The organism is Paenibacillus sp. FSL R5-0490 (genome assembly GCF_001956215.1).
In the GTDB taxonomy this organism is placed as follows: Bacteria; Bacillota; Bacilli; order Bacillales; family Cytobacillaceae; genus Cytobacillus.
On the sequence record NZ_MRTQ01000008.1, the window covers coordinates 1 to 195,358 of the forward strand.

The window sequence follows — 195,358 nt, forward strand, 5'->3', positions numbered from 1 at the left end:
AATCGACACTACGAACCCGATTGGTTCAACTAAGCCTCTGCCTGCGCGTCGGCAAGTTTCACTGTATCTCACCAATCGGGCCTTACGGGCAGTTGACCCCCACTTATCCTTCTTTGATTCAACTAAGTCTTGAAGTGGGGGTCTTATTGCCCGTTAGACTGCGATAAAATAACTCTCTTTGTCCATAATAAGCATGATTAAATAACTTGAAGGAAGATGAGAAGGATATGCGCAAGCTGCTTTTGCTGCTTACTGCTTATTATCCCGTCAGATGCATGGGGAGATACGGCAGAAGATCATTTGCAGGCAGCTTTTATACGAAATGGCTATTTGTGGATCAAGATAGGAGCGGCTGAGGAACAGATTACTGCTGAACCTGGAAATTTCACAAATACGCCTAAGTGGTCCTATGATGGCCAATGGCTCCTATATGAAAAGAAATCGCAGGAACCCCATTCGCCTGATATGGGAAACAGCACAGAGATATGGGTATTCAATGTAAAGTCAAAGAAGCATAAAAGGATTTTTCAAGGCGGCGGGAATGCCAAATGGGCACCTTCCGATTATAGGATTGCTTTCACCAGCAACGGAGTCTTAAACATATCGGATATGAATCAATTCTATAATATCGCTTTAGGAGTAGATGATTATAATTGGTATCCTGACGGAAAAGGATTTATTTTATCTTCAAGCGCCGTCTTAAAGCCGGACGGCTGGACCAGTCCCATTTTATATAAGGTTCAGCTGCCGGAACAGCTTGAGGATATGAATTTGACTCAGCATGTGAAACCGATCTTTACTATACCTAAGAAAATAGGCAACGGCAAGGCATCCATTATGTCTATAAACGCTACCACATTGGAATTCTCACCAGACGGGAAATGGATTTCTTTCATAGTGAGTCCAACTGCATCCCTGGCCATGGACAGTGATATGGTTTGTGTTATTTCTCCTGATGGGAAGAATTTTGAAGTTATTGATGAGATGATCCTTCATCTGGACGTTCCTAAGTGGGCGCCGGGCAGGAATTTATTGGGCTACATTGCTGGCGGGGGCAGAATTGTCATGGGCTTCAAAAACAAAAAATTGAAGGTGGCTGAATTGCCAGCTTTTAAAACCTTGAACCTTACCCCTGCTAAATTTGCGGAAATGGGCTTTACGTGGGTGGATAATGAAAGGCTCGTAGCTTCACGCGTGGATGAAAGTGAATGGTCAAACGATCCGCAAAGGCGGCCCGAACCAACACTATGTCTGATTCAGCTCAACATGACCCAGCAGACGAGAATCACCTATCCCAAAAATTCAATTGGAGATTATAACCCTCTTTATTTAAAGACGGCCGGCAAATTAACTTGGGTCAGAAAAAAGCTTGCCGGGCAAAAAGGAGACATATGGGCTGCTGAGCTTAGTGGGAAAAATGCGAAGGTATGGGCAAAGGATGTTGAACAATATTCATTTTATGAAAACAGATGTCAAAAAAGCGGTTCCTAAATGGAATCGCTCTTTGTTTTAGTCCGATTGGTGTTCCTTTTTGTGTATAGAAAGGAATACCTCCTCTAATGAGGAACATTTGTATTCTTTGTAAGCTTGATCAAGTGTTCCGTGAAATTTTATTTTCCCGTTAAATAAGATAATCAGTTTGTCGGCGATTTCTATGGCGTCCCTCATAATGTGGCTGCTGATAATGATCGTTTTATTCTTCTCTTTCAACTCCTTTATTATCTTTTTCAGCTGAATAACCCAATAGGGATCTAATCCGTCTGTCGGTTCATCAAGGATATAGATGTCCGTATCGGCGAGCAGACACTGAGCCAGATTAAGCCGCTGACTCATCCCTTTTGAAAATCCTCCAGCTTTCTGGTTCCGTTCCCTCCATAAGCCTGTTTTTTCTAAAACTAATTTGATCGTTTCCTTGTCTTTGTTTAAAAATCGAGCATAATAATCAAGGATTTCATAGGGTGTAAGCTCTGCTGGGAACATCATTTGGTCAGGCATGTAAGCAAATGGCTTCCGCTGTTTCGAATGGAACATAACACTTCCAGTAGTGGGACTTTCAACACCTGTAAGCATTTTAATCATCGTACTTTTTCCCGCTCCATTCCCCCCGCACAATACGATACATTCCCCCTGATCAAGGTGGAGATTCAGCGGTGCTAATGCTGTCTTGTTTTTATATGCTTTGGATAACTCCTTCAATTCCATTATCATCTTATACACCTCTTTTCGTTAAAAGCCGGGCTGAAGATAGAATGGTAATTAGAATTATGAGGGTAATGGATATTGTAAGGGCAAGAGTTAAAGAGCCATTTGCGCCCCACTTTTCAATTATTAAATATTCAGGACCGAATACATATTCAGAATTCAGTTTAGAGATCGACCATACGCGGACGGATTCAACCGGGTTCAGAAGGATAAACAAGAACAGGCTGTTTTGCTTGAATGCATATGGAACCCACCCGATGACAGAAAAGATGATAAATTCGTATACAAACACCATTAGAATCCATAATATAATGGCTGCGGACAATCCCTGCATCCTTGTTTTGGAAAGGGCTCCAATCAGTAAGGATGCCGCTGAGAATACAAGGATTAAAAACATGTTCACCAGCAGAAAAACCTGATAGATATGGGCTGCAAAAGAGCTTCCAGCCAAAGAGAAAATTAAGCCGAATAACCCATACGAAATACCTGCTGCAAAGAATAACGAGAGAACTAAAGCCAGGAATTTACTGATCAGATAATATCCTGAAGATGCCCGATAAGTTCTGTATAAGGATAATCTCCCATTTTCTTTATCGGCAATAATGGAACTCCCTCCAAGAATCATGCAGATCACCGGAATCATCCAAAGAGATAGATTGATCAGCATGGCAATCGAACGGTTGTAGGCAGACTGGCTGAATCCCGCTGCATTGCCCTCTTCCGCCTTTATTTCTTTAAGGCCGTAATATTCCGGGTTCACACCCATTGTCTCAATATTGTCATTAACACCCTCCAGCCCATACGTTACTTCAGCGGGATCGGATTTTACAGACTGAAGGCCATACAAATAAAGGAGAACTGCCAGAAAGAAAAATAGAATCATAAAATTAAAAAGCCATCTGCTTCTTAACAGCAGCCGAAGTTCATGTTTTGTCATAGAATACAAAAGTCCGGGATTCATATTGATTCCTCCTCGTGCTGAGGGTATTTATCTCGTTAATGGCTGTGATTCTTTCCGTCTCCTTTAAAGCTCTTCATATCAGCTTCCAGAAGCTCATCTATAGAGTACACAGTTCCACCGTGCTTTTTCCGGTATTCCTCGGCTTTTTTCAATGATTCAAAAGCTGCTATTCCATAGCTCATGGGGCTATCAATATCGCTGTGCTGTATAAATGCAGCAGCATCAAACAATATCCATTCCCTGCTGAGATAATCATGAACAAAGGCTGCCTCATATTCAGGCTTCTCTGTCTGTAAATAGTGTGTCATACACCCAATATCATCGAACAATACAGGCTCACCGCTTTTTAAAATAAGCTGTGCTGATGATTCCAAATCAGCAATTCCCATGTTACAGTTAGCACAGTTATCCTGATTCAGTTTAATTTCAGCCGGTTCGGATGCTGCTGAAGAACAGGCACTCAGCAATATTGCGAGAACAGCCATTAGGAGTACAGGTCTAAATTTCATGGTGCTTCCTCCCATAATTCAAGATAAGCAAACTTGTTAAAGCGATAAGGAAAAAGAACAGGATTAAAGAAGAATCACGGCTTGGAGAGGCATTCCTTTTTTCTGATTTGAGTTCTTTCTGTTTTACAGGCGCAGCTTCAGCAAGCGGTGACTCATCTATGATAAAAGCATCAGATGGAATCGGAGTGTATTGTTCAATCATATTCCACAATTCTACGGCCGGACTTTGATAAAAGATCTGCAGTAAAGGTTCTTTATCTGCCATTTGATAAAAAACATCACCGCTTTTGTAGGCAAAGTCCACTTTATGGTCATGATCCAAATTCAATAAAGGATGATCATCAAAATAGTTGCCATAAGTATCCTTACTGAATAGATTCCTGTTATCTTTTTCGGAAATGATTTGCCTTGTATTCCCCGAGAAGTTATTTAAATAAATGGTGTTATTATTTGAGTTCTTCCCCATTTCCAGCCCGGTATCATTCTCCTGAACCTGATTAAATTCAAGTCGGTTCCGCTGTGCGTTTTCAAGAATCATACCCCTGTAATTGCCCCTCACAATATTGGAAGCAATTTTGGAATCAAATGTGTCATACATAAAAATCCCGGCACCCTCATTTTCAGTATTCTTATAAAAATAGTTCTCAAGAATAAATACTTCATTGCTTTGCATGATCATGAGCCCATTAACGCTTTCGGTCACCCTATTATCTGCAATTAATACATTTCGGGAATCCATTGTGTGCACGCCATAGCGTGCTTTGGACATGCTGTTTCCCATAACTTCGCAAAAATCAGAATAGGACACATAAACACCGTCCTGCGTGTGGTAGAAGTAATTATTTCTAACCGCAGTATTTGGAGATTCAACCAAATAGATGCCAAAGCCCTTGTGACGGTCCTTACTCTGGAAGCTTGTAATGATATTATTTTCAAACCGGTGTCCATATGAATTCCTTGCATATATGCCGTGAAAAACATTCCTCAGCGCTATATGGTGAAGATAGGCACGGTCTCCTGTCACATAGATTCCGGCATTCTGTGATCCGCTGCCTTCCACTTCCAAGTTTTCCACTATGACATCATCAGCTGAGATTGTCAGCACATGGCCATTTTCAGATCCTATAATTCTTGTTCCTTTATCCCCGATAATATGAACTTTTCTCTCTATTGAAAAATTGCCTTCATATTTTTCAGAATGTAATTTAATGACTGATACACTCGGATCCGACAAGGCTTCTCTCAGCTCTTTTGATGAGGCTGCAGAGAATTCCTGAGCGGAAGCTTTTCCGGCCAGGATCATACTGAAAAATAATACAAACCATCCGATTTTTTTATACATTCAGCGATCACCTGCCCGATACTTCACTATCCGGCTATCTTTAGCAGACAGCCGGAAAAAGTGATTTCATTTTTTATTTTTTTCTTGTATAATTTAGTTTAAGTTGAGTTTTTATTTATATTTAATGGCTCATTGTAGCCTTGCCGTCGTCTTCACCGGTCTCTGTTACCTTTAGAATGGCGACGGCTCCTTTTTGTGCGTGGTTAAATTGATGCGTCACGATTGGGTAGCTGCCTTCCTTCGTAACGGTAAATTCCACAACAGCTCCGCCGCTCGCCGGGAGCATGACCGTCTGGAGACCTTTGTAATGGTTAAAAGGGTTGCCGTCAATGTATACATCATCAAACACCGTACCAACCACATGGAAAGAGCTTACTTCATTTGGCCCCACATTGTTTACATAGATCCTCACTTTATCCCCTACTTTAGCGAGAAGCGGATTGTCCTTAAGTGTGAACGTATCGCCATTTGTATTAGGGTCTCCCTCTTTTAGCGCTTTTGTTGAGAAAACCACATGACTCGGAACACCATTTGTAAAATCATCAAGGTCGTTGTATTTATACCATTCGTTTTGAATAATTGTGTATTCTCTATCAATCTCTTTATCAGTCGGATAGCCGGCTTTTGGCTTTACAATGATCGTTCCGTGCATTCCGTTTGCGATATGTGATAATACCGGTGAAGTTCCGCAGTGATACATAAACACCCCCGGTTTATTGGCAGGGTAACTGAATGTTCCCGTTTCATCAGGCTTGACGTTCGAGAAGTCTTTTGACGGAGCTGCGTGTACAGCGTGGAAGTCCATGCTGTGCGGTATAGCCGGATCCATGTTTTTTAAAGTGAAATTAATTGTGTCCCCTTCATTGACAACTACTACCGGTCCCGGAGCTTCCCCGTTAAATGTCCACGCTTTATAGAATTTACCTTTGTCGATTTCAATATCTGTAATTTGGGAAGTCATTTCGACATTCACTTCATTCGCCCCGACTCTTTCAATCTTCAATGGTATAGGCTCCTGATTTAAATCTTTGTGCGGAGCGATTGCTTCAGGCTGGGTTTCTGCTGCAAGGACTTTTTCCTCAGGCTGAAGGGAATTTTCCGGTGCTGCCCCCTGACTGCATCCCGTTAGCAAGCCTATGCCAATTGCGGAAGTAAGCAGATATTTTACTCCTTTTTTCATTTTGATTTCCTCCTTATAATCGATTGGTTTATCTGCTTTTATCATATGGGAAATCAGCTCTGAAATTGGTGATTTTTCTCACAAGACTATGTAATTCTGTGAAGAGTTTGTGAATTAGTGATCGAACTATTTTTTACTGAGATCCTATTAGATTTCTAAGACTTTGAACGGAGATTTCTGCCTGGTATTGACCAGTGCTACAAATCACTTTTAGTACATTTTCCGCTGAATTAATAGACAGTTTACAACTATATTACTTTGTAAAATAGTGTTCCTATCTATCTCAAATGGTTTATAATCATTAAATGGAGTTGTTTGCATCAGATTAAAAGGAGAATGTAACAGTTATGGATTTTATTATGATTTTGAAAGCAATTATATTGGGGTTTGTTGAAGGAATGACAGAGTTTGCCCCAGTGTCATCGACAGGACATATGATTATTGTGGATGATATGTGGCTAAATACAAAAGAGTTTTTGTCTAAATATGAAGCCAATACCTTTAAAGTCGTTATTCAGCTCGGTTCCATTTTAGCGGTTGTGATCATTTTTAGAGACCGATTCATTGAAATGCTTGGTCTAGGTGGGCGGGGTAAAAGCTCTGAAGAAAAACAAAGCCGCCTGAAATTATCTCAAGTCATTGTCGGGTTAATTCCAGCAGGGATTCTTGGCGTTTTATTTGAGGATTATATTGATGAACACCTGTTTTCAACTGAGACGGTACTGATTGGTTTAGTTATTGGTGCTTTTCTAATGATTTTTGCTGATATTTTTGGAGGCAAAAACCCGAAGACAGTTTCTGTTGATCAAATCACCTATAAACAGGCTTTATCTATTGGATTGATACAGTGTTTCTCCCTATGGCCTGGATTCTCGCGTTCAGGTTCCACCATTTCCGGCGGCGTGCTGCTTGGCCTGTCACACCGCGCTGCAGCTGATTTTACTTTTATCATGGCAGTGCCGATCATGGCGGGTGCAAGTTTTCTTTCATTAATAAAGAATCTTGAATACTTTTCAGTCGAGGCGCTTCCGTTCTTTATTGCAGGATTCATCAGTGCATTTATTTTTGCATTAGTTTCGATCCGCTTCTTCTTGAAGATTATCGGCAAGATTAAACTGATACCTTTTGCCATTTACAGGATTGTTCTGGCGGGGGTTATCTATTTCGTATTTCTATAAAAATGAACCCGGGCTGTGGCAGCCCGGGTTTTTGTATGTTTGGAGCCTGCTGATTTCCGATGCGGGGATTTGTTTATGGTGAGGATTTGTATTATGGGAAGGTGGTTCGGACTCAGATTTCGGGATTGTGGCTGTTTGTGTCTGAAGTTGTTTCATGTTCTGACTCAGACTCCATGATTATTGCTTTTTGTGTCCGAAGTTACCTCAGGTTCGGACTAAGACACCTGGATTTTCCCTTTTTGTGTCCGAAGTTGCCTCAGGTTCGGACTCAGACACTTGGATTTTCCCTTTTTGAGTCTGAAGTTGTTTCATGTTTTGACTCAGACTCCCTGATTTACTCTTTTTGTGTCCGAAGCTGCTCCAGGTTCAAACACATCGGGCTGGATGTCCCCTATCAACGCCCATTCCAACAATCCCATTATCAAAACACATTTTTAAGAAAGCTGATAATTAACCGCGGTATCCACAGTATGATCCGAATAAAGAATTCTACAGCAATTGAATCGAGGATCTCGTCCGAGATTTCGCGCAGCCATCCTGGTTTTCGTTTTTCTTTTTTTCTAAGGAAGGTACCCGCTTTTCTATTTCTCATCGCCTGTCTCCTTTACTTCATCCACAATGCGCTCAGCTGCTTTGCGGTACAAATTGCTCATGTGAACCAGTGAAGCTGCGAGCAGGACTTTTTCGAGCTGTGCCGGCTGCCCTTCGTTTAGTTCTGCCGCCCTGCCCGCCTGACTTTCCAGATCGTTCATAAATGCATCGGCATTCAGTTTCGCCAAATCAAGGTAAAGCTGATAAAAATGGTCCAAATCCAACTTTCCTTCAGCCGTCCCCGAGTTGACGTCATTTAGCAGGCTCTTAATGTCGTTTATGGATAGAGCCCCTTTTAGCTGATAGATAAAAGCAATTAATATAAGGTGCTCCTTTGAATATTTTTTATTTTTAATCGGAAAAAACAACTTCCCTTTTGCATAGTTATTTATCATTGTCTTAGTCAGCACTTTTTCTTCTTCATTTCTCGTCGTGCTGCCAAAAGTATTTTCAAAAAGCTGGATTACCTGATCCATATATAAATCTATTTGCGGTATATCTTCCAATTGAATTTGGTTATCCGCTATGAGTTTCTCCAGTTCCATAACAATCCCTCAAACCTCTCATTTGTCGTTATGTAAATTCTACTTAAAAATACGCAGATTGTAAATATTGACTAGATGCTGTTTTGTATATATTATAATAAGTAGTTATAGAAACTACATATAAGAACATTAGGAGGAGATAGTATGAATTCGTACATCCGGGAGCCCATCAACGGACTAACCCATTTAGCAGGAGCCATTTTATCCTTTGCCGGATTGCTTGCTATGGTGATCAAAGCCTCGCTGACAACCTCTTCACCAATTGCCATTACGGCTGTTGCTATTTTTGGAATCAGTTTGATGCTTCTGTATTCAGCATCAGCTACCTACCATATGGTCATCGCCAAGGATAAAGTCATTGCCTTTTTAAGAAAGCTTGATCATTCTATGATTTATGTATTGATTGCAGGTTCGTATACACCTTTTTGCCTCATTACTTTAAATGGTGTGACCGGCTGGGTTCTATTTGGAATTGTTACAGCTGTTGCTTTGTCAGGCATTCTGTTTAAAATGATTTGGTTTAACTGTCCTCGCTGGCTTTCAACAGCGTTATACATTGCCATGGGATGGATTATCGTTTTCGCTTTCTCACCTCTTTCTGAATCATTAAGCTCAGCAGGGGTTCTGCTTCTTTTACTTGGAGGCATCCTTTACACGATCGGCGGAGTGATTTATGCTGTTAAACCAAAATTCCTTGAGTTCGATCATATGGGTTTTCATGAGATTTTTCATATTTTCATTATGATGGGAAGCATGGCTCATTTTCTTTGTGTGTTTATGTATGTGATTTAATAGATAGTAAAAAAGCGGACACTGTTCAGTCCGCTTTTTTTGATTAGCTGCCTTCTATATCCTTCAAAACAGCTTCCAGTTTTTCATTGGAAAATGTGACCATATTTTTGTAGATGTTCATGATGGATTCAGCATAATTAGTACCGGGTACTGCCCATTTTCCGTTCAATTCCTTCCATAGCTTTGCAGAGCCTCTTTTCACCAGACTGAAACGCGGATCCACCATCGTGTATTTGGTAGGCAGGGGCTGTGTCGAAGCGTAGGCATATAAATGCTGTAAATGTGCCAAAACGCCTTCCTCTTGTGTGGAAAAGCTTGCTCCTTTCGCTCCATTCCCTGTTGCGCCAATGCCTGCAAAGTTATTTTGGCCAGCTTTAACATCACCGGTAAATCGCAGAAAGTTGGTTTCATGCATGGCCTGTGCAAAAGCTGCATCCCCTCTGATTCCGTAATATTCTCCAAAAGCTGAATAGAATGAACCTAAATTGGGGGCATTCGGGTTTATCTGTTTTGCATATTGATTCATATGCTCAGCGGACAAATGAGTTGCGCCAAGAATGGAATACCCTCTGGGTTCAGAAGGAACTGCCGATGGAGCGTCTGATTGTATATAGGCATCCGTTATGCCTGCTTTTTTTACTGTTTCCAGCTGCTTTTCTGCATTTTCCTTTGTACTGAAAGCCCCGGCCTGTACACGGTACCAGACTGTGCCTGATATTTTAGCAATGGCTATAACCGATTCAATGCCCTTGTTTTTTAGAAGAGAGCCCCTGTCCTCAGCATTTTTTCTATTTGTAAATGACCCGGCAATCACTCTGTACAGGTTACTGGGATCGACTGGCTTTGGAGGCTTTGGCGGAACAGCTGTTTTTGCTTTAAGATTAAAGGCCCTTACAATCCCATTAACATGTCCCTGTGCCACTCTTTGTCTCCACAGCGGATCTTTCATTAAAGCGGCATCAGCTGAATTATCTATAAACCCATTTTCTGTTAACATGGCAGGCATGGCAGATTCACGCAGCACATGAAAGTCTGCCTTCTTCTTCCCTCTATCAATAAGATTATTCAGCTTAATGACTTCAGCATGAATACTATTCTGAATAAGGCCGGTCTGCGAAGAGTTTCTTAAGCTGTTATGAATGAAATCTTCATATCCCCTCGCTGCACCATTTGCTGCATTGCAGTGAATGGACAGGTAAAAGTCAGCGCCCCAGCTATTGGCTTCAGAGGTTCTTTGGTTCAGACTTTTAGTCGCATCATTTTCACGGCTCATTTTTACTTCTGCATTCTGATAACCTGCAACTAAGATGTTTTTTATATTTTTTGCGATATCAAGCGCAATGTCCTTTTCTCTTATACCGTTTCCCTGAGCGCCCGGGTCCGTCCCTCCATGTCCAGGGTCTAAATAAAGCTTCATTGTATTCACTCCTTAATATGGTATTTCAAAGGCCTGAAGCTTTTCTGTCATTATAAGTCAATTTAACACAGCAAGTACTTGCCAGTAATATTTTATGTTTACATGCAGAGATGGCTTGTACACATGACCATGCGTTTCTGCTGCCCATAATAGGAATCACAAAAAATTATCTTTTTATAGGCGGCATTCTCATTCAAAATCTTTCGTGCAGCCGTATGCTAATGGTGGAACTAATTTTTCGGGGAGTGAAAAATCATGGGTTTGTGCGGGAAAAAAAATAAAGACTTTGAAAGGCATGATTTTTGCCATGAGCATGATTATGACTGTGATTGTCATATAAAACCGGAATGGGACGAGGGGAAACACCGAAGAAATTTTTATGAACATTGTGTTGAAGAGGTTTTGGAAGCCATTTTCAGAGCGCAGAAAAAAGCGGGTATGGATGATGACTGCAGGAGTTCCTGCCGGGAATCCATTGATGACCTTATGGGGGGACATAAAAAGCCAAAAAAGAATACAATTCCTTTCCTTTTATACTGCGGGAATTGTGAACCATTCAAAGCCACAGGCGTTACCACGTTCACTAATCATTCTAAGGAAAAGAAATTTGCTTGTATCACATCATTCATTTTTAGAATAAAAGAATTTGATGGCAAATGCGCTGTATTGGAACTGTTGACGTTCAAGCAATGTAAATCCTCTAAAGATCCATTTAAATCGCATACAAAAGATTTCTGTTCCCCTTGCAGCCAAATCGACTGTGAAAACGTAGAAGATCTCATTCCTACAGGCATTTGCATAAATGTGGATCTTTCCTGTTTTTGTGCTGTAACCTGTCTTCCTGCCGTCCGCTTATAAAAGTTTCATTCCTCATCCTAATTTAAGCAGCCAACCAAAAAAGGTACACCCTTGTGGCATGGTGCACCTTTTTTGGTTTCTTAGAGTATTATCCTCCAAATGCTTCAAGTACATCCTCTACATCTTTTAAATCGACCTCATCCTGTTTCGAGCCTTGAAATGTCATTTCTTTATATGCTGGCGTCTGGACTGGAGCATAGCCTGATTGCATCATTTTCTTAATTTCATTAATTTCTGCAAGGATGATGTCGCTGTTCATATTTTTAGGATGGAGATAGCTGTTTAAAGCGGATAAAACTAAATGGACCAGCGTATTGTTATTGGAATGATAGTCGACTTGTTCCTGAATCTTCTGTGAGACTCTTATTGAATTGCCGGTTTTAACATCAATAAAATGATCGGGGAGTGTTAAGGCAGTTTTATTTGCATAGTCGGTATATGTTCTCAACTTTTCCATCATCCTTAACCTCTGTTTGAAATGGAATGATTACTTTCTTTTTCCCTTTTAAGCTGATTCATTTTTGCCAGAATCATAAGACCAAAAACATTTAATTTTTCCATGTTTTCAGGAAAAGTTAATTCGATTGGCCTTCCTCTATCCGACCATTTTGCGGCAGCTTCCTGTATTTGCTTTTGGGCGAGTTTGGCTGCTCCTCCTACAGCGATATATCGGACAGCCCCTTTAATCTCTGAAGAACTGCTCCTTACCCGATCAAAATGCTCCAGGTATTTGATTGCCATCGACTTTAACTGCGGCAAAATGTATTTGCTTATATCCTTCCTGACCCCGGCAAAAGGCTCGACATACCATCCTGAAGGTCCTTCTGCCAATTTCTCCTCCAGTTCGGCACGGGAATCAAACCGGTACATTTCCTTTTTACTCACCCTTTGAATGATGTGATCCAGAAACTGGTTGATCCCGAAAGGCTCCCCCTCTACAGATGCGACAGGCTTATTATTTTTTATTCCCACAAAGTCGACTGAGTCTCCTCCAAGGTCGCCAATAATGATTCCTTTTTGTGATTCTTTAACAAGCTCTTCATCCTTGATGCCCAAGGTTTCCTGATCTCTGGTTAATCCCAAATAGGCACACGCACCTTCAGCACCGACAATTACATCATGGATGCTGACTTTAACAGTTAACTCCTTTGGCTCAGATATTCCGGGAACTTTATGAAAAATGATCGTGTGTGTTCCAGCCAATTTGTCTTTAAGGCGGGTTTTTCTCTCTTTATACTGTGTTGTTGGAAGAGATACAGCTAATTGATCAATAGAATAGGTGATTTCTGTTTCTTCGGGATGCTGAAGAGCAGCATGATAGCCTGCAAGGCCAAATAGCAGTAAATAGGTTCTGTCTTCATCAACTTTCTGGTTATTGAATGCAGTCAGGCTTACGTCCCGCTGTTTAGCCGCTCCCTTGCCGATATAGAATATTTCTCTTCGATCAACTACGGCCTGACTCTTTACCTCCACTATTAAATTCTCTTCAAACACTATATCATCGTCATCATATGGCTTTTCGTAAAATTCCGCATCAAATAAAGCAATAGCATTTGGAATCTGATATTCTGATAAAATTCCATTTTCAGAAGCTAACGCCTTATACCAGCTGTTTCCGATATCAACAGCAAGAAAATTGTGTCTTTCCATATTCTCCTCACTCCTCCTTTTGAATCTTATGCGTGATAGAAGTCCAATTGTGCCCGTACCCTTTCACATTTTATCCGCCATTGCATCAACCCTTTAAATTTCCATGTTTGTCCAATGCATTCAAATAAGGATTTGCATAGTATATCTTGAAGTAAATTTATTAAGGAGGAACAACATTGAAAAAAGATAACAAATGCGTAGATATTAATGTGTCTGCTAATGTGGGAGAGTGTGCTTATTCCCGTGGATCCACTCCTATTGCAGACGAAGGTGATGCGGTCATTAGAGTACCTGTTGAACTTGCTGTTTTGAATATTAGGACAAACCTTGCAGCAAAAATCAAGTTTCCGGAGCCAGTCCTGGAAATAAAAGATATTAAAAAGAGAGTTCAAATTGTCCAGTGCAAGCTTCTTCTTCCAGGTGTTGCAGCAGGAACGGATCCTTTTGTGGAAGGTTCCTATCATTTATTCATCAAAGGATATGTACGAAAAAATATTCAATATGCTTCACCTTGCTACAATTCAGGGGTTTGTGTGAACTCAGAGATGCGGTCACTGACAACTGATGTGCCTTTTGAATGTGTCGTCGAAATTGCAGAAGATGATTTTGATAGAACTCCTCAGCTTCCTTTCCAGAATGCACGTGCAGAATTTGATTTCTTCAGACAGCAGGACCTTGGACATGGCTATCCTGAAAAAGATCACTTCCTTTCCAGCGATCTTTCCCAGTTCCATCAGGACAGCAGCCAGTTTTACAATCAAATGCCATATTGCGAGCTGATCTCAAGCAGGATTACAGAATGGGATGAAGCTCTTGACCGCAAGCCATTCCACAACAGTGCCAACTGGCAGGAAGGAACATTCGAAACGATCTCTGAAAAAATGTTCCTGCAGTTTACTGTGAAAGTTCTTCAAAACCAGCAAGTCAGAGTAACAGCACTTTAATACAACGACTGGCAATACCTGTTCCTTTTCGGGGACAGGTATTGCTTTTTTATGTTTGTTTACTAGCATCATATTCAAAAGCCCTTAAAATGACATTCACCCACAAAATTTTCCAAACCCATTTTTCGTTTTTGCAGTTATCTGGTTCTACATAGGTAATCGCCCAAACATAGACGATTATCATGCATAGGATGTGATTATCATGATTTCAGGAGGAGCCCAAATGTCTGAAGAACATAAAGATCGAGATAAAGCGGAATGCCAGATTTCTGCTCAGAACTGTGATTGTGAAAGCACCACTCATCATCCTCATGTGAATATTGGAAAAGTTACGGCAAAGGTCCCTGTCGTTCTGGCTGAGCTATGTCTAAAAGTGAATGTTAATGCCCTAATTACTTTTCCGGAACCTGTACTGGAAATTAAGGATATCAAGAAAACAGTAAAGTTAACACAATGCCGCCTTTTATTGCCTGCTGATCAGCTATTTATTAAAGGCTTTGTCCGCAAAAATATTCAGTATGCCAGCCCCTGTCCTGACATCGAAATGCATACAGACAAAACCGTAGCATCTGATATTCATTCCTATACAGTTGATGTTCCGTTCCAATGTGTGACCGAAATTAATAAATTTCTTACCTGTCCGGTAATGCCCGAAATGAATCACCGCCAGGAATTTGATTTCCTCGTATCAAAGCCTGTACCGAGGGGATACCCCGAGAAGGATGAGTTACAATCGAGTGATCTTTCTCAATTTCATCAGAAAAGTGTGCAGCATTATAATGAATTGCCATTCTGTGAACTGGTTTCAAGCAGAATAATTGAATGGGATGAAGCGATTGACCGCCGTCCTCTGCCAAACCGCTCGCCGATCGGAGAAGGAGTATTTACCAAGGTAGAGGAAAAAATGGTTGTAGATTTGGTCATTAAAGTACTGCAAAAACAGCAAATCCGTGTTTCTTCAACCACCAATGATCACGATGACTGCTTCGATTGTGAATAGATCTCAGCATTCTCTTTTCCATTGATTGATGAGCTTTTACTATTTGACGTAAGGAGGGGACCGGTGGGGATGCTCTGCAATTGCAGCACCTTCCTATGTATATGAGTGATATGAGAAGTGCCTATAACCGGATTTATCGGATCGATGCAGATACTGGAAATCCAATGGAACAGCAGCAGTTTTTCTTTTATACAGGAAACGATTCAAAAAGCCAAAAACCAGCTGAAGCTGTAAATGAAGAGGAATCTAAAAAAGATCAAAAGGCAGCTGGGAACTCTTTTACCCGCGGGAAAACAAAGTCGTTTCCGCTTATTTTACCGCCTCCGTCTGTAGAATCGAACCAAATTATCAAAACCAGTGCACTGTCTGAAAAAGCAGCTGAAAAGGATATTACGGAGAAGGAAAGTGTACCTCTTAAAGGTAAAACTGAAATGACAAAGCCTAAAAAATTTAGACTTCCAAAGCAGCTGAATGACATGCTGACGCCCTTTACTCCAATGCTGAGCTGGTCCCCTTCTTTACCCAGTAAATACTCAAACCAGCCTGCATTCATGAAGAGCCATTTACCTGGCGGGTCTGATGAAAAAGATTCATCCCGGGCGGATGCAGAAGCAAACCAGAACGAATTTATGCCAGACGAAAAATTTCCCGGCCCAGCAGGCAATCATGAAACCAGAGTATTTGAGGAAAAAGCGGAAATGCAAGAATACAATGCTTCTGTTAAGGATCCGGAAGAAACTGATTTGACAAAGGAATTTCTTAGCATGCTGGATGGAGGCGTGATGAACGAAACAAATGAAGAAACAGAATTGAATAACAGCATACCTAAAGCAGCTAATAAGCAACCTGAGTCTGCCATGTCATTGGAAGATGAGTTTGCCGATATGCTTGACGAGTCTTCTTCAAGCGAGATTGAATCTGATTATATACAGCCCAGACAGGATGAAGCATTTGCACTGATTTTAGAATCAGGCTATGACAAGAGAGAATCTTCTGACCATGACGCTGGTAGTCATTTGGAGTGCGAAGAATCTTCATCTGAAAGAGAGCATCCTATTTTGAAGGAACAGAATGAATGTGACTTTGAAGAGAATTGGCAAGCTAATCAAGACGAAGAGTCATCCAGCTATGAAGGCGAATTCTCACTACTGCTGAAAAAAGCCTGCAGCATTCTGGATAAGGAGTGTGAAGACACTCCCCCGCTTCAGGAAAAATTCCTGGCACTGCTGGATGAATCTTCTGATCAAAGTAATAGCTGTGCTGATTTTTTGAAGGAAGAATTATTTATGGAAAGTGATTGTAAAGAATCTGAATCGGCAGCCCAGTCTGAAGAAGCCACATATAAGGAAGTTTCTTCATTGCTTGAATACTTCTCAGCTATGCTGCAGGGTGTTATTTTAAGCGAAGCATCGGAACACGAGGAAGAAGAGTCCATCAGCGAAACTGAAGAGAGAGTGAATCCTGTCTCTGACGAAAGTGAAGCTTCAGCGGAGTTAAGTGATGACCTTTTTGATATGCTGGAGGAATCCTCCTCAAGCAGCAGTCTACTGAATGAAGAAGAGCCTTCACCATGCTGCTGCGATTGTTTCCGGAATGAGCTTCAAGTCAAGCTTCCTGTCTTAATAGGAAAAGCGGACCTGGACTTTACACTATTCGATTTCTTGCCGTTGCCTATTAGGAATGGTCACATTTCAAAAATGGAATGGTCAGTGGACTCCTTGCAATGCTCTGCCATTTTGCCTTCAAAAACAATTTTCATTAAAGGAACCCTTATGGCAGACATCCTTTTTGTAACTCATAAAAAGCTGCAAAATATAAGGATGCCCGTTTCTATAGATAAAACCATAGAGCTGGAGTGGATTTCCCCTCCCCAGATGCCAGCTTCATCTAATAATAAGGAGTTTATGTTTATTCACGAAAACAGACTGGATCATCATTACGAATATTTCCAGGAATTCACAGAGGAAATCACCTGTAAATTGAAGAGTATTCGTGTTCTCTGGCATGGGGATGCAGAAGATCATCCCGGGCTGGAAATCATGGGGAAAGCCTTGCTGTCTCTGGATTTCTTTCAGGAGCAAATCATACAAATATAAAGAGGGTATCACATGAAGATACCCTCTTAATCCTTATTAGTCGTCTAATCCGTTTGCCAATTGACGCTGAGTTAATCTTACAAGCAAATTAACTTCTGCTTTTTCAGTAATCTTGTCAAATCTGCCCCATTTATCAAAATCGCTCAGAATATCCATTTGAGTAACGGAAGCATTTAGAAGTTTACACTTGATTGGCTCATTCAAGAACTCAAATGTGAAGGAGCCAAAGCTGCATCTGTCTGCACCCATGCCATTTTTTGCAAGCTCTCTGATTTCGTTGGAATTGCTGTTCTTATTGCTGAATTCCCAATCAATTTCAGGAAGGGTGTTCACCAGGGAGTAGCACTTAAATGGAACGTTGACACTATAATCTTTTACATAGCCTTCACAATCATCAACATATTGAATGTTTTTGTGAATATATCCTTCTACATAAAGCTTTACAGATGTTGGAGGTGTTTCAGGGAAACCTTCTGGAATAACTGGCACAGCTTTACATTGTGTCAGGTATACATTCTTTCGGATTTGTTTAATTTCTGTTGCATAGGATGGAAGATAGATATCTGCTTCAGTTAATGTCTGAATTGGAACATCTCCAAGGATTATTGTCTGTTCTACTCCGCCTGTATTTTCCGGAGTCCCAACATCACAAAAATGCGTATGGGATTTAGCCGTGTCACACTTCGGTAATGGAGGACATTTGTCGCTGCTTCCACAGCCATACGAATGGTTTTTCTTCATATTCTACACTCCTACTTGTTGTTTTTAGCCAAAGAAATCAGATGCTTTCCAACATAAAAAAGCTTGTTTTCTATGGCTTACTATTTTATATGCAGCTAGTCACAACAAGGAGTGGACAAGTTGAGGATGGCATTTATATCATTTTTTATGAAAATTACAAAACTGTATTAATGCCTACCTATTTACAGCTTACACTCCAATTAACGGCAAATAGATCTCTGTCTGCATGTGCATGCTTATTTGATTCTTCACACAATTCAATCACCTGCTTTAAATTGTAGTGATTGATGATTGTCAGAACTACAAGAACTGCTGCCGTTATGGTTAGGTATTTCTTCATATTTTTACTTCCTCCGCAATTATTTTCAAATTTATGGCATAATTTCTGGTATAATGGAATTAAAATTATGCAAATATTCTAACAGAAATTCATTTTATGGCAGACGAGGCGATTTTTTGTGCTGATATTCTTTAAGATTGCTGTGTGGATCATAGTCGCTTGTCTTGGGTTTTATGTTATTTCTGTCTGGCTTTGGGAAAAGAAAGTGAAAGAAAAAATGTCCGTCATTCGTAAAACCTGGTATATCCTTTATGTGCTTGGTGCGGTAATCTATTGGACAAATGAGCCTGAATCCATTTTTGACCACTGGCAGAATTACCTGATTGTCGCGATTATATTTGCCCTTGTTGATGCTTTTGTTTTTCTTGGATCATATTTGAAAAGAGTCGGAAATAATGAACTGGCAACTGACACAAGAGATTTACTAGAAGAAAACAGCGACCTGTTAAATTCACATATGAATAAGCTGAAATCGTTTCAATATTTATTGAAAAATGAACCGATTGACATTTATTATGGAAATGAAGAAGCATATCTTGCCGGAATTGAAAAGCTTTTGGCTGACTTTGCGGAAAAAATTGATATGAAGGCATCATTATGCAAATATACAACTCAGGAAGAGAAAGACCACCTGCTTGAGCACTACACCGATAAAGCCTTGATTTATAGCCGGCTCGACCGCAGGGAAGTTTATTATGATGCGGAAGAAAAACTGGCGCTAATTCCTTTTTCCATTTTCGAAGAAGATTATGTCATTAAAGTGACCTCCGGCCAATTTGTAACCGAATTCGACTATTTGCTATTCACTTCACTTATATCAATATACGATCTAATGCTCCCTGCCGAACAGGAGGACGAAGACCATGAAGGAACCAGCGGATAAGAAAAAGAATTTACCGCAGATAAATTCCAGCAGCACCATGAAAACCCTGAAGAAAAAATCCCGGATCAGCCTGCCGGGCTTTGAAGTCAGCCCTCACACCGAAAGAATATTAAAAGAGAATAAAAGATTAATAAGCGTTTATACCAAAACGAAGACTTGAGCATACTATATGGCGTGGAAGGAAATTTCTTCCGCGCCATATTCATGTTCGTGGAGCGGGGACATATACTATATTTAAAAAGGGCTGATTTCATTGAAAAAACTGACCAAGAAAGTCAAAAATGTAAACTTCCCCACCTTCTCGGTTTCCCCATACACCAAAAATCTTTCAAAAAAAACCGAAGCCGCCATACAGAATTTAAATAAGGATCTCAAGCCTCCGAAAAACAATGCTTAGAACCCCTTTGCAAATATGACGGTTATTTTATAAAAAATTTCACCTTTTTTAAAGCATCCTTTGTCGTCGGATACCGGAATGGCAGATCAAATCTGGTGGTTTGCTTCAGTATGCTTTTTTCATGTGAAAAGACATCAAAGCTGCCCTTTCCGTGATAAGCGCCAATCCCGCTCTCCCCTACCCCTCCGAAAGGAAGATATGGTGAGCTCAAATGATAAACAGTATCATTAATGCATCCCCCTCCAAAGGAAATGCTGCTTAGAATCTGGCTTTGGACACGTTCACTTTCTGTAAAGATATATAGGGCCAAAGGTTTCGGTCGTGCTGTAACTTCTCCAATCATTTTGGACAAGTCGTCATATTCAAGCACGGGGAGAATCGGTCCGAATATTTCATCCTGCATAACCTCATCATTCCAGGAAATATTGCCGAGAACAGTCGGTTCGATGCTTAGAGCGCTTAAGTCATGCCTGCCTCCGTGAATAGGAGTTCCATTGGATAAAAATTTAGCGAGTCGGCTGAAGTGTTTTTCACTGACGATTCGCGTAAATTGGCCGGATGCAATCGGATTTTCTCCATAAAGCTCCTGTATGGCCTGCTTTAGTTCTTTAAGAAATTCTTCTTTTACTCTGCTGTGAACATAAAGATAATCAGGAGCTACACATGTCTGGCCGGCATTAATATACTTTCCCCAGGCAATTCTCTTCGCGGCAAGCTTCAGGTTGGCATCTTCATGTACGATGCAAGGACTCTTACCGCCAAGTTCCAGCGTAACCGGTGTAAGATTTTTCGAAGCGGCTTCCATAATGATTTTTCCAACAGGGACACTGCCTGTGAAGAAAATATAGTCAAGCTTTTCATTTAAAAGAGCTGTGCTTGTTTCTGCATCACCTTCAACAACTGATATATACTCTTCAGGAAAATGGCTGCAGATCAGCTTTGACAGCAATGCTGAAGTTTGCGGTGTTAATTCTGATGGTTTCAGGATTGCGCAGTTTCCTGCAGCGATCGCGCCAATCAGCGGTGCTATCGCGAGCTGGAAAGGGTAATTCCATGGCGCTATGATAAGCGCAACTCCGTATGCCTCCGGATAGATATAGCTTTTTGAACCGATCTGTGCAAGCGACGACTTCACCTTTCTTGGCTTCGCCCATTTTTTCAGGTGCTTCATCGTAAAGCGGATCTCTTCAAGCAGAATTCCGATTTCGGTTAAATAGGCATCGAATTCACTTTTATTGAGATCAGCCTTTAACGCATCCATTAATTCCTGCTCATGCTGTTTTATGACTGTACGCAGCTTGCTGAGGGCTTCCAGTCTGAATGAGATATCCTTTGTTTTACCTGTGGTGAAGAAGCTTCTTTGTTTTTGGATGAGATCGCCGTAATTTTCCATGAATACCTCCAAATGGGGTTTTGTTTATGGATATAGTATCATTTTGGCGGGTGTAAATACACTATTAGGTATGTTATTCAATATAAAAACACCCGGGTTTCCGCGGGTGGCAGCCTTACAAATGAATTGGTCCCTCTGGTCCCACTGGTATACCCAGCAGATACCAGACGATAATCAGCAGGATCCAGAAAATCCCGAAGAATATGGTGTAAGGGAAAAGGGCTGAAATCAACGTCCCCAATCCCATGTTTTTGTCATACTTTTTCGCAAAAGATAGCAACAAAACAAGATACGGCAACATTGGGGTAATCGGGTTCGTAATGGAATCTCCTACCCGGTACAATGCCTGTGTGAAAGCCGGATGGTAATCAAGGAACATGAACATCGGAACGAAAATAGGTGCAAGGATGGCCCATTTTGCTGAGGCACTTCCGATTAAAATGTTTATTAAGCTGACAAACAAAATAAACACGATGAACAGTGGAATTCCTGTGAAACCAATGGATTCAAGGAAATCTGCCCCTTTAATTGCGATAATCGGACCAAGATTGGAATCTCCGAAATAAGCAAGGAATTGAGCGGACGCAAAAACAAGAACAATGTAAGGCCCCATTGTGCTCATTGCTTTTCCGGTCATTTCTCCAAAGTCTTTCGAAGTTTTGATTGTTCCTGCTCCCATTCCATAGAATAATCCAGGCAGCAGGAAAAAGATTGTCAATAAAGGGACGATCCCATCCATTAAAGGCGAAGCTTCAATGATGGAGCCTGTTTCCGGATTTCTCAGAATTCCGTTTTCAGGAATGATCATGGCTAATACAGCAACAAGGAAAACAACTGCAGAAATCCCGGCCCATTTAAGACCGCGGCTTTCTTCTTTTGTGACAGTTGTCATCATGGTTTCCATTTCACCCGTATACTTGCCAAAACGCGGAATAGTAAATTTATACGTTACCCAGGTGGAAACAGCCAGTAAGAAAAATGTAGAAACGGCTATAAAGTAATAATTCATTGCCGGATTGGCTTTGTAATCAGGATTTACGGTTTGTGCCCCTGATTCTGTAAAGCCGGCCGCCAGTGTATCAGTCATCCCAATCATTAAGTTGGCAGAGAATGCGCCGGTCGTAGAGGCATAAGCAACGATCAGCCCCACCATCGGATGGAAACCAAAGGCCATCAGAACCGCTGCTGCGATTGGCGGCAATACTACCTGTGTCGCATCTGCAGCAACATTACCGACAATGGCGATTAAAATGATGCTTGGGATAATGATTTTTTTCGGTGTGGCAACCACCGAGCGCTTCATTAGCGCATCAAAAAATCCGCTCTGTTCAGCCAGTCCTACTCCAATCATCATCACTAATACCATTCCAAGCGGAGGAAACTCGCTGAAGTTTTTTACCATGCCGGTTATAATATCGACAAGGCCTGCACCATCCAGGAGGTTATTCGCAACTACAGTCTCACCTGTTACCGGATGGGTTGCGGATAGCTTGAACAGCCCGGCAATGAAGGATGCGCCAAGGATAATTCCGCATAGGATAAAAAACAGGACAATAGGATCAGGAAGCTTATTTCCTGCGTATTCAATCGAATCGAGCATCCGGTCAAAAAATGTCTTTTTATCTTTCCTGCTAGTCTGTGCCATCAAACCCCTCCTTTTCTGGTTTCAGATAAAGTAAGAGCAGATAGCACATGAAACTTTAAACCATCCTTCATTGCCTCTTCATCAAGATCAAACTTAGGATGGTGATGCGGGAAGGTAATTCCTTTTTGATCATTCCCTGCCCCAATCATGATATAGCACCCGGGCCTAACCTCGCTGAAAGCGGAAAAATCCTCTCCGCCAAGCATGGGGTCAATCCATTCAATGTTTCGGTCCGTAAACTGAGTTTCTAGTAAATTTGTAATCTCTTTCGTTAATTCTGCGTTATTTACAACAGGGTTGTAGCCATATGTATATTCAACCTTTACTTCTGCACCATGTGCGCGGGCAATTCCTTCAGCTGTTTCGCTGATTCGTTTTTTAACCAGCTCACGAGTTGTGTTGTCAAGCACTCTGACTGATCCGCCGATTTCCACAGTATCAGGGATGACGTTAAATGCTTCTCCTCCATGGAATCTGGTAACAGAAACAACTGCTGAATCAAGAGGACCTACGGAACGGGCAACTATGTGATTTAAGCCCGACACAATTTGGGCTCCTGCTGCTACCGGGTCAACCGTCAGTTCCGGTGTTGATGCATGTCCTCCCTTTCCCTGAACAGTAATTTCGAAAATATCACTGGCAGAGGTAATGGCGCCATCTCTTATGCCGATTGTACCGAATGGAATCGTGGCCATTAGATGCAGGCCGACTACTTGATCGATGCCTTCCATAACACCCGCAGCAACCAACTCCCTTGCTCCTCCGGGAGGAAGTTCCTCAGCATGCTGAAAAATGAATACGATTTCCCCACTGAGATTCTCTTTATCTTCTGTTAGCAATTTAGCTGCTCCAAGAAGCATGCTGGTGTGAGCATCATGGCCGCAAGCATGCATGACACCGGCATTTTTAGAGGCAAATGGCAAGCCGGTTTTTTCCCCAATTGGCAGTGCATCCATATCCGCACGAAGTGCAATTACTCTGCCAGGCTTAGATCCTTTTAATCTCGCAAGCACACTTGTTTCAGTCGGCCTCGATAAATCAAGACCTCCAAAGCTCTCAAGTTTTTTATAAACATAGTTTGCCGTATGTACTTCCTGAAAGGATAATTCCGGATTTTCATGAAGATAGCGCCGCCACTCGATGACTTCGCTGTATACTTCATCAACTTTTGTTAGTATCTTGCTGACATCCATCTTTTCCACTCCTATATAACGTCTAATTAACGCAAATACGTTAAATCTAATAATATAGAATTTATAGAAATTTTTCAATAAATATTCATTCATATTTTTTTCAAATAAAAAAACAGCACATTATTTATGGCTGTTTTCCTGTTTAAAACAATATAATTTCATCGGTCTGCCTTTATCATGGCTTTTGGTCTCACCTATTTCTACAATGAGGCCAGCTTTGCGCAGTCCCTGAAGGATCCGCTGTGAGTTGCGGTTACTCATGCCCAGCTCGAGCGCGATGTCCCTGGAGGTAAAAGTATTCCAGTTTTTACGTTCAATATAGCTTTTAATTTTGTTAAAGAGCTGAACACTAATGTGATATTCACCCAGTTTTTTTACAAGCTCCGGCTCTGTGCTTTCACTGATATAGGAAACATTGAGCTGTTCGTGACGGTACTCCTCCACTACTCCATGTTCATCAATTAAGATTATTTTTTCATGCTTGGAGGACTTTGAGCGCTGAACGGCTTTTCTCGCATTAAACTCCGCTTTCAGGACCGAATCCCCAAAGCCAATCCCTGCTGCAATCGGACGGTTTAAATCGGATTGAATCTTTTCTATGGCTATATGAAGATTATTTAAGTGTTCATATACTTCACCGCGCGAACTGAAAATCATATAATCGCCGCTGCCGGTTTTATGAAAAGAACCATTCATACTCCTGCTTGCCCGAAGCAGGATTTCGTCCATTTTCAGCTCAGTCCATTGCATATTATACAGTAGTTCTTCTTTTTCCAATTCCGGATGTTCCGTTTCGATGAAGCAAACAGCCACTTGTGTGTTCTGATAATAATGCGCTTTTGCTTTTTCAGAAAGAGAAAGCAATGTCTGTTTCGTTTCAAGGCGGGTTGTCGTAATCCAGGAAACAGGAATTCCATGTTCAGCTAACCGGTCCTGTACAGAAGGATAGCAAGTCAGGACGCCATCTGTTTTGCCATTCTTCCAAAGTTTATAGTGATACTGGTATATATCATCCTCATCAATATCTGGCTGAAAGGTTTTTATTTCAAGGTTACTTTCCTGTACCTCAAGCTGTGATAAGGCCTCATCACTAATGTTCGCACCTTCCGGAAGGTCGACAGACAGCTTTGTTAAATTTCTGTTTTGCAATAGCAAGTTAAGGAACGATTTATATAGCCCCGTTTCTAAAAATAAAACACCGTGCAGGCTCTGATCATCGCCCAAAACCCCTTTGGCAATTGAGTAGGGAATCGGTCCGGAAAAAAGCCAGGCATCCACCTGATTTTTATGTTCCATCACAATTTTTTTTGTTTCCACTGCTTTTTGATAAGTAAAAGGATGAAACCTTAATTCCTTTTCAAACTCTTGGGCCACATCCAGGATTCTTTCCACAGACTGCTCCGGGCCAACTACGCCGATGTGATACATCTGTTCACCTCTTAATGCTTTCTATGATGATAGAATAGCATAAAAATGGAGCGTGTAAATAAAAAAGAGTCTAGGTTCCTAGACCTAAACTCTATAACTTAAACCTGCTGATCAACCCTTTCAAATCTTCCGCCATGCCCGTCAGGTGGTCTGCGGATAGGGATATTTCCTCCATGGATGCAGCTTGTTCTTCGGTTGATGCCAGTACACTTTGCGTCGCCATGGCGGATTCATTTGCCACATGGGTGATCTCATCCATGGACTGGACCATTAGCCGGGAACCGGCAGACATTTGCTGAATGGCTGAAGCGACTTCCTGCATTTGATTGGTCACCATGCTGACAGACTGACGGATTTGTTTGAAGGAATCCCCTGCACCCTTCATGACTTCCATGCCTTCTGTTACTTCATGATTGACCGTATCCATGGTTTGCACAACCTGGTGGGTTTCTTCCTGGATTTTAGAGATCAGCTGGCTGATTTGCAGGGTGGATTCTGCCGATTTTTCAGCGAGATTTCGGACCTCGTTCGCTACAACCGCAAAGCCCTTGCCCTGTTCTCCAGCCCGGGCCGCTTCGATGGCAGCATTCAATGCCAGAAGATTCGTTTGAGCAGCAATGCCGGTAATCACTTCGATAATCTTTCCGATCTCCTGTGAACGCTGGCCAAGACCTTTTACCACCTTGGATAAGTCCTGTACATTCACATGAATGGAATTCATCTGGCAGCCTGCTGTTGAAATGGATGCATCACCATGATTAGCTTTTTCCAGGGAATCATTGATTTGCTGTGTAACCTGTTCTGAATTTGCCGCCACCTGTGTCAGTGTTTCAGACATCTGCATAATCACATTTGAGGCCGTTCCTACACCGTTGACCTGATTGTCTGCCCCTGCAGCAATCTCTTCTATCACCTCAGCAATGTGACTTGTGGCCATATTTGTCTGCTGGGCGCCTGATGATAGCTGCTGGGCATATTGTTTGACTTCGTCCGAAGCGAGAACCACTTTATTGAGCACCTCCTGCCAGGCGGAGGCGGTATGATTCAATGCTGCAGCAATGGAACCAAGCTGGCCAACTGATTTCTCGTCCAGTCTTGTGGACATGTTTCCTTCTGCAAGTTCTTCAATATACGCATTGATTTTACTGATAGGTGCTATAAACTTGCGGTAATTAATAAATGCGGATAATATTCCCGCGAGTGTTCCAAGGATGACAATAAACCCGATGGTCGTCCAAAAAGCACTGCCTTTAAGCCCATTACCAACACATACTGCAATGCTGATGATCAATACAGTAGGAATAATGACGATTAAAGTACGGAGAATATAGCTAAGCTGGCTCATAAAACAGACCCCTTTATTATTATTATTTCAATAAAATAAATTCCAAATTCCTCCTATATTATCATGTTCTGCCAATAGACAATTTGATTATAGTTGATAAAAGGAAGATATATCAATATATTTTGTAGAATTATTTTTAAATAATTGAAATAGTTTGTCATTTTTCGCTATAAAAAATGCCAGCCTCCAAAGAAGCCGGCATTTCAACCAGATTATTCTGCGGCAGCAGTCCTTGTCTTTTTTTTCGCCATGGAAAGAGCTGCTGTGCCAAGAGCAATAATGATAAAAATACTTCCTGCAGCTGCGTTGTATTCAACGGAGGTTGTCTCAATCATGATGCCGCCGATCATGCTGCCGAATGCCATTCCCATGTGAACTGCTGAATTGTTCAATGTCTGCTGAATATCCGAAGTTTCCGGTGTTACTTCAATTAAGTAGCTGTGTATGGCAGGTGTTATCGCCCAGCTGAGCATACTCCAAATGACTACTGTGAAAAGGAATACCGTCAGGGAAAAAGCTGCAAAAGGCAATGCAAAAAGTGTAATTCCGAACATGGCCACAAGCGTTAAAATAACCGATTTTGCACCAAAACGGTCTGCCAGATGGCCGCCAAGGCCGCCACCGATTACCGCCGCAATCCCGAAAATCAGGTAGACCATACTGACCCAGTTTCCATCAAGACCCATATTCATCTTCAGGAAAGGTGTCAGGTATCCGTAAAAAGCTAAGTGGCCTGTCATTAGTAAAAAGGATGTTATCTGTATGAGCGCTATTTTCCTGCTTTTCAGCGTTTTAAGCTGTACGCCAATCGGTACAGCCGGCTTTGGAGCAACCTTTCCAAGAAAGAAGTAAACCCCTGCCATTGATAAGAGTGTAAGTACTGAAATCAGTACAAAGGGAGCCCGCCAGCCAAAAGCATTTCCAAGCATTAATCCAATGGGAACACCAAGTACAAGGGATGCACTGATTCCCATAAAGACGATGCCAATCGCACGTGCACGATATTCTTCTGAAACGATGTATGATGCCATTGTCATGCACAAGGCAATGAGCAGTGAGCCGCTTGCTGCCGAAAGAATTCGGCCGACTAATAAAACACCGTAAAATGGGCTGAATACAGCCACAATGTTCCCAGCCAAAAATACAGCCAATGATATCATCATTAAACGGCTGCGTTCCATTTTAACTGTCATCGTGAGCAGGACAGGCGCTGAGATGGCAAAGGCAAGAGAAAATACTGTAATCAACAGACCTGCCTGCCCCAGGCTGACACCCAGATCTGAAGCGACAAGATCCAGCAGTCCGCCTATAATTAATTCCACCATTCCAACGACAAATGATATGATTGCCAATAAATAGATGCGTTTATCCAAGCTGAACTTCCTCTCTATTATCCTAGCGATTATCTTCATTTCAATAAAATAACATCTTAACACATCTGATCGTGCAAGCTCAAAGGATAGAATAATCTAAAAATAAAAAGTGCCTTTATTTTAATAAAAATCATTTATTGGGAAAAAATAAAAATACCTCCCTAGGACAACTTCCATAATTTACATGTTTGAATATAACAGTAAATTAGGAATGTACTAACAAATACTGTAAAGGAGTTGATTCATTTGTTGGACAATCAAGCAAAGAAAGGTCATACTTTATCCCCTCTGACCCCACCTGAGATAGAAGAAATACAGCTGGCCGGTACAACTCCTATTGACACAAATGCCATCAAAAGCATGGAACCTGAATTCGATCTGACTGGAACCGTTTTAAACGACTATAATTAAGCGACAATCCCTGCGGGTCTCCAGCAGGGATTTTTTTATCGCAGTCTAACGGGGGATCCAACTGCCCGTAAAGGCCCGATTGGTTCAACTAACAATCAGCGGGGAGAAAAGCACTCCCCGCTGATTGAAGTTTCACTTTATGGCAAGTTTGTCCGGGAGTATGCATATGCATGTAATATTCCTTGTGATTTTAGCTGGGAAAATAACCAAATGGAGCAGGATTATGATTTATTTATTAGTGGTTATTTTCATCATTGTTCTTGTCATGCCTTTTCTATCTGAGTTTGTGGAAAAAAATCTGGAGATGTTTTTATTTGTAATGGGGCTTTCAGCAGCGCTCGCAAGCGGAGTTCTAAACAGCGCTCTTTTTGTACAAGCCGCACAGGAACCTGTAAAAATTACGCTCGCTGTCTTTATTGCGGGCCTCTTGTTTAAATGGTTTCAGGCAAATCTGGAAAAAAGCATCCTTTCAGTAAGCCGGCGTATGCCGTTTCGGTTATTTGCAGCATTGATTGTCATTTTCCTGGGATTAATTTCAAGTGTTATTACCGCTATTATCGCTGCACTGGTTCTTGTGTTAATTATTAGTGCCTTAAGGCTTGATAGAACCTCAGAAGTCAGGCTGACAGTGCTCGCCTGCTTCTCGATTGGCCTTGGCGCTGCATTGACACCAATCGGTGAACCGCTTTCCACTATTGCAATCAGTAAAATGAAAGAAGACTTTTTCTTTTTGATGGAATTGGTTGGACCGCAAATTATCATTGCCCTCGTGTTTTTCGGCATCATGGCAGCGATAGCTGTTAAACCGCCTAGTTCCGGCAAAGCTTCCTTTACCAAGAAGCCTGCCAGTGAAAACTATGAAGAAATCTTTGTCAGGGCATTGAAGATTTATTTTTTTGTCATGGGTCTTACAATGCTTGGGGCCGGTTTTGAACCGCTGATCAATCATTTTTTAATCGGTTTAAATCCGCTATTGTTATATTGGATCAATATGATTTCTGCTGTCCTGGACAATGCCACCCTTGCCGCGGCTGAAATCAGCCCATCCATGGATCATTTTACTGTTCAATCTATTCTTCTTGGACTCCTGATCAGCGGCGGAATGCTGATCCCCGGGAATATTCCCAATATCATTGCTGCCGGTAAACTGCAGATTACGAGTAAAGAGTGGGCCGTATTCGGAGTGCCTTTTGGATTGGTCACGATGATTGGATATTTTATGCTTATTTTATTCAGCGGGAATTGAAAGGGCTGCGTGCAGTCCTTTTTTATTTATCTTTTTGTTTACATAACATTATTATTCTCTACTTAAAAGAAGCTGTATCTCACAGCTTCCAGTTTTCATATTCTATTGATTTTCATAATGGCCGCTATGTTTCTCGCTGTTCTTTCCATATAAAGTGCTGCTTTCTCAAAGGCATCCGGAAGGGTTATCACGCCAGGAACTATGCTGAAAAGCGCATCAATACCATGTTCATGGATGATATGGCTGTCGTCTGATAAGGAGCCTGCAAGACCGATTACTGGTATTCCGTGCTTTTTTGACGCTTTTGCCACCCCAATTGGCGTTTTTCCATAAATCGTCTGGCTGTCAATCCTGCCTTCGCCAGTAATGACAAGGTCAGCCCCTTTTACTTCTTCCTCAAATTTCACCGCGTCAAGGACAATATCAATTCCTCTTTTTAAGTCAGCATTTAAGAAAGCGAGGAGACTTCCGCCTAGTCCTCCTGCCGCTCCAGCCCCCTCTGTATCGCGGAACGATTTGCCGAGTTCATGTTCAACAATATCTGCAAAATGGCCCAGATTCCGGTCCAGCAGCTGTACCATCTCAGGTGTCGCCCCTTTTTGCGGGCCAAAGACAGCAGATGCGCCTCTTGGACCAGTTAATGGGTTATCAACGTCACAGGCTGCTTCGATATGGACATTCCGCAGCCTGGAATCAAGCTCTGAAATGTCAATGGCTGCAAGCTGTGCAAGCGCCCCTCCGCCCGGGCCGATTTCGCTGCCGGTTTTATCAAGAAGTTTTCCGCCCAATGCTTGTATCATTCCGGCTCCGGCATCATTTGTCGCACTTCCGCCGATACCAATTATGATATGCTGAACTCCTGTGTCCATTGCGGCAGCGATTAATTCCCCTGTTCCCCGCGTTGACGTCAGCAAGGGATTTCGTTTTTCTGGAGGAACCAGATGCAAGCCGGATGCAGCGGCCATCTCAATGACAGCTGTCTTACCATCCCCCATTAAGCCAAAGAATGCCTGTACCGGTTCTCCCATCGGACCCGTGACAGTACGCTCAATCATTCTTCCGTATGTTGCATCTACAAGCGATTGGACCGTTCCCTCTCCTCCGTCAGCCATCGGCATTTTTTTGTATTGGGCATCGGGAAAAATCGATTTAAACCCTCGCTCAATGGCATTCGCTGCCTCAAGTGCCGATAAACTCTCTTTAAATGAATCGGGCGCAATAACTATTTTCATAACTGATCTCCCCCTTCTTTAGCCAAAAAGCTGAAAGACTCCAAATATCAGAGTTGAAATAACGGCAAGAGTTAAACCGATAAGCGATTCATATGGCATAAGCTTCAAACGTTCCTTCATATCCATATTAACGCTTCCTGCGGTTGCATGGAAAAAGCTTCCGTGCGGCAAATGGTCCAATACTGTAGCCCCAGCATGAATCATGGCTGCTCCTGCTAAAGCTGAGATTCCCAATCCTAAAATCGTGCTGCCAAAGACTCCGCTTGCCACCGCAGTGCCGGCTGTAGTGGATGCTGTTGCAGCTGACATGAAAATACCTGAAACAGGCGCCAGCAGATACGCTGGAAGACCTGATGAAGTTAACACATTGATGATCACATCTTTTAAGCTTGAGTTTGCGATGATTCCAGCCAGGGTCCCTGTTCCAAGAAGCATGATGGCGACGCCTGACATCTTGTTTAAACCAGATATTGCGTACTCATTGATTTTTCTTGTCTTTTTCATGGCTATGGCCCCAATGATTCCTCCAGCGGGAAGTGCCACCATTGGATCAATATTGATGTCAAATATCGGGCGAAGCGCTAAAAGAATAATAGTAACGAGCGGCGCAATCATCGCCGTAAAAAATAATGGCAGCTTTGTATGACTGTTTGCTTCAACTTCGCTTTCTGAGATCAAAGAACCTTTATTTACTAGTTTTTTAGCAATAAAATACGTGACAGCAAGTCCAAATATGGCCGGGATGATCCCTGCCGCCATAACCGATGTAAGGGGTACACCAAATGCATCTGAGGCAGCAATGGCATTCGGATTAGGGGACATGATGTTTCCTGCTTTCCCTCCGCCAATCATTGCCAGCAATATGGCTGTTTTGGACAGTTTCGCTCTTTTCGCGATTGCCAGGGCGATTGGTGATACGGTTATGACTGCCACATCAACAAATACACCGACCGTTGTCAGGATCATCGTTGCCACCGCTAAGGCAAGGAGCGCTCTGGTTTCTCCGAACTTTTTGACTATTGTTTCGGCAATGGATGAAGCGGCGCCAGATTCTATCAGGACACCGGCCAGTATGCCGGCTGCCAGAATTCTGAGCACCGCCGGTATGATGTCCTTAGCCCCTTCCATCATTAAATTCACTGTGTTCGTGATATCCGCCCGCCGACTAAGCCGCCAATTAAAGCACCTGCGACCATTCCATAAGCAGGCGGAACTTTTTTCAAGATTAATAGTATGGCAATGACTAAAGCTGTGATCGCACCTAAAGCGCTTACAGTTGCATCCATTATGAGCCCTCCCGTGATGATTTGCTTATGTATCCATTGTAAGCGTTTGCGAGAAATGTTTCATTGTGTATGCTGATGAAAAGAAGCGGTCAGAATATTACTATGATTGTGCACATGCACAATCATTCATGCGTTTTGATTAATTTCGCTACGTATAGTTCAAGCATCATCTTCACATTCCGCGGGTCTCTTCCAGTTATTTCTGTTATCTTATCCAGGCGGTATCTCAGAGTATTTCGGTGGATAAATAAGTGGTCTGCTATTTTGCCAAGATCCCCTCCTTCTTTCATAAAAACATCAAGAGTATGTGCCAGCTCCCCTTTTTTATCCTGCTCCACAAGCCGGTCATAGAAAGAGAGTGTGTCTGCATCCTTCAGGTCAAGCATGGATAACTCCACCTCGAGCCAATAGTTTTCATAGCTGTAATAGTCATCATCAGGCTGAAGCCTTGGACCAAGAACAGCAAGCTGCTGTGCCTGCCGAAAGGAGGACTTCAAACCGCTTATGTGCACCGATGTCTTTCCCATTCCAACTGTCGCTTTCTTTCTTGAAAGATCGGCAATCCTCTTTAAAACAGCATTTTTTTCTGAATGCTGTCCTGCTTTTAAAATGACAATTTCATTATTGAAGGTAATCCCGGTAAGATCCTGCTTCCCCAATTCAAACTGGATGTTATTGATCAGCTTTTGATTCATGGTTCCAAGTTCTTCGTACAGCTTGAGAACAATCACGGTTCTCGGGATATTCAGGTCATATCCCTGAAATCCTGCCCGCTCTTCTAACCACGTTTCATTGAATGGTTCTTCAGAAATGAGGATGTTCACAATTTCACTTTGAAGCCTCTGCTTCCACTGAACTCTTTCCAGCAAAAAAGACTGTTCTAGCACGAGTTCCGCTGCCATTTTAACAAGCTCGGCATAATTTCTAATTTGTGGGGGCTCACCTGTAATGCCGACTACACCAATAATTTCATTATGAAAACGGATGGGCAGATTGATTCCAGGCTTAGCCCCTTTAAGCCCGGAGGCACTTCTTTCATCAATTTCCACACTTTCGCCTTTTTCCAGGACCAGCAGGGCGCCATCATGAACCTGATTGATCCTTTCCTTTTCACCTGATCCGATAATAATGCCTTCTTCATTCATAACATTTATGTTTTTGTTAAGAATTTTCATCGTGCGCTCTACTATTTCCTGAGCGAGTTCATAGGTTAAAAAATGCACCTTACACGCCGCCTTCCTGATTCATTACTAACAATGTATCATAGTGAATATGCACATTAAACAAAATAAAAAACCGTGTGCCAGGACACGGTTAAGAAGTTGATTATGCTAATGACTGCAGGTAAGTCCATTTGCGTTCTCTCTCATCCTCTGAAAGGCGATAACGGTCATCCAGGAGTTCGGCAAGCAGCTCATTTTTTTCCGATGGAGGGATAGAAATCTGTTTAATATAATCACGGCATTTTCCCAGAAATTCTGAATATCCTGTCCAGCTTTCATCATATTGTTCTTCCAGCTGTTTTTTGAGCATCCGGGTCAGCTTCGGGCTTGCACCATTTGAGGTGACAGCGATTTGAAGAGGACCGCGCCTTACAGCTGCCGGGAAGATTACATTTCCTTCTCCTGCTTCATCGACCACGCAAACCAGCTGACCTGAATTCAGCGATTTAGCAAGTGCATGGTTAGCTTCACGTTCATTTGTGGCTAAAATAGATAAAAAAGCATTTTTAAAGTCATCGGGGGAAGCTTCCCGCTGTATGAGTTTATAGCCTCTTTGATGAGCTAAATGAAGAAGCTCATCTGAAAAATCAGGAGCAACAAAAGTGATATGGGCATTTTCTCCATCTAGTGTTTTAGCCTTTCGAAAAGCAATTCTGCCTCCGCCAGCAATCACGATTCTCTTGTTGGTTAGATCAATGAATAACGGCTGCATTCTCATTCACCTCTCCATTCGCTTTTTTAGCGACCAGGTTTTGAATTGCCGCATGTTTCCCCAGCGTATCAGTAAGATTCACAGAGTATCCTGCCTTTACTTTCTTATTTACCTCTCTTACTACCTCACTTAGCAGAAGCCCGGAGAATAATAGATAAGGGATGACAATCACATTGCCTCTTGCCTTTTGGCATATGGAGTTAAGGCCATCCTGAAAGGACGGAGCAGCTGCAGCCAAATAGCAGACCTGCACATCTGTCACACGGAGGCGTTCGCTGATTCCGTTTTTGATAGAGTCAAAAGCTCTAAGAATGGAAGGATCACTGCTGCCTCTCCCCACAATTAAAACAGAATCTAAAGGAGATATTGGCTGGGCATCTGCTGTAACAAGCTCTGCAATGGCGTCTAGAATAGTGTCCTGGACTCCAAATGGGTCCGCCATTTTTACGATGATGCCATGATATTTTTCTATTAAAGGAGCAAGTTCTTCAGGAATATCCTGCTTGATATGTCCGGCTGCAAGTAAAAATAGAGGCACAATGACAATTTCTGTGGCTCCTTCCATGACACAGTGTTCAAAGCCTTCCTTAATATAAGGCTCAGTTAATTCCAGAAAACAAAGCTTTTGAATGGGAGCATCGACTTTTTTCATAACACTTTCGATAAAAAGGTTAGCTTCGGCAGCTCCTTTTTTGGAACGTGTGCCATGGCCGATGTATAGGATCGCTTTCATTCGTTAGGCTCCCTCCTTTTTTAAAACCGCCGTTTATCCTTGCACAGCAGGCAGATGTGGTGCAATTTCCTCTTCAAACCAATTAATTTTATGGTGCATGGCGACAACATTCCCAATGACGATCATGCTTGGATTCGTGATGTTTGATTCTTTCACTTTGTTCTCAATAGTAGCAAGCGTGCCCGTAACGGTCCGCTGCTCTGAAAGGGTTCCCCAGTGAACGAGGGCAATCGGTGTTTGAGGTGATTTCCCGTTTTGAATAAGGTTTTTCACAATATTAGGCAAATGGGACACACCCATATAAACACAAATCGTGTCGACTGCATGTGCCAGGTGGGCCCACTGGTGCTCAGCTTCTTCGTTTCCTGCCTGGTGTCCTGTGACAAATGCGAAACTTTTGCTTAAGGTCCGGTGTGTGACCGGAATCCCCGCATAAGCAGATGCCGCGATCCCTGCAGTGACTCCGGGCACAATTTCAAATGGCACATCCTGATTGGCACACTCTTCTGCCTCTTCCCCGCCTCTGCCGAATACAAATGGATCTCCGCCTTTCAGCCGGCAGACCTGAAGACCTTTTTTCGCATATTTGACGAGCAGATGATTAATGGTTTCCTGTTTCATCACATGATGATTGGGGAGCTTGCCGCAATACACCAGCTGGGCTTCTTTTTTCGCATAATTTAATAGTTCACGGTTAACGAGACGATCATAAAGAACGACATCTGCCTCCTGCAGGCAGCGCATTCCCTTAACAGTCATCAGGTCCGGGTCACCCGGTCCGGCACCTACTAAAAAAACTATTCCCGTCATACTCATGCCCGCCCTTTCTGTAATGTCTTATAATATATGCACTTTAACGCTTTTCCTAGGCTGATAATCTAATTGTTTTCTATAATACCATTTTTCGGGGTGAAATAGTAGGAATTATTTTTCAGAAAAGGAGTCTCCTATTAAAAGAGACTCCCGGTTCTTATAAAATATTCTTTTCCCGCAGATGGGCTACTATCTGACCGACTGCTTCTTCTACGGTGTAGTGGTCAGATCTGACCGTAATTTCAGGGCTTTCAGGTGCCTCGTACGGGGAATCGATTCCTGTAAAGTCCTTAATTTCCCCGCGTCTGGCTTTTGCGTATAATTGCTTTGGATCCCGCCGTTCGCATTCTTCGAGCGGACAGTCAATGAAGACTTCAATAAATTCCCCTTCTTCAAACAGCGCCCTGACAGTTTCTCTATCCGACCGGAAAGGAGAAATGAACGCTGTTGTAACGATCTTTCCGCTGTCCACAAACAGCTTCGCGACTTCCCCAATGCGCCTGATGTTTTCATTTCTGTCTGCCTCTGAAAAGCCAAGGTCTTTATTCAAGCCGTGTCTCACATTGTCGCCGTCGAGGACATATTCATTGATGCCCTGGCGGAACAGCTCGTGGGATACTGCATTTGCAATCGTTGATTTGCCTGAGCCTGATAGGCCGGTAAACCAGAGGACCACACTTCCATGGCCGTTCTGTGCCCGTCTGTCTTCCTTCGTAATCGCCGAATCATGCCAGGTGATGTTTGTTGCCTTTGTCATTTTAACCGCCCCTTATACCGTTTCTTTTTCTCTCATGCCTTCTATTAACACCTCGACAACCTCTTTGCGGCTGAAAGTGGATGGCGGCAGCTCCCCATTCCGGAGCATTTCCCTTACCTTGGTGCCGGACAGAATGACGCGGTCTTCTTTGCTGTGCGGGCAGGTTTTATCAGATGCCATGCCTTCGCACTTATTGCAGTAGAAGCTGTGTTCAAAGAACAGCGGTTTGATGCCAAGCTCTTCTTCTGTAAAATGGCTGAAAATATGCTGGGCATCATATGTGCCATAATAATTGCCTACACCGGCATGGTCTCTTCCAACGATGAAGTGTGTGCAGCCGAAGTTTTTCCTTGCAATCGCATGGAAGATCGCTTCTCGTGGCCCCGCATATCTCATGGCTGCTGGATAGACAGCCAGCTGTGTGCGCTCTTTTGGATAGTAATTTTCCAAAAGGACCCGGTAGCTCCTAAGACGGACATCTGCAGGAATATCATCTGATTTTGTTTCGCCGACAAGCGGATTCAAAAACAGTCCATCCACCGTTTCCAGCGCAGCTTTTTGAATATATTCGTGTGCTCTGTGCACCGGGTTTCTTGTCTGGAAGCCAACCACTGTTTTCCAGCCTTTTTCTTCAAACAGCGCCCTTGTTTCTTTAGGCTCGAACCATACATCCTCTGCTACACCTTTGCCAGGTTTTTTAATCAGCGTAACCTCTCCGGCAGCATAAACCGGACCGCGTTCAAAAAGCCTTTTCACACCGGGATGTGCCTGCTCCTCCGTTTTGTAGACTTCACGCGCCTCTTTGCTCAGGTCCGGCTCATACCATTCTGATACCGTGATGACTCCGTATACTTCACCTTCGTGAACCAGCTTAAACTTTTCACCGGCTGCAAGCTCTTTGGCTTTTTCCGCTTGAACAGGGAGTGTAACAGGTATGGACCAAATCGTTCCGTCTGCCAGTCTCATTTTTTCAACAACAGATTCATAGTCTGCTTTAGCTAGGAAACCTGTCAGAGGACTGAATAAGCCAACACCTATAAGTTCCAGATCACTCAGTGCGATGGCATCAATTAAGATTTCTTTTTCAATTCCTGTCAGGTCATAATTGGGATTGTAGCTTTGAATTAATTTTCCTCCATGAGGTTTCGGCAGAGCCATTTTTCATCAACCTTTCTTTTTAAAATTTACTTTTTTTCAGTTATCGGCCTTACACTGGCTGGTGCCTGATTCATTAAGAATTTCACTCCGAAGACGGAGATAAGGACACCGGCCATTGCAATCACCGGATATACATTTTGTTCAATGAGCAGCTGGATGAGTGTATAAGATAGGACCATCGATAAAACCGGTGACACGACCCATACGACTAATAGCTGCACGACAATGTCCTTCTTGAAGACTGACCGTCCCTGCTTCACAAATCCGATTCCAATAATGGAGGAAGTGGTAATTTGCGTTAAAGGAACAGGAATTCCAAAAACGGAAGCAATCGTAACAATTCCGGCTCCTGTTCCTGAGATGACACAGCCTTCTTCAAGACGGATTTTGGTAATCTTTTTGCCATTTGTCTCAAGGACTTTTTTTCCCAGCAGAACGGCTCCTAAAGCGACAAACAGGCCTCCCCAGAAAATTCCGCTGCCTGTGCTCATAATCCCGGCACCAACAAGCGGCCCGACTGCATTGGCAACATTATTCATGCCTGCGGAGAATGCTTCAAACACGCCCATGAAAATGACGAGCAGTGCTAAAACCGGAGTTGCCTTAGGCTTTTTAATCAGGTTCTGTATAAAGTTTCTCTTTAAAAAAGCAGCTGCCCCTATGGCTATTAAAAAAGCGGCAAATGGAGTAAGGAGCCAGAATGTGACGATCCAGGCAAGCTTTCCGGCAAATACGGATTGGTAGACGATTCCGGCGCCAACAACAGAACCGACCGTCACCTCACTGGTAGACAGCGGGATGCCGAATACATTCGCCAGAAACAGCGATAATGCTGCAGATGCAATCACAATCAGCGCAATGGCAACCGTGAAGGTCTCTTTAGGAACAATACCGCTCCCCATCGTCTTTACCACTTCTCCTCCCCCAAGCCATGCTCCAAAGAAAACGGCCAAGCCGCAAAGAATAAGTGCTAACATGCGGTTTTTCAGGACACCTGAACCATACGCGATCCCCATGGATGCTGCTGCTCCGCTTGCCCCTATATTCATGGCGAAAAATAAACCGACTGTGACCGCTATGATCGTAAGCATGGTATCATCCTCCTTCTAGCTCGTATGAAGGCCGCATTCAGTTTTGCCTGTGCCAGACCACCGGCCCGCACGGGAATCGCCATTTTCATCGACTGCCTGTGTACAGGGAAAGCAGCCAATGCTTGGGTAACCATGGTCATGCAAAGTGTTGTAAGGCAGGTCTTTTTCCCTGATGTAGGCCCAGACCTCATCCCATGTCCAGTGAATCAGCGGGCAAATTTTAATATTCCGGAATTTTTCATCCCTGTTTAGGAACTGAGTATTCGCTCTTGTCGGGGACTGCTCCCGGCGAAGACCGGAGATCCAGGCCTGCTTTGGTGTTAACGCTTCTCTTAATGGAATCACTTTACGGATCTGGCAGCATGAATTAGGCTCCCTTTTCCAAAGTGCCGAACCGTATTCTGCAGCCTGCTGGTCGAGTGTCAGCCTGGGCTCTTTCCGCTCAATCCTGAGGCTTGGGAAACGGGCTTCTATTTTATCAATCACTTCATAGGTTTCCGGGAAATGGAGACCGGTGTCTAAAAAGACAATATGTGCATCTGGCTTGATTTCCTGAATGAGGTCAATCAGCACGATTGCTTCCGCCCCGAAGCTCGATGCATAGACAATTTTATCTTCAGGATAATTCTCATAAGCCCATTTCAATACAGTGGCTGCGCCTTTTAATTTGTCATCAATTAGGAATGAATCTGAGATTTGGTTCCAATTTTCATATGTTACTGCAGTGCTCATCTTGCAGTACTCCTTTCATATTCTAGAAATCTTTTAAAATCAAAAAAGGCAGTCTTCCCGACTGAAGAAATCCTTCAGTTGGAAAAACCGCCTCTAGTTTGTCTAGTCAGCGCGCTTATTTGGTTGAAGACGAACCTTTTCGTTCTTCTCGAGTTGTATGACCTTGCCATCCTGGACGACCAGCGTGATCGATCCGAATTTAATGCTCTGAAGCATCTGCTTCAAATGAGCAGATAACTCTTCCCAGTCTGCCTGTTTCAGTGAGGCTCGCCTCCTTTTTTTTGTTGAGGAAAGGATACGTTTTTTAGTTTGTTTTTTGTGATGTTGAGATTAATCCTACCATACCCATAGGAATTGTCAACAACTTATTTAAAGAAAATTATAAAAATCTGAAAAATGGGCTTTTCTTCACTGAAAACCGTGAATTGTGGCCAGCTTGTTTTACCACTTACTGAATAAGTGGTGTCTTTCAAATACCTATTTTTTAAGTGCAAAAAGAACTAAAAAGGACCGAACAGCAATTGTTCGATCCCTTCCTTTTATTTTTGGTCAGCCGGATAAATTACACCCATTTGCCTGCGTGCTTCATCCAGAATTTCCATTGTAGTCATAGAGTTTGCAAACGAGTTCACTTCAGATTCGGTTTTGCCCGCCTGAATCAGTTTTATGAATTCTACCGCTTCGTAATACATCGAATCGCTTAATTGATCCTGTGTGAGATCTTCACTTTCTCCGTTGCGGTAATGCAGTGTAACTTTTTCAGGAGCACTTATTTTATCTATCACAATATTGCCTTCTTCTCCCTGGATTTCTGCAGGAAGGGTTGAATTAGTGATTTTGCTGAACATAATCACCGCATCCATGCCGGGATATTTAAGGACCATGCTTCCTTCCCCATCGACCCCTGAATCCAGTTTATAGCCTGCAGCTTTAATTGCCTCCGGTTTGCCGAATAAAGCCACAAGCGGATAAATGCAGTATATTCCAATGTCCATTAATGAACCATTCGAAAGTTCGGGATTGAATGCATTCAGCACCGTTCCCTGCCTGTAAGCATCATAGCGGGAAGAATACTGGCAAAAGCTTGCAAAATACCTGCGAGCTTGTCCGATTTTATGAAGGTTTTCTTTTACGGCCAAAAAATTAGGCATTAATGCAGACTTTAAGGCTTCCATAAGCAGAACGTTGTTTTCCCTTGCTGCAGCGATCATCGTCTGCAATTCCTTCGTATTCGAGGCAATCGGCTTTTCGCATAAAACATGAACCTTGTGTTTCATAAAAAGAATAGCCTGCTCTGAATGCAGGGAATTCGGGCTTGCAATATAAACGGCATCGATTTCGCCGCTTGCGGCCATCGTCTGTAAATCAGTAAAAGTCCTCTTCACACCATATTTGCCTGCAAATTCTTTTGCTTTTTCCTCAGTGCGGGAATAAACAGCTGTCAGCTGAAAATCTTCAGCCTGCAGTGCCGCTTTTAAAAATCTTTCTGTAATCCAGTTAGTGCCTACTATACCGAAACGAACCAATTTCATTCCTCCATTTTGTATGTATAAGATATCTTAATATAATGAAGGACAATTGCCCAAAAATCAATCATTTGCCATTATGATTGGCTATGCGCCAGCCTGGACGAAGATTTTACACGTACCCAGGGACGGCCGTTTTCCCATTCTACCGAGATTGGTACACGAAATGTTTCCTCAAGCAGCAGATCGGTCAGTGTATGACACTTACTCCCCTGTGCGATGACCTTCCCATCCTTCAGCAGCATGGTGTGGGTGATGGAGGGAACAATTTCTTCAATATGATGGGTCACATATAGAATCGTGGGGCCGCCAGGCTGTGCAGCCATTTTTTCAATAGAGCCCAGTAATTCTTCCTTCGAATAGATATCCAGCCCATTGCATGGTTCATCGAGAATCAGCAGCCGAGGTGAAGCCATTAGCGCTCTTGCAATCATCGCCTTTCGTTTCTCTCCCTGTGAAAGGGATGTGAGAGTCTGATTCTGAACATGGCTAATATTGAACTGATTCATTAAGTCCTTTGCCTGATCCAGGTCCTGCTGTGTTATTTCCTGATAGAGACCGATTGACGCAAACTTTCCGCTGAGAACAATTTCAAGGGCGGATTCGGACGGCCGAAATTGAAACTTATCGTCAAGCGAGGTACTTACCCAGCCGATGGATTTTCGAAGCTCCGGAATATTGGTCTTCCCATAAAGATTTCCTAAAACGGACACCTGGCCGCCATTAGGCCACAGGTAGCCGGTAATCATCTGCAGGATCGTGGTTTTTCCGGATCCATTCAAGCCTAAAAGGGCCAATGCTCTCCTTCACTTACCTTCCATGAAACACTGTCCAATATCTGCTTCCCGTTTCTTTTCCAGCTGACCTTATCCAGTGATATGATATTTCCTGATTCCCCATGACTCATTTTTGTACCCTCCTTCTCTCTTTGAATATAAATAGAGCTAGAGACAATATAGACTTCCCCGGAAGCTGCCGGAAATCCTTTGTCTTTAGCTCATTCTTTTTCTAATAATCCAGTTTTTGCTGATCTGAGAGAATTCCGGCACGGCGGAATTTCACAGCATTCTTACGATAAAATTCAGCTCCTGCAAGGATACGGTCCTGAAGTTCCTCCTTTACCGGCTTTAACGTTCTTGCTGGAACGCCTGCTGCAAGCATGTGATTTTCAATCACTTTATTTTCCCCGACGACTGCTCCAGCCGCTATCACCGCCCCTGCCTTTATATGAGCACCATTCAGGATGATAGCCCCCATGCCGATCAGGGCACCGTCTTCAATGGTGCAGCCGTGGATCACACAATTATGGCCAATTGTGACATTCTGTCCAATGGTAACCGGATAGCCTTCATCCACGTGAATCATCGTTCCTTCCTGTACATTGGTGCCTTTTCCGATTTTAATCGAATCATTGTCACCTCGCAGCACAGTATTGAACCAGATGGATACATCAGCCTCCAGTTTCACATTACCGATGATATAGGTGTTAGGTGCCAAATAGACAGATTCATGCACGTCCGGATTCTGTCCTTCAAAATTAAATATCATCTCCACATCACCTCCGCCTTTTAGGAAGCCACGGTCTGATCCGTGCCGCCACCCTGGTTTCTGCGCTTTTTAATCCATTTATTAATGAAAGGGTACAAAATACTGATGATCGACAGAATGATGAAGGCTAAAGCAATCGGCCTTGTGAAGAAAATAGAAATATCATTGTTTGACATTTGCATGGCCCGTCTGAACTGATCTTCCGCAATGGGACCGAGCACAACGCCAAGAACAATGGGTGCCAGCGGGAATTTGGCATTCTCCAGATAATAGCCGATGATTCCGAATACCAGCATCATAGCCACATCAAATATGGAGTTGCGGACAGCGAATGTACCCACTATACAAAAGAGAATTATGAGTGGTCCAATAACCGTATATGGTACCAGCAAAATCTTTGAGAAGATCGAAATAAACGGTTTGGCAATAAGTAATATCATCAAATTGGCAACCAGAAGTCCCATCAGGATGGTATAAATTAAAGAACCCTGTGTGGTAAACATTAAAGGCCCCGGCTGAATCCCATGCAGGATAAAGGCACCGAGCAAAATGGCAGTTGTAGCACTGCCCGGGATTCCCAGGGATAGGAGTGGAACCATGGCACCCATCGCCGCTGCGTTATTGGCGGATTCCGGTGCAGCAACTCCTTCAGGAATACCTGTTCCGAATTCTTTTGATTTTTTTGACCAGCGGGCGGCTTCACTGTAGCTGAGCATGGCAGCAGTCGTTGCCCCAATACCGGGAAGGATTCCTATAAATACTCCTAACAGCGATGAACGGCCAATGACACCCGAAATACGCTTCATCACATTCCAGTCAGGCAGTTCAGATCTCACCTTTTGCTTCGTATTTACCTTATGGACCTGCTGGACACGGCGCAGCACCTCTGAAATGGCGAATAATCCAATCAGAACAGGAATGAAGTCAATACCCGACATTAACTGGCCTGATCCGAATGTAAATCTTGGCACACCCGTCATTGTATCGATGCCTATCGTGGCGATAAACAAACCGAAGGAAACACCAATAAATCCTTTGACCAAATTGCCTGCGCTCAAGGAAGCTACTACCGTCAGACCCATTAGAGCCAGCGCAAAATACTCCGGGGACGAAAAACTCAGAGCAAAAGAGGCGAGCAGAGGTGTCAGAAAGATTAAAACCAGAGTTCCAAAAACACCCCCTGTTGCGGAACTGAAGATGGAAATGCCGAGGGCTTTTCCCCCTTCCCCCTTCTTTGCCATGGGATACCCGTCGAAAACGGTTGCCACCGCTTCCGGAGTGCCTGGGGTTCTAAACAGAATAGCGCTTATGGACCCTGAAAAAACAGACGTGGCATAAATGGAAGTCAGCAGCAGGAATGCCGCAGCCGGATCCATTGCATAACTGACAGGAAGAAGAATAATGACCAGCATGGTTCCGCTTATACCCGGGATCCCTCCTCCAATGAAACCAAGCAGGACGCCGACCATAAGAATGAAAAAATTAAAAGGCTCAAAAAGATTGCCAAAACCGCCTAAAAGTCCTTCTATCATTCCGTTCACCTCTTTTATTAAAGTTGGCTATTAATAAAACAGCAAGCTAAGTGAATAAAAAATCCCGGTTCCCCGCGGGAATGGCAAATTTAATAAAATGGGAAACAGCACAATAGACCCTGCAGTTGCCAGAATACCTGTCAGCAATGCCCGAATATAGCTTTTCATTCCAAACAGAAGCGCCATAACAAAAATCCCCAGAATCGTCGCAATAATAAAACCAACATAACCAAGAATAAAGGTATAGATTGCAAGAACCGCGAACAAGTGGAAGAACTTTTTCGGATGAACCAGCTGGTCTTCGCTATCTGTATCTGCTGAGTCACCGGCATCCCCCTTGATATTCTGAACATTCTTCGCCTTCAAAGCCCTCAACAGCAGGATAACCGATAGAATTAGCATCAGGATCATTAAAGCTGCCGGCCATGTTCCTGCTGAAATGAAATTTCCTGTCCTATTTTCTATCTGGAGTGACATGACCAGAAAAAAAGACGAAAAGACGATCATGATTATGGAAAGATTTCGTTCCAGCTGCATCTCTCATTCCCCCTGAAATTTTTATAGAGGAGCCTATGAGCCTCCTGGAGATTTTCTTTAAGAGTACTTAAAAATAGGCTTGCGCTTCTCCAAAAATGAGTGAACTCCTTCTCTATAATCCTCTGAAATAAATGAGTCAATCACCATCTGGGCCGTCTCAGGGGAATCTTCCACTGCCCCGGCAAGCACTTCGTGAATGATTTTTTTGGAACCGCGGACCGACAGCTGGGCATTTCGGCAAATTAATTCTGCATATTTGAGAGTTTCCTCATTTATGGACTCTGTTGGATAGATCCGGTCAATGAGACCGATTCTGTATGCCTCGTCTGCATCCATCAGCCTTCCGGTATACAGAATATCCTTGGCCTTTGCCGGTCCGACCAGATCTGCCAGATTTTTGGTCCCTGGTGTATTGTATACTAATCCAAGCTTAGCTGGAGTTATGCCAAACCTCCCTTTGTCATCAGAGAACCTGAAGTCACAGGCAACGGCAATCTCACAACCGCCTCCAACACAAAAACCCTTTATCATAGCAATCGTTGGCTTTGATGCATCCATAATTGCTTTTTCCGCTATCATGGTGGCTTTGTTATATTTTTCAGCACCTTCTGCTGTATACCTAAGGGATTTGAATTCGCTGATATCTGCTCCTGCCGAGAAGGCAGCTGTACCAGTGCCTTTAAAAATAATCACTTTTACATTAGGGTTTTGTTCGCATTCATCCACAAGCTGTGGAATCCTTAACCAAATGTCATAACTTAGTGCGTTCCTTTTTTCCGGCCGGTTGAAGCAGATAAAGGCAATATCCCCTTCAACCTTCAGATAAACCGGCTCACTGCACGTTTTTTCCCCGCTATATGCTTCGAGATTTTTAGACATATCACGCCGACCTTTCTGCTATTTTTTATTCAGGATTGGATCATTTTCCAAAGTTCTGACAGCTCCGGCTTTTGTTAAATTCCGGATGGACTTTTCGTCATACCCGAGGCCCGTTAATACCTCAATCGTGTCCTGTCCGAACAGTGGTGAAGGGGTTCTCACCTCACCAGGAGTTTCAGAAAATTTTGTGGGAATGCCAATCATTTTCATTTTTCCGATGACAGGATGTTCAACTTCCTGAATCATGCCTCTCGCTTCATAGTGCGGATCCTGAACAGCCTCTGCAAAGTTATTGATGGGTCCCGCAGGCACTCCCGCTTTTTCGCAGCGGTCTATCCAATAATTCGTATCCTGCTGCATAAGTACTTCTTCAATATCTTCTTCCAGGTCAATCACATGCTGGTTTCTCAATAAATTCGTTTTATAACGGGGATCGTTTATCCAATCAGGCCTTTCGGCAACATCTGTGCAAAACCTTTCCCAAGTTCTCTGATTGGCACATCCGAGCATCATATAACCTGATTTGGTTTTTACAGCCTGATAAGGAGCAGACACCCGGTGCCGCCAGCCGGTTGCCTCCGGTATCGTTCCTTCTGCAAAATAGGCTCCTGCCTCCCACGTAAACCATGGAAGACCGATTTCTGCGAGGGCAATATCCACATGCTGGCCTTCCCCCGTCTTCATTTTATGGATATAAGCTGCCAGAATCGAATAGGCTGCCGTTATGCCTGCACCAATGTCATAAACGGCAATGCCGGATTTCATCGGACGCATTCCTTTTTCCCCGGTCATGCTCATAAGGCCTGTCATCCCTTGGGCTACCAGGTCGAACCCGCCTTTATGGGAATAAGGACCGGTCTGCCCATAGCCTGATATCGAACAATAAACCAAGCCGGGATTAATCTCTTTCAGGCTTTCATAATCAATGCCAAGTGATTTGGTCACACCCGGACGATAATTCTCCACCACCACATCTGCTTCCTTAGCCAGCTTGTAAAAGACTTCTTTTCCTTCTTGAGTTTTAAGATTTAAAGCAATGCTTTTTTTATTTCGGTTAATTTGGAAAAAGCAAGTGGATTCCCCATTCACATAAGGCCCCATTTGGCGGGAATCGTCTCCGCCGTTCACTTTCTCCACTTTCATGACTTCCGCACCGAGATCAGCAAGGACCATGGTACAGTACGGGCCCGCCATGATTTGCGATGCATCAAGGACTTTCATTCCTTGTAATGGTCCCATCCAGAACACCCCATTTGAATATTTGTGTCGGAAGTGAGCCCGAAGTGACCGGCAGCTGTTCATTTCTATACATTTCTAAATTGTGCATGTTATAATAAAATCGATTTTTTATGACGAGAGAGCATTTCTATTTTGGCGAGTGGAGATGCTCCCTTTTTTATTCACGGATCATATTTGTCCCTCGCTCCAGATCATTGCGCAGATGGTTTTCTGCAGATTGATAGACAGCTATGTCGTCCCGGGCTTTAAGAGCATGAAGGATTTGGCGATGTTCCTTTAGAATTTCTCTATTATGCTCGTTGTTTTTTAATATATTGGCCCGGTAAAGCAATAGAAATGAACGTACCTGCTGCAGCAAGTGTACTGCCCGCTTGTTTGGGCTTGCTTCCAAGAGCCGATCATGAAATTTTGCATTCAATTCCAGTAAATGAAGATGGTTTCCTGCCGTAAAGGCATCTTCTGCTCTTTCAAGGATTTTTTCTATGACATCAAGCTTCTCATCTGTAATCGTTTTTAAAATAAGTCCCATTATTTGAGGCTCAAGCATGATGCGGGTTTCGTATAGATCCTTAAAATCGGCTTCATCCAGTCTTACAATAGTCAGCCCCAGCTGATCCTGAACCAGCAATCCTTCTATTTGCAGCTGGCGGAGAGCCTCCCGCAGCGGGGTCCGGCTGATATTGTATTTTTTCGCCAGGTGAGAAACATTGATTTTCTCACCCGGCATCAATTCACCAGACAAAATGGAACTTTTTATAATGTCATAGATTTGCTGATAAAGCGGCTGCGTAAATTTCAGGGCTTGCACCATTTTTGCCTATCCTCCTTCTTTGTTTATCAAAAGAAATGAATTCCTGCTGTTGTATACTGTGTGCTGTATACTGGATACAGCACACAGTGCGATCATATCTGCCATTTGGAATGGCAGTCAATAACCTGAACAAAAGTTCTCGTGTTTAGACAAAACCAGTTTTCCTTCGACAAAATCTACAGCAGCCTATCGAGCAAATCTATTAAAATCCATCAATTAACCGGCAGAGAGGCAAAAGGCAGATATCCTGCCTTTTGCCTTATGTTATTTCATATCGTTTAATAGAGAACCGTAGGTGTCGATAAGCTTCTCAAATTCTGCATTATACTCTTCTGAGTTCAGCCACCCATCCCTAAGGTGCAGGTAATTGGCTTTTTCATACTCTTTATAGTCCGGACGATCCTTCGCTTCTTCAAGGGCTTTTTCAAGTGCTGAAATGATTTCCGGCGGTGTATCTGCGTGGACCATAAAGCCTCTGCCCTGGCCGTCTGTTACATCTATCCCCATTTCAGCTGAAATTGGCACGTCCTCGAAGCCTTCCATTTTCTCTTCAGTAAAAGCAATCAGCATTTTAATATCTCCGCTTTCCAGCTGGGCAATCGATGGGCCAGGCTCCTCTGCAATGACATCAATATGTCCCCCGAGCAGTGCTGCTGTCATCTCTCCGGAACCTTCAAATGAGATATAATTAAACTTTGTTCCTGTGGCTTTTTCAAACTGTTTGACTACCAGTTCATCAAACCCCGCTGAACCTGTACCGCCAATGGTAATCTCGCCGGGTTTTTCCTTAGCCTGTGCGATAAGATCATCAATATCTTTGAACTTGCCATCGCTTTTTACTTGAAGGGTCATGGTATCATTTTGGACTCTTCCGACAGATGTTAATTTGCTCAAATCATTCTTTTCCACACCTGCTGCAATATTTACAGGATGATTGGACGTTGCAGACCAGATGGTATAGCCGTCAGCTGGCTGCCTGGCCACATGGTCAGCGGAATTGATTCCCGCGGCACCAGGCATATTCACAACATTTATGTTTACCCCTAGAATGTCTTTCAGTTCTTTTGCAATGGCCCTTGCAAAATTGTCACTTCCCCCGCCCGCACCAAAGCCAACAATAATTTCAATCTGCCGCTCGGGATAATTGCCGCTGCTTTTCTTTTCCTCTGAGCTGGCACCCTGAGGTGAAGAACTGCATGCCTGCAAAAGGAATACCAATGCAATGGCAAGAGATAGAAACGAAATCCTCTTTAATTTCATATTCATTTTCCCCCATATAAAGAAAATTTTTAAATTTCTGTAAATTAGATGCGTAATTATTCCCTTGAAAACAAATTAAATTACTTTCTCTGGTAAGAACTTATTCCTCGGTCAGTTTATTCACCTCCATGTTTATGTATTGCTTCATTAAACTTCAGTGCAATTTTTGTGCCAAAAGCAAAAATTTTGATTCATTTTTTTTGCAGTGAACCAAAATAGTAAGCGGTTTCAAATCGAATGGGACATTCGGACTTTTTCTGTATTTCATTTCTGAGTTCCTTCCAATACGATTTATTCGTCATGCTTGTTCTCTTTTGAAACGAATTGCCCTCTATTCCGTTTCGATTTGAAACCTTTATTGTTTTCCGGCAGATTCTGCCCTTTCTATTGACTCCAGCAGATAGTCGGCAACATGCTTTGTTTCTATCTGATCTTCCATCCCTTCACGATAAACCCCCAGTTTCATTTGGAGGAAGCATCCCGGATTGGCTGTAATCAGAACAGCAGATTCCGTTTCTTTTACCCTGGACATTTTCTTATCCAATATTTCATTCGCAAGCTTCGGCTGCAGCAGATTATAAATTCCGGCTGACCCGCAGCAATATTTCTTCTCAGGAAGATCCACATACTCTGAATTTGGAATTTCCTTCACCAATTTAGCTGGAGCATCCTTCACTTTCATTACATATTGCAGGTGGCATGAAGGCTGATAGGTAACCCGTTCACCCCTGCCGGCAGCTGCAGGCATTTCGCCTTTTTCATAAATGATTTCACTGATATCCCTGATTTTAGCAGAGAATGCTTTTGCCCGTTCGAGCCAAAGGGAATCATCCCGGAACAAGTCCGCATACTCCGCGAGTGCCGCACCGCACCCTCCTGCATTGGTAATGATATAATCCACATTTGCTTCTTCAAAAGCCTGTATATTCGCTTTGGCCAATTCAATGGCCTTGTCTTTTTTCCCGCTGTGGTGGTGCAGTGCTCCGCAGCATACCTGTGCTTTAGGTGTGACGACATCAAAGCCGGTTTTAGAGAGAAGTTTAATAGAATTATCATTTGTTTCTCTGAACATGACATCCATAATACACCCATGGAAAAAGGCTGCCCTGCCCCTTGGTTCCTTTTCTTCATAAGCACTCGGTGTATACACAGGATGTTGTTTCCGCCTTGAAGGCGGCAATATGGAAGGCGTAATTCTTTCCATCTGCCTCATCTGCTCCGGAAAGAATTTCAGGATGCCCAGTACTCTTGTTACAGACTGAAGGCCGCTTTTTTGATAAAACCATAGAAGATTGCCAACAGTATTAAGTCTTTTTTGATTGGCAAGAACATGATCAAAAAAGTAGTCTTTAAAAGTACGTGCCGGATAGGCAGGTTTTTTTATATCCGTTTGAACCGGAGCTTCAGCCGCTGCTGCAATTCTCTCCTTGGCGAGCATAACGATATCAGGAACCTGCACATCGATTGGGCAAGCATCCACACAGGCTGAGCACAGAAGGCACCGGTCGAGCTGATCTTTGATTTCCTGATTTACAGGAATATTGCCCTCAATCAGACTTCTGGCCATCAATACTCTGCCTCTTGGGCCATCAGCTTCCCTGCCTGTTATGTTCAGAGTTGGGCATACATTGCGGCATGCACCGCAGCGTACACAGGTTTTCATGGATTCTTCCGCCGTCAGCAATTTCAATCCTCATTCACCTCCATCCTAATTAGGCAGTGCCATTTTGCCCGGATTTAAAATGTTATTCGGATCAAGAGTCTTCTTAATAGCCCGCATGACTTCCATGGCTGCTCCATGCTCAACATCCATATATTTGGCACGGACAATTCCCACTCCATGTTCAGCTGTAGTGGTTCCTTCCATCCTGATTGCGAGCTCATGAATATCATCGATCATTTTCTGCACATTTTCCATTTCAAGCTGATTGTTCATATTCACCACTGGACCTGTGTGCATATTCCCATCGCCAACATGGCCGTATATCCCGCAGATGATGCCATATCGGTCTGCGATATTATGAATCTCCCGCAGTGTTTCAGGAAGTTTTGAAATTGGCACGCAGATGTCTTCTCCGCCATACACCCGGAAACCGCCCGGCTTCAATAGTCCAACAGCTGCACCAACAAGCTTCCTGGCCTGCCAGAGCTTTTCACACTCTTCCGGCTCATCGCTGAATTTTATATAATTCGTAAATTTTTCAACCACAGCTTTGAGCCGATTCACTTGCGAAGTAACTTCCTCCCTGGCTCCATCCACTTCAAAAACCAATATTGCTTCATTGTTCAGCGGAAGACTCAGCTCAGGCTTCATCATATTTACAGCCTTTGTACAATTGAGATCCATGATTTCTATAGCCGATGGCTGCAGGCCTGAAGAAAATACAGCGTTAACAGCCTCGCCTGCTTCTTCCAATCTCTCAAAAGAGCATAGGACGATTCCTCTTGTGACGGGGAGCGGCAATAGTTTGAGGCGCAGACGCGTCACAATTCCAAGCGTACCTTCCGAACCGATCATTAAGTGGGCAAGATCATAGCCGGAGACTGATTTAAGCGCCTTCGATTTAGCGCCGCCTGTCACGATAATGTCACCAGTGGGCAGCACGACTTCCATTCCCAGCACATAATGGCGGGTGACACCATATTTAACTGCCCTCAGTCCGCTTGAATTGTTGGAAACCATGCCCCCCACTGTGCACATATTGGCGCTTCCCGGGTCTGGAGGAAACCTTAGTCCATAAGGCTTTAATGCCTCATTTAAATCGTTTTGGATGACTCCCGGCTCAATTACTGCCTGCATATTCCGGTGATCGATTTCCAGTATCCTGTTCATTTTCGATAAGTCCAGCATAATGCCGCCTTTAACCGGCACGGCTCCGCCTGTTTGCCCTGTGGCTGCGCCCCTCGGGTATACAGGAATGTTATATTCGTTGGCCAGTTTAACACATTCACTGACTTCTTCAGTTGAAAGCGCAATAACGGCCGCCTGGGGATTTTTTGGACGGAGCTGTGTTTCAAAGGATGCATCATACGAGTAAGTCATCATGTCAGTGATATTGGTTAAAAGCCGGTCTTCGCCGAAAATATTTCTTAATCTGGATATGACATTTTCATTCAGCGGAGGCGGTGCCATGGTTTCATTCATTTTTTCTCCTCCTCACAAACTATTTATTTTTCGCCAGAGGGTCGTCCTGCCGATTCCCAGGATCTTTGCTGCTTCTGTTTTATTCCCGTTTACCTGCTTCAGCACGTTCAGAATATACTCTTTCTCAAAGCTTTGAAGCTTCGTCTCTGAATCAAATTCTTCACTATCGCTATGTTGGTTCAGCTCATGCAATTTGGTAAAGTCTTTCCCGCCTGCTGCTAAAACTGTTTCTGCATCTATCATACTTTCAGGGGAAAGAATCATCGCCCGTTCAACAATGTTCCTTAGCTGGCGTATATTTCCAGGCCAATCATAGCTTTGCAGAATTCTCATAGCCTCAGCAGTGAAACCCTTACTATTTCTCCGGATTCCCGGTTCCAATTCTTTTAAGAAGAAATCGCATAATAAAGGAATATCAGGAATGCGCTCACGCAATGAAGGAATCGGGATATCAAGGATATTAAGGCGATAATACAAATCAGCTCTAAAGCTTCCTTCTTCTACCATTTTTTCAAAGTTCCGGTTCGAAGCAGCGACCACCCGAATATTAATGGGGATGACCCTTTCATCTCCCAGCCGCATCACTTCTCCTTCCTGCAGAACCCTGAGCAGCTGGGCCTGAAGGGATTCAGCAAGTTCGCCGATTTCATCGAGGAAAATGGTTCCCTGATGAGCCAATTCAAATAATCCAGTTTTTCCGCCCTTTTTCGCTCCAGTAAAGGCTCCTTCGACATAGCCGAATAACTCGCTTTCGAGAAGATTCTCTGGAATAGCCGCACAGTTCACTGCTACAAATGGCCCTTCCGACCGCTTGCTGAAGCTATGGATCAGATGAGCGAACACTTCTTTTCCCACGCCTGTTTCACCCGTCAGGAGAATAGTAGAATCCACCTGTGAATATTTCTTCACCTTTTGAATCGCTTTTTGATACATCTCACTTTCCCCGACAATATTATGAAGACTGTATTTCGTTACATGGCCGCGGTGAAGGAGCTTTTTGCGGATTTCCTGCTCCTGCTGCTGAAGCTTGTGGACCGCCTGAAACGTACAAACTGCCCCAAACACCTTTTGCTCGTGCTTAATGGGTATTCGATTGGCAACCACTTTCACACCATTGGAATCCTGGATGCGGTTCAGCTCTTCCTTCCCGGTCGAAAGAACCTTTTTCATTTGTGAATTTACGAGAATATCATCAATCTGCTTACCGATAACCGAATCATAAGGAAGGTTCAAGATGCTGTAGACAGAAGGATTGCATACAGTAATAATCCCTTGTTCATCCACAGCAATTACACCATCCGCAATAAAATCAAGAATTGCCTGGAGTTCTTTGGTTCGTTTCAGTTCAGTGCGCCTCACATCAATCAGGCTTCTAGCTTCATGAATCGCCTGGATGACCGATTCAACTCCAGACGTTAATATCACCGTTTTAATCGAATCTGTTTTGACTTTGTTTGTAAAAATACTTTTGCCGATCAGTACATCTATTTCTTTTTTGCCGAGAGCCTCCACCGCTTCCTCGGCTTCTTCAGGTGCAGCAACGCTATGCTTTTCAATCGAAATGCCCAGCACAGATTCGATTGTTTCAATGCCCTGCAGAACATCCCGGGTGTCAGCTATTCCAATCCTCTGTCCCAATTTTTGTGCATCTTTGATCGTACGGAGCAGATCGTATCCGGTTATGGGGATCTGCACCACAGGTATGCTAAGGTCGGACTCAATGAGCTTTAATCCCATTGTTCCTCTGCTGATAATCACTTCTGTGCCGGATTTTTCAAATTCTTTGGCAGCTGCAATAGCATTTCGGAAGCTCACTTTTCTTACAGCGACATCTTCTCCTGTCTTTTTCGCAGCTTCCATTGAGACTTGTATCAGTGCATCAAGGGGGGTCAGAATGGCTATTTCGGACATCACTTCACCTCATTCTCCTTTTCTCTTGGACAAGTTTTATAATTATATTAAATTAATCTTACCAGATGCCAAGGAAAATTTCGGTAAGTTTTCTTAATAGTCAGTCTATTTTTTAGGCAGCTTACATCTTAATAGCGTCTGACTTTATTTTTATCACGCTTTCAACCTGGCCAAAGGGGCCCCCTGGTGAACAAATCCCTATTGCCGTGCCGGAGAGCTGAAAAAAATAGGACAGCTCCTTAAGATCGCCTGCTTTCAGCTGTTCCAGAACCTTTCCACCCAAAATCACTGCACTTCCTATTAAACTGTCATCAAAAATATTCACCAGATATTTGCAAAGCTTTTTACCGTTTACTTTTCCGCTTAATGCTCCGCTTATCTCAATATAAACTGATTCAGGTATGAACATAGTTAATGACCCGGTTGCCAGGCAAGCCGCCATTGAATCCGGAGAGATGACGACGGGAATGGCCCCTCTTACACCCAAACATTTCATGTCCTCTTCTATCCCTGCAAAGACCATTCCATTCAGCGGCTTATTTTCTGCCCGAAAATGCTGGGGCAAATCACAATCTATTACTCTTATTCCTTTTTCTTTACAGAATTGACGGATTTCCTCATCTTCTGCCTTCCCATGAGAAAAGAGAATTCTGGCTGCATTTTTTACATTTTTGAAGCCCAGCCTGTTAAATGCTTTTATGACATTACGTGAACTTTGACCGCTGACGAATACACAATCTGGTGTCAAATGGATCTGATCCCCAGGAGTAACTGAAGGCAGGTTTGCCAGGTCGGCGAGTCGTTTTTCAAGGATGTTCACCGGGATCACATCTCCTTAGGATCAGGAATTTAACAATATGGATTTTCAAGCCAATGCCGCTGAGCTGCGGAAACTCCTGCACCCAACTCCACTTCGTGTCCGCTTTTCTTTAAAGCAAGCTCCATCGCAGCAAACATTTTCAGCATATCAGCAGCATCTGTATAACCCATATGGCCCAGGCGCAGAATCTGATTCTTCACCTTACCAAGACCGCCTCCCAATGCGATATGAAATTCTTCCCGCATCATCCTTCTGAATTCATCGGCATTTTTTAATTTTACAGCTGTCAGGGTTGGGCTTGCTGCCGAATCATCCACCAGCAATTCAAGACCTAATGCCCGGACACCCGCTCTGGTCATATCCCGAAGTGCAGCATGCCTTTTGTATTCAGCTTCTATTCCTCCGCTTTTTTCTATCATATTGCAGGCTTCAAGAAGCCCGCATACAAGTGATATATTCGGTGTATATGGTGTGCCGGCCCCTGATTCCAATCCTTTTTTATAGAGCTTGAGGTCAAAGTAAAAGGATGGGCACTGGTGCTTATTCACAGTGTTCCAGGCTTTTTCACTCAACGTGATTAATGCAAGGCCAGGCGGCAGCATTAACGCTTTCTGTCCTCCAGTTGCCACCATATCAATGCCCCACTCGTCCATATATAGAGGTGTGCCGACGATCGAACTGACTGCATCCACGAGGAAAATGGCATCCGTTTCTTTTACAACGGCCGCTATCTCTTTAATATTGTTTATGGCAGAAGTGGATGTTTCACAGTGTGTTGCAAAAACCGCCTTCGCTTCAGGGTTTTGCTTTAATGCTTTTCTCACATCATCCGGATCGACAATATTCCCCCATTCCGCATCAACACGGACGGTTTTGCAGCCAATATGGTCGGTAATCCCCTGAAGATATTCGCCAAAATAGCCCACTACGCAAAGGATGATCGTATCATTAGGGCCAACCGTGTTAATAATTGCTGTTTCAAGAGCAGAAGCTCCGCTCGAGGTAAGCGGGATCACCAGGTTTTCAGTCTGGAATATCATTTTGGACTTTTCAGTGGTTTCAAGGAGCACATCCTGGAAGGCCGGATTCCGGTAATCCATCATGGGATGATCGAAACTTCTCAGCATGGCACGCTGTATTTCTTTCGGAACCTGTACGGGCCCAGGCAATCTTAAATCTAATTTCTCTTCAAACATAGCTTCCTCCCCTTTGTGCTTCTTCTTTCATTTTTGCTTAGTGATTTATGGTGCAATTATTGTGCCAATGTGGAATGCCCTTTGTACCAGGGCTTGATGTGTTTGAGGATTGTTTCAGTGTTTCGTTTTGGAACGATATGGAACAGTTTGGTGAAACAGGAGGGGTTTGAAAACAGCGGTAGGATGGTTTTGTTTGTATAAAAGTGAGAATAGTGCGGGTATATCGACCTTTTTCCTCGGTTGCTCCGGTTTTAAGATTCATATTATTAGGCTTTAAAACAACAAAAGACAGCCCCGTTCTTTCGAACAGGCTGCCTTTTTAACATTAGTATTATTTGCTTTGCTTAAGAGATTTTCTTTAATTCATCCGTAAGGCGCATAAATTCTTTTTGGTTTCGGCTAGTGAGAGCTTCATCAATTTTTTCGCGAAGCTTTTCTATTCGGTATTCCTTAAGAGCTTGATTTAGGACTTGTTCTGCTAACAATGACACGTTTTCCTCAGACTGTTGCGGCGAGTTAAGTAGACGTTTTTCCATTTGCAATCAACCCCTTGACCTTTTTTCTATTGTAACAGAAGTTTTCAGATTATTCAAATCATTATTTGCTGGAAATTTTGTTAGCAGCTGCTAAGCTTGTTAAATACAATGTACCCGATTAAGCGATAATTTAAACAACTAATAGGAAAACATCCCCTCCACCACTCTTCCGTTCCGCCCTTTTGTGGTCTTTGCCTGTGACAGCGAATTAAGAATCGCTTCCTCCGCAGCCTCGGCCGCACCTTGAAAAAGCTGATTCATGATGGGGTGATCATCTTTGATAAAATGGGCAGTTTCGATCATATTGCTGCTTCCATGAAGGGTTTTGTTAGCGGTGGAAAAAGCGATAACGATGTCGCCGCTGCCGTTGCTGAAATGGCTTCCTGCCCGTCCGAGGCCTATGCCGCATCTCTTCGCGAGCCTTTTTAGCTGTCTGTCACTGACAGGTGCGTCTGTAGCCAGGATAATCATAATTGAACCATCAGGCGTGTCCTTTGTTTTCTGCGGAATTTCTGACAGTCCGTATTTAATGAACGGAAATTCGTCTTTATTGCCGAAGTTCGTGACTACCAGACATCCGATTTTGTATTCATTTGTGCTTTGTTCCACGGTGATTACCCGTGAAGAAGCACCCACGCCCCCTTTATACCCAAAACACACCATGCCTGTACCAGCTCCGACCGCACCTTCTTCCACTTTTACCGGCTTGGCATTTTGAATGGCTGCTATTGCATGTTCCGGTTTTACAGAGAGTGTTCGGATGGAATTCAAATATCCGTCATTGCATTCTCCTGTGATGATATTAACGGTTCCGGTTGTGTCTCCAATTTCCGGTGTGGTTTTTAGCAGGTATTCCAGCGTTCCCTGTGTGACTGACGGCACTCCGAATGTATTGGTCAGCATAATCGGAGATTCAATCACACCCAGTTCTTCCACCTGCACCAGACCCGTCGTTTTACCAAAGCCATTGATGACATAGGAGGCTGCCGGGACTTTTTCACGAAAAAGATTTCCTCCATGCGGCAAAACGGCAGTTACGCCCGTACAGACATATTGGTCATCATCCAGAGGATAGTCCAGAGTGATGTGGCCTGCCATGACTCCATCTATATCTGTAATGCAATTCTTTTTTCCAGGTCTCAGTGTTCCAATTGTTACTCCTCTTTCTCTAATCTTCATCTGGCCGCTCCTTAAAATAGAATTTCCATTTGTTTTCCTTTATAATAGAAAAATATTTAGATTACCTAATCATTTTACAGCATTGTGGGAGGAATTATATGGCTGATACTTTATCAGGAGAAGCAAAAAAACAGACTGCCGGTTCCGAAAAGATATGGTCAAGGGATTTTGTTCTGATCTTGATGTCCAACTTTTTTATTTTTCTCGGATTTCAAATGACATTGCCCACTATCCCTCTTTTTGTGGAAAAATTGGGCGGGAATGACCAGCTGATCGGGATAGTGGTCGGGATCTTTACATTTTCGGCTCTGCTATTGCGTCCTTATGCAGGGCATACGCTGGAGACCAAAGGCAGGCGCTTTGTCTATTTAACAGGCCTGGCAATTTTCGTGCTCTCGGTTGGGTCATTTGGTTTTATTAATAGTTTAATCTTCTTATTTGTTTTAAGGATTATCCAGGGATTTGGCTGGGGTTTCTCAACTACAGCCTCGGGAACCATTGCCACTGATTTAATTCCTGCAAAGCGGCGGGGAGAAGGTATGGGATACTTCGGGCTTTCCGGGAACATTGCCCTGGCATTCGGCCCCACCCTCGGACTGGCGCTCGCCGGAGTCATCTCTTTCAAACTCTTATTCTTAATTTGTGCCCTGCTGGGTTTAGCCGCACTGGTGTTGTCATCGAGGATCAACTACAAGCAGGCTGAAAAACAAAGTGTGCCCCAGAAGCGCTGGGACATCTATGAAAAGAGTGCTTTAAGGCCTTCGTTTCTTTTATTTTTCATCACCGTCACCTTCGGGGGCATCGCATCATTTCTTCCTATATATTCAGCCCAAAAAGGAATCGGCGGCATCCACTGGTACTTCCTGCTGTTTGCCATAGCCTTGATGCTTTCCCGGACTTTTGCCGGCAGATTATATGACCAAAGGGGGCACCAGGCTATATTTTTACCAGGAGCGGTGCTGATTTTGGCAGCCATGTTCCTGCTGGCGTGGCTTCCGAGCAGCATGATTATGTATATAGCTGCGATTCTTTATGGTCTCGGATTCGGATCAGTCCAGCCCGCCCTTCAGGCCTGGTCTGTAAAAGAAGCGCCCGCCAATCGGCGTGGGATGGCCAATGCTACGTTCTTTTCCTTCTTTGACCTTGGAGTAGGGATTGGCGCCATCGTGTTTGGGCAAATCGCTTATTTGTTTGGGTACAGCACGATTTATTTGACAGCAGCCGGCTCGGTTGTGATTTCAATTCTTTTGTATATCTGGATTCTGCTTACAAAACGCGGTTAATGAGAAAGACGATTTTCCCAGGGCGATGGGGAAAATCGTCTTTTTATTTTTGGTGAGTTTTCAGGTGGTGCGGTGTGTTCGGACTTTGAGCTTGTGATTTTCACACTCTGTGCCTGAAGTTGGCCTGGGTTCAGACTCTGGCGCACTTTTTCTGCTTTCTGTGTCTGAAGTCGGCCTTGGTTCTGACTCTGGCGCCCCTTTTTCTGCTTTTTGTGTCCGAAGTTGAACCGGGTTCTGACGCTGGCACGCTTCTTTCTGCTTGCAGTGTCCGAAGTTGGCCCAGGGTTCAGACTCTGACTTTCCCCCTTCTATAAAGCTTTCACCATCCCGCCATCGACTAAAATGGAGCTTCCGGTCACGTAGCTGCTGGCATCAGATGCAAGGAAGGTGACCATGTTCGCAAATTCTTCCGGGGTTCCGTATCTGCCCAGCGGAATTTTGCTTTTGGCTCTTTCTGCGACTTCTTCTTTGGTGATATTTTGCCGGTCCGCGTTATGCTGATCCAGATAATCAACCCGGTCAGTCGCAATTCTTCCCGGAGCTACTGTATTGATTAAGATATTATAATCTGCCAATTCCTCTGAGAGTGTTTTGGTCAGTCCGACAATTCCAAGGCGGAATGTATTGGATAAGAGCAGGCCCGGTATCGGCTGCTTAATGCTTGATGATGCTATATTAATGATCCTGCCGCCATTTTTCTTTAATTCAGGGAGTGCCTCGCGTATCAGTCTGACATGGCTTAATAGATTTAGCTGAAACGCTTTTTCCCAGTCTTCATCTGTCAGGTTTTCGAACGTTCCCCCGGGAGGACCTCCGGCATTATTGATTAAAATATCAATTCCCCCAAGTGTTTCAGCTGTATGCTGAATCAAGTTTTTAATATCCTCAGGGTTTGTGACATCTGCACGGTAATACTCAACATCGGCATTAAATTGTTGACGGAATTCATCTTGAACGCTCTTTAGTTTTGCTTCGTCCCTGCTTGTTATCATGACCTTGGTGCCTTCTTTTGCAAGCTGTGCTGCAATGGCTTTTCCGAGGCCCTGGCTTGAAGCCACGACAAGCGCTTTTTTATTTTTCAGGTTTAAATCCATGATCGTTTCCTCCTATTGTTTTAAGCAAAGTGCCATCCATTCATCCACTTTAAAGGATTGAACCTTGCCTTCTTGAAGTTCAATTTGAAAATAATCCGCAGCAGCCTGATCAGCCTGCAGAATATACTCTTCGACTGCCTTAATCTGTTCTTCACTTTCAGCTGTCCGCCTTACCCAGTACGGGAATTCGAAGGTTTTCTTCCTGCTTTTCGTGTTCGTTTCATTTAGTCCCGAAGCAGCAAACAGCTTTCTCCATTCTGCCGTTGACAAACACCGGTAATGGCTGTCATCCCGCAATTTCTCAACAGTGTTCATATAATCAGCCAGCTCTTTTTCATCCGGTGAAACATTATCAACTAACAGAAAGCTGCCGCCTGGCTTTAAAACTCGGGCACCTTCGGCAACGAACTTTTCCGGATGAGGAAAATGGTGGGGCGCAATCCGGCACGTGACAGCATCAAAGGTCTCATCCAAAAAGGGCAGAGCTTCCGCATCTGCAACGATATACCAGATATTTTTATAGCTTTCCAGATGGCGTGCGGTATTCGCCAGCATCGCTTTTGTCAAATCAGCTGCGAAGACCTGGGAAACATAGGATGCCAGACTTTTGGCCACATGCCCGCCGCCTGTAGCAATATCCAGCACCACCCAATCCTTCTGCGGATTCAGCGTTTGAACGAGCTGATTTAATTCAGCCGCATCTCCATGAATTTTGCTTGTCACATATTTTTCTGCGTTTTTACCGAATGTATTTTGTACCTTTTTCTTTATCTCTTCCTTTTCCATATGTAATCACCACCATTAAAAATTCACCTATACTATTTAGTTTCTATACAAATCCCTATAATCCTGTCAGATTAATAGAAAAAGAGCCTGCCACTTGGTGAAATGGCAGGCTGCTGTTTATCTTGCAGGCACTAGAATTAGCTTCCCTTTTGTTTGCCTAGACTGCATCCGCTCATGTACTTTGGCAGCGTCCTCAAGAGGATGGACTTCTCCAATAGTCAGCTTCAGCTTCCCTTGGGCTGTATAAGATAATAATTCCTTCATGCTCGGCTGCAGCAATTCCGGTTTCCTCATAATCTGCGGCAGGAAAAATCCGATGACCGATTGATTCCGCCCCATTAAGGAAGAAGGAAAAAACCGGCTCTGCTCTCCGCTTGCCACACCATAAATAACAAGGCGGCCAAATGTGGCAAGGCATTTCAAGGTTTTATTAAAAATTTCCCCGCCTGCCATTTCGAGTGCCAAATTCACACCTTTTCCGCCTGTTGCTTCGAGTACTTCATTTTCCCAGCCGTCATTTGTATAGTTGACTAGGACATCGGCCCCCATTTCTTTTGCAAGCTGCAGTTTTTCGTCTGTGCTGGCGGTAGCAATGACAGTCCCGGCCCCGAATAATTTTGCAAGCTGAACGGCAAGTGTTCCCACTCCTCCCGCGGCTGCATGGACAAGGACGCTTTCACCCGCTTCAAGCCGGCCCATCGTTTTTAAAATATGATAGGCACTCAGTCCTTGCAGGGGCAGTGCCGCAGCAAGATTGAAATCCAGTCCTTCCGGCAGCGGAATCAGACCCCTTTCATCGGCTGTAACATATTCCGAGTAGCCGCCTGATTCAATTAGCGTCACGACTCTAGTGCCAACCGGAATACTCGCCTCTTCACCTGCTGCTGCGACAACACCTGCCACCTCTGCACCCGGAATGAACGGCAGAGGAGTCGGCACCACATACTGCCCTTCTCTTCTTGCGGTATCGGCATAGTTCACTCCGATGGCATGCACTTCGATTAAAACATCCCGTCCGGTCGGCTGCGGCCGGTCCATTTCGATTACGTTAAGAACTTCAGGTCCCCCATATTCTTTGAATTGAATGGCTTTCATTTTCAAACACTCCTTCTCTATATTTCTAGCAGCAATATTCGCCTTTTTCATAAACAAGCTCAGCTATTCTCCGGTTCCTTGCACTTTCTTTCCCAAAGGAGCTGAACCTGCTGCATTCCCGGATGACTAATCCGATCAGCGCATCCTTTTTCTCATCTGAAGCAAATTCGGACACTAATTGGCGGGATAGCCTTTCAGATTCCCATATTTCACCTTCCAGAAAAGTCCTGGTCAGCTGAATCTTCAATTCTTCTTTTTCTTCACCATTTTTCTGAATGGCTTTATATGTCCGATAAACTGCTGATTCTGCTGCATACAGGGCAATGGCGAGATCCGCAAGCTTCATTAGGGCTTCCTGTTCATGAACAAGGGTATCGCCAAATGCTCCATAAGCGAGTCCTGCATTCAGCAGGAACAGGTTTCTTATTGTATCAACTGCTGCTCTTTCTTTCTCAAAAATCGCCTGCCCGATTGGTGCCGGTTTGCTCAAGCGAACAATCGCTTCCTCCACTCTTGCTGTTAAATCGATTTCACCCTTCAGCGCTTTTCGGAAAAGATGAGTAGGAATCAGCAATCTATTAATCTCATTTGTACCTTCAAAAATACGGTTTATACGGGAATCCCGATACATTTGTTCCACACCGTATTCCTTGATGAATCCCGCTCCTCCATGAAGCTGAAGTGCTTCATCTGCCGTAAAATCCAGTGTTTCCGAGCCAAACACCTTGCAGATCGCACATTCCGTGGCATATTCGCTCATTCTTTTTCCAATAAGTTTTAAATCAGTTGATTCATATATGTCTCCCAATGCTTCCTCCAGCAGGCTTGCGGTGCGGTATTGCAGTGATTCAGCGGCGTAAATTCTGGCTGCCATCTTCGCCGTTTTTTCCTTGGTAGCCGGAAAATCAGCGATCGATTTCCCAAACTGCTTTCTTTCCCCTGTAAATTGGAGTGTTTTCTTCAAGCCGGTTTTTGCTGCCCCCATGCAGGCTGAACCTAAGTTGAAACGGCCCAAATTCAAAACGTTCAAAGCAATGATATGTCCCTTACCCACTTCCCCAAGCAAATTTTCTGCTGGCACAGGACAATCCTCAAAAATGACCGATCTCGTTGAGGATCCTTTGATGCCCATTTTATTTTCTTCCGGGCCAAGGGATAGCCCCGGTGTGTTCCGTTCGACGATAAATGCGGTAAAATGCCGGCCGTCCACTTTGGCATAAACAATGAATGTATCGGAAAAGACAGCGTTCGTAATATAAATTTTGGTTCCATTTAAAATGTAATGGGTCCCACCCTCATTCAAAACGGCTGTAGTCTGAGAGGAAAGCGCATCAGATCCTGCGTTCGGCTCTGTCAGGCAGTAAGCGCCTATGTACTCCCCTGATGCGAGTTTCGGCAAATACTTTTCTTTTTGCTCATGAGTTCCGAAGTAGGTAATCGGCAGGGTTGCAATGCAGGTATGGTTCGAGTGGGCTACCCCGTAACCGCCTGATGAGGCAATGTTTTCTCCGACGATCCCCTTGCTGATTTTATCCAGGCCCAGACCGCCGTATCTTTCGGGAATGCTATGGCCAAGCAGACCAAGTCCGCCCGCCTTCCTCAGTAAATCCGTAACCAGCTCAAAATTCTGGTTTTCGATCCGTTCCTTTTCAGGGTGAACCACTTTTTCAGTAAATTGTTTAGCCGTTTTTCCGATTAAGATATGCTCATCTGTAAAATCTTCGGGTGTGAAAAGTGTTTCAGGATTAAGCTTTGCGAACAAAAAACTCGCACCGCGATTGGCTGTGTTTACTTTTTCCATATACGGATTCACTCTCCTCAGCATCTCTTCATCTTAAATTTTTTCATCTGCCGCCTGTACAGCATGTTTCAGGAGTACTTTAACGAATCTATTGAATTGTGAAAAACGCGGATCTGCTGTTTGGCCTTTTTTGTAGCGGTAATAGATTTGCTGGCAAATGACGGCCAGTTTGAAGTAAGCAAATGTTAAATAAAAATTCATGCTGCCGAGATCACGTCCGGTCTTTTTGGCATAGGCCTCCATAAATTCTCTGCGGGAGTAAAAACCGCTAAGAACGGTTACCGAGGGTTTTCCTATTCCAAACTTGAGCAGATCGGGATCGTCTCCCTGAATCCAATAGCTCATCGCGGCCCCAAGATCTGCCAGCGGATCGCCTGCCGTTGCCATCTCCCAGTCGAAAAGGCCAGTCATTTCTGTTAAACCCTCATTGAACATTGCATTGTTCAGCTTGTAATCATAATGGATGATGGAGGGCTCAGGACTTACGGGGATATGATGGGTCAGCCATTTTTTCAGCATATCCGCCTCAGAAACTTCATCTGTCTTCGCCCGATCATACCGGCCAATCCAGCCATGCACCTGTCTTTCCATAAATCCATCTGGTTTGCTGATTTCCGCTAGACCTGTCATTTTATAGTCAATGGAATGAAGTTCTGCCAGCTTATCAACCATAATTTGAGACAGTCTTCTGCAAATTTCCTCGTCCGGTTCCATTCCTTCAGGGAAGGAAGTATCTAAAACAATTCCATGCCGCCGTTCCATAATGAAAAATGGTGCACCCGTGATTTCACTATTATTGGTAAACAGAAGCGGCTTCGGGGCTTCTTTGAAAAAGGGATGTATCTCAGAAATCACCCTGAATTCCCTCGCCATGTCATGAGCTTTCGTTGCGACAGGTCCAAGCGGAGGCCGGCGCAGCACGGCTTCCCACTCTCCCATTTTCAGCTGATAGGTAAGATTGGAGTGCCCAGCATGGAACTGAAGAATTTCAAGCGGTTGATTTGGAAGATTAGCAATCTCGCTCCGCAGGAATTTTTCCAATGGAGCGGTGTTCAATTGCTCTCCTTTTCTAACGGGAATGGTATCCTGGCTCATTTGCTTCGGCATGTGATCCTCCTTTTTATAGGAAAATTAATTTATGCTTCTCTTACATTTTGATTTAGACCTTCCCGAAGAAGATCAGGTATAACAGCACTTTCCTGTTTGGCGAAATTAAAATAGACGATTACGGCGTTCCCTCTGGCAATATGAGTGCCTGTCTGGCTGCAGACAATTTCATGATCGAGCTGAAAGCTTTTGCTGCCAATCCTGGATACCCAGGTCTTTACGGTAAGGATTTGGTTAAAATATCCCTGGCTTAGAAAGTCGCATTTAGTGGAGGCAAGGATAAAACTCCATTTTTTCACATCCATGCTGTAGCCAAGTGTCTCGAAATATTTTACCCGTGCTTCTTCAAGGTAAATAAAATAACTTGTATTGTTGATATGGCCAAGAGCATCAGTTTCGCAAAACCTTACTGTTACCTGCATTTCATGCATGATGGCACCCCTTAACTCTTCACCTTATTGGAAGAATACTCATACCAGCCCTTACCTGTCTTTCTCCCCAATTCTCCCTTTGCTACTTTTTCGGCAACACAGTCAAATGGCTTATCTGCAGGATCTCCTGTCTCCCGATAGCGCTGATCCATTACATAATAGGCCACATCCAGTCCGGATAAATCCATAAGTTCAAACGGGCCGATTGGGTGGTTCAAGGCTTTCCGGCAAATGATATCGATATCTTTATAGTCGGCTATCCCCTGTTCATACAGAGCCACTGCCTCTTTTTGGAGCGCACCGAGAATCCGGTTTGCGACGAAGCCGGAAATTTCTTTTTTCAAAAGGACGGCTGTTCTATTAATCTTTTCACAGACTTCCATCGCTATTTGTGCGGTTTCTTCAGACGTCTGTTCACTCATGACTACTTCCACACAGTCCATCACAAGAGGCGGAAAGAAAAAATGCATATTTACGACTTTTTCAGGCCGCTCAGTTTCACCGGCTATTAAACTATTAACGATTGTAGAGCTATTGGTTGCAAAAATGGCATGAGGAGGGGCGTACTCTTCCAGTTTTCTGAATACCTCTTTTTTCACATCAAGCTTTTCCGTTACGGCTTCAATGATTAAGTCGGAGCTTCGGACACTTTCCTGAACGCTGCTGGAGAAACGAAGCCTCCCGAAAGCAGCGGCTTTCGCAACTTCAGCAAGCTTTCCCTTGGCAACCCATTTAGACATAATCATCTGAAGCTTAGCCTCGGCATCCTGCAATGCGGCTTCACTCAGATCCTGAATAATCGTCTCATAGCCTCCCAGTGCACAGAGCATCCCAATCTGGTGGCCCATTTGTCCGGCACCGATAACAGTAATTTGCTTAACATCATTTGCATTCATCGTTTATCCTCCTTATACTGACTGGTTGGTATGTTACTGATTCGAGAGGCTGTGGGGCTTCCTCTCTTATTTTACATCTCTATCCCCTTTAATATCATTTCCGTAAAGATCTCTGCCACTTCCCGGTCGGATACGCTTCCCTCCGGATTGAACCACTGGTAGCTCCAGTTGGTGACGCCTAAGATGCCAAAGGCGATAATCGGAGAGTTGAGGTTTGCACGGAACTCTCCGTTCTGCTTGCCTTCTTCTATTAATTTTTCGATATTCAGCCTGAACTGATCCCTTTTTGGAATGATTTCCGATAAGCTTTCTTCACTAAGGTTGCGCATTTCCCTGAAAAAGACTTTTGCGCTGGCTCCCTGGGTTTTGATATTGCCCAGCAGCATTTGGACAATCGAAAGGAGTTTGTCTTTGCAGGATTTTGACTCTTCCCCGAGGATTTCCTGCTGATTGGCCAGCATTTCATCTATGTAGCGAAGATGGATGTCCATCAGCAGTTGTTCTTTGCTCGAGAAATAGTAATAAAAGGTGCCTTTCGTGACACCGAGGCTGTCGACGATATCCTGAATCGATGTCTCGCTGAAACCTTTCTGATCAAATAGCCGGATGCTCTTTTCAGTAATTTTTTCTTTCAATGTCAGTCCCCGCTTCTGTTAGAAAATATCGACAGCATTATATCACAAAAAGATTAACTCCGGACTTCATCCCTCAGAGCTCTTCGAAGGATTTTTCCGACATTGGTTTTTGGAAGCTCCTCTCTGAATTCTACGCTCGATGGAATTTTATAGGCAGCCAGGTTCTGCCTGCAGTATGAAATGATTTCTTCTTCGGTCGCCGTTTTACCGGCTTTCAGCACGACGAAAGCTTTAACTGTTTCACCCCGGTAAGGATCCGGGACGCCAATGACGACAGCCTCCTGAATTGCAGGATGCTCATAGAGCACTTCCTCAATATCGCGCGGATAAATATTATAGCCGCTGGCAATGATCAGATCTTTTTTGCGGTCGACAATGTATAGAAAGCCATCTTCGTCCATTCTCGCAATATCACCGGTGTAGAGCCACCCATCCCGTAATGTAACGGCCGTCTCCTCAGGCATATTCCAATAGCCTTTCATAATCTGGGGACCCTTGATAATGACCTCACCCAGTTCTCCATTCGGGACCTCTTCAGTACCTGCGGCCAAATCGACTACTTTATAATCAGTTGAAGGAAAGCCGATCCCAACGCTTCCAGGCTTTCTTTCTGAAAAAGGCGGATTGCAGTGTGTTACCGGGGAAGCTTCTGATAAGCCATAGCCTTCGAGAATATGTGCCCCCGTCTTTTTTTCAAAATCGCGCAGAAGTTCAACAGGCATTGGCGCGCTGCCGCTATTGCAGGTTTCAATGCTGTCAATGCCATATTCCTCTGCATGCGGATGATTGGTGATGGCCACATACATGGTTGGAACACCGGGAAATACAGATGGCTGTTCATTTTTAATTGTATTTAACACTTCCTCCACATCAAAGCGCGGCAATAAAATCGATTCATTGGCCGTATAAATGGCAAAGTTCATGCAGGCAGTCATGCCAAAAACATGGAACAGCGGAATGACGGTTAGGAATTTTTCCCCGCCTATTTCCGTTCTATCTTTAAAAAATTCATAGGACTGCACCACATTTGCGAGAACGTTGTAATGTGTCAGCATGGCTCCTTTTGACCGTCCGGTTGTACCTCCCGTATATTGGAGGACGGCAATATCCTGCTGGGGCTCAATGTTGACCGGGGTGTATTGTCCACTGCCTTCCTGTATAAATCCTTCGAATGTTTTGTCAGGTGAAAAATCTGCTTCTGTTGGCTGCAGACTGACAATGACTATATGTCTAACCTTCGTTCTGTCTTGAACACCCTTAACCCGGGGATACAGGGCATCAAACACGACAAGAGTTTCAGAACCAGAGTCATTCATGATATGCTCGATCTCGCGCTCAACCAGCATCGGGTTTACTTGAGTCACAATCGCGCCTGCTGCAAGTATTCCATAATAAGCAATCACATATTGCGGGCAATTTGGAAGCATGATGGCAACACGGTCGCCTTTTTGAACCCCATTTTTCTGCAGGGATGCGGCAAATCCAAAGACTGCTTTTTGAAGTTCTGCGTAATTCATCTTTTGTCCATAAAAAGATAGTGCCATATTCTGCGGATACATCGCTGTCACTTCCTGAAGCATCTCAGGCATCGACTTACTTGGAATGGTTACTTCAGCTGCAATGGATTCTGGATAGTGTGCATGCCAGGTTTTTTTATCGCTCATTTGAAATCCCTCCAACATAATTTGCCGTTTTACATTGCATGAGTGCCGCCATCGACGATTAAGACGCCTCCGGTCACATAATTTGAAGCATTGGAAGCCAGGAACAATGCGGCGCCTTTCAAATCATCATCAGAGCCGAAGCGCCTGAGCGGTGTTGCATCCAGAATGGGGTTACGTCCCTGCTCCATAATCGCCGATGACATTTTTGTAGGGAAAAAACCTGGTGCAATGGCATTCACATTGATGCCATACCTGCCCCATTTTACAGCCAGGTCCTTTGTCATCGTAATGACTGCCCCTTTGCTGGTGTTATAGCCGATCGTATCCATCACTCGGGGATCCGTGCCGCCAAGTCCGGCAACAGAGGCAATATTAATGATTTTTCCTGATCCCTGTTCGATCATGACCTTGCCTGCAGCCTGACTCATTAAAAACGTCCCAGTCACATTTACATTGATGACTTTTTGCCATGCTTCAAGCGGCATCTCCTCGGCGGGAGCTCCCCAGGTAGCCCCGCTGTTATTGACAAGAATATCAATAGCTCCAAATTCCTGAACCGTCTTTTCGACCACTTTACGGACATCCTCCTGCTTGCTGATGTCACAGGAAAGCGCTAATGTTTTCACACCCAGTGCTGCAAGGCGGTCAGCGGTTTCCTGACATGCCTCCACCTTTCTTGAACAAAGCACAACATTTGCACCTGCCTCGGCTAATCCTTCGGCAATCTGGGCACCCAGCCCTCGCCCTCCGCCGGTTATGAGTGCAGTCTTTCCGGTTAGGTCAAATAGCTCCATTACCTTCATGATTTTTCAGCTCCTATTGGTATTTTTTCAATTCAAGCTTAGCAATCTGTGCCCGGTGGACTTCATCAGGACCGTCTGCCAATCTCAGCGTTCTGGCATTTGCCCACAATGCAGCAAGCGGAACATCCTCACTCACTCCTGCTGCTCCAAACGCCTGGATTGCCCGATCAATCACCTTAAGGGCCATAGATGGCGCCACAACCTTGATCATAGCAATCTCGGTTTTTGCCACTTTGTTGCCGGCTGTATCCATCATATGTGCCGCTTTAAGCGTTAATAGTCTTGCCTGCTCAATTTCAATCCGGGAATCGGCTATCCATTCACGGATGACACCCTGGCTTGCGAGCGTTTGGCCAAAAGCAGTTCGGTTTTGTACACGCTTACATAATTCCTCAAGAGCGCGCTCTGCTGCCCCGATCAGCCTCATGCAATGATGGATGCGCCCCGGACCAAGCCTGCCCTGTGCAATGGCGAACCCTTTCCCTTCACCCCAAATGATATTTTCAGCAGGAACTCTGACATTGTCGTATGTAATTTCAGCATGGCCATGGGGAGCGTGATCATAGCCAAACACCGGAAGCATCCTCTCTATTTTTACTCCGGGGGTATCCATCGGCACGAGAATCATCGATTGCTGTTCATGACGGCTTGCGTCCGGATCGCTTTTTCCCATAACAATCGCTATCCGGCACCTCGGATCTCCTGCACCTGAGGACCACCACTTCCGTCCATTGATGACATACTCCGTACCTTGTTTTTCAATCCGCGCTTCAATATTTGTGGCATCAGAGGAGGCCACATCCGGCTCTGTCATCGAAAAGCAGGATCGGATGTCCCCTTCTAAAAGCGGCTTTAACCAATCATTCTTCTGCCGATCAGTGCCATATCTTGCAAGCACCTCCATGTTGCCGGTATCAGGTGCATTACAGTTGAAGATTTCCGGTGCAATCATGGAGCGACCCATAATTTCGCAAAGCGGCGCATATTCTACATTCGTGAGACCTGCGCTATAGTCGCTATCCGGCAAAAATAGATTCCATAACCCCGCTTCTCTCGCCTTGAGTTTCAGCTCCTCCATAATCGGCGGTATAGCACTCCATCGATTTTCCTGTTCATTCAATTGCTGTTCATATAAAGCTTCGTTCGGATAAACGTTTTCTTCCATAAACACATTTAACTTCCTTATGAGATGCTGCACTTTTGGTGAGTATGAGAAATCCAAAGTCCTGTCCCTCCTCCACTAACTGACCGGTCGGTATGTTACAAATTTAGTATAAACAATATCGAAAAATAATCAACTTGTTTTCAGAAAATTTATTTTTTTGCTATTCCATTGCCACATCCTAAGCACTGTTTTTATAGAGAAAGAAAATAGGGAATTTTTGCTAGTTACCTATTATTCTATTTCGCTCCCCGAATCATCTTAGAACTATGCACCTATAATTAATTCTTTTTAAAGAAATTCAACTTTAAACTCCTCAATTTTTACTATTCTAAATTTTTTGACACCTAAAACACTCTTACTCTATTATTGATTTGAAATTAGAAGAGGAGGAACTTAGCCTATGAAAAAATCAATAAAGAAACGAACCATTCCGGTGATTCTGTCTGTAGCCATGCTGGCTGCACCCGCCGTACAGGCTGAAACCCCCTACTACGGGAAATCATACAGCCAGCCTGAACAAATCAGACACCTTTTTCCAGCCATTGAGGTAAAGGACAATACTCCTGCCTTTTCAAGGGAAGGTGAAGCAGCATTTACTTCTCAAGAAGAAATGATGTCTTACATAAAACAGCTCGAAGCCAAAAGTCCTTACCTCACTGTGAAAACAATCGGAACTTCTCAGGAAGGCCGTGACATACCAGCCCTTTATTTCACAAAGGACAAGCAGATCAGATCAGGCTATTTATCAAAAAAGCCGATTGTATGGGTTCAGAGCCAGATCCATGGAAACGAACCTGCCAGCGGTGAATCCATCCTGGCCCTGGCTAATAGGCTTACAGGTGATTTAGGCAAAGAGCTGCTGGATGATATCAATATTATCGTGATTCCAAGGGTAAATCCTGATGGCTCCTTTGATTTTAAGCGACAGCTTGCCAACGGCCTTGACGGTAACCGCGATCACATCAAACTTGAATCACCTGAGGTCCAGGCCATTCATAAGGAATTCAATAAGTATTCACCTGAAGTTGTGATTGATGCTCATGAATATTCCGTTTACAGCAGCGCATTTAATCAAGTTGGAGAACAGGGTGCTTTGAAGTACCACGATATTCTGATCCAGTCAGGCCGAAACCTCAATATCCCGGAAAAAATCCGTCAGGCATCTGACAGTTTATTTGTCGGACCAACCATGGAAGAGCTTGAGAATAATGGCATATCCGCGGAAATTTACTATACTGCCGGCCTGGATGACCAGGGTGAAATTGAAATTATCGAGGGCTCCACTGAACCAAGAATTGGCCGGAATGCATTTGGACTTCAGCCTGCATTCTCCTTCCTTGTAGAAAGCAGAGGAATTGGCATTGGACGTGAGGATTTTAAGCGCAGAGTGAATGCCCAAATTGCCACACATGAGAGCATTCTTAAGCAAACAGCCAGTCATGCAAGACAAATTAAAAATCTGGTCGCATTTGAAAGACTAAACCTGATCAAAAAAGGCTTACTGCCAAATGACAACGACCCAATCATCATTGACAGCGAAAACAAAGAACTGGAGAATGAAACTCTTGAAATGGTAGACATCGCAACGGGCACTGTTCAGGATATTCCTGTTAAATACTTAAGTGCTACAGATGCTGAACCAACATTGGTAAGAGACAGACCAACTGCCTATTTGATTAAACCTGGTCATGAGGATGTTGCGGAAAAATTAAAAACTCAAGGTTTAAAAGGCTTTAAGCTTCCGAGAAATGTAAGCCTTCCAGCTGAAGCCTTTACAGTTACCTCTAAGGAAAATTCAGGTAGTTATGAAGGCAGGGACCTTGCAGAAGTTGAAACAGAGCTGACTAAGAAGGACATTACCTTCCCGAAAGGAACTTATGTATTTCTGACCGCTCAGCCTCAATCCAATCTGCTTTCCCTGTCGCTTGAGCCTGAATCTGTAGACAGTTATACCACCTTTGGCTATGTTCCTTCGGAAGTTGGGCAGGAATTGCCGATTTACCGTTTCACCATTGATCCTAAGAAATCAAATATGAAACCGTTTATGAAATAAAGAATAAGGAGGCTGACTCAAGGTGTCAGCCTCCTTATTAATTTGCAGCCCGTGCGCGTACTTTTTCCTTTATTAACCCTGCGCCCATCAATCCCATCAGTGAGAAGATGACCGGTATAATAAATCCGTACTGGTAGCCTGCTTCAAATGTATCCAAAACTTTTCCGAAGATAAATGGCAGAAGAACTGCGCTAAGGAAACCGCCGGTGTTGGCAAATCCTGAAACGACACCCACGTCCCGAATGTCAAATGATTTTCTGACAAGCGCGAACGTCAGCGTACTTGCTCCATTTCCATAGCCCATGATCAGGAAAAGGACAATCAGGAGCGGATATGGAGGCTTACCCTGAAATAACAGAAAAGTTGCCCATCCAAGGACGGCGACGGAGTGGGCAAAAAGATAAGGACGTTTGATGCTGCCCATCCGGCCTGATATAAAGCTCATTAACGGAGCACCAATGATGGCACCAAACAATCCGATCATGACAAGCTGGCTGGAATCGGAACGGCTCAGATCATACATATCCATGCCATACGGAACAGCCCACGAGCCGATGAAGCCTACATAAGTGCCGACCAGGCCAAAATGACAGAAGAACGTGGCCCATGCCTGGCGGTCAGAAAAAATTCTTTTTAATATGCTTGCTGTTTTTTCTTTTGGCTCTTTTTTACCTTTCGTTTTTTTAGGCTCTATGCCCATTCGTGAAGGCTGCCAGATTAAAATGATATACAGCAATACGGCAAGAATGGTCAAAATAATCCCTACGGCCAGAAACGGGATGCGCCAGCCCAATATGGAAATCCAAATGGAAAATGGCACAGTCGCGAGCAAAAAGCCAAAGCTTCCGGACATGCCCGCAAAGCCAAGCAGCTTCACGAATTCATTAACCTTAAACCATCTGCCTAAAATGATGACAACATTTATCCAAATCGTTGCATCACCTATACCAACCAGCATCCTTGCTGCGAAAAGAACGTATTCATTCGCGGCAAAGCTGAATAATAACGTCCCTATCCCATTCAGAAGGGTCCCGGTGATTAAAAATACATTAGGGCCGAAACGGTCGGATAATATTCCAATCGGAACCTGCAGACTGGCATAGGCGAAAAATTGGATGCTTGTCAGAAGCCCAATGGCCGCAGCAGTCACGCCGAATTCCTTCATTAATTGATCTGTAATTAAACCAGGGGCAGTTCTTTGGCTCACGATCAAAAAGTATGCAAATAAAACCGCGCCAAAGACGAGCCACCTGTATTTGCTGTTATGTTTCTCCACTGCTCTCTGCTCCTACATTTTTAATGAATACCCTCCATTATACCCTAAAAAAAGGCATCTGTCCTCCACAGCGTTAAAGCAATGGACTGACAGATGCCTTTGGCCTGGTTATTCTTTCACAAGATCCTTCGTGCTTCTTACTGTATCGATCGGACGGACATAGCTTTCGATCTGGGCCCTTTTCGGCTCGAGGAATGGCGGCAGTGACAGCTTTTCCCCAAGTGTTTCATAAGGCTCGTCACCCATGAAACCAGGTCCATCCGTTGCGAATTCAAATAAAATCTGCGGAGCAACCCGGGAATATAAAGAACCGAAGAAGAAACGGTCGACAAAACCTGAAGTCTGGAAACCAAAGCCTCTCAAATGCTGATCCCATTCCTCTAAAACCGATTTATCTTCGACACGGAATGCAGCATGATGAACGGTTCCGTAGCCCTGGCGAGCCTGCGGAAGAGATGGATTATATTCCACAACAACCTGTGCACCATTCCCTCCTTCACCTACTTCGAATAAGTGGAAATCTCCTTCTTGAGCGATTTCCTTAAAGTGAAGCACTTTTTCCATCATTTCTTTGAAGTAATCAAATTGAGCCACCCTTACAAAAAGCGGCCCCAGACCGGTGATCGCGTACTCCAGCGGGATTGGCCCTTTTTGCCATGGTGTTCCTGAAGGTACTCCTTTATTGGCTTCATCAGAGATCAATTGGTATTTTTGATCATCAAAATCTGTGAATGACAGAGTCTTCTTGCCGAACTGCTCCTGAATGCCGGAATGGGGAACCTTTAAGCGGTCAAATCGCTTTACCCAATAATCGAGCGCTTCATCTGCCGGAACCCGGAAGGACGTTTTTGATATTTCATCTGTTCCGTGAGAGCCCTTCGGAATACCGGGAAAATCAAAAAACGTCATATCCGTTCCAGGACTTCCTGTATCATCTGCAAAAAATAAGTGATAGGTTTGAATGTCATCCTGATTGACGGTCTTCTTTACTAAACGCATTCCTAATGTATATGTGAAAAACTCATAATTTTTTTCCGCACTGCTGGTGATGGCTGTAACATGGTGAATACCTTTTAATTGATTCAAGTGTACTTCCTCCCCTTTGTTATCTTAAAATAAAATATCTTTAATTCGAGATAATTTTACTTTATCACGGCATATTGCTGGTGTCAACATTACCCGGGGTACTAGAAAAAGGATTTAATAATGTCTTCTTCATGATTACATTCCTTGCAGATGTACTCAATTTCAAGTGCATCTTCCCTGGCGATATGGACTGTTTCTTTTCCGCAGACTTCACAATATCTTTTTTCCGTAACTTCCTTCATTTATTCCATCTCCTGTTCTTGTGTCGTTTATCTTGGTTTAACCAGAATTTCAGTTTCTAAACGCAAAAAAACCAGCTCCCATTGGGAACTGGTTTGATTACAGTATGTACAGCCGCCATTGCCGTAAATAATGATAAGAAAGTTTTAAACCACCACTCCTCAAAGTGGGTGTTCGCAGAAACATTCCTGCCTGTCCTCCTTGTCATATAGACGGAGGCTTGTCATTCCCGTTTCAATGTAAAACTCCCTATTACAGCTTAAAGGTTAAAACTTTATTATGATTACGAACAATGCAGCTTGTATTACTATATTAACGGATGCCGGCGGATTTTTCAATGGGCATGCTCAGGCTTTTTTAAAGTACGAAAAATGGTTTACCAAGAAAATAAGCGCTCTTCATTAGCATCCATTTCTCTCCTCAGTTTTCCCCCCTGCCAATTCAGCCCATTTTGTAATACATTTCCCTCTTTTAACAAATACTTTTTAAATAGAACGAATGAATAGGCGGTGGTGTAGTATGGACGGTGGAAAATTCACTTTTTACCTGGATGAAAAAGAAATTCAAGCAAAGCCGGGACAGTCGATTTTTGAGGCGGCGCGGGATCATAACCACTTTCTCCCGGGGATTTGTTCTTCCCAGCCGGATTTAGGGGTTGGCGTCATTCAGACGTGCGATACCTGTTACGTGGAGATTGATGGCGAACTGAAAAGGTCCTGTTCGACTAAAGCCGAGCCGAATCTAAAAGTAAGTTCGGTGTCCGAGCTGGCAAAGGAAGCACAGCTTGAAGGAATGTCCCGCATATTAAAAAATCATGAGCTATACTGCACGGTTTGCGATAACAATAATGGAAACTGTGTGGTGCATAATACAGCGGAGCATTTTAAGATTGAGCATCAGAAGTATGATTTTAAGCCAAAGCCCTACCCTCAGGATAATTCAAACCCCTTTTACCGGTATGAACCGGATCAGTGTATCCTTTGCGGTCTTTGTGTGGAGGCGTGCCAGGATCTGCAGGTGAGCGAAGTGCTGAGTATCGCCTGGGACCGGGAGCAGCCGCGCGTGATTTGGGATAATGATGTGCCTATTAATGAATCTTCCTGCGTATCCTGCGGACATTGTGTGACGGTGTGCCCATGCAATGCATTAATGGAGAAATCGATGCTCGGCAAAGCCGGCTACCTTACGAATATTCCAAAGCCGCTTCTTGAGCCGATGATTGATTTAACAAAAGAAGTTGAGCCAGGCTATAAAGAGATTTTTGCGATATCCAATGTAGAGGCGGCGATGCGGGAAGCGCGTATTAAGCGCACTAAAACGGTCTGTACGTATTGCGGAGTCGGCTGCAGCTTCGAGGTTTGGACGAAAGACCGGGAAATTCTCAAAATCCAGCCGTCACCTGAAGCCCCTGTTAATGGGATTTCAACTTGTGTAAAAGGAAAATTCGGCTGGAGCTTTGTAAACAGCAAACAGCGCCTCACCAAGCCCCTAATCAGAAAGGGCGAAAAATTTTATGAAGCGACATGGGATGAGGCCCTCTCTTTGATTGCCGAGAAATTCACTGGCATAAAAGAAGAAAATGGGCCGGATGCCCTCGGCTTTATTGCATCTTCCAAGTGTTCCAACGAAGAAAACTATCTGTTCCAGAAGCTGGCCAGGGCTATTTTTAAAACGAATAATATTGATAATTGTTCCAGATACTGTCAGACACCTGCCTCCATGGGTCTTATCCGCACAGTCGGCATTGGCGGGGACTCCGGTACGATGAAGGATATTGCAAGCTCTGAATTAATCATTGTTGTCGGTGCGAACCCGGCAGAATCACATCCTGTTCTCGCAACCCGAATTAAACGGGCACATAAATTGGCTGACCAGAAGCTGATTGTTGCCGACCTTCGGAAAAATGATCTGGCGGACCGGGCTGATTTGCATATCCATCCGAAACCGGGCACGGATCTTGTATGGCTTTCAGCTGTAACGAAATACTTTTTTGACCAGGGCTGGGAAGACCGTGAATTTCTTAACACGCGTGTGAATCAAGTGGATGAATACAAAAAGTCCCTTGAAAAATTCACGATGGATTATGCGGAAGAAACAACCGGGATCGCAAAAGAAACACTGATCAAAATGGCTGAAATGATTCATGATGCTAAAGGCACATGCATTTTATGGGCCATGGGTGTTACCCAGCACTTAGGCGGCACGGATACAAGCACCGCGATTTGCAACCTGCTTTTAGTTACAGGCAATTTTGGCAAGCCGGGTGCGGGCGCCTATCCTCTGCGCGGCCACAATAACGTGCAGGGTGCGAGTGATTTCGGGACAATGCCTACCTGGCTTCCGGGATATCAGCCAATAGAAAATGACCAAATACGCACCCGCTTTGAACAAGCCTGGGGCACAGAACTCCCTAAAAATCCTGGTCTAAACAATCATCAGATTGTAGAAGCCATCCAGGCTGGCAAAGTAAAGGCAATGTATCTTTTTGGCGAAGAAATGGGCCTTGTGGATTCGAATATCAATTATGTTCACGAAGCCTTTGAAAAACTGGATTTCTTTGTCGTGCAGGATATTTTCTTTTCCAAGACGGCCCAATTTGCGGATGTGATTCTGCCTGCAGCGCCAAGCCTTGAAAAAGACGGCACCTTCACGAATACTGAGCGGCGGATCCAGCGATTTAATAAAGTTTTCGAGCCGCTCGGGGACAGTAAACCGGATTGGCTCATCTTTCAGGAGCTTGCCAACAAGCTTGGGGCAAACTGGCATTATAACGATCCAGGTGAAATTATGGATGAAGCCGCTGAGCTTTCGCCTGTTTTTGCCGGTGTCAGCTACAAGCGGCTTGAAAACTGGGAAAGCCTTGTTTGGCCTGTTGCTCCGGATGGAACGGATACACCTTTACTCTACAAGGATCAATTTCATTTTCCGGATGGTAAAGCCCGCTTAATTACTGTGGATTGGACTCCTCCTTATGAAGCCGGAGAGGAATATGACCTTCATTTGAACAATGGAAGAATCCTGGAGCATTTCCATGAAGGCAATATGACCTATCAATCCGAAGGAATTTCCTATAAGGTGCCGGAGCTTTGGCTGGAGGTTTCTCCTGAACTGGCGGACGAGCGGAACATCAAAACCGGCAGTCTTGTGCGACTCACCTCCCCTTACGGCCATGTCAAAGTAAAAGTCTGGGTGACAGATCAGGTGAAGGGAAAAGAACTGTATTTGCCGATGCATACAACTGAAGGAATGGGAGCAGTCAACAAGCTGACCAGCAGCTATCATGACAAAATTACGCATACACCTAACTACAAGGAAATGCAGGTGAAAATGGAAGTGCTGGAACGGGACGGCGAATCACCGCTTCCTCATCATAACTTCCGGTTTGGCAGCCCGCAGCCGCATATTGGCGTCGAAACAGAGAAAAAGTGGAGCCGGGACGACTTCATCTCCATTCCGGAAATGCTGAAAAAGGAGGGTATCTACGATGGCGAAAGCGATCAAGCAAATTGAACTGGTTCAGCCTTCTGCCGAGGAAGAGCAGGCACAGGATATAGCAGGTCTTTTAACGCAGCTCAGCCAGAATCGTGAGGCCATCGCAAGTGCCATCGATATCATCGGTCAGCTGCAAAAATCTGGGATACTTGATATTATCCAGGGATTTCTGCATTCAAAAGAAAAAGTGGCTGCCATTGCGATTGACCAGGTTAACCAGCCGAACATGCACAATATCATCCGCAACGGTTTTAATACCGTCGATTTTCTGGGCTCCCTCGATCCCCAGCAGATGAATATCATGATGAGTGCTGTCACGAAAGGCCTTGATGAATCAGCAGAAGTGATGAAAAGAAATGAAAAGACCGGTGTGCTCGGGCTTATGAAAGCCCTGCGTGATCCTGACATTAATCTGGCCATGAATTCTATGCTTGGTTTTCTCAAAGGAATGGGCAGGGAAATGGGCAAAGAGCACAGTCATTATAAAACAGGAGAGTGATTTTTCATGATTACTCGAACAGTATCTATTGAAAACATGGATCAGACGGATGAAGAAAAACTAAGCAAAGCTCTGTATGATGTCTGGGGTGTACGGAAGATTAAGCTGAATTCCATGAGTGGTGAAGCAGTTATTTCATTTGATGAAGATGCTGCTTCCTTCATGGATTTTGAACAGGCTATTAAAGACTGCGGATATAGCATCCTGTCAAGTGATGAATAAGGGGGTTTTACTTTGGCAAAGGTCTGTGAAATCTGCGGGCACATAGAGGAAACGGAAGAAGAGGAATACAGTCTTGATATGCTGGTTATCTGCCCGGATTGCTCCAATGACCGCGTTCATCCATTTTCATTTGAAAAATAATAAAGAACTCCTGCCAGCTGACCCGGCAGGAGTTTTTCTCTTTATTCAGTCACAAGCTGACCGCTTGTTCTTTTTTGCTTCTTCTCCGTTCTGATTTTCTTAATGTCGCGCTTCATCAGCAAGGAGACGATGAAACCGATGGCAAGCATGGTGCCAAATACATAGAAGGTAATCGTATAGCTTTGCGTATTTTCATATATGTTGGATACAAGCATAGGTCCGACCACACCGGCGATCGACCACGATGTTAGCAGATAGCCATGAATCGCGCCAAGCTGCTTGGTTCCAAACAGGTCTCCGATAAAGGCCGGAAGCGATGCAAATCCGCCCCCATAGCATGAAACAATGATATAAAGGAAAACAGAAAAGATAAACGAGTTTGTGATGAATGGAAGAATGAAGAATGCTGCCACCTGGATCAGGAAGAAGGTCATATATGTATTTCCTCTTCCAAGATAATCGGATGCAGATGCCCAGCCAATTCTTCCGCCTCCATTAAAGAGACCCATTATGCCAACGATGCTTGCTGCTGTGATGGCGCTGGCTCCAGTGATTTCCTGTGCCATTGGTGCGGCAACGGAGAGAATCATGATACCTGCAGAAATATTGATGAACATCATAATCCAAAGCAGCCAGAAACGCTTCGTCTTAATCGCTTCATTGGCAGTCATCTGTGCCAGGTCCGCTTTTACCGGCCGCTCTTCCCTGTTCTCTTCCATTCCTTCAGGTGCCCATCCTTCTGGCGGCTTAGCGATGTAAAGTGCTCCCAAAATCATCAGTACAAAATAACTGATTCCAAGGATGTAGAAGGTTGTCGGAATCGATGTGGCAATCATTAATCTGCTGGCAATCGGGCTTGTAATGAGAGCCCCTGCACCGAAGCCCATAACTGCCATCCCGGTGGCAAGTCCCCTTCTGTCAGGAAACCATTTTACCAGTGTGGAGACAGGTGCAATATAGCCAAAGCCAAGACCCAGCCCCCCAATGACACCGAAGAAAATCAGGAATAGGATATAGTTCTCCATTTGAATGGCAAACCCGGATCCAATAATCCCAATTCCAAAGAAGACAGCAGCTATCATGGCTGACACTCTAGGCCCCCGTTTTTCTACAAACCGGCCAAAAAAGGCTGCCGCAATTCCAAGAATAAAAATGGCAATGGTAAATGCCAGTGAGACGTCGGTTTTTTCCCAGCCCAGCGTTTCTTTCAATGGATTTTGATAAACGCTGTATGCATAGACCGAACCAATTGATAAATGAATGGCGACGGCTGAAAGGGCAATCAGCCATCTGTTCTTGTTCGCCATAAATAACCCCTTTCCTGAATATTGTTTTATTTATTCCCCTTATAAGGAATAAGCTCCATGCTATTTTTTACCTTCCCAAAAAAGCCTGTCTCTAATCCTTTTAGAGACAGGCTTTCTGAAAATCATTCCGATACGAACCCTTTTTTCAGTAAATAGATTTCTTTTTTGTAATTTTGGACAGCTTCGTCGAATGGCAGCTCCCCTGCAAATTTTTTAACGATATTATGAAACGTGACAGAAGAAATAATCTGCATCATATGGAAAAGCTCCTGCTCGTCCTGAATATTCAGCCGATCCTTATTAATCAGATTGCTGATTTTCTTAAAATTTTCATTCAGGTCATTTTCCCCGAAGCTTCTTGCCATAACATTTTCGATCCGGTGCGTCATATTAAGAAACAAATTCCTCAAAAACTGCAGATTTTCTTTTTCTTCTGTAATGATGGCTGTATAAAAATCGATCATCGCATCAAAAATATCACCATTATTTTTTTGGAGCGTTTCAAGAAAGTACATCTTATAAGCAGACACATGGCTATTTAATAAGTAGAAAAAAGCATCTTCTTTGTCATCAAAATACTGATAAAAGCTGCCGCGCGGGATTTTGGCATATTTTATGATATTGGATATGGATGCCTGGTAAAGCGGCACGCGGGCAAATTCCTTTTTGGCCGCATGGACTAAATTTTCACGTTTGTCTTCAGGCAAATTGAAAAAAGTAATTTTCGGCAAATTTTGTTCCTCCTTATTGCCAGCCTCTTTTTTCCTCCTTTAAGAATTGGATAAAATAAGGGACAGCCTTTCTGGGGTTCTCATTGATCAATGCTTGATATCTCGTTTTAATAGGATCAGAAGCAAATCGGCTTTTAGAAATCCGTTCTTTCATGTACTGTAAGCTCATTTTTTGAATTTCCAGCTGCTGATGCTTCCCTTCTTTAGAAAGTGCGAAACCGAGCGCACCAATAATCGCGTAAATCAGAATGGCTGCCGGCGATGTTTTCTCATCCTGAACGGTGAAAAACAAGGTCATGAGATTGATTAGTGACAGAATAATCAAGGGTGTAGACCAAAAAATATATCTGGAAGCTTTTTTCATGATGGGAGATACTATTTCTTCAAGCTGTTCAAGCTCTCTTTTTACGAAATTCGGCATATCTGTCCACACTTGCATTTATTTCGTCTCCTTTAAGTTTTAATCCCTTTATGGCCCAGCAGAAATTGCAGGCTTTCGGGCGAAAAAGTCATGGCTACTTCATCATCCAGCTGTTTTAAAGCAATCATTTCATCATGTAGATTCTCCATTTTCCGATCAAGGCGTGAAGCTGTGTCAGCTGCCTCTTTCAGTTCATTCACTATTCTTTGCGGAATTTCTTTATTGTACTTGTAGTAAATCTTGTGCTCGAGGCTCGCCCAGAAGTCCATCGCTATCGTCCGTATTTGAATCTCTACAGGAACCAGCTCTTCCCTGTCAGACATAAAAATGGGGATCTGAACAATCAGATGAAGGCTTTGGTAGCCATTTGGCTTTGGATGCTGAATATAATCTCTGCATTCGAGCACGGTTATATCTTTCTGGCTTTCAAGCATGTCTTTGATCTTGTAGATATCGGAAACAAAGGAACATGTAATGCGGACGCCCGCAATATCCCTGATATTTTGCTTAATGGATTCTAAGGAAATATCCAATTTTTTTCTTTGCAGCTTTTTAAATATACTTTCTGGAGATTTAATTCGTGATTTTATATGCTCAATCGGATTATAGTCATGCACATACTGAAATTCTTCTTTAAGTATATTTAATTTCGTGTTTATTTCTTCCAATGCGAACTTGTAGGACATCATAAAACGCACTAAATCTGTCCTTAATTCCTTCAGTGTAACTTGCTCAGGCGTATTTGTGGCCATATGGACTCCTTTGAATTTCAGCCTTATTTTTGGGTGGCTTAAAACTGGATGGCTTTTTGCAGACTTCTGCATTTACCCCCTGTTTTTGCAATTTAGAAATAAGCAATTGAATTTTGGACAATGCTTTCACCTCGATATGACACAGTGTCATCCTTACAATTGAATTGTATATGACAACGTGTCATACGTCAACTGAATATGACACAATGTCACAAATTTGACTTCTTTTGATTCAATGGATAGCTGTTTTAGAAACACAGCTCTAGCCTATTTACATGTCATCATTTTAAACTGTATAATTATTAAATAATTAGTTACTCTTGATAACTATTACTCAAGGTAACCAAATGGGAGGTTATTAAGATCGAAACATTCCATCGTTTTTTTCATCACCTTGTGCTATTGTATCGCCCATTTGAAAATAGGCTGAATACTGAGTTAAGCAAGCATCAATTATACCGGGCTCAATGGTCCATCATGTATTACATGTTTAACGATGGTTCCGTTACATTGGTGGAGCTTTCCCATTACCTTGGCGTTGAAAAACCAACGGTGACACGGACGATTGCAAAATTGGAGGAAATGGGCTATTTAGAACCGGTGCCGACTAAAGACAAACGGGAAAAAAGAATGCAGCTGACTGCTGCCGGCAGGAAGGTTTATCAGGAAGTCCGCGCCACAATCGATGAATTCGAACAGGATATTTTAAAAGGAATTTCAGAGGAAGAACAGCTGGAAGGAATTCGCCTGATGAGTGAGATCCGCAAAAATTTACTGCAGGGAGAGTTATAAATTGAATTCGAAGCTTTGGACAAAGGATTTTATGATTGTTTCATCGGTTAATTTTTTCTTAACATTGATTTTCTATCTGCTGATGGTGACTATCGCTGTTTTTGCAGTGGATTACTATAGTGCCACAACCAGCCAGGCCGGGCTTGTGACAGGCATTTTTATCATTGGGACGCTCATTGGTAGACTTTATATCGGGCGGGCTATTGATAAGATTGGACGCAAAAAAACCCTTTTTATCGGCTTGATCTTTTTTACGCTGACGACTCTTTTGTATTTCGAAAGCGTTGGAATTGCTTTCCTGCTGATGACAAGGTTTATACATGGCATTGCTTTAGGGGTGGCAAGCACGGCGACTGGAACCATCGCGGCACAAATTATTCCGGCAGCACGCAAGGGGGAAGGAATTGGCTACTTCAGTATGAGCACAACACTGGCGACAGCTGTTGGGCCATTCATAGGCCTATTAATGATGCAAAAAGTTTCTTTCCAAGTGATTTTTGTCTTCTGTCTGGCCATCGGTATTATTGCCCTTATGACAACCTTCTTTTTATATGTTCCGGCCGTTGAAACCTCAGATGTGAAAAAGCCAGGCTTTCAGCTTTCCAGCTTTATCGAGCCAAAAGCGGTTAAGATCGCATTTATTACCCTGGCGATTGCATTTGCTTATTCCGGTGTCCTCTCTTTTATCAACTTTTACGCAATGGAAGTCGATTTAGTAAAGGCTGCGAGCTTTTTCTTTCTCATCTACTCAGCTGCTGTCCTGGTTTCACGTCCATTTACCGGCCGGCTGATGGATTCTAAAGGAGCAAATTATGTGATGTACCCCGCTTTTATCCTATTTGCGGCAGGCATGTTTGTGCTCAGCACAGCAAACAGCAGTTTTACCCTTCTTTTGGCTGGAGCACTGATTGGTCTTGGCTTTGGAAACATGCAGTCCTGCACCCAGGCCGTGGCCGTCAAGCTGACACCTGCACATCGGATGGGATTGGCGACGTCAACGTTTTTCATTTTTCTTGATGCAGGCCTGGGATTTGGGCCCTATTTGCTTGGGTTCATTATTCCGGTTACAGGGTATGGCAAACTCTATGGCATGATGGCCGTGTTTGTATTATTGTCAGCGATTTTATATTATTTCCTGCATGGGAAGAAAGAAACTATGCAGAATCGTATCCTGAAAGAATCAGCTTAATATAAAAATCCCGCCACATTCCCTGCGGCGGGATTTTATTTATAGCTATATTTTCCTCAAAGCTGAAATGGTGCCTGATATCACGATTAATAAATGGGATAAGATAAAGGTATACACATTAAAATACAAACTATTTGTATATTGATTGAACCAGCCAAAACGGTAAATTCTCGATTCCGGATTACCCGGCGTCCCTCCAAGAGCCATAATCAGCTCACTTTTGTAATCATTGATGCCAATCACCAGCAAAACACATACGGCAATTGCAAAAAGTAAGATTCCTATTGTGGTTTTACGATTTTTCACCATTTTTCCTTTTACCAGTTTAAAAGTATAAACCCAACTGCAAATAAAGACAGGTGTAAATAGAAAGATGACTAGGATGCCTAAATTCCCATTGCCGGAAACCACATGCGGATTGACCGTAAAAACATGTTCTATAAGGTAAAATCCAAAGAATGAAAACAGGAAGCACAGGATCCAAAAAATCGTTTTTTTACTCAAGAGCAGACACCCTTTTCGTGATTTGCAGCTTTTTACCCTATTTTACCACAGCGCGGAAACAATCTGGCATACCTTTATTTTTTCCTATACAATAAATAATGGAAGGAAAATGCAAAAGTGTGGTGAGTTGATTTGTTTAAAGTGCTTTTAATTGAGGATGATGCCTCCCTTTTTACTGAAATTAAAGACCGACTCTCCCAGTGGTCTTATGAAGTCTATGGAATTCAGGACTTCAGTGGGGTCATGAAGGAGTTTGCCGGCATTCAGCCGGATCTGGTCATTATCGATATCCAGCTTCCGAAGTTCGACGGGTTTCATTGGTGCCGGATGATCCGTTCACATTCGAATGTGCCAATTATTTTTCTGTCATCCCGGGATCACCCCACAGACCAGGTCATGTCCATGCAGCTTGGCGCTGACGATTTCGTCCAAAAGCCCTTCCACTTCGATGTGCTAATTGCAAAAATCCAGGCAATTCTAAGACGTGTCTATAACTATAGTGCCGTTCAGAATAACCTTAAAACCTGGTGCGGTGCGGCGGTTGATTTTGAAAAAAATACGGTTTCAAATGAGAGTGGTTCTATAGAATTAACGAAAAATGAAATCTACATATTAAAGCTTCTCATCGAAAGAAAAAATCAAATTGTCAGCAGGGATGAGATAATAAATAGCCTATGGGATGACAAGCGATTCATTAGTGACAATACTCTGACGGTTAATGTTAACAGACTAAGGAAAAAGCTTGATGAACTTGGGCTTGGCGCCAGGGTCGAAACAAAGGTCGGCCAGGGTTATATGGCAATTGAAGAGGAAGCCCCGCATGTTTAGGAAATATATCAGGGAACGGTTAAGCTGGATCCTGCTGTTCGGTTTCCTTCAGGTGCTTGCGGCCTTTGTAGTATATATCGACTCAGCCATATCTCTTAGGCCCTTCCTTTATTACGCCTTTTTGTCTTCGATCATTTTTACTGGATTCTTTTTAATCCGTTATCAAAAAGAAACACGATTTTACAGAGAAGTAGCAGAGAGTGAAGTAAATCTGGATCTGACGAGCATACCGGAGTGTGAAAGTCCTTTTGAAAAAATAATAGAATCGAGCCTGGTTAACCAAACCGAGCGGTTTAAACAGGAGCACACCCGGAATTGGACACTGCTCGAGCAGGAAAAAGATGAACTGCTTTCCTGGATTCATGAAGTCAAAACCCCCTTGACTGCCATGCATCTCATGATTGACCGGATCGAGGATCAGAACCTTAAATCCGCCCTTACATACGAATGGCTGCGCATCAACCTTCTTCTGGATCAGCAGCTGCATCAAAAGCGGATTCCTTCTATGGAAAATGACCTGTATATTGAAATAGTTAATCTTGAAGATATCCTATTCAGTGAGATTAAATCTCTTCAGTCCTGGTGCATGCAAAAAGGCATTGGCTTTGAAATGGAAATGGAAGAAACAGGTGCCCTGAGCGACGCCAAATGGCTCAGCTTTATCATTCGCCAGCTACTAACCAATGCTGTGAAGTATAGTGAGGAATCAGATATTTTCATTTCGAGCTCGCAGTATGACGGAAAAATCTCCTTAAGGATTCAGGATTTTGGCAGAGGCATTGATCAAAGGGATTTGCCGCGAATCTTTGAGAAGGGATTCACATCTACTGCAAAACACCATGAAAATGCAGCAACAGGCATGGGGTTATATTTAGCCAAAAAAGCCGCAGACCAGCTCAAAATTAACATCCATGCAGAGTCTGTTTTAGGCAAAGGCACCACCATGACACTTGTCTTCCCTACCCGCAATGATTTCGTCAGCATAACAGGCATGTGACAAAATTGTCACATGCTTTTGCTATTTGTTCGTCCAATCGAAGGATTTACATAGTTTTACCCTTCTATAATTAAGCTATAAAAGAAAGGATGATTACACGTGACTGTACTTGAAGCCAAAAAAATTCATAAAAGCTACGGCAATAAATTTAATAGGCAGGAAGTATTAAAAGGAATTGATATGAAGATTGAAACGGGTGAATTTGTAAGCATTATGGGCGCTTCCGGTTCAGGGAAGACCACACTTCTCAATGTGCTCTCTTCTATTGACAGTGCAAGCGGCGGAGAAATCAACATTGAAGGAAAAGAAATGACAAGACTGAAGGAAAAACAGCTCGCTGAGTTCCGCAAGAGGCATCTCGGATTTATTTTTCAGGAATATAATCTGCTGGATACATTGACAGTGAAGGAAAATATCCTTCTTCCCCTTTCCATCAGCAAAACACCAAAAAAAGAGGCAGATGAAAAGTTTGCAGCGGTGGCGGCAGAGCTTGGCATTTTAGAGTTAAAGGATAAATATCCAAACGAAATTTCCGGCGGGCAAAAGCAGCGGACTTCTGCAGCTCGTGCGTTTATCCATGAGCCAAGCATTATTTTCGCTGATGAGCCGACAGGCGCGCTCGATTCGAAATCAGCATCAGACTTATTAAATAAGTTAAGTGATTTAAATGAGAAAAGGAAAGCAACAATCATCATGGTCACCCATGATCCAGTAGCAGCCAGCTTCTGCAGCCGGGTTATTTTCATTAAGGATGGTCAGATCTATACACAGCTAAATAAGGGTGATCAATCAAGACAGGCTTTTTTCAAGGATATTATGAAAACACAGGGCGTTTTGGGCGGTGTGCAGCATGAGCATTAATACCATCATCCTCCGCAATCTGAAAAAGAATCTGAAACATTATTATCTCTATGTTTTCGCGCTTGTTTTCAGTGTCGCGCTCTATTTCGCCTTTGTCACCCTTCAATATGATCCATCAATGTCTGAAGCAAAGGGGTCTATTAAAGGGGCGGCTGCCATCAAGACGGCGTCCATCCTGCTCGTGGCGATCGTTTCCATCTTTCTTCTGTATGCCAATACGATTTTTATCAAAAGGCGAAGCAAAGAAATCGGTCTTTTTCAGCTGATCGGTATGACAAAGAACGAGATTTTCAGATTGCTTAGCCTGGAAAATCTCATGCTGTATTTTGGTTCCTTGATCATTGGGATTTTTATCGGCTTTTCGGTTTCGAAATTGATACTAATGGTTCTTTTTAAATTGACAGGTGTTGAAGGAATAGCATCCTTGCACTTTTCAAGTGAGGCGCTTGTGCAGACTGTCATCGTCTTTACGGTAATTTATGTTTTCATCATGCTGATGAACTTTATATTTATCAAAAGACAAACCATACTATCATTATTCAGGGTGGTTTCGATTTCTGAAGGAACAGTCAAAAAGCTGTCCATCTGGGAAATGATCTTGGGCGCGCTTGGCTTAGCCTTAATCATAGCAGGCTATTATGTGTCTTCCCTTTTATTTGGAGGGGATTTCACATCAACGAACCAGCTGTTTATGGCGATGGTGTTCATCCTTGCTTCCGTTATCATTGGAACCTATCTTTTCTATAAAGGATCGGTCAGCTTTATCGCAAGCCTGATCCGCAAAAGAAAAGATGGATACCTGAATGTTAATGAAGTTCTTTCATTGTCCTCCATCATGTTCCGCATGAAGTCGAGTGCCCTGCTTTTAACAATAATTACAACTGTGTCCGCCCTTGCGATCGGGCTGCTGTCATTAAGCTATATTTCTTACTACTCAGCGGAAAAGTCAGCTCAGGATAGTCTCCCTTCCCACTTTTCATTCACAAGCCGGGAGGATGCAGAAAAGTATACCGACAGGCTTGAGGAAAAGGGATTAGACTATAAGGAACATAGCATGGAAGTATTACAGGTGGAAGCCAATATGAAGGACATCCTGGATGTCAACCTGAATGAAATGGGTTTTGATTCGCCAAACATGCATCTGCCTGTTGTAAGCGAAAAGTCCATTTCCGGCGTGGAGCTTTCCCCGAAAGAAACTGTTCTGACAGGATATAATGATGCCCTGCAGAAGTTCATGACGCTCAAGGAATCAGGAAATCTTGAATTTAAAGGAAAAACAAAAACCATTGAACAAAAATATTTGGGATTGAATAAAGACTTTGTCATCCCGTTTTATTTTACATCAGGCGGACTGCCCGTGGCCATTGTGGATGAAAAGGTGTTTGAAGAGCTGAAAGCTGACCTTAATCCAGAGATCCAGCTGGTGCATTCACTTTCCATCGGAGTGGATATGAAAAAGGACAGCGATATCGAAAAAGCCAATACACTTTTTAAAGAGATGGAATTCGGCATAGGTGCAGAGTCTCAGATGGAAATGAGCAATAGGCAGAAAATGAATATGGGGCTGATTATGTTTATTGTCGGCTTTCTCGGCTTGACCTTCCTTGTCACTTCGGGCTGCATCCTTTATTTCAAGCAAATGGATCAGAGTGAGGAAGAAAAGCCAAATTACACAATCCTGCGGAAGCTTGGTTTTACAAAGGGAGACCTGCTGCGCGGGATTCAATCCAAAATGGCCTTCAACTTTGGAATACCGCTGGTGGTCGGCCTTCTGCACAGCTACTTTGCCGTCAAATCCGGCTGGTTCTTCTTCGGCAGTGAGCTTTGGATGCCGATGATCCTGGTTATGGTTCTTTACACCGTTCTTTATTCGATTTTCGGAATACTGTCTGTGATGTATTCAAAAAAAGTGATAAAGGATGCACTTTAGGACGGAAAAACCGCTCAGGTATGATGGCCTGAGCGGTTTTTCTGTGTTGGAATTTGGATTCGTTATCGATTAGCAGAGGTTGTTTGCGGGTTATCTGCGTCTATATGCAAGTTTTCCTAGTTTATTTGCAAAATGGCCAGTGCTTGTTTTTCGAACTTCTCTTTATTTGCAGGTCTTCCCACTCTATTTGCAGGTTTTCCATTTTATTTGCAGGTTTGCCCAGGCTATTTGCAAATTACCTTACTTATTTGCAATTTCTTCATCTCTATTTGCAAATTACCTCATAAGGGTCCGATTTTTTAGCATCTCGTTTCAATCGCTGTGATTCAACAATTAACTTATCCAGTTCCTGGCTTAATTTCAAGGTCTCTATATCTGTTAGCCCCTTCGAATAAATGCATTGGATCATTGCCTGCCTGGTCTGTTCAATTGCGTTAGTTAAATCCATTCCGTTATCCTTCCAGCAAGGGTATACGGGATTTATACCTTTTTACCAGCTCGAGGTTATGCTGTTCTGCTCCATCTACATTACCGCTTTTAAAAATGGGCGGTTCGAACCCGTTTTCAATCATCACTTCCACTGCTTCCACCATCAGGCTGTTTACAATTGCAAAGCCAATAATAGATGAGGCGGAGCCGAAACTAATCCCCATAGCTGGGTGCTGCATCAATGCGTCCCCTGGCTCGATATGATTGTCAATCGCCAGGTCCACTGATGAAAACAGATACTTTCCGTGTTTATGGCGGGAGGACTGCGTTTCAGCATAGCTCGGGGAAGTAATTCCTATCACGAATGCTCCGCTGGCTTTTGAAATTTCAGCTACATCCACCGGTACTGGATTCCTGCCTGAAGTGGATGCCACAATCACAACATCATTCGGCCGGATATCCGCATTCCCCATAAATCCCCCTGCAAAATCATTTTCTTTTTCTAAAGAAGAAGAACGGACTGCTCCTTTATGCAGCATTAAATCCTCAACAAAAATGGGTTTGATGGGGGCAAGCCCCCCTGCACGGTAAAACAGTTCTTCCCCTAGCATATGTGAATGCCCGCAGCCAAACACATGTATAATTCCATTGTTTTGGATACACTCAGCCAATGCACGGGCTGCTTTTTTCATTTTTTGACTTTCTTCTTTTTCCACAATAGACAATAATTCTTTTATGTCATTTAGATATTTCTCCAGCATATTTCCTACCCCATTTATACCCTGACTTTGGATGCGCTTAGTGCTGCTTCGTCTGCAATCACTTTTACATTCGGATGATTTCTTAATACTGATGCAGGAAACTGCTCATTAACTCCATTTCCAAGAAGCTGCCCAATGGCATCGGCTTTTGCTTCACCTGAAGCAAGCAGGAGAATCTCCCTGCTCTGCATGATCGTAGCGATTCCCATGGTAATGGCTTGGGTCGGCACCTCTTCAATCGTATTAAAAAACCTGGCATTGGCTTTAATAGTGGAATCTGCTAAATCAACAATATGAGTTTTAGATGAAAACGACGTGCCAGGCTCATTAAAGCCAATGTGTCCATTATTGCCGATTCCCAAAATTTGCAAATCAATGCCGCCATGGTTTTTAAGCTTACTCTCATAATTTCGGCATTCTGCTGCCAAATCCTCGGCCGTACCGCTTGGGACAAAAGTATTTTCCTTACCAATATCGAGATGGTTAAATAATTGAGAATCCATAAAATATCGGTAGCTTTGCGGGTTTTCTCCGGAAAGACCGATATACTCATCCAAATTAAAGGTTGTCACCTTTTTATATGATGTTCCGTTATCCTTATAATCTTCAATCAATCGTTTATATGTTCCCACAGGTGTGCTCCCGGTTGCCAATCCGAACGTCGCTTCAGGAAATTGGCGTACCTTCCTGATGATGTACTCCGCTGCGGTTTTACTCATTTCTTCATAGTTGTTTACTTTGATGATCTCCATCATGAGTTCCTCCCTGCAAAAAAGCTGAATAAGAATATATTTGCACTAATGAAGGCAAAATATTGGAATCAATTATACCCATTTATACTTCTTATCGTACCACCACAAAGTATAGTTGTCTATACCAATTTAAGCACTAAAGAAAACCTTATTTTAAAATGTAATACCTTTTTCTTTTGAAAATGGTATAGACAACTATATTTATATTTTGGTATGATTACGACAGTTTAGTAAAACGCTTTCTTATTCATTATTTTTTATTAAGGAGAGATCAATATGTTAGGATTCTTACAACGAATTGGTAAGGCATTAATGCTTCCGATTGCTGTCCTGCCTGCCGCTGGTCTTTTGCTCCGCTTTGGACAAGATGATTTATTGGGTATTCCGTTCATCGCCAATGCCGGCAATGCCATTTTCTCGAACCTGGCACTTATATTTGCCATTGGGGTTGCGATGGGATTTGCGAAGGATAATAATGGGGCTGCTGCCCTTTCCGGTGCCATCGGTTTTCTGGTGCTGACCGAGGGTGCAATTGCCATCGATGAAAATATCAATATGGGAGTACTCGGCGGTATTATTGCCGGTATTATAGCCGGATTATTATATAACCGCTTCCATGATATCAAGCTTCCGGATTGGCTTGGATTCTTTAGCGGACGCCGCTTCGTTCCGATTATTACATCCGTCACCATGATTCTTCTGGCTGCCATCGCAGGGTTTGCCTGGCCGCCAATCCAGGGTGCAATCGATGCATTGGGCAACTGGATTATTGGTCTTGGCGCTTTGGGATCAGGTATATTCGGCTTTATGAACCGCCTATTAATTCCATTGGGTCTGCATCATGTGTTGAACAGTTTATTCTGGTTCCAGTTCGGCGAATTTGAAGGAGTTAATGGAGATATTGCCCGATTCTTCGCAGGAGATCCATCAGCTGGAGCTTACATGACTGGATTCTTCCCTGTGATGATGTTCGGTCTGCCGGCTGCTGCCTTTGCGATCATTGCAACTGCTAAGCCTGAAAAAAGAAAAGCGGTTTCCGGAATGTTCATCGGTCTTGCGCTGACTTCATTCCTGACTGGTATTACAGAGCCGATCGAGTTCTCCTTTATGTTTATCGCACCTCTATTATATGGAGTGCATGCCATCTTAACCGGGGTTTCCATGTGGGTAACATCCTTACTTGGCATACGGGATGGATTCACATTTTCAGCAGGCGCGCTAGATTTTGCACTGAACTTTAATATCGCTGAAAAGCCGATGCTGCTATTGGGAATTGGCGTCATCTACGCTATTCTGTACTTTGTTATCTTCTATGCACTCATTAAAGCATTAGACCTGAAAACACCAGGCCGTGAAGAGGACGAAGATATCGTGGAAGATGAAGATGAACCTGTATCATCAGGCAATAACAAGTACGAAGTCATGGCCAGCCATTTTATTAAAGATATTGGCGGTGCTGACAACATCACTAGCATTGATAACTGTGCGACACGCCTGCGCTTAACCATTGCTGATATGGAAAAAGTGAAGGAAAGCGCACTGAAAGCACATGGTGCAAAAGGAATCATGAAATTAAGCAAAACGAATCTGCAGATCATTGTTGGAACAGACGTTGAGTTTGTTGCAGATGAGATGAAGAAAATAAAGAAGTAATTGACTGAAAAACAGTGTCCGATGCGGACACTGTTTTTTTATTAGATCAGCTTAATATTAGACGGAAGCTTTGCCGTGCAGAGTATATCAAGCTCTTTTAAGCGCATTAAATTATAAGAAGACCCCTCCATCAGCAATAGATCGGCAAATGCCGGATGGCACATGACTTCCACCGTTTCCCCGTCTTCAGCCTTTTCTGCAAGAGTAATGAAATAGTCTTCCTGAATGCCATCTCCGTAAAAATCCAATAAGCACCTGTCCGTATGGCTCTTAACCCCTTCAAGCGCAAAATCGCCATTTACTCTGAAAGGGAGACCGTACTTTTTGGACAGGTATTGTACTACTGGAAGAAACTCATCCCGTGTATGAACATGGTGATGACTATCCAGGTGGGAAGGGATAAGACCTGCCCCGATAAACCGGTCAATTTGTGCAGACCACTCCCGCTCCAGTTCTTCAAGAGAGATTCCCGCTAAATCCCCCTGAGATCTGAAGTATCCATCTTTTTTAGTTAAGGTTATGCTATCTGATAATAACGGCTTCCCGCATGTAAGGACTAAATGGACGCCAGTTCGTAACCCCGGATATTGATTCGCCATAGCCAGGGCCTGCACGGTTCCGGCCATGTTCATCATCATGGTGGCGGAATTGACAATTCCATATAAATAGCTGTGCAAAATTCCATAATTCACGCCGGGACTATATCCAAAATCATCTGCATTGACGATGAGGTTTATCATATTTAGAGGCCTCCGGTTAAATAGATGCAAGGCAGCCTGAAAATAATGCTGCCCTGCAAAATTTTATTGAAATTGCGGCAAATAGGAACGATGGGCTTCGAGCATTTCATCAAGTATTTTTTTAGCTATCTTGTCGGAACTCACCAGCGGATTAATCGTCAGCGCCAGAAGAGCAGTATTGTAATCACCCGTCAGGGCCGCTTCTATGGTCACCCTTTCGAAGGATTTAATGGATTGTACCAGCCCTCTGACTGCTACTGGAAGTTCCCCGACCGCTATTGGCTTCGGTCCGTCTTTCGTTATCATGCAGCTGACTTCCACGGCTGAATCTGACGGAAGGCCAGCAATAGCACCATTATTCCGGGTGTTAACCGGCTGTATATCCCTTTTATCTGTATAAATCGAGTGAATGAGTCTGCATGCTGCATCACTGTAATAAGCCCCTCCCCTTTTTTCCAGCTGGGGAGGCTTTTCAGCAAGATCCGGATTCTGATATAACTGGAATAGCTCTTCCTCCAGCTTTTTAACCACTTCGGCCCGGGTTCCTCCTTCTGATGCGGCTTTGATTTCTTCTTCCACCATTTCGCGCGTCTTATAGTAGTAATTATGGTAAGGACATGGAAGCAGATTTAATGCCTGCAGAAATTCAGGTTCCCAACCCATCGCATGGATGTTTTTCATTGTGATCGATTTTTCTTTGTCTGTAAGCTTCTTCATCAGCTCATCCTTGACGCTTACTCCATCGATATAGACATCAAGTCCGTAGACAAGATGATTGAGTCCTGCAAAGTCAATGCTGACTCTGCTGTGATTCACATTCATTAACTGTGCTGCCCCCATCTCCATTCCAATCGGCACATTGCATAAACCTACTACTTTTTTAATATTGCTGTATCGCAGGACTGCTTCTGTAATCATTCCTGCCGGATTGGTAAAATTGATGAGCCATGCATTGGGGCACAATACTTCCATTTCGCGGCAGATCTCCATTATGACCGGAATGGTTCTGAGTGCCTTAAAGAATCCTCCCGGGCCATTGGTTTCCTGGCCCAGGACTCCATATTTCAGCGGAATTCTCTCGTCTTTCGCTCTTGCATCCAGAAGACCGACACGGAATTGAGTTGTAACAAAATCGGCATTTTCAAGCGCTTCATTCCTATTTAAAGTGAGGTGAATCTGGATAGGAACTCCGGCTTTTTCTACCATCCGCTTTGCCAATTGCCCGACAATCTCCAGCTTATTTCGTCCTTCCTCCACATCCACAAGCCAAATTTCCCTGACAGGCAGTTCCTGCTGTCTTTTGATAAAGCCCTCGATTAATTCAGGTGTATAGCTTGAACCTCCGCCAATTACGGCTATTTTAATACTATCTGGTTGCTGTGCCATTCTGTTACCTCTCTTAGTCTAGTTTCTTGTATAAGTCAATGAATTCCTGTGCCATGTCTTTGACAGTGAGTGCATTCATCAAATGATCCTGGGCATGGACAAGAATGATGGGCAGATTGAATTGAACTCCGGAAGCCTCGCCCTGAATTAACTCCGTTTGATGTCTGTGTGCCAGCACAAATTCCTCCTCGGCTTCCCGGATTTTAGCTTCCGCATCTTCGAACTTGCCTGCCTTTGCTTCCCGGATGGATTCCATTGCCAGACTTCTGGCATTCCCGCTGTGCAATATAAGCTGAAATGATATTTGATAGAGCTTTTCTTTATCCATTTCTTAACCCGCCTAACCTTGAATTGTTGGTGACTGTTCCGGCTGCATCTGCTTCTGCTTCTTTTCATCCATTTTTCCTGTTATATAGACAAATGGAAGATAAATGACTATAGAAATCGCTAAATTCACAAGTGCTAGTACTGCACCGGAGATATGTCCTCCTGTAGCAAGATAACCGCCAATTCCTGCAGGCGTCACCCAAGGGATGCTTGCCACAACGACCGGATAAACAAGGCCCCATTTTATAGCAAGATATGCTACTACAGTCATAATGACAGGTGCCGAAATAAACGGTATTAGCCAGATTGGATTTAACACGATCGGAAGACCGAATAATAATGGTTCATTGATTTGGAAGATTCCAGGCGGCGTACCCAATGCCAGCAATTGCTTGTGCCTCTTTCGTCCTGCAATAAACATGGCAATGATAAGGCCCAGCGTTGCCCCGGAGCCGCCAAGATATACGAAGGCATCCAGGAAAGGACCTGCCATAATGGCATACTGATCCAGATCCGTCACTCCCTGAGCATATAAATCGGTGTTTTTGGTTCCGAGAGATGTAAATAATGGCGTAGTAACACCCCCAAGAATGTTAGGCCCATGAAGGCCAACCGACCAAAAACCATGGACAAGAAAGACAATAAGGATCGCAAATGGCAGTGAATCGGCAGCATTTGTCAATGGTGCTACAAGGGTTGTATTCAGCCAGTCATTCAAAAATTCCCCATCTGTCATTTTTCTGAACAGAAGACCAGCCACTCCGAATACAAAAATCGTCAGCATGCCCGGCACCAATTTGGCAAAAGCCCCTGAAACGGCAGGAGGAACTCCATCCGGAAGTTTGATAATAAAGGCTTTCACCTTTGTAAGACGGATAAATAATTCAGTTGCAAGAAGAGCTACTACAATCCCGGTAAATAGAGCTGTAGCGTTAAAATACCCATAGCCAATGAACCCCCAGACACCTTCTGTTTCCGGCACCTGGCCTACTTGAGGAACTAAGAGGAAGAAACAGGCTGCGGCAACCAGCATTGCCTCAAAACCATCATCCCCATAGGATTTGGCAAGCCTGTGGGAAATGCCAAACACGGCGAAAATGGTTAAGAAAGCAAAGGTGCCCCACCAGATATCTCCGCCCAGTGTTTTCCAGGATTCGCCGAAAATACTTTCCATTAGCCTGCCGTACGGCTTAATGATTTCCCCGAGATTATTAAATAGAACAGCAAACGATCCCACCATTGTGATGGCAATCATCCCGATCAAGGCATCCCGGATAGCAAGCAAATGTCTGTTATTGCCGAATTTCATAGCGTAAGGCATGATATATTTCTCAATAAACGTCATCATCACTATTCACCCTTTATCAATGAGATAGCCTGCTTTAATACTTCCTCTCCATTGCATAAGCCATAATGCATCGGGTTTATGGGTGCTACAGGAATTCTGCCTCCTGCCTCCTTCTTCAGCTGCTCGGTCATAAACCGAATCTGCGGTCCAAGCAGCAGGACATCTGCCGAATCAATATGATTTCTAACCTCTCCGTTGCCAACAGCCCAAATTTTACAGTCGATCCCCTGGCTTTCAGCACTTGCCTGCATTTTTGTCACTAGAAGACTAGTAGACATTCCAGCCGAACAGCATAACAAAATATTCATGATTGACCCCCTTTTCTCTGTAAGTGATTTCAAATAAATAAAATAATTGCTTAACCTAATAGTACCATCGATAAAGGCAGATAATTCAGTCAATTTAAATCAAAGATATTCCTTTTTTGAAGTCATCACCTCCTTTTACTACCTTATGCTTGAAATTAATTGTAATTACAAATATTTTATTTTTCAATACATTTTTAAAATTTGTTATTACAAATAATTTTATAATTGATATGACAATATGTTCTATGGAATAATAGATAGAAGAACAAAGTAGGAGGAACGGGTATGAAAGACGGTTTCACCGAGGAAAGTGCCCTGCACTTAAAGGTTAAAGATAGCATTCTTGAGCTTATCAGAAACGGAGAATACAAACCGGATACCAAATTGCCGACAGAAGCGGAGTTTTGTGAAAAATACGGAGTCAGCCGGACAACTATTAGAACAGCACTCCAGCAGCTGAGCACAGAAGGCCATATTTACCGCCAGCAAGGCAGAGGCACATTTGTATCAAGCAATAAAGTAAAGCAGCGCCTGACTTCTACAGTCGAAAACTTTTCAAAGCAAATGGCGATGCAGGGAAAGAACCCGCTCATAAAAGTCATAAACCTGGAAGTCATCCCTGCCGACTCCTTCTTAGCAGATGTCTTTGACCTGTCAGAAGGTGATCCGGTTAATGTTCTCGAACGGATCAGGTATGCAGATGAAGAGCCCCTTCAATATGAAAAAGCCTTCCTGCCATGGAAAAAGACCCCCAGCTTGAACCGGCAGGCCTGTGAAAAATCCTTATACCATTTGCTGCAGACTCAATACAACTTAAAAATCAAAAAGACAGTGGAACACTTAGAAATCGGGTTCCCCGAAGAAGAAATTAGTGAACTCCTAAAAATCAAACCTGAAACACCGTGTTTCTCTCTTGAGACTTATGCTTATATCGATGATGGAAGCTTAATCGAGTATTCCAAAACGATGTTCCGCGGGGATTATGCTCATTTTATTATTGAGCGGAATTATGATTAAAGAATCGCAGATTTATGTGGGTATTCTCTTGTTGGTGGAGAAGGCGGTGATGGCTGTTATGGCTGTGACACCGTGGACCGCTTTTTGGTTCTTCTGTGATTGGAGGTTAGCAAGGTTCGGACTCTGCCAGCTAGGTTTCCGCTTTCTGTGTCAGAAGTTACTCCGGGTTCGGACTCTGCGAGCGACATTTCTCGCTTCTGTGTCAGAAGTTGCTCCGGGTTCGGACTCTGCGAGCGACATTTCTCGCTTCTGTGTCAGAAGTTGCTCCGGGTTCGGACTCTGACAACGACATTTCTCATTTTTGTGTCAGAAGTTGCTCCAGGTTCGGACTCTGACAACGACTTTTCTGATTAAGTCCATATAATTGTGTAAAAAGAAAGAGTCATTTTATTCACTCTTGGCAACACTGTTTTCTACCACAGAAAAATTAGTGAAAAGAGGAATAGTAATGACTCAAGTACAGTTTAACCTGAATGTTGATGTTTTAAAAGAAGCTATTGTAAATTCCAATCTGGATATGGTCATTAAATCAGCCGTTGTGTTGGTACTAAATGAGTTTATGGAAAAGGAAAGGGATGACTATTTAAAGGCTGCCCCTTATGAACGCGCTGTTGAACGCCGTGACTACCGGAACGGTTATTATGAACGTGAACTGTTGATGAGTATCGGAAATATAACCCTAAAGGTTCCACGGACACGTAATGGCGAGTTCTCAACTACTGTTTTTGAGAAGTATTCACGATGTGACCAGGCTCTGGTCCTCTCAATGGTGGAGATGGTTGTCAATGGCGTTTCAACGAGGAAAGTGACCAACATTGTAGAACAGCTTTGTGGTAAGAATGTGTCCAAATCGTTTGTTTCATCTCTTACACACAAGCTTGATCCCATTGTGAATGAATGGGCCGGTCGGCCCCTGAATACAAGCTACTACCCTTATGTTTTTGCCGACGCCATGTATATAAAGGTCCGTGAGCACAATCGTGTCGTATCCAAGGCTGTTTATATTGCGACAGCCATTGCAGAGAATAACACCCGTGAAATACTTGGCCTAAATGTTGACCATGCGGAAAGTTACGAAAGCTGGAGCCGTTTTTTTCAACAGCTTAAATCACGCGGCCTCCAATCACCAAAACTACTGATCTCGGATGCTCACCAAGGGCTTCAGAAAGCCATTCAACGTGAATTTATCGGGACGGCCTGGCAAAGATGCAATGTCCATTTCAAACGGAATATCCTTGGGAAATTACCCAAAAAGGATACAGCCGAAATCCGCATGATGATTAAGAGGATATTTGAAGCAGTTACGATTGAGGACATACGCCAGTTCAAGGATGAATTGATGAAGCGATTTAGTAATGAGGCGAGATTTGAAAATGCGCTTGCCATCTTGGATGATGGTTTCGAAGATACCATTCAGTATATGAATTTTCCTGAACATATCCGAATCCATATCCGAAGTACCAACTCATTGGAACGGCTTAATCAGGAGGTTCGCAGGAGGGAAAGAGTGATTCGTATTTTCCCCAATTCTCAATCAGCGTACCGTTTGGTTGGCGCAATTCTGATGCATTACCATGAGTCAGATTACTTAAAGAGGAAATCTTTAATGGGTGGCAGGCTAAAGTAGTCGTATTTTAAGCTTCACTTCCATCATGGATGATTACATCTCCGGAAAGGGATGTCAAATTGAAAACCATTTGACATCCCTTCCCGGAGATGAAAAAAAAAATCCATGGAAGCTTCGCTAAAAAAATAAAAGGGTTTGGTTGAAAACACTTGCCATTGATTTTACACAATAACCAGGACTTGACTACTTTTCTCATTTCTGTGTCAGAAGTTGACCCGGGTTCGGACTCTGACAACGACTTTTCTCATTTTTGTGTCAGAAGTTGCTCCAGGTTTGGACTCTGCGAGCGCCATTTCTCATTTCTGTGTCAGAAGTTGCTCCAGGTTCGGACTCTGCCGACGCGGGTTCCGCTTTTTCTGTCCGAAGTTAACCCAACTTCCAACTCTATTAAACTTATTTCCCCAGTTTCAGTCCTAATACGGTATAAGCGGAATAAAACGGACTAGAATGATTGCCTCTTTTTGTACCACTCCATCGCCTTTATCTCAATTTCCTGCACCAGTGCTTCCTTCCCTTTTATATAAGAATCGATGTCAAAGGGAAACTGTTTCGCTAACTCAAATTTCAAGGTTCCATATTGTTTTGCGTCTTCTCCGTTTTCCCTTAGGTAATCACGAAAAGCAAGATGGCGCGTGATTTCATGACTCCCTTTTTCATAGATATGGACATGATGTGTCCGCTGATTTCCACCTTTTTGAAAATACCGCCGGCCAGGCAGTCCGTATTCTCCACGGGGCTCATAACCCAGTGAAATCATTTCCGTATTAAAGCGGTCAACCCTCTCAATATCTTTTACGACAGGCATTATATCAATGACGGGCTTTGCTGCCAGACCAGGAACCGAAGTGCTCCCAAAATGGTGAATGGCCCGAATTTCTTCTTGAAAAATGGTCTTGATTAACTCTGACTCACTTTGAAATTTATATTCCCAATCAGGATTATAGCGGGTAACAGTCACTTTCCTTGTCATATTCTCCTCCTGAATTTATTTTAAGCTCATCAAACACGCCCATAAAAAATCTTCCCCAAATAGACCGCTGGGCTGCTGCATTTTTTTCATCGTTCTAAACTCCAGAAAGTGAAAGTCATCTTGAAAGATCGCTTTCAATCGTTCCTCCGTATAGCCGATGCCTCCCTTTAGGCTGCCAATGCGGTACACCTCCCAGTCCGGCGTGGGTAGTGCTCCATCCGGATTAAAGCATACCAGACCAAATTTACCTCCAGGCTTGAGTGCAGACTTGATTATTTCCAGGTATGTAAGCCTTCTATGCGGCGGAAGGTGATGAAACATGCCGCTGTCATAAATAAAATCATAGCTGTGAGGTTCAAAATGAAAGTCGAATAGAGATACACATTCAAAATTAATTTTCACCTGTGCTTCATTTGCTCTTTCACCTGCCCATTTGATAGCCCTTTCGGAAAAATCAATGGCATCCACCTGCACCCCCTTCTTCGCCAGAAAAATGGCATTCCTTCCTGGGCCGCATCCAATTTCCAGTACCTTCTCAGGCTGCAGTCCATTTTGAATATACTCAGACAGGTTTTCATCCGGCCCTTTTACTTTGAAAAATGGAATCTCTTTGTCCCGGTCTTCGTAGAAGTTTTCCCAGAATAACTTTGGTTCTCTTAACAATCCATCCAGCATTTCCAATAAGTCATTATGATCTAAAATAGCTTTTTCCATAGCCATCCTCCCCCTTTCTTTTATTTTACTGAATCCCTTATGGGAAAGGATTACAGCAGTGTTAAGAATAGATGATTTAAAGAAAATCGCACTGCTGATTTTTCATTATTTTTCCATCTAAAAAACCTGCAAGAGGGTATTTTAAAGTTTTATAGTCTAATAAATACATAAGTCTTTAAGCAAAGAGAAATACTTCCTAGACGCATCCTATGGACTCTGAAAAATCACCCAATCATGGCTGAGTGTAATATTTGTAACACTTATGAAACATTTTCTTTTGAAAACTTGTCCTTCATTTCGGTCAGCTTTCATATAATGACGACAAGAAGGTTTAGGAGGTACGTGATGTTTCTGTTTCTTGATAAAGCAATTCTTGGTATGGCCATTCTGCGGCTTATTTCCGGAAGCATTGAAATTTTTGTTGCACTATTAATCTTAAAAATGAATGATATCGAAAAAGCCCTGATTGTGAATAGTTCACTGGCCCTGGTTGGACCGCCTGTGCTTCTCTTGACTACAGTCATTGGATTAACCGGAATGTCTGATAAGGTTTCATTAAGCAAGATGCTATGGGTGCTTTGCGGGGTTGGCTGCATTCTTTATGGGGTTAAAGGGAGATAGAGCTGTATAGACAGCTCTATTTCTGATGTATCAGCAATTCTGAAACGGTGTTCATATCGTATCCTTGCTCTTTTAATGCATCAATCGTTTTCTTAACAGATTTCAGAGACTCTTCCCGGCTTTCATACATGACATGAAGAAGAATGATGGAGCCTGGTTCTATATTTTCCACCACATACTCCGTGATTTTATCTGCATCCCCTTCTATGTCCGGAAAACTTTCAGGCTCCATATTCCACAAAACCGTTTTTCGCTCCTGTTTAGACAAGTAGTAAGGCAGGAGAAATAACCTTTTCCCGTATGGAGGGCGAAAATGAATTTCTCCTTCATAGCCTGTCTGCCTGATTAAATCATCTGTTTTCTCAATTTCTTCTTTGATGAAAGAGGGAGATTTTAAAACCATGCGTGAATGTGAATATGAATGATTGCCGATTTCATGCCCTTCTCCCGCAATCTTTTTCGCATCGTCCATATGTTGTTCGATCTCTTTTCCTGTTAAATAGAAAGTAGCTTTAATATCCTCTTCCCGTAGAATAGTTAAGATTTCATCCGTATTGACACCAGGTCCATCATCAAAAGTCAAGGCGACGACTTTATCCTCAGTTTCAGCTTTATTTACAAGGCCGCCGAAAAACTGAAAGTTCCTGGACTTCGATACTTCAAAGAGCAAAAAGGCTATTCCTAATAGCAAGATGATCCATAAACTAATTTTTAGCAGTTTTTTCATAATTCCTCCTGATGCTATAGTTACAGAGTAATTATAATTTAAATATGTAAAAAAACCAGCCCCCGATTGGAAACTGGTTTGATAACATAAGTATGTAGCCGCTTTTGCCGTAACTGGTATAAGAAAGTTTTAAACCACCACTCCTCAAAGTGGGTGTTCGCAGAAACATTCCTGCCTGTCCTCCTTGTCGTATAGACGGAGGCTTGTCATTCCTGTTCCGATGTTAAACTCCCTATTTCAGCTTAAAGGTTAAAACTTTAGTATGATTACGTACAATGCAGCTTGTTTTATTATAATAATATAATTTACTCGGCGTTTCAATAGAAGTTTTTTCCTGCCTCAAATATTAACTCTTTTCACTGAGCTTCAATGCGGTTTCCGTAATTTTCATATCCGTTTCCAGCTGCTTTTTCAAATTATGCGGATAATAGGTTCCCCTGCTGATCATGTAATTTGTTATTTTTTCATGAGTGTCCACCGCAATTCTTAACTGCTCCCTTAAAAGTTCCCTTACTTCTGGTGAACCGCTCTCTGTAAGGGCAAATGCAATATTCCGGATGCCCGCTTTCGCGGAGATTAAAAAGTCCGTCGCAATGACGTGATCAGACATTCCGCCCATGCCCATTAAATTCTTCAAGAAATTATTCATTTATTCCGTACCTCCTTTTCAAGATGCTTTGCATATCCTGTATGAATTTCACATCCCCTGCTTCACTATCCTGCAATATCGTTTTTAAAGTTGGATCCTGAACAAGCCCGCCCATAGCCACCGATTTAGTAAGACACAGGTTTTTAAAAACCAGAAACTCATGAAGCTCCAATGTTTCATGTAATCCCAGTTCATTCATCATAAAAATCCCCCCATTAAAGTTATAGTTTCATTTTGCTCAGTTCCCTCTTCAGTAACTATTGGTAGTTATTTCAATTGCCAGCATCTGTGAATTCCGCATAAAGCCGTTCAAACAAGAAACATTAACATTAAAAAGGAGGACGAATGTAATGGACGAGTTAGGCCTTGGCTACCATGAAACAATGGAAACACATGAAATGCTGAACTTTAAGACAGATTGCCTGCTAAAATCAAAGATGGTTATGGGGATTTGCTTTGATAATGATTTAAAGAAATTGCTTGAAAAGGATGTAGAACAGTCGATTCAAGCGATCCAGGAATTAAAGGATTTATACAAACATGCGAAAACTCTCTCCTAAGGTGGTGGATATAATATGAATCAAGATTATCTCGATCCGAAATATGCAGAAGGAATGCCCAAAATGGCTGATGCCACCTTTGCATTAGAATTTCTTTTGCGCATAAAAACAGGAATTCGCTATTATGCCGTTTCATTGACCGAAACAGCGAGTCCCGAGTTACGAAAAGCTTTTTACAAACAAATGGAACAAGCCATCGATTTGCATGGCGAAGTAACAGAACTTATGTTAGAAAAAGGCTGGATTTATCCGCGTGATATCGGAAAACAAATAGAGCTTGATATAAAATCCGCTGATATGGCCATCGCCATTGGAAATATGGAACTGTTCCCTGCAGATACTGACCGGCTTGGCACCTTTGCCACACCGGATAAATAATGATAGGAGGAAATCCGGCATGAAGGCTGTTACATATCAGGGCATTAAGGATGTGGCCGTTAAAGAAGTTGAGGCCCCTAAGATTGAAAAAGCTGATGATATCATCATAAAAGTAACCACTACGGCGATTTGCGGATCTGACTTACATTTAATCCACGGTATGATCCCGAATACTTATGAAAACTATATTATCGGGCATGAACCAATGGGAATCGTCGAAGAAGCAGGACCTGAAGTGAAGAATCTTAAAAAAGGCGATCGTGTAATTATCCCTTTTAATGTCAGCTGCGGTGAATGCATTTATTGTAAAACAGACTTAACGAGCCAATGTGACAATTCGAATCCGCACGGAGAAATGGGCGGCTTCTTCGGATATTCTGAAACGACTGGCGGATACCCTGGCGGCCAGGCGGAATATATGCGGGTGCCTTATGGGAACTTCACCCCATTTAAAATCCCTGAAAACTCGGAAGTGGAAGATGAGAAATTAGTGCTGATTGCGGATGTTGTTCCTACAGCCTATTGGTCTGTAGACAATGCCGGGGTTAAAGATGGCGACACCGTTGTGGTCCTTGGCTGCGGCCCTGTTGGCCTTTTGGTGCAGAAATTTGCCTGGATGAAGGGTGCAAAGAGGGTCATTGCTGTTGATTATATAGATTATCGGCTGCAGCATGCAAAACGCACCAATAAAGTGGAAATCATCAATTTTGAACAGACCAAAAATGCGGGTGAATATATTAAAGAAATAACCAAAGGCGGTGCCGATGTTGTAATCGATTGTGTCGGCATGGATGGGAAAATGACTCCGATGGAATTCCTGGCAACAGGTTTAAAGCTGCAGGGTGGATCGATGGGCGCGGTCGTCATGGCGACCCAGGCTGTGCGCAAAGGAGGCACCATCCAAATAACAGGCGTGTATGGCATGCGATACAACGCTTTTCCTTTAGGCGACATTTTTGAGCGAAATGTCAATATACGTTCGGGGCAGGCGCCGGTCATTCCTTATATGCCTTATTTATATAAGATGATTGCTGAAGGCAAATTCGATCCAAGCGACATCGTCACCCATGTTTTGCCGCTGGATGAGGCGAAGCATGGCTACGAAGCATTTGATACAAAAACCGAGGACTGTATAAAAGTTTTACTAAAGCCTTAATCCGATTCTTTAGTACAAAGGAGAAATTGCAATTGGGAAGAAAGTTTGAATTAAACCTGCTGCGCAGCCTCTTTATTTTGGGAATCGGAGCTTTCTTCCATTTGGTCAGAAAGCCTCCTATAAAAGACTGGCTTATCGTGTTCTTTTTGAAAAGCTATATTGCCACCTTCTTAGACAATCTCTTAGTGCGAAAAGGCTATCTCAAGTACCCGGTTAATCTGTTTAAAACGTTTGATGTCAGTGTCCTATTCAGCTATCTCATTTTTCCGATTACGTGTGTTTATTTTAATCAGCAGACCCGGAATAGCGGCCTGAAGGATATCCTGCTGAAGTCCATGATTTTTAGTGTTCCATCGGCAATTGCCGAACATTTTCTTGAAAAACACACACAGTTAATCAGATATAAGAAATCATGGAACTCCTATTATAGCTTCATATCTATAATGGCGACCTTCCTGGTGACGCGCGGAATAATGGGTGTGATTAGTAAATCTTCAGAAAAGCAAAGAACCACAGCTCCAAAACACTAATTGGAGCTGTGGTTCTTTTCCTTTATTCCTTCTGAAAGCCACCGCGTCACTTAACGATAAGTTATTTCCAGAAACTGAACAGTGGTTTGATACCTGTCAATCCGGACTTTGAGTTCGAAATCATCAAGCTCGTAGGTTACCTCTTCACACTTGGCTGATTCGTAGCAAGTTACCGTTTTTGTCTTGTTTGCATCTCCATACATTTTAACTGCTTCGGCCTTAGTAAAGGGAAGCGCAGGAACCATACGCGGGCTTAAATATTCCGGATATACAGCAAGGCTGCCAATGGTGCCATCCTTCATATTCAATGCTGCCCTTACACCGGCACCATCACCCTGGTAGTAAAAGCTTTTACTATTGAGCTGGGTCTCAGTCTTTTTTGGCTTTCCCATTCTCGATATGATGTCATCATAGGCATCTCCAGGCTTTAAGCCAAAAATATGAAGCCCGCCTCTGGAAAGAATGAAGGCATCATTAATTCCTGCCTTTTTGACTGCCTCCAGCTGATTCACAGCATTCTTTTTGTCTTTAAAAGCACCTGCCTGTACACGGTAATAGGTTTTGCCATCAATGACAGCCGTGCTGATAGAGGTTGGGATGTTTATTTTCTTCAGTTGTTCTGCCCGCTTTTCCGCATTCTCTTTCTTGCTGAAAGAACCGGCAATAATCTTATGATATAAAGCTTCCTCCCCGGATAAAAGGAGACGCTGTCCCGGATAGATGGTCGTACCTATTAAATCATTCAGCTCCGAAATCTGCGACACACTCAGATGATGCTTCTTAGCCAGGGAATAAAGTGTATCCCCTTTTTTGACCACAGCTATATCTGTATCTACGCTATGGTCTGCTAAAACAGCTCCCCCTGAAAAAATAACAGCCAGAGATAGGACTCCTGCTGCAAATGCCTGTTTGATTTTCTTCATTACATTCACCTCACTATATATGACGAAGGGAAATAATGGATGTCGCAGAGGGACGAGCCTATTTTGGAAAATGGGCAGCATCGGTTGTTATCATTTTTTCAATTCCATTTCCAAACAAAAGAGAGATGGCCCAAAAGCCATCTCCCTCTTTTTATGCTGGTGCATCGATTTCATCTTCAGCGATGTGTTTTTCGTTATATTCAACGTCTTTGCGGGCATTGTAGCGGTCCGCTTTTTCGAGGGTAACCGTGATGTTATAGTCAGGGATACCAGCGAATTTTTCGTAGCGGCCTCTTGGCAATAGGAAGTTACCTTCAGGGAAGTGGACTTCTACGTTGCCGCGGGCGATATCGACGAATTTGGCTCTTCCCTGGAAGACACCGAATCCGTTGTAAAGGACGATGCCTTCACCTTCTGCAATGCTTAAGTCTTTTCCATCTTCTGCGTTCATTAATACATCGTATCGTCCGGCACCATTCAGCGGGTCCACTTCTTTGTAGACCATGGAATTGAACTGCTTGCCGCGGCGGGATGTGACGATGAACTGGCCTTCTTTTTTGCCAAGGTCAGGTATATCGACGGTAATCAGTGTGCCTTTTCCATCCGGAGTCGGGCAAATGCCGTCCTCGCAAAGCCATGCTCCGCCCCATTGGAAGACATCCCCTGCTTTTTTCAGATGCTGGATGCCATCATAATTAGGATTCGCTACAGCAATTTCATCCCGGATTTCCTGTGCATCTTTAAAATCAACAAGATGGGCAGTCTCAGGCTTTACGCGTTTTGCGAGATCAATATAAATTTTCCACTCTTCGCGCGCCTCTGCAATTTTATTTTTATTTCCTTCAATTTCAGGACTGAAGTACACCATTCTCTCCGTTGAAGTGGAGGTACCGCCGCCCTCCTGCTCGTACCTTGTTTTAGCAGGCAGCACGATGACCGCTTCTTTTGCATCAACCAGGGTAGACGTATTTAAAATGATATCCTGGTGAACACGGATATCCAGTTCAGAAAGAGCTTTTTCGATAAAATCAGGATCCGGCATGGTCTCAAGGAAGTTGCCGCCTGATAGATAGTAAAGCTTGATTTTTCGTTCATGGTCTTCAGGCAGCAGAATATTCTCCAGTGTCACCCCGACAATATCACCCTGCCATTTCTCAAGCTCAAAACCCCAAAGATTTTGAATGCGGTCAAAAGTGTCACCATAAAAATCTCCGCCAGGCAATACGAATGGATCGGCACCCATTTCACCGCTTCCCTGTACAGATGAATGGCCGCGGAATGGCATCAAGCCATTGTGCTTACGTCCCAGATGGCCGCGAAGAAGCGCAAGATTTGCTACCTGTGAGATATTATCTGTCGCAAACGAATGCATCGTCAGGCCAAGAGCCCAGGCATAGACTGCGTTTTTGCTGTTCGCAAGCAGTTCAGCAAGCTCGATGATCCGCTCTTTCGTTACACCGGAAGATTTAATAATATCTTCCCATGACTGCTCTTTCACTTTCTTTTTCAAATCCTCATAACCATTCACATGCTCGTTCACAAAGTTATGATTGATGGCAGAACCGCGCTCCGCTTTCTCCATGTCAAACCAATGCTTCATGATGCCGTGCATAAAGGCAATGTCTCCGCCGATGTTGACCTGATAAAAGTCATCAGCGATTTTTGTGCCGAATAAAGCTGATTCAGGGTTTGATGGAATCCAGTATTTGTCCATCGCCGGCTCTTTATATGGATTAACGACGATAATTTTTGTTCCGTTCTTTTTCGCTTCAAGCATATATTTGGATGATACAGGCGAGCTGTTTGAAGCCACGCTTCCCCAGAATAAAAGGACATCCGTTCCGATCCAGTCAAGGTAGTTGGCTGTAGAAGCACCTACTCCAATGGAACGCTTCAACGCGGTTTTAGAAGGAGAATGGCAAATGCGGCTCGCATTATCGATATGATTCGTTCCCAGGAAGCGGGCAACTTTAGCTGCCACATAATACGATTCATTCGTAATTCCGCGGCTAGTCAGGTAGAACGCATACTGCTTAGGGTCGAGCACCTTCATTTTTTCAGCAATCATGTTCATCGCATCATCCCAAGTGATCCGGGAGAATTTGCGCTCCCCTTTTCTGCGGATCATCGGATATGGGATGCGGCCGAGCTTGCGAAGCTCGGTGCTGTCATATTTGCGCAGCTCATCAATATCAGCATGCAGAATGTCCGGTTTGATTGCACCGGCTGTGTTTAAACGAAGAACATTTAAACGTGTTGTACAAACATGCGGTCCTTTAAGCGTCTGGTCATAAAGACCGGAAACGCCAAGCGCACAGCCATCGCAGACACCTTTTGTCAGTATATTTGTGGCATAGCCGATATTATCTTTGTTTTCCCATAGGATTTTTGCTGTATCCCTCATATGCTTTGGCTTGATTTTGCCAAGCCCGAACGGAATCGGACTCACCCAATGCTTTGGATCCGGCATGGCCTTTTTATTCTGAGGTCCTGGATGTTTTGTTTTTCCCATCTGAAACACTCCTTTATCTTTTTCTATTTAATAGAGATCCTTAATCTCTTAATTCTCAATGGTTAAGTTGCATTTATTATTGTAAATGGATGAATGGATTAATTTTTCCCTTTTTTCATAAAAAACCGCCGCAAAAAGCCTCTACTTCTAGATGCTGATTTCTGCGGCGGTTAGTCTTTAGCAGGATCGCTGCCAAGTGCCATACCAATAGAAAAGCGGAAGCGCCTTGCTCAGATGAACTTCAACTAAAAACCGCCACGTCCTGTGGCGAACGTTGAAGCCAGCACATCCTGTGCAAGTCCGACAGGCATAAGACGAATCACGCAGGAAACCTCCCAAAGCAAGCTTTGGTCGGGCGATGTATCGCTGACGAAGCTTTCCTTGTCCTGATTTCTGGAGTGATTTGGCTTATGTCCCGAGGGGCTAGGCGCTGGAGCTAGACACTATCTATCTTGAATGCTGTTTTAATTAGAATTTAACTTGCTATACGCTCATTAGCTTCATTTTGCCTGCGTAATTTTTTCATATCAAAACGGATCAGGATGGACACAATGAGTGCCACCACAAAAAGTCCGGCAAAGCTTGTCAGACTTGAAGCATAGCTTCCTGTTGAATCCTTCATCCATGCTGCAAACATCGGGCCTGCAAGACCGGCTGCAGCCCATGCTGTAAGGATGTATCCGTGAATGGCGCCAAGCTGCTTTGTTCCAAAAACATCGCCGATAAATGCCGGGATGGATGAGAATCCTCCGCCATACATGGTGTACACAACAGCAAGCATAATCTGGAAAAGAATCGCTTCTTTTGTGATCGGAAGCAAAAGGAATAGGGCGATCTGTGATACGAAGAAAATCGTATAGGTGTTCGGGCGGCCAATATAGTCGGAAATGGATGCCCATGCCAGACGGCCCAGTCCATTAAAGATGCCAAGCACTCCGACAAGCGTGGCTGCTTCTGCCGTTGTCAGGCCTATGCTTTCCTGTGCCAGCGGCTTTGCAGCTGACAAAATCGCAATTCCGCACGTTACATTAATGAACAGCATGAACCATAAATAATAGAATCGGGTTGTCTTTACTGCTTCATTCGCCGTTAACTGTGCCAAATCCTGTTTAATTTTGATTTTTCCGGCTGCAGCTTTTTCCTTCATGCCTTCAGGTGCCCAGCCTTCAGGCGGCTTTTCTAAGTATAAAGATGATAATGTCATAATAATCAAGTAGGCTGCACCTAAAATAAAGAACGTGTTAGCAGTACCAACAGATTTAATCAGTCCATCCATGACAGGACTCGCTACTGCTGCAGCAAAGCCAAATCCCATGATGGCAAGGCCTGTTGCAAATCCGCGGCGGTCAGGGAACCATTTTACCAGTGTGGATACCGGCGCAATATAGCCGACTCCCAAACCAATTCCCCCAAGTACCCCGTAGGTTATGTACAAAAATGGCAAGGATCCCATATTTACGGCCAATCCGGCTCCCAGCATGCCAGCCCCGAAGAATCCTGCTGCCAGAAGACCAGCTTTTTTTGGTCCGTGCTTTTCAACAAAGTGGCCAAGAAAGGCTGCTGACAATCCCAGAAATAGAATCGCCAAACTGAAGGTCAGCTGTACTTCCTTTGATGACCAGCCAAACTGCTCAATCAATGGATTGGTAAAGTTGCTCCAGGCGTAAACCGAACCGATGGAGATATGAATCCCTACGGCCGAGGCGGCAATCAGCCACCGATTTTTTGTCTTTTTCACTCTTTTTCCCCCTCGTAATGCTCATACCGTTGTAAACGGTTTCAGGTTGATTTCCTGAAACAAAAAACCGCCAATCTTCCCCGCATTCCCGAATTTGGGTATGCTTAAGAAGGATTGACGGTTAGTATCAAGCAGGATGCGCTGCTTAAAGGACCAACTGTTAATCTAATAGAATCTGATGGCATTTTAACCGACGACAGGATCGCTATCTCAAATCAAAATGTGACAGATTTTCGAACTATTAAAAATCATATCACTTTAAAAAAGCTTGTTCAAGCCCTTTTTAGCAATTTTTCACTATGGAGGTGTTGGTTTATATACAAAAAAACTCCGAAAATGATTCCCGGAGTTCTTCTATTTATCTCCCTTTTGTCACATCATGAAGCAAATCCGGATGGTTTGTGAACATGCCGGTTACTCCCCAATTAATCAGCTGCTTCATTCTTTCCTTGTCGTTGACAGTATACGGATGCAGTTCAAGACCGCTGTTCACAACCTTTTGAACATATTCCTCATTTAAATACGTATGGTTAGGACCAATGCCCATCGCGTACTGCTTTATTTCACTAATCTCTGCATCAGTTATTTCTGCGTCCACTTTATATGAGATTAATTGTACAAGTTTAATAGATGGGTCCAATTCATTCATCACTTTTAGGCTTTGAGAGCTGAATGACTGGACGAGCAGTTTATTTTTATTAATCTTATACTTATCAACCAGACGAAGCAGTTCCTTTTCCATGCCAGGGTAAACATCCGGTGATTTCGTTTCAATGTAATAGCTGCTGTTTTTTCCAAACTTCTTGAAAACCTCTTCAAGTGTCGGCACCTTTAAGCCTTCGTATTCCGCTTTTGAAGCATACGGGTACTTCTCATTAAACCAGCTGCCTGCATCAAGCTGCTTTATTTCGTTTAAGGTATAATCCTTTACGTATCCTTTTCCATCTGTCGTCCGGTCCAGCGTCACGTCGTGCATCGCAATGAGATGCCCATCCTTTGTCATCTGCAAATCCACTTCAATATAATCCCCATGCATTTTCTCGCCCATGTCATATGCAGCGATTGTATGCTCAGGTGCATAAGCAGAAGCCCCGCGATGTGACACATTTACAATGTCCTTATGCATATCTTTTGCCAGTGCTGCACCTGCTCCAAACGCATTTAGCCCAATAACTGCCGCACCAATAACCGAAATCATTTTCTTCTTCAATGTCTCCGTCCCCTATCTATAATGGTTTACACATTAAGAATAGTGACGAAATATTAACCCTGTTCTAATATTATGTAAAACCTGGGAGAATAATAGATTACAGGAATATTAATACAAGCCTTTCTGAATGGGTCTTATTCACCGTTGTAGAAACTTGTAATCTTTTTATAAGTTTTGTCGAAACTGTTTATTTGCCGGTTAATTTGTCGATAATAGAATATAATATTTCATCCCCAGATTAGGAGCCGAATCAATGACCACACCTTCGACTGCTATAAAAAAACTTCACAATGACATCGATGTCCTGCGCAAAAAGATGATTTCTGTTGGAAAAAACAAGGGATTGTCACACCCTGAAACGCTTATGTACTCAGAGGAGCTCGATAAGCTCATCTATAAAGTGCAGCGAAGCAAGCTCATCCATTAGAACAACCCTCCATATTTCAAAAACGCACACTCTTGTAAAAAGGAGTGTGCTTGTTTTGATTAAACGCTAATCGTGCATTTTTATTGAGAAAAACGAAAAATACCGCCATAATGAAAATATAATAACTATAAGGAAATGGAGATCATATGAAGAAAAAGTTCATGTTTCTATTAGCAATCGTTTTTCTTGTTCTGACAGCATGCGGCAAAGATCAAACGATTGCATTAAAGGATCAAAGCGGCAATGAAGTTGCCTTCCCGCAGGACAAGCCATCTGTCTTCTTCTTTATCACAACATACACCTGAGGACTCTGTCAGCAGCAGCTGGTCGAGCTGCATCAGAATATGGATAAATTAGAAGATTTGGATGCCAATATGTACATCGTCAGCAATGATCAGCCTGAGCAGCAGCTTGAGCTTTATCAGGCACTGGAAGAAAAGATGGGACAAAGCCTCCCATTTATTTCTGATCCGGAAATGAAGCTCATTGAACAGGCTGGCATGAAAAATGGCGACACTGCCTACAGGGGCTATGCAATAATGGATACAAAAGGCAAAATTGTGTTAAATAAGGTCAATGACCATTGGGGCGAAGAAATCGATACAACTGCAGAAGATATAAAAAAAGAGCTTTCTAATTAAAAAAACACGCTCGCGAGCGTGTTCAAGAATTCCTGTCTCTATCTGTGAACTGGAGCATGGCGATAACAAACATACCGAAACTGATCATCAAAGACAACACTTCAAAGGTACCCATTTATACATCGCCTCCTTACCTTCAGCCTTCCCGGAAGCAAACTTGTCCTATACGCAGGATAAGTGCCTTATTAAAAATCCGTTCAAAAGGCCTAAAAAGAGCCAGCACATGTCAAAATTGCATGTGACTGGCTCTTTTTTATCTTCTCATGAAATTACGGTGAGAAATGCCGCGCTTTTATTCCGGATCAATTTATGTGCGGATGAAGAAATTTATGTGCGTTCATCACTTAGACCGAAGTTTCCTTTCCGAATGCGGCCGGAACCTGGACATGTTTCCTTCTTAATGAATCAGCACTTAAATAAATTTCAATGACCAATAGCAATAAAATGATCCAGACGCCTGAATTCAGGATGAATGCCTGCAAAGGGCTTTCAATAAAAAAGGTAAACGTAAAGAACATCGCAAATGTAAAGATTCGGCTCCACTGTGTCACATCGTAGGTGAAAATGCCCTCTTTTAAGCCAAACATTCGAATGCGCCACACGAGCCTTATAATTTCAATAGCCTCAACGATTATGAAGACCAGGAATACAGCCAGCCAAAACCACATGGCAGCAGAACCTGCAGCGATGCCCGATTTGAACATGGCAAGCCCGCTGATCGATAAAGCACCGTGAAAAATGCAATTGGTATTATTCCAGTCCTTCGCTAAATTCCATCCGCGAACAGCATAACGCTTCAGGATAAACCAGGCACTGATAAAATAAAAGAGCAATCCAGTAAAAATAAGAGCGGCATTCAAAAAGACAGGAACCTCTTTAAAAACAGTATTAAAAAGGAGCACAAGTGACTGTGTGCTGACAGTGGTCAGCAGCAGAACACCATGTGTCTGCCGGCCAAAAGGTGCAGCTCCAAGCTCCTTGAAACCTCTTATGCTGATCCAAATATAAACTGCCCATAAGCCCGCATTCAGGATCGCGAGCGCCTGGGCTTCCGCACCGGCACCAAATTGTCTGAAGAACATAATGCCGCAAATCGAAGTGCCGGCCACCCAGGTTCCGATGCCAAAGCGATTAATGGGATTAACGTAATGCAGCTTCTTGAACTCTCCTTTAAAAATGGTCATTCCAATGGAGACGAGGAATGCCAGCCATAACGCCAAATCAGCTATACTGAGAATCTTGCCGAAGCTTCCCAAAAAGAAGGGCATCCCGAAATAATTGAGCAAAACGCCCTGTGTCACGATGCCAAATGCCATCACAGCCGCCATGGCAGCCGTATTGATATTAATTTTTTTAAGTATGATAAATAAAACAGCCCCAATAAAAAGAAAGCCGAGCAACAGAAAATATAACACTATAATCACCGTAATTAATTTATTTACTATAATTATAACATTCTATGCAAGTGGTACTTTGGCTGCAGATAAAAAAGGCAGTGCATGTTGTATGCACTGCCAGCTCTCTAGATCAAAACGGTGTTTCTGTTTTCATTTCCTTCTAAATGAACCCCTTCAAATGGAAGTTCAATCTCCATTTTCGTGCCTTCTCCCACTTTGCTTTCGATGGTTAAGCGGCCATTATGGTTTTCGATAATTTTATAGCAAATCATCAGACCCAGCCCGGTTCCCTTTTCCTTTGTTGTATAAAAGGGTTCCCCAAGACTTGGAATCCGGTCTTCCGAAATACCAACCCCCTGATCGATGAATTGAACGGAAATGGTATTGCTGGTCTTTTTCATGACTTTAATCGTTAATGGGCCGCCGTCCGGCATTGCTTCAATCGCATTCTTTATGATATTCAGGAATACCTGTTTCAATTGGTTCTTTTCACAATGAACCATGGGGGCATAAAGATTATTTTCTACTTTTATTTCCACGTTATTTAAAATTGACTGGGTATTGCTAAGGAGAATCACTTCGCTGATTAATTTTGTCAGGTCCTGCTTTTCAAAAATGTCTGCAGTGGGCTTGGCCAGCACTAAAAACTCACCGACGATTCCATTAATGCGATCCAATTCTGTAAGCACAATATCAAAATATTCTTCTTTTTGACTATTTGACTTGAAAAGCTGAACAAACCCTTTGATCGATGTAAGCGGGTTCCGGATTTCGTGTGCGATGCCGGCTGCCATCTGCCCCAGAAGTGCAAGCTTCTCCGATTTTTGCAGAAGCTGTTCCTGTTCCGCTTTTTTATCAGAAATATCTGTTCCAATCGAGAGTATGGCCTCTTTTCCTTCAAATTCAACATAAAGTGATGAAACTTCAAAATAACTTCTGGTTCCATCAATACGTTTAATCATATATTCAGTATTGTTGAGAAGCTCCTTCTCTGTACTTATGTGCTGATAGCGTTCATGTAAGCGGCCCTGATAGTCAGGCTCAACAATATCGAGAAGCGATAGGCCTATTAATGAATCAGTATTTAATCTCGACATGGCACTGACAGCTGCGGAGTTTGCATATAAAATTTCACAGTTCTTATGTATGAACACGGAAACCGGGAGTGATTCCAGAAGCTTTTTATAGCTTTCCTCGCTGGCCCGCGCTTTTTCTGCATAGTACCGGCTTTTGTCAAACTGCCAGCCTACAAACCAGGCGATACCTGTAAATAGAAAAAAATCAAAAGAAAGAAACTTTTCATGCGAAAAAATAGATTGATAAGAGGTAAATAAAACCGAAATAATCACAAGTGAAATTTGACCAGTATGTTTATTCATATATCCCTCTTTTTTTTATGTTTTTTTCTATTATTTTAGCATCAGTTGTGAAGAAAGCGATATCATTTTTTTCAGAACAAGGGCATCCTGCAGCAATCATGTGCAGATGATACCCACAAATTCATCTTACTTCTTCACCTGTCCATTCCCTTTCACAATATATTTCGTCGATGTCAGTGCCGGCAGCCCCATCGGACCCCGGGCATGGAGTTTTTGGGTGCTGATGCCGATTTCAGCGCCAAACCCAAACTCGAAGCCATCTGTAAAACGGGTGGATGCATTATGGTAAACGGCCGCTGCATCAACTTCATTCAGGAATTTTTCCACATTTTCCGGGTTTGATGAAATAATCGCTTCAGAATGTTTTGTGCCAAAGCGGTTTATATGAGCAATGGCCTCTTCCACGCTTTCCGTCACTTTCAATGCAACTTCCAAGCCTAAATATTCAGCGGCCCAATCCTCTTCCGCGGCCGGAATGATTTCTTCCCCGCTGACACCTTCACCGCCATGAATCACAACTCCTTTTTCCTTTAGCGCATTCACAAGGTCGTTAAGCTCCTCCCACTCTCTGTGAACAAGGATCGTTTCGCAGGCATTGCAAACCGACGGACGCTGTGTTTTGGCATTAACCGCTATGCTAATCGCCATTTCCTTATCGGCACTTTCATCAATATAGATATGACAATTGCCTGCACCAGTCTCAAGCACCGGGACTGTGGATTGTTCTACAACTGTCTGAATCAGCTTTGCCCCTCCCCGCGGAATCAAGACATCCAGGTAATCGTTCAGCTTGAACATAGCAGAAGCGGTTTCCCGGCTTGTATCCTCAATCAGCTGTACTGCATCTGCCGGCAGGTCACTCTTTTCCAAAGCATGATGAATCACTTGCACAATCGCTTTATTGGAATGAATGGCAGTTGAACTTCCGCGCAGCATAACAGCATTGCCTGTCTTCAAGCATAAGCTTGATGCATCGACCGTTACATTGGGACGCGCTTCATAGATCATGCCGACAACACCAATCGGAACCCGAACCTGTGTTATCTCAAGCCCATTCGGTCGTTCCCACTTGGAAATAATCTCCCCAATTGGATCTTCCAGCCGGGTGAGCTGGATAAGTGCGTCCGCCATATCCTCAAGGCGGGCTTCATTTAACCGCAGACGGTCCAATAAAGCATCGCTCATCCCCTTTTCCTTACCTGCGTCCAGGTCCTTTTCATTTTCTGTTAAAATAAAATCCTTCTCCTGCATCAGCTGCTCAGAGATCAGTTCAAGCGCACGATTTTTTTGCTGTGTCGACTTTTTTGCCAGCTCTGCCGCTGCTTTTTTCGCTTTATGGCCTTTATGAATTAACTCCATGAACTTTTCTCCTTTCTTTTTTGGGTTACCCAGTGATCCCGGTGAATGACAACCCGGCGGTCGCTCCCGGCCAGCTGCATGGCTTCCACACTGGATAGCCCTTTAATGGCCCGAAGTTCATCGGATGAGAAATTAACCTGCCCCTTGCCGATCAAATCCCCTTTTGGGCCAATCACTTCCACCACATCCTGAATATGAAAATGGCCTGTTATGCTGGTCACACCTGCAGGCAGAAGGCTTTTTCCCTGCGTTAATATGGCCTGTGCAGCACCGTGATCCACTTCAATTTTCCCATTCGGAACAGAATGCAGCGCAAGCCACTGCTTGGAAGTTTTGACACTCGGCTGTGACCTCGTGCCGATATAAGTCCCATCCCCTTTGCCTTCAAGGATCTCAACCAGCTTTTTCGCGCCATGACCCACGCCTATGAAAACCTGCACACCCAGTGCCAATGCTGTCCTTGCCGCCGCAAGCTTTGTCACCATTCCGCCGGTTCCCACCTTTGAGCCTGACCCTGCGGCAGCATTCATCAATTCCTCGGTTATTTCTGAAATAAAATTGAACTTTTTTGCTTCTGAATTTGTGCGGGGATTGGAATCATAAATTCCATTCACATCTGTCAGGATGATCAGGCGGTGTGCCTGTACCAGACCGCAGACAAGTGCTGACAGCATATCGTTATCACCAAAGGCCAGCTCCTCAATCGATACAGAATCATTTTCATTAATGATCGGAAGAACATTCCGCTTCAATAGTTCAGACAATGTGGCATGTGCATTTTGGTATTGCTCCTTATGCAGGAAGTTTTGCCTTGTCAGCAGCAATTGCGCTGCAACGATTCCATGCTTTTTGAATTCTTCCGTATACCCCCGCATTAATAACCCCTGACCCACTGCGGCGGCCGCCTGTTTTCCGGCAATGGTCACCGGGCGCGAAGGATAGCCAAGATCCGCAAATCCTGCAGCAACGGCTCCTGATGAAATTAATATAACCTCATGCCCCTTCTCCTTCAGCCGTGAAAGGGCAGCTGCATGCTCCTCCAGCTTTTCCATGCACAATCCGCCATTGTTATTAGTCAGCGAACTGCTTCCAATTTTCACAACAATCCGTTCCTTCTTCACATCAGACACCACCCTTATGTTAAAAAGCGTTCGTCCGCTCCATAAAGCGGAATAAAAAAAAGCCCTCCCATCCCTAAAAAAAGGACGGAAGAGCTTTGTCTTTCGCGGTACCACCTTCATTGGCACTGCACACTGCAAGTGCCCGCTTAAAAATCCTTTAACGACGGAATTTCGGCCAGGTTTGCCTGGCAGCTCAAGGGCTAGGTTCAATAGCTTTGCAGGCCGCAGGATCTTTCAGCCGGTGAATCCCGCTCTCTTCTTGCCTGATTTCTATTTACTGATTCCCTGTCAATGCTGTTGATATTTTCATAAGATTAGAATTATTATGCATGCTTCTGTATTTTATGTCAATGATTAATTTGCTGATTTAAAGGGGTAAAATTCTCATTTTCACGGTAAGGTGCATTCCCATGATAATGCACGCCGAATCGGGAATGCTAAGAAAAAAGACTAACGGGAGGATGTACATATGGAGTCAAATGGAAAGCAGTTATCCATCTTTTCTCTTGGCGGCATTAATGAAATTGGGAAAAATATGTATGTGATTCAATATGATGACGATATTATCGTGATAGATGCCGGGGGGAAATTCCCCGATGAGACATTATTGGGGATCGATTTGATCATCCCGGATATCACTTACCTTGAAGAAAACAGGGAAAAAATACGAGGCCTGATTGTCACTCATGGACATGAGGATCATATCGGCGGGGTTGCCTATCTCCTGAAAAAAATGAATATGCCGATTTATGCTACGCGATTTACACTGGGGCTTATTGAATTAAAGCTAACGGAGCATCGCCTGCTTGGTGACTCCGAGCTGATCACCATTGATTCTGATACTCGCCTTGAATTTGGTGAGATAGGCGTAAGCTTTTTCAAAGTGAATCACAGCATCCCGGACTGTCTGGGAATTGTTTTTAAAACACCGGAGGGAAATGTCGTCCATACAGGCGATTTTAAATTTGATTTGACTCCTGTAAATCAGGAGCATGCTGATATCCACAGGATGGCGGAAATCGGGCGGGAAGGAGTCCTCGCACTTCTTTCAGAAAGCACAAACGCTGAGCGGTCCGGCTTTTCTCCAACTGAGCATATTGTCGGGGAGAACATTGAGGAAGCATTCATGAAAGCCCCCCGCAAAATCATCATCTCCACATTCGCTTCCAATGTGAGCCGTGTCCAGCAGGTGGTGGCTGCAGCCATGAAAGCAAACCGGAAGCTTGTCCTTCTTGGCCGAAGCATGGTGAATGTGGTGAATGTGGCCATTGAACGCGGGTATCTGGCCGTTCCTGAGGGAATGATTATCAACCCGAAAGAGGCAATGAATCTCGCTCCTGAAAAGGTGTGCATACTTTGTACCGGCAGCCAGGGTGAGCCGATGGCTGCCCTCTCACGCCTTTCTTCCGGAAATTACCGTGACGCTGAAATTCATCCTGAAGATACCGTGATTCTGGCTGCCTCCCCAATCCCGGGCAACGAGCGTGATGTTTCTAAAATCATTGATAACCTCTTTAAACTGGGTGCCAGAGTAATTTACGGATCAGGCAGCTCAACGGGAATGCATGTGTCCGGCCACGGCTACCAGGAGGATTTAAAGCTTATGCTCACATTGATGAAGCCGAAATATTTTATTCCCATTCACGGTGAATACAGAATGCTTCATCATCATAAATTGCTTGCTGAATCGATCGGTGTTGAAAAAGGGAACACTTTTATCATTAAAAATGGGGATGTTGTTGATTTTGAGAACGGAGAAGCACGCCAGACAAGGCGGGTGCCTGCAGGAGATACGTATGTGGATGGAGTGGGTGTCGGTGACATTGGCAGCATCGTGCTCCGCGACAGGAAGCAGCTATCAGAGGATGGCATGCTTGTGATCGTACTGACCATGAGCAAGAGTGAACGCAAAATGATATCAAGGCCGGATACGATATCCCGGGGCTTTATTTACGCAAGGGAATCCGAAGATCTGCTGAGAGACATAAATCGGATAGCAGAAAAAACCGTCAACGATCTTCCTGAGCAGGATAAAAGCCAGTGGAATGTCATCAAGCAGAGCATCAAGAAATCACTTGGGCAGTTTTTATTCGAAAAAACAAAGCGCAAACCAATGATCCTGCCGATCATTATTGAAATATAAACGAAAAGAGGCAAGCCTATTATGGCTTGCCTTTATCACAGGATAACGAACAATCAGTCAGGAAACTTCCCTCCTGATTGGAGTTTCCCATTATCTAAAGGGCTGCTTATCCGCGGCGTCCGCCTCGGCCGCCCCGCTTTCCTTCAGTATTGCGCTTCAATGAAGAAATATTTTCTTCGCTCGATTTTAAGAATTTTGCCATTTTGTCTTCAAAGCTTTCCTTTGGCTTAAAGTTTCCTTTTGAACGGAAATCTCTGGAACCACCACCGCCGCGGCGATCATCTCTTCCCTGGCGCGGTGGGCGCGGTGAATAAGAAGATTGGCCTTCCGGTCTGTCCACTGCTTTTTTGATGGATAAGGCAATTTTGCCTTCCTTCTCACTTAGCACTTTAACAGTTACTTCATCGCCAACTTTTAAATGATCATTTACATCTTTAACATAGCTGTCAGCTACCTCACTGATGTGAACTAGACCAGTCGTGCCGCCTGGCAGCTCGACAAAAGCTCCGAAATTTGTAATACCTGTTACTTTTCCTTGTACCTTGCTTCCAATTTCGATTGACAAAAAAACTTCCCCCTCGGTAGTGTTAACAACGTCTTATTATAACTTTTTTTTAAGATAATTTCAATGCCGGCGATATCCCCCGATATTCTACCCCGAATGAAGGGGGTTCAATCCTATTTTCGGGTAAAATTTATGCATATAATCGGCTCTTTTGGTTATTTCCGTTTTTCCGGCATATATTTCAGCCACTTTCCCAGTCTCCAGCTGTTCACTCCATACACTAAAAGGGCAATGCCTGCTATGCCTGCGGATAACTGCAGGATCAGCATTTCATCAGCATAAACGCCAAAGCCTGACCCGGTTAAACCTAGCATGAATAACTGAAAAAACTGCTTTTTCCGATTTTCATAGATCGTAAATTGAAACTCTCTTCTTTGTCCGGCCTCTTTCATTTTTTCCAATTTACGCGGTGTTTCCAGGAACACCGCTGCTGAATGAAAAATTTTAAAGAACGGCTGGGATTGGATAATGTTCCAAATAAAGGACCATTTATTCCCCTGTGAGCTTAACCATTCTGTAAAAACAGGTTTACCAAGCTCAAGAAGATCATCTTCCGGTGCCAGATGGCGAACAATCCCTTCGATTGTCATAAAGGACCTGCCCAGAAAAACAAAGCGTGTTGGCACCTGAATTGGAAGAGCAGCAATCAGATCGTTTAGTTCAAGCTTAAGAGCCACTAAATCCATGTCCTTTACCTGAGAGAGGTCAAATGCCATCCATTCTGACAGCAGCTTCTCCATTGTTACTGCATTAGCTTCCGGCAGCAAAAATCCCAGCTGTGACAGACATTCGACTGCTTTACTGTAGTTTTTAGCGAGAATGGATTCAATTAAATTCTGAAAAGAAACTGCATCTTTTTTTGAAATTTCACCGGCCATGCCGAAATCGAGAAGAATGATCCTCCCTTCTCTCGTAAACTGCACATTTCCCGGATGAGGATCTGCATGAAACATCCCAGGTTCCAGCCATTGCGGCAGGAAGAGCTTCATCAATTGGCGGGCCAATTCCTGACGGGACATCTCTAGTTTTTCAACCGCTTCTGAATCATTGAGCCTTTTTCCCTCCACCCATTCCATTACAAGCACTTTCGAGGTGCAAAGCTCCTGATGCACATCAGGAATTTTCACCATCTCACTGTCTTTAAAGCGCTTCTTAAAATAAAGCAGTGTATCCTTTTCCTTTGTAAAGTCAAGCTCCCGCTCAATAACCTGCTTAAGTTCCTGAAAAAGGACTTTTAAATTAATGAATCCCTTTGGAATAGGGACAAACCGATCTGCGAACCAGACAAGAATACTAAGGGTCCGGAAGTCGGTATGTACGATAGATTGAATATCTGGACGCTGCACTTTAATGGCAACAATTGAGCCGTCCTGCAGAGCGCCTTTATATACCTCTCCAATCGAAGCGGATGCTATGGCTTCTTTTTCAATCGCTACCACCTTTTTAGAGAGCTCGCTTCCCCACTCTTCATTTAAAATTACTTGGATTTCACTCCATTCGGACGGAGGCACCTTATCGGTCAGGTCTTGAAGTTCCTGGATGAAAGATTTTGGAAGCAAATCAGAACGAATGCTGATAAACTGACCAATCTTTATCAGCAGCCCTTCTAATTCAAAAAGTGTTGTCCGGAATCTTTTCCCGATGGCAGACCATAATTTTTCCCACTCAGCTTCTGATTTGCGGGTCCATTTATACCAGTAAATCTGTATTATAATGAGAAGTGCCAAAGAAAACACTTTATACATGCGGAGCCATTTACTTCTCGCCTTCATTTCCATCATCTTCTTCCTATGTAAGATGTACTGTATTATTCTGTAATACTGGCTAAATACCCTTTTCTTTTATACGGCAGCATGTTTAAAAAGTTTCATAACGTAAAAAAAACAGCCCGTCCTTACACAAAGGACAAGCTGTTTGCCTGAGTCTCCAGGATATACTGATGAGTTATGTTAACAATCTCTTCTTTATCATGGTCCATGGATGCCACATGATAGGAGTTATAGAGCGATATAGCTTTCTTCTTCGCGGAGCCGATCTTCTCCAGAATAAAATCAGTACACTCTGCAGGCACCACATGATCTTCTACCGACTTAAAACCTAATACAGGTGTTTTAATGTCAGGCAATAAGTCAGGTGTTCTTTCCATGACCTTCTGCAATTCGAAGATAGATGGGACCGGTACTTTACCGTACGTAATCTCCTCTACATCCTCTTTTTTAATATCAGGTGCGCCTTCATCTATATACCTGGGGTTTGTTTTCCCTTTTAGATTTTCATAACATGGAACCCGAAGAGCGGCATTTATTAACACAATACCTGCAATTTCCGGATATTTATTAGCCAGCCAAAGTGTCAAGGCCCCACCCATCGATTGACCTGCAGCATAGACAAATGTGCATCTGTCTTTTAGAAATTGATAACCCTTTTCTGCTTCAGCAAACCAATCCTCATGAGAGGTATTTTCCATATCTTTATAATGTGTGCCATGACCTTTAAGCCTTGGAGCAAAGACGGTATAGCCAAGCTTGGCAAATGACTCACCCAAAAACCGGACACTCTGGGGAGTACCAAGAAAACCATGTGTGATCAGGATCCCGATCTCATTGCCTTCATAGTAGAATGATTCTGCACCGTCCAAAACAGGATAACGTTCATTCATAATCTATTCCTCCCTCAGAATTAATTATTCACATTATATAACCAACTATTCCGACCTGTCAACTTGTATTTAAAAAATGAAATGACCGTCCCGAAATGAAAGGAACGGCTAAACTAAAAGTATAACCACAAATACAAGAAGACAGAAACTTAATCCAATAATAATAGCCCTCGCATTAGAGTTCCATGTGTAATCTGTGAAGTCTGCAGGTGATTGAGCACCATCCACCTTTCTGCTGTGAATGACCATGCTGATATTGGTCATGGCCAGAATCGCGATAGTCAGAAAAAATAAAAACATCGGTTCAATGGTTAGAAGAATATTGGATCTAAAATGAAGATAAGCATTTAAAAAACATATACCGCTCACCAGCAGACTCGAGATACTCCCCACAGTCCGCTGCTTTCTCCATTCACTGCTCATCTTTTCTCTTTCGTATTTGGCTATTTGATCTAAAGCGGGGATAATGGAGGATGCAGAATCTCGCCTGATAAATCCGGCAAGAGACTGAACGAACAGTAGAACTCCAAGAAACAAAAACATGTGAAACATCGTTATTTCCATGAATGTTATCACAGCGAAAGATATGCCTAACGCTGCAATGATTGCGCCATTCATCCATAAGATTTGTCTGACCCTTAACTTACCAATTTCCGAAGAGCCCACTCTTATCCCTCCTTTTTTCTAATAAAAAAGCTAACCGGGCTGGCAAGACTTAAGAAAGCGATTCCCAGGAAAAGCAAAGTGGCAGTTCCGTCCCCGCCCAGACCAAGCTCATCAGCGATAATGGCGTCAAAAAATAAAACCTGGCCAGAGATGATAATTAAAATAAGTGATATAAACACAACCACTATCCCGCTAATGGCTTTTGAAGTTAAAGCAAAAATGAGCAATATAACGGCTGCCAGTAAAGAGCTATAAAAGACTGGCTGTAATAATGTAAATGTCCCCTCTGTTACAAATGATTCGTAAGTGTACATATTTCCTCCTAAAAAAAACCTTTTATACTGTTATTTTACATTTTTATAATATGAAACTCCATTTTTATTGAACATAACCCTATAAGAATATATTTGCGGCACCATCTTAATAATAGACATTGACTTATTTATGTGAGTATTTGTATAAAGATATTATGATTCTTAATTAGAAACGGGGAGATTAAAATTCAAGCGCGATCCTACTTTAAGTTTAGTGTGACAGCTGCTTTGATGCTGCTGGGCTACGGAATTTATTATATTGTATCAGTTGTTTTGTTCTTCTTTGCGATAGGTGCACTTCTGCTTCCTATTGGGGTATTCGGCTTTCCAATCTTAATTTATATAGTTTGGAAAAGGATATTGAAACATGCAGAAAATAAGACTTTAAAGATAGTATTCTTGCTTGGCGCCTATATGGTTTTTATTTTTATTACATATATATTAGATAGTATCAGCTGGAATGAAGGCGGCAATTTGGCCATGTATCTTTCCTGGCTTGGCATTGAGGTAAAATGAAATCACTGTTTCTTGTAAAGCTGCCCCCGTTTCCTTTTCGGGGGTTTTTTTCCCCTGATTTCTTAATCTGGCTGGAATAAGCCTAATACACTTTTGCTGGCAAGCAAGGCCTTTACATTCTTAATTTTATTGTAAACTATATTTTCTATCACGTTGACAAACTTCTATGTTAACCATAAAATAAAAACAGTTAACCTATTAATCTGAATTGGAGAGGTATTATGAAAGTCAAAGAAATGACATACGTGGCTTTATTTGCAGCAGTAATGGGAGCACTCGGTCTTGTTCCCCCAATCATGCTATCTTTTACACCCGTTCCGATTACCTTACAGACACTTGGTGTCCTTTTAGCCGGAGGTATTTTAGGTGCCAGACTGGGCGGAATCAGCATGGCCGTGTTTTTGCTGCTGGTTGCAGCCGGTGCTCCGTTATTATCTGGCGGCCGCGGTGGCATAGGTGTTTTCTTCGGTCCCAGCGCCGGCTATTTAATTTCTTACCCGGTAACAGCATTTTTTATCGGCTATTTACTTTCACACTTCAAAACTTTAAAATTAATGAATATCCTTCTCATAAATCTGACTGTCGGAATATTCCTAATCTATCTGTTTGGCATTCCGGTACAGGCCTTTATGATGAATATTCCTCTGGCCGAAGCTATAAAATTAAGCCTGGTTTATATCCCGGGAGATGTGTTGAAAGCTACCCTTGCCTCATTCCTGGTATACAGACTGCTTAAGCATCCGATTATTAATAAGCAATTTTCTAAATCTCTGGAGACACTTTAAGGTGTCTCCTTTTCCATAAGGAGAGGAACACCCTTGACGAATATTACAGCAAATATAGAGAAGTTCGCCGAAGGTTCGCCGAATAAAGCAGCAATTATTACGACAGACGAGTCTTTAACCTATAAAGACTGGAACACTCTCGTATGTAAAACCGCCAATTGGCTAAAGTCTTTTTCTTTTGAAAATAAGACAGCGGGATTTCTTCTGCCAAATGGGATCCCATTTTTGCAATTATTCACCGGGGCCACCATGGCTGGATGGACAGCTGTTCCTTGCGATCTTAAATGGAAGGCAGAGGAACTTAGTGAGCGGATCAGGATTTCCAGCCCTTCTATTATAATCACAGTTAAAGAATACTATGACCAGGTTTCCAGCATGCACCCTTTCGTCCTCGTCTGGGAAGATGCATTTATGGAGATTGGCGGACAAAATAATTCGTTTCACATCGATTCTGAAAGCAACAAACCATTTTATATGGGTTTTACTTCAGGTACGACCGGCAGTCCAAAGGCATTTATCCGCTCCCATAAATCCTGGGCTGCCAGCTTCAAGGTTAATGAGCATGATTTTAAAATGAATGAAAAGGAACATGTCCTGATTCCAGGGGCACTCATCCACTCTCATTTTTTGTATGGCGCGGTTAGTACCCTGTGTACAGGCGGAACAGTTTACCTGCTTGATAAATTCAATGCAGCCAAGGCCCTATTGTGTATTGAGGAGCAGCCAATCACCGCACTTTATACAGTTCCGACAATGGTGTCAGCTATTTTAAAAGAAAAAAGAATCATAGAGAAGCCTTTTAAAATTATTTCTTCAGGAGCAAAATGGGACGAAACATCAAAAGAAGAAATCAGCAAAATGTTTCCTAAGCTTTCGATGATTGAGTTTTATGGGGCCAGTGAGTTAAGTTATATCACCTTTCATGGGAATGAGCAGAAGGCAGAATCAGTCGGTAAGCCTTGCCATGGAGTTGAAATCGAAATCAGAGGTCCAAAGGGTGAAAAGCTCGTTCCCTATGAAATCGGAAAAATATATGTCAAGAGCGATCTTATTTTCGATGGTTACCTATTAAATGGCGCAATACATACGATACAGGATCAAGATGGCTGGGCAACTGTTGATGATATGGGCTATGTTGATGAAGAAGGAAATTTATATATCAGCGGGCGGGAGAAGAACATGATTTTATATGGTGCCATTAATATCTTCCCGGAAGAAATTGAAAAAGTGATCAGCCAGCACCCTGCTGTTGAGGAGGCTGCTGTGATTGGAATGGAGGATCCATATTGGGGCCAAATAGCAGTAGCGATTATTCAAGGCAATACAGATGCTCTGGAGTTAAAACGCTTATGCAAAAATCATCTGGCCTCCTACAAAATTCCGCGCAAATGGATCTTCACTGAAGAAATGCCTTACACAGCCGGCGGAAAAATTGCCCGCGCCCAGCTGAGGGAAACCTTCGAAAGGAAGGTGATCAGCCATTAAGAGAGCCGTTATTGTACAAGCAAAAAGAACACCTATCGGAAAAGTTAATGGGATGCTTAAAGACTATGAGCCGCATGAACTTGCTGCCCCGCTGCTTAAATATCTGTCGGCAGGCCTGGAAGAAAAAATTGATGATGTCATTTTAGGCAATGTCGTGGGACCTGGCGGCAATATTGCCCGTTTGTCTACATTGGAAGCAGGACTCCCGCTGTCCGTTCCGGGTTTTACCCTGGACAGGCAATGCAGTGCGGGTTTGGAGGCCATACGGCTGGCATGCTATCTTATCCAGGGAGGCGCCGGCACCTGTTATATAGCGGGTGGTACGGAAAGTGCCAGCACCTCTCCCTTTTCGAAAAGGGCCCGCTTCTCCCCAGACAAAATCGGAGACCCGGATATGGGTGCTGCAGCGGAACATGTTGCCGAAAAGTACAGCATTTCAAGAGAAGCTCAGGATACATATGCACAAATAAGCTATGAACGGAGCTGGAAAGCTTTTGAAAATAGAGTCCTCGCAGACGAGCTGATTCCCATTGGAAGCCATTCACATGATGAAGAGTTTTTCAAAAAGAGAAAAATGCATACTCTTTTAAAACGAGCCAAACCAATATTTAAAAAGGATGGAACTGTAACAGCAGCCAACAGCTGCGGCATCCATGACGGGGCAGCTGCTGTTTTGGTGATGGAGGAAGAAACAGCAATTAAAAATGGCTACAAACCCATTCTGCGTTTTGCTGATAGTGCCGTTGCTGGTGTACACCCCAACTACCCGGGATTTGCGCCTGTTCCAGCCATACAAGAGATTCTGGAAAGAAATTATTTAACCATTGACGATATTGATTTAATCGAAATTAATGAAGCTTTCTCTTCCAAAATTGCAGCATGTGCCAATGAGCTTTCCATTCCACATGAAAAGCTGAACGTTAATGGAGGGGCTTTAACAATTGGGCACCCTTATGGAGCGTCAGGTGCAGTGATCGTTACAAAATTATTTTATGATGTGCAAAGGAGAAATTCTTGCAAATACGTATTAGCTGCTATTGGGAGCGGAGGCGGCGTCGGTGTGGCGATTTTGTTTGAGGCAGTTTAATGAAAGCTTGGAGGATAGCCTGGAGAAGTGGATTTCCAGGTTATTTTTCTGCTTGAAATTTGGCAGAATCCGACGTAATAGCACAATTTTAGCAACTGCTAGCATTTTGCTATTCGACAAATATCAACTGATATCACACTGGTATCCATCTATTTTCTCTTTTTTTGCAAAACATGCGGCTTATTCAGCTGCCTGAAGGATCGCATAAGCGCCAAGAATCGCACCAATGAATTCCAGCCAGCCCCCTGCAGCCAGCAGGACTCTTTTTTGGATGCTCGTTTCATCTTCTATAAGAATTCCTAAAGCGTCCAGGATCGCCGAAACGGAAATTAAAGAGTACCCCAGAGTTTCGAGATTGCTAAGCATATTGTCTTCTTCATTTTCAACTCCCGAAGCTTCCAATGCGGCACCCATGGATTGAATGGCACTGCCCAGCGAATTGAAGCCTGAAACAGAAACTGAGGGATTCTGAATTTCAATATTGTTTGCAGCCGAGTTAATGGAGTTCCCGCCTGCCTGCGTAAAGCTCCCAATAATTCCATATAAATTAGCTGTTTCACTTCCTTCAGCCAAGCTTATCCTGCCAAACCCCTGCAGGCTATTGCCAACTGCCTGGACACCGTTACCGTCCCGTATTAATTTTTTGTTCACATTGTTTTCGCCTGGCTTCATGGTTTCACCAATTGCTGAAATAAATGTGCCCGTAACCAAAAAATAAGCTCCGATCGTTAATAAGTCATCTCCCTCCAGATACATGATTACCCCTCTCTAAAACAGTTCTTCATTTAACCACACAGAAGATTTTGAGTCAGGTACATCGTTTGCATCACTGCTTTCAGAAGAGATCTCCTGATTCTCCCCCTGAATCGTACCAATTAGGGATAAGACAGAACCGACTGCCTGAATCCAGCTTCCCACGGCAATAATATGATTTGCGCTATCTCCAGGTGCTCCCCTCTCTTTTTCCCTGAGATTTTTTGTACCGCCGATTGCCTGAAGGGAGTTTCCAATCGATTGAAGCAGATTGCCATTTATATTAAGTATTTGACCGGGTGCAGTGGGATCTTCTAATTCATCTCCAAGTGCTGTCGCTCCGCCAAGAGCCTGAATCCAGTTTCCTGCGATAACTAATTTATCTTCATTTTCATCCTCTAAGTCCAGTGTTAATCCGGCAATGACCGTGCTGTTTCCGATTGCCTGTATCTCATTGCCGACCTTTTCAAGAGATGGCCCGCTCTCCCCATCCGCCTGGAGAGCGTTTCCTGTTCCTTGGAGGCTATTTCCCACTATATCGAGGCCATCAAAAAGACTTTCCATTCTTTTTGACTTGGCGGGTATGGTTGAGACAGCTGAAATGATCGTTCCGATTGCAGCTAAAGCGGCTCCGACGACCTCTTTTAGTTGATTGTCCATAACATACTCCTTAGCTGACGTATGTTATATTATATTCAAATTTTTTTCATGGGTACGAAGTTAATGAAGAGTGGCGGTTTCGGTGTCCGGATACTCTAATCTTGATTTGTATCAAAACAGCAAACCATATTGTTTCAAGGGACTTCGCCGTGATTTAGGCATTTACTCCTTCATATGTCCCCTTCTTGCTTTATGTGAGCAACAATTAATATCTGTAATCCTTCCCATTGTGATGGTGCTATAATAGTTCCCATCCGACAGCAGCTTATCCATTTTTAATACCCCTTCAATTTCAAAGCCATACTGCTCGTATAGCTTAATCGCTTTCTCATTTGTTTCAAGAACATTTAAGGTAATCTTCTTAATATGATTAGCTTCAGCCCATTGAATAGACTGAGCTAAAAGGTTTTTTCCAATAGCAAAGCCCCAGAATTCCTTCAGCACACATACTCCAAACTCCACTTTATGACGGCTTCTTTTCAGTTTGCTGCCTTCACATCTGGAAAAGCCTGCAATTCTTCCATTTATCTCCGCAACCAAAAATATATTACGTTCACTAATGGAATCTTTATTAACTAATTCTCTGAAACCTGTTTCATCTATGTATCCTTCACCTGCTTCCCGATCCATGTTCTCCGTTTCTCCATCAATCTGCACTCTTACTTCTGACAGTTTTTTAGCATCTTCCTCGACAGCAGATCTTATCGTATAGCACAAATTTTTAACTATATATTGTTTTGGTTTTAAAATCACAACAATCGCCTTCTTCTCTAATGAAATAATTCAAAAAGAGCCAATTCTTCCCTAAAAAGAATGGCTCATCAGTTAATTAATGCTCACCCTCTGTATAGATTTGAAAATTCACTCCGAATTTGTCGATTACGCTGCCATATGCAGGGCTGAAAAAAGTTTCCTGAAGAGGCATAGTGACTTGGCCGCCCTGCTGCAGAGCTTCAAAAAATTTCTTCGATTTTTCAGGATCTGATGCTGAAAGGCAAATGGTCACTTGATTGCCCGTTTGATGATTCTGACCAGGGAATGTATCGCTAAACATAAGTTCGTTCTCCCCAACCTTTACAGTTGCATGCATAATGCGGTTCTTTGCTTCTTCAGGCAGCGGATATTCAGGATTATCGGGACCTTCCCCAAATGTTTGCTTATACAGAACTTCCGCTTCCAGCGCTTCTCTGTAAAACTCAATTGCTTCATTCGCATTTCCGTCCATCACCAAATAAGGAATCACTCTTACTGTCATTTTCATCAGCTCCCTAATATTTTCATTTTTCTCAATATTTATTACAAGGTTGATTTTACTACGAGGAACAAATGTTCGCAACTATTTTTTAAAAAAACCGGTCTATTTTTATCACTTGTTCTATATTTTATAGAAATGGTGCAGGAACTTGTACCACATTCCATAGACAAAGGTGAGATGAGAATGTTTACGGTGTATTATCTTGATGGGAAAAATGTTTTATTAAATCAGCTTCGCAAAAGTGTTCCAAATGAAGGAGAAGAGATCAGAATCAAAGGACGCAAAGGAAAAGTAACCAGTGTAACATCAGTAGAGGAAAGGAAAATTCACGTACAGGTAGAGCTTGAAAGTGTAAATAAAGCGAAGCTGGCAGCAGAAGTTGATAAAAAGAAGAAAAAAAGATGAGAAAACCCGCATTGTCTGCGGGTTTTCCTGATTAATGCAGGGTTGCTCTGATCTCCTGCATTTTTTTCCTGACCAGAGGATAAAAATTCTTCTTAGCACTTGCAGTCGAATTCCCTCCAAAAAATTCAGTGCCCGGACATGTTTTTACTGCATGCCCATGGCTGTTATCCAGCACCCTCTCACCTGAGTTAATATCCCACCAATGGTGATAGGTGATGCTGTCGATGGATGGCGCCAGGCCATATTTCAGCATCAGGAGAGCTGTTACGGTCACGATCGTTTCTTTTTGTTCAGCAGTCATTTGATTGGAGTCAAAATCACCGAGATTTTCGATTGCTATCGCTTCTGCTTCGATCTTGTGCATCGCTTCTTTATTCTGAAGTCCGAATGATCCTTCCGGTGCTATATCGAACGGTCTCCCCACTGCCACCTTTCCATCCGGGAAAGTGGTCAGCTGCTGGCTGATCATGCTCCACTTCATCCCGCCTACATGATACTCCTCCATCCCCTTCAGGAGCGCAAAATGATTTGTGCCATTGAACTGTTTATATGATGGCTGATAGGTGTGATGCTGCTGAACCTTGGCCACTTTCCTCGTAAATTTCTGATTGAAAATCCAATCCCGGAACTCCTCTCTTGTCATGAGGACAAACTTACCATCCATGGCTAATTTCTTTGGAATAATTTTTAGTTTCTGCCCGGCATTTATAGCATTTGAGGATAGTCCATTTGCTGTCTTAATAATCGGGACACTTGAATCATATTTTTCCGCCAGCCTCCAGAGTGTATCTCCGGGAGCCACTTTATACATAATCGGAACACGCAGCTTTTGCCCGATTAAAAGTCTGTCTGACTGCAGGCCGTTAAATAGTTTTAAGTCCCCTGCAGTTGATCCGTATTTTTTTGCAATCAATGTCAGGGTATCCCCCTGCTTTACATCATAAATATTGCGGGGATTGTTTTCAGCATGTGCAGCGCTCCAATTCAATTGCCAGAACACTGCGAGACTGAGGAAAAGAAATATGCATTTTTTCATACTCAATGTCCTTTCCATTCGATTTATATTATTTTTGTATAACTAAAGAAAATTATCCTCTTTTTTTGGCATGATAAAGGAATCTGCAGGGTATTTTCTATAGCAGAATAAAAGAAATGTAAGGTGTGAGTCAGCATGAAAAACCAATACTTCTCAGAAATCTGTGTACCGATTCAAACTCCATATGGATTTAAACCAGCAGAAAAAGAACAATTTGATTTTACGTTCGACCGAAAAGACCGTTTTAATGATTACCGGATTGAAATTGATGAGCAGGATTATGATATCAGCCTGGATGACAATGGCCAGTGGTATTTTTTCACTTCATTTGTATGCGATTCATTTGATGAGCTTAAGCTTTCCAGACAGATTTTCAGGCCGCCCTATTTAAAAAATGTGGAATTGCGTTTAGTGGATTTAATGGAGAATGCCGATATCCGGCCACTTTATGAAGGTCATGACAAAGCATACGGACATGCACTTGCTCTTACTGATAACCTGGCATCTGTCCCGGCATTCCGGCAGGCCAGGCTTGCTAATTTTGATGGTTCTGATGATCCCACAATTATAAAAAGGATTCATTACATTCAAAATGAATACAAAGGAGAAATCACCCGGTTTATTTCCGGATTTGAAACCCGTTCTTTTGCAACCTATACAGAAAATGAATACTACGCAAGGGAAATTCACCTGCCGAAAAATGCAAGAACTTATTTGAAGCTGTTTGTTTACTTTTCCAGATATGGCACTCTTCCGTCACAGCAGATGATGCCGCGGTTCCTGGCGAATCTATGGGCGTCTGCACAGAGCTTAAATACGAAAGCCAATCCTGCACTCTACAAACAGGAAACCATAGATTAAAGAAGAGAGTTTCATTTTTCGGCAATAAAAGCCATGATACGACCTCCGCCCGCAAGAATAGTCTAATCCTGCGCTTTCCCGAGAAATATGAAAAGCGGAAGCGCCTTGCCCACGAAGGAACGCAGACTAAGAACGCCACGTCCTGTGGCAACGTCTGCATGACCCCCATCCTGGGGGCCTCAAGCACAAGCCGAGCCTCACAGGAAGGCGTTCTTTGCCTTCTTGGGAGGATTGCCCGAAATGTGGAGGCGACTGCCCAGGGACGACAGGCATAAGACGGTTCCTGTAAGAAGGCGTTTTTCCTTCTGAAAGGAAACGGCTTATAACCCCGAGTCCCTAGGAGCCGCAACAAGACAAGCTTGTGACCTCGAGGGGGTAGGCGCTGGAGCTAGACAGTTATCGAAGTTTAAACCTTTAACAAAATACAAAGGAAAAGCGGGGAATATTTCCCCGCTCATTTGCCGTCTGTAATTTCTTTCAATATTTCATAGGAACGTTTTTGTTTTTCTTCGTCATAAATATAGGAAACCGCCATGATTTCGTCCACATTGTACATGCTCTGGAACTGCTCCAGCTGTCCTTTGACAGTTTCTTTGCTGCCCATAAGGGTGACGCTTGACATCCCTTCTGCGGCTTCCTTCTCCATTGGGTTCCAGATGGAGTCCAGATCCTCGACCGGAGGGCTCAATTTCATGGAAGTCCCTCTGACAACATTCAGGAAAAACTGTTTCATCGTGGTGGACAGGAATTCCGCTTCCTCATCCGTTTCTGCTGCAATGACATTTAAGCAGATCATCATATATGGTTTATCCAGATACTGCGAAGGCTTAAAGTTGGCACGGTAGATCCGGATGGCGTCCTCCATCCACCTTGGAGCAAAGTGTGATGCAAACACATATGGGAGCCCCAGTTCAGCAGCCAAATACGCTGAATCTGTCGAAGAACCAAGAATATAAATGGGAATGTTCGTTTCAACACCCGGGTGTGCTTTTACATAGCTCTGCTCCTCTAAAGGACCAAAGTATGTCAGCAGCTGCTTCACATCCTCAGGGAATGTATATACAGAATCATTTTTTGAACGGCGAAGCGCACTAGCCGTCATCATATCCGTGCCAGGTGCCCTGCCAAGGCCCAAATCGACCCGGTCCGGATAAATGGTGGCCATCGTTCCGAATTGCTCGGCAACCACTAATGGCGCATGGTTCGGCAGCATTATACCGCCGGAGCCAACGCGAATGGTTTTAGTATGCTCCAATGCATGTTTTATTAAAATAGCCGTGGCAGAACTGACCAGTGTCGGTGTATTATGATGCTCCGCTATCCAATAGCGTTTGTAGCCCATCTCCTCTGTTGCCTGAGCCAGATCAACAAGATCTTCGATAGCCTGCCTGCTGTCTTTCCCCTCCCGTATTGGGGCAAGGTTTAAAACAGAAACAGGTATTTGTATATTGGTCATTTTATAATCTCCTTCATGAAGAATTGACTTTATTTTAACAACCGAAATAAATTTAGGAAAATATAATGCTTAGTGTGAGCAGATTTATTAAGAAAAAACCAGCTCCCGCGAAAGGAGCTGGCTCTCAGCTTACTCTTAATGGTTCTTCATTTTCAGCAGAAACACTGGTTTTTACCGGTTTTTTCTTACTCAAAGCCAGCAGCAGAATCATGCCAAAGATACATGCAGTACCCGCCCATTGAAACAGGCCGAATGGTTCGTTCAGCCAGATAACCGTCGTAAATACTGCGGCAAGCGGTTCGAGGCTGCTTAAAAGACTGGTTTCGGTTGGAGACAGCGTTTGGAGACTTTCAATGTAGAACCAGAACGCAAGCATCGTTCCAAAAATAATAACGAAAACCAAATACAGGAATGCTTCAGCCGTTAAGCTGCCGAAATCCATTTCCCATGGGGGATGGATGAAACTCAATGCAAATCCGCCAATCACCATCGCCCAGCCAACCACGACAAGGGAATCATACTTCTTCAGCAGCGGGACGGCATACAACGTATAAAACGCCAGTGCCACACCGGATAGAACTCCCCATACAATCGCAGGTGACGGTACGGACAGCTGAGAAACAGAACCATTGGTCAATAGAAGAAAGCACCCCGCTAAAGCAAGGGACACGGTCACCAAATCCTGTCTTGTAAACACCGATTGCTTACGCAGGACCAGATAAATGATAATCATAGCTGGTGCCAAATATTGAAGCAGCGTGGCAACAGCCGCATTGCCATGGTGAATGGAAGCCATATAGGTATACTGTACGGCCAGCATTCCCGCCAGGCCAAAAATCAAAAGCATGATAGCTGCTTTTTTATTCTTCCACACTCCAAACACCTGTGAGCGATCCTTCAGCAAAAATTGTACGGCTAAGAGTAGCACACCAGCGATCAGAAGCCGGGCTGTGACAAGCCAATCAACTGAGATGCCGAATTCCTGAAAAAGCTTTTGGGCAACAGTTCCGCCAACACCCCAGAATGAAGCTCCAAAAATAACGAGCAATAAACCCGTACTCCTTGAACGTCCTTTCATGTTCGACTCCACCTTAAATATAATAATAGTGTTATAATATATCAAATTCCCTAATAAAAATAGCTGGATATCATAAAAAAGTATAACAATATTGAGGTGGCTTTTTTGCAGATTAAAGATTTTAAAGTGGATGAAAGCCTGAAGGAATTGACGAGCCACAGGACAGTGGTGATGCCTGTCGCGTGCTACGAGACGAAGATCGCAGATCATATTCAAGGCAAAGTTCCTTTGCATTGGCATGAGGAAATTCAATTTATCCTGACCCTTAAAGGCGAAGCCATGGTTCAAGTCAATGAAGAGAAATTTGCGGTTAAAGAAGGAGACTGCCTGTTCATCAATAGCGGGTGCCTTCATTCAGCCGAGGATATTAGCGGAGATTGCGTGTACATTTGTTTAAATGTCTCCCCTCATTTCCTGCTTCCCCAGGAATTGTTCAGCAGCTATATTTCTCCGTATATTTCAGCAACAAATCTTCCAGGCCTAATTTTGAAGGGTAATGAGGAATGGGAAAACAATATTATAGACAGCATCCTGGAAATCAAGAAATTAATTCATGAGAATTCACCATTTTATGAGATTGATACAGCCAGTCTGCTCACATTCATTTGGCAGCAGTTAATCAGGAACGGATTCCAGCTGGAATACAGCCAGACTGAGTTTGAAAAACACAGGCGGATGAAAGAAATGCTGAATTGGATCCATGAACATTATGCTGAGAAAGTCACCCTGGAGTGTATTGCCAAAGCCGGCAGACTGAGCAATTCTGAATGCTGCAGATACTTTAAAAAGATTCTAAGAACCACACCCATTAAATACCTGATTCAGCACCGCCTGCAAAAAAGCCTCCCCCTGCTTCAGGAGCCGGGCTCGAATGTAACTGAGGTTGCGTATAAAGTAGGCTTTAACAGCAGCAGTTATTTTATTGAAAAATTCCGTAATGCGATGAATATGACACCTTTGGCTTATAAAAAGAAGCGGCATTGAGTGCAGCCATTAGGAAATGGCCAGCGATTGTCCGAACTTTTCCTGACCATTCGTTGAAATGCAGGTGTTTTTTTCTATCGCCCGGCATTCAATAGTAAGAAAATACTCTTTCAGGCTTCCCTGAAAAACAACAATGAAATCTTCATTTTCCATCAAATCGTGCGGCATAACAAGGGCAGGCGGTTTATTAAATTTGACAATTTCACATCTCTGCAAGACAGTTGCTACAAATTGAGAGCAGAAAAAAGTATTTTTTCTTGAGAGTTGTTTATTAAACATGATGGCAAAAAGGCCCAGCAGATTATAACTGTAATCGTCTTTTTCAGATTCTATCTTATTTATAAGTGCTTTAAGCTTGTTTAGCTGTGCATCTGTAACAGAACAGCTGATGACAGTACACTTTGAGTCAGTAAAAAATTTCCCTCTTAAATTTTCTTTAACAAAACCGCCTATAAATGGATTTTTCGCCGTTTTCCTGCCAAAGCTGTACACATTTTTTAATTCAGGGTCAATTGAAATAGAAGCATGGTTATAAGGCTTTTTTGTGTAAAGCTTAATAAGCCGCGTAAATAACGTTCCGGTATCCGTAAGGAGTATATAGATTTTTTGATTAGACATAGCGTATCTCCTTATTAAAAATATGATTATATTCTTATAATATGGAGATACGTCTCTTAGGTTAAGAAGCCTGCGTTGTATATGGTTATAGGACTTGAGACTTAAGGTTATAAATTATACATAGCTCTTCTGGACAAAAATATATAAAGACGTAGGAAAATGGTGTGAAGCCCTAGAACTTTAATGCAATGAGCTTTAATATGGAGGGTGAATTTATTGGAACAGACAATTTTTGATCATATGGAAAAAGTGCGTGGCATTACAGAAAAATCAATCAGACGGATTCCAGAAGAAATGGCTGATATCATACCAGAAGGATTTAACAATAGTATCCGCTGGAACTTCGGGCATATTGCATTTGTCCAGGAAAAGCTTGTCTTTGGAATATCAGGTGAAAAAATGAACGTCCCAGTGAACTATGAACGGTTATTTGGCGCTGGAACTAAGCCTGCCGATTGGATCGAAGAACCGCCTTCCTTCAGGGAAATTGCGTCCGTCTTAACCGAACAAAAACCCAGGATAAAGACATTTCTTCAAGGGCGTATGGATCAAAAACTGCCAAGTCCCTTTACAAACCGCGGCGGCATTACCTTTTACACAACCGGAGAGGCTTTTTTATTCGGCTTTTACCATGAAGCCATTCATATGGAGACTATTAAACAGATTTATCGTTCACTTATAAATAAAGGCTGAATTGTTTTAAAAAAGTACAGCCTTCTTACTCCTGTCTGGTGTTAGAAGATGCTCGGAGTTCGGTTTCCTACTGCCTCTCTTTAGAGATTTCTGTGTCCGAAGCTGCACAGAGTTTTGACTCTGATTCACGGTTCCGGCTTTCTGTGTCCGAAGCTGACCCGGGTTCCGACTCCGATTAACGGTTCCTGCTTGCTGTGTCCCAAGCTGACCCGGGTTCCGACTCAAATCCATGGTTTCCGCCTTTCTGTGTCCGAAGTTGAACCAGGTTCTGACTCTACCAGCCTCTTTTCTCCTTTCTGTGTCCGAAGTTGCGCCAGGTTCTGACTCTACCGGTCTCTTTTCTCCTTTTTGTGTCAGAACTTGCAACAGGTTCTGACTCTACCGGTCTCTTTTCTCCTTTCTGTGTCCGAAGTTGAACCAGGTTCCGACTCAAATCCCCCGTTCCCGCCTTTCTGTGTCCGAAGTTGGCCCAGGTTCTGACTCAAATCCATGGTTTTCGCCTTTCTGTGTCCGAAGCTGACCCGGGTTCCGACTCTCACATCCTCTTTTATGCTTTCTGTGTGGCCAATGACCAAATTTCTACAAGAAACAAATAAGAGGCATGCCACATAGGACATACCTCAATCTCATTCCGGCATATTCAATCGCGGAAAAAAGTTATAAACCATAAAAACACCGAATAAACCAAAGAATAATGCACCGAAGATTGAACCCTCCACCAGGGCAGCAATTCCAAATGCGATGGCAATCAAACCAACCCATGCGGCAAATGACGAAATGGTGTAATGATAAATACCGCCGATAAATGTCAGCGTCTTGCCCAGGAATTGTCCTTCGCTTCCTGCTCTCTTAACTTCGATAAGCGTTAAAATAAAGCTCCAAAGCAGCAGCAAAGGTATCCCCCATAAAAAGATAAACCCGAATACTTCCATGCTTCTCCTCCAAAAATTTACTCCATAAACCTCATTAAATCCCCATGCACAATATCATCAGAAAAGCCGAGCTCTTTCCTGGAGATATCCATAAAAGGTTCACAGCCTGTAATATCCGCTTCTTCTTCCGATTTACTATCGAAGCATTTACCGGATTTGTACAAATAGTCTTTCGCTATGAAACTTCCATCCCGGAAGGTAACCGGATGATCGGAATCCCTTGTAAACAGGTTCTGCCCGAAGCTGAAATTATCATCAGCACTTATGCCGAGCAAATGAAGAATGGTTGGCCTGATATCAATTTCCCCGCCAAGGTTCGAGAACGTTTTGCCCTCCACACCCGGAACGTGAATAATCAGCGGCACACTCTGCAGCTGCATGCGGTTCACAATCGTATCTTCCTGCCCCAGCAGTTCAAGTACACCATGCTCATATTTGTCAGAGATGCCATAATGATCGCCATACAATACGAACATCGTATTTTCATAGAGTCCCTTCTTTTTTAAGTCCTGGAAGAAGTTTTTAATGGCTTCATCCTGGTATCTGACGGTTGTGACATAGCGATTGACCACCATTTCACTCGTGCTTGCCTCAGTGATAAACTGATCTTCCTCTTCCAGCAAAAACGGGAAATGGTTGGTTAATGTGATAAACCTTGCGTAGAAAGGCTTTTGCAGGTTATCCAGATGCTGAATGGATTGCTGAAAAAACGGGATATCCTTAATCCCGTAATTCACAGAGTTCTCATCCGTCACCACATAATCAGCTTTTGAAAAATACCGATCATACCCTAAAGAATCATACATAGCTTCCCGATTCCAGAACGAAGCGTCATTGCCGTGGAAAACGGCTGCGTAATAATCCTTTTCAGCTAATATATGCGGCAGGCTCCGATAAGCGTTTTCCGTTTTCCGGACAAATGCCGAGCCGCTCGACAACGGATAAAGGCCCGTATCAACCATGAATTCCGAGTCCGATGTTTTGCCCTGTGCTGTCTGATCATAGACCCGGCTGAAATAAAAGCTGTCTTCAATCAGTGAATTAAGGAAAGGCGTTATTTCCTGCCCGTTCACCTTCTGGTTGATCACAAAATTCTGTGTGGACTCCATGCTGATCAGAACGACATTCATTCCTTTTGCGGCACCAAAGTAATCCGATAGCTTCTCTTCATGGGATTGCACATACTCAGCAGAAGCCTCAGCATCCGTTGCACTGGCAAAAGCGCGGTTGAGCGGGTGGGCTGCAGCGATGCCGATATCATAAAGATGATATTGATACAAGCCGATATGCTTAACAAGCTGCTGGCGATTATAGGATTCCGAAAATAAATGAGGCACTTTCACCAAGCCAAGAGTGATGGTTATTAACACAAACATCAGACTGACAGCGCTATAAAGCCTTTTTGATTTATATGTAACCTGCTCACCTGCTGATTCCCTTTTTAAATAGAAAAGCCAAAAAACAGCCAGGTCAGCCAATAACAGAAGATCCCACGGGCTGATCAATTCAAAAGTACTCGGTCCTATCCCTCCGACATTTTTAAACTGAAAAAGGATCGGAACGGTTACAAAATCTGTATAAAAGCGATAATAAAGAAGGTCTCCAAAAAGAATGCCGGTCAGAACTGCCATCGCTGCAAAAATAGCTCCCGGTTTGACCTTTAGCTTAAAATAATAAGGAACTCCAAGAATGACCATTATGGCCCCAATCGGGCTTAACAGAATAAATAAAACATCAGTCCAGTTCTCCGGTTGCAAATTGAATCCGATAAAAGATACAGCAGCCGTCTTGATCCAGATTAAGATAACGGCAGCCCAAATGGGAGGAAGCTTTTTAAATAACTTCATAATCATACCGCTTTTCATAGTGTTTTTCGAAAATACCTGCCATCATTTCAATAGAAGCCATGACCTTCTCTTCTTCCTGCGCCCCCATCAGAGCCACCTGAACCCAATTTCTTTCAAGCAGGTACCCGCTTTCATAGCTTAGTAGAGTTCCTTTCTGTTTGCATATGTCGCCAAATTCCCTGCTGGAAATGCCCTCCGGCAAATGGACAGTAAGGATGCCTGGCGAATAATCGTTCCCGCCGAGAACGGAAAAACCCTTGTCTGCAAGCCTTTCCCTTACTTTTAGAGACAATCTGTTTATCTTCTCATAATCTATCAGCTTTATACTCTCTTTTAATGCGTAGACCAGATTGGAAGAATGGGTATATGGAATGCTTTCATTGTCCTCATACATCTTTAAATCCAGGTATCTGGGAACACTGCTGTTCCCTTTTATTCTATCTCTATGGAATACAATCGCAAGTCCCGGGTACGAGCCAAATCCTTTTCCGCTGACGGAGGATGCCAAAAGAATATTTTTAAGATTAAGCGGAACAATTCCGGCAGTACTGCATGCATCCACGCAAAGCTCGGCACCATACTTCGCACATAGCTCCTGAATTTCGCTGATATCGAACAAATACCCGGTTGAGGTTTCACAATGGACAGTCCAGACCCATTTTATAGAAGGATTTTCTGTCAGCATATATGCAATTTCCTCATGCAGGATCGGTTCATTCCACTCTTTTTCAATCGTTTGAAAAGATAACTGAAACCTTCTGGCATGATCAATTAAACGATAGCCAAATTCACCATTGGCCAGGATCAGTCCATTCCCCTCCATGTTTTTCAGCTGGGCAGCCACAAGGTCGTTGGAAAGGGTTCCTGTCCCGACAATAACTTCAGCAAAAGCGGCACCTGTCATCCTGCATAATTGAGAACGCAGCTCCACCAAGCCCTTGATAAAGTCACGATTACGATGTGATACGGCTTCTTTAGCAAAAGCGTTTTTCACGTTCTCATGAATAGGGACTGGGCCCGGCAAAAGCGAGTGCTGCCCGGACTCCTCTGAGCTTCTGGCCATTAAGCGTTTAAAGGCTTTTGTGGAACGTTCGAAATTCTCTTTTGTTAAGTACATGGGCTGAAATTGGGCGCCCTCCTCTCCTGTCAGAGGACCAAAAGGCAAAAAGCCAATCCGCTTATACAATTTCAGCTGCCTGACCGTCCCAGAGATCAGCGCCATCGTATAATTTTGTTCAAGGCAAAACTCCACAAGCCTTTCACAAAGCTGATAAAAAACACGGGTGCTGCGGTATTCTTTTTTGACTGACAGCAGGCGCACCTCGCAATATTCACCTTTCACAGGCAAGTATTCTTCGAGATTAGGAAGCTTATAATCAAGCGAAAATGGCCTTGTCGCGCGAATGGCGATCATTCCTGCCACTTCCTCACCAGCCTTGGCAATCACATATGTATTCTCTTTATGAAATTTATCGATTAAATACTGATTTTCATTTTGCTTATGCTGTGGAATTTCTTCCACAAATGTTTGATAGTTCAGCTGATGGATTTGTTCGAATTCACCAGGTTCGGCTGCGATTTTGCAGATAATATTCATATTTTACCTCCTATGCTTAGGCATGATGAAATTTGTATGGGAAATTACGACAATGATAAGCATCAGCAGCAGTCCTGCCGCAATAATGAATGAATCACCAATCACCCAGGCTGTTATGGGAATAGAAGCCATCGAGATAAAACCCGATAATGTATACTTCCGAAGAGCTGCGAACATGATTCCCATTGTGATGGCCATGAATGCGATCGTTAGAGGCTCCAGATACAAGGCAGAAGCCAGATACACAACCACTCCTTTTCCGCCATGTAACCCCAGCTGAATTGGGAAAAGATGGCCCAACAGCACGCAAACAGCGCTCAGAATGAGTACACCTTCCCCCTCAAACAGGAGTCCAGCTGCATATAAAGCTCCCCATGTCTTTCCCGCATCAACGGCTATAGTCAGCAAAAACCCGGTTTTCCCGTATGCTCTTCCTGCATTGGTAGCTCCTGCATTCCCGCTCCCTATATACCTTATATCCTCTTTTGCTAAATATTTAACCACATAATAAGCCCCTGTTATGCACCCCAATGCGTAAGAAAAGGCCATAACGATCAGAGCGTACCAAACATCTTCGATCATAAACACCTATCCCGCCTTCTACTAATTAAACGATCAAAAAGGGTAAAAAGTTTCATATAATCACAAATTTACTATCAATTATGGATATACTCACCTAATTTTACCATTAAACAATGTGAATGCCAGAGCCTTAAATCATAATTCTCCGATTTTATTGTCAATATTAAACTTTCAATAAAAATTAATTTTTGTGTTGACATTGTTTAGCATTCGCATATAATTTGCATTAAGGCAAAACTTTTATATAAATGCATAAAACTTGTCCATACGACGTTAAATTGTATAAAAACAATTAATTTGTATATGTTTAAAATTGGAAAATGAAGGAGGATAAAAAAATGAAGGATCCAGCTATCTCCATACAGGATTTGCATGTTTCCTATTTTGGAAATGAAGCGGTAACAGGGGTCAGCTTATCGGTGAATACCGGCAATCTGGTGGGCATTATCGGACCGAATGGTGCAGGCAAATCAACCTTTCTAAAAGCCATGCTGAATCTCATACCAAAGGATAAAGGCGCAGTTCAAGTACTGGGAAAACCCATCAATGAAGTGCGCAAAAGCATCGCCTATGTCCCCCAGCGGAATGACATAGACTGGGACTTCCCCATCACGGTGCTTGATGCCGTCCTGATTGGGACCTACCCCCATTTAAAATTGTTCCGCCGTCCAAAAAAGAAGGATAAAGAATGGGCCATGGAATGCCTTCAGCGAGTCGGCATGCAGGAATTCAGCAAAAGACAGATTGGTGAATTGTCAGGCGGACAGCAGCAGAGAGTCTTTCTGGCGAGAGCCCTTGCCCAGAAAGCGGATCTGTTTTTCCTGGATGAGCCGTTTGTCGGTGTTGATGTATCGAGCGAGGAAACGATTGTGAACATTTTGAAGGAGCTGTGCAGGCAGGGAAAAACGGTGATTGTCGTACACCACGACTTAAGTAAGGCGAACGATTATTTCAATCAGTTAATTCTGCTGAATAAGGAATTAATCAGCTTCGGGACTGTTGAAGAAGTGTTTAAACCGGAAGTAATTGCAAAAGCCTATCAGGGGCAATTTGCTTTTATGAATGAGATTGGGGTGTCATTATAATGGCTTTTATCGAAGCGGTTATGCAATATGGTTTTCTGCAAAAAGCGCTATTAACCTCGGTGATGGTAGGAATTATCTGCGGAGTCATCGGCTGTTTTATCATTCTGAGAGGAATGGCTCTCATGGGAGACGCCATTTCACATGCCGTACTTCCCGGTGTCGCTATTTCGTATATGCTGGGTGTTAACTTCTTCTTCGGGGCCGTAATCAGCGGTGTGATCACAGCCATCGCTATCGGTTTCGTCTCCCAAAACAGCCGGATTAAGCATGATACCTCAATTGGCATTATGTTTACAGCCGCATTTGCTTCAGGAATCATTATTATTACGATGCTAAAAAGCAGTACAGATCTGTATCATATTTTATTCGGAAATGTTCTGGCAGTAAGATCATCCGATATGTGGATCACATTGGGCATCAGCCTGATTGTATTGGGGGCTGTTTACCTCTTTTACAAAGAGCTATTGGTGACATCATTTGATCCGACAATGGGCGCAGCTTACGGACTGCCCGTGCGTTTCATTCATTATTTCCTGATGACACTATTGACAATGGTCACTGTTGCATCCCTTCAGACAGTTGGTATCGTCCTGGTTGTTGCCATGCTGATCACTCCTGCGGCTGCCGCTTATCTGTTAACTGAACGGCTATGGATGATGATCTTCCTTGCGTCCGGCATAGGGGTGATTTCATCCATCACAGGGCTTTACTTCAGCTTCACCTACAATTTAGCTTCAGGAGCGACGATTGTCATATCATCTACTGCTATCTTCATTCTCGTTTTCTTATTCTCCCCTAAGCATGGGCTGATATGGAAAACACTGAAAGTAAAGAAAAAGAGAGCTTCATTAGTGTAATTAAAAAAATGTCAGGAGGTTTTCAAATGTTTAAAAAAGGCTTTCTTTTACTGGCTTCATCCCTTCTTTCCCTGTTATTTTTGTCGGCCTGCAGCAGCGGTAAGAGTACATCTGCCGAAAATGATGGCAAAATCCAGGTTGTCACTACCTATTCGATTGTGTATGACATTGTGAAAAATGTAGGCGGGGATTTGGTTGAGATTCATAGCCTGGCACCAATCGGCTCTAATCCCCACGAATATGACCCGCTTCCTGAGGATGTGCAAAAAACAACCGATGCAGATGCTGTATTTTACAACGGCCTAAATCTCGAAGCCGGCAATTCATGGTTCAGCAAGCTGATGGAAACGGCCGGAAAAGACGGTGAAGATGCACCTGTCTTCCTGATGAGCAAAGGCGTTGAGGCTATGCACTTAACCACGAAAGGCAAAGAAAGCGAAGAAGATCCCCATGCATGGATGGACATCCGAAATGGGATCAAATACGCGGAAAATGCCAGAGATGGGCTGATTAAGGCAGATCCAGACCATAAAGAGGTTTACGAAAAAAACGCGGAAGAATATATTGCAAAGCTTCAAAAGCTGCATGATGAAGCTGTAACACAATTTAACGAAATCCCGGAATCTGAACGGGTTCTCGTAACAAGTGAAGGTGCTTTTAAATATTTCAGCGAAGCCTACGGATTCCAGGGTGAATACATTTGGGAAATCAATCAGGAAAACCAGGGAACACCCGAACAAATTACAAGAATTGTAGATATTATCAATGAAAAAGGCATTACAGGACTATTCCTCGAAACAAGCATTGACGCCCGAAGCATGGAAGCCGTATCCGATGAAACCAATGTACCGATTATGGGTAAAGTGTTTACAGACTCTCTGGCAAAGCCTGGTGAAGAAGGCGATACGTACATCTCGATGATGGAATGGAATATTAAAACCATTAAAGAAGGCTTGACGAAGTAATTCCAGCAAGCAGGTGAAACATGTGATCCCCATTCGTATAAAGAGATATATTCTGGACATTTTTATCTTACAGGAAGCACATGGCCATGCAACCATTTCCGGTATCGCCAAGAGTTTGAAGGTCACCGCCTCGGCAGCGTCTAAAATGGCCGGAAAGCTTAAAGAAGATGGTTACATTTACTTTCAGCCCTACGGAACCATTACTCTGACAAAACAGGGATCAGAAATGGGCAAAAAGCTATTCCAGGATCATCAGGTCTTAATGGAGTTCTATCAAATAATTGGGGTTGAAGACAAACTGATCCGGCAGAAAGTCAGAGAAGTGGAAATGCATCTGGGATCGGAAGTTATTTTTAAAATTAAGGGTTTTTTAGAAGAACATAAGAAAAACGCTTGAGATGTTCAAGAACATTCAAGCGTTTTTTTCTGATTTAATCCGGTTTGTCATGACCATTCAAAAAATCATGCAGTTTTTTTCCAAATACACTCCATGTTCTCAAGGGTCTTCCCTTTCGTTTCAGGTACGAACTTCCATACAAAAACGGCTGAAAGAACACTCATCACTCCATAGAAACCGTATGTTATGCCGCCGCTGAATTCCATCATCATCGGATAAGTCGATGAAATGAAATAGTTTGCGGCCCATTGTGCAGCCACAGCTACCGCCACGGCCTGTCCGCGGATTTTGTTCGGAAAAATTTCCGAGATCAATACCCAGCAGATCGGCCCCCACGACATCATGAAAGAAGCTGTGTAAACGATAATAAAAATTAACGTTCCCATGCCGATTATATTGGAAAAGGCCATTCCGGCGACACCAAACATCCCGATTGCCATGCCAATGGAACCTGTGATTAATAATGGCTTGCGCCCCCATTTATCTACAGTTAAAATGGCCACCACTGTAAAGATGACATTTATGACTCCCATCACAATCGTCTGCAGCATCGAGGCATCCTTAGCTGCTCCCATGCTTTCAAAGATACGCGGTGCATAGTAGAGCGCCACATTAATTCCGACAAACTGCTGGAATACAGACAGCAGGATTCCTATAACAATCACTAATTTTCCATATGCAAACAGCTTTTCTGCCGGAACATTTGCTGAGGCGGTTACCGATTTTTTAATTTCACTCAGGATCGTTTTTGCCTCGCTTGCCCCATTAATTTTCGTAAGGACTGCTAAAGCCTTTTCATCATGATTTTTAATGGCCAGGTAACGGGGAGTCTCCGGAACCAGGAGCAGCAGCAGACCAAAGGCAAGGGCCGGAATAGCTTCTGAAGCAAACATGTACCTCCAGCCGACATCATTTATCCATTCCAATGGACGGCCGCTGGCAATGCCCCAGTTGACAAAGTACACGACAAGCATACCGAAAATGATCATAAACTGATTAAATGAAACCAGGCGTCCGCGGATATCTGCAGGTGCAATTTCACCGATATACATCGGAACAATGGCTGACGCGAGACCAACCCCAATTCCGCCTATAATGCGATAAAGATTGAACGTCAGCAATAATGAGATGGTCGGTTCCCCTTTAGTGAAAAATAAAAATTCAGGAAAGGCTGACCCTAAAGCAGATAAGAAAAAGAGGAAAGCCGCAGCAATAAGCGAATTCTTCCGCCCAAACTTCGACGCAAAATAACCGGATATCAAACCGCCAATAATACAGCCAATTAAGGCGCTGGAGGTTGTCGCCCCATGGGCCAGCGACCCTAATCCCAGACTCTCGATCAAATAGATTTCCAGTGACTTTTCAGCTCCTGAAATAACAGCCGTATCATATCCGAAAAGCAAACCGCCTATCGCAGCAACCAATGTAAGTGAACCAATATAAAGAGAGTTCCGATTCTGTTTCATAGTTTGTTAAAGACAGATTTGAACATGGTATAGCGCTTACAATTTACTATTTTCAAATCTATCTTTACTCCTTTCTATTCGAAATGATTAATCAACGAGAAACTTGAAACTGGTACTTGTTTTATAGACTTCATTTTTCTCCAGGATAATAGAAGGAAAATGTTCATGATGAACAGCATTTGGAGGACATTGAGTTTCGAGACACAGCCCCAAATGCCTTTTTGACTGAACACCCCTGATTTTAAAATCGTTTCCAAGCATGTTCGCTGTATATAAAACAACACTCGGCCTGTCCGTTTTCACAGCCAGTTTTCGTCCGCTTCCGGAATCCGCTACAGTCATTCCACCTGTATTTAATAGAAAGGGATGATCATAGCCTCCGCCCGCAAGCAGGTTCTGCTGATGTCCGGACCCTACGCCTTCTTTGATTTTCTTACCGGCTCTGAAATCAAACGGGGTATTTTCCACATGTATGAATTCCCCGGTAGGAATCAATGTTTCATCAAGCTTCAGAAAGTGATCACTTTTTATTGTCACCTCGTGCTCAAGAATGTCCCGCTTTAAATCCCCGCTCAGGTTAAAATAAGTATGGTTTGTCAGATTGATGATCGTTTTTTTATCAGATATCGCTTCATAACTTATGGCCAGTTCATTATCATTATTCAGTGTATAGTTTACCGTTACCTCAAGTGTCCCGGGATACCCTTCTTCTCCATCCGGACTTATATAGGAGAACCTGATATTTGCCTCATTCAAGCCCTTTTCGGCGGACGAGTCCCAAAGCACCTGGTGAAAACCTGCTCCTCCATGAAGATGGTGTTCCCCATCATTTTTAGGCAGACTGTACACAGATCCATCAAGAGTGAAGCTTGAGCCTGCTATCCTTCCGGCCACCCTTCCGATTATTGCGCCGAAGAATGGTGAATGATTTACATACTCTTCAAGAGTGTCAAAACCCAGGACCACATTCTCTATATTCCCTTCACGATCAGGGACAGATATCCCGGTAATGATTCCCCCGTAGTCGATACACGATACGCTCATTCCATGATCATTGCTGATTGTATAAGATTTAACACTGTGTCCATTCAACTCGCCATAGATACTTTCTGTTATGTTCATGACCTTCTCCCCCAAGGCAGCTTACTTTTTCCTGAAACCGGCCAATCCCTCATTCAGTTTCCTGGTTTGTACATAAACCTCTTTATATAATTGGAAAAGCTCCTGATATTTCTTAACGTTTTCAGATATCGGGACATACGTTTTTTCGTATGTTATGAAATCATCCGCACAGGCTTCCAGAGATTCATACCATTGGCATCCGTATGCCGCGAGCATTGCCGCACCAACAGCAGGGCCTTGCTCACTTGAAAGCTTTACAATGGTGCTGTTGAAGATATCTGCCTGTATTTGCAGCCAGGCATCACTTTTGGCTCCTCCGCCGATTGAAATGATGGTATCGATCAGCTTGCCGCTTTCCCGGAATATTTCAATCGATTCATGTAATGAAAAGGTAATTCCTTCAATGACCGATCGGACAAAGTCGTTCCGGTTATGTGAAGAGTCCATGCCGATAAAGCTTCCCCTAATTTGTGAATCTGCATATGGCGTTCGCTCGCCGGCTAGATATGGGGTAAACAAAAGACCATTCGATCCAATCGGAACCTCGCTTATTTCAGCCAGCAGGGAGTCAAATGATTCCATTTCAGCAAACGTATTTTTAAACCAGCTCAAACTATGTCCCGCTGCCAGGGTTACTCCCATTGTGTAGTAGGCATTTTCTTCACCATGATTAAAATAATGCACCTTTCCCTGAAAATCCTTGTCATTTTGTTCTTCATAGGATAAAACGACCCCTGATGTGCCAATGCTGCATAATGTTTTGCCTTCTGACAGAATTCCTGAACCGATCGCACCGCAGGCATTGTCAGCACCTCCGGCAAATACCTTCGTGAAAGGAGATAATCCCGTCTCGTCCGCAATCTCAGGTATTAACGTCCCTACGCATTCATGGGATTCAACTAAAGGCGGGCACATATTCACATCAATCCCGGTTAGCTTGCACATCTCTTCACTCCACATTTTCCGGCCAACATCCAGGAGCAATGTGCCCGCAGCATCACTGTATTCACTATGAATCTTTCCAGTCAGTTTAAAGCGCAGATAATCTTTAGGGAGCATAAATACAGCCGCTTTTTCAAATACATCCGGCTCATGCTGCTTTACCCAAAGCAATTTAGGCAGTGTGAAACCTTCCAGGGCCGGATTCTTGGTGATTTCCAGCAAACGCTTCTCACCAGCCAAGTCATAGATCTGCTTACATTGTTCTGTCGTGCGGGTATCATTCCATAGGATCGCATTGCGCAGAACCTTATTCTCTTCATCCAGAAGGACCAGGCCGTGCATTTGTCCTGAAAAACTGATTCCCTGTATGTCTTCCGCATGTCCTTCGAACTGTTCTGTAAGTTCTTTAAGAGCATCGACTGTTTTATCAATCCATTCAGCCGGGTCCTGTTCACTATAACCCGACTTTTCATGAATGAGCGGATAAGACCTGGAAACTTCGCTGCACACTTCTCCCTTTTGATTCATTAGTAACACTTTTACCGAGCTCGTGCCAAGGTCAATCCCGATTACATATTTCATGATTGATCATCCTTTAGAAAATGAAATGTATGCTGCTTTTTAAAAATGTACTGGGACACTTTCGTATTCCCAGTACATTTAGTCTTTCTATTAATCTTTTAAGCTTTTACACTCGCATAAGCTTCAAGAATGTATTTATTTAAGATCGCTTTCAGCTGTTCCTGTCTTCCGGATTTGTTTTCAATTCTATCAAGCTGAAGGGCATGCTTCTCAAGCTTATGGAAGTCTGTCTTTCCTTCAACGATTTCAAGGCCGATGCCTTCTGTATAGCTGCTGTATCTGTCAGCAATGAAGTTGTCTAATACTTTATCTTCGATTAAACGCTGTGCCACTTTTGCTCCCACCGCAAATGTGTCCATTCCTGCAATATGAGCATAGAACAGATCTTCAGGATCGAATGAACCTCTTCGCACCTTCGCATCAAAGTTTAAGCCGCCTGTTCCAAGACCGCCATTTTTAATAATTTCAACCATGGCGAGTGATGTGGAATAGATGTCTGTCGGGAATTCGTCCGTATCCCATCCGAGCAAGGTATCTCCCTGATTAGCATCCACTGAACCAAGCATGCCATTTATGCGGGCTGTGTGCAGTTCATGCTCAAATGTATGGCCGGCAAGGGTCGCGTGGTTTGCTTCAATATTGAATTTGAAGTAATCTTTTAAGCCGTAAGATTGCAGGAATGATAAACTGGTTGCCACATCAAAATCATATTGATGTTTGGTTGGCTCCTTCGGCTTTGGTTCGATTAGAAATTGGGCGTCAAAACCGATTTCCTTTGCATAATCGATTGCCATATGGAAGAAACGCGCAAGATTGTCCTGTTCAAGCTTCATGTTCGTATTCAGCAGTGTTTCGTACCCTTCACGGCCGCCCCAGAAAACATAGTTCTCAGCACCAAGCTCCTTGCCGATTTCAAGTCCCTTTTTCACCTTTGCAGCAGCATAAGCGAATACATCTGCATTAGGCGCTGTCGCCGCACCGTGCAGCCAGCGCGGATGTGAAAACATATTAGCAGTATTCCATAATAGCTTTGTTTTGCTGGATTTCATGTATTCCTTAATCATGCTCGTAATCTCATCTAAGTTATTAAACGTTTCTCTTAATGAATCTCCTTCAGGTGCAATATCCGCATCATGGAAACAGAAGTATGGAACATTCAGTTTTTCATAGAATTCAAAGGATGCTTCTACACGTGCCTTGGCCAAATCCATTCCGGAAAATCTGTCATATGAGCGAATCATCGTGCCCTCTCCGAAAGGATCTGTGCCTTCCGCAGTAAACGTATGCCAGTAAGACACTGCAAAACGGAGAAAATCCTCCATTTTTTTGCCGTTAATCATTTCTTCAGGATTATAATATTTAAACGCCAATGGATTATTTGAATCGGGACCTTCATATTTTACTCCACTTACATTTTTGAAATAGTTCATTTTCATTCCTCCAGTTTTAACAGATTTTTCTGTGTGTTATCGCTTTCATTTGTTTACAAGTTGATTTTAACACCATAAACTTAGTTTGTCTATTGAATGAACTAAGTTTTATTTTTATTTTTAATTATGGTATAAATGGAATATGATTGTAATAGACAAAGAATTTGAGGAGAAAAATAATGACTTGGAATCAGCAGCTGGTAAAAATGAAAAATAAATCACGTGTTCTGCAGACGATCATCGACCAATCCCCCATCTCGCGGGCTGATATCGCACAGTATTTGGGGCTGACTAAAGGGACAGTTTCCTCCTTGGTCAACGAACTGATAGAAGAAAAAATCTGTTCCGAAACAGGTCCAGGCAAATCGAGCGGCGGACGCCGTCCTGTGATGCTGCTCTTTAATGAAAAAGCAGGATATGCGATTGGAATTGATTTAGGGGTCAACTATATTTTAGGTGTCATGACTGATTTATCCGGTAATATTGTGAGCGAACATTTGAAGCATATGAATAGCATGAGGTACGATGAAACCATTCTTGTTATAAAAGATATAATCCAATCCCTCTTGTACACTACCCCCGAGAGCCCCTATGGTGTGATCGGAATCGGGATTGGCGTACCGGGAATCGTTAATAAAGAAGGAAGCAACATCCTGCTGGCACCTAACCTGGGCTGGACAGATATCAATTTAAAAGCAGAAATTGAGACAGAGTTTCACCTTCCCGTTATCATCGACAACGAAGCGAACGCCGGAGCCTACGGGGAAAAGCGTTTTGGAGCCGGGAAAAACTTTGAAAATCTCATTTATGTAAGCGCTGGAATTGGCATAGGTGTCGGCTTTATTTTGCAAAACAGCCTTTACCGGGGAGCTGAAGGATTTTCCGGTGAAATGGGCCATATGGTGATTGATATCGATGGAAAAGAATGCAGATGCGGCAGCAAAGGCTGCTGGGAATTATATGCTTCTGAACAGGCATTGCTCAACCAGGCAATGAATATCCATTTAAAACGGGATGAATTGAACCTGGAGTCATTAGTTGTAATGGCGGAAGAAGATGAGGAAGTAAAGGATTTGTTTCGTCAAATTGGCCGGAGCCTCGGCATTGGCATAAACAATATCATTAATACATTCAACCCCGAGCAAATCATCATAGGAAATCGCTTAGCCATTGCCAAAGATTTATTACACGAATCGATTATGGAAGTTGTCGAGAATCGTTCCTTAAGATTTAACCAGCAAAACTTAAATATTACATTTGCAGATTTATCGATCTACTCCACTGCACTTGGTGCATCTGCTTATGCCACTGAAAACTTTCTGAACTCGGATCTGCGGGGGAATTTGAGTAAATAACTGCCTGATTGGCCAATAAGCAGAATGTCCCGGATTTGTTGGGACATTCTTTCTTTGTAAGGCCCTTCCTTATGGCCTGTACCCATAAGCAAACGAAAATAAAAAAAGGAAAAACATAAACAGAAAAGAAGCTGGAATCAAACTAATAAGAATAAGAATTTTAGCCTTTCTGCTATGGATTTTGCTAAACCACTTAAAATAGATGAAAATCAAAATGGCAGCAAAAGGCAAAAACAGGTAATTCGCGATGGTGTCAACCCATCCTGAATTCTGGTCCCAGTACGCATCAGGCACTGGGGATATCCCTTCATATTCCTTATCAATCCTGTTTTTTACGGTAATAAAATAATAAGAAACGGCTATATAGTAAGCCACAATGACGCATTTTACCCACCAGACAATATATTTGCTGAAAACGACAATGATAAACATAAGCAGCAATATAATAAAAAAGCCAGTGTATTGTTCCATTTGAAAGCCTCCTAAAAAGGATCTGCATCATCTCAGATACCCGATAAAGAAAATGGCCATTGAAAAAATTCCATGGCCATTTTCTCTATTATGCTTATTCTTTACAGATGCTGTGCCGTAACCGAACGCTCACATTCCAAAATTCCTGCCGGCGGTCCTTCATACAGGATTTCACCGCCCCCTGCACCTCCATCCGGACCTAGATCCACGATCCAATCACTTTTCCGGATAACGTCCAGATTATGTTCAATGACGATAACGGTATTGCCCTTTTCCACCAATTTATGAATGATTTCCAGAATATTGGCGACATCGGACATATGCAATCCTGTCGTTGGTTCGTCGAGAATATAAATACTCCCTTTTGTATTCAGTTCCTTTGCAAGCTTTAGCCTTTGGCATTCGCCGCCTGACAGGGTGTTCAGCGGCTGTCCCAGTGACAAGTAGCCAAGACCGACCGTCTCCAGGGCTTTGAGTTTTCTCTGAATGTCTTTTGCCTCAAAGAACTCCACAGCATTTGCTATAGACATCTCCATGATTTCAACAATATTTTTGCCCTTATATAGGTACTGGAGCACATCCTGCCTAAAACGGCTTCCATGACATTCGCTGCATTCGACTTCCATTGCATCCATAAAAGATAAATTGATCTCAACCGTTCCGGTGCCTCCGCATGTTGGACATCCTCCGGTCGAATTGTAGCTGAATAATCCGCTCTCCACACCATTCGCGTCTGAAAAAGACTTTCGGATCGAATTCATTATGCCGGTAAAGGTTGCCGGATTGGACCGTATGTTGGCATGGACCGGGCTTTGGTCAATACGGATAGCGTCCGGGAAATCTTTTGCAAACACCTCATTCACAATAGTGCTTTTCCCTGAACCTGCTACCCCTGTTATAACTGTAAAAACCCCTTTTGGAACGGAGAGACTCACATTCTTTAAATTATGGAGGCTGCTTTTCCTGCTTTCCATAAACTCGGAAACCGGTCGCGGATTTGTGTTGATCTCTGCACTGCGGTTTAAATAATTGGCCGTTAATGTATCAGAAGAAAAGAAGTCCTGATAACTGCCGGTATACATGATTTCTCCTCCGTTTGTTCCCGCATGAGGCCCCACATCAACGATATGATCCGCTATTTTGATTACGTCCGGATCATGCTCGACGACTAAAACGGTATTGCCCCTGTCCCGCAGCCGAATCAGCAATTCATTTAACCGGTAAACATCCCGCGGATGCAGGCCGGTGCTTGGTTCATCAAATATGTACATTAAGCCCGTTAAGTTACTGGATAAATATTTTACCATTTTCACCCTTTGGGATTCACCGCCCGAAAGTGTTGGCGTTTCCCTTGTCAGATCCATATAGCCGAGCCCAATCTCACAAAGGTTTTCCAATCGTTCCATGATTCCGTCAAGAATTGGCTTTGCTTCAGGTGAAGTAATTTGTGGAAGAGTTTTAATCAGCTGATCCAATTGCATGGACGTCAGGTCATAGATGGTATAGCCTTTGATTGTGGAAGAAAGCACCTTTTCGCTGTAGCGTTTTCCACCGCATGAAGGGCAGCCAGTCATGGTGCTGAAGTTTTTCAGGAGCTTCTCTCCCGTCTTTGAAGTTTCCTTGTCCCTCTTCACATGCTGCCGCATAAATTTGACTGCGAGGCCCTCATAAGTTGCATTCATGTCATTATTCATATAACTGACTGTTACTTTTTGCGGCTCTGCATGGACAAGCTTATTAAATTCTTCTTCCGGATAATCCTTAATTTTCTTATCAATATCGAAGAATCCGGATTCCGCATATGCCTTCCATTGCCATGTTCCAGGTCCAAAACCCGGAAGCAGAATAGCACCTTCATTTAAGCTTTTTTCCTTATCAAGAGCAGCATCAAGGTTGAGTGTAATAATTCTCCCAATCCCTTCACACTTCGGGCACATGCCGCTGGGATCATTGAAAGAATAGGCGTTGCTGTACCCTATATGAGGTTCGGCAAACCGGGAGAATAACAGGCGAAGAAGAGGATTAATATCTGTAGCGGTTCCAAGTGTGGATCGGGCATTTCCCCCGAGCCGTTTTTGATCAACAACAACGGCAGTAGAAAGATTGTTGATTTCATCTGCTTCCGGTCGGCTATACCTCGGAAGAAAAAGCCGCTGAAAACTGCTGTACGTCTCATTCAACTGCCGGCCTGCCTCCTGGGCAATCGTATCAAAGACAATGGATGATTTGCCTGAACCGGAGACACCTGTAAAAATTGTAATCTTCCCTTTTGGAATCTGCAGATTAATATTCTTCAGGTTGTTTACTCTGGCATTGAAAATTTCGATGAATTCCTGCTTCACACAATCAGCTCCTTTTGATTTTTTTACGTATGTATGCAATTTGCGCGGAGAATTATCATATCAATAGTTGGAAACAAATTGCAATAATATTCTTTAATTTTTATTAAGTTTTCTTCAAAAACTACTCTTCCGGTGATTGATAGATTATATAGAAGGAATGACAACAGCTCTGCAAGCTTTCTCATAAAACTCAATTGGTCCTGCTCCTCCAATAATGGCATATTCATATCCTATTTCTTTCATATCTCTTAAACAGTGATGAAGCAATGCATTTCCTATACCTTTAACCCTGCTGGCTCTTATTACCCCCATGGGACCGAAATATCCCTTTTTGTTCAGGTAGACATCAAATGCGGCAAAGCCAATAATCCTTCCGCCCTCATCACCTGCGATATAAAGTGAAACTTCAATCAGTGGGGGTTTTCCTTATCCCCCACTGATTGTTAGTTGAACCAATCGGGCCTTTACGGGCAGTTTGACCCCCGCTTATCTTCCTTTGATTCCTCTGAGTCTTGAAGTGGGGGTCTTACTGCCCGTTAGACTGCGATAAATTGACGGCTTTACCTTCTGAAATCCCCACCGAATGGTATGTGCCCATTCCTTAGAAAAATTTTTCTCTGTAAAGTCTGCAAGCTGCTTTTCATCACCATGATGAACTTTCCTGACAAAAGAAGTGTTCATTTGAGGAAAAGTATAGCTGCCAAGGTGAGTGATCATGTCCCTGGCGGACGTTCCGAGCGTCAAAATGGTGTTTTTCATTTCCTCAGATAAAATCCCTGCAATGGTGGCATCATTAAGTAATGCTTTAAGTAAGTGCCCTTCATTAACAAAAACCTGATTATATCTGTTCATATAATGAATCGCTGTATCAAGTATTTCTATAACCCCATCGGTTACTGGGATGCTGAAAATTTCACTTTGCATTATACTTTGCGTATATGGAACTGATCCTCTCAACAAATCTGGGTTTAAATCGCATTTCAGAAATATTTCCCCCAAAGCGCCTGACCTTTCAGCCAGACACCCAATTAGCAGGTGAACAGGATGGATCACTTTACAATCAGATAGCCAGGCTTCCTTTTCGGCACTCTTAATAATTCTTTGCATTCTATCCGTGAATTTTACTGAATGGCTCAAGTTGAACACACCTTCACAATTTATTGTCCCCAAGTACGTTGCATAAAAAAATGAATTCTCTTAAAACGCAAGAATTCCTGCCAAATGTTAACAATCATAGGAATTCCAAAGGAAAATAGTAAACTAAACAGCATTTGTTTTCACATTGCACAACAGGCTTTTTAACATAAAAATAGGGGTCACACTTTAAAAAAATGCGAGTATTACAGCCGTATCAAAGGCTGGATTAACCGATTTAATGGCATGGCTGCAAATCATTATTTGTGATGGCTTTAATTCTTGAATATTATGAAGCATCGTAATGACGATACTGCTATTAGAAAGATGATTATTAATAAGTGAGGAAAAAGAAGCGAATAGAATAGGTACACCGTATAGTACCACCGATAGAGCAGTCATTTAGACGAAGAAAAAGACTTATATTATTTACCCAGAATTCCTACTTGTATTAAATAAAAATACTGTTATAAAAGGAACCTTATAATAGTTCCTTTTTATTTAGGCTCTTTCCGTAACTATTGTTGCTAATAAAGAATAATATTGTAAAATATTGTATAGTATGATTAAAAGAGGAGAGCCTAAAATGCTAAGTAAAATAATAGATGAAACGCTGGATTACTTTGAAAGTCACCCTACTATTCTTAATTACTTTAAAATAGCAGGGATTATACTTTTATTGTTACTGTTATTTAACGCTTCTACACAGTTCGGTGAAGTGGCAGGCAAGATTCTTTATCACTTCACAAACTAAGTTTTTAAATGCAAAGAGGCTTCCCTCTTTGCATTGTTTTAACAAACGAGTGGTAAAAGATATTATCGCGGGGGAGCTGAAGGAGCACAATCATGAGGTGGATAACCACACCAGCCGCAAATATTTTGTTCAATCGATTTAGCTCCCTCCTTCATCATGGGTGTAGTATGTAATTTTACTCGAGTGATAATGATTATCATTGATAAAAACTATTTTAAATGAAAATGATTATCAATGTCAAGTGTATGAGGTACGTTTGTAATTACATACATGCACATTTTATGGCGACTCTTTTTTCCTTGTGCCTCCTCTTTTTCGGTGTCATAACCCTCTTATGGTGACCGTTTCCTCTCCCGCCTCCTCTCTTTTCGTCCTCATGAACCTTCTCTGGCGACCGTTTCCTCGTGAGCCTTCCCTTTCTCGGCGTCATGAACCTCCACCACACTCAATAGAACCCCCGTTCACAAATCTGTCACACCCATCCCAAAACCACCCTGTCCAAATCCACCCTTGATTTATATATAGAAGGTGAAAGGGTGGTGCAATTTTATGAATTTGAAATCAGGCAGAGTCGAGCAGTTTGAACAGTTTTCTCAGTTTAAAAATCTTCAGGAGTTTAATGCCCATTTGGAGATGTGGCTATCGGTACATAAGGACAAGTTTTCTAAGGGGGAACTGGCTGGGTTAAAGAGGCTGGTTCGTTTTGCTGCGAAAATTCCGGGAGTATCTAATGCCAAGATTGGCACTGTATTAAAAGCGATTCACGAAGAATATAACGGCCATGGTATTTCCCGCTCTACTTTTAAAAGAATGATTGCCAAGGCCGCAGAGATTGGTATTTTTACTGTTCATGAAACAGAGAGAAAAAACGGTTCCCAGTCCAGTAATTTATATGTTTTTAATCGTTTTCCCAAGAGTGAACCACCTAAGCAGGAGAAAATGGACCACCCTAATAAAACTATCAATCTTTCTAAAACTAATAAAAATCAAAAGATTACTAAACGTAACGAAACCGTCCTCGATCACACTTTTACTAGTGACCGTGTACCACAATCATTTATCAGTACCGTAAAGTACTTTTTTTCAGAAGCCAAGCAGATTGAGGAGTTTTGGAGAATGGCATCACTAGCAGCATATAAAAACAATTGTGAACAAGATAGGAACACTATTTTAGAAACAGCCATCCATTCTTTTAAGCAGCTGATTCGAAAAATGAAAACCCGCGTCATTGCTAAGCCGGTCGCTTATTTCTACGGTATCCTGAATAAGAAATTTGAAGAGAATTACTTTGAAGAATTGCATGAAATGGGGTTTCCAGCTGAAGACAATGCCTTTTCGCTAAATTTTTTTTACAAAAAGTAGCTAACTGCCCCCTTTGCTGGGAGTTAGACCCCCTAACTTCAGACTTAGACCCCTTAACTACGGACTTAGGGGTAGCAAAAGGCCGATATAAGACTTTTACGGGATTCGTAAAAAACTGGCTGTCAGGCTATGTTTGATCTACCCGGGAATACACAGAGAGCGCGCTTTCCTTGAAGGAACATTTTCATGGAGAGTTTTGAACAGATATCAGCACAATATGAACCTATGATTCATGATATCATGCATAAATTGAACATCTATAAAAATACGGAGGAATTCCACCAGCTGGGTTTAATCACACTTTGGCAGGCGTGGAAAAATCATGACAATGAAAAAGGGACCTTCCTTTCCTACGCTTACAGTATGGTAAAAGGACATATGATGATGGAATTAACGAGACAAACAAAGCAGATTGATCGATATATCTATCCGGAAGCAGACTTCTGGGAATTCATCGAAGACACCTCACCAGCCCCAAGCCCAGAGCTCATACAAGAACTTTACAAAAAATGCGGAATGTTATCTGAAAACCAAATGAAATGGCTCCAATATACTCTATGTGATGGGCTGTCTGTCAGGGAAATTGCTGAAAAAGAACGGGTCTCCCTGTCTGCAGTCAAAAACTGGCGGCACGGTGCCCGCGAGAAGCTGAAGAAAATAATGCAGCAAAATTAAAAATCACCCTGTCCTTTTCCCCCTTCAAAGTATATATAGAAGGTGAAAGGAGGTGACCCAAGATGGCACAAGCAATTATCACTGATTCCAAACTTCGCCTGGTATTTGAAACAGGCCTTAATGGGCAGGGCAAGCCGATTCACAAATCAAAAACCTACAGCGGTGTAAAGCAATCTGCCACAGCAGACCAGCTTTTCACGGTTGGACAGGCGATCGCCGGACTTAGCAGCTATCCATTAGCTGAAATCAACAGGAATGACAGCTTCGATATTTTAGGCTAAACAAACTATTAAAAACCATAAAAATAAGGAGGGAATAGTAAATGGCTAAATCATTAGAAATGACTTTTATCTCTGAACTGGGCAAACCAACAAAACTTTCTGTTGATAACCCGATTGAACCCATTGATCCTGCTGCGGTAAAAGCAGCCATGGAGCAAATCATTGCTGCGAATGCATTTGATGGCAATGGCGGGGATTTGGTTTTAGCGGAAAGTGCCAGGTTAGTTGAGCGTAATGTAACTGAATATGAATTAGTATAATCATCAGTGGCCGGATTCCTAGGAAGCCGGCCATTTTTACAATTTTCGCCAGAAAGGAGCAGCTGCCATGGAACAGATGGTCACATTGATCAGCGAGCTCGGCTTCCCGATCGTCGTCACTCTTTTTCTGCTGAACCGAATTGAAGCCAAACTCGATGTTGTTGTGTCGTCCATTCAAGGATTGCCTGACAGGCTTAAGGAATAGACTATTTAATCCCCTTCCTCTTTTATGGAGACGGGGGTTTTGTCTTTTCTGGCCGTTTCGTTAGGTTAATTTCCATTTCTCTCTTCCCCCGCTATTTTTCGGCGCTATTCCTCTTCTCTATTAATCAACAATGCCTTCTCACTCTCACCCAATGGACTTCTAATCCAAGAAAAACCCCATAACACCAGCAATTCGTTCCTTAAACGCCGTATAATTATGCCCCGCCCCCTCAACGATCCGAAGCTCAACCTCACTTCAGCTGCCTTTTAACCTTTCATAAACAGCTTTGTTAGACTTTAAAAATAATTCACTGATCTTGCTATTTTCCCCCGCCTCTGCAGTGCCGCAATCCAGATATATTTTCCCAGATGGAGGCGTGCTGCCTGCCAGTTTTTCTATTTCCTCCTGATTCCGGTAAAAAGCAGATGAAATTCCTGCGGTTTTTTTAAAAACATCAGGATATTTGCACCCGGCATAAACAGAGAGGAGTCCGCCAAGAGAGATGCCAGCCATATAATTTTCCGCAGCCAGCGTTTTATATTTTCCATCTATTATTGGCATCAGCTCCTTCACGATAAAGTCAGCATAATCACTCCCCTTGCCGCCTGAGCCGCTTTTGTACCCCAATAGCTGCTCGCTGAAATCTCCATGTTTCCATGGACAATATTCATGAATCCGTTCTTCGCCTTCTGTATTTTGGTCAATCGCCGCCACAATCAAATCTGATTTGAATTGATCCAAATGGTTATGCATATCCAGGGACACTCCGCCAATTGCTTCCTCAGCACCAAAAACATTTTGCCCGTCATGCATGTATAGTACTGGATAGCGTTTAAGGCTGCTGTAATAATCCTCCGGCAGGTAAATCCGAACTTTTCTTTTCTGATTGAAAATCGACACAGTTAACACTTCAAGCATGGCTGCCACCTCATTCTCATTGTTCTAATAGTGCGTTCAAAACAAAATTCTCTCTCCTTATCCATCCATTTGCCCCATCCAGTTTAGCTGCTGCCTCATTCCTTGCGATCGCTTCTTCAATAGTCACCCACTGCGGTGAAAATTCCTGTGTGATCTCATATCCTTCAAGCTGCTGGTCCAGTTGCTGATGATCGATTAATTCACACAGATAATAATGAGAATTCATATGAAACAGCACAGTATCATCAAACTCATCGATTTTCCGTTCAACAACCGTACCCAGTTTGTTTTTCACGGCTGCATGTATGTATCCTGTTTCTTCTGCCACTTCGCGTACTAGCGCATCATGCCAATCTTCATTCCCTTTAACTCCGCCTCCCGGGAATTTATAATCACCCCGGTTCGAGCGCACCAGCAAAATCCCAGTTTCACCCAAAATAACAGCTCTGACAGCTTCCCTCGTTTTCACAGAACCATACTTCAAACCCTTTTCTTCAAACACTTTAGTAAATTTCATATCTGCACCTCACATGTAAAATATTTTACAATGACCCCAGGAAAAAAGCTCCAAAAAAATAAGACTGCCGATCATTCTCAGCAGTCTTCATTCCATTCATTTTTTTAATGCTTCATATTGCTTCAGTATTTCACGTGCAAGCTCGCTTGATTCTTCAAGTCCGCATACTTCTTTCAGTACATATGCCACTCCGTTTTCCTGAATCATCTCCTGCAGCTTCACCGCTTCTTCATCTTCCCTGTTATCAAACAATAGGGCTGCAGCAATGGCTTTTGCCAGGTTTGTGCAGGATAAGCCTGCTTTTTGGGCCTGCAGTGCCGGGCGGACCAGTCTGTCTTCAGGTCCAAGCTTCCTTATTGGTGAACGGCCGACTCGTGTGACACCGTCATTCAGGCGTGCATTCTCAAAACGCCCGATAATTTTATCGATATATTTCTGATGTTCGTCCGGATTCAGATCATAGCGATCTATTAAATAAGCACCTGTTTCGCCAAGTGTTGCCTGCACCTGCTTATAAATGTTTCCGTCAGCAAGTGTCTCATCAATGGTTTCTTTCCCTGCCAGGTAACCGAAGTACGCAATCACCGCATGTCCTGTGTTAACCGTGAATAGCTTCCTTTCAATAAACGGCGCAAGCTCCGGAACAATCTTCATTCCCTCAATATGCGGAATGTCTTCAGCCGTTTCGACAACCCATTCATGATACGGTTCAACCAATACATCAAGTGATCCCTGGTTGTTCTGAATTGGAACAATCCGGTCTACAGCGGAGTTTAAGAAAGAAACATTTTCAAGATTCATACCGCTCTCCAGATTTTCCAGAATATACCCCTTTAATAAGTCAGTTGCTGAGATCTGATTTTCACATGCAATGACATAAAGCTTTTCCGTGATCCCTGCTTCTGCTCTGGCAGCCAGGCCTTTCGCCATTAACGGCGCAATCCGCGGAAGGATGTTTGGCCCAATGGCTGTGGTTAAGAAATCAGCCTGTTTAATGGCCTCAATTACTTCAGCCTCCTGCGTCAAATTATTTAATCCTGACACATTTTCAATGGTCAAGCTTTCCTGTTCATCTGCAGCCAGTATCACTTTATATTGTTTTTCTTCGTTTAATTGATTGATAATCCCTTCAGCAATATCCACAAACGTCACATGGTAGCCTGACTGTGAAAATAGAGCTCCGATAAATCCTCTTCCTATGTTTCCTGCACCAAAATGCACTGCCTGTTTCATCGAATCATTCCTTTACCGGTTAATTTTAAAATGAGATTGGAGGTATTCTGTAAAAATCGATTCCAGCTTCTTGAAGATCATCTCTTCGTTTGCGGAAGAAAAGAGTAATATCGATTCCTCTGTCTCAATGATATTCGTGCTGATTAAGCTTACTATTTCCTGCTCTCTTCTGCTTAGCTCGTCTGGTGCAAGCATAAGCAGAAGATTTTTCATTGCCACTTCTTTTCCGTCCATTCCCTTTACCAGGCAAGGGTTTGGCAGATGGGCAATTTGAAAAATAAGCTTACGGACGTTCTGACTGCGCGCGTGAAAGAGAGCCATATTCGTTTCAGGAATGCCCAGGCCGCCTTTTTGTTCCCGCTCCCTTAATGATTGAAGCACATCTTCAGGATTCGTCAGCAGCTGATCTCCTTCTGCATTCGCCAGCATTTTTTCGAGAATCTGCTCCTGGCTTGCTTCCCCCTCCATCCGGTAAAACCGGAAGTTTTGGATCAGAGACTGGATGCTCTCCTGAATATCGCTAATTTCCTCAAGCATGGAGCCTAAAGAGACTGGGTGCTGGTGACCGCCCTCAGTCAATTCCTGATAGGGCTTCCCTTTTGTAAAGCTTTCAATGTTGTTTTTCAGGTAGTTTTTTATCGTGAGAATGTTCTCTTCACTTAAGAGCGGGTTCACCAATATATACTCTGCATGTATAAAAGGAAGTCTGACAGTAGAAAGGATTAAATCATATTCCATCAGATCGGCACCCTCAGACATTTCCTTAATCGATTTGATTTCGATGACATCAATTTCAGCCACCTCTTTTTTCAGCCTGCTTTTCAGCATTTTGGAGGTGCCGATGCCTGTCGGACAAATGAGCAGCGCCTTTATGGAAAGATTCTCTTCCTGCATCACAAGGGCCGAACCGAAATGAAGGACGATAAACGCAATCTCGTCATCTGAAAATTGATCAATATCTGTAAACGCTTCTTCAAGACTATTTTTCACAGCCAAGAACAGAACCGGATACTTACGCTTGATTTCCTCTCGGAGCGGGTTATAGGACTCCATATTCTGCTTGATCCGGTATAAAGATGGCTCCATATGAGCGAGCAGCCCCTGAAATAAGGAAAAATCCTTGTTCAAATCCACATGCAGCTGTTCAGAAACTGATTTAATCACGTTCCTGATCATTTGGGCGAGTACAATGCTGTCGTACGGAAAAGCCTCCGTCCCGCTCCACTTGGTGCCTTTAAGTATACGAGCCAGGTATAGGATGTCCCCCTCAGAAAACGCACAGTCAAAAGCCTGTCCGAGCCTGCTTATGACCTCCTGGATCAATCCATATTCAACCGTAACTTCTGTTTCCGGAAGGTCCTTCCGTTCCACCGGGAACCCGCTGAGCGTTCTTTTTAGTGTTATGCACGTATGCAGCACAATCTCCAGATATCCGCTATCCGCAAATCGGGCAGGAGCGCCCATAAACACAGTCTGGATGATGCTGTTCACATGGCGGAGATCATCCGCTTCAAAGTAGTGCAGAATTCTGTCTTCCCCGAGCTTCCCATTTTCCAGCAAAAATAATTTCTCAATTAATTCTTCATGAAAGTATTGAAGGAGAAAATGGGCAAGGGCCCTTCGTTTACTTGCTTCCGTTCCGTGAAGTTCTACGCCGACTCCACGCTTTCTCGTCAAGTCCAACTGGAAACGGGATAGCCATTCAGCAAGTTCATCAAGGTGTGCCGTCAAAGTCGCCGTGCTAATGCCGAGGTAGCCGGCAAGCACCTGAGTCTTATAAACGTCTTCCTCAAGAATGGCCAAAAGAAGGCGCAGCTTCTTTTCCTGAGGGAGCTCATCGATCGGTTCGCTGCTGGTTAAATGCTGGATCAGCCTGAAAATCTGCTCATTTTTCCCTTCAATAATAAGTCCCTGATTTACATTTCGGGTTAAGGTCAGCCCGAACTCACTGACAATTTTCTCAACTGCCTTTAAGTCCCTCTGGATTGTTCTCGCACTGACGTTTAATGAAGAAGCAATCGACAATGCCGTGTGTTTACCCGATGTTTTTATAATCAATTCAATAATGGCTTTTTCCCTCGATGTAATATACATGAGATCAGCTCATTTCTACAATTAGTGGCATAAAAGGTTACAAAAACACTGAATAGAAAAGCGCATGAGAACGCTTTTCTACTCGTAAGGTTTATTTCTTGCCGATAATATCCATGATGGTCTCGACAGATTCAGCAGAAGCCAGTTTCTCGATATTATCCATGTCAGAACATGTTACCGCGATGCCTGATAAGATTTCAAGATGTGTGCCGTCTTTTCCTGCAATTCCGAAGATCAGACGGACCTTTTGGCCATCGAAATCCACGCCATTTGGCACCTGGATAACAGTAAAGCCTGATTTGATGACAGCCTTTTTGGCCTCTTCCGTTCCATGAGGGATTGCTACATCATTCCCCATATAAGTGGATGTGATGTTATCACGTTCAATCATCGCTTCAATATAGCTCTCTTCCACATAGCCTGCATCTACAAGCACTCTTCCGGCAAAGCGGATTGCTTCATCCTTATCAGCAAACTCTTTGTTCAGGAAAATATTTTCCGGACGCAATAAGTCGTCTTCATGTGACATTTCCTCATCCGCCATGTCAGGAACATTTTCTTCTGCTTCTTCAACGATTTCGTGCAGCTCCGAGTTAGCCGGGAACTGCAATGCGTCAATCAGCTTGTCATATTCCGGACTTGAAAGGAAATTATCAACCGATACATGGAAGGCATTCGGCACTTTCTGGCGTGCCCTTGGTGTCAGTTCTTCCTGTGTAATGACGATCTGGGCATCTGCAGGAAGATTGGAGATCGCTGTATTCGTAACTGCAACGTCCATCCCTGCTTCCTTCACCTTTTTGCGCAGCAGTGATGCACCCATGGCACTTGAGCCCATTCCCGCATCACACGCAAAATAAATTTTAGACACGTTATCAGGCATTTCAGCCTTTCCACCTTCTAATACGCTAGAAACAGAGCTTTTCTTACCTTTCATTTCCTGCATCTTTTTCGCAGCTTCTTCAATATCTTCTTCACCCTGCTTGCCTGTTTTCATGATGAATGCAGAGACAAGGAATGAAACTATTGCAGCCACAAGCACACCTGCAAAGTTTGCAATATACGCACTTGCATGATGAGGTGTTACTGCAGTGATGGCGATGATGCTTCCCGGTGATGAAGGAGCGAACAATCCGCCGCCTAAAAGAACCAGTGTGAACACACCGCTCATTCCGCCAAGGATAACCGCAATAATAAGCATAGGACGCATTAAAATATACGGGAAGTAAATTTCATGAATCCCGCCGAAGAAGTGAATGATTCCGGCACCTGGAGCAGATTTCTTTGCATTCCCTTTTCCAAAGAACATGTAAGCAAGCAAAACACCAAGACCAGGTCCAGGGTTCGCTTCAAGCAGGAACAGGATAGATTGTCCTGTTTCTTTTACCTGCTCAACTCCGATTGGCGACAGAACACCGTGGTTGATGGCATTGTTCAGGAATAATACCTTCGCCGGTTCAATCAGGATGCTTGTCAGCGGAAGCAGCCCGGTGCCAATCAGCCAGTCAACACCTGCTACAAGCCAGCCTGTGAATTCATCAACTGCAGGCCCTATTCCGAGGAACGCAAGGATTGCCAGAATGGCACCAAGAATTCCTGCTGAGAAGTTGTTCACGAGCATTTCAAAGCCTGAACGCACCCGTCCTTCAACCAATTGATCAAATTTCTTAATTACATATCCGCCAAGAGGACCAATTACCATGGCGCCAAGGAACATTGGAATTTCTGCCCCGGCAATAACCCCCATTGTCGCTATGGCACCAACAACGGCACCGCGCTGATCATGAACAAGCTTACCACCGGTGTATCCGATTAACAGCGGAAGCAAGTATGTCACCATTGGCCCTACCATTTTGGCAAGGCTTTCATTTGGAATGAAACCAGTAGGTATAAATAAAGCTGTAATAAGACCCCATGCGATAAAAGCTGAGATATTCGGCATTACCATGGAGCTCAGGAAGTTACCGAACTTCTGTACAGCAACTTTTAGATTAGATTGAGCCATTTACACTCATCCTTTCAAAATAAGTACTTTATTACTAATGGTAAAGTACATTACTGCCGGACTCAACAAAGGAGAAACCTAACTTTGTCGCCTGACTGATGACAAAACTATGGTTTCTCCTGTATTAGGTCTAGTTCCCGCTCTTTTCTCACTTGTTCACTTCAATGAGCCTGGTTGCCTGCACGGGTTTTCCGCCGGCCATTAAGGCCCCGTGATTGTTGGAATTAAGAGTTACCGTAATTTCATGTCTGCCTTCCTTCAGTTTGCCTAAATGATAGTACTCTCCGTATAAGCGGCTGATTTTTTTGCCATTTATGTATAAGTGGGCATGTCCCTCGTTATAGCTTGGCTGCTTCTCGCCCGCCTTTTCAGGGGCAAAGGCAAAATGGACGAGATCCAGCTTCAAAAGCCATGTATCCGGACCGTCCGGGGATACGGTTACATCTACAGACGGAATCTCATTTTCTTTCGGAATTTCCACATATCCATGTGCCATGTGATTCGCTGCACCGGTCTGATTATGAGGATGTTGACTGGTGTAAAAATAAAAAAAGCCTAAAAAAATAAGGATAAAACTGATCAAGCTTCTTGCTCTTTTCATCATGCTTCCTTCTCCATCCTCTTAATCATAAACCCAATGATAACAAGCAATAATCCTATTGCTAAAAAGGCCAGATCATAGAAAAAAGGGTTTTCTGCCAGTGGCCTGACACGGTGCACCTGGAGGATATGATGGTCCACAATTCCTTCGACAAGATTAAAGGCTCCTCCCCCTATGAATATACCGCCAGCGAAGATCTTCCAGCTGGTACCCAATTCATTCTTGCGGGCATCCTGAAAAATCTTCATCCCGCCCCAAAGCAGCTTCGCCGAAAATAAGGCTGTGAATAAGCCATCTGTAAAAATTTCGAGTTTGATATTCGGGCTCAGAATCATATGATGCCATTGCAGCAGCTGATGAAATACGATGCCATCAATCGCCCCTACAAGCCCTAAGCCGAGTATTAAGCCGGCTATAAAGAGATTTTTATTTTCTTTTCTCACGTTAAGCACCATCCTGGAAAATCGTCATACTTCGATTAGTGCCCATAACATGGTCAATTTATTCTATTTTTCATAAAAAATAAGGAAAAGCCGCGTCCTGACTTTTCCTTTTTCGTTATTATTGCTGATGTTCTTCCTCAGCAGCCATGGCATCTGCCTTTGTTTTATGCACGGTTCCGAACGGATGCTGCGGCGGCGCATAAATGGAATAAAGCTTAAGTGGCTTATTGCCTGTATTAATGAGATTATGATATTTGCCTGCAGGAATGATAATCGCAAAATCATCCGCTACTTTCCGCTGAAAATCCAGCCGGTCAGGACTGTCCCCCATATAAACCATTCCTTCACCATCTTCAAGTCTCAGGAATTGATCGAGCTCCGGATGAACCTCAAGGCCAATATCCTCGCCAGCATTGATGCTCATTAATGTCAGCTGCAAATGCTTTCCAGTCCATAGGGCTGTCCGGAAGTTGTTATTTTTCTTCGTTGCTTCCTCAATATCTACGACAAATGGCTGCGGACCGAAATCGGTCACCCGATTATTAAGAGAGACTAATCGCGCGGCATTTTCCTGTTCGCCGCTCATTGCCCATAAGAATATATTTTGAACCTGTGGAAGCTGAGTAAGCACGGAACCCCTTTGATTCTCCTCGAAACCTTCCATTTCGATTTGATATGCTCTTTGCAATCCATCGCGGTAATGATCAATGGCAACATGGCCGACCTGATACTCGGGCTGTTTCCCTGTTAAATTGTAATAAAGGTTGCAAAAATGGTTTAAATAAATTTTCTTTCCTTCAATTGCCTGAATAATGTTCTGCTTGTGCTCTTCATTTGGGGCATGCTCTGCCAGTTGCGTGTAAAGCTCAAGTGCAGATGCCTCCCTTTTGACTCCTTCAAGAACCGTTTCACAAAGCTGTTGAAAATGATCCTGATTGCTTCGTAACATTTCGTCAGTATGATATACAGGTGAATGAGGCTGAGGGTAGTAAGGATAGGAATACGCAATAGGATGATACAATACTAGTCATTCCCTTCACAGAATTATCATCACATCATATGCCTATGAAAAAAGAAGGTACGTTGTTTTATTAAGTTGGGCTTGGGTATACAAAAAACCAGTCATGTCCCTGACTGGTTCCTGGAGCGCTCTTTTTCCCTTTTTGTGTCCGAAGTTGCACCCGGTTCTGACTCTGGAGCGCCCATTTTCCCTTTTTGTGTCCGAAGTTGATCGGGGTTCTGACTCTAAACCGCTCTTTTTCCCTTTTTGTGTCCGAAGTTGCACCGGGTTCTGACTCTAAACCGCTCTTCATGATTTAATTATTCCTTCGGGATTTCACAGCCGTCATCATCACAGATTATACCGTCATTGTCATTAAGAACAGTTATCTCGTCCTCTGCTATAATCTTCTGCAGTGCTTGAATGATCATCTCTGTTGGCTGTGCTCCGCTCAGTGCATATTTCTTATTAATAAGAAAGAACGGTACTCCTGTAATGCGGTACGCTTGAGCCAATTGCTCATCTGCACGGACTTCCTCTGCAAACGCATCGCCGGCAAGCATTTGTTCCGCTTCTTCCCGGTTCAGGCCCACTTCTTCTGCTAGCTCGGCTAACGTCGCAGGATCTCCGATATGCCTGGAATCCGTAAAGTAAGCCCGCAGCAGCCGTTCTGTCATTTCTTTCATTAACCCATTTGTTTTTGCAAACATCGTCAGACGATGAGCGTCAAACGTATTAGTGAGAACGATGGTATCAATGTTGAATTCCAGCCCGGCGTTTCTCGCCATCTGCACCATGTTTTGTGTGTTGGCTTTGGCCTGTTCAATCGTCATCCCATATTTCTTCGCCAATTTTTCATACATGTTATCCTGAATATCCCGCTCTGCCGTCGGGTCCAGTTCGAAGCACCTGTAAGTCACTTCGATTGGATGGTTAATCTGTTTAATGGCATCCTCCAGATGCCTTTTGCCAATATAGCAAAACGGTCAAGCGAAGTCAGTCCACATTTCAATATGCATACCTGATTCCTCCCATACAGTATTTTCTTCTTTAGTATAGTTGGGTGGATTTTATTTTACACGGAAAAAGCTCAGGGCCAGGGTTTGCTAATTTGGGATTAGGGCACTTACTGCGCTTATTCCTCCCGATTAACGAGCATGTACCTTCTATTTCAGCGTTATTTATCATCTGTTTGCCAGTTCATCATGATCTGCCGGATGCGGCGGCTCCTCGAACCAGCCATTTTTAATCAGAATGTTTGCACCATCTTCAGCAAAATTAGCGATTTCAGCAGACAAGCGGATGAAATTAAGCGAAATATCTTTTCGTGCACTCGAAGCAGCACTTGTTGCATAAATCCCTGCACTCAGGGCAATAAGCGAAGTGGTCATAAACATCATCAATTTATCTGAAAAGGGAGGTGTTGTGGAATCTGTTACTTCCATATCCCAGGACATGCTAACAGGCAAGTAACTTTCTTCAAGCAGCTCCTGAAAGACCTTTGTATGTTTCGCTGCAATATCCCTTCCCCTTACCATGAATTGACCGACTTCCTTGGATTGGGCAACCTGGCTAAACCCGATCATGACCGAGTTTCCCATGGCATTTCTCTTCAAATTGGAATGGATATTGGTTATTTCAATCACATTCAGGGGCCTCTTATCACCGAACAAACCGCCCATAAATTTTTTGCTCTCGACAAAGCTGGTTTCTTTTACCGGGATGACATGGGGAGATCTCATATACAAGCCTTTATCCACCAGCATTTGTTTTACTTTTGTTTCATACTCATTCACTTCCATCAAACAAGTGTTAAAGTACTCCACAATATCAGACCGGACAGAAAGTGTTTTCGAGAGCGCATAAAAGTTTACTGCAAACATGGCGATATTATAAAGAAAATGAAGAGAGAAATTTTCTGAGAACAATCTTGGGGCTGCAGTGTTCATATCCTCTTCAGACTTAAATCCATAAGGCACGGATAACCCTTCATTTTCAAAAAATCCAGTCAGCTTCTGTAAATGTGTATCCGTTAATTGAAGACCTTCCTGAAGCATGGACAGTAGTTTCTGGTCTTCAACTGTATTTGAAAAATATAAGAAAATACACTGACTCATGCTGCTGTTCAAATAAGACGACCATAACTGCGCTATTTCTGCTGCAGTCAATGCAGTGTTCTGACTATCATTCATGACTACACGTCCCTCCTTTTTCTCTTAGCATTTCCAAAAGCTGAAAGAATTACAAAGGGACATAATAAATAATTAAATATTGCACATCCTAACTATCGGGAGGTGTTTCTTTTGATCGTTTATTACGGTTCCATCAAGAAATTGGATCACTTTCAAAAAGAGCAGGCAGGGCAAAGTAAAATGGAGGAATTAGATACACTTGGAATCTGGTGTACATCGAATTTTGAGTCTGCTAAGTCATTTGCCATTGGGACAGAAACAGTCTGCGAAAAATCGGATACGGAGTTCTGGGAGGATGGAACACCAAAAGTGGTTCAATACGAAAAACCAATCCGCGGGCTTATCTATAAAGTGTATATGGATGAACCAAACTTAAGAGCATTTGATTCTTATGATCATTTCATGAATGAGAGAGACCCCTTTTGCGACTATGCAAGCACAAAAAAAAGACACCTTACCTGGCAAGATAAGGCGATCCTATTGAATAAAGATGAAGCCAACACCCTATTTTGCAGAAGCCTGTTGAAACAAGGCTACGATGGGATGGTCATTGCGAAAATGCCAATTGAAACCGGCCCTGAAGATATGTATTGCATTTTTTCAGGCGATATTATGCAGATTGCTGATGTCTTTCCAATGGAATAGCGCTCCTAAATCACCTCTTTAAGCCAGGAAACCACCTGATCAAGCTCCTCTTTTGTCGTATATTTCCCCAGACTGAATCTGACAGCACCCATTCCAATGTGTTCCGGAACCCCCATTTCCTTCAAAACTGGAGATAATTCCACTTTTCCTGCATGACAGGCAGATCCTGTAGAGGCTGCAAGCTGAGGAATGGCTGATAAAATGTCCTGGCCAATCCGATTCATAAAACTGACATTCAGGGTATTCGGCAGCCGTTTTTCTTCATGTCCATTAAGGAAAACTTCAGCTCCAAAGGCCTCCTTCAATTCACCCCAGAAATAAGTCGTTAAGTCAGCAAGCCCGCCGCCCGAGACATGCTCCCCAGCTAATTCACAGGCTTTGCCGAGCCCGGCTGCAAGCAAAGTGTTTTCAGTTCCTGCTCGCTTTCCAAACTCATGTCCTGCCCCATGAATAAGCGGTTCAAGCTCGATGCCTTTTCTGATATATAAGGCGCCAATCCCTTTAGGCGCATACAATTTATGACCGGCAATGGTTAGCATATCCACATTCAGCTCATTAACATTAACAGGCACCTTCCCGGCGGATTGGGAAGCATCAGTATGAAATGCGATCTTGTGCCTCCTTGCGATTTCCCCTATTTCTTCTATTGGCTGAAGAGTCCCCACTTCATTGTTTGAATGCATAACGGTGATCAGGATTGTGTCTTCCCGAATGGCCTTTTCAATATCCCCAGCAGAAACCATTCCATATTTATCCACATCCAGCATCGTGAGTTCAGCACCTAAACGCTCGAGAAATTTTAAAGGCTCGATTATGGCAGGATGCTCTATTTTTGATGTAATGATGTGCTTGCCTTTTGAAAGATGCTTGAAATAATAGCCCTTTAATGCGAGGTTGTTTGCTTCACTTCCGCCGCTGGTAAAAATAATCTCTTCAGGTGAGCATGACAGCAAGTCAGATACCTGCTGCCTCGCACGATTCATTTTTTCTTTTACCGGCAGCCCTGCCCAGTGAGGTGCGGAAGGATTTCCGTAAAAGTCTGTCAGAAAAGGATACATGTGATCTGCAACCTCTGGGGCCAAAGGTGTGCTTGCGTTGTAATCGAGATATACTTTGTTCATTTCCCTTCCCCCTTTCTTTAAGAATATCAAAATAATAAAGGAAATAGAGCTTTAGTTTAATTTAAAAAGGGATGCCCCCGCACCCCCTCCCACAAAAAACATTTAACAATATATTTACAGACCTTTTATCCTGCTTTAATAAAGCAGGCTTAAAATAAAAATATACCAACTAATCGAAAGGAGCTGGCGCTATGCTTGAGAAACTTTTTAGATTAGCGGTCCTGACTATTTTTTGTACGCTTTTCCCGTAAGCTTTTATCCTAAAAACTCAGTTTTTAGTTTTTTTTATCTCCCAATGGAAGCCCGGCATCAAAATGTGAGCTGACAAGTCTATGTAATGCTCGATCAACTGCCGCGATATCGGCTTTCACTCAAACTTTTACTTTCTCTCCATCACAGCAAAGTAATTCTCTTCACCATCCGCAAAGTTAAAAACCCGGCCTGAAGGCATTTCTGCAATTTCTCCAACCGTAATGCCCTTGTTTGAAAAATCGCTATGAAGTTTTTCAAGATTTTCTGTAAAAAACATCAACGAAGGGGTGCCCAGGTTTAATCCCGGCGACATCTTCGCTACCCATTCCTTATTATGCAGAATCATACTCGTCTCCGACGCCTTTGATGGAGATACTTCGATCCATCTCATTCCCTGGCCATTATCTTCCTCGGCCAATACATGAAATCCGGCTTTCTCAGTCCAAAAATTTACTGCTTCATCCTGATTGTTAACGTATAGCATAATTTGTCCGACTTGTTTAATCATGTTCTTACACTCCTTTCGTTATTTTTATATTAAATAAAACTGAAAATTTAATCAATTGAAAAGAGCCCTGCCCCGGGGACAAAGCTCAGCCTTCTTAGTAATAGTAAGGATATGGAGCGTACGGGTAAGGCGGGTAAGGATAATAAGGATATCCAAAGCCTGGTCCCGGCGTCAGCAATGCTCCTGTCGCAAGCCCTCCTAAAAATCCAAGCCCCAGACCAAAGCCTGGTCCTCCAAACCCGAATCCCGGCCGGCCAAACCCGAATCCGGGTCTTCTTCCAATTCCAAATCCGGGACGTACTCGATGGTCAGTGAAATACATGCCATTGTGCGGAACAAACTCCTGTGACACCGGCATGTGCTGGTATTGATAATCCAAACGGAACTCCTCCTCTGTATTTGTCTACAGTAAAGGATATGCGTCAGTTGCCTATGGGGTATGGGCCCCTGCCCTTAATTCGAAAACAATCTTCTTTTAATAGATAAGTAACCACACCTCTGTTATGGTTCTGCCATATCTATAAATTAAATTGATATAAAAAGAGGGATACTAGTGACAAGAAGAAAACAGATTCCTTGCCTTTTTCCCGGATACCGATGGTGCGGTCCGGGATGCAGCGGACCAGGCGCCCCTATTAATGGAGTGGATGCCTGCTGCAGAGCACATGATAAATGCTGGGCAAGCGGGAGATCCAAATGCAGCTGTGACCGGGAATTTATCAGATGCCTGAAGCCAAAAACAAAGCTGCATGGCGAAGAAGGAACCATTGCGACGATCATTTATATTTATATGAAGATTCAAACCGATTTTACCTGCAGCCGGATTCGGAAGAGAAGACTTTATTAGAAAGCGGCACTAGTCGCTTTTTTTTATTCGCAGTAATATTGCTTTATTTGATTACTTCAATTAAACTCAAAATTAGTTATCTGAATAATAAGAAAACCGAAGGAGGAACCATGAAAATAGGAGCGTTTTCAGTAAGCTTAACCGTAAAAGACATTCAGAAGTCAAAAGAATTTTACGAAAAACTTGGTTTTGAGGCATTAGGCGGAAATATTGAGCAAAATTGGCTGATTTTGAAGAATGAAAACTGTGTGATAGGTCTATTCCAAGGCATGTTCGAGAAAAACATCCTTACATTTAATCCTGGCTGGAACCAGAACGCAGAAAACGTAGAGGAATTCACTGACATTAGGGACCTTCAAAAGCAGCTGAAGGAACAAGGGATCTCTATTATAAATGAGGCAAATGAATCAGGCTCCGGCCCTGCAAGCTTCACCCTTGAAGATCCGGATGGCAATGCTATTCTTTTCGACCAGCATAGATAGATATTCTTCTTACATAAAAATAGAAGCAGCAGTGCCCATTGTCACTGCTGTTTTAGCTCAAAACAATCACCGTTCATTTCCCCGTTTAAAGTTCCCCGTTATCTTCGCCATGATTAATTGCCTGCTCTTTTCATCTTCAGCATCATTCATTCTTTTTAGAAACTTCTCTGACTCTTTACCTTTTAGAATCTTCACTTGTTTTCCATTAAAATCAAGAAACACTGTGCTATTTTTATTTACCCGAAAGCTAAATGGTTCTTCATCCAGGCGATTCCTTTTATCAATATGATCCATTTTCTTCCTCCTTGCTTAACAAACTATAATATAAGAAAACAGAATTTTTTAACTAAATAAATCAAATAATATTCTATACATCTATACTCATCCAATTGCAGAAGTGGAGTTCATGTGTATGAGCATAATTTTAGCCCTGCTGGCCTCATTATTTGCATCTTTCACTGCTATTCTCGCTAAAATTGGCATTGAAAAGGTTGATTCCAACCTGGCTACCGCCGTACGGACGATTGTGGTGGTCATCATGGCTTTTTTAATGGTCCTTATTACTGGTGAAACAGATAGCATCTTTACTATTTCGTTGAAATCCTGCGTATTTCTGATCCTGTCCGGCCTGACAACCGGCCTATCATGGATCTTCTTTTTTAAAGCGATTCAGATTGGAGATGTATCAAAAGTAGTTCCCATTGATAAGTCGAGTGTCGTCTTAACGATCCTCTTATCCTTTATTATTCTCAGGGAACCCGCCACAGCTCTGGTTGTTTCAGGCGGAATCATTATTTCCATTGGAACCTTTGTCTTAATTGGCCGAGACAGGAAAAAGACCCGCAAAAAGAAAGTATTTAATACAAAGTCCTATATTTTTCTGGCCGTCCTGTCCGCAGTATTTGCTGCAGCCACCAATATTTTAGCGAAGATCGGAATTGAAGACGTCGACTCCAATGTGGCTACCTTTATCCGGACTGTGGTCATCATTCTTTTCGCCTGGGGCATCGTATTTTTCCAGGGGACTGTTAAGGAGCTTAAAAGCATTTCGAAAAAGTCCTATTTATTTCTTTTCCTCTCTGGAGCCGCAACCGGATTATCCTGGCTGTGCTATTTCGGCGCTCTCGCAATCGGCAAGGTTAGTGTCGTGAACCCCATTGATAAATTCAGTGTGGTGCTGACAATGATTTTAAGTTTTATTATTTTAAAAGAGAAGCCGTCAATGAATACCATTGCAGGCGCCATTTTGATTACGATTGGGACGGCTTTGCTGATAATCTAGGTGTTAATTAAAGATAATTACATAAGAAAAACGGCTTAAATCCTCAAATTGAGCCGTTTTAATGGAACTTGGGTTTCCAGCACTTTTCAGAAACTATTTAAGCATTATTAATGTATTATTTACTTGCAGATAGACCAAATTTATTTTCGGATAATATATTTTATTTGAGCTTAGCCAATTTCATTATTCCCCTATCCAAAAGCCTGCGAAGCAATAGCATATAATGAATTGTTCCTCTGCGGCATAGCTGCTGAATTTTTCATCATGACGGGAGGAGTGTTTATTTTAACAAAACCGCTTCGCTCCAGATAGAACATAAAATCCGTTCTTCCTCCTGGAACATCAATTCGCAGCTTCCCTTTATGATGTAAAGCCAATTTTTCTACGATTAAGGCAGCTGTATCTGAATCTGGAGCTGCAATGGGTCCAAGTATTAAATTGACTGGCCCCTGTATGGATAATCCATATCCAATGATCTCTCCATTATTATTTTTAACAACAAGGCATTGTTTGGACTGGCTGATTCGATTGCGGAGAAAAACGCTTCGCTTATCCCCAAAGGCAGCCCAATCCAAATTAACAAGCTCAGCAAAATCAGACTGATTAAAGTCTTCTATAAAAACTCCATCATGATCCTGTGAATGCACAGGAACGAATTGATCACAAAGAAATTTGCTTATAGAATCCACTGTTTTGAAACCCACTTTTTCATAAAGGGGCTTTCCTTCCTTCGTTGCAATGAGCATTAGCGGCATATCCCCATTAATACTTTCAGCACACTTCCGGACTGCTTCCATTGCCAGCCCTAATCCCCTGAATTCTTCATGGACAATAACCATGCCAATCGACGCCAGTTTAGTGTCATAGGGGATAATGGCTGAACTGGATATAATTCTTCCTTCAGCATTCTTATGACCGAAAACTCTCCCGGATTCCAAAAGTGTTCTTACTTCATATTCATCATAATCCCATCCAACCGATGCCGATAAATCTATTAGGCCAGGAATATCATATTGATTGAATTCTGCTAGTTCAACTTTCATTCGCTTCTCCCTTTAATTCTTTTGTTTTTTCACTCCAATAAGTATTAAATATCCTTAATACAAAATCCTTCCTGCTTAAAGTTCTAAAAAAGAGATAAAAGAAAGAAATGGACCCGACTGCTATTGCAGGAGGGTCCATTTCTTTCGTTATGCGGATTATTTGGCATTTTGGGGTAAGGCAGCAACCGCTTCTATCTCAACTAATTGGCCGCTATAACCTAAAACAGTGACACCAGACAATGTACTTGGAACATCATGAGAACCGAATTCTTCTCTGACTGCCTGCCATACGGCCACCAAATCAGACTGAGCAGAGGATGCAACGAGGACTCTTGTATAAGCAACATCCTTCAATTCAGCACCACATTCCTGTAAGGCTGCTTTCAGGTTTTCCACACAAAGTTTGGTCTGTTCTTCATACCTTGTTCCCTCAGGTACTCTCCCCTCATGATCAAGCGGACACGCCCCAGCCATAAAGTAAAGATCCATTCCTGCAGGGACATGGGAGGCGTAAGCATAGTCAACGGCAGGTAAAACCTGAGAATGTATGAATGAGATTTTCTTCATTTCTTAAATTCCTTTCCTCTGGCATTTTCTATTTTAATTCCACCTATATATAAGATTTCCTTTTCCAGTTAAACCGTTTTTATCTTTGGCCTTGTTTTTAAATATCTATGTTGTCCATTGATTTCTATCAAGGCTGCTCACTCTCCACTGCTACTTTGTTTTTTATGCATCTGCTGATTTGATGTAATAACTCTTTAGAAGAAAAGTCTTATTCCAGCTCAATCTCCTTAAACCAAAACTCCAGGGCATCCATTGGTTCATCCCTTGTATGTGCATAATAAATTTTTACTTCGTTTGGGTTTGCATTTTCTGGGAGAACAAATGAAAAACTAAATTCTTTGGATGCCTCTATATCAAATATTTGTGGATCTAATACAGGAGGATGCTGATGTTTTATCCATTCTTGAACCGATTCTTCAAAGTAAAACATGTCCATTTTTTCATAATCCTCAAATCTGTTTCGCTTAACATTTGTTACTTCCTCATTATCAGGGACATAAAAAACAATAAAATCAGTGGGAAATCTATAAGCATCTAATGGTTTGTTCCAAACTCCTGTTACTGTATATGATTGATTTTCCTTTTGGACAGTAAAATTCAATGAATCAGGAGTTGTATGATACCAAGAGTTAAAAAACACAAATCCAGCAAAAAGGAATATTGCTAATACCGGCAGTAAAAATAGCAGTGCCACTATTCTGCTCGTCTTCCAAAACTTAATTCCTAAAATAAATAAACCAATAAGCACTATAACTGCAAGTATAATAGACATTTATTTACCCTTTCTCTATTTTCAATTATTCATTCTAATCCGGCTTACCCCAATAAAGTAACCGATTATAGGTGAAATTCCATACCCCATGATTGGCATTGGAAAATGACCATTTCCTTGAAGACTTTAACATATTTATTAACCATCCCGTTAAATAAACTTCACCCTGCGCTTTATTAAACCTCTAATAGGGCGATTATTCTTTAGCATAGTCAACAGCAGGCAAAACCGGCGAATGTATTTTCCTCTTTGACATTTACTAAAGTAATTCAATCTATATATAAGATTTCCTTTTTCTGTTAAACTATTTTTATTAACCATTTTAAAAGGCGGGTGACATGTTGCGGAGTTTAAAATTAGTAAGTATGATCGTTATTGCCTCTGTCACCTTATTGTTTGGCTGTTCGGATAAACCGGTGGATCAAGCGGAATTCCCGCCTGAGAAGACTGCATTTGCTGCAGTGAATGGCTCCGAATATCCAATGGAAAAAGGAAACTTTCGGTGGACCCGAAAAAAAGGCATTGAAACAGAATCAGTAACCACTGATCACGCATCACCGAATCAGATGGCGGAATATCTTAAACCTATTCCTGTCAAACCGGACCAGAGAGTCAAAGTGAAAATTGAAGATAACCCCGTTATGAAGGTGTATTTATGGAATGAAACAGGAAAAGAAAGAGAAATCAAAATGGAGGATAATCAAATAACTGTCCCTTCAGAAAAAGGCAAATATATTTATGAAGTCTTAGCTCAATGGAAAAACGGTGAAATTTCTTTTACATTTGTAGCGGAAGTTCAGTAATAACAGGGAAACCTGGACATGGTTTCCCTTTTCCCAGCTTAGTTATTAATGATTTTTTTCTCCTTCAATACTTCCAAAGCAATATTCCTGGCCTCAGTCCCTGTTCCATCGATATTCACCGCAAACACCCATGTACCCTTCTCCGTTTCAATAAACCCAACATACCAGCCCAGTCCCATGTCAGAGAGCCTTGTCCCTGTTTTGCCATGTAAAGTGAAATGATCCTGTTCATCCTGAATCATCATTCGTTTGACTGTTTTTTGATTTTTTTCAGTAAAAGGCAGTTTCTCCACCACGAGCTTTTCGATTAAATCAGCTTGTTCCGCTGCAGATATTCTTAGGCTGCTGTCCAGCCAGAACGTATCAATGCCACCAGATATGTCCTGGTTTCCGTACGGAATTTTTGTAACGTATTCCTGCATGTTTTTTTCACCAATCGTTCTAGCCAGGTCCTGGTAAAACCAGATAGCCGATTCCCTCATCGCAGAAGCAAGCGAATGATCCCGGTTCCAGCTTTCGAATTCCCGTTCGACTCCATCCCACCGTTTCACCTCATACTCATCCCGGACAGCTGCAGTCTCCAGCCCGATTAGGGCATTGGCGACTTTGAAGGTTGACTCCGGCGTCAGTCTCTCTATACTCCTATCCTTGTTATAGACATAAACCTTGTGATTCTTAAGATTTTTGAGAACCATAGTTCCCTCTTTACCTGCAAAAGCTTCTTCAATGTGCAGCTCCTTCGTGTTTTCTTTTCCGCCTAATGCCTCAGCACTTGTACCTGCCAGCAGCAATAACAAGGCAAGAACTGCTATACCCGCTCTCCTCATACACTTCATCTTTTCTTCCTCCTTCATAAAATAGGATTTCCGTCATGATGTCTGCTCTATATTTGTCCCTTATACTATAAACAGCATGTTTCATAGAGAAAAGAACAGTTTTAACCATCTGTACCCATACAAATCACCAGGGAGATGTGAATTCGTGAGTACTAAATATGATGAAATCATAGGAGAAATCCAATCAAGATTGGATGATGAACAGTTGAAATCCGGAGAAAAGCTCCCTTCTATCCGCAAGTTTGCCAAAGAATTCAACTGCAGCATCAACACTGTACTGAAAGCTTACAGTGAATTGGAGAAGGCTCACCTGATTTACTCAGTGCCCAAAAGCGGCTATTTTGCAGTAGGCTCGGATATGCCAAAACAACAAACTCAAATGAAAATTGACTTTGTCTCCGCAGGACCGGATAAAAGCAGGATGCCCTACCGAGATTATCAGCATTGCATGAACCAGGCAATTGAGATTTATAAAGAGGAAATGTTTCAGTATTCCCATCCCCTCGGCTTGGCGAGTCTTCGGCAGCAGCTTTCAGCTCAAGCTAAGGATCTGCAGGTTTTCGCTCCGCCTGATAGAATTGCGGTTGTATCAGGATCCCAGCAGGCTCTGGATCTCTTGATCTCACTGCCTTTTCCCAATAATAAAAAAGAGATTTGCGTTGAACAGCCAACACACTTTAGTTACATCGATTCGATTACTTCTCGCGGCCTGAAGCCGATCGGCATAGAGGTGAATCAGAATGGCATTGATCTTAATAATCTGGAAAAGGTCTTCAGAGAACGAAGCGTTAAGTTTTTCTACACAGTCTCCCGATTCCAGAATCCGACAGGCTGCAGCTACACCAATCAGGAAAAAAAGCACATTGTCGAGCTCGCTCAAAAATATGATGTCTACATAATCGAAGATGACTATATGGGAGACCTTGATACCAGGAAAAAGGCAGACCCCATGTTTGCCTATGACCCTAGCGGAAGAGTCATTTACACAAAAAGCTTCTCGAAGGTTCTGCTTCCAGGACTTCGATTAGGATTAGCCGTTCTTCCGGAAGCCTTACTAAAAAGTTTTACACAAGCTAAATTTGCAGCGGACGTCCATACACCAGTCCTCACACAAGGGGCACTTGAGATTTATTTAAGCAGCGGGATGTTTAAGGCCCATATTGAAAAACTCCGCCGGCAATACAAAAAGAAAGGCACCATTCTCAAAAAAGCGTACCTGGAACATTTGCCGCCTGGTGCTGCTTTTACTGGCGGGGATTCGGGGTTCTATTCGACAGTTGAGCTACCGGGCAGAATGAAAGCAAAGCATCTTGTGGAATATCTCCAAAAGAAAAATGTATTGGTTCAGGATGCAACAGGTATGTACCTCCCTGAGTACAGACAGGAAAACCGGATCCGGTTAAGCGTGTCTCAGGTGGATGACCGGAAAATTGCAGTTGGAGTGAAGAAGATTGGGGATGGGATTCGCACGTTAGCCAAATAGGGATGTTGAGAAAACAAAGAAAGCTCAGGAGACCTGAGCTTTCTAAAAAATAGTTTCTATTGTTTTAAAACAACTCCGCTTCCAATCCTCCCAACTGCCTTCCTCTTCCCCCTAAACCATGCAAACACAATCGCCGCAATCAATGTAAATCCTAAGTACCCCATTAAAGGATATACCGTTCCAACCAAAGTGATGAACCCGATGAAACTGGCGCCAAAAGCGGCAGCTCCAAATAATACAACGAAGATATTGAATTTAGGATTCTCTCTTTTCACGATCCTTGCAGTGAAGGCATACAGCATGCCAACAGCTGTGTTATAGATCATACCCAGCAGGACAACAAACATTAACAGTCCAAATGCCGGTGAGATTTCATTTGCAAGAGCAAGAATCGGCATCGGGGATCCTTCCACCACATCCATTTTGACCAGCAAAGCTACATTGATCAGTAAAATCAGGACACCGAGGCCTACACCGCCAAGGATGCCGCCCATGCCAGCCTGCTTTTCATCTTTTGTTGTGCCGCCCATGACAGCAAGCATGGCAGCACCAGCCGCAATATTATAGGAAACGTACAGTAATCCGCCCATAAACCAGTTGGACGCAGCAGGTGTTTGGCTTTCCGCCAATTTCTGAACTTCCGAGAAATCCAATCCCATCGTGCTTAGAGCATAGCCGCTAATGATAACCACCATGAGCAGCAGAAATGGAGTCACCAGGCTGATAATTGAAATGACTTTTTGGATGTTCAGACATACTGTCAGGATCGTTAACACAGCCATAATGATATTTCCGGCCATGCTCGGGATGCCGAACTGCTCTTCAAAGATCGATCCCGATCCGGCAAGCATGACGACGGCCACCCCAAAAAGGAAGAATGTAATGATGAAATCAACAGCCATCCCAAGATACTTTCCGCAAATATGGTAAATCACATCTTTATGGGAATCTGTCTGCAGACGGCTTCCAAGCTGGGTTAAATTCATGCCTAGAAAAGCAAAGAAAAAAGTCGCCAGCACAGCTCCGGCAATCCCCATCCAGCCAAAGCCCGTAAAAAACTGCAAAATTTCCTGCCCGGAAGCAAAGCCTGCTCCGACAATGACCCCGATAAAGGCCCCGGCGATCTGAATACTCTTTTTCAAAACTATTCCCCCTTTAAATATTTGAATTTTTTGACAACTTTGTTTAAAAGAGAAAGAGAGTATCCTCTCTCCCTCTGAGTGCTATTTGCTCTTTTTATTTGACTGGAGTGACACTATTCCCGCCAACAAGGGCTGCTTGTTCATTCTGCTTCCCCAGAGCAAATCTCTTTTCAAAAACAGTAAACTCTCTAATAGTTTCATAATTCGGTTCATAGCCAATACCGAATCTTTCTGGAACCTTGATCATCCCATCTTCAACCGTTACTTCAGGGTCAATCAGATCCTTCTCCCAATAGCGGGATGATGCAGCTGTGTCCCCTGGCATAATAAAGTTTGATAGTGTGGTTAAGGCAATATTGTGTGCCCTTCCGATGCCAGATTCCAGCATGCCGCCACACCATACCGGGATGCCGCGTTCCTGGCAGAGGTCATGAATTTTTTTGGATTCTGTCAAGCCCCCGACACGGCCGATTTTGATATTAATAATTTTGCAGCTTCCAAGCTCAATCGCCTTGCGTGCATCTTCATAGGAATGAATGCTTTCATCGAGGCAGACCGGTGTTTTAAGTTCTTTCTGAAGGACAGCATGATCAATAATGTCATCAGAGGCCAGCGGCTGCTCAATCATCATTAAATCAAATTCATCCAGCTGTTTTAACAGGTCAATATCTTTAAGAGTGTAGGCTGAGTTTGCATCCGCCATAAGCGCTATATCCGGAAAATGCTTTCTTACTTCCCTCATAACTTCAACATCCCAGCCCGGCTTGATTTTCACTTTAATTCGTTTGTAGCCATCCTTTACATATTCACCTATCAGGTTCAGCAAGTCCTCAACTCGATCCTGAATCCCGATGCTGATTCCAACTTCAATCTCATTCGCTGTCCCGCCAAGCGCCTTCGCAAGCGGAATTCCCTTCTGCTTGGCATATAAGTCCCAAACAGCCCCTTCGAAAGCCGATTTCGCCATATTGTTTTTCCGTATGTACGAGAGCGTTTCCGTCACTTCATCAGGATGTTCCATTTCTTTGTTTAATAGATTCGGAATGATGAAATCTTCAAGCATATGCCAGTTCGTCTTCAGTGTTTCTTCGTTATACCATGGTGAATGAAAAGCTACTGATTCTCCCCAGCCGCTCCTACCGTTCTCATCCTTTGCTTCCAATAAAAGAAATTCTTTATCCTGAAACGTTCCAAAGCTTGTTGTAAATGGTGCTTTCATTCTCATTTTCATATGCCTCAATACGACTTCTGTCACCTTCATATTCATAACCGCCTTTTCCTGTTAGTTGAGTTTAAGCTCGTTTCTCTGAACTAATACATAGTAGTGTACCGGGCCTTCTGAGCTTTTTTGAAAACCCGCCATGGCGTACCCTTTTGAAAATAACGCCTGAAAAATTCCTCTGGTTTTGAAGCGCCAGTCCATCGCAAGCTCGAAATTTTGATTTTTAATAGCTTGAAAGTTTGCCGGAATCGGGACAAGCACAGATCCTCCAGAACGATCCCACTCCGTATTCAATAAAATTGGAAAGTTGTCTTCTGATAGTCCCCAGTCGAACGGATTCTCGGCAGAAGCTGCTTCAATACTCAATCGCTCCTCCACATGTGAACTGGTAATCCACCATTCCACCTTTAACCGGTCTGTCGGCAGTCCATGATTCAAATTATCATCCATATCTCCATAGCAATTCTCCACATAAGTGGAGCAAATCGCATTCAGCTTGGACAGGTTCAGGTATGCATTCCGGCTTTCAAGCGGATCAAACGTCCAGGTGATCAGGTCATATCCCATCTCAGCGGCCAGTTCCTTTTGCTTCTGCTTTAAAAACGCACCAAGCCCCTTATCCTGGTGGTCAGGGTGAATGCCGAGCATATGAGAGCATAAATATCCTTTTCCCCTGTTGAAACCGGGAAATCCGTAGCTGAATCCCACCAGTTCTTCTTCTATAAATGCCCCGAGGAGAAGCCCGCCGTTCTGGGCAGCTGTGATGGTTTGATGAACCGGAAGCGGAGCCATATTCCAGATGATCTCTTCCAGCTTTTGAATCAGATTCATATCGGATGCTGTCTTTAATACCCGCAAATCAATTGTCACAGCAGCCATCTTCACTCCTCCTTTTCCAAAGTGGCCATTACCGCCCTGGCCAATATTTCCACCCCTGAGTAAATCGCTTCCCGATTGAACGTCATGTCCGGATGATGAAGACCCGGCTGCAGGTCACAGCCCAATCCGAGCATCGTGGCCTTAATATTCGGCTTTTTGAGGGTATAAAAATGGAAGTCTTCCCCTCCTGATGTCACGATTGGCTCCCGTAATTGGCCGGCTCCAAGTACATCGATTACGGCCTTTTCGAGAAAATGCTGCGCTTCTTCATCTACCTCAGCTGCTGCCACATTCGCTTTCGTCTCAAGTGTAATTTTGACTCCATAGAGCTTGGATAAATACTCCGTGATCGTTTCAATTTTTTCAGACAGTGCGTTTATCACTTCATTAGTTTGTGCCCTCAGATCGAGGCTGAAGGAAGCTTTTCCAGGTATGATATTCCCAGAGTCACTGCCCGCATGGAACTTGGTCATTTTAGCCGTATAGGGGACCATGGGATCCAAATGAATGTTTTTAATTTCATGAATAAAAGAAGCGCCAATCTCGATGGCATTCTGGCCAAGATGCGGACGGGCGCCATGGGCGTCTTCCCCGATAATTTCCCCGGTCAGAAATCTTGCTGCACCATGGTAAATGGCTGCTGATGCTTCCCCGTCCCTTATTTCCTGGATAGGTCTTAGATGTACACCATACAGGTAATCCACATCATCCAGCACACCATGCTCAATCATTTTGAGAGCTCCGGTGCCCTTTTCTTCAGCAGGCTGGAAGATAAATTTCAGCTTGCCTTTTTTGGGGAATCCCGCCTTTTGAAGCAGCAGCATCGCCCCTACTCCCATTGTCATATGGGCATCATGGCCGCAGGAATGATTCGCCTGAAACTTGCCGTCCACTTCCTGCCAAAGTGCGTCCATATCCGCTCTCAGGGCGACACATGGACTTCCTTCCCCTACTTCAACAACCAGACCGGTGCAATCCCCAAACAGCTGAACCTGAAACCCCCGGCATTCCAGGAATTTCTGCAGGTACTCGGTTGTCTTATATTCCCTCCAGCTCACTTCCGGATTTTCGTGCAAATGCGTAAATACCATCTCTAATGCGGGTTTAAGCTCTTCAATCATTTCCTTCAATCTAACTTCCCTCCCGGCTGTATAAAAAAATGCTCACTTTCCAGCTTTTCATATTGTTCTTTCCTTGCTTGAAATCGGTCACGATCTTTTATGGACACCCCAGCAATCACAGCATTTAGAAAGGAAAATAGTGCGGGTGCCGCATCAATCGTCGATTTTTCCGATGAATGTATTTGAAAAAGCAAATCAGCATGCTCTTTAATCGGCGCGATCGCTGAATCGGTTATGCCAATCACAAATGCTCCCTGCTTTTTCGCCAATTCCGCCATTTTGATCGTATCCTTCATATAACGGTCGAATGAAATGGCAATGAACGTCGCATCCTTATCCATTTCAGTGACCGTCAATAGCAGATCATCCGTATCCGGCCGGATCAGCTTCGCATTTCCCCTCACCACCCCAAGGGTAAAAGAAAGCCAGCTCGCTGCCGAGAATGATGACCTCAGCCCTGTAACGTATATTTTCTTCGATTCGATCAGCCGGGCAACCAAAGCATCGAAATCATCCTGACTGATATTCTGCATCGTTTCCCGTATATGCAGACAATCCTTCTCCATCACATTCGCCAGGAACTCCGGCTTTTCGGCCAATTCCACCTTATTCGTAAAATACTGCCCCAGTGTACTATTCACCTTTAATAGCTGTTCCCTTACCATCTTCTGAAGCTCCGAATACCCGGAAAGCTGAATCGAATAACAAAAACGGATGACTGTCGTTTCACTGACCCCGATTCTCTTTCCAATCTCGCCAGCTGACTTTACGGCGAAATCCTTCGGCTGGTCGAGCAAATACTTTGCTGCCTTCTGCTGACCTTTGGAGAGGTTAGGAAACTCTTTTTCTATTGTCTCTTTTAATATCATGTAGGATCACCTTAAGATTATGAAGTTTTAGCTGTATTATTTAGTTTTTTGAAGTTTGTACTTCGTTTTAACTAAACTATCATACATTTCTTCGGAAAACAATAATAATTCTGAAAATTTTAACAGGGATTTCTCTTGACAAATTTTTCATTAATAAATAAGATACATACATACGAATGTATGTAAAAGGAGGTTTGCATTTTTGCCGCGCAATAAATACCCGGAAATAACAGAACAGCGTATATTAGAAACAGCAACCAGATTGTTTTTAGAACAAGGCTGGGAACAGACAACCATTCAAAATATTGTGGATGAATTAGGGGATTTGACAAGAGGAGCGTTTTATCATCATTTCAAATCAAAAGAAGATATTATTGACAGAGTTCTAAAACAATTAGCAATAGAAAATGATCCGTTTGAACAAACAAAGAAATTGACAGGTTTAAATGGTTTAGAAAAACTAAAACATGCCTTTCTCTTTTCTTTTACAAATCTTGGACAGCTGGATGCCATGAAGTCTATTCCTGCCATTTTAAAAAGCCCCAAAATTATCACAAGCCAGTTAATGGACTGTATTCATACAGGAGCTCCTGATATAGAGTCGTTTATTGAAGAAGGAATAATAGACGGATCTCTCTCTGTCCAATATCCAAAACAGGCGGCTGAAACACTTATGCTGCTAACAAATATTTGGCTGAGTCCCATTATTTTTTCAGTAAATACAGATGAATATATGCATAAAGTGAAACACTTGCAAGAATTGTTTACTGGTATCGGTCTTCCGGTTATAGATGAAGAAGTAATATCCGCCCTTGAAAATTTTCATAAACAATTCAGCGAAATAAATAGGCTGCCATAAGGCAGTATATTTTTATTTAAATACATACATTTAAATGTATGTAAAAATAATGTTTCGGAGGTTTTATTATGGAACACAGAATTGAAAGCTCAATTGATAATTTCCTTGCCACTCTCTCTCCTTTCATAGAATTAGGGAATATGGGTTTTGGTGTTATTTTATTTATTTTTGGGATATTTTTTATTTTACAAAGTCCTTCAAAAAGAAGTGTGAAACTAATAGGTGTATTTTGTTCGGTGGCTGGTGCAGCCGCTATCGTAAGCGGCATATTTCAGATTTAACTGATTTGTGCTCGATAAAGTGAAACTTCAATCAGTGGGGGTTTTCCTTATCCCCCACTGATTGTTAGTTGAACCAATCGGGCCTTTACGGGCAGTTTGACCCCCCCACTTATCCTCCTTGGATTCCTCTGAGTCTTGAAGTGGGGGTCTTACTGCCCGTTAGACTGCGATAAAAAAGCCCAATTCGCTATCAATACAGCGAAATTGGGCTATATAAGCAGCAATATGCCACGATAGATGAACATCTTCCCCACCCGTTCCTGTCGCTTCAAGAACTTATGTCCGATTACTTCGTTTCACGGTGCAATGTATGTTTCTTTAAACGGGGTGAATACTTCATTAATTCGATCCGGTCAGGATTGTTCCGCTTATTTTTGGCGGTAATATAATTCCTGTCCCCTGTCTCTGTACAAGCCAATGTAATCTTTACTCTCATTTTAATTGCCTCCTTATTACCTTCTTAAATGCTTGCAGCAATTTTCTCTTCCGGCTGGCGTTCCACTGGAATCCTTGAATGCCGCCTCCTGCAATGGTCCAGATTTTAATACGAAATCATTACGATTTAAAACCTAAAAATTTTTACGACTTACTTTTATTTAAGGAGAAATAAAAATATTTGACTTTATTCCTGTTCTTTCCTGCCCGGACACTGTCTGTCAGTTCGACCCATGTGACATGTTTCAATTTATTCTCAAGCTGCCTGTTAATGGTGTCTTCAATTTCATGCATGGTCATCATCAGCTGTCCAAATGAAAGGTTAAAATGTGCTGCCGCCTGCCTATGAGGTGAATGCTTCACAAGCAGAGCCATAAATTCTTCAGAAGTCGAAGCCTTTTGAGCCAGCTCTTCTTCCAGACCAACGACATATTCATAAATCTCCTTTTGCTTAGGAGGAAGTGACTTTACAATCTCTCTTGAGATCATTTCCATAAGATGTGAATTCATATCTTTCACCTCACCAATTGGGGAAACCTTACTAGCTCTTCATGTTATATCTCTTCCTAAATCGTTCAGCACGTCCGCCGCGATCCATGAACTTCTGAACACCTGTATAAAAGGGATGTGTATCTGAGCTCACTTCGACTTTAATTAATGGGTATGTGTTTCCATCTTCCCACTCGACTGTTTCATTTGCTGTTTTAGTTGATCCTGTCAAAAATTTAAAACCGCTGTTCATATCCATGAATACTACTTTATGATATTCCGGATGAATATTTTCCTTCATTTTCATTACCTCCAAATTTTATTTTACCAGCTGGATTTTTTAACTCCCGGAACTTGCCCTTTATGTGCAAATTCCCGGAAAGCGATTCGGGACATTTTAAATTTGCGTAGATATCCCCTGGGTCTGCCCGTCACTTGGCATCGGTTTTTCAGCCGTGTCGGTGATGAGTCTCTTGGCAGTTTCCGCAGAGCTTCATAATCCCCCTTCTCTTTCAGTTCCTTTCTTAATTCTGCATACTTTAATACAATCTCCTGCCGTTTTAATTCCTTAGCTACTTTTGATTTTTTTGCCAATGAATTCACTCCTTTTTAATGAAAATCGTAATTATTACGATTTGTATAATGTTATTTAATCACATAAATTTTGATCTTGCAACTCATGTAACTTCACAACTTCCTTTAAGCTGAAATCAAGTATCTAAAAAAACTTAGATCAAGTTTGTATAAGGCAGTTTTTTCTTTTACATCAATCTGGTTATATGAAGCAAGAACTTCTGAAAAATTACTGAACACTAGCATCGCTGATAAAATTGTCATAATCCCAATACTTATTTTTTTCTTCATGACTAATTGTCTCCTCCAAGACGTACTTGAAGTCGGAGATAACGAACTTACATATCATTGGAAAGACTCAGATGGTATTGAACAAAGTGTAGATTTAATCGTTACTTTAGATACTGCTGGAATTATCTCATCTGTAAAAGAAAAAAATGTTTCTACTGATAAACAACTAGAAGATATACAAGCATCTATTAAAAAGAAGGATAATACAGGAAAATTCACAACAATGTCGAATAATGATGAGGTGCCATATAAATTAAATGGCGGTATGACTTCATCTCAATTTGTAAATACACATGCATTTGATAGGCATAGATTTCTAAAAGGCGCTTCCTCTACTTGCAGCAGAACTAGATACGATAAGGATGTAGGAGTGAAAAGTTTAAGAATGTATACGGTAAGAGATTACGATGAAAAGTTTTCTAGGAGAGAAGCAGATAATTCTACAGCAACATATTATAGTAAGAGATATAAAAGCTCCATATCTCAGTCGAAAAGCCTTGATTATATTAATACTACATGGCATCGTGTAATAAAAATTGATGGTGTTGAAGCAACTCACCATCCACTCTGTAAATAAAAGAGGTGTAAATATATATGCGGTTACAAAACCAGATTATTATTGAATGGACAATTCGGAATCATTATAATGACTTCTCCTTTGAAAAACATCTTGCTGACGTAATAAATGAATCTCATACACTTAAAGAAGGGGAAGCATTGCAAATTCATCAAGTAGTCCCTGTTGGTGAATTCAATAATGAAAAGGTTTATATAATTATTTTAAATATTGTGCCTGAAAAAGTGAATTGAGCATTAATTTGTGAAATTGGGGCAAACAAATAAAAAATCGTTTCTTTTTTAGTTAGGAAACGATTTTTTTATGCTGTAATTTGGTCAAAATATCCAATAATAAGGTGATTTTAATTATGGACCTTTATTTGGCCGATGCTTTTAACCCCATCAGGCACTTTTACAGAAGAAGGAGTAGGAATTATATTTTTAATATTATTGTAGCTTGTAAATAACTCCCTTTCAGTACGAAGGGGCACTTTAAGATTAAATATTCATTAAAGCAACCACTTATGGTTGCTTTCAGAGTGTAGACAAACCCCTTATTCAAAAATTCATCTGATGAAAAAGGGGTTTTGCTTCTTTTTTTGTAGCATATTTGGTAGTTCATGTTCCGAAACAGTACCATATATTGATGAGATATTAATTACAAAAAACGGCTATCGACTTTGTCGACAGCCTGACACAATCCTAAATGGATTGCGTTTCTTAATTTCTATCCTTACACATCATTATTCAATATCCCGCTTATTAAATCCTATAAACCCGGCTAGCGTCAGCACAGCGGCAGCCACACATAATAACAGCAGCGGGACAATTGAAAATTCCTCAATCGGTGTCTGCGGAACATGGCCAAAAGGAGAAATGCTGCCGATCCATTCAGAGAATTGGAATAAACCTCCTAAATAGAGCGCAATAAATGAATATAAAACATAAAGCCAAATGAAACCAGAGAATTTCGGCAGGAATCCAATCAGAAAGACGGCAAGGCTGATCATGACCAGCATGGCTGGATAATAGGACAGTGCTGCCCCAAAAATCATTCCAAAGGATAACCCGCCTTCAACCACAGAAGTCCCGGCAGACCATAGTCCGAGTGCTGCCAGTGAGATCATGAGAAAACCATTAATGACAGAAATAACGAAATAGCTGCCTAGCAGTTTGGTCCGGGAAACCGCTCTGCTCAAAAGATGAACAATTCGTTCTTTCTTCTCTTCACCTCGAAGTTTATTCATGGCCATCACTGGAGGAATCGTTGCCATAAGTGAAATAACAATCATCAGCATGGGAATGAATTGTTCCACCAATGTTACTCCTTCTGTTGGCTTAAGGAGCTGCTTCATGGCTTCATTATCGGAGAAAAATGATTCCAGATCCCCTAATACTGAACCGTAGGAAGCCCCGAGCACAAACATCCCGATTGCCCAAGAAATGATTCCGGTCCGCTGCAATCTTAACGCATGGCCGATCGGACTCTGCAAAAAGCGGGATGCATATTGTTTTCCGGGCCTGGATGGAAGAAATCCGCGATCCAGATCCCGAATAGCATTCAAATAATTCGCAAAGGCAAATAGAACTATGGCTGCAGCAATCATCAATACAATTGGCCACCAATTATTAGAATCATAGACTTCTGCTTTGGTTACCCAAGCGAGCGGCGAAAGCCAGGATAATGATTCATTGCTGATGTCTGTGATTGCTCTAAAAAGATAAGAAATAAGAAGGATGGCTATCGAATACCCAATTGTCCCCCGTGAACTATCTGAAGCCTGAGCAAATACGGCTGTTACACCTGCGAAAAATAGACCCGCCGCCCCTAATGCAGCACCATAAAGCAATGACCCTTCCAGATCCATGCTTTCAATTCCAAGGGCATAAAGGCCGAATCCATTAATCAAAGCCAATCCGATGCAAGCTGCCGATACTGTAAGCAGTGATGCATTTAAATAGGATAGACGCCCTACAGGCAGCGATCGGAGCAATTCCAGGCGTCCATCCTCTTCATCAGCCCTGGTATGCCGCGTTACAAGCAGGATGTTCATTAAACCGGTCACAGCTGCTGTCATTAAAAGCATTTGATGGGCTGTCATGACACCAATTGTATAGTTGCTTAAATCCGCGGGACCAGTCATGGCAGTCATCGCCGGGTTGGCCATCGTTTGTGCCATAGCATCCCTTTCCTGCTGGGAATTGTATAATCCCTGAAAGGCTGTTGGAACGATTATCGTAAAAAAGGTAAGTGCCAGCACCCACATTGGGATCCGCAAACGGTCCAGCCGGAAAATAAATTTTGAAAGGAAAGCAGTTTTTGCCAAATGATTGCCTGCCATCAGCGGACACCTCCTATATCCTTTTCCCCTTCATAATGGCGCATAAATAAATCCTCTAGGGTTGGCGGGGCACTTTCCAGCCTGCTGATGCCAAATGGAGAAATATGCTTGATCACAGCATCTATTTCCGTCGTATCCACCTGAAACGTCATCCCATGTTCACTTTCTTCAATGTCATGGATGCCATTTAGTTCATTTAAACCTGTAATCGGCAGCTTCGTATCAACAAGCATTTGAGTCCGGGTTAAGTGGCGAAGTTCACTTAAAGTACCTGATTCAATAATCTTGCCTTGACGGATAATGCTTACCCGGTCGCACAGCTTTTCTACCTCTGATAAGATATGACTGGACAGGAGAACGCTCTTCCCTTGTCTTTTAACATCTAATACACATTCCTGAAAAACCTTTTCCATCAAGGGATCGAGTCCTGATGTCGGCTCATCCAGAATGAACAGGTCAGCATCAGAGGAAAAGGCTGCAACCAGAGCCACCTTTTGCCTGTTTCCTTTAGAGTAGGTACGGCACTTCTTGGATGGATCCAAATCAAACTTCTCTATTAACTCCTCACGTTTTGCCTTATTTGCAGCACCATTTAATTTTATGAATAAATCAATGACCTCACCCCCTGTTAAGTTCGGCCATAAATTCACGTCACCAGGCACAAAGGCAACCCTTTTATGAATGTCGACTGCATCCTGCCAGGCATCCTTGTTAAAAAGCTTTACTTCCCCATCCGTTGCCTTTAAAATCCCCAATAATACCCGAATAGTGGTTGACTTGCCTGCTCCATTTGGGCCAATGAACCCCAGTACCTCACCTGCGTTTAACTCAAGATTTACCCCATCCAATGCCGTAAACTTGCCGAATTTTTTTGTAAGATTGGTTACTTTTAAAAGGCTCATGCTCATTCCCCCCCATTTTTATAAAGTGAAACTTCAATCAGTGGGGTTTTCTTTATCCCCCACTGATTGTTAGTCGCGTTCTAGTGTCGCTAAGATCTCCGCTAGCGCTTCGATCAATCGACACTACGAACC

The 195,358-nt window shown here is 43.0% G+C and carries 201 protein-coding genes, 2 other RNA genes, 3 pseudogenes and 1 other annotated feature; of the genes and pseudogenes, 63 read left to right on the top strand and 143 right to left on the bottom strand.

Annotated elements, in window-relative coordinates; genetic code table 11:
* Window positions 1–216: 216 nt before the first annotated feature.
* Window positions 217–1,491 (top strand): TolB family protein, encoded by a 1,275-nt coding sequence (locus tag BK139_RS07915; RefSeq protein ID WP_076257815.1) that lies wholly within the window; start codon window positions 217–219, stop codon window positions 1,489–1,491.
* Between the two features lie 18 nt (window positions 1,492–1,509).
* Here BK139_RS07915 and BK139_RS07920 read toward each other — a convergent pair whose 3' ends face one another.
* From BK139_RS07920 to BK139_RS07940, 5 genes are all read right to left on the bottom strand, one after another.
* Window positions 1,510–2,208, bottom strand: coding sequence for an ABC transporter ATP-binding protein (locus tag BK139_RS07920; protein ID WP_076257816.1), 699 nt, complete (start codon window positions 2,206–2,208; stop codon window positions 1,510–1,512).
* A gap of 1 nt (window position 2,209) precedes the next feature.
* Entirely contained in the window at window positions 2,210–3,163 is a 954-nt protein-coding gene (locus tag BK139_RS07925; protein WP_076257817.1) for an ABC transporter permease, read from the bottom strand.
* A gap of 35 nt (window positions 3,164–3,198) precedes the next feature.
* Entirely contained in the window at window positions 3,199–3,672 is a 474-nt protein-coding gene (locus tag BK139_RS07930; protein ID WP_076257818.1) for a nitrous oxide reductase accessory protein NosL, read from the bottom strand.
* Complete coding sequence (locus BK139_RS07935; protein ID WP_076257819.1) at window positions 3,662–5,014, bottom strand: right-handed parallel beta-helix repeat-containing protein; 1,353 nt, start codon at window positions 5,012–5,014, stop codon at window positions 3,662–3,664. Before BK139_RS07935 ends, BK139_RS07930 begins: the two co-directional genes overlap by 11 nt.
* Window positions 5,015–5,135: 121 nt before the next feature.
* Window positions 5,136–6,194 carry a multicopper oxidase domain-containing protein gene (locus tag BK139_RS07940; protein WP_076257820.1) on the bottom strand — a complete coding sequence of 353 codons (1,059 nt, stop codon included), beginning with the start codon at window positions 6,192–6,194 and terminating at the stop codon, window positions 5,136–5,138.
* A gap of 347 nt (window positions 6,195–6,541) precedes the next feature.
* Between BK139_RS07940 and BK139_RS07945 the strand changes: the two genes are divergently transcribed.
* Window positions 6,542–7,372 carry an undecaprenyl-diphosphate phosphatase gene (locus tag BK139_RS07945; protein WP_048011828.1) on the top strand — a complete coding sequence of 277 codons (831 nt, stop codon included), beginning with the start codon at window positions 6,542–6,544 and terminating at the stop codon, window positions 7,370–7,372.
* A 421-nt stretch (window positions 7,373–7,793) separates the two neighbouring features.
* Here the strand turns inward: BK139_RS07945 and BK139_RS23885 are convergent, their stop codons facing one another.
* Both BK139_RS23885 and BK139_RS07950 read right to left on the bottom strand, forming a co-directional pair.
* On the bottom strand, window positions 7,794–7,964 hold the full coding sequence (locus BK139_RS23885; RefSeq protein ID WP_175609077.1) for a hypothetical protein: 171 nt from the start codon (window positions 7,962–7,964) through the stop codon (window positions 7,794–7,796).
* A complete protein-coding gene (locus BK139_RS07950; RefSeq protein ID WP_076257821.1) occupies window positions 7,954–8,508 on the bottom strand; it encodes a DUF1836 domain-containing protein in 555 nt (184 codons plus the stop codon). The genes BK139_RS23885 and BK139_RS07950 overlap by 11 nt, the downstream gene beginning before the upstream one ends.
* Before the next feature lie 144 nt (window positions 8,509–8,652).
* Between BK139_RS07950 and trhA the strand changes: the two genes are divergently transcribed.
* Window positions 8,653–9,300, top strand: coding sequence for a PAQR family membrane homeostasis protein TrhA (trhA, locus tag BK139_RS07955; RefSeq protein WP_076257822.1), 648 nt, complete (start codon window positions 8,653–8,655; stop codon window positions 9,298–9,300).
* 43 nt (window positions 9,301–9,343) lie between these two features.
* Here trhA and BK139_RS07960 read toward each other — a convergent pair whose 3' ends face one another.
* Complete coding sequence (locus BK139_RS07960; protein ID WP_076257823.1) at window positions 9,344–10,717, bottom strand: N-acetylmuramoyl-L-alanine amidase; 1,374 nt, start codon at window positions 10,715–10,717, stop codon at window positions 9,344–9,346.
* A gap of 255 nt (window positions 10,718–10,972) precedes the next feature.
* Between BK139_RS07960 and BK139_RS07965 the strand changes: the two genes are divergently transcribed.
* On the top strand, window positions 10,973–11,575 hold the full coding sequence (locus tag BK139_RS07965; protein ID WP_076257824.1) for a CotY/CotZ family spore coat protein: 603 nt from the start codon (window positions 10,973–10,975) through the stop codon (window positions 11,573–11,575).
* An 88-nt stretch (window positions 11,576–11,663) separates the two neighbouring features.
* On the opposite strand, the gene BK139_RS07970 is transcribed toward BK139_RS07965, so the two are convergent.
* Window positions 11,664–12,035 carry a hypothetical protein gene (locus tag BK139_RS07970; protein ID WP_083675328.1) on the bottom strand — a complete coding sequence of 124 codons (372 nt, stop codon included), beginning with the start codon at window positions 12,033–12,035 and terminating at the stop codon, window positions 11,664–11,666.
* A 2-nt stretch (window positions 12,036–12,037) separates the two neighbouring features.
* Window positions 12,038–13,225 carry a ParM/StbA family protein gene (locus BK139_RS07975; RefSeq protein ID WP_076257825.1) on the bottom strand — a complete coding sequence of 396 codons (1,188 nt, stop codon included), beginning with the start codon at window positions 13,223–13,225 and terminating at the stop codon, window positions 12,038–12,040.
* Between the two features lie 176 nt (window positions 13,226–13,401).
* Between BK139_RS07975 and BK139_RS07980 the strand changes: the two genes are divergently transcribed.
* The 3 genes from BK139_RS07980 to BK139_RS07990 all read left to right on the top strand — a co-directional run bounded on the left by BK139_RS07980 (window position 13,402) and on the right by BK139_RS07990 (window position 17,265).
* On the top strand, window positions 13,402–14,169 hold the full coding sequence (locus tag BK139_RS07980) for a CsxC family protein (RefSeq protein ID WP_076257826.1): 768 nt from the start codon (window positions 13,402–13,404) through the stop codon (window positions 14,167–14,169).
* Between the two features lie 223 nt (window positions 14,170–14,392).
* Window positions 14,393–15,169 (top strand): CsxC family protein, encoded by a 777-nt coding sequence (locus BK139_RS07985; protein WP_076257827.1) that lies wholly within the window; start codon window positions 14,393–14,395, stop codon window positions 15,167–15,169.
* An 80-nt stretch (window positions 15,170–15,249) separates the two neighbouring features.
* Window positions 15,250–17,265, top strand: a complete 2,016-nt coding sequence (locus tag BK139_RS07990; RefSeq protein WP_076257828.1) for a hypothetical protein — start codon at window positions 15,250–15,252, stop codon at window positions 17,263–17,265.
* Window positions 17,266–17,301: 36 nt separating this feature from the next.
* Here BK139_RS07990 and BK139_RS07995 read toward each other — a convergent pair whose 3' ends face one another.
* Both BK139_RS07995 and BK139_RS23890 read right to left on the bottom strand, forming a co-directional pair.
* On the bottom strand, window positions 17,302–18,006 hold the full coding sequence (locus BK139_RS07995; protein ID WP_076257829.1) for a CsxC family protein: 705 nt from the start codon (window positions 18,004–18,006) through the stop codon (window positions 17,302–17,304).
* Window positions 18,007–18,184: 178 nt separating this feature from the next.
* Window positions 18,185–18,346: a hypothetical protein gene (locus BK139_RS23890; RefSeq protein ID WP_175609078.1), complete on the bottom strand. Its 162-nt coding sequence runs from the start codon at window positions 18,344–18,346 to the stop codon at window positions 18,185–18,187.
* Between the two features lie 118 nt (window positions 18,347–18,464).
* Here BK139_RS23890 and BK139_RS08000 point away from each other — a divergent pair, with 118 nt between their 5' ends.
* Window positions 18,465–19,229: a type II toxin-antitoxin system SpoIISA family toxin gene (locus BK139_RS08000; RefSeq protein WP_076257830.1), complete on the top strand. Its 765-nt coding sequence runs from the start codon at window positions 18,465–18,467 to the stop codon at window positions 19,227–19,229.
* A complete protein-coding gene (locus BK139_RS08005; RefSeq protein WP_035329945.1) occupies window positions 19,210–19,389 on the top strand; it encodes a type II toxin-antitoxin system SpoIISB family antitoxin in 180 nt (59 codons plus the stop codon). Before BK139_RS08000 ends, BK139_RS08005 begins: the two co-directional genes overlap by 20 nt.
* Before the next feature lie 259 nt (window positions 19,390–19,648).
* On the opposite strand, the gene BK139_RS08010 is transcribed toward BK139_RS08005, so the two are convergent.
* The 6 genes from BK139_RS08010 to BK139_RS08035 form a co-directional block, all read right to left on the bottom strand.
* Window positions 19,649–21,019 carry an aldehyde dehydrogenase gene (locus BK139_RS08010; protein WP_076257831.1) on the bottom strand — a complete coding sequence of 457 codons (1,371 nt, stop codon included), beginning with the start codon at window positions 21,017–21,019 and terminating at the stop codon, window positions 19,649–19,651.
* Window positions 21,020–21,134: 115 nt separating this feature from the next.
* Complete coding sequence (locus BK139_RS08015) at window positions 21,135–22,664, bottom strand: AbgT family transporter (RefSeq protein ID WP_076257832.1); 1,530 nt, start codon at window positions 22,662–22,664, stop codon at window positions 21,135–21,137.
* Window positions 22,664–23,857, bottom strand: coding sequence for an amidohydrolase (locus BK139_RS08020; protein WP_076257833.1), 1,194 nt, complete (start codon window positions 23,855–23,857; stop codon window positions 22,664–22,666). Before BK139_RS08020 ends, BK139_RS08015 begins: the two co-directional genes overlap by 1 nt.
* A 120-nt stretch (window positions 23,858–23,977) precedes the next feature.
* Window positions 23,978–25,285 (bottom strand): hypothetical protein, encoded by a 1,308-nt coding sequence (locus BK139_RS08025; protein WP_076257834.1) that lies wholly within the window; start codon window positions 25,283–25,285, stop codon window positions 23,978–23,980.
* 91 nt (window positions 25,286–25,376) lie between these two features.
* On the bottom strand, window positions 25,377–26,630 hold the full coding sequence (locus BK139_RS08030) for a methyl-accepting chemotaxis protein (RefSeq protein ID WP_076257835.1): 1,254 nt from the start codon (window positions 26,628–26,630) through the stop codon (window positions 25,377–25,379).
* Window positions 26,631–26,842: 212 nt separating this feature from the next.
* A complete protein-coding gene (locus BK139_RS08035) occupies window positions 26,843–28,003 on the bottom strand; it encodes an MFS transporter (protein ID WP_076257836.1) in 1,161 nt (386 codons plus the stop codon).
* Between the two features lie 246 nt (window positions 28,004–28,249).
* Here BK139_RS08035 and BK139_RS23895 point away from each other — a divergent pair, with 246 nt between their 5' ends.
* Both BK139_RS23895 and BK139_RS08040 read left to right on the top strand, forming a co-directional pair.
* Window positions 28,250–28,414, top strand: coding sequence for a hypothetical protein (locus BK139_RS23895; protein ID WP_175609079.1), 165 nt, complete (start codon window positions 28,250–28,252; stop codon window positions 28,412–28,414).
* Window positions 28,415–28,637: 223 nt separating this feature from the next.
* Window positions 28,638–29,660, top strand: coding sequence for a DUF1646 family protein (locus tag BK139_RS08040; RefSeq protein WP_076257994.1), 1,023 nt, complete (start codon window positions 28,638–28,640; stop codon window positions 29,658–29,660).
* 95 nt (window positions 29,661–29,755) lie between these two features.
* Here the strand turns inward: BK139_RS08040 and BK139_RS08045 are convergent, their stop codons facing one another.
* The 27 genes and pseudogenes from BK139_RS08045 to BK139_RS08175 form a co-directional block, all read right to left on the bottom strand.
* Window positions 29,756–30,892, bottom strand: a complete 1,137-nt coding sequence (locus BK139_RS08045) for a glycerate kinase (protein ID WP_076257837.1) — start codon at window positions 30,890–30,892, stop codon at window positions 29,756–29,758.
* Window positions 30,893–30,910: 18 nt separating this feature from the next.
* Window positions 30,911–32,178 (bottom strand): annotated as a pseudogene (locus BK139_RS08050) (GntP family permease).
* A gap of 122 nt (window positions 32,179–32,300) precedes the next feature.
* On the bottom strand, window positions 32,301–33,401 hold the full coding sequence (locus tag BK139_RS08055) for a sugar diacid recognition domain-containing protein (RefSeq protein WP_076257838.1): 1,101 nt from the start codon (window positions 33,399–33,401) through the stop codon (window positions 32,301–32,303).
* Window positions 33,402–33,504: 103 nt separating this feature from the next.
* Complete coding sequence (locus tag BK139_RS08060; protein WP_076257839.1) at window positions 33,505–34,113, bottom strand: precorrin-2 dehydrogenase/sirohydrochlorin ferrochelatase family protein; 609 nt, start codon at window positions 34,111–34,113, stop codon at window positions 33,505–33,507.
* Complete coding sequence (locus tag BK139_RS08065) at window positions 34,094–34,846, bottom strand: sirohydrochlorin chelatase (RefSeq protein ID WP_076257840.1); 753 nt, start codon at window positions 34,844–34,846, stop codon at window positions 34,094–34,096. The genes BK139_RS08060 and BK139_RS08065 overlap by 20 nt, the downstream gene beginning before the upstream one ends.
* A gap of 33 nt (window positions 34,847–34,879) precedes the next feature.
* Window positions 34,880–35,656, bottom strand: a complete 777-nt coding sequence (gene cobA / locus BK139_RS08070) for a uroporphyrinogen-III C-methyltransferase (RefSeq protein WP_076257841.1) — start codon at window positions 35,654–35,656, stop codon at window positions 34,880–34,882.
* A 160-nt stretch (window positions 35,657–35,816) separates the two neighbouring features.
* Window positions 35,817–36,416 (bottom strand): adenylyl-sulfate kinase, encoded by a 600-nt coding sequence (cysC, locus tag BK139_RS08075; protein WP_076257842.1) that lies wholly within the window; start codon window positions 36,414–36,416, stop codon window positions 35,817–35,819.
* Between the two features lie 12 nt (window positions 36,417–36,428).
* Complete coding sequence (gene sat / locus BK139_RS08080) at window positions 36,429–37,574, bottom strand: sulfate adenylyltransferase (RefSeq protein ID WP_076257843.1); 1,146 nt, start codon at window positions 37,572–37,574, stop codon at window positions 36,429–36,431.
* A gap of 26 nt (window positions 37,575–37,600) precedes the next feature.
* Window positions 37,601–38,665, bottom strand: a complete 1,065-nt coding sequence (locus tag BK139_RS08085; RefSeq protein ID WP_076257844.1) for a sulfate permease — start codon at window positions 38,663–38,665, stop codon at window positions 37,601–37,603.
* Window positions 38,666–38,680: 15 nt separating this feature from the next.
* Window positions 38,681–39,397 (bottom strand): phosphoadenylyl-sulfate reductase, encoded by a 717-nt coding sequence (locus tag BK139_RS08090; protein ID WP_076257845.1) that lies wholly within the window; start codon window positions 39,395–39,397, stop codon window positions 38,681–38,683.
* Window positions 39,398–39,499: 102 nt separating this feature from the next.
* Window positions 39,500–39,613, bottom strand: a complete 114-nt coding sequence (locus BK139_RS24315) for a YezD family protein (protein WP_064503412.1) — start codon at window positions 39,611–39,613, stop codon at window positions 39,500–39,502.
* A gap of 323 nt (window positions 39,614–39,936) precedes the next feature.
* Window positions 39,937–40,923: a Gfo/Idh/MocA family protein gene (locus BK139_RS08100; protein WP_076257846.1), complete on the bottom strand. Its 987-nt coding sequence runs from the start codon at window positions 40,921–40,923 to the stop codon at window positions 39,937–39,939.
* A 77-nt stretch (window positions 40,924–41,000) separates the two neighbouring features.
* Window positions 41,001–41,830: pseudogene (locus tag BK139_RS08105) on the bottom strand (ABC transporter ATP-binding protein).
* Window positions 41,831–41,931: 101 nt separating this feature from the next.
* On the bottom strand, window positions 41,932–42,471 hold the full coding sequence (locus BK139_RS08110) for a gamma carbonic anhydrase family protein (protein WP_076257847.1): 540 nt from the start codon (window positions 42,469–42,471) through the stop codon (window positions 41,932–41,934).
* Window positions 42,472–42,491: 20 nt separating this feature from the next.
* A complete protein-coding gene (locus BK139_RS08115; protein ID WP_076257848.1) occupies window positions 42,492–44,003 on the bottom strand; it encodes a tripartite tricarboxylate transporter permease in 1,512 nt (503 codons plus the stop codon).
* Window positions 44,004–44,033: 30 nt separating this feature from the next.
* The gene (locus tag BK139_RS08120; RefSeq protein WP_076257849.1) at window positions 44,034–44,540 is read right to left on the bottom strand and encodes a tripartite tricarboxylate transporter TctB family protein; all 507 of its coding nucleotides are present in this window, start codon (window positions 44,538–44,540) and stop codon (window positions 44,034–44,036) included.
* Window positions 44,541–44,597: 57 nt separating this feature from the next.
* Entirely contained in the window at window positions 44,598–45,419 is an 822-nt protein-coding gene (locus tag BK139_RS08125) for an enoyl-CoA hydratase-related protein (RefSeq protein WP_076257850.1), read from the bottom strand.
* An 18-nt stretch (window positions 45,420–45,437) separates the two neighbouring features.
* A complete protein-coding gene (locus tag BK139_RS08130) occupies window positions 45,438–46,658 on the bottom strand; it encodes a CaiB/BaiF CoA transferase family protein (protein WP_076257851.1) in 1,221 nt (406 codons plus the stop codon).
* A 157-nt stretch (window positions 46,659–46,815) separates the two neighbouring features.
* Window positions 46,816–47,469 (bottom strand): GntR family transcriptional regulator, encoded by a 654-nt coding sequence (locus BK139_RS08135; RefSeq protein WP_076257852.1) that lies wholly within the window; start codon window positions 47,467–47,469, stop codon window positions 46,816–46,818.
* A 264-nt stretch (window positions 47,470–47,733) separates the two neighbouring features.
* Window positions 47,734–48,729, bottom strand: coding sequence for a tripartite tricarboxylate transporter substrate binding protein (locus BK139_RS08140; protein WP_076257853.1), 996 nt, complete (start codon window positions 48,727–48,729; stop codon window positions 47,734–47,736).
* Between the two features lie 355 nt (window positions 48,730–49,084).
* Window positions 49,085–50,419, bottom strand: coding sequence for a (Fe-S)-binding protein (locus BK139_RS08145; protein ID WP_076257854.1), 1,335 nt, complete (start codon window positions 50,417–50,419; stop codon window positions 49,085–49,087).
* Window positions 50,420–50,437: 18 nt separating this feature from the next.
* Complete coding sequence (locus tag BK139_RS08150; protein WP_076257855.1) at window positions 50,438–51,874, bottom strand: FAD-binding oxidoreductase; 1,437 nt, start codon at window positions 51,872–51,874, stop codon at window positions 50,438–50,440.
* Window positions 51,875–51,886: 12 nt separating this feature from the next.
* A complete protein-coding gene (locus BK139_RS08155) occupies window positions 51,887–53,785 on the bottom strand; it encodes a sigma 54-interacting transcriptional regulator (RefSeq protein WP_076257856.1) in 1,899 nt (632 codons plus the stop codon).
* A 121-nt stretch (window positions 53,786–53,906) separates the two neighbouring features.
* Entirely contained in the window at window positions 53,907–54,605 is a 699-nt protein-coding gene (locus BK139_RS08160; RefSeq protein ID WP_076257857.1) for a hypothetical protein, read from the bottom strand.
* Between the two features lie 29 nt (window positions 54,606–54,634).
* A complete protein-coding gene (locus tag BK139_RS08165) occupies window positions 54,635–55,801 on the bottom strand; it encodes a pyridoxal-phosphate-dependent aminotransferase family protein (protein WP_076257858.1) in 1,167 nt (388 codons plus the stop codon).
* Between the two features lie 344 nt (window positions 55,802–56,145).
* The gene (locus BK139_RS08170; protein WP_048011255.1) at window positions 56,146–56,337 is read right to left on the bottom strand and encodes an IDEAL domain-containing protein; all 192 of its coding nucleotides are present in this window, start codon (window positions 56,335–56,337) and stop codon (window positions 56,146–56,148) included.
* 138 nt (window positions 56,338–56,475) lie between these two features.
* Window positions 56,476–57,516: a DmpA family aminopeptidase gene (locus BK139_RS08175; protein WP_076257859.1), complete on the bottom strand. Its 1,041-nt coding sequence runs from the start codon at window positions 57,514–57,516 to the stop codon at window positions 56,476–56,478.
* Between the two features lie 98 nt (window positions 57,517–57,614).
* On the opposite strand from BK139_RS08175, the gene BK139_RS08180 reads away from it, so the two are divergent.
* The gene (locus BK139_RS08180) at window positions 57,615–58,799 is read left to right on the top strand and encodes an MFS transporter (RefSeq protein WP_076257860.1); all 1,185 of its coding nucleotides are present in this window, start codon (window positions 57,615–57,617) and stop codon (window positions 58,797–58,799) included.
* Between the two features lie 308 nt (window positions 58,800–59,107).
* On the opposite strand, the gene BK139_RS08185 is transcribed toward BK139_RS08180, so the two are convergent.
* From BK139_RS08185 to BK139_RS08235, 11 genes are all read right to left on the bottom strand, one after another.
* Window positions 59,108–59,893 carry an SDR family oxidoreductase gene (locus tag BK139_RS08185; RefSeq protein ID WP_076257861.1) on the bottom strand — a complete coding sequence of 262 codons (786 nt, stop codon included), beginning with the start codon at window positions 59,891–59,893 and terminating at the stop codon, window positions 59,108–59,110.
* Between the two features lie 12 nt (window positions 59,894–59,905).
* Window positions 59,906–60,679: a class I SAM-dependent methyltransferase gene (locus BK139_RS08190; RefSeq protein ID WP_076257862.1), complete on the bottom strand. Its 774-nt coding sequence runs from the start codon at window positions 60,677–60,679 to the stop codon at window positions 59,906–59,908.
* Between the two features lie 117 nt (window positions 60,680–60,796).
* Complete coding sequence (locus BK139_RS08195) at window positions 60,797–61,774, bottom strand: quinone oxidoreductase family protein (RefSeq protein ID WP_076257863.1); 978 nt, start codon at window positions 61,772–61,774, stop codon at window positions 60,797–60,799.
* A 25-nt stretch (window positions 61,775–61,799) separates the two neighbouring features.
* On the bottom strand, window positions 61,800–63,575 hold the full coding sequence (locus BK139_RS08200; protein WP_076257864.1) for an acyl-CoA dehydrogenase family protein: 1,776 nt from the start codon (window positions 63,573–63,575) through the stop codon (window positions 61,800–61,802).
* Between the two features lie 33 nt (window positions 63,576–63,608).
* Window positions 63,609–64,682: a phosphotransferase family protein gene (locus tag BK139_RS08205; protein WP_175609080.1), complete on the bottom strand. Its 1,074-nt coding sequence runs from the start codon at window positions 64,680–64,682 to the stop codon at window positions 63,609–63,611.
* Window positions 64,683–64,711: 29 nt separating this feature from the next.
* Window positions 64,712–65,113: an acyl-CoA thioesterase gene (locus BK139_RS08210; RefSeq protein ID WP_076257865.1), complete on the bottom strand. Its 402-nt coding sequence runs from the start codon at window positions 65,111–65,113 to the stop codon at window positions 64,712–64,714.
* Between the two features lie 11 nt (window positions 65,114–65,124).
* A complete protein-coding gene (locus BK139_RS08215) occupies window positions 65,125–66,009 on the bottom strand; it encodes a 3-hydroxyacyl-CoA dehydrogenase family protein (protein ID WP_076257866.1) in 885 nt (294 codons plus the stop codon).
* 71 nt (window positions 66,010–66,080) lie between these two features.
* Window positions 66,081–66,644 carry a TetR/AcrR family transcriptional regulator gene (locus BK139_RS08220; RefSeq protein WP_076257867.1) on the bottom strand — a complete coding sequence of 188 codons (564 nt, stop codon included), beginning with the start codon at window positions 66,642–66,644 and terminating at the stop codon, window positions 66,081–66,083.
* A gap of 53 nt (window positions 66,645–66,697) precedes the next feature.
* Window positions 66,698–68,308 carry a long-chain-fatty-acid--CoA ligase gene (locus BK139_RS08225; RefSeq protein WP_076257868.1) on the bottom strand — a complete coding sequence of 537 codons (1,611 nt, stop codon included), beginning with the start codon at window positions 68,306–68,308 and terminating at the stop codon, window positions 66,698–66,700.
* Window positions 68,309–68,337: 29 nt separating this feature from the next.
* Window positions 68,338–69,111 carry an SDR family oxidoreductase gene (locus BK139_RS08230; RefSeq protein ID WP_076257869.1) on the bottom strand — a complete coding sequence of 258 codons (774 nt, stop codon included), beginning with the start codon at window positions 69,109–69,111 and terminating at the stop codon, window positions 68,338–68,340.
* Window positions 69,112–69,124: 13 nt separating this feature from the next.
* Window positions 69,125–70,333, bottom strand: coding sequence for an acyl-CoA dehydrogenase family protein (locus BK139_RS08235; RefSeq protein WP_076257870.1), 1,209 nt, complete (start codon window positions 70,331–70,333; stop codon window positions 69,125–69,127).
* Between the two features lie 343 nt (window positions 70,334–70,676).
* On the opposite strand from BK139_RS08235, the gene BK139_RS08240 reads away from it, so the two are divergent.
* Window positions 70,677–72,329, top strand: a complete 1,653-nt coding sequence (locus BK139_RS08240; RefSeq protein WP_076257871.1) for a M14 family metallopeptidase — start codon at window positions 70,677–70,679, stop codon at window positions 72,327–72,329.
* 37 nt (window positions 72,330–72,366) lie between these two features.
* Here the strand turns inward: BK139_RS08240 and BK139_RS08245 are convergent, their stop codons facing one another.
* The 4 genes from BK139_RS08245 to ssrS (BK139_RS08255) all read right to left on the bottom strand — a co-directional run bounded on the left by BK139_RS08245 (window position 72,367) and on the right by ssrS (BK139_RS08255) (window position 75,235).
* A complete protein-coding gene (locus BK139_RS08245) occupies window positions 72,367–73,605 on the bottom strand; it encodes an MFS transporter (RefSeq protein ID WP_076257872.1) in 1,239 nt (412 codons plus the stop codon).
* A 108-nt stretch (window positions 73,606–73,713) separates the two neighbouring features.
* Window positions 73,714–74,691: a ring-cleaving dioxygenase gene (locus tag BK139_RS08250; RefSeq protein ID WP_076257873.1), complete on the bottom strand. Its 978-nt coding sequence runs from the start codon at window positions 74,689–74,691 to the stop codon at window positions 73,714–73,716.
* A gap of 101 nt (window positions 74,692–74,792) precedes the next feature.
* On the bottom strand, window positions 74,793–74,933 hold the full coding sequence (locus BK139_RS23900; protein WP_175609081.1) for a hypothetical protein: 141 nt from the start codon (window positions 74,931–74,933) through the stop codon (window positions 74,793–74,795).
* 105 nt (window positions 74,934–75,038) lie between these two features.
* Window positions 75,039–75,235: non-coding RNA, 6S RNA (gene ssrS / locus BK139_RS08255), on the bottom strand.
* A gap of 215 nt (window positions 75,236–75,450) precedes the next feature.
* Between ssrS (BK139_RS08255) and fdhF the strand changes: the two genes are divergently transcribed.
* The 4 genes from fdhF to BK139_RS24320 are packed head-to-tail and all read left to right on the top strand — an operon-like array spanning window position 75,451 to window position 79,285.
* Window positions 75,451–78,441, top strand: coding sequence for a formate dehydrogenase subunit alpha (gene fdhF / locus BK139_RS08260; protein WP_076257874.1), 2,991 nt, complete (start codon window positions 75,451–75,453; stop codon window positions 78,439–78,441).
* Window positions 78,416–78,922, top strand: a complete 507-nt coding sequence (locus BK139_RS08265; RefSeq protein WP_076257875.1) for a helical membrane plugin domain-containing protein — start codon at window positions 78,416–78,418, stop codon at window positions 78,920–78,922. Before fdhF ends, BK139_RS08265 begins: the two co-directional genes overlap by 26 nt.
* Window positions 78,923–78,928: 6 nt before the next feature.
* On the top strand, window positions 78,929–79,144 hold the full coding sequence (locus tag BK139_RS08270; RefSeq protein WP_076257876.1) for a heavy-metal-associated domain-containing protein: 216 nt from the start codon (window positions 78,929–78,931) through the stop codon (window positions 79,142–79,144).
* Between the two features lie 12 nt (window positions 79,145–79,156).
* Entirely contained in the window at window positions 79,157–79,285 is a 129-nt protein-coding gene (locus BK139_RS24320) for a zinc ribbon-containing protein (RefSeq protein WP_258750365.1), read from the top strand.
* A gap of 41 nt (window positions 79,286–79,326) precedes the next feature.
* Here BK139_RS24320 and BK139_RS08275 read toward each other — a convergent pair whose 3' ends face one another.
* From BK139_RS08275 to BK139_RS08290, 4 genes are all read right to left on the bottom strand, one after another.
* A complete protein-coding gene (locus tag BK139_RS08275; RefSeq protein ID WP_076257877.1) occupies window positions 79,327–80,592 on the bottom strand; it encodes an L-lactate MFS transporter in 1,266 nt (421 codons plus the stop codon).
* A gap of 122 nt (window positions 80,593–80,714) precedes the next feature.
* Window positions 80,715–81,323, bottom strand: coding sequence for a TetR/AcrR family transcriptional regulator (locus tag BK139_RS08280; protein WP_076257878.1), 609 nt, complete (start codon window positions 81,321–81,323; stop codon window positions 80,715–80,717).
* 13 nt (window positions 81,324–81,336) lie between these two features.
* Window positions 81,337–81,762: a DUF5392 family protein gene (locus BK139_RS08285; protein WP_076257879.1), complete on the bottom strand. Its 426-nt coding sequence runs from the start codon at window positions 81,760–81,762 to the stop codon at window positions 81,337–81,339.
* 14 nt (window positions 81,763–81,776) lie between these two features.
* The gene (locus tag BK139_RS08290; RefSeq protein WP_076257996.1) at window positions 81,777–82,496 is read right to left on the bottom strand and encodes a GTP pyrophosphokinase; all 720 of its coding nucleotides are present in this window, start codon (window positions 82,494–82,496) and stop codon (window positions 81,777–81,779) included.
* 396 nt (window positions 82,497–82,892) lie between these two features.
* Between BK139_RS08290 and BK139_RS08295 the strand changes: the two genes are divergently transcribed.
* Both BK139_RS08295 and BK139_RS08300 read left to right on the top strand, forming a co-directional pair.
* Window positions 82,893–83,288 (top strand): MarR family winged helix-turn-helix transcriptional regulator, encoded by a 396-nt coding sequence (locus BK139_RS08295; RefSeq protein WP_083675329.1) that lies wholly within the window; start codon window positions 82,893–82,895, stop codon window positions 83,286–83,288.
* A gap of 31 nt (window positions 83,289–83,319) precedes the next feature.
* Entirely contained in the window at window positions 83,320–84,477 is a 1,158-nt protein-coding gene (locus tag BK139_RS08300; RefSeq protein WP_076257997.1) for an MFS transporter, read from the top strand.
* A gap of 45 nt (window positions 84,478–84,522) precedes the next feature.
* Here the strand turns inward: BK139_RS08300 and BK139_RS08305 are convergent, their stop codons facing one another.
* Window positions 84,523–84,981 (bottom strand): hypothetical protein, encoded by a 459-nt coding sequence (locus tag BK139_RS08305; protein WP_076257881.1) that lies wholly within the window; start codon window positions 84,979–84,981, stop codon window positions 84,523–84,525.
* Between the two features lie 132 nt (window positions 84,982–85,113).
* Here BK139_RS08305 and BK139_RS08310 point away from each other — a divergent pair, with 132 nt between their 5' ends.
* From BK139_RS08310 to BK139_RS08325, 4 genes are all read left to right on the top strand, one after another.
* Entirely contained in the window at window positions 85,114–85,809 is a 696-nt protein-coding gene (locus BK139_RS08310; RefSeq protein WP_076257882.1) for a response regulator transcription factor, read from the top strand.
* On the top strand, window positions 85,802–86,806 hold the full coding sequence (locus BK139_RS08315) for a sensor histidine kinase (RefSeq protein ID WP_076257883.1): 1,005 nt from the start codon (window positions 85,802–85,804) through the stop codon (window positions 86,804–86,806). The genes BK139_RS08310 and BK139_RS08315 overlap by 8 nt, the downstream gene beginning before the upstream one ends.
* Window positions 86,807–86,905: 99 nt before the next feature.
* Window positions 86,906–87,667 carry an ABC transporter ATP-binding protein gene (locus tag BK139_RS08320; protein ID WP_076257884.1) on the top strand — a complete coding sequence of 254 codons (762 nt, stop codon included), beginning with the start codon at window positions 86,906–86,908 and terminating at the stop codon, window positions 87,665–87,667.
* Complete coding sequence (locus BK139_RS08325) at window positions 87,657–89,597, top strand: ABC transporter permease (protein ID WP_076257885.1); 1,941 nt, start codon at window positions 87,657–87,659, stop codon at window positions 89,595–89,597. The genes BK139_RS08320 and BK139_RS08325 overlap by 11 nt, the downstream gene beginning before the upstream one ends.
* A 265-nt stretch (window positions 89,598–89,862) precedes the next feature.
* On the opposite strand, the gene BK139_RS08330 is transcribed toward BK139_RS08325, so the two are convergent.
* Genes BK139_RS08330 through nagB form a run of 3 tightly spaced genes read right to left on the bottom strand, consistent with a single transcriptional unit; the run spans window position 89,863 to window position 91,539 of the window.
* On the bottom strand, window positions 89,863–90,045 hold the full coding sequence (locus BK139_RS08330) for an aspartyl-phosphate phosphatase Spo0E family protein (RefSeq protein ID WP_286148280.1): 183 nt from the start codon (window positions 90,043–90,045) through the stop codon (window positions 89,863–89,865).
* A 4-nt stretch (window positions 90,046–90,049) separates the two neighbouring features.
* On the bottom strand, window positions 90,050–90,787 hold the full coding sequence (locus tag BK139_RS08335; protein ID WP_076257886.1) for an SIS domain-containing protein: 738 nt from the start codon (window positions 90,785–90,787) through the stop codon (window positions 90,050–90,052).
* Window positions 90,788–90,801: 14 nt separating this feature from the next.
* A complete protein-coding gene (nagB, locus tag BK139_RS08340) occupies window positions 90,802–91,539 on the bottom strand; it encodes a glucosamine-6-phosphate deaminase (RefSeq protein ID WP_076257887.1) in 738 nt (245 codons plus the stop codon).
* A gap of 276 nt (window positions 91,540–91,815) precedes the next feature.
* Between nagB and nagE the strand changes: the two genes are divergently transcribed.
* Complete coding sequence (nagE, locus tag BK139_RS08345; protein WP_076257888.1) at window positions 91,816–93,192, top strand: N-acetylglucosamine-specific PTS transporter subunit IIBC; 1,377 nt, start codon at window positions 91,816–91,818, stop codon at window positions 93,190–93,192.
* Between the two features lie 41 nt (window positions 93,193–93,233).
* On the opposite strand, the gene chbG is transcribed toward nagE, so the two are convergent.
* From chbG to BK139_RS08370, 5 genes are all read right to left on the bottom strand, one after another.
* Complete coding sequence (gene chbG / locus BK139_RS08350) at window positions 93,234–93,932, bottom strand: chitin disaccharide deacetylase (RefSeq protein ID WP_076257889.1); 699 nt, start codon at window positions 93,930–93,932, stop codon at window positions 93,234–93,236.
* A gap of 63 nt (window positions 93,933–93,995) precedes the next feature.
* Window positions 93,996–95,318 (bottom strand): 6-phospho-beta-glucosidase, encoded by a 1,323-nt coding sequence (locus tag BK139_RS08355; protein ID WP_076257890.1) that lies wholly within the window; start codon window positions 95,316–95,318, stop codon window positions 93,996–93,998.
* Between the two features lie 13 nt (window positions 95,319–95,331).
* Window positions 95,332–95,646 carry a PTS sugar transporter subunit IIA gene (locus BK139_RS08360; RefSeq protein ID WP_076257891.1) on the bottom strand — a complete coding sequence of 105 codons (315 nt, stop codon included), beginning with the start codon at window positions 95,644–95,646 and terminating at the stop codon, window positions 95,332–95,334.
* A 12-nt stretch (window positions 95,647–95,658) separates the two neighbouring features.
* The gene (locus BK139_RS08365; RefSeq protein WP_076257892.1) at window positions 95,659–96,993 is read right to left on the bottom strand and encodes a PTS sugar transporter subunit IIC; all 1,335 of its coding nucleotides are present in this window, start codon (window positions 96,991–96,993) and stop codon (window positions 95,659–95,661) included.
* Between the two features lie 2 nt (window positions 96,994–96,995).
* The gene (locus BK139_RS08370) at window positions 96,996–97,301 is read right to left on the bottom strand and encodes a PTS sugar transporter subunit IIB (protein ID WP_076257893.1); all 306 of its coding nucleotides are present in this window, start codon (window positions 97,299–97,301) and stop codon (window positions 96,996–96,998) included.
* Between the two features lie 285 nt (window positions 97,302–97,586).
* On the opposite strand from BK139_RS08370, the gene BK139_RS08375 reads away from it, so the two are divergent.
* Window positions 97,587–98,318 (top strand): GntR family transcriptional regulator, encoded by a 732-nt coding sequence (locus BK139_RS08375; RefSeq protein WP_076257894.1) that lies wholly within the window; start codon window positions 97,587–97,589, stop codon window positions 98,316–98,318.
* 448 nt (window positions 98,319–98,766) lie between these two features.
* Window positions 98,767–99,945 carry an IS256 family transposase gene (locus BK139_RS08380; RefSeq protein ID WP_076257895.1) on the top strand — a complete coding sequence of 393 codons (1,179 nt, stop codon included), beginning with the start codon at window positions 98,767–98,769 and terminating at the stop codon, window positions 99,943–99,945.
* 442 nt (window positions 99,946–100,387) lie between these two features.
* Here the strand turns inward: BK139_RS08380 and BK139_RS08390 are convergent, their stop codons facing one another.
* Both BK139_RS08390 and BK139_RS08395 read right to left on the bottom strand, forming a co-directional pair.
* Entirely contained in the window at window positions 100,388–100,915 is a 528-nt protein-coding gene (locus BK139_RS08390) for a GrpB family protein (RefSeq protein ID WP_076257897.1), read from the bottom strand.
* A 15-nt stretch (window positions 100,916–100,930) separates the two neighbouring features.
* Window positions 100,931–101,629 (bottom strand): class I SAM-dependent methyltransferase, encoded by a 699-nt coding sequence (locus BK139_RS08395; protein WP_076257898.1) that lies wholly within the window; start codon window positions 101,627–101,629, stop codon window positions 100,931–100,933.
* 345 nt (window positions 101,630–101,974) lie between these two features.
* Between BK139_RS08395 and BK139_RS08400 the strand changes: the two genes are divergently transcribed.
* Window positions 101,975–102,250, top strand: a complete 276-nt coding sequence (locus BK139_RS08400; RefSeq protein WP_076257899.1) for a YqhV family protein — start codon at window positions 101,975–101,977, stop codon at window positions 102,248–102,250.
* Between the two features lie 16 nt (window positions 102,251–102,266).
* Here the strand turns inward: BK139_RS08400 and BK139_RS08405 are convergent, their stop codons facing one another.
* From BK139_RS08405 to BK139_RS08420, 4 genes are all read right to left on the bottom strand, one after another.
* Complete coding sequence (locus BK139_RS08405) at window positions 102,267–102,977, bottom strand: polysaccharide deacetylase family protein (RefSeq protein WP_076257900.1); 711 nt, start codon at window positions 102,975–102,977, stop codon at window positions 102,267–102,269.
* 91 nt (window positions 102,978–103,068) lie between these two features.
* Window positions 103,069–103,264: non-coding RNA, 6S RNA (ssrS, locus tag BK139_RS08410), on the bottom strand.
* Between the two features lie 59 nt (window positions 103,265–103,323).
* Complete coding sequence (locus BK139_RS08415) at window positions 103,324–103,626, bottom strand: spore coat protein (protein WP_076257901.1); 303 nt, start codon at window positions 103,624–103,626, stop codon at window positions 103,324–103,326.
* Complete coding sequence (locus tag BK139_RS08420) at window positions 103,619–103,828, bottom strand: hypothetical protein (RefSeq protein ID WP_083675331.1); 210 nt, start codon at window positions 103,826–103,828, stop codon at window positions 103,619–103,621. The genes BK139_RS08415 and BK139_RS08420 overlap by 8 nt, the downstream gene beginning before the upstream one ends.
* 148 nt (window positions 103,829–103,976) lie before the next feature.
* Between BK139_RS08420 and BK139_RS08425 the strand changes: the two genes are divergently transcribed.
* From BK139_RS08425 to BK139_RS08440, 4 genes are read left to right on the top strand one after another with little or no spacing between them, the layout of a single operon-like run.
* The gene (locus tag BK139_RS08425) at window positions 103,977–104,186 is read left to right on the top strand and encodes a spore coat protein (protein ID WP_076257902.1); all 210 of its coding nucleotides are present in this window, start codon (window positions 103,977–103,979) and stop codon (window positions 104,184–104,186) included.
* A 15-nt stretch (window positions 104,187–104,201) separates the two neighbouring features.
* Complete coding sequence (locus tag BK139_RS08430) at window positions 104,202–104,564, top strand: spore coat protein (RefSeq protein ID WP_076257903.1); 363 nt, start codon at window positions 104,202–104,204, stop codon at window positions 104,562–104,564.
* A 19-nt stretch (window positions 104,565–104,583) separates the two neighbouring features.
* A complete protein-coding gene (locus BK139_RS08435; RefSeq protein ID WP_076257904.1) occupies window positions 104,584–105,720 on the top strand; it encodes a zinc-dependent alcohol dehydrogenase in 1,137 nt (378 codons plus the stop codon).
* 32 nt (window positions 105,721–105,752) lie between these two features.
* Entirely contained in the window at window positions 105,753–106,250 is a 498-nt protein-coding gene (locus tag BK139_RS08440; protein ID WP_076257905.1) for a CBO0543 family protein, read from the top strand.
* Between the two features lie 50 nt (window positions 106,251–106,300).
* Here BK139_RS08440 and BK139_RS08445 read toward each other — a convergent pair whose 3' ends face one another.
* From BK139_RS08445 to BK139_RS08460, 4 genes are all read right to left on the bottom strand, one after another.
* Complete coding sequence (locus BK139_RS08445; protein ID WP_076257906.1) at window positions 106,301–107,173, bottom strand: LysM peptidoglycan-binding domain-containing protein; 873 nt, start codon at window positions 107,171–107,173, stop codon at window positions 106,301–106,303.
* Window positions 107,174–107,324: 151 nt separating this feature from the next.
* On the bottom strand, window positions 107,325–109,685 hold the full coding sequence (locus BK139_RS08450; RefSeq protein WP_076257907.1) for an FdhF/YdeP family oxidoreductase: 2,361 nt from the start codon (window positions 109,683–109,685) through the stop codon (window positions 107,325–107,327).
* Between the two features lie 475 nt (window positions 109,686–110,160).
* Complete coding sequence (locus BK139_RS08455; protein WP_076257908.1) at window positions 110,161–111,423, bottom strand: L-lactate MFS transporter; 1,263 nt, start codon at window positions 111,421–111,423, stop codon at window positions 110,161–110,163.
* A gap of 358 nt (window positions 111,424–111,781) precedes the next feature.
* Window positions 111,782–112,633 (bottom strand): glycerophosphodiester phosphodiesterase, encoded by an 852-nt coding sequence (locus BK139_RS08460; protein WP_076257909.1) that lies wholly within the window; start codon window positions 112,631–112,633, stop codon window positions 111,782–111,784.
* Between the two features lie 253 nt (window positions 112,634–112,886).
* Here BK139_RS08460 and BK139_RS08465 point away from each other — a divergent pair, with 253 nt between their 5' ends.
* The 3 genes from BK139_RS08465 to BK139_RS08470 all read left to right on the top strand — a co-directional run bounded on the left by BK139_RS08465 (window position 112,887) and on the right by BK139_RS08470 (window position 113,701).
* Window positions 112,887–113,060 carry an aspartyl-phosphate phosphatase Spo0E family protein gene (locus BK139_RS08465; protein ID WP_076257910.1) on the top strand — a complete coding sequence of 58 codons (174 nt, stop codon included), beginning with the start codon at window positions 112,887–112,889 and terminating at the stop codon, window positions 113,058–113,060.
* 146 nt (window positions 113,061–113,206) lie between these two features.
* Window positions 113,207–113,365, top strand: a complete 159-nt coding sequence (locus tag BK139_RS23905; protein WP_175609082.1) for a hypothetical protein — start codon at window positions 113,207–113,209, stop codon at window positions 113,363–113,365.
* An 18-nt stretch (window positions 113,366–113,383) separates the two neighbouring features.
* Window positions 113,384–113,701, top strand: a complete 318-nt coding sequence (locus BK139_RS08470) for a redoxin domain-containing protein (RefSeq protein ID WP_335449755.1) — start codon at window positions 113,384–113,386, stop codon at window positions 113,699–113,701.
* A 22-nt stretch (window positions 113,702–113,723) separates the two neighbouring features.
* Here the strand turns inward: BK139_RS08470 and BK139_RS24550 are convergent, their stop codons facing one another.
* The 5 genes from BK139_RS24550 to proB all read right to left on the bottom strand — a co-directional run bounded on the left by BK139_RS24550 (window position 113,724) and on the right by proB (window position 118,957).
* Window positions 113,724–113,816, bottom strand: coding sequence for a putative holin-like toxin (locus BK139_RS24550; protein ID WP_226618119.1), 93 nt, complete (start codon window positions 113,814–113,816; stop codon window positions 113,724–113,726).
* A gap of 229 nt (window positions 113,817–114,045) precedes the next feature.
* Entirely contained in the window at window positions 114,046–115,116 is a 1,071-nt protein-coding gene (locus tag BK139_RS08475; protein WP_286148291.1) for a TDT family transporter, read from the bottom strand.
* A 107-nt stretch (window positions 115,117–115,223) separates the two neighbouring features.
* Window positions 115,224–116,477, bottom strand: a complete 1,254-nt coding sequence (locus BK139_RS08480) for an ATP-binding protein (protein ID WP_076257913.1) — start codon at window positions 116,475–116,477, stop codon at window positions 115,224–115,226.
* A gap of 126 nt (window positions 116,478–116,603) precedes the next feature.
* Window positions 116,604–117,836: a glutamate-5-semialdehyde dehydrogenase gene (locus BK139_RS08485; RefSeq protein ID WP_076257914.1), complete on the bottom strand. Its 1,233-nt coding sequence runs from the start codon at window positions 117,834–117,836 to the stop codon at window positions 116,604–116,606.
* Complete coding sequence (proB, locus tag BK139_RS08490) at window positions 117,827–118,957, bottom strand: glutamate 5-kinase (RefSeq protein WP_076257915.1); 1,131 nt, start codon at window positions 118,955–118,957, stop codon at window positions 117,827–117,829. The genes BK139_RS08485 and proB overlap by 10 nt, the downstream gene beginning before the upstream one ends.
* Window positions 118,958–119,034: 77 nt before the next feature.
* Window positions 119,035–119,258: a binding site (T-box leader), on the bottom strand.
* A gap of 168 nt (window positions 119,259–119,426) precedes the next feature.
* On the opposite strand from proB, the gene BK139_RS08495 reads away from it, so the two are divergent.
* Window positions 119,427–121,100: a ribonuclease J gene (locus BK139_RS08495; RefSeq protein ID WP_076257916.1), complete on the top strand. Its 1,674-nt coding sequence runs from the start codon at window positions 119,427–119,429 to the stop codon at window positions 121,098–121,100.
* A gap of 106 nt (window positions 121,101–121,206) precedes the next feature.
* Here BK139_RS08495 and BK139_RS08500 read toward each other — a convergent pair whose 3' ends face one another.
* From BK139_RS08500 to BK139_RS08520, 5 genes are all read right to left on the bottom strand, one after another.
* Complete coding sequence (locus BK139_RS08500; RefSeq protein ID WP_076257917.1) at window positions 121,207–121,665, bottom strand: S1 domain-containing RNA-binding protein; 459 nt, start codon at window positions 121,663–121,665, stop codon at window positions 121,207–121,209.
* 155 nt (window positions 121,666–121,820) lie between these two features.
* Window positions 121,821–123,437 (bottom strand): ABC1 kinase family protein, encoded by a 1,617-nt coding sequence (locus tag BK139_RS08505; RefSeq protein ID WP_076257999.1) that lies wholly within the window; start codon window positions 123,435–123,437, stop codon window positions 121,821–121,823.
* Window positions 123,438–123,559: 122 nt separating this feature from the next.
* Window positions 123,560–124,324 (bottom strand): alpha/beta hydrolase, encoded by a 765-nt coding sequence (locus tag BK139_RS08510; RefSeq protein WP_076257918.1) that lies wholly within the window; start codon window positions 124,322–124,324, stop codon window positions 123,560–123,562.
* A 108-nt stretch (window positions 124,325–124,432) separates the two neighbouring features.
* Window positions 124,433–124,990 (bottom strand): hypothetical protein, encoded by a 558-nt coding sequence (locus tag BK139_RS08515; protein ID WP_076257919.1) that lies wholly within the window; start codon window positions 124,988–124,990, stop codon window positions 124,433–124,435.
* A gap of 2 nt (window positions 124,991–124,992) precedes the next feature.
* On the bottom strand, window positions 124,993–125,304 hold the full coding sequence (locus BK139_RS08520) for a hypothetical protein (protein WP_076257920.1): 312 nt from the start codon (window positions 125,302–125,304) through the stop codon (window positions 124,993–124,995).
* 228 nt (window positions 125,305–125,532) lie between these two features.
* Here BK139_RS08520 and BK139_RS08525 point away from each other — a divergent pair, with 228 nt between their 5' ends.
* The 4 genes from BK139_RS08525 (at window position 125,533) to BK139_RS08540 (ending at window position 129,177) form a co-directional block, all read left to right on the top strand.
* Window positions 125,533–125,820 (top strand): hypothetical protein, encoded by a 288-nt coding sequence (locus BK139_RS08525; RefSeq protein ID WP_076257921.1) that lies wholly within the window; start codon window positions 125,533–125,535, stop codon window positions 125,818–125,820.
* Window positions 125,821–126,041: 221 nt separating this feature from the next.
* Complete coding sequence (locus BK139_RS08530; RefSeq protein ID WP_076257922.1) at window positions 126,042–126,605, top strand: biotin transporter BioY; 564 nt, start codon at window positions 126,042–126,044, stop codon at window positions 126,603–126,605.
* Window positions 126,606–126,638: 33 nt separating this feature from the next.
* On the top strand, window positions 126,639–128,090 hold the full coding sequence (locus BK139_RS08535; RefSeq protein ID WP_076257923.1) for an AMP-binding protein: 1,452 nt from the start codon (window positions 126,639–126,641) through the stop codon (window positions 128,088–128,090).
* Window positions 128,086–129,177, top strand: a complete 1,092-nt coding sequence (locus BK139_RS08540; protein WP_076257924.1) for an acetyl-CoA C-acyltransferase — start codon at window positions 128,086–128,088, stop codon at window positions 129,175–129,177. Before BK139_RS08535 ends, BK139_RS08540 begins: the two co-directional genes overlap by 5 nt.
* A 180-nt stretch (window positions 129,178–129,357) precedes the next feature.
* Here BK139_RS08540 and BK139_RS08545 read toward each other — a convergent pair whose 3' ends face one another.
* The 4 genes from BK139_RS08545 to BK139_RS08560 all read right to left on the bottom strand — a co-directional run bounded on the left by BK139_RS08545 (window position 129,358) and on the right by BK139_RS08560 (window position 131,845).
* The gene (locus BK139_RS08545; RefSeq protein WP_076257925.1) at window positions 129,358–129,933 is read right to left on the bottom strand and encodes a DUF6944 family repetitive protein; all 576 of its coding nucleotides are present in this window, start codon (window positions 129,931–129,933) and stop codon (window positions 129,358–129,360) included.
* Between the two features lie 12 nt (window positions 129,934–129,945).
* A complete protein-coding gene (locus BK139_RS08550; RefSeq protein WP_076257926.1) occupies window positions 129,946–130,590 on the bottom strand; it encodes a DUF6944 family repetitive protein in 645 nt (214 codons plus the stop codon).
* A 162-nt stretch (window positions 130,591–130,752) separates the two neighbouring features.
* Window positions 130,753–131,343: a GNAT family N-acetyltransferase gene (locus BK139_RS08555; protein WP_076257927.1), complete on the bottom strand. Its 591-nt coding sequence runs from the start codon at window positions 131,341–131,343 to the stop codon at window positions 130,753–130,755.
* Between the two features lie 76 nt (window positions 131,344–131,419).
* Entirely contained in the window at window positions 131,420–131,845 is a 426-nt protein-coding gene (locus BK139_RS08560) for a VOC family protein (protein WP_076257928.1), read from the bottom strand.
* A 183-nt stretch (window positions 131,846–132,028) separates the two neighbouring features.
* On the opposite strand from BK139_RS08560, the gene BK139_RS08565 reads away from it, so the two are divergent.
* Window positions 132,029–132,250, top strand: a complete 222-nt coding sequence (locus BK139_RS08565) for a hypothetical protein (RefSeq protein WP_076257929.1) — start codon at window positions 132,029–132,031, stop codon at window positions 132,248–132,250.
* A 31-nt stretch (window positions 132,251–132,281) separates the two neighbouring features.
* Here the strand turns inward: BK139_RS08565 and BK139_RS08570 are convergent, their stop codons facing one another.
* Window positions 132,282–133,163, bottom strand: coding sequence for a LysM peptidoglycan-binding domain-containing protein (locus tag BK139_RS08570; protein WP_440230605.1), 882 nt, complete (start codon window positions 133,161–133,163; stop codon window positions 132,282–132,284).
* Window positions 133,164–133,421: 258 nt separating this feature from the next.
* Between BK139_RS08570 and BK139_RS23910 the strand changes: the two genes are divergently transcribed.
* Complete coding sequence (locus BK139_RS23910) at window positions 133,422–134,147, top strand: hypothetical protein (RefSeq protein WP_175609084.1); 726 nt, start codon at window positions 133,422–133,424, stop codon at window positions 134,145–134,147.
* Between the two features lie 454 nt (window positions 134,148–134,601).
* Here BK139_RS23910 and BK139_RS08580 read toward each other — a convergent pair whose 3' ends face one another.
* On the bottom strand, window positions 134,602–135,603 hold the full coding sequence (locus tag BK139_RS08580) for an LLM class flavin-dependent oxidoreductase (protein ID WP_076257930.1): 1,002 nt from the start codon (window positions 135,601–135,603) through the stop codon (window positions 134,602–134,604).
* Between the two features lie 124 nt (window positions 135,604–135,727).
* Window positions 135,728–136,681, bottom strand: coding sequence for an EamA family transporter (locus tag BK139_RS08585; RefSeq protein WP_076257931.1), 954 nt, complete (start codon window positions 136,679–136,681; stop codon window positions 135,728–135,730).
* A 105-nt stretch (window positions 136,682–136,786) separates the two neighbouring features.
* Here BK139_RS08585 and BK139_RS08590 point away from each other — a divergent pair, with 105 nt between their 5' ends.
* Window positions 136,787–137,665: an AraC family transcriptional regulator gene (locus tag BK139_RS08590; RefSeq protein ID WP_076257932.1), complete on the top strand. Its 879-nt coding sequence runs from the start codon at window positions 136,787–136,789 to the stop codon at window positions 137,663–137,665.
* Between the two features lie 9 nt (window positions 137,666–137,674).
* Here the strand turns inward: BK139_RS08590 and BK139_RS08595 are convergent, their stop codons facing one another.
* Window positions 137,675–138,283 (bottom strand): hypothetical protein, encoded by a 609-nt coding sequence (locus BK139_RS08595; protein ID WP_076257933.1) that lies wholly within the window; start codon window positions 138,281–138,283, stop codon window positions 137,675–137,677.
* Between the two features lie 216 nt (window positions 138,284–138,499).
* On the opposite strand from BK139_RS08595, the gene BK139_RS08600 reads away from it, so the two are divergent.
* Window positions 138,500–138,976: a DinB family protein gene (locus BK139_RS08600; protein ID WP_076257934.1), complete on the top strand. Its 477-nt coding sequence runs from the start codon at window positions 138,500–138,502 to the stop codon at window positions 138,974–138,976.
* A gap of 626 nt (window positions 138,977–139,602) precedes the next feature.
* Here BK139_RS08600 and BK139_RS08615 read toward each other — a convergent pair.
* The 4 genes from BK139_RS08615 to BK139_RS08630 are packed head-to-tail and all read right to left on the bottom strand — an operon-like array spanning window position 139,603 to window position 143,934.
* Window positions 139,603–139,908 carry a hypothetical protein gene (locus BK139_RS08615; protein ID WP_076257937.1) on the bottom strand — a complete coding sequence of 102 codons (306 nt, stop codon included), beginning with the start codon at window positions 139,906–139,908 and terminating at the stop codon, window positions 139,603–139,605.
* A 17-nt stretch (window positions 139,909–139,925) separates the two neighbouring features.
* Entirely contained in the window at window positions 139,926–141,755 is a 1,830-nt protein-coding gene (locus BK139_RS08620) for an LTA synthase family protein (protein ID WP_076257938.1), read from the bottom strand.
* Window positions 141,742–143,352, bottom strand: coding sequence for an aminotransferase class V-fold PLP-dependent enzyme (locus tag BK139_RS08625; RefSeq protein ID WP_076257939.1), 1,611 nt, complete (start codon window positions 143,350–143,352; stop codon window positions 141,742–141,744). The genes BK139_RS08620 and BK139_RS08625 overlap by 14 nt, the downstream gene beginning before the upstream one ends.
* A gap of 3 nt (window positions 143,353–143,355) precedes the next feature.
* Window positions 143,356–143,934 (bottom strand): glycerol-3-phosphate acyltransferase, encoded by a 579-nt coding sequence (locus tag BK139_RS08630; protein WP_076257940.1) that lies wholly within the window; start codon window positions 143,932–143,934, stop codon window positions 143,356–143,358.
* Window positions 143,935–144,272: 338 nt separating this feature from the next.
* Here BK139_RS08630 and BK139_RS08635 point away from each other — a divergent pair, with 338 nt between their 5' ends.
* The 4 genes from BK139_RS08635 to BK139_RS08650 are packed head-to-tail and all read left to right on the top strand — an operon-like array spanning window position 144,273 to window position 147,238.
* Entirely contained in the window at window positions 144,273–145,019 is a 747-nt protein-coding gene (locus tag BK139_RS08635) for a metal ABC transporter ATP-binding protein (protein WP_076257941.1), read from the top strand.
* Window positions 145,019–145,876 (top strand): metal ABC transporter permease, encoded by an 858-nt coding sequence (locus BK139_RS08640; protein ID WP_076257942.1) that lies wholly within the window; start codon window positions 145,019–145,021, stop codon window positions 145,874–145,876. Before BK139_RS08635 ends, BK139_RS08640 begins: the two co-directional genes overlap by 1 nt.
* A 26-nt stretch (window positions 145,877–145,902) precedes the next feature.
* A complete protein-coding gene (locus tag BK139_RS08645) occupies window positions 145,903–146,841 on the top strand; it encodes a metal ABC transporter substrate-binding protein (protein ID WP_076257943.1) in 939 nt (312 codons plus the stop codon).
* Between the two features lie 22 nt (window positions 146,842–146,863).
* Complete coding sequence (locus BK139_RS08650) at window positions 146,864–147,238, top strand: metal-dependent transcriptional regulator (protein WP_286148306.1); 375 nt, start codon at window positions 146,864–146,866, stop codon at window positions 147,236–147,238.
* Between the two features lie 65 nt (window positions 147,239–147,303).
* Here BK139_RS08650 and xylE read toward each other — a convergent pair whose 3' ends face one another.
* From xylE to xylA, 4 genes are all read right to left on the bottom strand, one after another.
* On the bottom strand, window positions 147,304–148,704 hold the full coding sequence (xylE, locus tag BK139_RS08655) for a D-xylose transporter XylE (RefSeq protein ID WP_076257945.1): 1,401 nt from the start codon (window positions 148,702–148,704) through the stop codon (window positions 147,304–147,306).
* A gap of 87 nt (window positions 148,705–148,791) precedes the next feature.
* Complete coding sequence (locus BK139_RS08660) at window positions 148,792–149,826, bottom strand: aldose epimerase family protein (protein ID WP_076257946.1); 1,035 nt, start codon at window positions 149,824–149,826, stop codon at window positions 148,792–148,794.
* Window positions 149,827–149,847: 21 nt separating this feature from the next.
* Complete coding sequence (gene xylB / locus BK139_RS08665; protein WP_076257947.1) at window positions 149,848–151,350, bottom strand: xylulokinase; 1,503 nt, start codon at window positions 151,348–151,350, stop codon at window positions 149,848–149,850.
* 98 nt (window positions 151,351–151,448) lie between these two features.
* Window positions 151,449–152,780: a xylose isomerase gene (gene xylA, locus BK139_RS08670; RefSeq protein ID WP_076257948.1), complete on the bottom strand. Its 1,332-nt coding sequence runs from the start codon at window positions 152,778–152,780 to the stop codon at window positions 151,449–151,451.
* 179 nt (window positions 152,781–152,959) lie between these two features.
* On the opposite strand from xylA, the gene BK139_RS08675 reads away from it, so the two are divergent.
* Window positions 152,960–154,135: an ROK family transcriptional regulator gene (locus BK139_RS08675; protein WP_076257949.1), complete on the top strand. Its 1,176-nt coding sequence runs from the start codon at window positions 152,960–152,962 to the stop codon at window positions 154,133–154,135.
* Between the two features lie 69 nt (window positions 154,136–154,204).
* Here the strand turns inward: BK139_RS08675 and BK139_RS08680 are convergent, their stop codons facing one another.
* From BK139_RS08680 to BK139_RS23920, 5 genes and pseudogenes are all read right to left on the bottom strand, one after another.
* A complete protein-coding gene (locus BK139_RS08680; RefSeq protein ID WP_076257950.1) occupies window positions 154,205–154,606 on the bottom strand; it encodes a hypothetical protein in 402 nt (133 codons plus the stop codon).
* 101 nt (window positions 154,607–154,707) lie between these two features.
* Window positions 154,708–156,948: an ATP-binding cassette domain-containing protein gene (locus BK139_RS08685; RefSeq protein ID WP_076257951.1), complete on the bottom strand. Its 2,241-nt coding sequence runs from the start codon at window positions 156,946–156,948 to the stop codon at window positions 154,708–154,710.
* A gap of 144 nt (window positions 156,949–157,092) precedes the next feature.
* Window positions 157,093–157,356 (bottom strand): annotated as a pseudogene (locus tag BK139_RS23575) (GNAT family N-acetyltransferase); the annotation flags it as partial.
* 78 nt (window positions 157,357–157,434) lie between these two features.
* Window positions 157,435–158,085: a Clp protease N-terminal domain-containing protein gene (locus tag BK139_RS23915; protein WP_175609085.1), complete on the bottom strand. Its 651-nt coding sequence runs from the start codon at window positions 158,083–158,085 to the stop codon at window positions 157,435–157,437.
* Window positions 158,086–159,098: 1,013 nt separating this feature from the next.
* Window positions 159,099–159,266: a hypothetical protein gene (locus BK139_RS23920; RefSeq protein ID WP_175609086.1), complete on the bottom strand. Its 168-nt coding sequence runs from the start codon at window positions 159,264–159,266 to the stop codon at window positions 159,099–159,101.
* A gap of 203 nt (window positions 159,267–159,469) precedes the next feature.
* Here BK139_RS23920 and BK139_RS08695 point away from each other — a divergent pair, with 203 nt between their 5' ends.
* The 5 genes from BK139_RS08695 to BK139_RS08715 all read left to right on the top strand — a co-directional run bounded on the left by BK139_RS08695 (window position 159,470) and on the right by BK139_RS08715 (window position 161,619).
* Entirely contained in the window at window positions 159,470–160,198 is a 729-nt protein-coding gene (locus tag BK139_RS08695) for a hypothetical protein (RefSeq protein ID WP_286148339.1), read from the top strand.
* 186 nt (window positions 160,199–160,384) lie between these two features.
* Window positions 160,385–160,873: a sigma-70 family RNA polymerase sigma factor gene (locus tag BK139_RS08700; RefSeq protein ID WP_076257954.1), complete on the top strand. Its 489-nt coding sequence runs from the start codon at window positions 160,385–160,387 to the stop codon at window positions 160,871–160,873.
* 62 nt (window positions 160,874–160,935) lie between these two features.
* Entirely contained in the window at window positions 160,936–161,154 is a 219-nt protein-coding gene (locus BK139_RS08705; RefSeq protein ID WP_076257955.1) for a DUF1659 domain-containing protein, read from the top strand.
* 41 nt (window positions 161,155–161,195) lie between these two features.
* Window positions 161,196–161,414, top strand: a complete 219-nt coding sequence (locus BK139_RS08710) for a DUF2922 domain-containing protein (protein ID WP_061791317.1) — start codon at window positions 161,196–161,198, stop codon at window positions 161,412–161,414.
* Between the two features lie 67 nt (window positions 161,415–161,481).
* Window positions 161,482–161,619 carry a YvrJ family protein gene (locus tag BK139_RS08715; RefSeq protein ID WP_019380521.1) on the top strand — a complete coding sequence of 46 codons (138 nt, stop codon included), beginning with the start codon at window positions 161,482–161,484 and terminating at the stop codon, window positions 161,617–161,619.
* A gap of 255 nt (window positions 161,620–161,874) precedes the next feature.
* Here the strand turns inward: BK139_RS08715 and BK139_RS08720 are convergent, their stop codons facing one another.
* The 10 genes from BK139_RS08720 to BK139_RS08770 all read right to left on the bottom strand — a co-directional run bounded on the left by BK139_RS08720 (window position 161,875) and on the right by BK139_RS08770 (window position 172,622).
* Entirely contained in the window at window positions 161,875–162,537 is a 663-nt protein-coding gene (locus tag BK139_RS08720) for an alpha/beta hydrolase (RefSeq protein ID WP_286148314.1), read from the bottom strand.
* 16 nt (window positions 162,538–162,553) lie between these two features.
* Window positions 162,554–163,054: an NUDIX hydrolase gene (locus BK139_RS08725; RefSeq protein ID WP_076257956.1), complete on the bottom strand. Its 501-nt coding sequence runs from the start codon at window positions 163,052–163,054 to the stop codon at window positions 162,554–162,556.
* Window positions 163,055–163,150: 96 nt separating this feature from the next.
* A complete protein-coding gene (locus BK139_RS08730) occupies window positions 163,151–164,287 on the bottom strand; it encodes a mannitol-1-phosphate 5-dehydrogenase (RefSeq protein ID WP_076257957.1) in 1,137 nt (378 codons plus the stop codon).
* 12 nt (window positions 164,288–164,299) lie between these two features.
* Window positions 164,300–166,381 (bottom strand): BglG family transcription antiterminator, encoded by a 2,082-nt coding sequence (locus tag BK139_RS08735; RefSeq protein ID WP_076257958.1) that lies wholly within the window; start codon window positions 166,379–166,381, stop codon window positions 164,300–164,302.
* A gap of 91 nt (window positions 166,382–166,472) precedes the next feature.
* Entirely contained in the window at window positions 166,473–168,386 is a 1,914-nt protein-coding gene (locus BK139_RS08740; protein WP_076257959.1) for a PTS mannitol transporter subunit IICBA, read from the bottom strand.
* 148 nt (window positions 168,387–168,534) lie between these two features.
* Complete coding sequence (locus tag BK139_RS08745; protein WP_083675334.1) at window positions 168,535–168,990, bottom strand: hypothetical protein; 456 nt, start codon at window positions 168,988–168,990, stop codon at window positions 168,535–168,537.
* Window positions 168,987–169,430, bottom strand: coding sequence for a DUF2243 domain-containing protein (locus tag BK139_RS08750; protein ID WP_175609087.1), 444 nt, complete (start codon window positions 169,428–169,430; stop codon window positions 168,987–168,989). Before BK139_RS08750 ends, BK139_RS08745 begins: the two co-directional genes overlap by 4 nt.
* Before the next feature lie 118 nt (window positions 169,431–169,548).
* Window positions 169,549–170,451 (bottom strand): cupin domain-containing protein, encoded by a 903-nt coding sequence (locus BK139_RS08755; RefSeq protein WP_076257961.1) that lies wholly within the window; start codon window positions 170,449–170,451, stop codon window positions 169,549–169,551.
* Between the two features lie 299 nt (window positions 170,452–170,750).
* Window positions 170,751–171,404, bottom strand: coding sequence for a DsbA family oxidoreductase (locus BK139_RS08765; protein ID WP_076257963.1), 654 nt, complete (start codon window positions 171,402–171,404; stop codon window positions 170,751–170,753).
* Window positions 171,405–171,614: 210 nt separating this feature from the next.
* Complete coding sequence (locus tag BK139_RS08770) at window positions 171,615–172,622, bottom strand: DUF3231 family protein (protein WP_076257964.1); 1,008 nt, start codon at window positions 172,620–172,622, stop codon at window positions 171,615–171,617.
* 102 nt (window positions 172,623–172,724) lie between these two features.
* Here BK139_RS08770 and BK139_RS08775 point away from each other — a divergent pair, with 102 nt between their 5' ends.
* Window positions 172,725–173,267 carry a hypothetical protein gene (locus BK139_RS08775; RefSeq protein WP_286148319.1) on the top strand — a complete coding sequence of 181 codons (543 nt, stop codon included), beginning with the start codon at window positions 172,725–172,727 and terminating at the stop codon, window positions 173,265–173,267.
* 5 nt (window positions 173,268–173,272) lie between these two features.
* Here the strand turns inward: BK139_RS08775 and BK139_RS08780 are convergent, their stop codons facing one another.
* The 3 genes from BK139_RS08780 to BK139_RS08790 form a co-directional block, all read right to left on the bottom strand.
* Window positions 173,273–174,388 (bottom strand): cysteine desulfurase family protein, encoded by a 1,116-nt coding sequence (locus tag BK139_RS08780; protein WP_076257966.1) that lies wholly within the window; start codon window positions 174,386–174,388, stop codon window positions 173,273–173,275.
* 379 nt (window positions 174,389–174,767) lie between these two features.
* Entirely contained in the window at window positions 174,768–175,148 is a 381-nt protein-coding gene (locus BK139_RS08785; RefSeq protein ID WP_076257967.1) for a VOC family protein, read from the bottom strand.
* A 94-nt stretch (window positions 175,149–175,242) separates the two neighbouring features.
* Window positions 175,243–175,470: a hypothetical protein gene (locus BK139_RS08790; protein ID WP_175609088.1), complete on the bottom strand. Its 228-nt coding sequence runs from the start codon at window positions 175,468–175,470 to the stop codon at window positions 175,243–175,245.
* A 231-nt stretch (window positions 175,471–175,701) separates the two neighbouring features.
* Here BK139_RS08790 and BK139_RS08795 point away from each other — a divergent pair, with 231 nt between their 5' ends.
* Together BK139_RS08795 and BK139_RS08800 are read left to right on the top strand one after the other, a co-directional pair.
* Window positions 175,702–175,995 (top strand): phospholipase A2 family protein, encoded by a 294-nt coding sequence (locus BK139_RS08795; protein ID WP_076257969.1) that lies wholly within the window; start codon window positions 175,702–175,704, stop codon window positions 175,993–175,995.
* 110 nt (window positions 175,996–176,105) lie between these two features.
* Complete coding sequence (locus BK139_RS08800; protein WP_076257970.1) at window positions 176,106–176,477, top strand: VOC family protein; 372 nt, start codon at window positions 176,106–176,108, stop codon at window positions 176,475–176,477.
* 66 nt (window positions 176,478–176,543) lie between these two features.
* On the opposite strand, the gene BK139_RS08805 is transcribed toward BK139_RS08800, so the two are convergent.
* A complete protein-coding gene (locus BK139_RS08805; protein WP_076257971.1) occupies window positions 176,544–176,771 on the bottom strand; it encodes a hypothetical protein in 228 nt (75 codons plus the stop codon).
* Between the two features lie 118 nt (window positions 176,772–176,889).
* Here BK139_RS08805 and BK139_RS08810 point away from each other — a divergent pair, with 118 nt between their 5' ends.
* Window positions 176,890–177,759 carry an EamA family transporter gene (locus tag BK139_RS08810; RefSeq protein ID WP_076257972.1) on the top strand — a complete coding sequence of 290 codons (870 nt, stop codon included), beginning with the start codon at window positions 176,890–176,892 and terminating at the stop codon, window positions 177,757–177,759.
* Window positions 177,760–177,950: 191 nt separating this feature from the next.
* On the opposite strand, the gene BK139_RS08815 is transcribed toward BK139_RS08810, so the two are convergent.
* The 3 genes from BK139_RS08815 to BK139_RS08825 all read right to left on the bottom strand — a co-directional run bounded on the left by BK139_RS08815 (window position 177,951) and on the right by BK139_RS08825 (window position 180,141).
* The gene (locus tag BK139_RS08815) at window positions 177,951–178,802 is read right to left on the bottom strand and encodes a GNAT family N-acetyltransferase (RefSeq protein WP_076257973.1); all 852 of its coding nucleotides are present in this window, start codon (window positions 178,800–178,802) and stop codon (window positions 177,951–177,953) included.
* Window positions 178,803–178,958: 156 nt separating this feature from the next.
* Window positions 178,959–179,369 carry a RidA family protein gene (locus BK139_RS08820; protein ID WP_076257974.1) on the bottom strand — a complete coding sequence of 137 codons (411 nt, stop codon included), beginning with the start codon at window positions 179,367–179,369 and terminating at the stop codon, window positions 178,959–178,961.
* A 208-nt stretch (window positions 179,370–179,577) separates the two neighbouring features.
* Window positions 179,578–180,141 (bottom strand): hypothetical protein, encoded by a 564-nt coding sequence (locus BK139_RS08825; protein WP_076257975.1) that lies wholly within the window; start codon window positions 180,139–180,141, stop codon window positions 179,578–179,580.
* Window positions 180,142–180,479: 338 nt separating this feature from the next.
* On the opposite strand from BK139_RS08825, the gene BK139_RS08830 reads away from it, so the two are divergent.
* Window positions 180,480–180,944, top strand: a complete 465-nt coding sequence (locus BK139_RS08830) for a hypothetical protein (RefSeq protein WP_076257976.1) — start codon at window positions 180,480–180,482, stop codon at window positions 180,942–180,944.
* A 38-nt stretch (window positions 180,945–180,982) separates the two neighbouring features.
* On the opposite strand, the gene blaOXA is transcribed toward BK139_RS08830, so the two are convergent.
* Window positions 180,983–181,771 (bottom strand): class D beta-lactamase, encoded by a 789-nt coding sequence (blaOXA, locus tag BK139_RS08835; RefSeq protein WP_440230603.1) that lies wholly within the window; start codon window positions 181,769–181,771, stop codon window positions 180,983–180,985.
* A 154-nt stretch (window positions 181,772–181,925) separates the two neighbouring features.
* On the opposite strand from blaOXA, the gene BK139_RS08840 reads away from it, so the two are divergent.
* A complete protein-coding gene (locus BK139_RS08840) occupies window positions 181,926–183,263 on the top strand; it encodes an aminotransferase-like domain-containing protein (RefSeq protein ID WP_076257978.1) in 1,338 nt (445 codons plus the stop codon).
* A 56-nt stretch (window positions 183,264–183,319) separates the two neighbouring features.
* Here BK139_RS08840 and BK139_RS08845 read toward each other — a convergent pair whose 3' ends face one another.
* The 5 genes from BK139_RS08845 to BK139_RS08865 all read right to left on the bottom strand — a co-directional run bounded on the left by BK139_RS08845 (window position 183,320) and on the right by BK139_RS08865 (window position 188,496).
* Entirely contained in the window at window positions 183,320–184,405 is a 1,086-nt protein-coding gene (locus BK139_RS08845) for a YkvI family membrane protein (protein ID WP_076257979.1), read from the bottom strand.
* 94 nt (window positions 184,406–184,499) lie between these two features.
* Window positions 184,500–185,666, bottom strand: a complete 1,167-nt coding sequence (gene menC, locus BK139_RS08850) for an o-succinylbenzoate synthase (protein ID WP_286148329.1) — start codon at window positions 185,664–185,666, stop codon at window positions 184,500–184,502.
* A gap of 21 nt (window positions 185,667–185,687) precedes the next feature.
* Window positions 185,688–186,506, bottom strand: a complete 819-nt coding sequence (locus tag BK139_RS08855) for a GNAT family N-acetyltransferase (protein WP_076257980.1) — start codon at window positions 186,504–186,506, stop codon at window positions 185,688–185,690.
* Window positions 186,507–186,508: 2 nt separating this feature from the next.
* A complete protein-coding gene (locus BK139_RS08860; protein ID WP_076257981.1) occupies window positions 186,509–187,636 on the bottom strand; it encodes a M20 peptidase aminoacylase family protein in 1,128 nt (375 codons plus the stop codon).
* Window positions 187,633–188,496, bottom strand: coding sequence for a MurR/RpiR family transcriptional regulator (locus BK139_RS08865; protein ID WP_076257982.1), 864 nt, complete (start codon window positions 188,494–188,496; stop codon window positions 187,633–187,635). Before BK139_RS08865 ends, BK139_RS08860 begins: the two co-directional genes overlap by 4 nt.
* A 202-nt stretch (window positions 188,497–188,698) precedes the next feature.
* Here BK139_RS08865 and BK139_RS08870 point away from each other — a divergent pair, with 202 nt between their 5' ends.
* Window positions 188,699–189,355, top strand: a complete 657-nt coding sequence (locus BK139_RS08870) for a TetR/AcrR family transcriptional regulator (RefSeq protein ID WP_076257983.1) — start codon at window positions 188,699–188,701, stop codon at window positions 189,353–189,355.
* A 68-nt stretch (window positions 189,356–189,423) separates the two neighbouring features.
* Window positions 189,424–189,636 carry a hypothetical protein gene (locus BK139_RS08875; RefSeq protein ID WP_076257984.1) on the top strand — a complete coding sequence of 71 codons (213 nt, stop codon included), beginning with the start codon at window positions 189,424–189,426 and terminating at the stop codon, window positions 189,634–189,636.
* Window positions 189,637–189,922: 286 nt separating this feature from the next.
* On the opposite strand, the gene rpmG is transcribed toward BK139_RS08875, so the two are convergent.
* The 4 genes from rpmG to rpsN form a co-directional block, all read right to left on the bottom strand.
* Window positions 189,923–190,072, bottom strand: coding sequence for a 50S ribosomal protein L33 (rpmG, locus tag BK139_RS08885; protein WP_076257985.1), 150 nt, complete (start codon window positions 190,070–190,072; stop codon window positions 189,923–189,925).
* Window positions 190,073–190,215: 143 nt separating this feature from the next.
* Window positions 190,216–190,581, bottom strand: a complete 366-nt coding sequence (locus BK139_RS08890) for a hypothetical protein (RefSeq protein ID WP_076257986.1) — start codon at window positions 190,579–190,581, stop codon at window positions 190,216–190,218.
* A 31-nt stretch (window positions 190,582–190,612) separates the two neighbouring features.
* The gene (locus BK139_RS08895) at window positions 190,613–190,861 is read right to left on the bottom strand and encodes a type B 50S ribosomal protein L31 (RefSeq protein ID WP_076257987.1); all 249 of its coding nucleotides are present in this window, start codon (window positions 190,859–190,861) and stop codon (window positions 190,613–190,615) included.
* 23 nt (window positions 190,862–190,884) lie between these two features.
* Entirely contained in the window at window positions 190,885–191,154 is a 270-nt protein-coding gene (gene rpsN, locus BK139_RS08900; protein ID WP_076257988.1) for a 30S ribosomal protein S14, read from the bottom strand.
* 145 nt (window positions 191,155–191,299) lie between these two features.
* Here rpsN and BK139_RS08905 point away from each other — a divergent pair, with 145 nt between their 5' ends.
* Together BK139_RS08905 and BK139_RS08910 are read left to right on the top strand one after the other, a co-directional pair.
* Window positions 191,300–192,001, top strand: a complete 702-nt coding sequence (locus tag BK139_RS08905) for a hypothetical protein (protein WP_139325612.1) — start codon at window positions 191,300–191,302, stop codon at window positions 191,999–192,001.
* Window positions 192,002–192,018: 17 nt separating this feature from the next.
* Complete coding sequence (locus BK139_RS08910) at window positions 192,019–192,234, top strand: hypothetical protein (RefSeq protein WP_076257990.1); 216 nt, start codon at window positions 192,019–192,021, stop codon at window positions 192,232–192,234.
* Between the two features lie 491 nt (window positions 192,235–192,725).
* On the opposite strand, the gene BK139_RS08915 is transcribed toward BK139_RS08910, so the two are convergent.
* Window positions 192,726–194,324 (bottom strand): ABC transporter permease, encoded by a 1,599-nt coding sequence (locus BK139_RS08915; protein ID WP_076257991.1) that lies wholly within the window; start codon window positions 194,322–194,324, stop codon window positions 192,726–192,728.
* The gene (locus BK139_RS08920; protein WP_076257992.1) at window positions 194,324–195,226 is read right to left on the bottom strand and encodes an ABC transporter ATP-binding protein; all 903 of its coding nucleotides are present in this window, start codon (window positions 195,224–195,226) and stop codon (window positions 194,324–194,326) included. The genes BK139_RS08915 and BK139_RS08920 overlap by 1 nt, the downstream gene beginning before the upstream one ends.
* Between the last annotated feature and the right edge of the window lie 132 nt (window positions 195,227–195,358).

Excerpts from the sequence above, each read along its gene's own strand:
- BK139_RS07985 (WP_076257827.1), top strand. The coding sequence starts at position 14,393 with ATGTCTGAAGAACATAAAGATCGAGATAAAGCGGAATGCCAGATTTCT.
- BK139_RS08480 (WP_076257913.1), bottom strand. The coding sequence starts at position 116,477 with ATGAATAAACATACTGGTCAAATTTCACTTGTGATTATTTCGGTTTTA.
- BK139_RS08560 (WP_076257928.1), bottom strand. The coding sequence starts at position 131,845 with ATGACAGTAAGAGTGATTCCTTATTTGGTGATGGACGGAAATGCGAAT.
- BK139_RS08695 (WP_286148339.1), top strand. The coding sequence starts at position 159,470 with ATGTGGCTATCGGTACATAAGGACAAGTTTTCTAAGGGGGAACTGGCT.
- BK139_RS08435 (WP_076257904.1), top strand. The coding sequence starts at position 104,584 with ATGAAGGCTGTTACATATCAGGGCATTAAGGATGTGGCCGTTAAAGAA.
- BK139_RS07935 (WP_076257819.1), bottom strand. The coding sequence starts at position 5,014 with ATGTATAAAAAAATCGGATGGTTTGTATTATTTTTCAGTATGATCCTG.
- BK139_RS08060 (WP_076257839.1), bottom strand. The coding sequence starts at position 34,113 with ATGCAGCCGTTATTCATTGATCTAACCAACAAGAGAATCGTGATTGCT.
- BK139_RS08820 (WP_076257974.1), bottom strand. The coding sequence starts at position 179,369 with ATGAAGAAAATCTCATTCATACATTCTCAGGTTTTACCTGCCGTTGAC.
- BK139_RS08700 (WP_076257954.1), top strand. The coding sequence starts at position 160,385 with ATGGAGAGTTTTGAACAGATATCAGCACAATATGAACCTATGATTCAT.
- BK139_RS07995 (WP_076257829.1), bottom strand. The coding sequence starts at position 18,006 with ATGAAGAAAAACCATTCGTATGGCTGTGGAAGCAGCGACAAATGTCCT.
- BK139_RS23900 (WP_175609081.1), bottom strand. The coding sequence starts at position 74,933 with ATGAAGGAAGTTACGGAAAAAAGATATTGTGAAGTCTGCGGAAAAGAA.
- BK139_RS08815 (WP_076257973.1), bottom strand. The coding sequence starts at position 178,802 with ATGAAAGTTGAACTAGCAGAATTCAATCAATATGATATTCCTGGCCTA.
- BK139_RS08315 (WP_076257883.1), top strand. The coding sequence starts at position 85,802 with ATGTTTAGGAAATATATCAGGGAACGGTTAAGCTGGATCCTGCTGTTC.
- BK139_RS08045 (WP_076257837.1), bottom strand. The coding sequence starts at position 30,892 with ATGAAAATAGTTATTGCGCCCGATTCATTTAAAGAGAGTTTATCGGCA.
- trhA (WP_076257822.1), top strand. The coding sequence starts at position 8,653 with ATGAATTCGTACATCCGGGAGCCCATCAACGGACTAACCCATTTAGCA.
- BK139_RS07965 (WP_076257824.1), top strand. The coding sequence starts at position 10,973 with ATGGGTTTGTGCGGGAAAAAAAATAAAGACTTTGAAAGGCATGATTTT.
- BK139_RS08355 (WP_076257890.1), bottom strand. The coding sequence starts at position 95,318 with ATGGCACAGCAACCAGATAGTATTAAAATAGCCGTAATTGGCGGAGGT.
- BK139_RS08580 (WP_076257930.1), bottom strand. The coding sequence starts at position 135,603 with ATGACCAATATACAAATACCTGTTTCTGTTTTAAACCTTGCCCCAATA.
- BK139_RS08495 (WP_076257916.1), top strand. The coding sequence starts at position 119,427 with ATGGAGTCAAATGGAAAGCAGTTATCCATCTTTTCTCTTGGCGGCATT.
- BK139_RS08010 (WP_076257831.1), bottom strand. The coding sequence starts at position 21,019 with ATGGAAAATTACGGCGATCTCATCCAAAAACAAAGAAGCTTCTTCACC.
- BK139_RS08805 (WP_076257971.1), bottom strand. The coding sequence starts at position 176,771 with ATGGATCATATTGATAAAAGGAATCGCCTGGATGAAGAACCATTTAGC.
- BK139_RS08190 (WP_076257862.1), bottom strand. The coding sequence starts at position 60,679 with ATGGAAAAGGAAGAGATAAAGAAAAAGGTACAAAATACATTCGGTAAA.
- BK139_RS08865 (WP_076257982.1), bottom strand. The coding sequence starts at position 188,496 with ATGATATTAAAAGAGACAATAGAAAAAGAGTTTCCTAACCTCTCCAAA.
- BK139_RS08140 (WP_076257853.1), bottom strand. The coding sequence starts at position 48,729 with ATGAAATTAAAGAGGATTTCGTTTCTATCTCTTGCCATTGCATTGGTA.
- BK139_RS08125 (WP_076257850.1), bottom strand. The coding sequence starts at position 45,419 with ATGTCTAAAAATCTCGAAGCATATAGCGGGGAAAAAACGTGCAGTGAG.
- BK139_RS24550 (WP_226618119.1), bottom strand. The coding sequence starts at position 113,816 with ATGGGTACCTTTGAAGTGTTGTCTTTGATGATCAGTTTCGGTATGTTT.
- BK139_RS08895 (WP_076257987.1), bottom strand. The coding sequence starts at position 190,861 with ATGAAGGAAAATATTCATCCGGAATATCATAAAGTAGTATTCATGGAT.
- BK139_RS08630 (WP_076257940.1), bottom strand. The coding sequence starts at position 143,934 with ATGATCGAAGATGTTTGGTACGCTCTGATCGTTATGGCCTTTTCTTAC.
- BK139_RS08545 (WP_076257925.1), bottom strand. The coding sequence starts at position 129,933 with ATGTATCTGGAGGGAGATGACTTATTAACGATCGGAGCTTATTTTTTG.
- BK139_RS08330 (WP_286148280.1), bottom strand. The coding sequence starts at position 90,045 with ATGGATTTAACTAACGCAATTGAACAGACCAGGCAGGCAATGATCCAA.
- rpmG (WP_076257985.1), bottom strand. The coding sequence starts at position 190,072 with ATGAGAGTAAAGATTACATTGGCTTGTACAGAGACAGGGGACAGGAAT.
- BK139_RS08325 (WP_076257885.1), top strand. The coding sequence starts at position 87,657 with ATGAGCATTAATACCATCATCCTCCGCAATCTGAAAAAGAATCTGAAA.
- BK139_RS08825 (WP_076257975.1), bottom strand. The coding sequence starts at position 180,141 with ATGTCTATTATACTTGCAGTTATAGTGCTTATTGGTTTATTTATTTTA.
- BK139_RS23890 (WP_175609078.1), bottom strand. The coding sequence starts at position 18,346 with ATGAAGAAATACCTAACCATAACGGCAGCAGTTCTTGTAGTTCTGACA.
- BK139_RS08230 (WP_076257869.1), bottom strand. The coding sequence starts at position 69,111 with ATGAAGGTAATGGAGCTATTTGACCTAACCGGAAAGACTGCACTCATA.
- BK139_RS07950 (WP_076257821.1), bottom strand. The coding sequence starts at position 8,508 with ATGGAACTGGAGAAACTCATAGCGGATAACCAAATTCAATTGGAAGAT.
- BK139_RS08510 (WP_076257918.1), bottom strand. The coding sequence starts at position 124,324 with ATGAATGAACGTTATCCTGTTTTGGACGGTGCAGAATCATTCTACTAT.
- BK139_RS08005 (WP_035329945.1), top strand. The coding sequence starts at position 19,210 with ATGAAGGAACCAGCGGATAAGAAAAAGAATTTACCGCAGATAAATTCC.
- BK139_RS23885 (WP_175609077.1), bottom strand. The coding sequence starts at position 7,964 with ATGAGAAATAGAAAAGCGGGTACCTTCCTTAGAAAAAAAGAAAAACGA.
- blaOXA (WP_440230603.1), bottom strand. The coding sequence starts at position 181,771 with ATGAGGAGAGCGGGTATAGCAGTTCTTGCCTTGTTATTGCTGCTGGCA.
- BK139_RS08030 (WP_076257835.1), bottom strand. The coding sequence starts at position 26,630 with ATGAGCCAGCTTAGCTATATTCTCCGTACTTTAATCGTCATTATTCCT.
- BK139_RS08910 (WP_076257990.1), top strand. The coding sequence starts at position 192,019 with ATGCGGTTACAAAACCAGATTATTATTGAATGGACAATTCGGAATCAT.
- BK139_RS23905 (WP_175609082.1), top strand. The coding sequence starts at position 113,207 with ATGAAGAAAAAGTTCATGTTTCTATTAGCAATCGTTTTTCTTGTTCTG.
- BK139_RS08360 (WP_076257891.1), bottom strand. The coding sequence starts at position 95,646 with ATGGATAAAGAAAAGCTCTATCAAATATCATTTCAGCTTATATTGCAC.
- BK139_RS08120 (WP_076257849.1), bottom strand. The coding sequence starts at position 44,540 with ATGCAGCTGGAACGAAATCTTTCCATAATCATGATCGTCTTTTCGTCT.
- BK139_RS07930 (WP_076257818.1), bottom strand. The coding sequence starts at position 3,672 with ATGAAATTTAGACCTGTACTCCTAATGGCTGTTCTCGCAATATTGCTG.
- BK139_RS08200 (WP_076257864.1), bottom strand. The coding sequence starts at position 63,575 with ATGGAAAAAGTAAACACAGCCAATCGCGGTGCGAGTTTTTTGTTCGCA.
- xylA (WP_076257948.1), bottom strand. The coding sequence starts at position 152,780 with ATGAACTATTTCAAAAATGTAAGTGGAGTAAAATATGAAGGTCCCGAT.
- BK139_RS08155 (WP_076257856.1), bottom strand. The coding sequence starts at position 53,785 with ATGTCCGAAATAGCCATTCTGACCCCCCTTGATGCACTGATACAAGTC.
- BK139_RS08290 (WP_076257996.1), bottom strand. The coding sequence starts at position 82,496 with ATGGCCACAAATACGCCTGAGCAAGTTACACTGAAGGAATTAAGGACA.
- BK139_RS08185 (WP_076257861.1), bottom strand. The coding sequence starts at position 59,893 with ATGGATTTAAACCTGAAAAATAAAAAAGCGCTTGTCGTGGCTTCAAGC.
- BK139_RS08110 (WP_076257847.1), bottom strand. The coding sequence starts at position 42,471 with ATGATATTTAATTTTGAAGGACAGAATCCGGACGTGCATGAATCTGTC.
- BK139_RS08015 (WP_076257832.1), bottom strand. The coding sequence starts at position 22,664 with ATGGCACAGACTAGCAGGAAAGATAAAAAGACATTTTTTGACCGGATG.
- BK139_RS08640 (WP_076257942.1), top strand. The coding sequence starts at position 145,019 with ATGGCTTTTATCGAAGCGGTTATGCAATATGGTTTTCTGCAAAAAGCG.
- BK139_RS08040 (WP_076257994.1), top strand. The coding sequence starts at position 28,638 with ATGATTTATTTATTAGTGGTTATTTTCATCATTGTTCTTGTCATGCCT.
- BK139_RS08620 (WP_076257938.1), bottom strand. The coding sequence starts at position 141,755 with ATGAAGTTATTTAAAAAGCTTCCTCCCATTTGGGCTGCCGTTATCTTA.
- BK139_RS08875 (WP_076257984.1), top strand. The coding sequence starts at position 189,424 with ATGGAACACAGAATTGAAAGCTCAATTGATAATTTCCTTGCCACTCTC.
- BK139_RS08450 (WP_076257907.1), bottom strand. The coding sequence starts at position 109,685 with ATGGGAAAAACAAAACATCCAGGACCTCAGAATAAAAAGGCCATGCCG.
- BK139_RS08420 (WP_083675331.1), bottom strand. The coding sequence starts at position 103,828 with ATGATGAATGAACTGGGATTACATGAAACATTGGAGCTTCATGAGTTT.
- BK139_RS08615 (WP_076257937.1), bottom strand. The coding sequence starts at position 139,908 with ATGGAAGTATTCGGGTTTATCTTTTTATGGGGGATACCTTTGCTGCTG.
- BK139_RS08085 (WP_076257844.1), bottom strand. The coding sequence starts at position 38,665 with ATGCTTACGATCATAGCGGTCACAGTCGGTTTATTTTTCGCCATGAAT.
- BK139_RS08240 (WP_076257871.1), top strand. The coding sequence starts at position 70,677 with ATGAAAAAATCAATAAAGAAACGAACCATTCCGGTGATTCTGTCTGTA.
- BK139_RS08745 (WP_083675334.1), bottom strand. The coding sequence starts at position 168,990 with ATGATGAAAAGAGCAAGAAGCTTGATCAGTTTTATCCTTATTTTTTTA.
- BK139_RS08335 (WP_076257886.1), bottom strand. The coding sequence starts at position 90,787 with ATGCTGGAGAAATATCTAAATGACATAAAAGAATTATTGTCTATTGTG.
- nagE (WP_076257888.1), top strand. The coding sequence starts at position 91,816 with ATGTTAGGATTCTTACAACGAATTGGTAAGGCATTAATGCTTCCGATT.
- BK139_RS08210 (WP_076257865.1), bottom strand. The coding sequence starts at position 65,113 with ATGCATGAAATGCAGGTAACAGTAAGGTTTTGCGAAACTGATGCTCTT.
- BK139_RS08785 (WP_076257967.1), bottom strand. The coding sequence starts at position 175,148 with ATGATTAAACAAGTCGGACAAATTATGCTATACGTTAACAATCAGGAT.
- BK139_RS08135 (WP_076257852.1), bottom strand. The coding sequence starts at position 47,469 with ATGGTGCAAGCCCTGAAATTTACGCAGCCGCTTTATCAGCAAATCTAT.
- BK139_RS08740 (WP_076257959.1), bottom strand. The coding sequence starts at position 168,386 with ATGGCTCAATCTAATCTAAAAGTTGCTGTACAGAAGTTCGGTAACTTC.
- BK139_RS08715 (WP_019380521.1), top strand. The coding sequence starts at position 161,482 with ATGGAACAGATGGTCACATTGATCAGCGAGCTCGGCTTCCCGATCGTC.
- BK139_RS08660 (WP_076257946.1), bottom strand. The coding sequence starts at position 149,826 with ATGAACATAACAGAAAGTATCTATGGCGAGTTGAATGGACACAGTGTT.
- BK139_RS08225 (WP_076257868.1), bottom strand. The coding sequence starts at position 68,308 with ATGAGCGATAAAAAAACCTGGCATGCACACTATCCAGAATCCATTGCA.
- sat (WP_076257843.1), bottom strand. The coding sequence starts at position 37,574 with ATGGCTCTGCCGAAACCTCATGGAGGAAAATTAATTCAAAGCTACAAT.
- BK139_RS07970 (WP_083675328.1), bottom strand. The coding sequence starts at position 12,035 with ATGATGGAAAAGTTGAGAACATATACCGACTATGCAAATAAAACTGCC.
- BK139_RS08180 (WP_076257860.1), top strand. The coding sequence starts at position 57,615 with ATGGCTGATACTTTATCAGGAGAAGCAAAAAAACAGACTGCCGGTTCC.
- BK139_RS08830 (WP_076257976.1), top strand. The coding sequence starts at position 180,480 with ATGTTGCGGAGTTTAAAATTAGTAAGTATGATCGTTATTGCCTCTGTC.
- BK139_RS08275 (WP_076257877.1), bottom strand. The coding sequence starts at position 80,592 with ATGGCGAACAAGAACAGATGGCTGATTGCCCTTTCAGCCGTCGCCATT.
- BK139_RS08425 (WP_076257902.1), top strand. The coding sequence starts at position 103,977 with ATGGACGAGTTAGGCCTTGGCTACCATGAAACAATGGAAACACATGAA.
- BK139_RS08285 (WP_076257879.1), bottom strand. The coding sequence starts at position 81,762 with ATGCAAGTGTGGACAGATATGCCGAATTTCGTAAAAAGAGAGCTTGAA.
- BK139_RS08645 (WP_076257943.1), top strand. The coding sequence starts at position 145,903 with ATGTTTAAAAAAGGCTTTCTTTTACTGGCTTCATCCCTTCTTTCCCTG.
- BK139_RS08920 (WP_076257992.1), bottom strand. The coding sequence starts at position 195,226 with ATGAGCCTTTTAAAAGTAACCAATCTTACAAAAAAATTCGGCAAGTTT.
- BK139_RS08090 (WP_076257845.1), bottom strand. The coding sequence starts at position 39,397 with ATGAGCACTGCAGTAACATATGAAAATTGGAACCAAATCTCAGATTCA.
- BK139_RS08400 (WP_076257899.1), top strand. The coding sequence starts at position 101,975 with ATGTTTCTGTTTCTTGATAAAGCAATTCTTGGTATGGCCATTCTGCGG.
- BK139_RS08890 (WP_076257986.1), bottom strand. The coding sequence starts at position 190,581 with ATGAATTCACATCTTATGGAAATGATCTCAAGAGAGATTGTAAAGTCA.
- fdhF (WP_076257874.1), top strand. The coding sequence starts at position 75,451 with ATGGACGGTGGAAAATTCACTTTTTACCTGGATGAAAAAGAAATTCAA.
- cobA (WP_076257841.1), bottom strand. The coding sequence starts at position 35,656 with ATGACGGGAATAGTTTTTTTAGTAGGTGCCGGACCGGGTGACCCGGAC.
- BK139_RS08205 (WP_175609080.1), bottom strand. The coding sequence starts at position 64,682 with ATGCCGAAGCAAATGAGCCAGGATACCATTCCCGTTAGAAAAGGAGAG.
- BK139_RS08065 (WP_076257840.1), bottom strand. The coding sequence starts at position 34,846 with ATGAAAGCGATCCTATACATCGGCCATGGCACACGTTCCAAAAAAGGA.
- BK139_RS08390 (WP_076257897.1), bottom strand. The coding sequence starts at position 100,915 with ATGACAAGGAAAGTGACTGTTACCCGCTATAATCCTGATTGGGAATAT.
- BK139_RS08520 (WP_076257920.1), bottom strand. The coding sequence starts at position 125,304 with ATGTACACTTACGAATCATTTGTAACAGAGGGGACATTTACATTATTA.
- BK139_RS08485 (WP_076257914.1), bottom strand. The coding sequence starts at position 117,836 with ATGGAGTTAATTCATAAAGGCCATAAAGCGAAAAAAGCAGCGGCAGAG.
- BK139_RS08445 (WP_076257906.1), bottom strand. The coding sequence starts at position 107,173 with ATGAAGAAAATCAAACAGGCATTTGCAGCAGGAGTCCTATCTCTGGCT.
- BK139_RS08770 (WP_076257964.1), bottom strand. The coding sequence starts at position 172,622 with ATGAATGATAGTCAGAACACTGCATTGACTGCAGCAGAAATAGCGCAG.
- BK139_RS07975 (WP_076257825.1), bottom strand. The coding sequence starts at position 13,225 with ATGGAAAGACACAATTTTCTTGCTGTTGATATCGGAAACAGCTGGTAT.
- BK139_RS08115 (WP_076257848.1), bottom strand. The coding sequence starts at position 44,003 with ATGATAGAAGGACTTTTAGGCGGTTTTGGCAATCTTTTTGAGCCTTTT.
- xylB (WP_076257947.1), bottom strand. The coding sequence starts at position 151,350 with ATGAAATATGTAATCGGGATTGACCTTGGCACGAGCTCGGTAAAAGTG.
- BK139_RS08270 (WP_076257876.1), top strand. The coding sequence starts at position 78,929 with ATGATTACTCGAACAGTATCTATTGAAAACATGGATCAGACGGATGAA.
- xylE (WP_076257945.1), bottom strand. The coding sequence starts at position 148,704 with ATGAAACAGAATCGGAACTCTCTTTATATTGGTTCACTTACATTGGTT.
- BK139_RS08705 (WP_076257955.1), top strand. The coding sequence starts at position 160,936 with ATGGCACAAGCAATTATCACTGATTCCAAACTTCGCCTGGTATTTGAA.
- BK139_RS08365 (WP_076257892.1), bottom strand. The coding sequence starts at position 96,993 with ATGATGACGTTTATTGAGAAATATATCATGCCTTACGCTATGAAATTC.
- BK139_RS08465 (WP_076257910.1), top strand. The coding sequence starts at position 112,887 with ATGACCACACCTTCGACTGCTATAAAAAAACTTCACAATGACATCGAT.
- BK139_RS08565 (WP_076257929.1), top strand. The coding sequence starts at position 132,029 with ATGTTTACGGTGTATTATCTTGATGGGAAAAATGTTTTATTAAATCAG.
- BK139_RS08130 (WP_076257851.1), bottom strand. The coding sequence starts at position 46,658 with ATGGGACCATTACAAGGAATGAAAGTCCTTGATGCATCGCAAATCATG.
- BK139_RS08625 (WP_076257939.1), bottom strand. The coding sequence starts at position 143,352 with ATGAATATTATCTGCAAAATCGCAGCCGAACCTGGTGAATTCGAACAA.
- menC (WP_286148329.1), bottom strand. The coding sequence starts at position 185,666 with ATGAAGGTGACAGAAGTCGTATTGAGGCATATGAAAATGAGAATGAAA.
- BK139_RS08430 (WP_076257903.1), top strand. The coding sequence starts at position 104,202 with ATGAATCAAGATTATCTCGATCCGAAATATGCAGAAGGAATGCCCAAA.
- BK139_RS08505 (WP_076257999.1), bottom strand. The coding sequence starts at position 123,437 with ATGAAGGCGAGAAGTAAATGGCTCCGCATGTATAAAGTGTTTTCTTTG.
- BK139_RS08675 (WP_076257949.1), top strand. The coding sequence starts at position 152,960 with ATGACTTGGAATCAGCAGCTGGTAAAAATGAAAAATAAATCACGTGTT.
- BK139_RS08725 (WP_076257956.1), bottom strand. The coding sequence starts at position 163,054 with ATGAAATTTACTAAAGTGTTTGAAGAAAAGGGTTTGAAGTATGGTTCT.
- BK139_RS23910 (WP_175609084.1), top strand. The coding sequence starts at position 133,422 with ATGAAAAACCAATACTTCTCAGAAATCTGTGTACCGATTCAAACTCCA.
- BK139_RS08165 (WP_076257858.1), bottom strand. The coding sequence starts at position 55,801 with ATGTTTGAAGAGAAATTAGATTTAAGATTGCCTGGGCCCGTACAGGTT.
- BK139_RS08415 (WP_076257901.1), bottom strand. The coding sequence starts at position 103,626 with ATGAATAATTTCTTGAAGAATTTAATGGGCATGGGCGGAATGTCTGAT.
- BK139_RS08720 (WP_286148314.1), bottom strand. The coding sequence starts at position 162,537 with ATGCTTGAAGTGTTAACTGTGTCGATTTTCAATCAGAAAAGAAAAGTT.
- BK139_RS07915 (WP_076257815.1), top strand. The coding sequence starts at position 217 with ATGAGAAGGATATGCGCAAGCTGCTTTTGCTGCTTACTGCTTATTATC.
- chbG (WP_076257889.1), bottom strand. The coding sequence starts at position 93,932 with ATGATAAACCTCATCGTCAATGCAGATGATTTTGGATATAGTCCCGGC.
- BK139_RS08395 (WP_076257898.1), bottom strand. The coding sequence starts at position 101,629 with ATGGAAAAAGCTATTTTAGATCATAATGACTTATTGGAAATGCTGGAT.
- BK139_RS08265 (WP_076257875.1), top strand. The coding sequence starts at position 78,416 with ATGGCGAAAGCGATCAAGCAAATTGAACTGGTTCAGCCTTCTGCCGAG.
- BK139_RS08730 (WP_076257957.1), bottom strand. The coding sequence starts at position 164,287 with ATGAAACAGGCAGTGCATTTTGGTGCAGGAAACATAGGAAGAGGATTT.
- BK139_RS08300 (WP_076257997.1), top strand. The coding sequence starts at position 83,320 with ATGATTGTTTCATCGGTTAATTTTTTCTTAACATTGATTTTCTATCTG.
- BK139_RS08595 (WP_076257933.1), bottom strand. The coding sequence starts at position 138,283 with ATGTCTAATCAAAAAATCTATATACTCCTTACGGATACCGGAACGTTA.
- BK139_RS08680 (WP_076257950.1), bottom strand. The coding sequence starts at position 154,606 with ATGGAACAATACACTGGCTTTTTTATTATATTGCTGCTTATGTTTATC.
- BK139_RS08800 (WP_076257970.1), top strand. The coding sequence starts at position 176,106 with ATGAAAATAGGAGCGTTTTCAGTAAGCTTAACCGTAAAAGACATTCAG.
- BK139_RS07960 (WP_076257823.1), bottom strand. The coding sequence starts at position 10,717 with ATGAAGCTTTATTTAGACCCTGGACATGGAGGGACGGACCCGGGCGCT.
- BK139_RS07925 (WP_076257817.1), bottom strand. The coding sequence starts at position 3,163 with ATGAATCCCGGACTTTTGTATTCTATGACAAAACATGAACTTCGGCTG.
- BK139_RS08215 (WP_076257866.1), bottom strand. The coding sequence starts at position 66,009 with ATGAATGCAAATGATGTTAAGCAAATTACTGTTATCGGTGCCGGACAA.
- BK139_RS08810 (WP_076257972.1), top strand. The coding sequence starts at position 176,890 with ATGAGCATAATTTTAGCCCTGCTGGCCTCATTATTTGCATCTTTCACT.
- BK139_RS08635 (WP_076257941.1), top strand. The coding sequence starts at position 144,273 with ATGAAGGATCCAGCTATCTCCATACAGGATTTGCATGTTTCCTATTTT.
- BK139_RS08585 (WP_076257931.1), bottom strand. The coding sequence starts at position 136,681 with ATGAAAGGACGTTCAAGGAGTACGGGTTTATTGCTCGTTATTTTTGGA.
- BK139_RS08380 (WP_076257895.1), top strand. The coding sequence starts at position 98,767 with ATGACTCAAGTACAGTTTAACCTGAATGTTGATGTTTTAAAAGAAGCT.
- BK139_RS08375 (WP_076257894.1), top strand. The coding sequence starts at position 97,587 with ATGAAAGACGGTTTCACCGAGGAAAGTGCCCTGCACTTAAAGGTTAAA.
- BK139_RS08175 (WP_076257859.1), bottom strand. The coding sequence starts at position 57,516 with ATGAAGATTAGAGAAAGAGGAGTAACAATTGGAACACTGAGACCTGGA.
- BK139_RS07920 (WP_076257816.1), bottom strand. The coding sequence starts at position 2,208 with ATGATAATGGAATTGAAGGAGTTATCCAAAGCATATAAAAACAAGACA.
- BK139_RS08405 (WP_076257900.1), bottom strand. The coding sequence starts at position 102,977 with ATGAAAAAACTGCTAAAAATTAGTTTATGGATCATCTTGCTATTAGGA.
- BK139_RS08530 (WP_076257922.1), top strand. The coding sequence starts at position 126,042 with ATGAAAGTCAAAGAAATGACATACGTGGCTTTATTTGCAGCAGTAATG.
- BK139_RS08780 (WP_076257966.1), bottom strand. The coding sequence starts at position 174,388 with ATGAACAAAGTATATCTCGATTACAACGCAAGCACACCTTTGGCCCCA.
- BK139_RS07940 (WP_076257820.1), bottom strand. The coding sequence starts at position 6,194 with ATGAAAAAAGGAGTAAAATATCTGCTTACTTCCGCAATTGGCATAGGC.
- nagB (WP_076257887.1), bottom strand. The coding sequence starts at position 91,539 with ATGGAGATCATCAAAGTAAACAACTATGAAGAAATGAGTAAAACCGCA.
- BK139_RS08025 (WP_076257834.1), bottom strand. The coding sequence starts at position 25,285 with ATGTATCACATCGGCGTAGTTGGCCCGGAGCAGTCTGTGGAAAGAATC.
- BK139_RS08790 (WP_175609088.1), bottom strand. The coding sequence starts at position 175,470 with ATGTATTTCACTGACCATCGAGTACGTCCCGGATTTGGAATTGGAAGA.
- BK139_RS08855 (WP_076257980.1), bottom strand. The coding sequence starts at position 186,506 with ATGGCTGCTGTGACAATTGATTTGCGGGTATTAAAGACAGCATCCGAT.
- BK139_RS07945 (WP_048011828.1), top strand. The coding sequence starts at position 6,542 with ATGGATTTTATTATGATTTTGAAAGCAATTATATTGGGGTTTGTTGAA.
- BK139_RS08710 (WP_061791317.1), top strand. The coding sequence starts at position 161,196 with ATGGCTAAATCATTAGAAATGACTTTTATCTCTGAACTGGGCAAACCA.
- BK139_RS08150 (WP_076257855.1), bottom strand. The coding sequence starts at position 51,874 with ATGAATGAAACCATGGCACCGCCTCCGCTGAATGAAAATGTCATATCC.
- BK139_RS08170 (WP_048011255.1), bottom strand. The coding sequence starts at position 56,337 with ATGGAAAAACGTCTACTTAACTCGCCGCAACAGTCTGAGGAAAACGTG.
- BK139_RS08550 (WP_076257926.1), bottom strand. The coding sequence starts at position 130,590 with ATGGACAATCAACTAAAAGAGGTCGTCGGAGCCGCTTTAGCTGCAATC.
- BK139_RS08195 (WP_076257863.1), bottom strand. The coding sequence starts at position 61,774 with ATGAAAGCCATTCAATTCAAAGAATATGGGGGACCTGAAGTTCTTAAC.
- BK139_RS08020 (WP_076257833.1), bottom strand. The coding sequence starts at position 23,857 with ATGGATGTCAGCAAGATACTAACAAAAGTTGATGAAGTATACAGCGAA.
- BK139_RS23920 (WP_175609086.1), bottom strand. The coding sequence starts at position 159,266 with ATGACGCCGAGAAAGGGAAGGCTCACGAGGAAACGGTCGCCAGAGAAG.
- BK139_RS24315 (WP_064503412.1), bottom strand. The coding sequence starts at position 39,613 with ATGCTTCAGAGCATTAAATTCGGATCGATCACGCTGGTCGTCCAGGAT.
- BK139_RS08915 (WP_076257991.1), bottom strand. The coding sequence starts at position 194,324 with ATGGCAGGCAATCATTTGGCAAAAACTGCTTTCCTTTCAAAATTTATT.
- cysC (WP_076257842.1), bottom strand. The coding sequence starts at position 36,416 with ATGACAAAGGCAACAAACATCACCTGGCATGATTCGGCGATTACGAAG.
- BK139_RS08735 (WP_076257958.1), bottom strand. The coding sequence starts at position 166,381 with ATGTATATTACATCGAGGGAAAAAGCCATTATTGAATTGATTATAAAA.
- BK139_RS08370 (WP_076257893.1), bottom strand. The coding sequence starts at position 97,301 with ATGAATATTTTGTTATGCTGTTCGGCTGGAATGTCTACTAGTCTTCTA.